The organism is Streptomyces sp. NPDC028289, assembly GCF_055565975.1.
Map to the genome: position 1 here is coordinate 1 of NZ_JBVHTI010000012.1, position 178,742 is coordinate 178,742.

At 70.9% G+C, this 178,742-nt stretch carries 153 protein-coding genes, 5 tRNA genes and 6 pseudogenes; 104 read left to right on the forward strand and 60 right to left on the reverse strand.

The genetic code is table 11. From position 1 onward, the window contains the following. Positions 1-423, reverse strand: a 423-nt coding sequence (locus tag ACZ4UV_RS46430; protein WP_467847479.1) for a helix-turn-helix domain-containing protein, incomplete at its 3' end; no start/stop codon positions are given. A gap of 112 nt (positions 424-535) precedes the next feature. Here ACZ4UV_RS46430 and ACZ4UV_RS46435 point away from each other — a divergent pair. Next, the gene (locus ACZ4UV_RS46435) at positions 536-943 is read left to right on the forward strand and encodes an ATP-binding protein (RefSeq protein ID WP_467847485.1); all 408 of its coding nucleotides are present in this window, start codon (positions 536-538) and stop codon (positions 941-943) included. Positions 944-1,125: 182 nt separating this feature from the next. Continuing rightward, positions 1,126-1,812, forward strand: a complete 687-nt coding sequence (locus tag ACZ4UV_RS46440; RefSeq protein WP_467847488.1) for a DUF899 family protein — start codon at positions 1,126-1,128, stop codon at positions 1,810-1,812. An 82-nt stretch (positions 1,813-1,894) separates the two neighbouring features. Here the strand turns inward: ACZ4UV_RS46440 and ACZ4UV_RS46445 are convergent, their stop codons facing one another. Together ACZ4UV_RS46445 and ACZ4UV_RS46450 are read right to left on the reverse strand one after the other, a co-directional pair. Then, positions 1,895-2,587 (reverse strand): VOC family protein, encoded by a 693-nt coding sequence (locus ACZ4UV_RS46445; RefSeq protein ID WP_467847492.1) that lies wholly within the window; start codon positions 2,585-2,587, stop codon positions 1,895-1,897. A 167-nt stretch (positions 2,588-2,754) separates the two neighbouring features. Further along, a complete protein-coding gene (locus tag ACZ4UV_RS46450) occupies positions 2,755-3,351 on the reverse strand; it encodes a YceI family protein (RefSeq protein WP_351497720.1) in 597 nt (198 codons plus the stop codon). Positions 3,352-3,804: 453 nt separating this feature from the next. On the opposite strand from ACZ4UV_RS46450, the gene ACZ4UV_RS46455 reads away from it, so the two are divergent. Beyond that, positions 3,805-5,400 (forward strand): acyl-CoA carboxylase subunit beta, encoded by a 1,596-nt coding sequence (locus tag ACZ4UV_RS46455; protein WP_390040734.1) that lies wholly within the window; start codon positions 3,805-3,807, stop codon positions 5,398-5,400. Between the two features lie 35 nt (positions 5,401-5,435). Further along, the gene (locus ACZ4UV_RS46460; RefSeq protein WP_467847498.1) at positions 5,436-5,633 is read left to right on the forward strand and encodes an acyl-CoA carboxylase subunit epsilon; all 198 of its coding nucleotides are present in this window, start codon (positions 5,436-5,438) and stop codon (positions 5,631-5,633) included. Between the two features lie 89 nt (positions 5,634-5,722). Here ACZ4UV_RS46460 and ACZ4UV_RS46465 read toward each other — a convergent pair whose 3' ends face one another. Both ACZ4UV_RS46465 and ACZ4UV_RS46470 read right to left on the reverse strand, forming a co-directional pair. Beyond that, positions 5,723-6,463, reverse strand: a complete 741-nt coding sequence (locus ACZ4UV_RS46465; protein WP_467847504.1) for a hypothetical protein — start codon at positions 6,461-6,463, stop codon at positions 5,723-5,725. Positions 6,464-6,480: 17 nt separating this feature from the next. Further along, positions 6,481-7,596, reverse strand: a complete 1,116-nt coding sequence (locus tag ACZ4UV_RS46470) for a C40 family peptidase (protein ID WP_467847507.1) — start codon at positions 7,594-7,596, stop codon at positions 6,481-6,483. Between the two features lie 215 nt (positions 7,597-7,811). Here ACZ4UV_RS46470 and ACZ4UV_RS46475 point away from each other — a divergent pair, with 215 nt between their 5' ends. Together ACZ4UV_RS46475 and ACZ4UV_RS46480 are read left to right on the forward strand one after the other, a co-directional pair. Further along, positions 7,812-9,128 (forward strand): beta-galactosidase, encoded by a 1,317-nt coding sequence (locus ACZ4UV_RS46475; protein WP_451022845.1) that lies wholly within the window; start codon positions 7,812-7,814, stop codon positions 9,126-9,128. A gap of 92 nt (positions 9,129-9,220) precedes the next feature. Next, positions 9,221-11,380, forward strand: coding sequence for a serine/threonine-protein kinase (locus ACZ4UV_RS46480; RefSeq protein WP_467847510.1), 2,160 nt, complete (start codon positions 9,221-9,223; stop codon positions 11,378-11,380). Between the two features lie 155 nt (positions 11,381-11,535). Here ACZ4UV_RS46480 and ACZ4UV_RS46485 read toward each other — a convergent pair whose 3' ends face one another. From ACZ4UV_RS46485 to ACZ4UV_RS46520, 8 genes are all read right to left on the reverse strand, one after another. Next, positions 11,536-12,117, reverse strand: coding sequence for a GTP-binding protein (locus tag ACZ4UV_RS46485; RefSeq protein WP_046729246.1), 582 nt, complete (start codon positions 12,115-12,117; stop codon positions 11,536-11,538). Continuing rightward, the gene (locus ACZ4UV_RS46490) at positions 12,098-12,667 is read right to left on the reverse strand and encodes a DUF742 domain-containing protein (RefSeq protein WP_390040744.1); all 570 of its coding nucleotides are present in this window, start codon (positions 12,665-12,667) and stop codon (positions 12,098-12,100) included. Before ACZ4UV_RS46490 ends, ACZ4UV_RS46485 begins: the two co-directional genes overlap by 20 nt. Before the next feature lie 96 nt (positions 12,668-12,763). Then, positions 12,764-13,177: a roadblock/LC7 domain-containing protein gene (locus tag ACZ4UV_RS46495; protein ID WP_004983065.1), complete on the reverse strand. Its 414-nt coding sequence runs from the start codon at positions 13,175-13,177 to the stop codon at positions 12,764-12,766. 10 nt (positions 13,178-13,187) lie between these two features. Beyond that, positions 13,188-16,466 carry a nitrate- and nitrite sensing domain-containing protein gene (locus ACZ4UV_RS46500; protein WP_467847516.1) on the reverse strand — a complete coding sequence of 1,093 codons (3,279 nt, stop codon included), beginning with the start codon at positions 16,464-16,466 and terminating at the stop codon, positions 13,188-13,190. Between the two features lie 392 nt (positions 16,467-16,858). Further along, positions 16,859-17,434, reverse strand: a complete 576-nt coding sequence (locus tag ACZ4UV_RS46505; protein ID WP_046729249.1) for a GTP-binding protein — start codon at positions 17,432-17,434, stop codon at positions 16,859-16,861. Then, positions 17,415-17,813, reverse strand: coding sequence for a DUF742 domain-containing protein (locus ACZ4UV_RS46510; RefSeq protein ID WP_019058642.1), 399 nt, complete (start codon positions 17,811-17,813; stop codon positions 17,415-17,417). The genes ACZ4UV_RS46505 and ACZ4UV_RS46510 overlap by 20 nt, the downstream gene beginning before the upstream one ends. A gap of 110 nt (positions 17,814-17,923) precedes the next feature. Next, entirely contained in the window at positions 17,924-18,337 is a 414-nt protein-coding gene (locus ACZ4UV_RS46515; RefSeq protein ID WP_030382516.1) for a roadblock/LC7 domain-containing protein, read from the reverse strand. A gap of 9 nt (positions 18,338-18,346) precedes the next feature. Continuing rightward, the gene (locus ACZ4UV_RS46520) at positions 18,347-22,231 is read right to left on the reverse strand and encodes a sensor histidine kinase (protein ID WP_467847523.1); all 3,885 of its coding nucleotides are present in this window, start codon (positions 22,229-22,231) and stop codon (positions 18,347-18,349) included. A gap of 568 nt (positions 22,232-22,799) precedes the next feature. On the opposite strand from ACZ4UV_RS46520, the gene ACZ4UV_RS46525 reads away from it, so the two are divergent. The 3 genes from ACZ4UV_RS46525 to gltX all read left to right on the forward strand — a co-directional run bounded on the left by ACZ4UV_RS46525 (position 22,800) and on the right by gltX (position 25,366). Beyond that, positions 22,800-22,988 carry a hypothetical protein gene (locus ACZ4UV_RS46525; RefSeq protein WP_093498891.1) on the forward strand — a complete coding sequence of 63 codons (189 nt, stop codon included), beginning with the start codon at positions 22,800-22,802 and terminating at the stop codon, positions 22,986-22,988. Positions 22,989-23,112: 124 nt separating this feature from the next. Continuing rightward, complete coding sequence (locus ACZ4UV_RS46530) at positions 23,113-23,898, forward strand: fumarylacetoacetate hydrolase family protein (RefSeq protein ID WP_390040750.1); 786 nt, start codon at positions 23,113-23,115, stop codon at positions 23,896-23,898. Further along, complete coding sequence (gene gltX, locus ACZ4UV_RS46535) at positions 23,882-25,366, forward strand: glutamate--tRNA ligase (RefSeq protein ID WP_467847530.1); 1,485 nt, start codon at positions 23,882-23,884, stop codon at positions 25,364-25,366. The genes ACZ4UV_RS46530 and gltX overlap by 17 nt, the downstream gene beginning before the upstream one ends. A 61-nt stretch (positions 25,367-25,427) precedes the next feature. Here the strand turns inward: gltX and ACZ4UV_RS46540 are convergent, their stop codons facing one another. Next, entirely contained in the window at positions 25,428-25,712 is a 285-nt protein-coding gene (locus tag ACZ4UV_RS46540; protein WP_467847534.1) for a type II toxin-antitoxin system RelE family toxin, read from the reverse strand. A 36-nt stretch (positions 25,713-25,748) separates the two neighbouring features. Between ACZ4UV_RS46540 and ACZ4UV_RS46545 the strand changes: the two genes are divergently transcribed. The 6 genes from ACZ4UV_RS46545 (at position 25,749) to ACZ4UV_RS46570 (ending at position 27,044) form a co-directional block, all read left to right on the forward strand. Further along, positions 25,749-26,492, forward strand: a complete 744-nt coding sequence (locus tag ACZ4UV_RS46545) for an HAD family hydrolase (RefSeq protein WP_451020377.1) — start codon at positions 25,749-25,751, stop codon at positions 26,490-26,492. 91 nt (positions 26,493-26,583) lie between these two features. Then, positions 26,584-26,655: transfer RNA gene (locus ACZ4UV_RS46550), tRNA-Gln, on the forward strand. A 21-nt stretch (positions 26,656-26,676) separates the two neighbouring features. Next, positions 26,677-26,749 (forward strand) — tRNA-Glu (locus tag ACZ4UV_RS46555). 28 nt (positions 26,750-26,777) lie between these two features. Beyond that, positions 26,778-26,850, forward strand: a tRNA-Glu gene (locus tag ACZ4UV_RS46560). A gap of 21 nt (positions 26,851-26,871) precedes the next feature. After that, positions 26,872-26,943 (forward strand) — tRNA-Gln (locus ACZ4UV_RS46565). Positions 26,944-26,971: 28 nt separating this feature from the next. Beyond that, a tRNA-Glu gene (locus ACZ4UV_RS46570) sits at positions 26,972-27,044 on the forward strand. Positions 27,045-27,099: 55 nt separating this feature from the next. Here the strand turns inward: ACZ4UV_RS46570 and ACZ4UV_RS46575 are convergent. After that, positions 27,100-27,744, reverse strand: coding sequence for a MerR family transcriptional regulator (locus ACZ4UV_RS46575; protein WP_390040758.1), 645 nt, complete (start codon positions 27,742-27,744; stop codon positions 27,100-27,102). Positions 27,745-27,837: 93 nt separating this feature from the next. On the opposite strand from ACZ4UV_RS46575, the gene ACZ4UV_RS46580 reads away from it, so the two are divergent. After that, positions 27,838-28,338, forward strand: a complete 501-nt coding sequence (locus ACZ4UV_RS46580) for a DUF4188 domain-containing protein (RefSeq protein WP_451020368.1) — start codon at positions 27,838-27,840, stop codon at positions 28,336-28,338. 275 nt (positions 28,339-28,613) lie between these two features. On the opposite strand, the gene ndgR is transcribed toward ACZ4UV_RS46580, so the two are convergent. Beyond that, entirely contained in the window at positions 28,614-29,330 is a 717-nt protein-coding gene (gene ndgR, locus ACZ4UV_RS46585) for an IclR family transcriptional regulator NdgR (RefSeq protein ID WP_123973900.1), read from the reverse strand. A gap of 205 nt (positions 29,331-29,535) precedes the next feature. Between ndgR and leuC the strand changes: the two genes are divergently transcribed. From leuC to ACZ4UV_RS46605, 4 genes are all read left to right on the forward strand, one after another. Continuing rightward, entirely contained in the window at positions 29,536-30,960 is a 1,425-nt protein-coding gene (leuC, locus tag ACZ4UV_RS46590) for a 3-isopropylmalate dehydratase large subunit (RefSeq protein ID WP_390040762.1), read from the forward strand. Positions 30,961-30,966: 6 nt separating this feature from the next. After that, positions 30,967-31,560: a 3-isopropylmalate dehydratase small subunit gene (gene leuD, locus ACZ4UV_RS46595; RefSeq protein ID WP_093498884.1), complete on the forward strand. Its 594-nt coding sequence runs from the start codon at positions 30,967-30,969 to the stop codon at positions 31,558-31,560. A 287-nt stretch (positions 31,561-31,847) separates the two neighbouring features. Beyond that, positions 31,848-32,078 carry an SCO5555 family protein gene (locus ACZ4UV_RS46600; RefSeq protein ID WP_181802287.1) on the forward strand — a complete coding sequence of 77 codons (231 nt, stop codon included), beginning with the start codon at positions 31,848-31,850 and terminating at the stop codon, positions 32,076-32,078. Between the two features lie 140 nt (positions 32,079-32,218). Continuing rightward, positions 32,219-32,857, forward strand: coding sequence for an HU family DNA-binding protein (locus tag ACZ4UV_RS46605; RefSeq protein ID WP_451020369.1), 639 nt, complete (start codon positions 32,219-32,221; stop codon positions 32,855-32,857). Between the two features lie 192 nt (positions 32,858-33,049). Here ACZ4UV_RS46605 and ACZ4UV_RS46610 read toward each other — a convergent pair whose 3' ends face one another. Together ACZ4UV_RS46610 and cofC are read right to left on the reverse strand one after the other, a co-directional pair. Beyond that, positions 33,050-33,253, reverse strand: coding sequence for a hypothetical protein (locus ACZ4UV_RS46610; RefSeq protein WP_451020370.1), 204 nt, complete (start codon positions 33,251-33,253; stop codon positions 33,050-33,052). A 9-nt stretch (positions 33,254-33,262) separates the two neighbouring features. Then, complete coding sequence (cofC, locus tag ACZ4UV_RS46615) at positions 33,263-33,901, reverse strand: 2-phospho-L-lactate guanylyltransferase (RefSeq protein ID WP_467847546.1); 639 nt, start codon at positions 33,899-33,901, stop codon at positions 33,263-33,265. Between the two features lie 155 nt (positions 33,902-34,056). Between cofC and ACZ4UV_RS46620 the strand changes: the two genes are divergently transcribed. Genes ACZ4UV_RS46620 through ACZ4UV_RS46630 form a run of 3 tightly spaced genes read left to right on the forward strand, consistent with a single transcriptional unit; the run spans position 34,057 to position 37,045 of the window. Beyond that, a complete protein-coding gene (locus tag ACZ4UV_RS46620; protein WP_451020372.1) occupies positions 34,057-34,821 on the forward strand; it encodes a lysophospholipid acyltransferase family protein in 765 nt (254 codons plus the stop codon). Continuing rightward, positions 34,818-35,828, forward strand: coding sequence for an NAD(P)H-dependent glycerol-3-phosphate dehydrogenase (locus ACZ4UV_RS46625; RefSeq protein ID WP_390040772.1), 1,011 nt, complete (start codon positions 34,818-34,820; stop codon positions 35,826-35,828). Before ACZ4UV_RS46620 ends, ACZ4UV_RS46625 begins: the two co-directional genes overlap by 4 nt. Before the next feature lie 59 nt (positions 35,829-35,887). Then, positions 35,888-37,045, forward strand: coding sequence for a D-alanine--D-alanine ligase family protein (locus ACZ4UV_RS46630; protein ID WP_451020373.1), 1,158 nt, complete (start codon positions 35,888-35,890; stop codon positions 37,043-37,045). A gap of 22 nt (positions 37,046-37,067) precedes the next feature. Here ACZ4UV_RS46630 and ACZ4UV_RS46635 read toward each other — a convergent pair whose 3' ends face one another. Further along, positions 37,068-37,556, reverse strand: a complete 489-nt coding sequence (locus tag ACZ4UV_RS46635) for a DUF3515 domain-containing protein (protein WP_451020374.1) — start codon at positions 37,554-37,556, stop codon at positions 37,068-37,070. Between the two features lie 20 nt (positions 37,557-37,576). Continuing rightward, positions 37,577-37,810: an Lrp/AsnC family transcriptional regulator gene (locus tag ACZ4UV_RS46640; RefSeq protein WP_093498875.1), complete on the reverse strand. Its 234-nt coding sequence runs from the start codon at positions 37,808-37,810 to the stop codon at positions 37,577-37,579. Positions 37,811-38,016: 206 nt separating this feature from the next. On the opposite strand from ACZ4UV_RS46640, the gene ACZ4UV_RS46645 reads away from it, so the two are divergent. Further along, positions 38,017-38,982 (forward strand): thiamine-phosphate kinase, encoded by a 966-nt coding sequence (locus ACZ4UV_RS46645; RefSeq protein WP_093498874.1) that lies wholly within the window; start codon positions 38,017-38,019, stop codon positions 38,980-38,982. Continuing rightward, positions 38,979-39,794, forward strand: a complete 816-nt coding sequence (thiD, locus tag ACZ4UV_RS46650) for a bifunctional hydroxymethylpyrimidine kinase/phosphomethylpyrimidine kinase (protein WP_451020375.1) — start codon at positions 38,979-38,981, stop codon at positions 39,792-39,794. Before ACZ4UV_RS46645 ends, thiD begins: the two co-directional genes overlap by 4 nt. Here thiD and ACZ4UV_RS46655 read toward each other — a convergent pair. The 4 genes and pseudogenes from ACZ4UV_RS46655 to rpmB form a co-directional block, all read right to left on the reverse strand. Further along, the gene (locus ACZ4UV_RS46655) at positions 39,757-40,968 is read right to left on the reverse strand and encodes an FAD-dependent monooxygenase (protein WP_351485001.1); all 1,212 of its coding nucleotides are present in this window, start codon (positions 40,966-40,968) and stop codon (positions 39,757-39,759) included. The genes thiD and ACZ4UV_RS46655 overlap by 38 nt on opposite strands. A 34-nt stretch (positions 40,969-41,002) precedes the next feature. Next, a complete protein-coding gene (locus ACZ4UV_RS46660; protein WP_467847561.1) occupies positions 41,003-41,557 on the reverse strand; it encodes a tetratricopeptide repeat protein in 555 nt (184 codons plus the stop codon). 154 nt (positions 41,558-41,711) lie between these two features. Next, positions 41,712-42,746 (reverse strand): annotated as a pseudogene (locus ACZ4UV_RS46665) (AfsR/SARP family transcriptional regulator); the annotation flags it as partial. 145 nt (positions 42,747-42,891) lie between these two features. After that, a complete protein-coding gene (gene rpmB, locus ACZ4UV_RS46670) occupies positions 42,892-43,077 on the reverse strand; it encodes a 50S ribosomal protein L28 (protein WP_003993230.1) in 186 nt (61 codons plus the stop codon). Positions 43,078-43,335: 258 nt separating this feature from the next. Between rpmB and ACZ4UV_RS46675 the strand changes: the two genes are divergently transcribed. Further along, entirely contained in the window at positions 43,336-45,012 is a 1,677-nt protein-coding gene (locus ACZ4UV_RS46675) for a DAK2 domain-containing protein (RefSeq protein ID WP_467847564.1), read from the forward strand. 16 nt (positions 45,013-45,028) lie between these two features. Here the strand turns inward: ACZ4UV_RS46675 and ACZ4UV_RS46680 are convergent, their stop codons facing one another. Together ACZ4UV_RS46680 and ACZ4UV_RS46685 are read right to left on the reverse strand one after the other, a co-directional pair. Beyond that, positions 45,029-47,965, reverse strand: a complete 2,937-nt coding sequence (locus tag ACZ4UV_RS46680; protein WP_467847774.1) for a tetratricopeptide repeat protein — start codon at positions 47,963-47,965, stop codon at positions 45,029-45,031. Beyond that, entirely contained in the window at positions 47,962-49,788 is a 1,827-nt protein-coding gene (locus tag ACZ4UV_RS46685; protein ID WP_390040784.1) for an HSP90 family protein, read from the reverse strand. Before ACZ4UV_RS46685 ends, ACZ4UV_RS46680 begins: the two co-directional genes overlap by 4 nt. Positions 49,789-49,957: 169 nt before the next feature. On the opposite strand from ACZ4UV_RS46685, the gene recG reads away from it, so the two are divergent. The 8 genes from recG to mutM all read left to right on the forward strand — a co-directional run bounded on the left by recG (position 49,958) and on the right by mutM (position 57,336). Then, positions 49,958-52,174, forward strand: coding sequence for an ATP-dependent DNA helicase RecG (gene recG / locus ACZ4UV_RS46690; protein WP_451019140.1), 2,217 nt, complete (start codon positions 49,958-49,960; stop codon positions 52,172-52,174). Between the two features lie 127 nt (positions 52,175-52,301). Then, positions 52,302-52,889 carry a 16S rRNA (guanine(966)-N(2))-methyltransferase RsmD gene (gene rsmD, locus ACZ4UV_RS46695; protein ID WP_467847569.1) on the forward strand — a complete coding sequence of 196 codons (588 nt, stop codon included), beginning with the start codon at positions 52,302-52,304 and terminating at the stop codon, positions 52,887-52,889. Between the two features lie 26 nt (positions 52,890-52,915). Beyond that, positions 52,916-53,395 carry a pantetheine-phosphate adenylyltransferase gene (coaD, locus tag ACZ4UV_RS46700; protein WP_351485223.1) on the forward strand — a complete coding sequence of 160 codons (480 nt, stop codon included), beginning with the start codon at positions 52,916-52,918 and terminating at the stop codon, positions 53,393-53,395. Positions 53,396-53,452: 57 nt separating this feature from the next. Next, positions 53,453-54,550, forward strand: a complete 1,098-nt coding sequence (locus tag ACZ4UV_RS46705) for an ATP synthase F0 subunit B (RefSeq protein ID WP_451019138.1) — start codon at positions 53,453-53,455, stop codon at positions 54,548-54,550. Positions 54,551-54,704: 154 nt separating this feature from the next. Next, a complete protein-coding gene (locus tag ACZ4UV_RS46710) occupies positions 54,705-55,355 on the forward strand; it encodes a YceD family protein (protein WP_093498866.1) in 651 nt (216 codons plus the stop codon). A 2-nt stretch (positions 55,356-55,357) separates the two neighbouring features. Then, positions 55,358-55,531, forward strand: coding sequence for a 50S ribosomal protein L32 (rpmF, locus tag ACZ4UV_RS46715; RefSeq protein ID WP_003951102.1), 174 nt, complete (start codon positions 55,358-55,360; stop codon positions 55,529-55,531). A gap of 8 nt (positions 55,532-55,539) precedes the next feature. After that, complete coding sequence (gene rnc / locus ACZ4UV_RS46720) at positions 55,540-56,394, forward strand: ribonuclease III (RefSeq protein WP_451019136.1); 855 nt, start codon at positions 55,540-55,542, stop codon at positions 56,392-56,394. 81 nt (positions 56,395-56,475) lie between these two features. Then, a complete protein-coding gene (gene mutM / locus ACZ4UV_RS46725; RefSeq protein WP_390040795.1) occupies positions 56,476-57,336 on the forward strand; it encodes a bifunctional DNA-formamidopyrimidine glycosylase/DNA-(apurinic or apyrimidinic site) lyase in 861 nt (286 codons plus the stop codon). Here the strand turns inward: mutM and ACZ4UV_RS46730 are convergent. Together ACZ4UV_RS46730 and ACZ4UV_RS46735 are read right to left on the reverse strand one after the other, a co-directional pair. Then, on the reverse strand, positions 57,309-57,710 hold the full coding sequence (locus ACZ4UV_RS46730; protein ID WP_390040796.1) for a winged helix-turn-helix transcriptional regulator: 402 nt from the start codon (positions 57,708-57,710) through the stop codon (positions 57,309-57,311). The two genes, mutM and ACZ4UV_RS46730, sit on opposite strands and share 28 nt — an antisense overlap. Before the next feature lie 70 nt (positions 57,711-57,780). Further along, complete coding sequence (locus ACZ4UV_RS46735) at positions 57,781-58,926, reverse strand: CAP domain-containing protein (protein WP_467847584.1); 1,146 nt, start codon at positions 58,924-58,926, stop codon at positions 57,781-57,783. Between the two features lie 189 nt (positions 58,927-59,115). Here ACZ4UV_RS46735 and ACZ4UV_RS46740 point away from each other — a divergent pair, with 189 nt between their 5' ends. The 4 genes from ACZ4UV_RS46740 to ACZ4UV_RS46755 all read left to right on the forward strand — a co-directional run bounded on the left by ACZ4UV_RS46740 (position 59,116) and on the right by ACZ4UV_RS46755 (position 65,698). Further along, entirely contained in the window at positions 59,116-59,397 is a 282-nt protein-coding gene (locus ACZ4UV_RS46740; protein WP_351485020.1) for an acylphosphatase, read from the forward strand. 382 nt (positions 59,398-59,779) lie between these two features. Beyond that, positions 59,780-59,983, forward strand: coding sequence for a hypothetical protein (locus ACZ4UV_RS46745; RefSeq protein ID WP_093498859.1), 204 nt, complete (start codon positions 59,780-59,782; stop codon positions 59,981-59,983). A 254-nt stretch (positions 59,984-60,237) separates the two neighbouring features. Further along, entirely contained in the window at positions 60,238-63,981 is a 3,744-nt protein-coding gene (locus ACZ4UV_RS46750; protein ID WP_451019133.1) for an AAA family ATPase, read from the forward strand. A 298-nt stretch (positions 63,982-64,279) separates the two neighbouring features. After that, positions 64,280-65,698 carry a sugar porter family MFS transporter gene (locus ACZ4UV_RS46755; protein WP_451020452.1) on the forward strand — a complete coding sequence of 473 codons (1,419 nt, stop codon included), beginning with the start codon at positions 64,280-64,282 and terminating at the stop codon, positions 65,696-65,698. Positions 65,699-65,996: 298 nt separating this feature from the next. Here the strand turns inward: ACZ4UV_RS46755 and ACZ4UV_RS46760 are convergent, their stop codons facing one another. Next, complete coding sequence (locus ACZ4UV_RS46760; protein ID WP_451020453.1) at positions 65,997-66,968, reverse strand: LLM class flavin-dependent oxidoreductase; 972 nt, start codon at positions 66,966-66,968, stop codon at positions 65,997-65,999. A gap of 61 nt (positions 66,969-67,029) precedes the next feature. Then, positions 67,030-68,502 carry a cytosine permease gene (locus ACZ4UV_RS46765; protein WP_467847593.1) on the reverse strand — a complete coding sequence of 491 codons (1,473 nt, stop codon included), beginning with the start codon at positions 68,500-68,502 and terminating at the stop codon, positions 67,030-67,032. A 128-nt stretch (positions 68,503-68,630) separates the two neighbouring features. On the opposite strand from ACZ4UV_RS46765, the gene ftsY reads away from it, so the two are divergent. Further along, a complete protein-coding gene (ftsY, locus tag ACZ4UV_RS46770; RefSeq protein WP_467847595.1) occupies positions 68,631-69,833 on the forward strand; it encodes a signal recognition particle-docking protein FtsY in 1,203 nt (400 codons plus the stop codon). A gap of 101 nt (positions 69,834-69,934) precedes the next feature. Here the strand turns inward: ftsY and ACZ4UV_RS46775 are convergent, their stop codons facing one another. Continuing rightward, on the reverse strand, positions 69,935-70,591 hold the full coding sequence (locus ACZ4UV_RS46775) for a bifunctional DNA primase/polymerase (RefSeq protein ID WP_451020455.1): 657 nt from the start codon (positions 70,589-70,591) through the stop codon (positions 69,935-69,937). Between the two features lie 457 nt (positions 70,592-71,048). On the opposite strand from ACZ4UV_RS46775, the gene nsdA reads away from it, so the two are divergent. The 6 genes from nsdA to ftsH all read left to right on the forward strand — a co-directional run bounded on the left by nsdA (position 71,049) and on the right by ftsH (position 80,668). Beyond that, positions 71,049-72,533, forward strand: coding sequence for a transcriptional repressor NsdA (nsdA, locus tag ACZ4UV_RS46780; protein WP_451020456.1), 1,485 nt, complete (start codon positions 71,049-71,051; stop codon positions 72,531-72,533). Positions 72,534-72,866: 333 nt separating this feature from the next. Beyond that, positions 72,867-74,207, forward strand: coding sequence for an ammonium transporter (locus ACZ4UV_RS46785; protein WP_451020457.1), 1,341 nt, complete (start codon positions 72,867-72,869; stop codon positions 74,205-74,207). Then, the gene (locus ACZ4UV_RS46790) at positions 74,204-74,542 is read left to right on the forward strand and encodes a P-II family nitrogen regulator (RefSeq protein WP_093498850.1); all 339 of its coding nucleotides are present in this window, start codon (positions 74,204-74,206) and stop codon (positions 74,540-74,542) included. The genes ACZ4UV_RS46785 and ACZ4UV_RS46790 overlap by 4 nt, the downstream gene beginning before the upstream one ends. A 35-nt stretch (positions 74,543-74,577) precedes the next feature. Then, the gene (locus tag ACZ4UV_RS46795) at positions 74,578-77,034 is read left to right on the forward strand and encodes a [protein-PII] uridylyltransferase (protein ID WP_390040817.1); all 2,457 of its coding nucleotides are present in this window, start codon (positions 74,578-74,580) and stop codon (positions 77,032-77,034) included. A gap of 93 nt (positions 77,035-77,127) precedes the next feature. After that, positions 77,128-78,675 (forward strand): signal recognition particle protein, encoded by a 1,548-nt coding sequence (gene ffh / locus ACZ4UV_RS46800; protein ID WP_390040819.1) that lies wholly within the window; start codon positions 77,128-77,130, stop codon positions 78,673-78,675. Positions 78,676-78,724: 49 nt separating this feature from the next. Then, positions 78,725-80,668 carry an ATP-dependent zinc metalloprotease FtsH gene (ftsH, locus tag ACZ4UV_RS46805; protein WP_451020458.1) on the forward strand — a complete coding sequence of 648 codons (1,944 nt, stop codon included), beginning with the start codon at positions 78,725-78,727 and terminating at the stop codon, positions 80,666-80,668. 148 nt (positions 80,669-80,816) lie between these two features. Here ftsH and ACZ4UV_RS46810 read toward each other — a convergent pair whose 3' ends face one another. Continuing rightward, positions 80,817-81,677, reverse strand: coding sequence for an SAM-dependent methyltransferase (locus tag ACZ4UV_RS46810; RefSeq protein WP_467847616.1), 861 nt, complete (start codon positions 81,675-81,677; stop codon positions 80,817-80,819). A 587-nt stretch (positions 81,678-82,264) separates the two neighbouring features. On the opposite strand from ACZ4UV_RS46810, the gene ACZ4UV_RS46815 reads away from it, so the two are divergent. The 17 genes and pseudogenes from ACZ4UV_RS46815 (at position 82,265) to ACZ4UV_RS46895 (ending at position 95,586) form a co-directional block, all read left to right on the forward strand. Next, positions 82,265-82,861, forward strand: a complete 597-nt coding sequence (locus ACZ4UV_RS46815; RefSeq protein WP_093498845.1) for a hypothetical protein — start codon at positions 82,265-82,267, stop codon at positions 82,859-82,861. Positions 82,862-83,234: 373 nt separating this feature from the next. After that, positions 83,235-83,654 carry a 30S ribosomal protein S16 gene (rpsP, locus tag ACZ4UV_RS46820; protein ID WP_093498844.1) on the forward strand — a complete coding sequence of 140 codons (420 nt, stop codon included), beginning with the start codon at positions 83,235-83,237 and terminating at the stop codon, positions 83,652-83,654. A 5-nt stretch (positions 83,655-83,659) separates the two neighbouring features. Then, complete coding sequence (locus ACZ4UV_RS46825) at positions 83,660-83,899, forward strand: RNA-binding protein (RefSeq protein ID WP_003973401.1); 240 nt, start codon at positions 83,660-83,662, stop codon at positions 83,897-83,899. Positions 83,900-84,029: 130 nt separating this feature from the next. Beyond that, positions 84,030-84,575, forward strand: a complete 546-nt coding sequence (rimM, locus tag ACZ4UV_RS46830; protein WP_351485040.1) for a ribosome maturation factor RimM — start codon at positions 84,030-84,032, stop codon at positions 84,573-84,575. Then, positions 84,572-85,405, forward strand: coding sequence for a tRNA (guanosine(37)-N1)-methyltransferase TrmD (gene trmD, locus ACZ4UV_RS46835; RefSeq protein ID WP_451020936.1), 834 nt, complete (start codon positions 84,572-84,574; stop codon positions 85,403-85,405). Before rimM ends, trmD begins: the two co-directional genes overlap by 4 nt. Positions 85,406-85,541: 136 nt before the next feature. Then, positions 85,542-85,892, forward strand: coding sequence for a 50S ribosomal protein L19 (gene rplS, locus ACZ4UV_RS46840; RefSeq protein WP_351485043.1), 351 nt, complete (start codon positions 85,542-85,544; stop codon positions 85,890-85,892). Positions 85,893-85,975: 83 nt separating this feature from the next. Continuing rightward, positions 85,976-86,683, forward strand: coding sequence for a signal peptidase I (gene lepB / locus ACZ4UV_RS46845; protein WP_451020935.1), 708 nt, complete (start codon positions 85,976-85,978; stop codon positions 86,681-86,683). Continuing rightward, positions 86,676-87,764, forward strand: a pseudogene (gene lepB, locus ACZ4UV_RS46850) (signal peptidase I); the annotation flags it as partial. The gene lepB (ACZ4UV_RS46845) and the pseudogene lepB (ACZ4UV_RS46850), both read left to right, overlap by 8 nt. After that, positions 87,658-88,683, forward strand: a complete 1,026-nt coding sequence (gene lepB / locus ACZ4UV_RS46855) for a signal peptidase I (protein WP_451020934.1) — start codon at positions 87,658-87,660, stop codon at positions 88,681-88,683. The pseudogene lepB (ACZ4UV_RS46850) and the gene lepB (ACZ4UV_RS46855), both read left to right, overlap by 107 nt. 135 nt (positions 88,684-88,818) lie before the next feature. Next, positions 88,819-89,604, forward strand: coding sequence for a signal peptidase I (gene lepB / locus ACZ4UV_RS46860; protein WP_467847642.1), 786 nt, complete (start codon positions 88,819-88,821; stop codon positions 89,602-89,604). Then, positions 89,594-90,109, forward strand: coding sequence for an NUDIX hydrolase (locus ACZ4UV_RS46865; RefSeq protein ID WP_451020932.1), 516 nt, complete (start codon positions 89,594-89,596; stop codon positions 90,107-90,109). The genes lepB (ACZ4UV_RS46860) and ACZ4UV_RS46865 overlap by 11 nt, the downstream gene beginning before the upstream one ends. A 56-nt stretch (positions 90,110-90,165) precedes the next feature. After that, positions 90,166-90,474, forward strand: a complete 309-nt coding sequence (locus ACZ4UV_RS46870; RefSeq protein ID WP_008745401.1) for a DUF2469 domain-containing protein — start codon at positions 90,166-90,168, stop codon at positions 90,472-90,474. 118 nt (positions 90,475-90,592) lie between these two features. Continuing rightward, positions 90,593-90,994: a YraN family protein gene (locus tag ACZ4UV_RS46875; protein WP_390040836.1), complete on the forward strand. Its 402-nt coding sequence runs from the start codon at positions 90,593-90,595 to the stop codon at positions 90,992-90,994. 1 nt (position 90,995) lies between these two features. Continuing rightward, the gene (locus ACZ4UV_RS46880) at positions 90,996-92,606 is read left to right on the forward strand and encodes a YifB family Mg chelatase-like AAA ATPase (protein ID WP_451020931.1); all 1,611 of its coding nucleotides are present in this window, start codon (positions 90,996-90,998) and stop codon (positions 92,604-92,606) included. Continuing rightward, positions 92,603-93,748, forward strand: coding sequence for a DNA-processing protein DprA (dprA, locus tag ACZ4UV_RS46885; RefSeq protein WP_467847648.1), 1,146 nt, complete (start codon positions 92,603-92,605; stop codon positions 93,746-93,748). Before ACZ4UV_RS46880 ends, dprA begins: the two co-directional genes overlap by 4 nt. Positions 93,749-94,070: 322 nt before the next feature. Then, positions 94,071-94,913, forward strand: coding sequence for an RNA polymerase sigma factor WhiG (gene whiG / locus ACZ4UV_RS46890; RefSeq protein WP_451020929.1), 843 nt, complete (start codon positions 94,071-94,073; stop codon positions 94,911-94,913). A 115-nt stretch (positions 94,914-95,028) separates the two neighbouring features. Then, positions 95,029-95,586 carry a TetR/AcrR family transcriptional regulator gene (locus tag ACZ4UV_RS46895; protein ID WP_467847776.1) on the forward strand — a complete coding sequence of 186 codons (558 nt, stop codon included), beginning with the start codon at positions 95,029-95,031 and terminating at the stop codon, positions 95,584-95,586. 254 nt (positions 95,587-95,840) lie between these two features. Here ACZ4UV_RS46895 and ACZ4UV_RS46900 read toward each other — a convergent pair whose 3' ends face one another. After that, positions 95,841-96,425 (reverse strand): peptidoglycan DD-metalloendopeptidase family protein, encoded by a 585-nt coding sequence (locus tag ACZ4UV_RS46900; protein WP_467847651.1) that lies wholly within the window; start codon positions 96,423-96,425, stop codon positions 95,841-95,843. Between the two features lie 270 nt (positions 96,426-96,695). On the opposite strand from ACZ4UV_RS46900, the gene rpsB reads away from it, so the two are divergent. From rpsB to ACZ4UV_RS46935, 7 genes are all read left to right on the forward strand, one after another. Further along, complete coding sequence (gene rpsB / locus ACZ4UV_RS46905; protein WP_451022187.1) at positions 96,696-97,613, forward strand: 30S ribosomal protein S2; 918 nt, start codon at positions 96,696-96,698, stop codon at positions 97,611-97,613. Positions 97,614-97,746: 133 nt separating this feature from the next. Further along, positions 97,747-98,583, forward strand: a complete 837-nt coding sequence (gene tsf, locus ACZ4UV_RS46910; protein WP_451022188.1) for a translation elongation factor Ts — start codon at positions 97,747-97,749, stop codon at positions 98,581-98,583. 207 nt (positions 98,584-98,790) lie between these two features. Further along, positions 98,791-99,549, forward strand: coding sequence for a UMP kinase (gene pyrH / locus ACZ4UV_RS46915; RefSeq protein WP_093498830.1), 759 nt, complete (start codon positions 98,791-98,793; stop codon positions 99,547-99,549). A gap of 146 nt (positions 99,550-99,695) precedes the next feature. Beyond that, positions 99,696-100,253 carry a ribosome recycling factor gene (gene frr, locus ACZ4UV_RS46920; RefSeq protein ID WP_089098486.1) on the forward strand — a complete coding sequence of 186 codons (558 nt, stop codon included), beginning with the start codon at positions 99,696-99,698 and terminating at the stop codon, positions 100,251-100,253. Further along, on the forward strand, positions 100,253-101,569 hold the full coding sequence (locus ACZ4UV_RS46925; RefSeq protein WP_451022189.1) for a phosphatidate cytidylyltransferase: 1,317 nt from the start codon (positions 100,253-100,255) through the stop codon (positions 101,567-101,569). The genes frr and ACZ4UV_RS46925 overlap by 1 nt, the downstream gene beginning before the upstream one ends. Positions 101,570-101,761: 192 nt before the next feature. After that, positions 101,762-103,000 carry a cytochrome P450 gene (locus tag ACZ4UV_RS46930; RefSeq protein WP_467847661.1) on the forward strand — a complete coding sequence of 413 codons (1,239 nt, stop codon included), beginning with the start codon at positions 101,762-101,764 and terminating at the stop codon, positions 102,998-103,000. Between the two features lie 27 nt (positions 103,001-103,027). Beyond that, a complete protein-coding gene (locus ACZ4UV_RS46935) occupies positions 103,028-103,816 on the forward strand; it encodes a VOC family protein (protein WP_467847666.1) in 789 nt (262 codons plus the stop codon). 156 nt (positions 103,817-103,972) lie between these two features. Here ACZ4UV_RS46935 and ACZ4UV_RS46940 read toward each other — a convergent pair whose 3' ends face one another. From ACZ4UV_RS46940 to ACZ4UV_RS46950, 3 genes and pseudogenes are all read right to left on the reverse strand, one after another. Further along, positions 103,973-104,527, reverse strand: coding sequence for a hypothetical protein (locus ACZ4UV_RS46940; RefSeq protein WP_467847671.1), 555 nt, complete (start codon positions 104,525-104,527; stop codon positions 103,973-103,975). A 201-nt stretch (positions 104,528-104,728) separates the two neighbouring features. Then, positions 104,729-104,824: pseudogene (locus ACZ4UV_RS46945) on the reverse strand (tyrosine-type recombinase/integrase); the annotation flags it as partial. A 235-nt stretch (positions 104,825-105,059) separates the two neighbouring features. Then, complete coding sequence (locus ACZ4UV_RS46950) at positions 105,060-105,686, reverse strand: hypothetical protein (protein ID WP_467847675.1); 627 nt, start codon at positions 105,684-105,686, stop codon at positions 105,060-105,062. Positions 105,687-106,166: 480 nt separating this feature from the next. Between ACZ4UV_RS46950 and rlmN the strand changes: the two genes are divergently transcribed. The 4 genes from rlmN (at position 106,167) to ACZ4UV_RS46970 (ending at position 111,213) form a co-directional block, all read left to right on the forward strand. After that, the gene (gene rlmN / locus ACZ4UV_RS46955; RefSeq protein WP_467847678.1) at positions 106,167-107,273 is read left to right on the forward strand and encodes a dual-specificity RNA methyltransferase RlmN; all 1,107 of its coding nucleotides are present in this window, start codon (positions 106,167-106,169) and stop codon (positions 107,271-107,273) included. Positions 107,274-107,477: 204 nt separating this feature from the next. Continuing rightward, a complete protein-coding gene (locus ACZ4UV_RS46960; RefSeq protein ID WP_451022474.1) occupies positions 107,478-108,548 on the forward strand; it encodes a thiamine ABC transporter substrate-binding protein in 1,071 nt (356 codons plus the stop codon). Between the two features lie 44 nt (positions 108,549-108,592). Further along, positions 108,593-110,191 carry an ABC transporter permease gene (locus ACZ4UV_RS46965; protein WP_451022475.1) on the forward strand — a complete coding sequence of 533 codons (1,599 nt, stop codon included), beginning with the start codon at positions 108,593-108,595 and terminating at the stop codon, positions 110,189-110,191. Next, positions 110,191-111,213: an ABC transporter ATP-binding protein gene (locus ACZ4UV_RS46970; RefSeq protein ID WP_467847681.1), complete on the forward strand. Its 1,023-nt coding sequence runs from the start codon at positions 110,191-110,193 to the stop codon at positions 111,211-111,213. Before ACZ4UV_RS46965 ends, ACZ4UV_RS46970 begins: the two co-directional genes overlap by 1 nt. 79 nt (positions 111,214-111,292) lie before the next feature. Here the strand turns inward: ACZ4UV_RS46970 and ACZ4UV_RS46975 are convergent, their stop codons facing one another. The 7 genes from ACZ4UV_RS46975 to ACZ4UV_RS47005 form a co-directional block, all read right to left on the reverse strand. Then, entirely contained in the window at positions 111,293-112,021 is a 729-nt protein-coding gene (locus ACZ4UV_RS46975) for an LAETG motif-containing sortase-dependent surface protein (protein ID WP_467847686.1), read from the reverse strand. A gap of 138 nt (positions 112,022-112,159) precedes the next feature. Then, positions 112,160-113,314, reverse strand: a complete 1,155-nt coding sequence (locus ACZ4UV_RS46980; protein WP_451022472.1) for an LOG family protein — start codon at positions 113,312-113,314, stop codon at positions 112,160-112,162. Between the two features lie 16 nt (positions 113,315-113,330). Further along, complete coding sequence (locus ACZ4UV_RS46985) at positions 113,331-113,738, reverse strand: VOC family protein (protein WP_294011994.1); 408 nt, start codon at positions 113,736-113,738, stop codon at positions 113,331-113,333. Between the two features lie 109 nt (positions 113,739-113,847). Beyond that, the gene (locus tag ACZ4UV_RS46990) at positions 113,848-115,356 is read right to left on the reverse strand and encodes a hypothetical protein (protein ID WP_467847691.1); all 1,509 of its coding nucleotides are present in this window, start codon (positions 115,354-115,356) and stop codon (positions 113,848-113,850) included. Next, entirely contained in the window at positions 115,338-116,078 is a 741-nt protein-coding gene (locus tag ACZ4UV_RS46995; protein WP_451016984.1) for an ABC transporter ATP-binding protein, read from the reverse strand. Before ACZ4UV_RS46995 ends, ACZ4UV_RS46990 begins: the two co-directional genes overlap by 19 nt. A gap of 188 nt (positions 116,079-116,266) precedes the next feature. Next, positions 116,267-117,649, reverse strand: coding sequence for an aspartate aminotransferase family protein (locus tag ACZ4UV_RS47000; RefSeq protein WP_467847694.1), 1,383 nt, complete (start codon positions 117,647-117,649; stop codon positions 116,267-116,269). Further along, a complete protein-coding gene (locus ACZ4UV_RS47005) occupies positions 117,634-118,152 on the reverse strand; it encodes an Lrp/AsnC family transcriptional regulator (protein WP_351485096.1) in 519 nt (172 codons plus the stop codon). Before ACZ4UV_RS47005 ends, ACZ4UV_RS47000 begins: the two co-directional genes overlap by 16 nt. Before the next feature lie 165 nt (positions 118,153-118,317). On the opposite strand from ACZ4UV_RS47005, the gene ACZ4UV_RS47010 reads away from it, so the two are divergent. From ACZ4UV_RS47010 to ACZ4UV_RS47035, 6 genes are all read left to right on the forward strand, one after another. Further along, positions 118,318-119,757: a gamma-aminobutyraldehyde dehydrogenase gene (locus tag ACZ4UV_RS47010; RefSeq protein ID WP_451016983.1), complete on the forward strand. Its 1,440-nt coding sequence runs from the start codon at positions 118,318-118,320 to the stop codon at positions 119,755-119,757. Positions 119,758-120,000: 243 nt separating this feature from the next. Continuing rightward, the gene (locus tag ACZ4UV_RS47015) at positions 120,001-121,194 is read left to right on the forward strand and encodes an ABC transporter substrate-binding protein (protein WP_467847697.1); all 1,194 of its coding nucleotides are present in this window, start codon (positions 120,001-120,003) and stop codon (positions 121,192-121,194) included. A 945-nt stretch (positions 121,195-122,139) separates the two neighbouring features. Next, complete coding sequence (locus tag ACZ4UV_RS47020; RefSeq protein WP_451016981.1) at positions 122,140-123,414, forward strand: bifunctional glycosyltransferase family 2/GtrA family protein; 1,275 nt, start codon at positions 122,140-122,142, stop codon at positions 123,412-123,414. A 34-nt stretch (positions 123,415-123,448) separates the two neighbouring features. Then, complete coding sequence (locus tag ACZ4UV_RS47025; protein ID WP_467847699.1) at positions 123,449-125,668, forward strand: glycosyltransferase family 39 protein; 2,220 nt, start codon at positions 123,449-123,451, stop codon at positions 125,666-125,668. 30 nt (positions 125,669-125,698) lie between these two features. Beyond that, positions 125,699-126,448 carry a response regulator transcription factor gene (locus tag ACZ4UV_RS47030; protein ID WP_467847702.1) on the forward strand — a complete coding sequence of 250 codons (750 nt, stop codon included), beginning with the start codon at positions 125,699-125,701 and terminating at the stop codon, positions 126,446-126,448. Further along, entirely contained in the window at positions 126,445-127,974 is a 1,530-nt protein-coding gene (locus tag ACZ4UV_RS47035; protein ID WP_451016978.1) for a sensor histidine kinase, read from the forward strand. Before ACZ4UV_RS47030 ends, ACZ4UV_RS47035 begins: the two co-directional genes overlap by 4 nt. 49 nt (positions 127,975-128,023) lie before the next feature. On the opposite strand, the pseudogene ACZ4UV_RS47040 reads toward ACZ4UV_RS47035, so the two are convergent. Both ACZ4UV_RS47040 and ACZ4UV_RS47045 read right to left on the reverse strand, forming a co-directional pair. Further along, positions 128,024-128,209: pseudogene (locus ACZ4UV_RS47040) on the reverse strand (SpoIIE family protein phosphatase); the annotation flags it as partial. Between the two features lie 431 nt (positions 128,210-128,640). Next, entirely contained in the window at positions 128,641-132,300 is a 3,660-nt protein-coding gene (locus ACZ4UV_RS47045; protein ID WP_467847707.1) for a LamG-like jellyroll fold domain-containing protein, read from the reverse strand. A gap of 438 nt (positions 132,301-132,738) precedes the next feature. On the opposite strand from ACZ4UV_RS47045, the gene ACZ4UV_RS47050 reads away from it, so the two are divergent. From ACZ4UV_RS47050 to ACZ4UV_RS47080, 7 genes and pseudogenes are all read left to right on the forward strand, one after another. Then, complete coding sequence (locus tag ACZ4UV_RS47050; RefSeq protein WP_467847711.1) at positions 132,739-133,761, forward strand: LacI family DNA-binding transcriptional regulator; 1,023 nt, start codon at positions 132,739-132,741, stop codon at positions 133,759-133,761. A 167-nt stretch (positions 133,762-133,928) separates the two neighbouring features. After that, complete coding sequence (locus tag ACZ4UV_RS47055) at positions 133,929-135,176, forward strand: sugar ABC transporter substrate-binding protein (protein WP_467847714.1); 1,248 nt, start codon at positions 133,929-133,931, stop codon at positions 135,174-135,176. A gap of 10 nt (positions 135,177-135,186) precedes the next feature. Then, positions 135,187-136,197: a carbohydrate ABC transporter permease gene (locus ACZ4UV_RS47060; protein ID WP_451016974.1), complete on the forward strand. Its 1,011-nt coding sequence runs from the start codon at positions 135,187-135,189 to the stop codon at positions 136,195-136,197. A gap of 23 nt (positions 136,198-136,220) precedes the next feature. After that, entirely contained in the window at positions 136,221-137,018 is a 798-nt protein-coding gene (locus ACZ4UV_RS47065) for a carbohydrate ABC transporter permease (RefSeq protein ID WP_451016973.1), read from the forward strand. 82 nt (positions 137,019-137,100) lie between these two features. Next, entirely contained in the window at positions 137,101-138,831 is a 1,731-nt protein-coding gene (locus ACZ4UV_RS47070; RefSeq protein ID WP_467847718.1) for an amylo-alpha-1,6-glucosidase, read from the forward strand. 71 nt (positions 138,832-138,902) lie between these two features. Continuing rightward, positions 138,903-140,756 (forward strand): RICIN domain-containing protein, encoded by a 1,854-nt coding sequence (locus tag ACZ4UV_RS47075; protein ID WP_467847721.1) that lies wholly within the window; start codon positions 138,903-138,905, stop codon positions 140,754-140,756. 250 nt (positions 140,757-141,006) lie between these two features. Next, positions 141,007-141,198 (forward strand): annotated as a pseudogene (locus ACZ4UV_RS47080) (NAD(P)H-binding protein); the annotation flags it as partial. A gap of 359 nt (positions 141,199-141,557) precedes the next feature. Here ACZ4UV_RS47080 and ACZ4UV_RS47085 read toward each other — a convergent pair. After that, positions 141,558-142,445: a sugar phosphate isomerase/epimerase family protein gene (locus ACZ4UV_RS47085; protein WP_390040984.1), complete on the reverse strand. Its 888-nt coding sequence runs from the start codon at positions 142,443-142,445 to the stop codon at positions 141,558-141,560. A gap of 553 nt (positions 142,446-142,998) precedes the next feature. On the opposite strand from ACZ4UV_RS47085, the gene ACZ4UV_RS47090 reads away from it, so the two are divergent. Next, positions 142,999-143,706: a helix-turn-helix transcriptional regulator gene (locus tag ACZ4UV_RS47090; RefSeq protein ID WP_451016970.1), complete on the forward strand. Its 708-nt coding sequence runs from the start codon at positions 142,999-143,001 to the stop codon at positions 143,704-143,706. 47 nt (positions 143,707-143,753) lie between these two features. Then, positions 143,754-144,278 carry a DUF3291 domain-containing protein gene (locus ACZ4UV_RS47095; RefSeq protein WP_390040987.1) on the forward strand — a complete coding sequence of 175 codons (525 nt, stop codon included), beginning with the start codon at positions 143,754-143,756 and terminating at the stop codon, positions 144,276-144,278. A 176-nt stretch (positions 144,279-144,454) separates the two neighbouring features. Here the strand turns inward: ACZ4UV_RS47095 and ACZ4UV_RS47100 are convergent, their stop codons facing one another. The 6 genes from ACZ4UV_RS47100 to ACZ4UV_RS47125 form a co-directional block, all read right to left on the reverse strand. After that, the gene (locus tag ACZ4UV_RS47100; protein WP_451016969.1) at positions 144,455-146,158 is read right to left on the reverse strand and encodes an NAD-dependent malic enzyme; all 1,704 of its coding nucleotides are present in this window, start codon (positions 146,156-146,158) and stop codon (positions 144,455-144,457) included. A 323-nt stretch (positions 146,159-146,481) separates the two neighbouring features. Beyond that, positions 146,482-147,210: a LuxR C-terminal-related transcriptional regulator gene (locus ACZ4UV_RS47105; protein ID WP_467847727.1), complete on the reverse strand. Its 729-nt coding sequence runs from the start codon at positions 147,208-147,210 to the stop codon at positions 146,482-146,484. Between the two features lie 79 nt (positions 147,211-147,289). Continuing rightward, entirely contained in the window at positions 147,290-147,949 is a 660-nt protein-coding gene (locus ACZ4UV_RS47110; RefSeq protein ID WP_451016967.1) for a response regulator, read from the reverse strand. Next, positions 147,946-149,289 carry a sensor histidine kinase gene (locus tag ACZ4UV_RS47115; protein WP_467847734.1) on the reverse strand — a complete coding sequence of 448 codons (1,344 nt, stop codon included), beginning with the start codon at positions 149,287-149,289 and terminating at the stop codon, positions 147,946-147,948. Before ACZ4UV_RS47115 ends, ACZ4UV_RS47110 begins: the two co-directional genes overlap by 4 nt. 49 nt (positions 149,290-149,338) lie before the next feature. Then, positions 149,339-150,163 (reverse strand): ABC transporter permease, encoded by an 825-nt coding sequence (locus ACZ4UV_RS47120; protein WP_451016965.1) that lies wholly within the window; start codon positions 150,161-150,163, stop codon positions 149,339-149,341. Then, positions 150,163-151,092: an ABC transporter ATP-binding protein gene (locus tag ACZ4UV_RS47125; protein ID WP_467847738.1), complete on the reverse strand. Its 930-nt coding sequence runs from the start codon at positions 151,090-151,092 to the stop codon at positions 150,163-150,165. Before ACZ4UV_RS47125 ends, ACZ4UV_RS47120 begins: the two co-directional genes overlap by 1 nt. Positions 151,093-151,495: 403 nt before the next feature. On the opposite strand from ACZ4UV_RS47125, the gene ACZ4UV_RS47130 reads away from it, so the two are divergent. Further along, positions 151,496-153,184 (forward strand): RNA polymerase sigma factor, encoded by a 1,689-nt coding sequence (locus ACZ4UV_RS47130; protein WP_451016964.1) that lies wholly within the window; start codon positions 151,496-151,498, stop codon positions 153,182-153,184. A gap of 176 nt (positions 153,185-153,360) precedes the next feature. Here ACZ4UV_RS47130 and ACZ4UV_RS47135 read toward each other — a convergent pair whose 3' ends face one another. Together ACZ4UV_RS47135 and ACZ4UV_RS47140 are read right to left on the reverse strand one after the other, a co-directional pair. After that, positions 153,361-154,053, reverse strand: coding sequence for a glycerophosphodiester phosphodiesterase (locus tag ACZ4UV_RS47135; RefSeq protein ID WP_451023172.1), 693 nt, complete (start codon positions 154,051-154,053; stop codon positions 153,361-153,363). Between the two features lie 55 nt (positions 154,054-154,108). Then, positions 154,109-155,323, reverse strand: coding sequence for an adenosine deaminase (locus tag ACZ4UV_RS47140; protein WP_467847742.1), 1,215 nt, complete (start codon positions 155,321-155,323; stop codon positions 154,109-154,111). Positions 155,324-155,360: 37 nt separating this feature from the next. Between ACZ4UV_RS47140 and ACZ4UV_RS47145 the strand changes: the two genes are divergently transcribed. Continuing rightward, positions 155,361-156,071: a DUF4190 domain-containing protein gene (locus tag ACZ4UV_RS47145; RefSeq protein ID WP_451023170.1), complete on the forward strand. Its 711-nt coding sequence runs from the start codon at positions 155,361-155,363 to the stop codon at positions 156,069-156,071. A gap of 165 nt (positions 156,072-156,236) precedes the next feature. On the opposite strand, the gene ACZ4UV_RS47150 is transcribed toward ACZ4UV_RS47145, so the two are convergent. Beyond that, the gene (locus ACZ4UV_RS47150) at positions 156,237-156,809 is read right to left on the reverse strand and encodes an NADAR family protein (RefSeq protein WP_451022171.1); all 573 of its coding nucleotides are present in this window, start codon (positions 156,807-156,809) and stop codon (positions 156,237-156,239) included. Positions 156,810-157,018: 209 nt separating this feature from the next. Here ACZ4UV_RS47150 and ACZ4UV_RS47155 point away from each other — a divergent pair, with 209 nt between their 5' ends. From ACZ4UV_RS47155 to ACZ4UV_RS47190, 8 genes are all read left to right on the forward strand, one after another. Beyond that, positions 157,019-158,554 carry a gamma-aminobutyraldehyde dehydrogenase gene (locus tag ACZ4UV_RS47155; RefSeq protein ID WP_451022170.1) on the forward strand — a complete coding sequence of 512 codons (1,536 nt, stop codon included), beginning with the start codon at positions 157,019-157,021 and terminating at the stop codon, positions 158,552-158,554. A 54-nt stretch (positions 158,555-158,608) separates the two neighbouring features. After that, the gene (locus ACZ4UV_RS47160) at positions 158,609-159,844 is read left to right on the forward strand and encodes a polyamine ABC transporter substrate-binding protein (RefSeq protein ID WP_351492366.1); all 1,236 of its coding nucleotides are present in this window, start codon (positions 158,609-158,611) and stop codon (positions 159,842-159,844) included. Positions 159,845-159,851: 7 nt separating this feature from the next. Continuing rightward, positions 159,852-160,997, forward strand: a complete 1,146-nt coding sequence (locus ACZ4UV_RS47165; protein WP_390041012.1) for an ABC transporter ATP-binding protein — start codon at positions 159,852-159,854, stop codon at positions 160,995-160,997. Continuing rightward, positions 160,997-161,929, forward strand: a complete 933-nt coding sequence (locus ACZ4UV_RS47170) for an ABC transporter permease (RefSeq protein ID WP_390041014.1) — start codon at positions 160,997-160,999, stop codon at positions 161,927-161,929. Before ACZ4UV_RS47165 ends, ACZ4UV_RS47170 begins: the two co-directional genes overlap by 1 nt. Beyond that, positions 161,930-162,730: an ABC transporter permease gene (locus ACZ4UV_RS47175; protein ID WP_390041016.1), complete on the forward strand. Its 801-nt coding sequence runs from the start codon at positions 161,930-161,932 to the stop codon at positions 162,728-162,730. It abuts the gene before it with no gap. Between the two features lie 34 nt (positions 162,731-162,764). Beyond that, positions 162,765-164,192 carry an NAD(P)/FAD-dependent oxidoreductase gene (locus ACZ4UV_RS47180; RefSeq protein WP_467847756.1) on the forward strand — a complete coding sequence of 476 codons (1,428 nt, stop codon included), beginning with the start codon at positions 162,765-162,767 and terminating at the stop codon, positions 164,190-164,192. Positions 164,193-164,335: 143 nt separating this feature from the next. After that, a complete protein-coding gene (locus ACZ4UV_RS47185) occupies positions 164,336-164,779 on the forward strand; it encodes a hypothetical protein (protein ID WP_451022168.1) in 444 nt (147 codons plus the stop codon). Positions 164,780-165,157: 378 nt separating this feature from the next. Continuing rightward, positions 165,158-166,933, forward strand: a complete 1,776-nt coding sequence (locus tag ACZ4UV_RS47190) for a chitinase (RefSeq protein ID WP_451017358.1) — start codon at positions 165,158-165,160, stop codon at positions 166,931-166,933. Here ACZ4UV_RS47190 and ACZ4UV_RS47195 read toward each other — a convergent pair. Next, positions 166,872-167,510, reverse strand: coding sequence for a phosphatase PAP2 family protein (locus tag ACZ4UV_RS47195; protein WP_451017357.1), 639 nt, complete (start codon positions 167,508-167,510; stop codon positions 166,872-166,874). The genes ACZ4UV_RS47190 and ACZ4UV_RS47195 overlap by 62 nt on opposite strands. Positions 167,511-167,951: 441 nt before the next feature. After that, on the reverse strand, positions 167,952-169,286 hold the full coding sequence (gene gabT / locus ACZ4UV_RS47200; RefSeq protein WP_351492383.1) for a 4-aminobutyrate--2-oxoglutarate transaminase: 1,335 nt from the start codon (positions 169,284-169,286) through the stop codon (positions 167,952-167,954). A 305-nt stretch (positions 169,287-169,591) separates the two neighbouring features. On the opposite strand from gabT, the gene ACZ4UV_RS47205 reads away from it, so the two are divergent. Then, positions 169,592-171,769: a type IV secretory system conjugative DNA transfer family protein gene (locus ACZ4UV_RS47205; protein WP_451022568.1), complete on the forward strand. Its 2,178-nt coding sequence runs from the start codon at positions 169,592-169,594 to the stop codon at positions 171,767-171,769. 140 nt (positions 171,770-171,909) lie between these two features. Beyond that, entirely contained in the window at positions 171,910-173,478 is a 1,569-nt protein-coding gene (locus tag ACZ4UV_RS47210; protein ID WP_451022569.1) for a PucR family transcriptional regulator, read from the forward strand. An 80-nt stretch (positions 173,479-173,558) separates the two neighbouring features. On the opposite strand, the gene ACZ4UV_RS47215 is transcribed toward ACZ4UV_RS47210, so the two are convergent. The 3 genes from ACZ4UV_RS47215 to ACZ4UV_RS47225 form a co-directional block, all read right to left on the reverse strand. Beyond that, complete coding sequence (locus ACZ4UV_RS47215; RefSeq protein WP_467847762.1) at positions 173,559-174,401, reverse strand: alpha/beta fold hydrolase; 843 nt, start codon at positions 174,399-174,401, stop codon at positions 173,559-173,561. A 189-nt stretch (positions 174,402-174,590) separates the two neighbouring features. Then, positions 174,591-175,421 (reverse strand): oxidoreductase, encoded by an 831-nt coding sequence (locus ACZ4UV_RS47220; protein WP_390041032.1) that lies wholly within the window; start codon positions 175,419-175,421, stop codon positions 174,591-174,593. A 15-nt stretch (positions 175,422-175,436) separates the two neighbouring features. After that, positions 175,437-176,315, reverse strand: a complete 879-nt coding sequence (locus ACZ4UV_RS47225; RefSeq protein ID WP_467847765.1) for an NmrA family NAD(P)-binding protein — start codon at positions 176,313-176,315, stop codon at positions 175,437-175,439. 184 nt (positions 176,316-176,499) lie between these two features. On the opposite strand from ACZ4UV_RS47225, the gene ACZ4UV_RS47230 reads away from it, so the two are divergent. The 4 genes and pseudogenes from ACZ4UV_RS47230 to ACZ4UV_RS47245 all read left to right on the forward strand — a co-directional run. Next, positions 176,500-177,156 carry a TetR/AcrR family transcriptional regulator gene (locus ACZ4UV_RS47230; protein WP_467847768.1) on the forward strand — a complete coding sequence of 219 codons (657 nt, stop codon included), beginning with the start codon at positions 176,500-176,502 and terminating at the stop codon, positions 177,154-177,156. A 165-nt stretch (positions 177,157-177,321) separates the two neighbouring features. Next, positions 177,322-177,519: a hypothetical protein gene (locus tag ACZ4UV_RS47235; RefSeq protein ID WP_451016173.1), complete on the forward strand. Its 198-nt coding sequence runs from the start codon at positions 177,322-177,324 to the stop codon at positions 177,517-177,519. Positions 177,520-177,546: 27 nt separating this feature from the next. After that, positions 177,547-178,263 (forward strand): helix-turn-helix domain-containing protein, encoded by a 717-nt coding sequence (locus ACZ4UV_RS47240; protein ID WP_467847772.1) that lies wholly within the window; start codon positions 177,547-177,549, stop codon positions 178,261-178,263. Between the two features lie 286 nt (positions 178,264-178,549). After that, positions 178,550-178,742, forward strand: a pseudogene (locus ACZ4UV_RS47245) (alpha/beta fold hydrolase); the annotation flags it as partial.

Below are 178,742 nucleotides of genomic sequence, written 5' to 3' on the forward strand. Positions count from 1 at the left end.
CACCCACTGCTCGGACGTCTCGCTCCCGAGGGCCGGATACCGGTAGCTGAAGACTGCACGGCAGTAGTCACGGGTCTGCAGAAGCCCCGGAACGATCAGACTCTCGTACGAGAGGATTCCCACCGCCTCCTGCTCGTGATCGACCAGCCCCTGCGCGAACTGCACGATCCGCTCCCGCACCGGCATCTTGGCCACCAGCACGGCCAGCACCCCACCCGTCCCCAACAGTTCGTCGAACTGCTCGGCCCGGTCCGGCTGAAGCGCCAGCCTCCCTTGCTCGATGGACCCCACCGTGTCCACGTGAATGCTCGCCATCTCGGCGAACTGCTCCTGCGTGACGCGCGCCTGTTTCCTGCAGTGGGCCAGCACCGCTCCGACCGCCTGCCACGAACCGACCTTCTTCGGCTTCCTCGCCACCTGCATGCGTGTCCCTTTCCCCCGTGGGCGCCCGAACCGCTCGTAGTGGACTCGTAGAAGTCAGAACTACGACCTCACTCACTGATCCATCATAGTCACTCACAGTGACACTCGCCTCATGAACCCGGAACCCCAAACCCCCCACACCCGCGAGGCGTTCTACCGCCGGGACCGCAGATCCGTCGGCGTGGCACGCGACTTCACGCGCGCGGCCCTGGCCGACTGGCAGGTCGGCCCGCGCGCGGACGACGTACTGCTCTGCGTGAGCGAACTGACCACCAACGCGGTGCTCCACGGCGTACCCCCGGGCCGTGGCTTCCGCCTCCGGCTGGCCCTGCACCCCGACGGAGTCCTCCGCACCGAGGTCCACGACAGCGGCCCGGGCGAGCTCCGCTACGGAGACATGTCCCCGGAGTCGGAACACGGCCGGGGCCTGCTGCTGGTCACACTGGTCGCGGACAAGTGGGGTGTGGAAGAGCGCGGCCCCGGCAAGATCGTGTGGTGTGAATTCGGAGCGCGGGGGTGATCTACAACTCCGCGAGTCGACGGGCTGCCACAGTCCTCGTCGGAACCGGGAGAGAGTGCCCACGACAACGCCGTGACCTCGTCCTCGCGGCCGGTGAATGCCGCTGGCGGCGCCGGCAGGGTGGACAACGCGGAGGGTGAGGGGGCGACACGCCCCAGGGAACCCCACTCCACGAGGACGCCATGGTGCGGCAGACCAGGCTGGACGGGGAGTCCGGGGAATATCTCGCTGCCAAGGAGAAGCTGCGGCTGGCCGAGATCGACCTGATGCGGCGCCGGGAGGAGGTCGCGGCGCTGCGGCGGGCGCTCCCGCCGGGGCCGGCCGTCGACGACTATGTCTTCCTCGAAGGGCCCTCCGACCTGGACGCCGGTGACACCCCGGTGCGCGAGGTCGCGTTGAGCGAGCTGTTCTCCGGGCCCGAACGGTCGCTGGTCGTCTACCACTTCATGTACGGCAAGCTCCAGACCAGTGCCTGCCCGATGTGCACGATGTGGATCGACGGCTTCAACGGCATCGCCCACCACGTCGCCCGGAACGCCGACCTCGTCATCGCCGCAGCCGCCGAATCGCCCACCCTCCGGCAGTACGGCCGCGACCGCGGCTGGCACCGGTTGCGGCTGCTCAGCTGCGGTGCCAGCACGTTCAAGTACGACCTGGGGAGCGAGGACGAGGACGGCGCGCAGGACTCCACGGTCTCCGTCTTCACCCGCGACGGCGACGGCACGGTCCGGCTCACCTGCTCCGCCCATCCGCGCATGGCCGACGACATCCGGGAGCGCGGCATCGACCTGCTGACGCCCGTCTGGCACCTGCTCGATCTGACCCCACAGGGGCGGGGGGACTGGTACCCGGCCATCGACTACCAGTAGGCCCCGGGTGCCCGGGCTCGGGCCGGGCAGCCCGCGAACCCGGCCCGCGCCTGCTTGGGCAAGCGCGGTGTAGTAGGACGTTTCAGCCGTCTCGGCCCTGCCATGTGGTGATGCAGGCTTCGTTCCCCTCCAGGTCGGCAAGCACCCAGAAGGCCGGGGCACGGGTCGCGGACACGAGTCGGCCGCCGGCCGCCAGTGCGGTCTCGAGCCGCCGGGACGCCTCGTCATGCGGAACACAGATGTCGAAGTGGATGCGGTTGCGCTGTGGGCGTGCCCGGTCCATCTGCTGGAACCAGATGGCCGGGCCCTGCCCGACCGGGTCGACGAGCGGATCCTCCGGTCCCTCGGCACCCGCCTCGCCCGCATAGCCCAGCACTGCCTTCCAGAACGGCCGGATCCCGGCGATGTTCAGTGCATCGATCGCGATCTCCACAAGCTGGACGGACCGGGGTGCCCCCGTTCCGATGTCGGGCTGCGTCAGCAGCCCGGACCTGTCCGCGGCGGCAGAGATCCGGCGCGCGAGTTCGACATCCCTGGTGGTGACCGTTGCGCGGTCCGACGTCTGCAAGGTGAGGACGACCCGATCGGGGCGGACATCGACCCGAAGGTGCCGGTCGGCGTCGTCACCACAGACCGCGACAGCGTCCGCCGCCAGGCCGACCGCCTGAGCCAGCGACGCGACCGGGACCGACGTTCGAAAAGTACCCAGCAAGAAGCGCCACCCGTAGTCCTGCACCGCCTCGGACGCTTCCTGCCGATTCAATTTCTGCTCCATGGCCGCATCCTTGCAATCCCGCTGCCGGTCCCGCCTGCGGCACTTCTGAGAAAGGCTCGGGGGTACGGCACCCCCGGACGCCCGGACATGGCCGAGCGCCGCCCTCGGGGGAGTGGAGGGCGGCGCTCAGCGGGCGTGGTCGGGGCCGGCGGTCCGGCGCCGCGGGCTCACGCGTTCTTGATCGCCGAGATGTCGAAGTTCAGCTTGATCTTGTCGGAGACGAGGACGCCGCCGGTCTCCAGCGCCGCGTTCCAGGTGACGCCCCAGTCGGAGCGCTTGATCTCGGCCTTGCCCTCGAAGCCGACACGCTCGTTGCCGAACGGGTCCTTGGCGGCGCCGTTGAACTCCAGGTCGATGGTGACCGGCCGGGTGACGCCGAGGATCGTGAGGTCGCCGGTGATGCGGTAGTCCTCGCCGCCGAGGGCCTCCGCCTCGGTGGAGCGGAAGGTCATCGTCGGGAACTCGTCGATCTTGAAGAAGTCGGCCGACTTCAGGTGACCGTCGCGGTCGGGGCTGCCGGTGGTGATGCTGTCCATCTTGATGTCGAGGGAGGCCGTGGACTTGGACGGGTCCGTGCCGTCCAGGTGCAGCGTGCCCTCGAACTCCTGGAAGCTGCCCTTGACGTTGGTGACCATCGCGTGGCGGGCCACGAAGCCGAGGGTGCTGTGCGCCGGGTCGATCGTGTAATCGCCGGTCAGCGCGGCCGTGTCGGCGCTCGTGCCGGCGGCGGTGGTCTCGTCGTTCTTGCGGCCGAAGATGCCCATGAGGTGCTCCTTGAGGGGACGGGTCGCGACTTCGAAGCGGTTGTCTGAGGAAGGCGCGGGCTTGATGTTTAACGTTCAACGAACTCAACGAAAGACACCGTAGACCCATTCCCTTCAACGTTCAACATCATCGACCCGTGTGTCGCGGTCATTACTCACCGTAACGTCGCGTGGCTCGTTGTCGCGACGGGACCCGCTGGGGGAGCGCTAGGCTCTGTGTGGGTGAACCGCCGTCCGGAGGTCAGTGTTACTCCGCGGGTGGTATGGACCGCCGGTGAATGTGAGGCGCATCTCAGCTCCGCGTTTGTGGCACCCCTACAACGGCGAAGCCCCCTGAGCAGTCGGAACGGCTGCATGCGGTTCTGGTTCTGTTCAGTGGTTCCAGGAAAACGCGTCGGAGACTGTACGGAGTCGACGTCTCGCATTCCTTGGTGTCCTTCGTAAGGTCACTACATGACCGTTTTGGAAGAGACGACGGGCGAGCCCACCGGTGAACCGACGGACGCGCGCGGGCGGGTCGCCGAGCTGCACGAGATCCGTGCGGCCGCGGTGGCGGGCCCCAGCGAGAAGGCGACCGAGGCGCAGCGCGCCAAGGGCAAGCTGACGGCCCGGGAGCGCATCGAGCTGCTCCTGGACCCGGGTTCCTTCCAGGAGGTCGAGCAGCTGCGCCGGCACCGTGCGGTCGGCTTCGGCCTGGAGGCCAAGAAGCCGTACACCGACGGTGTCATCACCGGCTGGGGCACGGTCGAGGGCCGTACGGTCTTCGTCTACGCCCATGACTTCCGGATCTTCGGCGGCGCGCTGGGCGAGGCCCACGCCACCAAGATCCACAAGATCATGGACATGGCCATCGCGGCCGGCGCCCCGCTGGTCTCGCTGAACGACGGCGCCGGCGCCCGTATCCAGGAGGGCGTCTCCGCCCTGGCCGGCTACGGCGGCATCTTCCAGCGCAACACCAAGGCCTCCGGCGTCATCCCGCAGATCAGCGTGATGCTCGGACCGTGCGCGGGCGGCGCGGCCTACTCGCCCGCCCTCACCGACTTCGTCTTCATGGTCCGCGAGACCTCGCAGATGTTCATCACCGGCCCGGACGTCGTCAAGGCGGTCACCGGCGAGGAGATCACCCAGAACGGGCTCGGCGGCGCCGACGTCCACGCGGAGACCTCCGGCGTCTGCCACTTCGCGTACGACGACGAGGAGACCTGCATCGCGGAGGTCCGCTACCTCCTCTCGCTCCTCCCGCAGAACAACCGTGAGAACCCGCCGCGCGTCGAGTCCACGGACCCCGTCGACCGCCGCAGCGACGCCCTCCTCGACCTCGTCCCGGCCGACGGCAACCGGCCGTACGACATGGCCAAGGTCATCGAGGAGATCGTCGACGACGGCGAGTACCTGGAGGTCCACGAGCGCTGGGCGCGGAACATCATCTGCGCGCTGGCCCGGATCGACGGCCAGGTGGTCGGCATCATCGCCAACCAACCGCAGGTCCTCGCGGGCGTCCTGGACATCGAGGCGAGTGAAAAAGCTGCGCGCTTTGTTCAGATGTGTGACGCTTTCAATGTTCCGATCGTCACCTTCCTGGACGTACCGGGCTTCCTCCCCGGTGTGGACCAGGAGCACGGCGGGATCATCCGCCACGGCGCGAAGCTCCTCTACGCCTACTGCAACGCGACCGTGCCCCGGATCTCCCTGATCCTGCGCAAGGCGTACGGAGGTGCCTACATCGTCATGGACTCCCAGTCGATCGGTGCCGACCTGACGTACGCCTGGCCGACGAACGAGATCGCGGTCATGGGCGCCGAGGGTGCGGCCAACGTGATCTTCCGCCGGCAGATCGCCTCCGCCGAGGACCCCGAGGCCATGCGGCAGAAGATGGTCAAGGAGTACAAGGCCGAGCTCATGCACCCCTACTACGCGGCCGAGCGCGGCCTGGTCGACGACGTCATCGACCCGGCCGAGACCCGCGAGGTGCTCGCCAAGTCGCTGGCGATGCTGCACACCAAGCACGCCGACCTGCCGTCCCGTAAGCACGGCAACCCCCCGCAGTAATCCTGCGGAAACCTCTCTCACGGAGACTGACGCCCATGAACGTGCCTGACATCCGCGTCGAGAAGGGCAACGCCGACCCGGAGGAAGTCGCCGCCATAACGGCGGTCCTCCTGGCCCGCGCGGCCGCCCGGCCGACCGCCGACACCGAGCAGACCCGCCGCGGCCGCGCCAAGGCGGGCTGGCGCCGCCTGGACCGCGAGAACGGCTTCCGCGCCCCGCACAGCTGGCACTGAAGCCCCAGCAGTCGGTACGACGACCGTCGGCCCCGCCGCCCGAAAGGGCGGCGGGGCCGACGGCGTGTGCGGCCGTCAGGTCCCTGGCGTCAGCAGGTGCCGCCGCCGTTGTCGCAGGCGGTCTGGGCGACCGCCTGCACCAGGGCCTGTTCCGCCTGCTCCAGCCACCACGGTGTCTCGTTCTGCAGGTCCACTGCCTGGCCGAACGCCTCGTCCATCCAGTTGGGCTCCAGCCCGTCGTCACTGGCGCTGCAGTCCGAGACCCGTTCGTTGTCGCTCTGGGCAGCGCTGCTGAGCGCCTGGGCGAAAGCGCTCGTCGAGTCGTAGAACGACTGCTCCATCCTGCTGAAGGCGTCGTCCACGCGCTGGTCGGTGGGGGCGGGCGCGGGGCTCACGCCCTGGTTCTGCAGCTCCGTCGCCCAGCGCTGGGCGTTGTTGCTGATCCAGTTCTTCATGAACTCCTTGAACGCCTCCTCGCTCGTGGTCGCCAGCCAGCACTGTTCCGCGGTGTAGCCGCCGATCTGCGCACCGCCGGAAGTCCCGGACCCTCCGGGGCAGTTGACCGACCCGGTGCCGCCGAGACCGACGGTGCCGGTGCCGGGGTTCACGACCGTGCCGGTGCCGGTGCCCGGCTGGCAGACGACGGCGTCGGCGACGGAGCTGATCTGCGTCTGGGCGGCGCGGTGGCCGGCGAGCTCGGGCAGGGCGCCGGAAGCCCTGAGGCCGAAGCCGGTGCCGACGATCGCGGTGGCGGTGAGAAGGGCGGCGGTGACGCGCAGGGAGGGGCGCCTGGACAGGAAGGACGGGCGCCGGGACAGGAAGTCGAACACGGTTTCTCCTTGGGGTGTCAGTACCAGTGGTGGGTCTGCCAGAAGGCCCAGGCGGCGCAGGCGCTGCCGTAGCGGGCGGTGACGTAGGAGCGCATCCAGCGCAGCTGGGTGGTGGGATCCGTGCGCCAGTCACCGCCGTAGCGGGCCATCTTCGAACCGGGCACGGCCTGCGCGAGGCCGTAGGCGCCGGACGTGGGATTGGCGGCGGTGGTACGCCAGCCGGACTCGCGGGTGATGATCTCGGCGGCGCAGCCGTACTGGCCGCCGAAGACGGCGGCCGCGGCGCGGCGGGCGGAGCCGCCCGTGGGTGCCGTGGCGGTGGCCGGTCTCGCGGTGGTGCGGGCGGCCGGCGTGCCGGCCGGGGCGTGGACGCGGACGTACGCATCGACGGCGGCCGCGGCCGGCAGGGGCGCGTACCGGACCCGGGTGCCGGTGTGCGCGGCCTCGATGACCCGGCCGTCGCCCGCGTACAGCTGGACGTGGCCGAAGGAGGAGGTGAAGACCAGGTCTCCGGGCCGGAGCCGGGCGCGGCTCGTGCGGGAGCCGGTGCGGGCCTGGGCGGCGGCCGTGCGCGGCAGCCGGACACCGGCCTCCGCCCAGGCGGCCTGGACCAGCCCCGAGCAGTCGTAACCGCCGGCCCCGGTGCCGCCCCAGCGGTACGGGACGCCGAGCCGGCCGCGGGCGAACGCCACTGCGAGGCTGCCTGCCGGGGCCGGGGCCGGGGCCGGGGCCGGGGCCGGGGCCGGGTTGGTGTGCGGCTTCGGGCGGTGGCTGCTGTCGGCTCCCGCCGCGGGGAGCGTCAGGCGGTCGCCGGCCCGGATCAGGGTGGAGGTGCCCAGATGGTTGGCCCGCTGCAGGGCGGCGACCGTGGTGCCGTACCGGTGGGCCACGCCCCAGAGGGTGTCTCCGGGGCGCAACAGGACGGTGCGGGCGGTGCGTCGGGTGGGGGAGTGCCGTTGCGCGGGAGGACGTGGTGCATGTCCGGCGGCGCCATGGGCGGCGGTCGGCGCGTGCGTGACGTGTGTGCTCCGCGTGGCGGTGCCGTACGCGGTGGTGGAGGCGCCGGTCAGGGAGAGGACGAGGGCCAGCAGGACGGCGAGGACGGGGACGCGGGTCACACGGGCGGTGGTCATGACGGGGCTCCCGGAGGGCGGGGGGAAGGGGGCGATGACTCCACTTGACGGCTCGCCGAATTGACGCACCAGCAGTTTTTGTTGACCGATTGGCGGCGAACGGGACCCGGCCCGGCTGCCCGTGTTCAAAGTCAACTGGTCAACAAACAAAGCTGGTTGAGCGGCGAGCTCATGCGTGGACTGGAGGCAGGAAACCGAGACGAAGAGAGGCCCTCATGCAGAGCTCGCATCTGCCGCCCGCCTTCCGCAGGGCCGTCACGTACGGCGCCGGAGCCCTGGCGGCGGTCCTGACCGGAGCGGCGCTCTACGCGCTGCCGGAACCCGCAGGCGCCCCGCAGGCGGCCCGGATCGCCGACACGGCCGCCTCAGCGATCCCGTCCGCCGACTCGCCGACACCGTCCGCCGGCCCCGCAAGCCCGTCCGCCGGTTCCGCCTCCGGCTCAGGCTCCGGCTCCGGCACGGTCTCGGCGGCCTGCGGCGCATCGTCGGCGCCGACGGCGGGGACACCCTCGGCCAGCCCTCTGACCAGCCCGGACATCGAACCGGCCACACCCTCCGACGCCGCCTCCACCACGCCCTCCGCCTCTGCCCCCGCCTCCGCAACCCCCTCAGTCCCCCCGTCCGTTACGCCCGCGGCCGCCCCCTCCTTCCGCGGCGTCTACGCCTTCAGCGGCGGCAACACCTCCGACCTCGCCACCGACCCGGACGTGGCCGGGCGGTCGCTGGTCTACTACTGGGCCCGACTGGAGCCGCAGCAGGGCCAGTACTGCTGGAACCTCATCGACCAGGACATGAAGCCCTGGGTGGCCGCGGGCAAGAAGGTCGTCCTGCGGGTCTCCGCGGCCGGCTGGGCGAAGTGGGACACCGCCGCGGACTCCGCGCACGGCACGCCTGCCTGGGTCTACGCCCAGGGCGTGAAGTCGGTGACCGAGCAGGACGGCGCGGTCATGCCGGAGTACTGGAACCAGACCTTCGAGAGCGACCTGGACACGTTTCTGGCCGCCTTCGCCGCCCGCTACGACGGCAACGCCGCCGTCTCCGCCGTGGACATCTCCATCGGCGTCGGCGGGGAGAGCAAGGCGGACAGCGAGAAGAACCCGGACCTGCTCCCGCTGTGGCAGTCCATCGGCTACACCGACGAACTGTGGTGGGGGTATGCCCAGCACACCATCGCCACCTACACGAACGTCTTCCACCGCACCCCGCTGGCCCTGATGCCGGACAGGACGTTCATCGGGGGCACCGACGGATACGACGAGAGCAGGATCGTCGACTACGCGGTGGCCAAGGGCATCTGGCTCCAGGACAACGGCGTCGTCCCGGGCCGCACCCTGTCCGCGCCGTGGGGCCGGACCCCCGTCATCGCCGAGATGCGCGGCGCCACCGGCGACACCGGCGACGACCTGGCCGACGACCTGCGGGCCGCCGTGGCCGAACACCCCGTCCTCATCCTCGTGTTCACCAGCGACATCACCGACGCCAACCGCGCCGTCCTGCATCAGGTCGCCGCGACCGCCGGTACCGGCGGCTGACCGCTCGTCATGGCCGGATCACGACGGCTACGACACCGGTCGAGCACTAATATGACCGGGCGGTGGTACCCGTGGGGCTGAGGGGCGGAGCGATGGGCAGACGGGAAGCTCCGGTTCCGGACGGTCCCCTGAAGGACTTCGCCGAGGGACTGCGGGAGCTGCGGGCGCAGGCGCCCGGCTCGCCCACCTACCGGGAACTGGCTGCCCGCGCCCGTTACTCGTCCTCCGCCCTGTCGGACGCCGCGTCCGGACGCAGGCTGCCCTCGTGGGAGGTCACCGCGGCGTTCGTGACCGCCTGCGGCGGTGACGTGCGGCGCTGGCAGGAGCGCTGGCGGGAACTGGATGTGCGGCTGCGCCGCCACGACCCGGCGCTCCTGACGGGCGCCGCAGCGACGGGCGCCGCAGCGACGGGCGCCGCAGCGACGGACACCGGGACGGCGGACACCGGGACGGCGGACACCGGCACGGCGGACACCGGCACGGCGGACCCCGAGGGAGCCCGACCGGAGGACTTGGCACCACTCCCCGCGTCTGATCCGCCCATGGCCCCCCTCTCCCCCTCCGACCCGGTGAAGGCCGGTCCGTACCGGCTGCTGGGGCGGCTGGGGGCCGGTTCGATGGGGGTGGTGTATCTGGCGGTGTCCCGGGCCGGGCGGCCGGTCGCCGTGAAGGTGGTGCGGGCGGACCTCGCCGAGGACCCGCACTTTCGGGAGCGGTTCGCCGCGGAGGTGGCGGCGGCGCGCCGGGTGTCGGGACCGTACACCGCTGCCGTGCTGGAGGCCGACACCGCGGCCGAACGGCCCTGGCTGGCCACCGAGTACCTGCCCGGCCCGACCGTGGCGGAGGCCGTGGAGTCCGCGGGCCCCCTGCCCGCCGCGGTCGTGCTGGGCCTGGCCGCAGGCATCGCCGAGGCCCTGGCCGCCATCCACGGCGCAGGCGTACTGCACCGCGACCTGACACCCGGCAACGTCGTCCTGGACGACGACGGCCCCAAGGTCGTCGACTTCGGGGTGGCCCGTGCCGCGGACGCCGCCCGGCTGACCCGGCCCGGGGTCCGCGTGGGCACGGTGCCGTTCATGGCGCCCGAGCAGGCCGACGGGCGGGAGGTCACCGCGGCCTCGGACGTCTTCGCCCTGGGCTGTGTGCTCGCCTACGCGGCCACCGGGGTCCCGCCGTTCGGCGACGGCACCAGCGGTGAGGTGCTGTACCGCATCGCGCACGCCGATCCCGACCCCGCCGCCCTCGACTGCGGGGACGACCGGCTGCGGCAGCTCGTCGGGCGCTGCCTGGACAAGGATCCCGGACGCCGCCCGACGCCCGAGGAGATCATCGCGCGGTGCGGGGCGGACCGTCCGGACGAGCTGGCCTGGCTGCCCACGGCCGCCGCCTCCCGGCTGGCCGCCCGGCGCAAGGAGGTCGACGGCACCCTCGCCAGGGCCGCCACCCGCCGTACCGTGGTCCGCGTCCGGCTCACCGCCGTACCGCTCGTCCTCGCCACGGGCATCGCCGTCGCCGTGGCCCTGACCGTCGGCCGCTCCGGGACCTCCAAGCTCACCCTCACCCCACCGGACACCGGCGCTCCCACGGCTTCGGTCTCGGCCCCGGTGACGGCCGCCGTGAGCCCGTCCGGCACCCCGTCACCCGGCTCCCGGCACTCGGCCACTCCCGGCCGCTCGGCCTCCGGGGCCGCCCCCTCGGGCCAGGGCGCCGCCGCTACCCGGACACCGGCGCCCTCCCCGAGCGCCCCCGGCGGCGCCGGCCAGACCCCGAAGGTCACCTGGACCGGCTACGCGGGCACCGACTGCGCCTCCGCCGACGCGGCGAGAACCAGCTTCAACGCCAAGGACGGAGCGTGGAAGGAGACCACGGGCGGTGCCTATCTCGACGGCTGCGGCGCCGCCCGGTACATCAATCTCTACGACGACCACGACGACGGCTGGAACGCCAACGCCGACTGGGTCTTCACCCCCGGTACCAAGGTCGACGCGTGCAGCTTCCGCATCCACGTGGCGACGGGGACCTGGGCCACCGCGGCCCACTACAAGGTCTACGACGTGGACAGCACCGTCGAGGGCCAGGCCGACTACAGGTACGCCTTCACCGTCGACCAGCACACCTACGACGCGGGCGGCTGGTACACCACCCGCAGCTTCCCCTTCCACACCGGCACCATCGACCTGACCCTGACCAACACGGGCCCCACGGGAGGCCGCGGAGTGGTCGCCGACATGGTGACGGCGAGCTGCTCCTGAAAACACCGAGGGCCCCTTCCGAGAAGGGGCCCCGAAGCGCCCCGTAAGGGGCGCTGGGGGTACCCCCGGCCGAAGGCTGGGGGAGGAACTGCGCGGTCAACCACGGTCCACCCGCGGTCGGCATACGACCCGCCGCGGCAGCCCAGTGGCCGAACCTACCGAAGCCGAGCCATCAGAGCGTGCTCCACGAGAGTGATCAGCGCCGACTTCGCATCGGCACGATGCCTCGCGTCCGTCGTGATGATCGGCGTGTCCGGCCCGATCTGCAGCGCCTCGCGGACCTCTTCCGGGTTGTACGGCTGGTTGCCGTCGAAGCCGTTGAGGGCGATGACGAACGGCAGGCCCGAGTTCTCGAAGTAGTCGACCGCGGGGAAGCAGTCGGCGAGGCGCCGGGTGTCGACCAGGACGATCGCGCCGATGGCGCCGCGTACCAGGTCGTCCCACATGAACCAGAAGCGGTCCTGACCGGGGGTGCCGAACAGGTACAGGATCAGGTCCTGGTCCAGGGTGATGCGGCCGAAGTCCATGGCGACCGTCGTGGTCGTCTTGTCCCCGGTGTGGGTGAGGTCGTCGATGCCGGCAGACGCGGACGTCATCACGGCCTCTGTGCGCAGCGGGTTGATCTCCGAGACGGCGCCGACGAACGTGGTCTTGCCCACGCCGAAGCCGCCCGCCACCACGATCTTCGCGGAGGTGGTGGAGCGGGAAGGACCGCCGCTAGAGCTTGCGAAGTCCACTGAGCACCCTTTCGAGCAGTGTCACGTCTGGCTGGCCACCGGCGTTCTCGTCGCCGCCGGGCTGATGGATGGCGACCAGGCCCGCCTCCGCCAAGTCGGCGACGAGGATCCTGGCCACGCCGAGAGGGATCGACAGCAGGGCCGAGACCTCGGCCACCGACTTGATCTCCCGGCAGAGGTTGCAGATCCGCTGATGCTCGGGCAGCTGGCCCTGCATCTGGTGCGGCTGCGCGGTGGTGTGCACCAGCGCCTCGATGGCGAGCTGGTACCGCGGGCGGGTCCGGCCGCCGGTCATGGCGTACGGACGCACCAGGGGGTTGCTGGACCCCGAGGCCGGCGCCGGCTCGGGGCGGCGCTGCGGCTGCACCGGCTGGATACGCGGCGCCGGCGGCTGGTCGTACGGCGAGGGACCGGGGCCCTGCGGGGCGTACGGCTGCCGGTGGCTCGGCGTGGAGGGGAAGTTGTACCGGTTCCCGGCACCGTCGCCCTGGCCCTGCGCAGGCCCGTACGACCAGTTGCCGTTATTAGAACCGCCTGGGGGTGTTGCCACTTTCTCTCCTCCTCCGACCGTGCCGGGCACCCAACCTTGTGGAGCCGCGTCCCGAAACCTTACGGCCCCGGGACGCGAAAACGCACCGTCTGACTATTAGTTGAGAAGGCTTCCCTGGAGTTCCGCACGCAGATCCGGGGTAAGGACCGTGCCCGCGCGGTCCACCAAAAGGGCCATCTCGTACCCAATCAGGCCGATGTCGGCCTCCGGGTGGGCCAGGACCGCGAGCGAGGAACCATCGGAAATGGACATGATGAACAGGAACCCCCGCTCCATCTCCACAACCGTCTGATTCACGCTGCCGCCCTCGAAGATGCGGGAGGCGCCTGCCGTCAGAGACGTCAGACCGGAGGCGACGGCCGCGAGCTGGTCGGCGCGGTCGCGGGGGAAGCCTTCGGACATCGCCAGAAGGAGTCCGTCGGCGGAGACCACCACCGTGTGGGACACCCCCGGGGTGTTGTCCACGAAGTTGGTGATCAACCAGTTCAGGTTCTGTGCCGCCTGGCTCATCGGGCTCACACTAACGCTCCTGGTTGTAGGTGCTGTCAGGACCGAAGCCCTGGCCGTTCGTTTCACTGCCTGCGCTGCGTCCGCGCTGGACGCCCCGACGCAGGTTGCTCAGCCTGCCCCGGACGTCCTCCGGGGCGCGGGAGACCTGTGGGCCTCCCTGGGGGGTGCTCGCGGCGGCTCCCTCGACCAGGTTGGCCTTGGGCACCCGCCTCGGCAGGCCGGAGGAGGTGACCCCGCCCGCCTTGGGCTTGCGCAGCGCCGAGGCCTGCTGCCAGCGCTCGTCGTTCTGCGAACGCCAGGAGTCGTCGCCGGCCGGCTCGGGAGCCGGGGCAGCCGGTGCCGGAGCCGTCGGTGCCGCGGCCGGAGCCTGCTGCATGGGCCCCACGCCGTTCGGGCCGCCCGTGCCGCCGCCGACGGAGCCCCGGCGGGGCAGCCCGGCGTCGGTCAGCTGGTGGCCGTTGGAGGGGGCCGTTCCCGGACGGTCGAAGCCTACGTGGTTCCGCTCGTCCACGTCACCGGCCTGCACCGATTCCGCTTCCGGAGCGTACTGGGCCGGGTAGCCGTTCGTGTAAGCGTCCTGCTGCGGCCAGTCGTCCTGGTAGGGCTGCTCGCCGAAGGCCGGGAAGGCCTCCGCGGCGGCGGCCTGCGCGGCCGCGGGCTCCTCCTGGGCCTGCTCCGGATATGCGGGTTCCGGGTAGCCGCCGTTGACGGAGAACGCGTCGGGGGAGAACGAGTCGTTCTGCGGCAGGCCGCCGTTCGGCGCGTAGTACTGCTCGTCGTACGTGCCCTGTGGCTGCTCCTGGTACGCCGGCTGCCCGTCGTAGCCCCTGGGCTGCTCCTGGAAGCCCGTACCGTTCGCGTCGTAGCCCTGTCGGCCGCTGTCGAACTCGTCGGTGTACGCCGGGATCTCGGCCGTCTCCTGGGGCGCCTGCGGGGCCTGTGCGGCCTGCGGAGGCTGCGCCTGGGCCTCCAGGGCCGCACGGCGCTCCTCGCGCATCAGCGAGCGGCCCACGGGGTCGAGGTCGCGGATGTCGTCGGGGACCTCGATGTAGCGGCTGTCGTCGAAGCCGAGCTCGGCCGCCGTACGCATCGGCTGGAGCTGCGGCTGGTTGAAGTTCTCGGCCTGGAACTGCTGCTCCGGGATGATCTGCGAGACCGTGAACTCGTCCCGCTCCAGAGGCTGTTCGCCGCCACCGCCGTGCGTGATCGCGTCCGGCAGCATGACCAGCGAGGTGGTGCCGGCCTGCTCGCCGGAGGGGCGCAGCTGGACCCGGATGCCGTGCCGGTCGGAGAGGCGGCCGACCACGAAGAGGCCCATGCGCTGGGATATCGCGGCGTCCACGGTCGGCGGGTTGGCCAGCTTGTGGTTGATGTCCGCGAAGTCCTCGGCGGTGAGGCCGATGCCCTTGTCGTGGATCTCGATCATGATGCGGCCGTCGGGGAGACGGGTCGCGGTGACGCGGACCTTGGTCTGCGGAGAGGAGAACGTGGTGGCGTTCTCCAGGAGCTCGGCGAGCAGGTGCACGAGGTCGGTGACCGCGCGGCCGTGGATCTCGGCCTCCGGGACGCCGGAGAGCTCGATGCGCTCGTACTGCTCCACCTCGGAGGAGGCGGCGCGCAGGACGTCGACCAGCGGGACCGGCTGGTCCCAGCGGCGGCCGGGCTCCTCGCCGGCGAGGACCAGGAGGTTCTCGCCGTTGCGGCGCATGCGGGTCGCGAGGTGGTCCAGCTTGAAGAGGTTCTCCAGCTGGTCCGGGTCGGCCTCGTTGTTCTCCAGGTCGGTGATCAGGGTCAGCTGGCCTTCGATCAGCGACTGGTTGCGGCGCGAGAGGTTGGTGAAGATCGCGTTGATGTTGCCCCGCAGCAGGGCCTGCTCGGCGGCGAGCCGCACGGCCTCGCGGTGGACCTGGTCGAACGCGCGGGCGACTTCGCCGATCTCGTCGGTCGAGGTGATCGGGATCGGTGCCACCCGGGTGTCGACCCGGCCCGGGTCGGTGCGGGAGAGCTGGTCGACCAGCATCGGCAGGCGCTGCTCGGCGATGCCGAAGGCGGCGTTGCGCAGCTGGCGCATCGAGCGGGACATCTGGCGGGCCACCATGCCGGCCAGGATGAACGCGGCGAGCAGCGCGACCATGACCGCGGCGGCGGTGATGAACGCGTCCGTCTTGGCGCTGTCCGCGATGTCGGAGGCCTCGCTCACCGCCTTGTCGGCCATGTCCGACTCGATCGTGCGGTAGGCGCTGTACTTGAGGGTGTTGACCGTCCACCAGTTCTCGGCGGTGACGCCCTGGGTGGCCAGCGCCTGGCGGGTGCTCGGGTCGGTGTCCTGCAGCGTGGCCAGCGCGCTGACCATCGCGTTGTCCTTGGACGGCGGGGCCACGTAGTTCGGGTCCTTGGCCTTCGCCTGCTGGACCAGCGCCGCGCCGTCCGTCTTGATCTTCTTCTCGAGGTCGGTCAGCTTCTGCGCGTCCGCCTCGGTGCCGCCGCCGATGTACTCCTCGACGGCGATGCCCTCGAGGTAGGCGTACGAGGAGAGGGCGACCCGCTGGCTGGCCAGGTTGCCGGCGTCCGGGCCCGGCTTGACCAGCAGGTGCATGCCGATCGACCGCTCCAGCGACAGGGCCGCCTTGGTGAGCGAGATGGCGTAGACGGTACGGCCGTAGGAGGTGATGTTTCCGGTGCCCAGACCGAGCTCGTTGGCGAACTCCATCAGCGGGTGGGCGACCGCGACGTACCCCTCTTCGGTCTTCACCCCGGGGAGCTTGCTGGTGTACGAGGCGGCACGCAGGTTGGTGAGCTGCGGCTCGGCCTCGCGGAACAGCTTCAGGCGGCGCTCCAGACCCGGCTTCTGCGGCATGTTCTGCGCGGCCGCGTCGAAGGCGTCGGCGGCCTTGTCGGTCGCGGCGCGGGCCTGGGTGACGGTCGCCTTGTCCTTGTCGAGGAGCAGCGGTGCCGCGCTGACGTCACGCTCGTTGTAGAGGGCGTCGGCATAGGTCAGGGCCGCACGGACCAGGCGCGCGGTGTTCTCCGCGTCGCGGGCGTCCTGCCAGGTGTCGATGGAGCTCTTCACCTGGAAGCCGCCCATCACCAGGCCGACGGCCACGGGTATGAGCAGGATCGCGTTCAGCCTGGTCGGCACTCGCCAGTTCCGCGGGGAGAAACGGCCGCCGCTCTTCGCGGGTGCGGCCGGTGGTTCCGCGGCTGGCACAGGGGTGGGCGCCGCAGCGCGCGGCGGCGGGGTGAAGTTGCCCCGTGCCGACGGCTCGGGACCGTTCTTGCTTCGCCTCACTCGACCAACAACCTCTCGGCGGCGGGCACCTGTCGTCGTGCCGCAGTCTCTCAGAGCCCGGTGTGTCTCAGACCACTACTCAGTACGTCTTTGACTAATGGGCAGTTCAGGCATTCCAGCACGGGGGCCGGTGCACTTCCAAACAGTCCATCGGGGCAGAGCGCACGGATGTAAGCCCCAGATAAAACGGTCATAAAGAGCGAGCCCCGCCAAAAGGCGGGGCCATTGTGAGCGCAGCGGCACCGCGCGACCGCGACGCGTGGCGATACCACTGCATTCCTCTGCCGAAACGTTATGAACACCGGAGCCGACCGTGTCAAAGGCCACAGTCGGCTCCGGTTTCCTTACGGCAACTGCCGTACATGACGTCGGACTTGGGTACGGCGCCGCGGCTACCGCAGACGCGCCATGAGGGCGTGCTCCACCAGCGTGATCAGCGCGCTCTTCGCATCGGCGCGGTGCCGGGCGTCGGTCGTGATGATCGGCGCGTCCGGTCCGATCTGCAGTGCCTCACGCACCTCTTCGGGTGTGTAGGGCTGGTGTCCGTCGAAGCCGTTGAGGGCTATGACGAACGGCAGACCGCTGTTCTCGAAGTAGTCCACGGCCGGAAAGCAGTCGGCCAGACGCCGGGTGTCCACGAGCACCACCGCGCCGATCGCACCGCGCACCAGGTCGTCCCACATGAACCAGAAGCGGTCCTGACCGGGTGTGCCGAACAGGTACAGGATCAGGTCCTGGTCGAGCGTGATACGGCCGAAGTCCATGGCCACCGTGGTGGTGGTCTTGTCCCCGGTGTGCGTCAGGTCGTCGATGCCCGCCGAGGCGGACGTCATCACGGCCTCCGTACGCAGCGGGTTGATCTCGGAGACCGCTCCCACGAACGTGGTCTTGCCGACGCCGAAGCCGCCCGCCACCACGATCTTCGCGGAGGTGGTGGCCCGACCTCCGTCAGAGCTTGCGAAGTCCACTGAGCACCCTTTCGAGCAGCGTCACGTCAGGTGCGCCGCCGTTGTTCTCGTCGCCGCCCGGCTGGTGGATGGCGACCAGGCCGGCCTCGGCGAGGTCGGCCACCAGGATCCGGGCCACGCCGAGCGGCATGGCGAGCAGCGCCGAGACCTCGGCCACCGACTTCACCTCGCGGCACAGGTGGCAGATGCGCTGGTGCTCCGGGAGCAGCCCCATGAGCGCTGCCGGGTCGGCCGTCGTGCTGATCAGCGCCTCGATGGCGAGCTGGTAGCGCGGCCGGGTCCGGCCGCCGGTCATCGCGTAAGGACGTACCAGCGGCTGGTCGCCCTCGTCCCCGTACGGCTCCGCGTACGGATCATGAGAGGCGGTGGGCGGGGTCATCGTTCCTCCGGGCGGGACAGCAAGTCGGTCGGGCTAGCCGTCGGACGTGGCCGGTGGGGGGATTGTGGCGGCCGGACGGTGATTTGGTGAGGCGGGTTGGATCCGGGCGGTCAGTGGAGCAGACTGCCTTGCAGTTCGGCACGCAGGTCGGGCGTGAGTACGGCGCCCGCGCGGTCGACCAGGAGCGCCATCTCGTAGCCGACGAGACCGATGTCGCACTCCGGGTGAGCCAGCACCGCGAGGGACGAGCCGTCGGAGATGGACATCAGGAAGAGAAAGCCGCGTTCCATCTCGACGACCGTCTGCGCCACGTTGCCGCCCTCGAAGATCCGGGAGGCCCCGGCCGTCAGCGAGGTGAGCCCGGACGCGACGGCCGCCAGCTGGTCGGCCCGGTCGCGTGGGAAGCCTTCGGACATCGCCAGAAGGAGGCCGTCGGCGGACACGACGACGGTGTGGGACACACCTGGGGTGTTGTCCACGAAGTTGGTGATCAACCAGTTGAGGTTCTGTGCCGCCTGGCTCATCGGACTCAACTAACGCTCCTGCTGGTGAGTGGGGCTCGGGAAGGTGCCGGTCTGAGGGCCGGTGCCGGCCTGTCGACCCTGTGCGATACCCCGACGGAGATTGGTCAGCCGGCCGCGAACGTCATCAGGCGAACGCGAGACCTGCGGACCCGCTTGGTGCTGTTGCTGCTGTGCCGTGCCCGGGACGAGGTTCGCCCGGGGGACCCGGCGCGGCAGACCGGAGGTGGTGACACCGCCCGCCGCCGGCTGCCGTACACGCTCCGCCTGCCGGACGAGGTCGTCGTTCGGGGAGGTGCGCCAGGCTGCCTGGGCGGGACGCTGGGGGGCCGCGGCGGCGGGCGCCGGCGGCTGTGCGGGCACCGGCGGGACCGGCGGGACCGGTGCCGAGCCGTTGCTCTGGGGACGCTGCTGTTCCTGCTGGCCGCCGTGGAACCAGTTGGTCTCCAGCGTGTCGTACAGCGGGGTACGACCGTCACCGGGACCGGTGGCCGGCGGCAGCGCCTCCGGCTCCTGGCGGACCGGCGGCGCGGGCGGGCGCTGCGGCGCACCGTAGTCGAGGCCGCGGCCGTTGGTCCCCGGACGCTCGAACTGGCCCGTGCCGTACTGGCCGTTGCCGTTCTGGCCGTTGCCCGGGTAGCCGTTCTGCCGGCCGGGCAGGGAGTGCTGCCCGGTGGAGCCGCCGTCGTAGGACGGCGTGGCGAACTGACCGGTGGAGCCGTTGTCGTAGGCCTGCGGGGCCGCGAACTGCCCGGTGTTCTGGGAGCCGTTCTGCGGCGCGGCCGGCGTGCCGAAGACGTCGGAGCGCACGAACTGGCCGGAGTCCTGCTGACCGTTGACGTTCGGGCGCGGGAACGAGCCGGTGTCGTGCTGGCCGTTGACGTTCGGGCGCGGGAACGAGCCGGTGTCCTGCGGGCCGGTGGTGCCCGGCCGCGGGAAGGACCCCGTGTTCTGAGAGCCGTTCGGCGCGTTGAAGTCCGGGCGCGGGAACTCGCCGGTCGACGGAGCCTGCGGGATCGCCGGCATCTGCGAGGTGGCGCCGAGGTCCTGCCGGTCGTCGATGCGGGGCATCGGTGCGGTGTGGGTGGAGTCCTGCTCGTCGTGGCCGCGCGGGGTGTCCAGCGAGGCACGGGAGAGCGGCGGCTGGGCGTTGTCGTCGCTCCAGCTGGGCCGGCCCGCGGGCGGGTTGGCCCCGGGCAGTTCGGCCCGCGGACCGCCGCGCGGCGGCAGCTGGGGCTGACGGCCCTGGTCGGAGGAGTTCGCGGAGCGCTGCGGCGGGACCGGGGCGCGGTTGCCGAAGGCGTCCTGACCGCCGAGGGAGTCCTGCGGGTTGCCGAACGCGTCCTGGCCGCCGAAGGCACCGGCACCCGTGTTCGGCCGGCCCTGCGAGCCGCGTCCGCCGCCCTGCGCACCGGGACGGCCGCCGTTCGGGCCCGAGCCGGGCAGCGCGGCCCGGGGACCCTGGCCGGCGCCGACCTGGCCGCGCGGACCCGCGCCGGCGCCGAGCAGTCCGCCACCGGAGGGAGCGCCGGAACCGAGGGCACCGCCGCGTCCGCCGGCCGCGGCGGCACCGCCGCCGAGCGCCGGGGCGGGAGCACCCGCGCCGAGCGAACCACCGGCACCGCCCTGGCCGTTGCCGCGACGGGCGGCGGCCGCACCGGCCGCGGCCTGCGCGGCGGCCGGGCCGCCGGACGGAGCCGGGGCACCGGGCTTGCCGGGAGCGGGCTTCTTGCCGCCCTGGGCGACGTCGACCGGGAGCATGACCAGCGCGGTCGTACCACCGGAGTCGGACGGGCGCAGCTGGATGCGGATGCCGTGCCGCTGCGACAGACGACCGACCACGAAGAGGCCCATGCGGCGGGAGACGGAGACGTCCACGGTGGGCGGCGAGGCGAGCCGCTCGTTGATCGCCGCGAGGTCCTCGGGGGAGAGGCCGATACCGGTGTCGTGGATCTCGATCAGGACGCGGCCGTCGGGCAGCGCGTGACCGGTGACCTTGACCTTGGTCTGCGGCGAGGAGAACGAGGTGGCGTTCTCGAGCAGCTCGGCGAGCAGGTGCACGAGGTCGTTGACCACGCGGCCGGCCACTTCGGTGGTCGGCACGGCGGCCAGCTCGATGCGCTCGTACTGCTCCACCTCGGACGCGGCGGCGCGGAGCACGTCGACCAGCGGGACCGGGCGGGTCCAGCGGCGGCCGGGCTCTTCACCGGCGAGAACCAGAAGGTTTTCACCGTTACGGCGCATACGCGTCGCGAGGTGGTCGAGCTTGAAGAGGGAGGACAGCTGGTCCGGGTCGGCCTCGCGGGACTCCAGTTCGGAGATGAGCGAGAGCTGACGCTGGATGAGGCCCTGGGAGCGGCGCGAGAGGTTGGTGAACATCGCGTTGACGTTGCCCCGCAGGAGGGCCTGCTCGGCGGCGAGGCGGACCGCCTCGCGGTGCACGTCGTCGAAGGCCGCGGCCACCTGGCCGATCTCGTCCCGGGAGTGCACACCGACCGACTCCACGGACGTGTCGACGTCCTGCGGGTCGGACTCGGAGAGCTGCTTGACCAGCTCGGGCAGGCGGTCCTGGGCGACCTTGGTGGCGGTCTCCTGGAGGCGGCGCAGCGAGCGGATCATGGAGCGGGCCACGATGAAGGCGCCGACCAGCGACACACCGAGGACGAGCAGGATCAGCGCACCGGAGATGATCGCCGACTGTTCGGAGGAGGCACGCAGCTCGCGGGCCTTCTGCTCCATGTCCTCGAGCAGCGTGTGCTCGATCTTCTTCATCTGGTCGATCTTGGTCGAGCTGTCGTCGACCCAGTCGAGGTACGAGCGCTTGCTGAGCTCGTTCAGACCGTTCTGGGCGCCGAGCGCACGCTTGGCGTAGGTGTCGGCGGCCTCGATCGTCGGGTTGTTGCCGTCGATCGGGCTGAGCAGGTCGGCCGCGTTGCCGGCGTAGATCTTCCGGAAGATCGTCAGCTCGGAGGTCTCGCTCTCCTGGGCGGACTCGCCGTACAGGCGGTCGTTCTCGGAGAGGTCGCCGGAGCTCGTGCCGTTGTCGGGCAGGGCCGCAGCGATGACGGCGCGCTGCACGGACGCGTACTCCTTGGCGGTGGAGAACGCCGCCAGGGCGCGGGTGCGCTGGATCATCTCCGGGTTGCTGGAGGCCTGCGCCATGTCCTGGGAGAGGTCGATCAGCTGGGTGATCAGCCGGTGGTAGGCCTCGACCGTCTGGGTCGAGTTCTCCTTCTGCTGATAGGCGTCCTTGCGGATCTTCGCCAGGTCGTCCAGCTGGCCGGCCAGACCGACGAGGCTGTCGCGGACGCCCTGCAGCTGACCGTTCTTGCTCGCGGTGTCGATTTCCTCGGAGGCGTTGAGGAAGTTCTCGCGGGCGCGGTCGGTCTGGTCCTCGTACCCCTTGACCGCGACGCTCGTCAGCGACCCGCCGTGCGCGAGCGGACCGGCGGTCTTGTCGCGCTCGGTCTGCAGCGCGGTGGCCAGCTCGGTCGCCTGCGTGGTCATGTCCGTCAGCAGCTGCATGTTGTCGAGCTGCTGGATGTCGTCGAGCGAGTCGTTGATGCGCACCGCGCCCAGCGTCGTCGCCGCCACCACGGGGAGCGCGAGCAGCGACACCAGGCGCGTGGAGATACGCCAGTTGCGCAGGGCTATGCGCGAGCCCGGGTTGGACGGACCCTGCGCGGGCTTGACCGTCGGAGTCGGAGCTGCGGTCGGCTGGGGGCCCGAAGACGCCGACACGGCGGGGCGCCCGGAGCGCTCACCGCCGTCACCGCCACCGCCGACCGGGGCCGGGCCCGGGTTCTGGGCGTGCTGGGGCGAGGAACCGCGGTCGGTCCCGCCGTGCGCCTCCGGCTCCGCCGAAGCGCTGCCATCCCTCTTGAAACGTCCCTGCACTAGCGTCGCAACCTCTGGACCAGGCGCCCCTCCGGGAACGGAAGGACACGGTGTCGGCGTTTAACGGAGAGCGCCCTGAATGCGCACCCTGTTGGTCGTGAGTGTGACCGGCGCTGGCTCCCCCTGTCTCGCCGCCACTCGGCGCTGCGTTGCGCCCCCTGCGCGCCGGCTCGATCCTGCGGCGGTCCGTGGAATTCCAGCACAGTGCCGGATCTCCAACAAGGGCCGTGGACCGAGCTGTGACCTCTGTGACAGCGTGTGAGTGACACGTTACGAGATGTGGAAGCCGATCGCGTACATAAAGGGCGTATCCCTGTCAGTCGCCGGTGCGCGGGCCGTGTCCCAGTCGCCATGATCAGGAGCGGAATGACAGGTTCAGTTCGTCAATGTCCGTTTCGTTGCGGTGAGTTGTCGGTCGCATATGACCGCTTTGCCCCCGAGGTCGTGAGCAAACTCACATGCAGATCCAGGCCTCTTCGCGACTTCGGCCGGGAATTCGATGTTTAGCCTGGCGCTTTACAAGAGGGAAGTCTCTGCCAACCCACACACGACGGGGCCCCGTACAACCGTGAAGACGACGATGATGTTCCGCAACATAGCCAACCCCCGGCGCACCACCCTCGCCCACCTGAAGGACGCCGAGGAACTGCAGACCCCCGAGCTGCCCGAGCACTCCCTCGATCTCCCCTCCCAGACCGCCAACCCCCGGCGCACGATCCTCATGGAGATCCCGGCCGGGACCTCGGTCGCGGAGTAGTACGCGACCGGGCGGCCGATCACTCACCCACCCGGTGACCGGGTTATTCCGCGGCGGCCACCCCTCACCGCGTTAGCCTGGAGCGTCAGACTCCAGCCGGCTCAGTGAGGGGCGCCAGGATCCCGTGCGCATCGCCAGGTTCTCCATCGACGGGAACGTCGCCTTCGGCGCCGTCGAGGGCGACAAGCAGGACGAACTCGTCCTCGACATCATCAAGGGCATTCCGTTCGCGGACTTCGAGCTCTCCGGTACCAAGGTCCCGCTGAGCAAGGTCCGCCTGCTCCCGCCGGTGCTCCCCAACAAGGTCGTCGCCTACGGCCGCAACTACGCGGAGCACGCGAAGGAGCTGGGCAACGAGGTCCCGGACGCCCCCTTCGCCTTCTTCAAGCCGTCCACCTCGGTGATCGGCCCCGGCGACGACATCCAGTACCCGTCCTTCTCCCAGGACCTCCACCACGAGGCCGAACTGGCCGTGGTCATCGGCCGGATGTGCCGCGAGGTCCCGCGCGAGCGCGTGGCGGACGTCATCCTCGGCTACACCTGCGCCAACGACGTCACTGCCCGCGACGTGCAGAAGCGCGAGAAGCAGTGGGCCCGCGCCAAGGGCTTCGACACCTCCTGCCCGCTCGGCCCCTGGGTGGAGACGGACCTGGACCTGGCCACCGCGTCCGACCTGACGATCCAGCTCACGGTCAACGGCGAACAGCGCCAGCTCGGCCGTACGAGCGAGATGATCCACTCCATCGCGGACCTGGTCGTCAACATCACCGAGGCCATGACACTGCTCCCCGGCGACGTCATCCTCACCGGCACCCCGGCAGGGGTCGGCCCCCTCAGCGTCGGCGACGAGGTCGCCGTCACCATCGAAGGCATCGGCACTCTCACCAACAAGGTTGTCAAGCGTGGCTAGCGCACCCGTCCGCGTACGTTTCTGCCCGTCGCCCACCGGTAACCCCCATGTGGGCCTGGTCCGCACCGCCCTGTTCAACTGGGCGTTCGCCCGGCACCACCAGGGCACGCTCGTCTTCCGCATCGAGGACACCGACGCGGCCCGCGACTCCGAGGAGTCGTACCAGCAGCTGCTCGACGCGATGCGCTGGCTGGGCTTCGACTGGGACGAGGGCCCCGAGGTCGGCGGCCCGCACGCGCCGTACCGCCAGTCGCAGCGCATGGACATCTACAAGGACGTCGCCGCCAAGCTGCTCGACGCCGGCCACGCCTACCACTGCTACTGCTCCCAGGAGGAGCTGGACAGCCGCCGCGAGGCCGCCCGTGCCGCCGGCAAGCCGTCCGGCTACGACGGCCACTGCCGCGACCTCACCGCGGAGCAGGTGGCGGAGTACAAGGCCCAGGGCCGTACGCCCATCGTCCGCTTCCGGATGCCCGACGAGACGATCACCTTCACGGACCTGGTCCGCGGCGAGCTGACCTTCACCCCGGAGAACGTCCCGGACTACGGCATCGTCCGCGCCAACGGGGCCCCGCTGTACACGCTGGTCAACCCGGTCGACGACGCCCTGATGGAGATCACCCACGTCCTGCGCGGCGAGGACCTGCTCTCCTCCACCCCGCGCCAGATCGCCCTCTACAAGGCGCTGACCGAGCTCGGCATCGCCAAGCAGACCCCGGCCTTCGGCCACCTCCCCTACGTCATGGGCGAGGGCAACAAGAAGCTGTCGAAGCGCGACCCTCAGTCCTCCCTCAACCTCTACCGGGAGCGCGGCTTCCTGCCCGAGGGCCTGCTCAACTACCTCTCCCTGCTGGGCTGGTCGCTCTCCGCGGACCAGGACATCTTCTCGGTCCAGGAGATGGTCGCGGCCTTCGACATCTCCGACGTGAACCCCAACCCGGCCCGCTTCGACCTGAAGAAGTGCGAGGCGATCAACGCCGACCACATCCGGCTGCTGGACGTGAAGGACTTCACGGAGCGCTGCGCCCCCTGGCTGAAGGCCCCCTTCGCGCCCTGGGCGCCGGAGGACTTCGACGAGGCGAAGTGGCAGGCGATCGCCCCGCACGCCCAGACCCGCCTCAAGGTCCTCTCGGAGATCACCGAGAACGTCGACTTCCTCTTCCTCCCCGAGCCGGTCGAGGACGAGGCGTCCTGGGCCAAGGCGATGAAGGAGGGCAGTGACGCCCTCCTCGCCACGGCCCGGGAGAAGCTGGAGTCCGCCGACTGGACCTCCCCCGAGTCCCTGAAGGAGGCCGTCCTGGCCGCAGGCGAGGCCCACGGCCTCAAGCTCGGCAAGGCCCAGGCCCCGGTCCGCGTCGCCGTCACCGGCCGCACGGTCGGCCTGCCGCTCTTCGAGTCCCTGGAGATCCTGGGCAAGGAGAAGACGCTCGCCAGGATCGACACGGCGCTGGCGAAGCTCAGCGCCTAACGCCGGGACATGTGTGAGGGGCGGCACCCGGAGATCGGGTGCCGCCCCTCACGCGCTCGTGTCAGACGGCGTCGGCCTCGTCGATCAGGTAGGCGAACTCGTCGAAGATCTCCAGGACGACGACGACCATGATCGCGCCCGCGACCATGTACTCCAGCAGCACGCCGGGAGCCACGTACGCCTTGCGCAGGTGCTCGTCGGGCCCGAGCTGCGCGGTCGCCGCCTTGCGGAAGGGGTCGCGTGACAGTATCCGCACGGCCTTGTCCAACTGGGCTCGACGCTCGCCGGGCAAACCGTCGTACGCCGCACGGGCCTCGACGGTGAACTGGACTCGGTACTCGGTCATGACCCAAGTGTGCCAGCCCGCGATACCGTCGGGCCTATGAGCGTCAAAGCCGTGGTCTGGGACGTCGACGACACCCTCTTCGACTACACGAGTGCCGACCGTGAGGGCATGCGGGCGCATCTGGCGGCGGAGGGGCTGCTCGCCGGATGGGAGAGCGCGGAGGCGGCGCTGGTGCGGTGGCGGGAGATCACCGACCAGCAGTGGGCGCGCTTCTCGGCGGGCGAGCTCTCCTTCGAGGACCAGCGCCGCGACCGGGTCCGGGTGTTCCTGGAGACGGAGCTGACCGACACCGAGGCCGACGACTGGTTCCGCCGGTATCTGACGCACTACGAGGCCGTCTGGGCCCTCTTCCCGGACGTCCTGCCCGCCCTGGACGCCCTCGCGGCCGGCTACCGACACGCCGTGCTCTCCAACTCCAGCCTGCACGTCCAGGACCGCAAGCTGCGCACGCTCGGGGTCCACGACCGCTTCGAGGCCGTCCTGTGCGCCGCCGAACTGGGCGTCTCCAAGCCCGCCGCCGGCGCCTTCCTGGCGGCCTGCGAGGCCCTGGAACTAGCCCCGCACCAGGTCGCGTACGTCGGCGACCACCCGGAGATCGACGGGCGGGGCGCCGCCGACGCGGGGCTGCTGTCGGTGTGGATCGACCGTCACGGAGCGTCCACCGGGCCGGTCACCAGGGCCGACGCACCCGCCGGTCCGCACCGGATCGCCTCGCTCGCCGAACTGCCCGCGATCCTCCGCGCCGATACCCGTTTTGGAGCCCCGTCCACCTTCAGGTAATGTTCTTCCTGCGCCGCCGGGGAGCGGGCCGAAAGGCCGGAACCGGAGGCGCGAAACTAGAACAAGATCCCCTCAGGGGCTTGCGTTCCAGTGGCCTATGGTGTAATTGGCAGCACGACTGATTCTGGTTCAGTTAGTCTTGGTTCGAGTCCAGGTAGGCCAGCTCGCAGAGCTCATCTGCAAAGCCCCCGTTGTGTAGCGGCCTAGCACGCTGCCCTCTCAAGGCAGTAGCGCCGGTTCGAATCCGGTCGGGGGTACGGAGATCTTCCACGGATGATCGCTAGGGCCCCCGTTGTGTAGCGGCCTAGCACGCCGCCCTCTCAAGGCGGTAGCGCCGGTTCGAATCCGGTCGGGGGTACGAACTGGTCTAAACCATCATTGGTCTATGGTGTAATTGGCAGCACGACTGATTCTGGTTCAGTTAGTCTTGGTTCGAGTCCAGGTAGACCAGCTCGGACCTGCGGAAACGCAGTGTCCACGCCCCCGTTGTGTAGCGGCCTAGCACGCCGCCCTCTCAAGGCGGTAGCGCCGGTTCGAATCCGGTCGGGGGTACGTGAAGAAGGCCCTCCGCTTCGGCGGGGGGCCTTCTGCTTGTGTGTACGGCGCCCTACTCGAAGCCGTAGCGCCGGGCCGACTCCTCCTCCTGGGCCAGCCGGTGCAGTGCCTGGAGCATCGGCTCCACCAGCACCGCGCTGGCCACCGCGGCCTCCGCCTTCTCCTCCTCCGACGGATGCGTCTCCAGGAAGTCCAGGTCGGCGACGGCCGCCTGGTACATCAACTTCGCGCGCGGTACGAGGAGTTCGGCGTCCCAGTCGTAGCCGAGCCTGCGGAACGCGGCCAGCGCGACCACCAGCTGCCGGTACGCCGGCGAGATCGTCGTCAGCTGCCTGGCGTTCGCCCAGCCCAGCGTGTCCAGGAGGGCGTCGGCCTCCCGGTGTGCGGCGCGCACGTACTCGTCGTTCTCGTCCGGCTCCGGCAGCTGCGGCAGCGCCCACAGCGCGGCGCCCACCCGGATCGTGCGGCCCAGCGAGTCGTCGTCGACATGCCCGAGCACCTCGCGGACCGTCGCCACGGGGATCCGCCCCACCTGGATCATGGCCCGCACCAGCCGCAGCCGCCGCAGGTGCTCCTCGTCGTACTCGGCGGTCGTGGCGTTGACCTGGCGGCCGGGCGGCAACAGCCCCTCGCGCAGGTAGTACTTGATCGTCGCGGCGGACACCCCGCTGCGCTCGCTCAACCGGGCAAGCCGCATGTCTTGCGCGCCTCCTTGGTAAGTGCCACTATCCAAGCACCGACAGGCGGATAGTGCCGCTATCCGACGGGGCCTCCGGGGGTGTCGTTCCTCATGTTCACCAAACCGATTCCGGGCCGTACGACCGCTGCCCGCGAGGGCGACGCGGTGGTCCTGCTCATCGGCATGCGCATCAACCACTTCTGGGCGGTCCACCAGTGGCTCCCGGTCATGCTGTCGATGTTCCGCATGCTGAAGGAGCTGGCGCGGGATCCCGGCCGGGGGCTGCTCGGCCGCATCCTGCTGACGGCCTCGCCGCGGACGTACTACGTCGTCCAGTACTGGGAGTCGAAGGAGAAGCTGTACGCGTACGCGAGCGAGGTGGGCCTGCTCCACCACAAGGTGTGGGGCGCCGTGAACCGCAAGGAGAAGGCGGGGAAGCTGCGCGGGCACGTGGGCCTCTGGCACGAGACCTACATCGCCCCCGAAGGCTCCTACGAGTCGATCTACTTCGACATGCCGCAGTTCGGCCTGGGGGCGGCGAGCGGGACGGTTCCCGTGGAGCGCCGGGGCCGCTACGCGAAGGACCGGTTCGCTCATCGCTCCGGGAGCTGACTCACCTAGGGGCGCGGGGAACTGCGCGACCAGCCACGACGGCGTCGCAGACGGCTGACGGCCGGTGGGGGCGGGCGCTGCACCGTGGGGGCTCCGGTCCCTGGGTGGGTGCGGGCAGCGCGTGGCCGGCCGCGCAGTTCCTCCCCCAGCCTTCGGCCGGGGGTACCTCGGTGCCCCTGAGCGGGGACAGTCCCCCTGCGGAAAAAGTCTCGCCCCCTGAGAATGGGCCTGCCGCGGCGTTGAGGCCGGCCTCTTTCTCCAGGGGGCGTCGGCTCTCAGCCGGAACGGCGCAGTGCCTCCGACAGGCGGGCGGCCGCGTCGATCACGGCCTGGGCGTGCATGCGGCCGGGGTGGCGGGTCAGGCGCTCGATGGGGCCGGAGACGGAGACGGCGGCCACCACGCGGTTGGAAGGGCCTCGCACCGGCGCCGACACCGACGCGACGCCCGGCTCCCGCTCGCCGATGGACTGGGCCCAGCCGCGGCGCCGGACGCCCGACAGGGCCGTCGCCGTGAAGCGGGCGCCCTGGAGGCCGCGGTGCAGCCGCTCCGGCTCCTCCCAGGCCATCAGGATCTGCGCCGAGGAACCGGCCTTCATCGTGAGCGTGGAGCCGACCGGCACCGTGTCCCGCAGGCCGGACAGCCGTTCCGCCGCGGCCACGCAGATCCGCATGTCGCCCTGACGGCGATAGAGCTGCGCACTCTCTCCGGTGATGTCACGGAGGTGCGTCAGCACCGGGCCCGCCGTCGCGAGCAGGCGGTCCTCGCCGGCCGCCGCGGCCAGTTCCGCGAGTCGGGGGCCGAGAATGAAACGGCCCTGCATGTCGCGTGCCACCATGCGGTGGTGTTCCAGAGCCACGGCCAGCCGGTGGGCCGTGGGTCGTGCCAGTCCGGTGGCCCCGACCAGACCCGCGAGGGTGGCCGGACCGGACTCCAGGGCGCTCAGGACAAGGGCCGCCTTGTCCAGAACGCCGACGCCGCTACTGTTGTCCATGCAACGATACTCACGTCTCACTCTGTGAAACGCAAGTTCAATTTTCCGTGGAACGCGCCACCCTGGAATCACACAGTGGCCCGCGGACCAACGGGCCCGGCGGCGGACGCCCGGAACCACGACTTCAGGGGCCCGGAACACGGGCAGCCGCTTCCTCAAGATCTCTAGTTGGGCCGGTGCACGTCTGCCGGCCGGAGGGAAAGCGATGGGTAGGACACTCGCGGAGAAGGTCTGGGACGACCACGTCGTCCGGCGCGCCGAGGGCGAGCCCGACCTCCTCTTCATCGATCTGCACCTGCTGCACGAGGTGACCAGCCCGCAGGCCTTCGACGGGCTGCGCCAGAACGGCCGCCAGGTGCGCCGCCTCGACCTCACCATCGCGACCGAGGACCACAACACCCCGACCCTCGACATCGACAAGCCCATCGCGGACCCCGTCTCCCGCGCCCAGCTGGAGACGCTGCGCAAGAACTGCGCCGAGTTCGGGGTGCGCCTGCACCCGCTGGGCGACGTCGAGCAGGGTGTCGTGCACGTCGTCGGCCCCCAGCTGGGCCTGACGCAGCCGGGCACGACCGTCGTCTGTGGCGACTCGCACACCTCCACGCACGGCGCCTTCGGCGCGCTGGCGTTCGGCATCGGCACCTCCCAGGTGGAGCACGTGCTGGCCACCCAGACGCTGCCGCTGGCCCGCCCGAAGACCATGGCGATCACGGTCGACGGCGAGCTGCCCGAGGGCGTCACCGCCAAGGACCTGATCCTGGCGATCATCGCCAAGATCGGTACCGGCGGCGGCCAGGGCTACATCCTGGAGTACCGCGGCTCCGCCATCGAGAAGCTCTCGATGGAGGCCCGCATGACCATCTGCAACATGTCGATCGAGGCCGGCGCCCGCGCGGGCATGATCGCCCCCGACGAGACCACCTTCGCGTACCTGAAGGGCCGTGCCCACGCCCCCGAGGGCGAGGACTGGGACGCGGCGGTCGCGTACTGGAAGACCCTGAAGACCGACGCGGACGCGGAATTCGACGCCGAGGTGCACATCGACGCCGCCGCGCTCTCGCCGTTCGTCACCTGGGGCACCAACCCGGGGCAGGGCGCGCCGCTTTCGGCGGACGTCCCCGACCCGGCTTCGTACGAAGACGCTTCGGAGCGCCTCGCCGCCGAAAAGGCCCTGGAGTACATGGGGTTGGAGGCCGGCCAGCCGCTGCGCTCGATCAACGTGGACACCGTCTTCGTAGGCTCCTGCACCAACGGCCGGATCGAGGACCTGCGCGCCGCCGCCGAGATCCTCAAGGACCGCAAAGTCGCCGACGGCGTACGGATGCTGGTCGTCCCCGGCTCCGCGCGGGTCGGGCTGCAGGCCGTCTCCGAGGGCCTGGACGTGGTCTTCAAGGACGCCGGCGCCGAATGGCGGCACGCGGGCTGCTCGATGTGCCTCGGCATGAACCCCGACCAGCTGGCCCCCGGTGAGCGCTCCGCGTCCACCTCCAACCGCAACTTCGAGGGGCGGCAGGGCAAGGGCGGCCGTACCCACCTGGTGTCGCCGCAGGTCGCGGCCGCAACCGCCGTCCTGGGCCACCTGGCCTCCCCGGCCGACCTGTCCGACGCTCGTACGCCCGCTGGAGTCTGATCAGCCATGGAAGCATTCACCACGCACACCGGCCGGGCCGTCCCGCTGCGCCGCTCCAACGTCGACACCGACCAGATCATCCCTGCTCACTGGCTCAAGAAGGTGACCCGGGACGGCTTCGAGGACGGACTGTTCGAGGCCTGGCGCAAGGACGAGAACTTCATCCTCAACCGCCCCGAGCGGCAGGGCGCCACGGTTCTGGTCGCCGGCCCCGACTTCGGCACCGGCTCCTCCCGTGAGCACGCCGTCTGGGCGCTGCAGAACTACGGCTTCAAGACCGTGATCTCCTCCCGCTTCGCCGACATCTTCCGGGGCAACTCGCTGAAGAACGGCCTGCTCACGGTGGTCCTGGACCAGAAGATCGTGGAGGCGCTGCAGGAGCTCACCGAGAACGACCCGCAGGCCGAGATCACCGTCGACCTGGAGAACCGCGAGGTACGCGCCGAGGGCATCACCGCCTCCTTCGAGCTGGACGAGAACTCCCGCTGGCGGCTGCTGAACGGCCTGGACGACATCTCCATCACCCTCCGGAACGAGGCCGACATCGCCGCCTACGAGGCCAAGCGGCCGTCGTACAAGCCGCGGACGCTCCAGGTCTGACCCGGAGCCCGCTTCGGCGGGCACCGCCACATCTGAATACGGCTGGTTTCAGCCACCGCAACACCCCGCCTGTACCCCCGATCGCCACGATTGGGGGTACAGCCATGTCTGCACCCGAACGGGCGCTCGCGTTGTCGCAGGTCTTGCCAACTTCCCACGTTAGGGCGGATGTTGTCGGGGTACGTGAGTGCTGTGTCCGCGGCTTCCGCAAGTGCCCGGAAGGCCATTTGAGGCGCCAGTTGCACCCTGCGCAGGCGACAACTCGCCCCAGATGGCACAATCTGTGCATGGAACACGACGGCCAACTCCAGCTCTATGCGGCGGTCGCGGGCCAACTCAAGGAAGCGCACACAAAAGTGCGCGCACTGCAAGTCCCGGAGGGCGTACGGATGGCGCTGACCCGGAAGCTGCTGGTCATTACGGCCGCGGCCAAACACGACGTCGCCGACGCGGCAAGGCGGCTCGAACGGTTCAACGCGGACCTCGACGCGGGTCGAATCCCCGAAGAGGACCGCTGACCGGACCGTACGAGTCGGCCGAGTCCGTTGCGGCACAAGGGTGATAAGCCCGTTTCGTGTTTGATTTGCGGTATATATCTGCCTAACGTGCGAAAAAGCTTGAACACATTCGTTCTGGCGATGTCTCCGAAGGGGAAGACGTGAACAAGGCGCAGCTCGTAGAAGCGATTGCCGACAAGATGGGCGGCCGCCAGCAGGCCGCCGAGGCTGTCGACCATGTCCTGGACGCCATCGTCCGCGCGGTCGTCGCGGGTGAGCGGGTCTCGGTCACCGGCTTCGGGTCCTTCGAGAAGGTGGACCGCCCAGCCCGCTACGCCCGCAACCCCCAGACGGGCGAGCGGGTTCGGGTCAAGAAGACCTCCGTGCCGCGCTTCCGCGCCGGTCAGGGCTTCAAGGACCTGGTGAGCGGCTCCAAGAAGCTCCCGCGCGGCGGTGAGGTCGCGGTCAAGAAGGCGCCCAAGGGCAGCCTGACCGGCGGCGCTTCGGCGACGGTCAAGAAGGCGGCGGCGAAGAAGACCACCGCCAAGAAGGCGACGGGGGTGGCGAAGAAGACCACGGCCGCCGCCAAGAAGACGACGACGGCGAAGAAGACCACGGGCGCCGCCGCGAAGAAGGCGACGACGGCCGCCGCGAAGAAGACGACCGCGAAGAAGACCACCGCCACGGCGAAGAAGGCGGCCGCCAAGAAGGCGCCGGCCAAGAAGGTCACCGCGAAGAAGGCGCCGGCCAAGAAGTCGACGGCGCGGAAGGCTACCGCCAAGAAGACCGCGGCTCGCTGAGCCGGGGCCCGCTTCGGGACAGGGTCGGGATACTCACGCGACGGGCCGGATTCCCTTGGGGAGTCCGGCCCGCGGTGTGTTCGAGACGCGGAGTTGCGTTGTGTTTCGGGTGCGCGCCGGTGGGGGCTGGTCGCGCAGTTCCTCCCCCAGCCTTCGGCCGGGGGTACCCCCAGCGCCCCTGAGTTACTCGCCTCAGAGTGTCTGCAAAGTCACCAGGGTGATCCGAAGGTCGTCTCCGCTTCCCTCGGTCTCGATCCGTACCCGCTGTCCCGGCCTGAGCAGCCGCAGGCCGCCCGCTTCAAAGGCCGCCCCGTCGAACGGCACCGGGGTTCCGTCGTCGAGGAGTACCTGGCCGCTGCGGGTCTCGGGGTCGTACGTGTATGCGGTCGCCTGCATGAGCGCAGTCTACTGGTCCGGGATCAGCAGGCGGGCCGCCACCGCGGCCGTGCGGGGGCCGACGCCCAGGGCCAGGGCCGCGCGCAGGTCGGCGCCGGTGTCCACGTCCTGGCGTACCGAATCCACGCCCACCAGGCGCAGTTCCGCGGCGCCCGAGGCGGCGTGCCGGGCGCGGGAATCCGGGCCGAATGCGGGCGCCAATTCCTGACCGGGGGCCGCGGCCAGCAGGGTGGTGCCGATTGCCGCGGCGTCCGGGAGGAAAGCGCGCGGGAATTCCGCGGCCGCGTCGAGGGCCCGGGCCAATTCCAGCGGGCGGACGGCCGGGAGATCGGCGTTCAGGGCGGCCACGGGGCTTTCCGGACGCGATGCCCGGACAGTCGCCGCCCCGTGCCGCAGCGCCGCGTTCAGGCCGCTGCCCGGCGTGTCCGGGACGATGCGCGCGCCCAGTGCCGACAGCTCGCGCCCGGCCAGCGTGTCGTCCGTGACGACCGCCACATCCTTCACCGACTGGCAGGCCAGGGCCGCCGCCACCGTGTCCTGGGCGAAGGCGAGAGCCAGTGACGGACGCACACCGTCCGACGCGGTGTCCGCGAGCCTGCTCTTGGCCCGGGCCAGAGGCTTGAGCGGGATGAGCAAGGTCCACTGCACAGTCGTACCGTCCCTCCCTTGTTGCCTCATTGTCACCCGGGCTCACGGGGTGCTCGCGACGCCGAGGCGTACGGTGTTCTCGACAGGCCGGCGGGCCGGGGCCACACTTCTTCCCGATCCCAGGCCGGGAAGAAGTCCTAGAGGAAGGTGTCCGCGTGCCCCGCCGGAGAATCGGCTTCTGGTACCGCTTCGCTGCGGTGCTCTGCAAACCTCCGCTGGTGGTTCTGATCAAGCGGGACTGGCGTGGAATGGAGAACATTCCGGCCGAGGGCGGTTTTATCACCGCGGTGAACCACAATTCCCACATCGATCCCTTCGCCTACGCCCACTATCAGTACAACACCGGCCGTGTTCCGCGATTCCTCGCGAAGAGCGGGCTTTTCAAGAAGGGATTCGTCGGCGCCGCCATGCGGGGCACCGGCCAGATCCCCGTCTACCGCGAGTCCACCGACGCGCTCAGCGCCTTCCGGGCCGCGATCGACGCCGTGGAGCGCGGCGAGTGCGTCGCCTTCTACCCTGAGGGAACGATCACCCGCGACCCCGACCAGTGGCCCATGACCGGCAAGACCGGTGCCGCCAGGGTCGCCCTGCAGACCAAGTGCCCGGTGATCCCGGTCGCCCAGTGGGGCGCCAACGAACTCCTCCCGCCGTACGCGAAGAAGCCGCATCTGCTGCCGCGCAAGACGCACCACGTCCTCGCGGGCCCGCCGGTCGACCTCACGCGCTTCTACGGCAAGGAGATGACCCAGGACGTCCTCAAGGAGGCGACCGAGGTCATCATGGCGGCCATCACCCGCCAGCTGGAGGAGATCCGCGGCGAGAAGGCCCCCGAGAGCCCCTACGATCCACGCCAGGTGCGGATCGAGCAGCGGCGCCGGACGCGTGCGCAGAGCGGTCTGGAAGAGGAGAGCGGCAAGTGAGCATGCCTGCCAAGGCGGCGGTCTTCAGCGCGGGTTCATGGGGTACGACCTTCGGGATGGTGCTCGCCGACGCGGGGTGCGAGGTCACCCTGTGGGCGCGGCGCGCGGAGGTGGCGGAGGCCATCAACTCCGGCCGTACCAACCCCGACTACCTGCCGGGTGTGGAACTCCCCGAGAACCTGCGGGCCACCACCGACCCCGCCGAGGCGGCCGCCGGCGCCGACTTCACGTTCCTGTCGGTGCCGTCCCAGACCCTGCGGGCCAACCTCGCCGAGTGGGCGCCGCTGCTCGCGCCCCGGACGGTCCTCGTGTCCCTCATGAAGGGGATCGAACTCGGCACCGCCATGCGGATGAGCGAGGTCATCGAGGACGTCGCCAAGGTCGGCGCGGACCGCGTCGCCGTCGTCACCGGCCCCAACCTCGCCCGCGAGATCGCGGCCCGGATGCCGGCCGCCGCCGTGGTCGCCTGCACCGACGAGACGGTGGCCCAGCGCCTCCAGGCGGCCTGCCACACCCCGTACTTCCGGCCCTACACCGAGACCGACGTGATCGGGTGCGAGCTGGGCGGTGCCGTGAAGAACGTCATCGGCCTCGCCGTCGGCATCGCCGACGGCATGGGGCTCGGCGACAACGCCAAGGGCTCGCTCATCACGCGCGGCCTCGCCGAGACCACCCGCCTCGGCATCGCGCTGGGCGCCGACCCGCTGACCTTCTCCGGACTCGCGGGCCTCGGGGACCTGGTGGCCACCGGCTCCTCGCCCCTCTCCCGCAACCACACCTTCGGCACCAACCTCGGCAAGGGCATGACCCTGGAGGAGACCATCGCGGTCACCAAGCAGACCGCCGAGGGCGTCAAGTCCTGCGAGTCCGTGGCCGATCTGGCCCGCCGGCACGGCGTGGAGATGCCGATCACCGAGACGGTCGTCGACATCGTGCACGAGGGCAAGCCGCCGGTGGTCGCCCTCAAGGAGCTGATGTCGCGCAGCGCGAAGCCCGAGCGACGCTGAGCGACCCCACCCCGAGGACGCTGTCTCGGGGCCCTACCACCGGGTACTCTCAACGCGATATGAGCACCGAGAACCTCCCCCAGAGCCCTGAGCAGCCCGCTCGCAAGCCGCGCGTGGCCGTCGTCTTCGGCGGCCGCAGCTCCGAGCACGGGATCTCCACGGTCACCGCCGGAGCCGTGCTGAACGCCATCGACCGGACGAAGTACGACGTCCTGCCGATCGGCATCACCCGGGAAGGCCGCTGGGTGCTCACGGCCGACGAGCCCGAACGCATGGCGATCACCGAACGCCGTACCCCCGAGGTCGGCGACGTCGCCGACTCCACCGAGGGCGGCGTGATCCTCCCCGTCGACCCGGCCAACCGCGAGGTCGTCTACAGCGAGCCCGGCTCCGTGCCCAAGGCGCTCGGCGAGGTCGACGTCGTCTTCCCGGTGCTGCACGGTCCCTACGGTGAGGACGGCACCCTCCAGGGCCTCCTGGAGCTGTCCGGCGTCCCGTACGTCGGCTCGGGCGTGCTCGCCTCGGCCGTCGGCCAGGACAAGGAGTACATGAAGCGGGTGTTCACCTCCTTCGGGCTCGCCGTCGGCCCGTACCTGGTGGTCCGCCCCCGTGAGTGGCAGCAGGACGAGTCCGCCGCCCGCAAGCGGATCGTCGACTTCGCCGGCGAGCACGGCTGGCCGCTGTTCGTGAAGCCCGCGCGCGCGGGTTCGTCGATCGGCATCACCAAGGTCGACGACCTCTCGGGCCTGGACGAGGCGATCGCCGAGGCCCAGTCCCACGACCCGAAGATCCTGATCGAGGCGGCCGTCCACGGCCGTGAGATCGAGGTCGGCGTCCTGGAGTTCGAGGACGGCCCGCGCGCCTCGGTCCCGGCGGAGATCCCGCCGCCCTCGGACCACGCGTACTACGACTTCGAGGCCAAGTACATCGACTCCACCCCCGGCATCGTCCCGGCCCCCCTCACCCCCGAGGAGACCGCCGAGGTCCAGAAGCTCGCGGTGGACGCCTTCGAGGCCGCCTCCTGCGAGGGCCTGGTCCGCGCCGACTTCTTCCTCACGGAGGCCGGCCACTTCGTCATCAACGAGATCAACACGATGCCGGGCTTCACCCCGATCTCGATGTACCCGCAGATGTGGCAGGCGACCGGTGTCAGCTACCCCGAGCTGATCGACCGCCTGGTGCAGGCAGCCCTGAACCGTTCGACGGGCCTGCGCTGACGCGCCCCCTACGGGGCGCCGCCTAGTCGGCGATCCCTTCCGGCACCGCCTTCTCGACGGCCGGCGCCAGACTCACCAACGGCGCCATGCCATCCCCGGTCCGCCCCGCAGGAATCGTCACCTCGACATACGCCTTCCGCAACGTCGTAGTGAACCGAAACGATTTGTCGGCCCGCTGCTCCAGCAGCCACCCCACCCCGTTCACCTCAACCCCGTCGGCCTCCGGATCGGCCATCTTCGCAGGCCGCTCGACACCGCACCGCAGTATGATCGCCGGGTCGCCACCCCACCCGGCTGTCAGCGGAGAGGCCGGTTCCGGATCGCGCCGGCCCAGCTTGTCGACCTTCGTCGGCAACACCCGGTCAAGGCGATCACAGAGCTTCGCAACCGCGGCGCCCGGAGTGGGAACCGCCACCGACGGGACGTCGTCTGCTGAGGAGCAGCCCGCGGCCGCGATCAACAACAGAGCGAGCGCGGGCAGACCGAATGGCCGGTGACGGAAGAAGTTCACCGGCCAAGGGTAGACGGGGGCTACAGATGGACGACCGGGCAGGTCAGGGTGCGCGTGATGCCGTCCACTTGCTGGACTCTCGCGACCACCAGCCGACCGAGTTCGTCGACGGTCTCCGCTTGCGCGCGCACGATGACGTCGTACGGTCCTGTCACGTCCTCGGCCTGGATGACTCCAGGGATCTTGCTGATGATCTCTGCGACGGTCGACGCTTTGCCGACCTCCGTCTGGATCAGGATGTACGCCTGTACCACGGAACCTCCAGGGCGGCCACGAGGATCATGTGGGGAAAAGGAACGCCACGGTATCGCGTCGCCGCTCACCGCGGGGAGACCTGCGCGGACAGGGGCTTGCGCGCCGGGGTGCAGGCGCGACAGAAGTTGACGGTCACCTCGACCGTATCCACGACGACGGTGACGCGCGAGCGGGCACGGCAAGGCAGAGAAGGGGCGAAAGGGCAATGAAGGGCACTGTTGGTGAGCTGGGGGAGTTCGGGCTCATCAGGGAGCTCACCTCCCGTCTCACCACCACTCCGGCGGTCCGGGTCGGCCCCGGCGACGACGCCGCGGTGGTCGCCGCGCCCGACCGCCGGGTGGTGGCGAGCACCGACATCCTGCTGGAGGGCCGGCACTTCCGCCGCGACTGGTCCACGGCCTACGACGTGGGCCGCAAGGCGGCCGCGCAGAACCTCGCGGACATCGCCGCCATGGGCGCCGTGCCGACCGCCCTGCTGCTCGGCCTGGTCGTGCCCGCCGAACTGCCGGTGACCTGGCCCAGCGAGTTGATGGACGGCATCCGCGACGAGTGCCAGGTCGCCGGTGCCTCGGTGGTCGGCGGCGACGTGGTCCGCGGCGACACGATCATGGTGTCGATCACCGCCCTCGGCGACCTGCGCAACCAGGAGCCGGTCACCCGGGCCGGCGCCCAGCCCGGCGACCTGATCGCCGTCACCGGTTGGCTGGGCTGGTCCGCGGCCGGTTACGCGGTGCTCTCCCGCGGCTTCCGCTCGCCCCGGGCGTTCGTGGAGGCGCACCGCCGTCCCGAGCCGCCGTACCACGCGGGCCCGGCCGCCGCCGCCCTCGGCGCGACCGCGATGTGCGACGTGAGCGACGGGCTGATCGCCGACCTGGGGCACATCGCCGAGGCCAGCAAGGTGCGGATCGACATCCGCTCCGGCGCGATCGACATCCCGACCCAGATGAACGACATCGGCCAGGCCGTCGGCGTCGACCCCATCCAGTGGGTGCTCACCGGCGGCGAGGACCACGCGATCGTGGCGACCTTCCCGCCGGACGTGAAGCTGCCCGCCCGCTGGAAGGTCATCGGCGAGGTCCTCAATCCGTCCGCGCTGCCCCAGGTGACCGTCGACGGCGCGCCCTGGACCAGCAAGGGCGGCTGGGACCACTTCGGGGACATCGAGTCATGAGCCCGGCGCGCGTGCTGACGGTCGCGGGCTCCGACTCCGGAGGCGGGGCCGGGATCCAGGCCGACCTCAAGACCATGCTCGCGCTGGGCGTGCACGGCATGAGCGTGCTCACCGCGGTCACCGCGCAGAACTCGACCGGCGTCCAGGGGGCTTGGGAGCTGCCGGTGGCGGCCGTCCGCGCCCAGTACCGGAGCGTGGTGGACGACATCGGAGTGGACGCGGTCAAGACCGGGATGCTCGCCTCGGCCGAACTCGTGGAGGCGGTCGCCGAGTTGCTCGCCGGGACCGGCGCGCCCGTGGTCGTGGACCCGGTCGGCGTCTCCAAGCACGGCGACCCGCTCCTCGCCGCCTCCGCCCTGGACTCGGTCCGCACGAAACTCCTCCCGCTGGCCACCGTGGCCACCCCGAACCTCGACGAGGTGGCGCAAATCACCGGCGTGCACGTCGAGTCGGAGGCCGATCTGCGCCGGGCCGCGGCGGCCGTGCTGTCGTACGGCCCGACCTGGGTGCTGATCAAGGGCGGGCACCTGCCCGGCGAGGCCGTCGACCTGCTCACCGACGGCACCGACGAACTCCTGCTGCGCGCCCCCCGGTACGACAACCGGCACACCCACGGCACCGGCTGCACCCTCGCGTCCGCGATCGCGTCGCAGCTCGCGAAGGGGCAGTCCGTGCCGCAGGCGGTGAGGGCCGCCAAGGAGTACGTCACCGGGGCGATCGCGGCCGGGTTCGCGCTCGGCGCCGGGATCGGGCCCGTGGACCACGGCTGGGCCCTCAGGCCCGTGACAGGGCCGGGTACTCCCGCAGCCTGATGTCGGTGGCCGCCTTCTCGGTCATCCTCTTGAAGAAGCGGGCCAGCGGACGGGAGGCGAGCACCCGGTACATCCGGTCCCGGCTGCGGATGCGCCGCTCGGTCGGCGGGGCGAAGAACGGGCCCGCGTTCCCGGAGATCTTCTGGCAGCCCTTGGCGAAGTCGCGGATCCGGGACTCGTACTCGGCGAAGGCCGTACGGAAGTCACCTCCCGCCAGGGCCAGTTCACCGGCGAGGACGTATGCGCCGACGATCGCGACGCCCGTCCCCATCCCGCCCATCGTCGCCCCGTACCCGGCGTCCCCGAGCAGCGCCACCCGCCCCTTGACGAGCCGGTCGACGTGGATCTGGGCGATCGCGTCGAAGTACACGTCGTCGGCCTCCTCCAGGGCCTTGAGGAGGGCCGGGCCCTCCCAGCCCATCCCGGCGAAGCGGTCCATGACGATCCGCTTCACCGCCGCGACGTCCCGGCGGTCGTACGACAGCTCCTCGGACCGGAAGACCAGCAACGCGCCGGCGCGGTCCGGGTCGCCGTCGTAGTTGCCGATGACGAACGCGCGGCCGGGCTCGCTGTAGACGCGGCCGGTGCGGTCCAGGCCCAGGTGGTTGGGGACGTCGAAGCCGGCCACGTAGTGGTCGAAGAAGCGCAGGTAGCGGGACTCGTCGCCGAAGACCAGCCGACGGGTGTTGGAGTGCAGCCCGTCGGCGCCCACGACCAGGTCGAAGCGGCGGGGCGCGCTCCTCTCGAAGGTGACGTCGACGCCCTGCGGGTCCTCCGCGACGGAGGTGATCGAGTCGCCGAAGACGTACTCGACGTCGTCCCTGGTGCGTTCGTACATGATCTGTGCGAGGTCGCCGCGGAAGATCTCCACGTCGCCGCTCATGAGCTCGGCGGGCAGGTCCACGCGCGGGCTGCCGTCGGCGTCGACGACCGTCTGGCGGCCCATGTGGGTCTGGCGGGCGTGGATCTCGTCCCAGATGCCCATCGAGGTCAGGACCGTGCGGTGGACATGGCCGCGGAAGTCGACCGCGAAGCCGCCGCCGCGCAGTCCGGCCGCCTTCTCGACCACGGTGACGCGGGCGCCGAGCCGGGCGAGGTTGAGGGCGAGGGCGGGTCCGGCGACGCTGGCGCCGGAGATCAGGACGCTGAGGTGGGTCAGGTTCTTGTTCGTCATGCGATGAGCTTCGGCGGGGGCGCTGACCGTCCCCCTACCGTTCGCTGACCGCCGCCGACCGTTGCCGTCGGCCCCGCTCGAAGGCCTGGTCGAACGCCTCGGCGGACAGCTTCGCCCGCGCCTCCCGCTCGACGCGCACGACGTCCGGGTCGCCCTCGGTCCGGCCGCCCCGCAGACCCGTCGCGGCGCCCAGCAGCTCCGCGGCCCGCTCGGCCGAGCCGGCCACGGACGCCAGCGCCTCGGCCGCGTCGGCGAGTTCCAGGTCGCCCGGCCCCTCCACGGCCAGTTCGGCGGCCTGCCGGAACCAGTCGCGGGCCTCCTCGGTGTGCCCCTCGGCGGCGGCCGTGCGGCCGAGCCCGATGAGGCTGCGGACGGTCTCGCCGACGCTGAACCAGTTGGCGGCGCACTCCTGGAGGGCGCTCTCGTAGTGCACGCGCGCGCGTGCCGTGTTCCCGGACAGCCGGGCCGCGTCGCCGAGGCCGCGCCGGGCGGCCGCCACCTTGTCGGGGAGCCCGGCGCCCCGCGCGAGCGTCAGCGCCTCGTCGAAGTGGGCCACGGCGGCCGCCGTGTCGCCCCGGTGCAGCAGCACGGTGGCCCGGGTGCGCAGCAGATCGGCGGTCTCCTCCGGCGCGGCCGCTGGTGGCGAGCACGCGCACCCCCGGGCAGGCCGCGAGGAGCAGCGCGGTGAGCCGTGCGGCCTCCTCGACCAGGTGCTCGCAGTTGTCCAGGACGATCAGCAGCTCGCGCTCCTCCAGGGCGGCCAGCAGCCGGTCCGTGGTGTCGGCGGCGGGGCTGCGCAGGCCCTCGCGGACGCCGAGGGCGGCCAGGACGGCGTACGGGATCCGGGAGCCGTCGGTGAGCGGCGCGAGTTCCACGAGGCAGGCGCCGGGGTGGTGCTGGGCCGCCTCGACGGCGAGCCGTGTCTTGCCGGCCCCGCCCGGCCCGGTCAGCGTGAGCAGCCGGGAGCCGGCGAGGCCGGCGGCGATCCGGGCGAGCTCGGGTTCGCGGCCGACGAAGCGGGTGAGCTGGACCGGGAGGCGGGGCCGCTCGGGTGCCGCGCCCCGCAGCAGCTCCAGATGGAGCGCGGACAGCTCCGGGGAGGGATCGGCGCCCAGCCGGTCGGCGAGGGTGCGGCGGGCCTCCTCGTACACCGTGAGGGCCTCGGCGGGGCGCCCGGCCGCGTGCAGGGCCCGCATCAGCTGCCCGTACAGCCGCTCGCCCAGCGGACGGGCGGCCAGCAGCGCCCGCAGCTCAGGCACCAGCTCCGAGCCGCCGCCGAGCGCCAGGTCCGCCTCGATCCGGTCCTGTACGGCGGTCAGCCGCAGCTCTTCGAGCCGCGCCGCCTCGGCCTCGGCGTCCGGGAGGTCGGTCAGCGCGGGGCCGCGCCACAGGGCGAGGGCCTCGCGGAGCCGGGCCGCGGCGGTCACGTGGTCGCCGGCGGCGAGGGCGGCGCGTCCGGCCCCGGACCAGGTTTCGAATCGGTGTGCGTCCACGGTGTCGGGAGCGACCGCGACGCGGTACCCGGTGGCGGTGGCCTCTATCTCGGCGTGCGGGGCCAGCCGCCTGCGCAGCCGGGAGATCTGCGACTGGAGCGCGTTGGCGGCCCCGGCGGGCGGCTCGGCGCCGTACAGGCCGTCGGTGAGGCGCTGGGTGGAGACCGGCCGGCCGGCGTCCAGGAGCAGCAGGGTGAGCAGGGCGCGGGGGCGGGGGCCGCCGGGGTCCACGGGGGTGCCGTCGTCGGTGCGTACGTCCAGGGGGCCCAGGATGCCGAAGCGCATGGGATCAGCTTGTCAGGGCACGGTTTGCCGGGGTCCGGAATTTCCGGCACGGCTGAACGCGGGCACGGCAAAAAGCCGGCCCACCCGGAGGTGGACCGGCTCTGTGCAGCGAACCAGCGGTGGCCGCGCGCTCAGCGACAGTGCGTCAGCGCGAGACCTTGCCGGCCTTGATGCACGAGGTGCAGGCGTTCACGCGCTTCGGCGTCCCGCCGACCACGGTACGCACACGCTGGATGTTCGGGTTCCAGCGGCGGGACGTACGGCGGTGCGAGTGCGAGATGTTGTTGCCGAAGCCCGGCCCCTTGCCGCAGACGTCGCAGTTGGCAGCCACGGGTCACTCCAAAGACTTCAGATGCACTTACGGTTGAATCCCGGCGTGCCGGGATTCAGATCCTGGGGATCTGAGATCTTGAGTGGCCTGCCGGGGAAATGGCCCGATCGGATCGGGCAACCGGAGCAGCATACAACGACTGCGTCCGTTAGACGAAACTAGCATGGCAGCTCAGGGGCCCGCCCCCGGCCCTCTTCCGGCGGACACCCTTCCGGGGTCTACGCTGCGTCCACGTTCGGCCGGCTCAAGGAGGCGCAGGTGGCGCAGGTGCCGCAGACATTCTTCGATGCTCTCGCGGTACGCACCTGGTGCGGACTGTCGCTGGGGGCACTCGGGCGGGCGCGCGAGGAGATCGACGCGATCAACGTCTACCCGGTGGCCGACGGCGACACCGGAACGAACCTGTACATGACGGTGGAGTCGGCAGCAGGAGCCGTCGAGGCCGTCTTCGCGGGCTACGAGCTGGGCGAGGAGGTGCCGACCCTGGCCGACGCCGTCCGCGCGATGGCGCACGGCGCCCTCATAGGCGCGCGCGGCAACTCCGGCACGATCCTGGCCCAGTTGCTGCGTGGCATGGCCCACGTCCTCACCGAGGGTGAGGCGACTCACATCGACGCGGACAGGCTGCGGCTCGCCCTGGGGCACGCCGCCGACGCCGCCCGCCGGGCCGTCGCCCACCCGGTGGAGGGCACGGTGCTGTCGGTCGCGGCGGCCGCGGCGGACGCCGCCGACGCGGCCGAGGACGACTGCGGGGCGGTCGCGCGGGCCGCCTACGAGGGCGCGTGCAAGGCGCTCGCGGCGACTCCGGGACAACTGGCCGTGCTGGAGCGGGCCGGGGTGGTGGACGCCGGCGGACGGGGTCTGGTCGCGGTGCTCGGGGCGCTGGTGGAGGCGTTCACGGGGGAGACGCCGACGGCTTTCGACCTGCACGCGCACGGGGCGGGCCCGGTCGTCCACGCGCGCGTGGACGCCGTCTCCGGCGCCCGGGCCGAGAACTGCGCGGAACGCACCGGCGGGCCCGCGTTCGAGGTCATCTACCTCCTGGAGGCCGAGGACGCCGCCGTGGACCGGCTGCGGGCCCGGCTCGACGTCCTCGGCGACTCCCTGGTGATGGTCGGCGGCGACGGCCTGTGGAACGTCCATGTGCACGTCGACGACGCCGGAGCCGCCGTCGAGGCGGGTGTGGAGGCCGGACGTCCTTACCGGATCCGGATCACGCACTTCGGCGCCGGGGACGTGCACACCGGCAGGGCGCGGCCGCCGCGCGAGCGGGTGCAGCGGGCCGTGGTGGCCGTCGTGCCCGGGGAGGGGCTGGCCGGGCTGTACACCGAGGGCGGCGCGACCACGGTGCTCGCGCGCCCGGGGGAGCCGCCGGCCAGCGGGGAACTGGTGGACGCCCTGCGGCGCGCCAACGCGCGCGAGGTGGTGCTCCTGCCCAACGACGCCGACCTGCGGCACACGGCGGCCGCGGCGGCCGAGCAGGCCCGCGCGGAGGGCATCCGGGTCGCCCTCATCCCGACCCGCTCGGCGGTCCAGGGCATCTCCGCGCTCGCGGTGCACCAGCCGGACCGCCGCTTCGACGAGGACGTCGTCCAGATGACCTCCGCGGCCGGCGCCACCCGCTACGCCGAGGTCGTGGTCGCGGAACGGCAGTCCTGGACCATGGCCGGCATCTGCCAGGCCGGGGACGTACTGGGGCTGATAGACGGGGACGTGGCGGTGATCGGCTCGGACGTGACGGCCACCGCCGAGACCGTCCTGGACCGCATGCTCCAGGCCGGCGGCGAGCTGGTCACCCTCGTCCTCGGCGACGAGGCGCCCGACGGCGTCGCCGACCGCCTGGAGGCACGCGTGCGCGAGGCGTACCTCGCCGTCGACACGGTGGTCTACCGGGGCGGCCGGCAGGGGGCTCCGCTTCTCATCGGCGTCGAGTGAGCCCCCCCACCCGCTTTCACTCCTCCGTGGGCTCCAGCAACTGCCGGGCCTCCGCCCGCCGGGCCCGGACCGTCTCGTCGGCCGGGTCGGCGCCCTCGTAGGCGTCCAGCACCGCACGTGCGCGTGCCGTCGCCGCGGCCGGCCGGCTGAGGTCGGCCTCCAGCCAGCCCGCGGCCAGTTCCGCGGCGGTACGGCTGTGCAGCCCGTCCTCGCCGAGCCCGGCGAACACCGAGATCGCGGCAGCCATCTCCGCGAGCGCCGCCTCGAACGCCTTCCGGATCGCCCGATCGTCGGCGTCCTCCGGCACGGAACGGGCCAGCAGGTCGCCGAACTGCCGGTGGGTGTGACCCAGTTCGCCGGCGAGCCGCTCCGCCGCGGCCGGGTCCTCGACGGCGTCCAGCGCCGCCTCGCACTCCCGCACCGCCTCCGCCATCAGCTTCCGCGCGCCCTCCGGCCCCGCCTCCGTGCGCAGCGCCAGCCAGGCGCGGGCCCGCAGCGAACGCACCAGGAAGTGCACGTTGCCCATCGCCCGCCACAACTCACCCGCGCGCGTGTAGGCCTGGTCCGCCTCCGCCGGCAGCCCCGCGTTGCCCAGCGACTCCGCGGCCAGGTGGGCGAGGGTGGCGTGGTCGTGCTGCTCGGGCCAGTGCCGGGCGATCTCGGCCGCCTGCAGCCGCCGTTCGGCCGCCGCGTGGTGCTCGCCCAGCTCGCTCAGGCAGTCCCCGAGCCACCACTGCGTCTGGACGACCGCACCGTCGCCGTGCGTCTCGGCGCTCAGGTCGGCCAGCGCCGACTCCAGCACCTCGGCGGCCTCCGCGAACCGCCCCTGCCGCAGCAGGAAGCCGCCCAGCTGGTGCCGGGCCCAGGCACCCAGCGTGCCGCTCTGCCCGGCCTCGTCGGCCCAGTGCGCCGCCTCCAGGGCATGCTCGGCGGCCTCCTCGGCCGCGCCCCGGCCGCCGACGACCTCGGCGAGCTGCAGATGCAGCTGGGCCCGCCCGACCGGCTCCACGTACGGCCCGCCGTGCTCCAGCGCCGCGCGCAGCGCCCGCTCCGCCTCGGCCAGGTCGCCCTGCTCATGGGCGAGCGCGGCCACCCGCACCTCGTACTCGACCGCGAACCACGGCAGCTCCGCGCCGACGAACTGCGCCGTCGCCTGCCGGAACAGCTCGCCCGCCCGCTCACCGTCCCCGGCGTGCTCGGCCAGCTCGGCGAGCATCGCCCGCCCCTCGGCCGCCCGGGACACCAGCCGTACGTCGGACCCGCCGCGCCCGCCGACCAGCGCCAGCAGCTCCCGTACGGCCTGCTCGGCGTCCCCGGCGCCCGTGGACCGCTCGTGCACCTGACGCATCAGGATCCGGGCCCGGCTCATCAGCACGGACGCCGTCTGCCGCACCCCGGTCGCGTCGTCGGCGTAGAGGGCGAGGATCCGGTCGTACGGCTCGTCGATCGCGGCCAGCGCCTCGTCCAGCTCCCCCGACAGCGCGCGTACGTAGGCGGCACGCGCGCGTGCGGCGATCGCCTCGCCCTCGTCGCCGGCCTCCGCGTACAGCTCCGCCGCCCGCTCGAACAGCTCGACCCCCTCGGGGCCGCGGCCCATCGCCGTGTGGTCGGCGATCTCCGCGCGGACGTACGTGTCCACCTCGGTCTCCTCGGCGGCCCGCGCGACCGCCGCCCAGGCCTCCAGGGCGTGCGGCCGGAGCGCGTCCGACAGCCGGCGTGCCTCGGCCAGGAGCGCGGGCAGCGACGGCTGTTCCGCCTGTTCCGCCTGTTCCGCCTGGTCCGCCTGGTCCGGCGCGGGCGGCCGGACGACCGGTGCGTGCGGCCCGGCGGGCGCCGTCCGCGCCGCCCGCACGCCCAGCGGCAGCCGGTCCACCAGCGGCCGCTGCGCCATCCGCTCGCGCAGCTGGTCGCCGACGTAGGAGGTGCCGTTGCGGGCGTCGAACCGCGCGGCCAGCTCCAGGGCCCCCGCGCGCGCGTGCCCGGCGAGTTCCCCGGCGGTCCACGACCGCCCGGCGGGCCCCGGCACCCGCTGCCCGCCGAGCCCCAGCCCGGTCAGCCGGTCCATCAGCAGCGCCACCACCGCCAGGAAGTCCATCCGGCTGCGCGGCTGCCCGGTGTCCGTGAAGTAGGCGGGACGTTCCGCCAGCAGCTCAAGGCCGCGCGCCTCGTTGCCGGTCAGCGCGCAGAACTCGACATGGTCCGCGTAGGCGCCCCGCATGCTCTCCATGGGGCGCACCAGACGGAAACCGCGCAGGTGGTGCGCGCGGGCCTCGTCGACGCGGCCAAGGCGCAGCAGCGGGGCGAGGGAGGACGCCAGGACCGTGTGCGGCTCGTGGGCGCAGCTGTACTCGCCGTCCAGCACCGGCCCCCACAGCTCCAGGGCCGCCTCGTCCCGGCCGTTCTTCAGCTGCCAGCCGCCCTGCCCGTGCAGCTCGCACGCGTGGCAGTCGGCCATCCGGTCCCGGTCCGCCGCCAGCCAGGCCGCGTACGCCCGCTCCGCGCGCGGCAGGTCACCGACGTGCCCGGCGACACTGAACTCCGCGCTGCGCACCGCCCGCTCGGAGTGCCCGGCCAGCCGGTAGCGGTGCTCCATCTCGCCCAGCCACTTCTCGATCGAGGCGAGTGGGATGTGTGGCTGGTCGAGCATGCCGGCCGTCATCCACTTGAAGACCCAGTGCAGCGAATGCGTCTCGTACTCGTCGAAGTCCTCGGGCCGCTCGTCCCACATCCGCAGCAGCCGCGCGAACGGGACGAACATCTTGTCCTTCTCGGAGCTGTAGTTGTAGACCTTCAGCTGGTGCCCGAGCGCCTCGACCACGGCGAGCGGGATGTTCAGCTTCTCGGCCTCCGCCAGCAGCTGCTCCGCACGCGCGTTGCGGGCGGGCCCCTCCGGTTCCTCGGAGTTCTCCGCCATCGCCCGGCGCAGCGAGTCGAAGTCAGCAATCTCCATCAGCGATCGTCTTCCCCATGAGTGGCCCACTCCAGGAGGCCGATGAACGAGCGGTTGAGCAGCGCCGAGTCGGCCGGCCGCAGCGGACGCTGGGCCATCAGCAGCGCCTGACCGTAGAGCGATTCGGTCGCGGTGCCGATCAGCTCCGGGTCCTTGAGGGCACTGATCCGCCGGATCAGCGGGTTGAGGTGGTTGAGCACCAGCCGGGCCCGGGGCGCGCTGCCGCGCAGCGAGCCCAGGATGCCCGCCCACAGGTCGTCGGCCTGCTCCTCGGCCTCCGCGCGGGCCTGTTCGTGGCGGGCGGCGCGGTCGTCGAGGTGGAGGGCGGGGACCGAGAGGGGGTGGAAGGCCCTCAGTACAATGTCACATTGCAGTGGGTCCAGCTTCGCCCGCGCCACCCCCAGGAACCCCGCCACCGCCAGCTCCTCCGCCGGATCCACCGCGTCCAGATGCGCGGTCACGGTGTCCGCGTCCAGCTCCGCGACGACCGTCCCCGGCCGCACCGACGGCAGCGCCTCGACCAGCTCGCTGTCGTACGTGTAACCGCCGTTGATCACCCCGACGCCCTGCGCGGAGGCGATCGGCGCGACCTGCCGGTACTCCTCGACCGTCCGCGTGAAGTGCACCACCGGGTGCCGCTGCGCGAACTCCTCCAGGGACAGCTGCCCGTCGGTGGTCTCGAAGGGGAGCCACGGCAGCATCGTCCGCAGCATCTCCGGGTCGTGCCGCGCCAGCGACTTCACCCCGAGATGGTGCACGGACAGGAACGCGGAGAGCCGTTCCGGATCACCGGCCGCCAGCCCGGTCAGCCAGGACCGAATCCTTTCGCCGAGCGCCTCCCGTACGGCCGCCAGCGTCTCGTCCTCGTAGAGCGACTCCCGCGAGGCGGTCGGCCGCAGACTGTCCGTGTCCAGGACGCAGCGCACGAAGAACGCCCAGTCCGGCAGCAGCTGTTCGGCCCGCTCGGTGAGCAGCATGCCCTTCAGGTGCACGCGGTGCGTGGCCCGCTGCGCCGGACTCACCGCCGACGGCAGCACGTACGCCACACCCCGGATCCCGGCCAGCGGCACGTCCAGCGCGATCGAGTCCAACGGCGTGAACCCGAACAGGTCGTGACAGTGCCGGGCCAGCGCCACCCGCCGGGTGCTGGGGGAGGGGTACGACCGGTCCCAGGGCGCCGGCAGGTCGGTGACCGCCTCGTCGCCCACCCGGACGTCGTACGGCAGCAGCGAACCGAAGTCCCGCGCCAGCGCGAGCACCCGCCGCTCGTCCAGCCATTCCGCCGCACCCGCCCGCGCCACCAGGTACACGGTGGTACCGGGCTCGGGCCGCGCCTCGGGCGCCAACGTCCGTACGGTGTACGACCCGTCGTCCCGGGCCGTCCACTCCACGGGCGGCGCGTCCGGCGTGCGGGCGCTGCGGCTGACCACCCGGATCCGCTCGGCGACCACGAAACAGGCCAGCAGCCCGATGCCGAACTGGCCCAGGAAGTCGGAGCGTGCCTCCTGCAGCCCGTCCCCCCGCTTGGAGCTCCGCCCGATCGTGGCGAGCAGGCTGTGCACGTCCGACTCGGTGAGCCCGACGCCGCTGTCCTCCACCCGAAGGGAACTGCCGTCCGCGTACAGCCGCACCCGCGCCGGGGCGTCGGGCTGCTCGGCCCGTCTCGCGGTGATCGCGTCCACGGCGTTCTGCAGCAGCTCGCGCAGGTAGACCTTGGGGCTGGAGTACAGGTGATGGGAGAGCAGGTCCACCAAACCACGCAGGTCGACCTGGAACGTATGAGGTGACTGTGATGCCTGGGATGACTGTGAGGTCTGGGAGTCCATCGTCGCTGCGCCGGAGGGGGGAAGACGTGGTCGGCGCGGGGTCGGGCGGTCCCTGGTGGGGCGGTGACCGCGGAAGGATGGCCGGAGCGCGCCATCCTATGACTCAAAACGGCCGCCTGACCAGGGGTTTCCCGAGACATATACGGCATTGTCAGTGGTGTGGTGTGCAATGGATCTCGTGCCCGCACTGGAAGAACCACTGAAACAACCGCTGAAGTCAGTGCTCGGCCCAGCCACCGCAAAGGTGATGGCCGAGCATCTCGGCCTGCACACCGTCGGCGACCTCCTGCACCACTACCCGCGCAGATACGAGGAGCGCGGCCAGCTCACCCACCTCGCCGACCTGCCCATGGACGAGCACGTCACGGTGGTCGCCATGGTCGCCGACGCCCGCCTACACACCTTCGCCTCCGCCAAGGCGCCCCGCGGCAAGGGCCAGCGCCTGGAGGTCACGATCACCGACGGCAGCGGCCGGCTCCAACTGGTCTTCTTCGGCAACGGCGTGCACAAACCCCACAAGGAACTCCTGCCGGGCACCCGCGCGATGTTCGCCGGCAAGGTCTCGGTCTTCAACCGCCGCCTCCAACTGGCACACCCGGCCTACGAGTTGCTACGAGGTGACGACCCGGACGAGTCCGTGGAGACCTGGGCGGGAGCCCTGATCCCGCTCTACCCGGCCACCGCCAAACTGGAGTCCTGGAAGATCGGCAAGGCGGTCCAGACGGTCCTCCCCAGCGCCCAGGAGGCCCTGGACCCCCTCCCCCCGCCCCTCCGCGACGGCCGCGGTCTGGTCTCCCTCCCCGACGCCCTCCTCAAGATCCACCGCCCGCACACCAAGGCGGACATCGCGGCGGCCCGCGACCGCCTCAAGTGGGACGAGGCCTTCGTCCTCCAGGTCGCCCTGGCCCGCCGCCGCCACACCGACGCCCTGCTCCCGGCGGTGGCCCGCAGACCGTCCCCCGACGGCCTCCTCACGGCCTTCGACGACCGCCTCCCCTTCACCCTCACGGATGGCCAGCAGAAGGTCTCGAAGGAGATCTTCGACGACCTGGCGACCGAGCATCCGATGCACCGCCTCCTCCAGGGCGAGGTCGGCAGCGGCAAGACGCTCGTCGCCCTCCGCGCGATGCTCGCCGTCGTCGACGCGGGCGGTCAGGCCGCCATGCTCGCCCCCACCGAGGTCCTGGCCCAGCAGCACCACCGCTCGATCACCGAGATGATGGGCGAACTGGCCGAGGGCGGCATGCTCGGCGGCGCGGACCATGCCACCAAGGTCGTCCTCCTCACCGGCTCGATGGGCACGGCGGCCCGCCGCCACGCCATGCTGGACCTGGCCACGGGCGAGGCAGGCATCGTGATCGGCACCCACGCCCTCATCGAGGACAAGGTCCAGTTCCACGACCTGGGCCTGGTCGTGGTGGACGAACAGCACCGCTTCGGCGTCGAGCAGCGGGACGCCCTCCGCGGCAAGGGCAAGCAGCCACCCCACCTCCTCGTCATGACCGCCACCCCCATCCCGCGCACGGTCGCGATGACGGTCTTCGGCGACCTGGAGACCTCGGTCCTGGACCAGCTCCCGGCCGGCCGCTCCCCGATCGCCACCCACGTCGTCCCCGCCGCCGACAAGCCCCACTTCCTGGCCCGCGCCTGGGAACGGGTGAGAGAGGAAGTCGGCAACGGCCACCAGGCCTACGTCGTCTGCCCCCGCATCGGCGACGAGGAGGAGGACCCGAAGAAGGCGAAGAAGTCGGCCGAGGACGAGGCGGAGAAGCGCCCGCCGCTGGCCGTCCTCGACGTGGCCGACCACTTGGCCAAGGGCCCGCTGAGCGGCCTCAGGGTCGAGGTCCTGCACGGCCGTATGCACCCCGACGACAAGGACGCGGTCATGCGTCGCTTCGCGGCAGGGGAGACCGACGTCCTCGTCGCCACCACGGTCATCGAGGTCGGCGTCAACGTCCCCAACGCCACCGCCATGGTGATCATGGACGCCGACCGCTTCGGCGTCTCCCAGCTCCACCAGCTGCGCGGCCGGGTCGGCCGAGGCTCCGCCCCCGGCCTCTGCCTCCTGGTCACGGAGATGCCGGAGGCGAGCGCGGCCCGCCAGCGCCTGACGGCGGTCGCCTCGACCCTGGACGGCTTCGAGCTCTCCCGCATCGACCTCGAACAGCGCAGAGAGGGCGACGTCCTGGGCCAGGCCCAGTCGGGCGCCCGCTCCAGCCTCCGCGTCCTCGCGGTGATCGAGGACGAGGAGATCATCGCGGAGGCGAGGGAGGAGGCGACGGCCCTGGTGGCCCGCGACCCCGAACTGACCGACCTCCCGGGCCTGCGAACGGCCCTGGACGCCCTCTTGGACGAGGAGAGGGAGCAGTACTTGGAAAAGGGCTGAGCTGCAGCGCACCGAAAGGGGCGCTGGGGGTACCCCCGGCCGAAGGCTGGGGGAGGAACTGCGCGAGCAACCACGACGCACCTGCTGCCAAACTGAATCCGTAACCACCCCGGACCGAGGATTCAAAATGACCCGCGTGATCGCCGGCGCAGCCGGCGGGCGCCGCCTGGCAGTCCCGCCAGGAAACGGCACCCGCCCCACCTCCGACCGCGCACGCGAAGGCCTCTTCTCCACCTGGCAGTCCCTCCTCGGCGGCCCCCTGGACGGCGAACGCGTCCTCGACCTCTACGCCGGTTCGGGAGCCGTGGGCCTGGAGGCGCTGTCCCGCGGTGCCGGCCACACCCTCCTAGTGGAGGCCGACCCCAGAGCCGCCCGCGTCGTACGTGAAAACGTAAAGAATCTGGGGCTCCCCGGTGCCGAGGTAAGAGCGGGCAAGGCCGAGCAGATCATCCGGTCCCCGGCGCCCGCACCGCCGTACGACATCGCCTTCCTCGACCCCCCGTACGCCGTCACGGACGACGATCTTCGGGAGATTCTCCTCACACTCCACTCCGGGGGCTGGCTCGCGCCCGAGGCGCTCGTCACCGTGGAGCGCAGCACCAGAGGTGGCGTTTTCAACTGGCCGACCGGCTTCGAAGGCCTCCGGTCCCGTCGCTACGGCGAGGGAACGTTTTGGTACGGTCGCGCCGCCTCTACGTGCGAAGACGCACGATGACCGGACCGGAGAGCGAGGGATCACAAGTGCGCCGCGCCGTCTGTCCCGGGTCGTTCGACCCCGTCACCAACGGACACCTCGACATCATTGCCCGCGCGTCCCGTCTGTACGACGAGGTCTACGTCGCGGTGATGATCAACAAGTCCAAGAAGGGCCTGTTCGAGATCGACGAGCGGATCGACCTGATCCGCACGGTCACCGCCGACTACGGCAACGTCCGGGTCGAGGCGTTCCACGGCCTCCTCGTCGACTTCTGCAAGCAGCGCGACATCCCGGCCATCGTCAAGGGCCTCCGGGCGGTCAGTGACTTCGACTACGAACTGCAGATGGCCCAGATGAACAACGGCCTCTCGGGCGTCGAGACGCTGTTCGTGCCGACCAACCCGACCTACAGTTTCCTCTCCTCCTCGCTGGTCAAGGAGGTGGCCCAGTGGGGCGGCGACATCGCCCACCTGGTTCCGCCGGCCGTTCTGGAGGCCCTCAACAAGCGTCTCGGCAAGGACTGATGGGGCTACAGTCGTCTCGTCCGTCTCCAACCCAGCTGTAGAGAGTGGCGAGCACAGGTGGACGTGCAGAAGAAGCTCGACGAGATCGTGAGCACGGTCTCCGGCGCCCGGTCCATGCCCATGTCGGCGTCGTGCGTGGTCAACCGTGCCGAACTGCTCGCGATGCTCGAAGAGCTGCGCCAGGCGCTGCCCGGCTCGCTCGCGCAGGCCGAGGAGCTGATCGGCGGCCGGGACCAGATGGTCGAGCAGGCCCGCATGGAGGCCGAGCGGATCATCGAGACCGCGCACGCCGAGCGCGGCTCGCTGATCTCCGACACCGAGGTGGCCAGGCGCTCGCAGGCCGAGGCCGACCGGATCCTCGCCGAGGCCCGGCAGGAGGCCGAGGAGGTCCGCGCCGACGCCGACGACTACGTCGACTCCAAGCTCGCCAACTTCGAGGTCGTCCTCACCAAGACCCTCGGCTCGGTCGGCCGCGGCCGCGAGAAGCTGCTCGGCACCGGTCCCGGCCTGGACGAGCAGGGGTACGAGGACGAGGACGCCCCCGAGCGCAGCCACGACCCCGAGACCCTGCGCCGGGACGCCGACGCCTACGTGGACGTCAAGCTCGGCGCCTTCGAGGCGGTCCTCGCCAAGACCCTGGAGGCGGTCGGCAAGGGCCGCGCCAAGCTGCACGGCCGGATCGCCTCGGACGCCCTCGGTGCCCTGGCCGACGACAACACGACGTTCCAGCACTCCAGCGACGCCGACTACCTGGCCGACCTCGCGGCCCTCGCCGACCAGGACGACCGGGCGGCCCAGGCCGCCCAGCCGTCCCCGGCCGAGCAGCCCGCCGCCCAGCCCCAGCAGCAGCCGCAGTACGACCAGCAGCCCATGGCGCAGGATCCGTACGGCTACCCCCAGCAGCAGCCCGTATACGCCCAGCAGGACGCGTACGGCTACCAGCAGGACCCCTACGGCTACCAGCAGGCCGATCCGTACGCCGCCGCCTACCAGGGCTACGACACCGGCCAGCAGCCCGTCTACGATCCCCAGCAGGCGGCCCAGCAGCAGCATCAGCAGCACCAGTCGTACGCCCTCGACGAGACCAGCCTCTTCGACACCAGCATGATCACGCCGGAGCAGCTGCGGGCCTACGAGCAGGGCCGGGGCCTGTAGAAAACCGGCCGAAGGCGGGCGGAAGACCGCCGGATTGGGCCGACAGCGAAAGGTCCAGTATCCTGGCTCTTCGGTCGCGTCTACGTCCGCGATCCACGCTGCCCGGAGGGATCTCCGGACGGCGTCCCTCTGAACTCGAAGATCGAAAGCAGGAATGGCTCCTCACGCGCGCCTCGACCACCGCAACCCGTTCGTGTTCGACACGCACGAGCTGGGGCGGCGTCCCGGTGCGCTGCAGCGCCTGACCCGCACGATCGACGCTCCCGAGGACTTCGGGATCAAGGGGGTCATCGGAGTGCCGCAGGGCGCCCCGGTGGAGCTCGAACTCCGGCTCGAGTCGGTCATGGAAGGTGTGCTCGTCACAGGCACCGCCCGTGCGCAGGCCGAGGGGGAGTGCGTAAGGTGTCTGGAGCCGGTCGGGCAGGAGCTCGAAGCGGACTTCCAGGAACTGTTCTCGTACCCTGACGCCGACGACCGGGGCCGCGTGATCGCGGAACCGGGCGACGACGCCGAGGACGACGAGGACAGGTTCTTCATCGAGGACGGCCTGTTCGACCTCGAACCCGTGCTGCGCGATGCGGTGGTGCTCGCACTGCCCATGCAGCCGGTGTGCCAGGACGACTGCCTGGGCCTGTGCTCCGAGTGCGGAGCCCGGCTCACGGACGACCCGGACCACCACCACGACGCCGTCGACATCCGTTGGGCGGCTTTGCAGGGACTCGCCGGTTCCATGAAGGACGGCGAGAAGGACGAGATGAGCGGCGCTGACGCGGAAGCGGGCGTCGACGAGAAGCAGGAGAAGTAGCCGTGGCTGTTCCGAAGCGGAAGATGTCGCGCAGCAACACGCGCCACCGCCGGTCGCAGTGGAAGGCTGCGGTCCCCACCCTGGTTGCGTGCGAGCGCTGCCACGAGCCCAAGCAGCAGCACATCGCGTGCCCGTCTTGCGGCACCTACAACAAGCGCCAGGTCCTCGAAGTCTGAGCGGCCAGGTGAGAGGCACTGTGTCCAGTCCCAAGAAGGGCGATGAGCCCAAGGCGGACCCAACCGCCAAGAAGAAGGCGGACAGCACGGCCTCGTCCCACACGCTTCTGGAAGGGCGGCTCGGCTACAAGCTCGAGTCCGCCCTTCTGGTGCGTGCGCTGACCCACCGTTCCTACGCGTACGAGAACGGCGGCCTGCCGACGAACGAGCGGCTGGAGTTCCTCGGTGACTCCGTCCTCGGTCTCGTCGTCACGGACACGCTGTACAACACCCACCCCGATCTGCCCGAGGGCCAGCTGGCCAAGCTCCGGGCCGCGGTGGTGAACTCGCGTGCGCTCGCGGAGGTGGGCCGCGGTCTCGACCTGGGCTCCTTCATCCGGCTCGGCCGCGGTGAAGAGGGCACGGGCGGCCGGGACAAGGCGTCCATCCTCGCCGACACCCTGGAAGCGGTGATCGGCGCGGTCTATCTCGACCAGGGCCTCGACTCGGCGTCCGAGCTGGTGCACCGGCTCTTCGACCCGCTGATCGAGAAGTCCTCGAACCTCGGAGCCGGCCTGGACTGGAAGACCAGTCTCCAGGAGCTCACCGCGACGGAGGGCCTCGGCGTGCCCGAGTACCTGGTCACGGAGACCGGCCCCGACCACGAGAAGACCTTCACTGCTGCCGCCCGCGTCGGAGGCGTCTCGTACGGCACCGGCACCGGCCGCAGCAAGAAGGAGGCGGAGCAGCAGGCCGCCGAGTCCGCCTGGCGCGCCATCCGCGCCGCGGCGGACGAACGCGCCAAGGCCAAGGCAGCCGAGCAGGCCGCCCGGGCCGAAGCCGAGGAGGACGACGGCCCGCCGTCGTCCGCCGCCTCCGCCTGACGAACAGCGCAGCCCGAGCGCCCGCCCCCTTTCCACGGAGGCGGGCGCTCGGACCGTCCACGGTCCTGCACGGGAGCCCCGATGCCTGAACTGCCCGAGGTGGAGGTCGTCCGGCGCGGCCTGGAGCGGTGGGTCGCCCACCGGGTCGTAGCCGAGGCCGAGGTCCTGCACCCGCGTGCCGTACGTCGGCACCTCGCCGGCGCCGACGACTTCACGCACCGGCTCAAGGGCCACCGCATCGGCACCCCGAGCCGGCGCGGCAAGTACCTGTGGCTGCCGCTGGAGGACACCAACCAGTCGGTCCTCGCGCACCTCGGCATGAGCGGCCAGCTGCTGGTCCAGCCGCACGAGGCGCCGCAGGAGAAACACCTGCGCATCCGCGTCCGGTTCGCCGACGGCCTGGGCACGGAGCTCCGCTTCGTCGACCAACGTACGTTCGGCGGACTGTCGTTGCACGACAACACCCTCGACGGACTGCCGGACGTCATTGCGCACATCGCCCGCGACCCCCTCGACCCGCTGTTCGACGACGAGGCCTTCCACCAGGCACTGCGCCGGAAGCGGTCCACCATCAAGAGGGCGCTGCTCGACCAGTCGTTGATCAGCGGAGTCGGCAACATCTACGCGGACGAGGCCCTTTGGCGCGCCCGCGTCCACTACGAGCGCCCGACCGCCGGCTTCACCCGCCCGCGCACCGCCGAACTCCTCGGTCATGTACGGGACGTGATGAACGCGGCCCTGGCCGTCGGCGGCACCAGCTTCGACAGCCTGTACGTCAACGTCAACGGCGAGTCCGGGTACTTCGACCGCTCGCTGGACGCCTACGGCCGGGAGGGGCTGCCCTGCCGGCGGTGCGGTACGCCGATACGCAGGCGGCCCTGGATGAACCGGTCCAGCTACTTCTGCCCGCAGTGTCAGCGGGCGCCGCGCGTCTCGTCGTAACGCTCGCGGGCGGCCAGCACCTCGTCCATCCGGCCCTCCACGAAGTGGACGACGGCGAGGAGGCGTTCGGCGACGGCGCGGCCGAGCGGGGTGAGTTCGTAGTCGACGCGCGGCGGGTTGGTCGGCTGGGCCTCGCGGTGCACCAGGCCGTCGCGCTCCAGGGCCTGGAGCGTCTGGGAGAGCATCTTCTCGCTGACGCCGTCCACGCGCCGGCGCAGCTCGTTGAACCGGAACGATCCCTCGTGCAGCGCGCTCAGGGTGAGCCCGCCCCACCGGCCCATGACGTGCTCAAGGGTGGTGCGCGAGGGACAGGCCCGGGCGAAGACGTCGTACGGAGGCTGCGGCTCCACGACGCCGTCCTGGGTGATGGTCATACGTCAAGCGTACGGGAGCACAGCGCTAACCAACAGGGCGCGCTATCTGCTGGTTAGTGCAGGTGCCTGGCTAGTAGCCGAAGTCCTGCGTCCACCACGGGCCGCCCTCGCCGAAGTGCACGCCGACCCCGAGGGTCTTGAAGTCGCAGTTCAGGATGTTGGCGCGGTGGCCCTCGCTGTTCATCCAGGCGTCCATGACGGCCTGGGCGGTGGCCTGACCGCGGGCTATGTTCTCGCCGCCGAGGTTGGATACGCCGGCCGCCGCGGCCCGGTCCCACGGCGTCTTGCCGTCCGGGTCGGTGTGGTCGAAGAAGTTCCGCGCCGCCATGTCGTCGCTGAACGCCTCGGCCAGCTTGGTCAGCGAGGAGCTCGCGGACACTGCGCTGCAGCCGACCTTGGCCCGCTCCTCGTTCACCAGTTTCAGCACCTCGGCCTCGACGACCGCCTCCTCGGAGGAGGTGATCGGCGCGGCGGTCTTCACCGGGGCCTTGGCGGCCGTCCTGCTCGGGGTGGCCGTCACCTTCTTGGACGGCGTGGTGGCGGGCGTCGGCTTCTCGGTCGCCGTCTTCGTCGGGGTGGCCGACGAGGAGGCGGAGGCGGAAGCCGAGGCGGAGGCGGACTTCGAGGCGGACGCCGACGGGGTCGGGGTGGTGGAGCGCTGGGTGTCACGGCTGGTCGAGGAGCCGGTGCCGCGGCTCTCGGCGCTGCCGGAGGTGCCGCCCTGCTCGGTGGCCGTGTTACTGGGTGCGCCGTCGGCCTGCACCCGCTCGCCGCCGGTCGTGCCCCTGCCGCCGCCGAGCTTGTAGTTCTCCAGGCCCGGCACCACACCGGCGGCCACCGCGACGGTGCCGATGGCGACGGCGGCGGAGACCCCGAGCAGACCCGTGGCCACGGGGCGCCCGCCCTTCTTCCGCCGCCGGTGTCCGCCGCCCGAGGGGGAGCCGCCGGCCGGGGTGAACTCCTCGGCCGGGAACTCGGCGGTGTTCATGAAGCGGGCGTAGTCGTCCTCGGTCGCGAACAGATAGGCCGAGCTGCGCGCGTTCGTGTCGGCGTACTCGTCCTGGCGCAGGTAGGCGGCCGTGCCCGTGCCGAAGCGGAGGCCCGCGTACGAGTCCTGCGGGTCGTGGCCGCCCGGGTACGAGCCGCCGTTGTCCGTGACCCCCGTGGCGCGGCCCGTGGCGGCGCGGCCGGCGGCGTGGCGTCGGTGGCGTCCCATGTCCTTGCCCTCTTCCCTCGTCCTCGCGGTCGGGGTCGACCAGGGGCCGGTGTGGCCAATGACTCCCTCTGGTCGACCAGACTCACCCGATCGAGTGAGTTTCATATGAGATTCATTGGGTGGGGACGGTACCGCATGCCGCTGAGTGAGGGAGTGCCCCGAGTGACATTGGCCGGTTAGGTTGCACCCATGAGCGAGGATGTGCGACTGGTCGCCTGGGTCCGTGGACGCGTGCAGGGTGTGGGCTTCCGCTGGTTCACGCGGGCCAAGGCGCTGGAGATCGGGGGCCTGAGTGGTTTTGCTCTCAATTTGGGCGACGGTCGCGTCCAGGTGGTCGCGGAGGGCTCCCGGGCGGGCTGCGAAGGGCTGCTCGACTGGCTCCAGGGCGATGACACGCCCGGGCGTGTAGAGGGTGTCACCGAGATCTGGGACACACCCCGGGGCGGTTACGAGGGCTTCGCCATCCGCTGAGCTCGTTTCGTGAAGCGGCGCATGCGGAAGCGGAGTGATCTGCCACCGGCATGTGCCCCGAGCGGAAACGGCCTGGTGGTTGCCAAGAACCACGGGTCGTGGCAGGCTCCGCACTTACAGATGATCGCCACGCCCCGAGGGCCCCGCGGGAGTCGCAGCGCCGCCCGTCCAGGGCCGCCCGACCACGGGTTCGCCCGCCAATACGGGGTGTGATCGTGTTGACCGTCAAACTTTTTGGTGAGACGCTGAAAGCCCCGCGCACCTTAGCTGTTTGGCATGGCGCAACAGTCGAGCAACACTCGGATGTGTCAAGCACCGCGGGTGCGATCCCTCACGACCCACACCGCTTCGGTCGGTCACTCAGTGTGGAGGACCATCCATCATGGCAAAGGCGCTTCTCGGTTACGTCGGCGGCTCCGACCCGCGACTCCTCGCCGAGATGCGACGGCTCCAGCAGCGTGTCCAGGACCTCGAATCCGAGCTCGTACGGATCCAGGCCGAGAACGACGCGCTGACGGCTGCCGCTTCTCCCGACAGGATCATGGAGAGCATCGACGCAAACCAGGCGGAGCCTGCGCTCACCTGATCGCTGCATCGCTCCACAACAGCACATGCGGCGGTTGGGCAGCCCTTTCAACCGCTTAAGTTGTCAAGATTTGCAAGGGACGCCCCGGCGTCCCTTCTTTCTTGCCCCCGACCTGCCCCGAGCCCGGCCCTTCCAGCCCCGCGCATCCTTTCACCTTCTTTAACGTCTGGTGTGCCCTGCATGTTCATGCGCGAAACCGCGAGGTTGCGAGGGGTCGTGGAGTGCGGTAGCGGCGCCGGGTAGAGTCCCACGGCGTGCACCTCAAGGCCCTGACCCTCCGCGGGTTCAAGTCGTTCGCCTCGGCGACCACGCTCCGGTTCGAGCCGGGGATCACGTGTGTCGTCGGTCCGAACGGCTCGGGCAAGTCCAATGTCGTGGACGCGCTCACCTGGGTCATGGGCGAACACAGCGCCAAGTCGCTGCGCGGCGGCAAGATGGAGGACGTCATCTTCGCCGGCACCACCGGGCGCCCCCCGCTGGGCCGTGCCGAGGTGTCCCTGACCATCGACAACTCCGACGGTGCGCTGCCCATCGAGTACGCCGAGGTCACCATCACGCGGATCATGTTCCGCAACGGCGGCAGCGAGTACCAGATCAACGGCGACACCTGCCGCCTCCTGGACATCCAGGAACTCCTCTCCGACTCCGGCATCGGCCGCGAGATGCACGTCATCGTCGGCCAGGGCCAGCTCGACTCCGTCCTGCACGCGGATCCCATGGGCCGCCGCGCCTTCATCGAAGAGGCGGCCGGCGTCCTCAAGCACCGCAAGCGCAAGGAGAAGGCGCTGCGCAAGCTGGACGCGATGCAGGCCAACCTCGCGCGCGTGCAGGACCTGACCGACGAACTCCGCCGCCAGCTCAAGCCCCTCGGCCGCCAGGCCGCGGTCGCCCGCCGGGCCGCCGTCATCCAGGCGGACCTCCGCGACGCCCGCCTGCGCCTGCTCGCCGACGACCTCGTACGACTCCGCAACGCACTCCAGACCGAGATCGCCGACGAGGCCGCCCTCAAGGAACGCAAGGAAGCGGCCGAGCAGGAGCTGAAGAAGGCCCTCCAGCGCGAGGCCCTCCTGGAGGACGAGGTACGGCGGCTCACCCCGCGCCTGCAGCGCGCCCAGCAGACCTGGTACGAGCTCTCCCAGCTCGCCGAGCGGGTCCGCGGCACCACCTCGCTGGCCGACGCCCGGGTGAAGAGCGCCACCTCCGCGCCCCCCGAGGAACGGCGCGGCCGCGACCCCGAGGACATGGAGCGCGAGGCCCACCGCATCCGTGAGCAGGAGGCCGAGCTGGAGGCCTCCCTGGAGGCGGCCCAGCACGCCCTGGACGACACCGTCGCCCACCGCGCCGAGCTGGAGCGCGAACTCGCCCTGGAAGAGCGGCGCCTGAAGGACGTGGCCCGCTCCATCGCCGACCGCCGCGAGAGCCTGGCCCGGCTGAACGGCCAGGTGGGCGCGGCCCGCTCCCGCGCCTCGTCCGCCCAGGCCGAGATCGACCGGCTGGCCGCCGCCCGCGACGAGGCCCAGGAACGGGCGGTCTCGGCGCAGGCGGAGTACGAGGCGCTCAAGGCGGAGGTCGACGGCCTCGACGCGGGCGACGAGGAACTCGCCGGACAGCACGACCAGGCCAAGCACCGGCTCGCCGAGGCGGAGGCGGCCCTGACCGCGGCCCGCGAGGCCGTCACGGCGGCGGAACGCAAGCGCGCCGCGACCCAGGCCCGCCGCGAGGCGCTGGCACTGGGCCTGCGCCGCAAGGACGGCACGGGCATACTGCTCGGCGCCCGGGACCGCCTCACCGGCATCCTGGGCCCGGCGGCAGAACTCCTCACGGTGACCCCGGGCCACGAGGTCGCCCTGGCAGCCGCATTCGGCACCGCGGCGGACGCGATCGCGGTGACCACCCCGGCTTCGGCGGCCGACGCGATCCGTCTCCTGCGCAAGCAGGACGGCGGCAGAGCGGCACTGCTGCTGGCGGGGGCCCCGGAGCCCCCCCACTCTCCACCGCCGCACTCTGAAACGGCCCACCTTGAAGCGCCCCGGTCTGTGGCGCCCCAAAGGGGCGCGGGGAACGGCGCGACCAGCCACGACGCACCCGCAGCCGAAGACGCCGAAGCCGGGGCGGCGCCCCATAGGGGCGCGGGGAACGGCGCGACCAGCCCCCACACACCCGCACCCGACCGACGACCCACCACGGCCCCCCCGTCAGGGAACTTCGCAGCAGACCTCGTCCGTGGCCCCGCCGACCTCATGCCCGCCGTACGACGCCTCCTCGCCGGCATCGTCGTCGTAGACACCCTCGAAGCCGCCGAGGACCTCGTCTACCGCCACCCCCACCTCACTGCCGTCACCGCCGAAGGCGACCTCCTCGGCGCCCACTTCGCCCACGGCGGTTCCGCCGGCGCCCCCAGCCTGCTGGAAGTCCAGGCCTCCGTGGACGAGGCCGCCGCCGAGCTGGAGGAGCTCGCCGTCCGCTGCGAGGAGCTGTCGGAAGCGCAGGAGTCGGCCCAAGCACTCCGCAAGGAGTCCGCGGCCCTCGTCGAGGAGCTGGGCGAGCGGCGCCGCGCCGCCGACCGCGAGAAGTCAGCCGTCGCCCAGCAGCTCGGCCGCCTCGCCGGACAGGCGCGCGGCGCGGCGGGCGAGGCGGAACGTTCGACGGCGGCCGCCGCCCGCGCCCAGGACTCCCTCGACAAGGCACTCGAAGAGGTCGAGATCCTCGCCGAGCGGCTCGCCGTGGCCGAGGAGATGCCCGTCGAGGAGGAGCCCGACACCTCGGCACGGGACCGCCTCGCCGCCGACGGCGCCAACGCCCGCCAGACCGAGATGGAGGCCCGGCTCCAGGTCCGTACCCACGAGGAGCGCGTCAAGGGGCTCGCCGGCCGCGCCGACTCCCTCGACCGCGCCGCCCGCGCGGAACGCGAGGCACGCGCGCGTGCGGAACAGCGCCGGGCCCGGCTGCGCCACGAGGCGGCGGTCGCCGAGGCCGTCGCCGCCGGTGCGCGGCAGCTGCTCGCGCACGTCGAGGTCTCGGTCGGCCGGGCGGAGCAGGAACGTGCCGCGGCCGAGGCCGCGAAGGCCCGCCGCGAGCAGGAGCTGACCGCCGCCCGCACCACCGGCCGCGACCTCAAGGCGGAGCTCGACAAACTCACGGATTCAGTTCACCGGGGCGAGGTACTCGGCGCCGAGAAGCGGCTGCGGATAGAGCAGCTGGAGACCAAGGCGCTGGAGGAGCTCGGTGTCGAACCGGCGGGGCTCGTCGAGGAGTACGGTCCGCACCAGCTCGTGCCGCCCTCGCCCCCCGCCGAGGGCGAGGTGCTGCCGGACGACCCCGAGCACCCGCGCAACCAGCCGAAGTCCTTCCACCGGGCCGAGCAGGAGCGCCGGCTCAAGGCGGCCGAGCGGGCCTACCAGCAGCTCGGCAAGGTCAACCCGCTGGCTCTGGAGGAGTTCGCGGCCCTCGAGGAACGGCACAAGTTCCTCAGCGAGCAGCTGGAGGACCTGAAGAAGACCCGCGCCGACCTGCTCCAGGTCGTGAAGGAGGTCGACGAGCGAGTCGAGCAGGTCTTCACGGAGGCGTACCGGGACACGGCGAGGGAGTTCGAGGGCGTCTTCAGCCGGCTCTTCCCGGGCGGCGAGGGACGGCTGATCCTCACCGACCCCGACAACATGCTCACCACGGGCGTGGACGTCGAGGCCCGCCCGCCGGGCAAGAAGGTCAAGCGGCTCTCCCTGCTGTCGGGCGGCGAACGCTCGCTGACCGCCGTCGCGATGCTGGTGTCGATCTTCAAGGCGCGCCCCAGCCCGTTCTACGTCATGGACGAGGTCGAGGCGGCCCTGGACGACACCAACCTGCAGCGGCTGATCCGCATCATGCAGGAGCTCCAGGAGTCGTCCCAGCTCATCGTGATCACGCACCAGAAGCGGACGATGGAGGTCGCCGACGCGCTGTACGGCGTCTCCATGCAGGGCGACGGTGTGTCGAAGGTCATCAGCCAGCGGCTGCGCTGACACTGGGGTCCTGGTCGACCGTTCGGGTGCGGCACCGTTGTGGCTGGTCGCGCAGTTCTCCGCGCCTCTTTGGGGCGCGTCATCTTCCCCTCTTCTTCAAGAAGTGAACGCATCTTCATTGCGTGGTATCTGCAACTTCACACGCCACCGCCTATTGACTTCGAAACTTGAAGGCATAGTCTCTGCAACGTTGCTTTTACCTTCAGGTGTGAGCGGTGCGGAGATGCGCGCCACTCAGACCTGAGAGGGCTCACCCCCCCACCCCCGGCGGCGTTGCCGGTGGCCCGAGGAGTTTCTTGTGACCAGCACTGCGCAGGCACCCCGTTCAGGAGCCGGGACGGCTCACCCCGATCACCTCGGGCATGTCATCTTCATCGCGGCGGCGGCCGCGATGGGTGGTTTCCTCTTCGGCTACGACAGTTCCGTCATCAACGGCGCCGTCGAAGCCATCCGGACCCGTTACGACATCGGGTCCGCGGCCCTCGCCCAGGTCATCGCCATCGCCCTGATCGGCTGCGCCATCGGCGCCGCGACCGCGGGCCGCATAGCCGACCGGATCGGCCGTATCCGCTGCATGCAGATCGCGGCCGTGCTGTTCACCATCAGCGCCGTGGGCTCGGCGCTGCCCTTCGCGCTCTGGGACCTCGCCTTCTGGCGGATCATCGGCGGCTTCGCCATCGGCATGGCCTCCGTCATCGGCCCCGCCTACATCGCCGAGGTCGCCCCGCCCGCCTACCGCGGCCGCCTCGGCTCCTTCCAGCAGGCCGCGATCGTCGTCGGCATCGCCATCTCGCAGCTGGTCAACTGGGGTCTGCTGAACGCCGCCGGCGGCGACCAGCGCGGCAAGCTGATGGGCCTGGAGGCCTGGCAGGTCATGCTCGGCGTCATGGTGATCCCGGCCGTCCTGTACGGCCTGCTCTCCTTCGCGATCCCCGAGTCCCCGCGCTTCCTGCTCTCCGTCGGCAAGCGTGAGCGCGCCCGCGCGATCCTCGAAGAGGTCGAGGGCAAGAGCGTCGACCTGGACGCCCGGGTCGCCGAGATCGAGCACGCGATGAAGAGCGAGCACAAGTCCACGTTCAAGGACCTGCTCGGCGGCTCCTTCTTCTTCAAGCCGATCGTCTGGGTCGGCATCGGCCTGTCGGTCTTCCAGCAGTTCGTCGGCATCAACGTCGCGTTCTACTACTCCTCGACCCTCTGGCAGTCGGTGGGCGTCGACCCGACGGACTCGTTCTTCTACTCCTTCACGACGTCGATCATCAACATCATCGGCACCGTGATCGCGATGATCTTCGTGGACCGCATCGGCCGCAAGCCGCTGGCACTCGTCGGCTCGGTCGGCATGGTCGTCGGTCTGGCGCTGGAGGCCTGGGCGTTCTCGTACCACCTCGTCGACGGGAAGCTGCCGTCCGCGCAGGGCTGGACCGCGCTGATCGCGGCCCACATCTTCGTCCTCTTCTTCGCCCTGTCCTGGGGTGTGGTCGTCTGGGTCTTCCTCGGTGAGATGTTCCCGAACAGGATCCGCGCCGCCGCCCTGGGCGTGGCCGCCTCCGCGCAGTGGATCGCCAACTGGGCCATCACCGCGAGCTTCCCGTCGCTGGCCGACTGGAACCTCTCCAGCACCTACGTGATCTACACGGTCTTCGCGGCCCTCTCCATCCCGTTCGTCCTCAAGTACGTCAAGGAGACGAAGGGCAAGTCGCTGGAGGAGATGGGCTGAGCCCGCCCCCGACTCGGGGAGAAGGGCCAAGTCCCCGCTGCCCCTCTCCTCGTATCCCCCGCCGTCCCGCCCGGTCACTGCCCGGGCGGGGCGGCGGTTCGCATGCGGCCGCACCGCTTCCGCCGTCCCTCGGTCCGCCCCCACCGCCGTAGAACCCGGCTTCTCGATCGGCTGCAGAGCTCCTGGTCCTGAAATCCGCCGCACCAGTTGTTTCCGCCGCGACGGCGATCAGCCACGACGGCGCGGTCCGGCGGTGCCGCAGCCTCCCGCAGCCACCCGCGGACACGCCTCGCCCCCGCTACGCCGGCAGCGCCGGAAGCACGGACTCCGCGAACAACCGCAGGCTCCGCCACCCCTCATCCACCGGCATCCCGCCCGCCAGCGGGTGCAGGACCAGGTTGTCCAGTCCCGCCGCCACGCACTCGTCCGGGGTGAGGATGCGGTAGACGCCCTCCTCGCGCAGTTCGGCGACCGTGGTCGCCGCGGACCGTACCGCGGAGTGGATGTCGCCGGACTGCCAGGACGCGTACGTCCGGGCCTCGTGCAGGAAGTGTCCGCCGTACTCCGCCCACGCCCGGTCCGGGTCCTCGGCGATGTGCAGCAGCGGCGTCTCGGCCGTGGGCATCATCGTCCAGCCCTCCGTGCCGTACTCGGTGAGCCGCTCCTTGTAGTAGGCCTCCAGCTCCGGCAGATGCGCGCTGGGGAAGAACGGCAGGCCGAGGCGGGCGGCCCGGCGGGCGGCGGCCTTGGAGGAGCCGCCGACCAGGAGCAGGGGGTGGGGGTCGGTGAGCGGGCGGGGGGTGACCCGTACCGTACGGCCCCGGTACTCGAACTCCTCCCCGGTCCACGCCCTCAGCAGTGTCTCCAGCAGCTCGTCCTGCAGTCGGCCCCGCCGCTTCCAGTCCACGTCGAACAGGGCGTACTCCTCGGGCCGGTAGCCGATCCCGGCCACCGTCACCAGCCGGCCCCCGCTGAGCAGGTCGAGGACCGCGATGTCCTCCGCCAGCCGCAGCGGGTCGTGCAGCGGGCCGATCACCGCCGACACGGTCACCGCGATGGTCCGGGTCGCCCCGAACACCGCGCCCGCGAAGGCGAACGGCGACGGCAGCCAGTTGTTGTCGACGCCGTGGTGCTCCTCGGTCTGCACGGTGGTGACCCCGTGCTCGTCGGCGTACGCGGCCATGTCGAGGGCCGCTCGGTACCGGGCGCCCAGCGCGGCCGGGGAGGCGCCGGGCTCGACGAGGTTGAAGCGGACGACCGAGACGGGCATGGGAGTTCCCCTTCACCTTGGCTGGCCGGGCGGGTGTGCGGGGACATTAGCTGACGGTGCGTCAGACGGCCAGGGGTGCGGGCTTCCCAGCCGTCGCCGGCACCACCGCAGGCTTCGGCAGCACCGCGTACAGCAGGCCCGAGACGGCGATCGTCGCGATCCAGCCGAGGCCGTAGCGGCCGACGGGGTTGTTCGTGGCGAGCGGGCCGGTGAACCAGTCGCACGTGGTGAAGACCAGGCCGGCCGCCAGGCCGAGCGCCCAGGCCGCGACGGCGGCGGGGGAGAAGCCCGCCCGGTACCAGTAGGCGCTGGTGCGCGTGGTGTCGAGGAGGGCCGTGGCGTCGTACGCGCGCCGCCGGAACATGTCGGTCCCGAAGACGCCCACCCACGCCGAGAACGCCACCGCCAGCAGCGACAGGAAGGCGATGAAGGAGGCCATGAACGAGGTCGCCGCCAGCATCAGCACCGCCCCGAGGGCCAGCGAGATGACCGCGTTGACGGAGACCGCCCAGTGCCGGGGGATCCGGAAGCCGAGCGTCTGCGCGGTGAAGCCCGCCGAGTACATCGACATCGCGTTGATCAGCAGCATCCCGACCAGCGCGACGAGGAGATAGGGGACCGCCAGCCAGAGGGGCAGGATGTCGCCGAGGAAGGAGACCGGGTCGGCCGCCCTGGCGAGCCCCGGGGTGGCGGACGCCGTCACCGCGCCCATCAGGACCAGGGGGAGTACGACGATCCCGGCACCGCCGACCGTGCTGCCGACGATCGCCGCCGAGGACGCCGTACCCGGCAGGTACCGTGTGAAGTCCGGCGCGGCCGGTGCCCAGCTCATCCCGCCCGCCGCGATCAGCCCGGCCCCGGTGACCATCGCGGCCGCGGAGCCGGCGGGCTGCCCGAACACCCTGGCCCAGTCCGCCGCCGCGACCAGGCGGCCGACGACCAGCAGCGAGAAGGCGCCGAACAGCCAGGTCGCCCACCGGTTGCAGGACCGCACCGCCCTGATGCCCATGCCCGAGATCGCGAACGTGGTGATCACGAAGAGCAGGAGGGTGGCGATGATCAGGGCGGTGTTGCTCCCGATCCCGAACAGGATGTCGAGGACGGTCAGCAACGCGTAGGCGCCGGTCACCGCGTTGATCGTCTCCCAGCCCCAGCGCGCCACCCAGATCAGCGCGCCGGGGAGCAGGTTGCCGCGCTGGCCGAAGACCGCCCGGGAGAGGGCCATGCCCGGTGCGCCGCCGCGCTTGCCCGCGATGCCGATCAGCCCGACCAGGCCGTACGACACGATCGGCGCCGCGATGCCGACCACCAGGGACTGCCAGAAGTTCAGCCCGAACGACACCGCGAGGCCGGCGCCCACGGTCACCAGCAGGACGGTGATGTTCGCGGCGATCCAGGTGGGGAGCAGCCCGCGGGGTGTGCCGGTGCGCTCGGAGTCCGGGACCGGTTCGATGCCCCGGGTTTCGAGGCCGTGGTGCTCCAGCGACTCTTCGAGATGTTCGAGCGCGCCATCGTGGTCGGCGGTGGTGCCCATAGGCAGTCATCGTACGTTAGCCCGACTAATACCCTCAAAGGGGACATCCGGATTCGGAGGATCATCCAGAAACTCCCGCGCGAGGGAGCAAAGTCGGCCGCGGGCGAGGGATGGATACTGGTCGGGTTATGGAAACCGTCATCCTTGCTGTAGTCATCGCCGTAGTCGTGCTCGGCGCGCTCGGCGGGCTCGTGATCGGCAGCCGGCGCAAGAAGCCGCTGCCCCCGCCGCCCCCCGCCGCGCCCGACATCACCGCACCCCCGGTCGAGCCGCATGTCGGCGACGAGGCCGAGACGCCGCGCGACGAACCGCGCCGGACGATAGAGGAGGTCGACCTTCCCGACGGTTCGGCTCCGGTCGCCGTCGAGGAGCCTCCCGCGGTCGAAGCGCCCGAGATCGAGATCCCCGAGCCCACCGCCGGCCGGCTGGTCCGGCTGCGCGCCCGGCTCTCCCGGTCGCAGACCGCCCTCGGCAAGGGGCTGCTCACGCTGCTCTCGCGCGAGCACCTCGACGACGAGACCTGGGAGGAGATCGAGGACACCCTGCTCACCGCCGACGTCGGCGTGCAGCCCACCACCGAGCTGGTCGACCGGCTGCGCGAGCGCGTCCGGGTGCTCGGCACCCGCACCCCCGACGAGCTGCGCGGCCTGCTCCGCGAGGAGCTGCTCACGCTGGTCGGCACCGACGTCGACCGAGAGGTGAAGACCGAGCCCGCGGACCGCAAGCCGGGCATCGTGATGGTCGTCGGCGTCAACGGCACCGGCAAGACCACCACCACCGGCAAGCTCGCGCGCGTCCTCGTCGCCGACGGCCGTACGGTCGTGCTCGGCGCCGCCGACACCTTCCGGGCCGCCGCCGCCGACCAGCTCCAGACCTGGGGCGAGCGGGTGGGCGCCCACACCGTGCGCGGCCCGGAGGCCGGTGACCCCGCCTCCGTCGCCTTCGACGCGGTGAAGGAGGGCAAGGAGATGGGCGTCGACGTGGTGCTCATCGACACCGCCGGGCGGCTGCACACCAAGACCGGCCTCATGGACGAGCTCGGCAAGGTCAAGCGCGTCGTCGAGAAGCACGCCCCGCTGGACGAGGTGCTGCTCGTCCTCGACGCCACCACCGGGCAGAACGGTCTCGTCCAGGCCCGGGTCTTCGCCGAGGTCGTCGACATCACCGGCATCGTCCTCACCAAGCTGGACGGCACCGCCAAGGGCGGCATCGTGATCGCGGTCCAGCGCGAACTGGGCGTCCCCGTCAAGCTCATCGGCCTGGGCGAGGGCGCGGACGACCTGGCACCGTTCGAGCCGGAAGCGTTCGTGGATGCCCTTATCGGTGACTGACGGTCGTCGATCCGCCGGCCGCCTCCGTGAGAAGCGCCCGATCCCCAGGACGCAGTCGGGGACGGGCGCTTCGGCGTATCGGCCGCACGGGACCCCTGCGGCTACGCCCGCGACCGGTGCGCCACGTAGGCCAGCGTCCCCAGCAGCAGCCTCGCCGCCGGGGGCCTCGTCGCCGAGTCCAGGGCCGGCGGGCGCAGCCAGCGCACCGGACCCAGGCCGCCCCGGTCGGACGGCGGAGCGGTGATGTACGTACCCGTGCCGAGGCCGCGCAGGTCCAGGGAGGTCGGGTCGTCCCAGCCCATGCGGTAGAGCAGCTCCGGGAGTTCGGCGGCGGCGCCGGGGGCGACGAGGAAGTGGGCGCGGCCGTCCGGGGTGGCGGTGACCGGGCCGAGCGGGAGGCCCATCCGCTCCAGGCGGACCAGGGCACGGCGCCCGGCGGGTCCGGCGACCTCGATCACGTCGAACGCGCGGCCGACCGGCAGCATCACCGCCGCGCCCGGGAACTCGCCCCAGGCCTTGGTGACCTCGTCGAGGGTGGCGCCCGCGGACACCTGGGGCGCGAAGTCCAGCGGATGCGCTCCCGGTGCGGGGCAGCCGGAGTGCCCGCAGGAGCACGCGCCGGCCGCGGCCCGGGCGCCGGGCACCACGTCCCAGCCCCACAGTCCGGTGAACTCGGCGACGGCGGTGCAGTCCGATGAACGACCGCGCCGGCGCGTACCGGAGCGGATCTCGCGAATGCCGCCGATCGTGAAGCCCATGCCCCCTCCAACGGGTCCGGCGCGCCGGTGGTTACGACACGGAACGAGACGGAAACGGAACGTGACGCTACGGCTCCGCCTTCCCTCCGGCCCGCGAGGTCACGGCAGCGCTCTGAAGCTCCCCGGGTGGTGCACCTGGGGATGTGCGCCCCTGAGTGCACCGCTCCGCCTACTCCCGGCCGTCCTATGTCAAGTGAATCGCGCCAAGGGCATCGTGAGTTCATTCGAAGGGGTGGCGAATGGTGGCGTTTCCGGGATCGCCGTGGCTGGAGCAGTGATCGTAGGATTACTTTGAGTGCACGAGGCCTGGGGGCACTTGCACTCGTGGGTATGCCGGAGGCAACTCGGCATCCCGTTCGAAGGGTGAGAACTACCGGACGGGCGGCCGTATTTACCGGCATTCTGATAGGGCTTGGCGCATCCGGCATCAAGTGGTCTCAGGGATGGGGGCGTTCCAGTGGGCGGCAACGGCGGAAGCGGGGCGACCGCGACCAGTACCGACAAGCGCCCCAACGAGCTGCTCAACTCGTGGTTCGTGCGCAGCGGCTGGTCGAAGGGCGAGCTGGCGCGGCAAGTGAACCGCAGAGCACGCCAGTTGGGCGCCAACCACATCTCCACGGACACGTCCAGGGTGCGTCGCTGGCTCGACGGGGAGAACCCGCGCGAGCCGATCCCCCGGATCCTCTCCGAGCTGTTCTCCGAGCGGTTCGGCTGTGTCGTCTCGGTCGAGGACCTCGGGCTGCGGGCCGCCCGCCAGTCACCCTCCGCGACCGGCGTCGACCTCCCCTGGACGGGCCCGCAGACGGTGGCCCTGCTCAGCGAGTTCTCGCGCAGCGACCTGATGCTGGCGCGGCGCGGCTTCCTCGGAACCTCGCTGGTGCTGTCGGCGGGCCCGTCCCTCATCGAGCCCATGCAGCGCTGGCTGGTCCCCTCGCCGGGCGGTCCGCAGCAGGGCCCCGAGCCGTCCGCCGACCCCCGCCGCCCCGGCCGCATCTCCAAGCCCGAGCTGGCCCTCCTGGAGTCCACCACGGAGATGTTCCGCCAGTGGGACGCCCAGTGCGGCGGCGGTCTGCGCCGCAAGGCGGTCGTCGGCCAGCTGCACGAGGTCACCGACCTGCTCCAGGAACCCCAGCCCGAGGCCACCGCCCGCAAGCTCTTCAAGGTCGCCGCCGAACTCGCCGAGCTCGCCGGCTGGATGTCGTACGACGTCGGCCTCCAGCCCACCGCCCAGAAGTACTTCGTGCTCGCCCTGCACGCGGCCAAGGAGGCCGGCGACAAGCCGCTCGGCTCGTACATCCTCTCCAGCATGAGCCGCCAGATGATCCACCTCGGCCGGCCCGACGACGCCCTGGAGCTGATCCACCTCGCCCAGTACGGGAGCCGGGACTGCGCGAGCCCGCGCACCCAGTCGATGCTGTATGCGATGGAGGCCCGCGCCTACGCCAACATGGGCCAGCCCGGCAAGTGCAAGCGGGCCGTCCGGATGGCCGAGGACACCTTCGCCGAGGCCGACGAGTGGGACGAGCCTGACCCCGACTGGATCCGCTTCTTCTCCGAGGCCGAGCTCTACGGCGAGAACAGCCACTCCTTCCGCGACCTCGCCTATGTCGCCGGGCGCAGCCCCACCTACGCCTCGCTGGCCGAGCCGCTGATGCAGAAGGCCGTGGAGCTGTTCGCGAAGGACTCCGAGCACCAGCGGTCGTACGCGCTCAACCTCATCGGGATGGCCACCGTGCACCTGCTGCGCGGCGAGCCCGAGCAGAGCACGGTTCTGGCCTCCGAGGCGATGGGCATCGCCAAGAAGGTGCGCTCCGAGCGGGTGAACACTCGTATTCGAAAGACGGTCGACTCGGCCGTCCGTGACCACGGCGACCTCGCGGCCGTCGTCGACCTCACCGAACAGCTCGCCGTCGACCTCCCGGAGACCGCCGAGGCGGTCTGAACCCCGGCACTTCCCAGACCCCGGCCGCGGCCGGCCCTCCCGAACTGTCCGACTCGGCTCCCCCACGCCAGGTCATCGGAAGGCCGACCGCGGCCGGCTTCTTTATCCTCCGAGAGAAGGTTGCGCCACGATAACGATCGCGCAGCCGGACATCTCGCAATTCATCTACCCGTAACACGCCAGGCGCCTTCGTCACTCCGGCGAAACAACGAGGGGCAACGACCGAAACCGCGCTGCGCCAATCTCATGGCGCATAACCGGCCCACCCCCCGCTTGACCGGACCGCTCACGCTCCGACCCGCACGGGGCCGTACAACCGACGAGGAGACGCCGATGGCATCAGCCGCCATCACGCTTGCCGCGGAGGCACCCAAGCTGTCCTCCGCGAACACGGGCTTCATGCTCATCTGCTCCGCCCTGGTGCTGCTCATGACGCCGGGCCTCGCCTTCTTCTACGGCGGCATGGTCCGCGTCAAGAGCACCCTGAACATGCTGATGATGAGTTTCGTCAGCATCGGGATCGTCACCATCCTGTGGGTGCTCTACGGCTTCTCCCTGGCCTTCGGCTCCAGCAACGGCTTCATCGGCTTCAACTCCGACTGGCTGGGCATGAGCAACGTCGGCCTGACGGAGCTCTGGGACGGCTACACGATCCCGATCTTCGTCTTCATGGTCTTCCAGATGATGTTCGCGGTCATCACCCCGGCCCTGATAAGCGGTGCCATCGCCGACCGCGTCAAGTTCTCGGCCTGGGCGCTCTTCGTCGCCCTGTGGCTGACGATCGTCTACGTCCCGGTCGCCCACTGGGTCTGGGGCGCCGACGGCTGGGCCTACAAGCTCGGCGTGATCGACTTCGCCGGTGGTACCGCGGTCCACATCAACGCCGGTGCCGGCGCCCTCGGCGTCATCCTGGTCATCGGCAAGCGCGTCGGCTTCAAGAAGGACCCGATGCGCCCGCACAGCCTCCCGCTGGTCATGCTCGGCGCCGGTCTGCTGTGGTTCGGCTGGTTCGGCTTCAACGCCGGCTCCTGGCTCGGCAACGACGACGGCGTCGGCGCGCTGATGTTCGTCAACACGCAGGTCGCCACCGCCGCCGCCATGCTCGCCTGGCTCGCCTACGAGAAGATCCGGCACGGCGCGTTCACCACCCTGGGCGCCGCCTCCGGCGCGGTCGCCGGTCTGGTCGCCATCACCCCGTCCGGTGGTGCGGTCTCCCCGCTCGGCGCGATCGCCGTCGGCGCCATCGCCGGTGTCGCCTGCGCCGCGGCCGTCGGCCTGAAGTTCAAGTTCGGCTACGACGACTCCCTGGACGTCGTCGGCGTCCACATGGTCGGCGGCATCATCGGCTCCCTGCTCATCGGCTTCTTCGCCACCGGCAAGGGCCAGTCCACCGCGACCGGCGTCTTCTACGGCGACCACTCCTTCACCCAGCTGTGGAAGCAGTTCGCCGGTGTCGGCGCGGTCCTCGGCTACTCCCTGGTCGCCTCCGCGGTCCTCGCCTTCCTCCTCGACAAGACCCTCGGCATGCGGGTCAGCGAGGACGAGGAGGTGTCCGGCATCGACCAGGCCGAGCACGCCGAGACTGCATACGACTTCAGCGGTACGGGCGGCGGTGTCATCGGCGCGGTCTCCGCCGCGGCCCTGGCCGGCACGAGCAAGAAGGTGGACGCATGAAGCTCATCACCGCCGTCGTGAAGCCCCACCGGCTCGACGAGATCAAGGAGGCCCTGCAGGCCTTCGGCGTCCACGGCCTCACGGTCACGGAGGCCAGCGGCTACGGTCGGCAGCGCGGCCACACCGAGGTCTACCGCGGTGCCGAGTACACGGTCGACCTGGTGCCCAAGATCCGCATCGAGGTGCTGGCCGAGGACGAGGACGCCGAGCAGCTGATCGACGTCATCGTCAAGGCCGCCCGCACCGGCAAGATCGGTGACGGCAAGGTCTGGTCGCTCCCGGTCGAGACCGCCGTACGGGTCCGCACCGGCGAGCGCGGACCGGACGCACTGTAGAACAGAACCATCTGAATACAGGCAGGAGTCGCTGGGTGACGGGTACGGAAGTTCGGAACGACGCAGAGAACGCGGGACCCAGCGGCTACGCGGCGGCCCGGCTGCGCCTCCTCACCGAGGGGGCGCGGTCCGGGCCGCCGCGCCGTACGGCCCTCGCCGAGCTGACCGACGAATGGCTGACCGGGCTGTTCGCAGCGGCCACCGAGGGCATCCGGGGCGGTGTCTCCCTGGTCGCCGTCGGCGGTTACGGCCGCAGCGAGCTCTCCCCACGCAGCGACCTGGACCTCCTGCTGCTGCACGACGGCGCCGACTCCGGTGCGGTGGCCGCCGTCGCCGACCGGCTCTGGTACCCCGTCTGGGACCTGGGCCTGGCCCTGGACCACTCTGTGCGCACCCCGGCCGAGGCCCGCAAGACCGCCGGTGAGGACCTCAAGGTCCAGCTCGGCCTCCTCGACGCCCGCCACATCGCCGGCGACCTGGGCCTGACCACCGGACTGCGCACCGCGATCCTCGCCGACTGGCGCAACCAGGCGCCCAAACGCCTCCCCGAACTCCAGGAACTCTGCGCCGAGCGCGGCGAACGCCAGGGCGAGCTGCAGTACCTCCTGGAACCCGACCTGAAGGAGGCCCGCGGCGGCCTCCGCGACGCCACCACGCTGCGCGCCGTCGCCGCCTCCTGGCTGGCCGATGCCCCGCGCGAGGGCCTAGCCGACGCCCGCCGACGGCTCCTCGACGTCCGTGACGCCCTGCACCTCGCCACCGGGCGCGCCACCGACCGCCTCGCCCTCCAGGAGCAGGACCAGGTCGCCGCCGAACTGGACCTCCTGGACGCCGACACCCTGCTGCGCCAGGTCTACGAGTCCGCGCGCGTCATCTCGTACGCCAGTGACGTCACCTGGCGCGAGGTGGGGCGCGTGCTGCGCTCGCGTGCCGTCCGCCCGCGCCTGCGCGCCATGCTGGGCGGCGGCAAGCCGGTCACCGAGCGCTCCCCGCTCGCCGAAGGCGTGGTGGAGCAGGACGGCGAGGTGGTGCTCGCCCGCGCCGCACGCCCCGAACGCGACCCCGTGCTCCCGCTGCGCGCCGCGGCCGCCGCCGCCCAGGCCGGCCTCCCGCTCTCCCTGCACGCCGTACGGCACCTGGCCGCCACCGCACGCCCCCTGCCCACGCCCTGGCCCGCCGAGGCCCGCGAGCAGCTGGTCACCCTGCTCGGCTCCGGCCGACCCACCGTCGAGGTCTGGGAGGCGCTGGAGGCCGAGCGCCTGATCACCCGCCTCCTGCCCGACTGGGAGCGGGTCCGCTGCCGGCCGCAGCGCAACGCCGTGCACATCTGGACCGTCGACCGGCACCTCATCGAGACCGCCGTCCGCGCCTCCGAGTTCACCCGCCGCGTCCACCGCCCCGACCTGCTCCTGGTCGCCGCCCTGCTGCACGACATCGGCAAGGGCTGGCCCGGCGACCACTCCGTGGCCGGCGAGATCATCGTCAAGGACGTGGCGGCCAGGATCGGCTTCGACCGCGCCGACGTGGCGGTCCTGTCGACGCTGGTACGACACCACCTGCTGCTGATCGAGACCGCCACCCGGCGCGACCTGGACGACCCGGCCACGGTCCGCCTGGTCGCCGACGCCGTCGGCACCCAGGGCACCCTGGAGCTGCTGCACGCCCTCACCGAGGCCGACGCGCTGGCCACCGGCCCGGCGGCCTGGTCCTCCTGGCGCGGCTCCCTCGTCGCCGACCTGGTGAAGCGGGTCTCGGCGGTCCTCGCCGGGGACACGGTCGACGAGCCAGAGCCGGGCGCGCCCACGGCCGAGCAGGAGCGGCTGGCCATCGAGGCCTACCGCACCGGCGCCCCGGTCCTGGCCCTGCGCGCCCAGACCGAGCCGCCGGCCGCCGACGAGGAGCCCACGGGCGACCCCGAACCGCTAGGCGTCGAGCTGCTCATCGCCGTACCGGACCAGCCGGGCGTGCTCCCGGCCGTCGCCGGCGTACTGGCCGTGCACCGCCTGACGGTCCGCACCGCCGAGCTGCGCTCTCTCCGGCTCCCGGACGACGTCGACGACGGCACGGTCCTGCTGCTTGACTGGCGGGTCGCGGCCGAGTACGGCTCCCTGCCGCAGGCCGCCCGCCTGCGGGCCGATCTCGTACGGGCGCTGGACGGCACCCTGGACATCGCGGGCCGCCTCGCGGAGCGGGACGCCGCCTACCCGAGGCGCCGGGGCTGGGTGGCCCCGCCGCCGCGCGTGTCGGTGGCCTCCGCGGCCTCCCGGCACGCCACGGTGTTCGAGGTACGGGCCCAGGACGCACCGGGTCTGCTGTTCCGGATCGGACGGGCGCTGGAGGACGCCGAGGTGCGGGTGCGCAGCGCGCACGTGAGCACGCTCGGCTCCAACGCCGTCGACGCCTTCTACGTGACCGGCACCGACCACGCGCCGCTGCCCGCGGAGGAGGCGGCCTCCGTGGCGCGCAAGCTGGAGGAGACACTGAGGGGCTGATCGCACGGTCGTGCACGGCGGGGACCACTTCCTTGCGCGGCCGGATACCCTGGAAGACGCTCACCGCCCCCGACTCCGAGGACCGACGCCGCCGTGTTCGACACTCTCTCCGATCGCCTTTCAGCGACCTTCAAGAATCTGCGCGGCAAAGGGCGTCTGAGCGAAGCGGACATCGACGCCACGGCCCGGGAGATCCGCATCGCGCTCCTCGAAGCCGACGTGGCCCTCCCGGTCGTCCGCACGTTCATCAAGAACGTCAAGGAGCGCTCGCTCGGCGCCGAGGTCTCCAAGGCGCTCAACCCGGCCCAGCAGGTCCTGAAGATCGTCAACGACGAGCTGGTCACGATCCTCGGCGGCGAGACGCGCCGGCTGCGGTTCGCCAAGCAGCCGCCCACCGTGATCATGCTGGCCGGTCTCCAGGGTGCCGGTAAGACCACCCTCGCGGGCAAGCTCGGCCGCTGGCTCAAGGAGCAGGGCCACTCCCCGCTGCTCGTCGCCGCCGACCTCCAGCGCCCCAACGCCGTCAACCAGCTGAGCGTGGTCGCCGAGCGCGCCGGTGTCGCCGTCTACGCGCCCGAGCCGGGCAACGGCGTCGGCGACCCGGTCAAGGTCGCCAAGGACTCCATCGACTTCGCGAAGTCCAAGGTCCACGACATCGTGATCGTGGACACCGCCGGCCGGCTCGGCATCGACCAGGAGCTGATGCAGCAGGCGGCCGACATCCGGGACGCCGTCACGCCCGACGAGATCCTCTTCGTCGTCGACGCCATGATCGGCCAGGACGCCGTCACCACCGCCGAGGCCTTCCGCGACGGCGTCGGCTTCGACGGCGTCGTGCTCTCGAAGCTCGACGGTGACGCCCGCGGTGGTGCCGCGCTCTCCATCCGCCAGGTCACCGGCAAGCCGATCATGTTCGCGTCGAACGGCGAGAAGCTCGACGACTTCGACGCCTTCCACCCGGACCGGATGGCCTCCCGCATTCTCGACATGGGTGACCTGCTCACCCTGATCGAGCAGGCGGAGAAGACGTTCAGCCAGGAAGAGGCCCAGAAGATGGCCTCCAAGCTGGCGTCCAAGAAGGGCCAGGACTTCACCCTGGACGACTTCCTGGCCCAGATGGAACAGGTCAGGAAGATGGGCTCCATCTCGAAGCTCCTCGGGATGCTGCCGGGCATGGGCCAGATCAAGGACCAGATCAACAACCTCGACGAGCGTGACGTCGACCGCACCGCCGCGATCATCAAGTCGATGACCCCTGCCGAGCGCCAGGAACCGACGATCATCAACGGCTCGCGCCGCGCCCGTATCGCCAAGGGTTCCGGTGTCGAGGTCAGCGCCGTGAAGAACCTGGTCGAGCGGTTCTTCGAGGCCCGCAAGATGATGTCCCGCATGGCCCAGGGCGGCGGCATGCCGGGCATGCCGGGGATCCCGGGCATGGGCGGCGGCCCCGGCCGGCAGAAGAAGCAGCCGAAGCAGGCCAAGGGCAAGCAGCGCTCCGGCAACCCGATGAAGCGCAAGCAGCAGGAGCTGGAGGAGGCCCAGCGCCGCGAGGCCGCCGCACAGGGCGGCGCCTTCGGGCTCCCGCAGCAGGGCGCCCAGGACTTCGAGCTGCCGGACGAGTTCAAGAAGTTCATGGGCTGAGTTCACCTATGCGGGTGCCAGGGGTTGGTCCGTGCCGTACGGTCCGCATATGACCAACCCCGCGCCGCCGCGCAAGTCACCCGACCAGCCCTGGCGTACCGAGGGCGCTCCCGAGGAGCCGCCCAAGCCGCCGAACGGCGGGCGGCGGATGCACGGCGGCTGGTGGCGGCTGATCGTCACCGCACTGGTCGTGTACCTGCTGGCCAACCTGGTGCTGTCGTACTTCGACCAGGCGAACGAGCCGACGATCTCGTACACCGAGTTCAGCAAGCAGGTGAACGACGGCAACGTCGAGAAGATCTACGCCAAGGGCGACTCGATCCAGGGCCAGCTCAAGAAGGAGCAGAAGAACCCCGAGGGCAGCGGGAACTACACCAAGTTCAACACCGAGCGCCCCTCCTTCGCCGGCGACGACCTCTGGACCAGCCTGACCAAGCACGACGTGACGGTCACCGCCGAACCGGTCGTCCAGCACCGCAGCTTTCTCGCCAATCTGCTGATCTCACTGGCGCCGATCATCATCCTCGTCGCGGTGTGGGTCTTCATCGCCCGCCGGATGAGCGCGGGCCTCGGCGGTGCGGGCGGCATGCTGGGTCGCAAGGCGCCGCCCAAGCCGGTCGAACTGGAGCCCGGACAGCAGCGGACCACCTTCGAGGACGTGGCCGGCATCGACGAGGTCGAGGGCGAGCTCAACGACGTCGTCGACTTCCTCAAGAACCCCGACGCCTACCGCAGGATGGGCGCCAAGATGCCGAGGGGCGTGCTCCTCGCCGGCCCGCCCGGCACCGGCAAGACGCTGCTCGCGCGGGCCGTCGCCGGCGAGGCGGGGGTGCCGTTCTTCTCGGCCTCCGCCTCCGAGTTCATCGAGATGATCGTCGGCGTCGGCGCCTCCCGCGTACGCGAACTGTTCGCCGAGGCCCGCAAGGTCGCCCCGTCCATCATCTTCATCGACGAGATCGACACCATCGGCCGGGCGCGCGGCGGCGGCGCCTCCATGGGCGGTCACGACGAGCGCGAGCAGACCCTCAACCAGATCCTCACCGAGATGGACGGCTTCTCCGGCTCGGAGGGCGTCATCGTCATCGCGGCCACCAACCGTGCCGACATCCTCGACCCGGCGCTCACTCGCCCCGGCCGCTTCGACCGGGTCGTCCAGGTGTCGCCCCCGGACCGCACCGGCCGCGAGGCCATCCTCCGGATCCACACCCGCCAGATCCCGCTCGCCGAGGGCGTCGACCTCGCCCAGGTGGCCCGTACGACCCCGGGCATGACCGGCGCCGAACTGGCCAACCTCGCCAACGAGGCCGCCCTGCTCGCCGTCAAGCGCAAACAGGACATGGTCACCCAGTCCGACCTCTCGGAGGCCCTGGAGAAGGTCCAGCTGGGCGCCGAGCGACCCCTGGTCATGCCCGAGGAGGAGCGCAGGCGCACCGCCTACCACGAGAGCGGGCACGCCCTGCTCGGCATGCTCCAGCCCGGCGCCGACCCGGTCCGCAAGATCACCATCGTCCCGCGCGGCCGCGCCCTCGGCGTCACGCTCTCCACACCGGACGCCGACAAGTACGCGTACACCGAGGAGTACCTGCGCGGCCGTATCATCGGCGCCCTCGGGGGCATGGCGGCCGAGCAGGTCGTCTACGGCGTGATCACCACCGGCTCGGAGAGCGACCTGGAGCAGGTCACCGGCATCGCGCGCGGGATGGTCTCCCGGTGGGGCATGAGCGAGGAGGTCGGCCGCCTCTCCGCCCTTCCCAGCGACGCCCAGCAGGCCTACGGCCTCGCCGCCGCACCCCAGACCCTCGACGTGATCGACACCGAGATGCGCCGCATCGTCGACGAGTGCTACGACGAGGCCCGCCGCAAACTCGTCGATCACCGGGGCCAGCTGGACGCCCTGGCCCAGGCCCTCCTGGAGAACGAGACCCTGGAGGAGGCGGACGCGTACCGCATCGCGGGGATCACGAGACTGACCAAGGACCTGGACGAGGCCTGACCGCTTTGAATCCGCCTCTGTATCTGAACGCCCCGAGCCTGGGCGCCCCGTAAGGGGCGCTGGGGGTACCCCCGGCCGAAGGCTGGGGGAGGAACTGCGCGACCAGCCCCCACGGCGCCGCACCCGAAGACGGCGGACCCGCGAAGCGTCAACGCACGCGCGCGATCAAGTACCGGAACACATTCGGCATCCACACCGTGCCGTCCGCCCGCTGGTGCGGATGAAGCGCCTCGGCCAGCTCCTTGCCGACCTGCTCCTCGTCGGTCGCCACAATCCCCGCATCGAACAGCCCGGTCGACAGCAGCCCCCGCACCGCGCTGTCGGCGTCGGCGTACCCGAACGGGCAGGAGACCCGCCCGGACCCGTCGATCCGCAGACCTGCCCGCTGGGCGACCTCCTCCAGATCGTCACGACAAGCCGGGCGCCAACTGCCCGTACTGCGCAAAGGATCGGCCAATTTCGCGGCCACCCGCAGCACCGACGAGGTCGCGCAGCGCTCCGGTGGACCCCAGCCGGTCAGCACCACGGCCGCCCCGTGCTCCGCCAGGGGGGTCGCCTCGGCCAGCAGGTCACCGAGCCGCTCGGCGTCGCCGGCCAGGCAGCCGATCGGATCGAAGGCGGTGATCAGGTTGTATGCCGGTGCCTGCGCGTCCGCCGCGTCCCGGGGAGTGCCCTCGACGATCCGGGCGGCACGGCCACGCGCGCCTGCACCGGGGGCCGGGTCGGGCAGCAGACGCTCACGGGCGAGGGCGAGCCGTTCGGGGGAGGAGTCGACTCCGGTGACCGCGGCTCCTCTGACCGCCGCCATCAGCAGGGCGAGACCGGAACCGCAGTGCAGGCCGAGCAGCCGGGTGGCCGGGCCCACTTCGAGTCGCTCGTGGACGGTCTCGTAGAGCGGCACCAGCATCCGCTCCTGGATCTCGGACCAGTCACGCGCGCGTGCGCCCAGGTTCACACGGGGTGGTGAGTCCACGTGAGACAGGTGGTGCCGCACGAGCGTAGGTGTCATAGGTAAGCGCCCCATTCCGCCGAGAGTTACGCACTGACCGATTCCGTGGCCCCCGTGCCGTGCGCCCGCACTTCCCACCTATGCCACATAACTCCGGGCTCGCGATGGCGTCCAGAGGTCGCGGGTCCCCGCTTGTACGTGCGCTGTGACTGTGGCGAGATTTCACATCCCGGCAACTTGGGGCTCTACCATCGGACCCACGACACGGCGGTTCTGGCCATGGTCCGCGGACACGGCGGCCGTGCGGTGTTCCGGTCGCCGGAGCCGGGCCGGTGCCGGATGACGACGGGCCGCGAGTAACGCCGGGGCCGCCGCGCACGCTGACCGGGATGGGGCCCCGGCCACGAGAGCGGCCGAAACGCCTCTTGCGCATCCGCAGACCTCCGTCGTCCAGGCGTCCGGACCAGGGATACGTGGCGGGTCGTACGTCAGACTACGCACCGGCTTGGTACGAGCTGTGAGGCTTCTCCGCAGATCAGCGCACCCGTGCTCGTCTCCACGCATCAGCGGCAACTGACGGGTACGTGCAAATTATTTGGGATGCCCCGGAATAGGAACACAGGGGCCCTCCCGCTCGTTCTCATTACGTGAGCACGACACAGACACCACCTGTTCTCGCCGCAGAGCTGGCAGAGGCGTGGGCCGACATTCAGCGGTACCACCCCGAGCTGCCTGACCTTGCCGCGCCAGAGTCCCTGATCGGGGAGTCGTCGTCCGCGTGCGGTCACGAGCTCTCCTTCGAACGGCTGCTCCATGAGGCAGTCCACGGCATCGCCGCCTCCCGGGGGGTCCGCGACACCTCCCGGGCCGGCCGCTACCACAACCGCCGATTCCTCGCGATCGCCGAGGAACTGGGCCTGGACCACCCCGACGAGCCGCATCCCAGCAGCGGCTTCTCGCTGGTCACGCTCAACCCCGAGGCGAAGCGACGCTACCGCCCGACCATCGAGAGACTGCAGCGCGCTCTCAAGGCGCACACGGTGGCCACGTCCGCGGACACCTCCCGTACCTTCCGCGGCCCGGCCGCCCGTCACGGCTCCTCCGGTGGCGGCGTCCGGGTCAAGGCGGTGTGCGACTGCGGCCGCAACGTCCGGGTGGTGCCGTCGGTCCTGGCCCAGGCCCCGATCGTCTGCGGCGGCTGCGGCAAACCGTTCCGCATTCCGGAGGTCGTTGGCGCGGCATGAGGGACGGCTGCTCGTGGCAGCCGTAGCCATTGCTCCGCCACCGGCCCACGGACCGCAGGCACCCCGTCTCCCCGCGGGCGGTTGCCGCTGGGCGGCACGGGTGGGCGCGGACGGCAACTTCACAGCGCCGGTCATCGCACCCGACGTGACCTCACCTCCACGCCGGGTGCGACTCGGGCATGCCCAGGAGTCGCCCACCAGACCGTCGGCCAAAGCGACCCGCAGGGTATGGCACAATGGCTAGCTGTACTCGACAGCCGCACAGGACCCCTCTCTCCTCCGGCTGACGCGTCCATCGGGCACTCGGGTACCGCAACCCCACGCGGCAGTCTCGCCGTGCCCAACCACGTCAAATCCAGGAGAACCCACTCCCGTGGCAGTCAAGATCAAGCTGAAGCGTCTGGGCAAGATCCGTTCGCCTCACTACCGCATCGTCGTCGCCGACTCCCGCACCCGCCGTGACGGCCGTGCGATCGAGGAGATCGGCAAGTACCACCCGACCTACAACCCGTCGGTCATCGAGGTGGACGCCGACCGCGTCGCGTACTGGCTCGGCGTCGGCGCCCAGCCGACCGAGCCCGTCCTCGCCATCCTGAAGAAGACCGGCGACTGGCAGAAGTTCAAGGGCGAGCCCGCCCCGGCGCCGCTGCTCGTGGCCGCTCCGAAGGCCACGCGTCCGTCGTTCGAGGCGCTCGGCGGTGACGACGAGGGCAAGGGTGAGGCGATCACCCAGAAGAAGAAGGCTGAGAAGAAGGACGAGGCCGCGGCTGAGTCCGAGTCGACCGAGGCCTGAGCAGCATGCTCGAAGAGGCGCTTGAGCACCTCGTGAAGGGCATCGTCGACAACCCTGACGACGTGCAGGTCGCCTCGCGCAACCTGCGCCGCGGGCGCGTGCTGGAGGTCCGGGTGCACCCCGACGACCTCGGCAAGGTGATCGGCCGCAACGGCCGCACCGCGCGTGCCCTGCGCACCGTCGTGGGCGCCATCGGCGGTCGCGGAGTCCGCGTCGACCTGGTCGACGTCGACCACGTCCGCTGACGCTTATCGCAACCGGCTCGGGCCGGGGAGGGCCACTGGCCGTCCCCGGCCCGCAGTCGTATGAGCAGGCATGAGCAGGCATGAGCAGGCATGAGCAGGTCGAGCAGGAGATGACAGGAGAACAGGCACAGTGCAGCTCGTAGTCGCACGGATCGGCCGCGCCCACGGCATCAAGGGCGAGGTCACCGTCGAGGTACGTACCGACGAACCGGAGCTCCGGCTCGGGCCGGGCGCCGTACTCGCCACCGATCCCGCCGGCGTGGGACCGCTCACCATCGAGACGGGCCGCGTCCACAGCGGCCGCCTGCTCCTGCGCTTCGAGGGCGTCAGGGACCGCACCGGCGCCGAGGCCCTGCGCAACACCCTCCTGATCGCCGAGATCGACCCGGAGGAACTGCCCGAGGGCGAGGACGAGTACTACGACCACCAGCTCGTCGACCTGGACGTGGTCACCGAGGACGGCACCGAGGTCGGTCGGATCACCGAGATCTCGCACCTGCCCTCCCAGGACCTGTTCATCGTGGAGCGGCCCGACGGCAGCGAGGTGATGATCCCGTTCGTGGAGGAGATCGTCACCGAGATCGACCTGGAGGAGCAGCGGGCCGTCATCGCGCCGCCGCCCGGCCTGATCGACGACCGGGCGGAGATCGACTCGTCCAGGGACGACGAAGCATGAGGCTCGACGTCGTCACGATCTTTCCCGAGTACCTCGAACCCCTGAACGTCTCGCTGGTCGGCAAGGCACGCGCGCGCGGGCAGCTCGGCGTCCAGGTGCACGACCTGCGCTCCTGGACGTACGACCGGCACAACACGGTCGACGACACGCCCTACGGCGGCGGACCCGGCATGGTCATGAAGACCGAGCCCTGGGGCGACGCCCTCGACACCGTCCTCGCCGACGGCTACGAGACCGGCTCGCACGACCCCGCGCTGATCGTCCCCACCCCGAGCGGCCGACCCTTCACCCAGGAACTCGCCGTCGACCTCTCCGAGCGCCCCTGGCTGATCTTCACACCGGCCCGCTACGAGGGCATCGACCGGCGGGTCATGGACGAGTACGTCACCCGGATGCCGGTCTACGAGGTGTCCATCGGCGACTACGTCCTCGCCGGCGGCGAGGCGGCCGTCCTCGTCATCACGGAGGCCGTGGCGCGGCTGCTGCCCGGCGTCCTCGGCAACGCCGAGTCGCACCGGGACGACTCCTTCGCGCCGGGCGCCATGGCGAACCTCCTGGAGGGCCCCGTCTACACCAAGCCGCCCGTCTGGCGCGGCCGGGACATCCCCGACGTGCTGCTCAGCGGCCACCACGGCAAGATCGCCCGCTGGCGCCGCGACGAGGCCCTGAAGCGGACCACCGCCCACCGGCCCGACCTGATCGAGCGCTGCGACCCCAAGGCGTTCGACAAGAAGGACCGGGAGATGCTCTCCATCCTGGGCTGGGCCCCGGACCCGGAGGGCGCACCCCACGGCCGATTTTGGCGCAGGCCACAGGGCGTGGAAGAATAACCAGCTGTTGTGCGTCCGTCCGGCGTGCGCCCCTGCCACAGGGGGACACGACGCCCGCCCCGATCCGCACGGCAGACCCCATGGAACACCTAGTTTCCGTTGATGACCTGTGGCATCAGCGAGGAAAGCAGACGAAATGTCTCACCTGCTCGACACCGTCGACTCCGCGTCGCTGCGCAGCGACGTCCCGGCCTTCCGCCCGGGTGACACCGTCAACGTCCACGTCCGCGTCATCGAGGGCAACCGCTCCCGTGTGCAGCAGTTCAAGGGCGTTGTGATCCGCCGCCAGGGCAGCGGTGTCCGCGAGACCTTCACGGTCCGCAAGGTCTCCTTCTCCGTCGGCGTCGAGCGCACCTTCCCGGTGCACACCCCGATCGTCGAGAAGATCGAGCTCGTCACCCGCGGTGACGTGCGTCGCGCCAAGCTGTACTACCTGCGCGAGCTGCGTGGTAAGGCCGCGAAGATCAAGGAGAAGCGCGAGAGCTGATCTCGCGTGCCGGCCCCCGGAAGCCGTAGGCGGACGAGCCGGTAAGAAGGAGTCTCATCGTCGCCGGATAGCATCTGGCCCCGATGGACACCGAAGCACAGCACACGGAGCGCGACCGCTCCTCCCGCCCCGAACCGGAGGCCGCGGAGGGCCGGTCGCGTTTCGCGTTGGTGGCGCGGGCCACCGAGCGGGTCACCGACTGGCTGCCGGGCGGCTGGATCACCCTCACCCTCTTCGCCTGCCTGGCGTTTTTGCTCGTCCTCAACACTTTCGTGGCGCAACCATTCCAGATTCCCAGCGGATCCATGGAACAGGGATTGAGGATCGGGGACCGCGTTCTCGTAAATAAGTTGGCGTACCGTTTCGGTGCCGGGCCGCGCCGGGGAGATGTCGTGGTGTTCGACGGCTCCGGGTACTTCGGGGACGCCGACTACATCAAACGCGTCGTCGGTGTGGGAGGAGACCACGTGGTCTGCTGCGACAAGAAGGGGAGGATCGAAGTGAACGGCCGGCCGGTCGACGAGACCTCGTTCCTCTATCCCGGGGACACCCCCTCCACCGTGCCCTTCAACGTCGACGTCCCCGACGGCACGCTCTTCGTCCTCGGCGACCACCGCAGCGACTCCAGCGACTCCCGCGACCACCTCGGCTCGCCCGGCGGCGGCATGATCCCCGTCAGCAGGGTCGTCGGCCGGGCCGACTGGATCGTCTGGCCGTACGCCCACTGGACCCGTCTCACCCGTCCCGTCGCCTACGCGCGCGTGCCGGCCGCCGGAGCGTCCCATGGGTAACCGGGGCCGACCGCGCGGCGTGCCGGTCGACGCCGCCGCCAACCTGCTGCCCACCGGGGCCCGGCGCACCTCCGGCCCGTCCGGCGGCGGCCGGTCCCGCGCGGAGCGGCGCAAGCTGCAGCGCAAGGTCAAGCGCAAGCGCCGGCGCGGTGCGGTGCGGGAGATACCGCTGCTGGTCGGCGTGGCCGTCCTGATAGCGCTCGTGCTGAAGACGTTCCTCGTCCAGGCCTTCGTGATCCCGTCGGGCTCCATGGAACAGACGATCCGGATCGGCGACCGCGTCCTGGTGGACAAGTTCACTCCCTGGTTCGGGTGGCAGCCGCACCGCGGCGACGTCGTCGTCTTCCACGACCCGGGCGGCTGGCTGAAGGACGAGCAGACCACCAAGGCGAACGACCCCGTCGGGGTCAAGCAGGTCAAGGAAGGGCTCACCTTCATCGGTCTGTTGCCCTCCGCCAACGAGAAGGACCTCATCAAGCGGGTCATCGGCGTCGGCGGCGACCACGTCAAGTGCTGTGACACACAGGGCAGGGTGACCGTCAACGGCGTACCGCTGACCGAGGGCGACTACCTGTATCCCGGGAACGTCCCCTCCACTCAGCAGTTCGACATCACCGTCCCGAAGGGGCGGCTGTGGGTGATGGGCGACCATCGCGGCAACTCCGCCGACTCGCGCGCGCACCAGGACACCGATTACGGCGGCACGGTGGCCGTGACCTCGGTGGTGGGCCGCGCCATGATGATCGGATGGCCCATCGGCCACTGGACCAAGCTCGACGAACCTAAAACCTTCGCAAGCGTTTCTGACTCCGGGTCGGGGTCGACCGCGGCTCCCCAGCTGTCGCATAGGGTTGCCTCCGACGATCCGAACGGATACATCCAACTCCCGACCCCTGCGGAACTCCCGCTCGTTATGGGAGTGGTGGGCTTGCGCCGGGGATGGCGCAGGCGGCGGCACGGAGTAAGGAGTTGGCGTGGGGGATGTGGCGGTAGGCGCACGGTCGGGACACGACGGCGAGGAGCACAGCGGGCGCCCCGTGGAGAATGTCCCCTCCCCAGAAGGCGCCTCGACCTCCGGGAACGGCACCGGGCCCGGCGGAGACAGCACCCCGGCAGACGGTCCGTACTCCGGCGGCGACGGCTCGGGCATGGACGGGGACCCGGGTGAATCGGCGGCGCCCGCACCCAAGAAACCACGCTCCTTCTGGAAGGAGCTGCCGATCCTGGTCGTCATCGCGCTGGTACTGGCGCTGCTGATCAAGACGTTCCTGGTGCAGGCGTTCTCGATCCCGTCGGACTCGATGCAGAACACCCTCCAGCAGGGTGACCGGGTCCTGGTCGACAAGCTCACCCCGTGGTTCGGCTCCAAGCCGGAGCGCGGCGAGGTCGTCGTCTTCCACGACCCGGACGACTGGCTGGCGGGCGAGCCCACCGCCCAGCCGAACGCGATCCAGACCTTCCTCAGCTGGATCGGCCTGATGCCGTCCGCCGAGGAGCGGGACCTGATCAAGCGGGTCATCGGCGTCGGCGGCGACACCGTCTCCTGCAAGGGCAGCGGCCCGCTCATGGTCAACGGCCATGCGCTGAACGAGCCTTATGTGTACCCGGGCAACACGCCGTGCAGCGTCGACGACCAGGGCGGCCAGTTCACGGTGCACGTGCCCAAGGGCTACATCTGGGTGATGGGCGACCACCGCCAGAACTCCCGCGACTCGCGCTACAACCAGTCCGACAAGCACCACGGCATGGTCCCGGTTAAGGACGTCGTCGGCCGTGCCATCGTCAAGGCCTGGCCGATCAACCGCTGGGGCACGCTGCCGATCCCGGACACCTTCGACCAGGGCGGCATCAACACGCAGTCGTCCGCCGCGGCCTCCCTCACGGTGGCGCCGCAGGGCGTGGCGGTCGCGGCCGTTCTGCCGGTCGCGGTGTGGCGCCGCCGTCGGGGTGAGCGGATCGAGCAGAAGTTCGACAAGCGCGTGGCGGCGGGCAAGCGCTGACCGCGTGGCGCGCGCCGGGACCGGATCCCGTGTGCGTCTGCTGACCGTCCCATGTGAAGCCCTTGGGGAGCTTGTGACCAGGGGCGCCGAAGAAGGGCTGCCCCTGCCCGGTACCGCCGGGTAGGGTGCGGCCTCATGGGCGACAGCACGATACGTACGGCTCCGCGCGGCGGCGCAGGCACCAGCACGGGCGCGGCACAGACCGGCGGCAGGCTCGGACAGCGGTTGTCCGGGATCGCCGTCGCGCTGGGCATCGTGATGTTCCTCGGCGGATTCGGCTGGGGCGCGGTGGCCTACCGGCCCTACACCGTGCCCACCAGTTCCATGACGCCGACGATCGACGCCGGGGACCGGGTCCTCGGCCAGCGCATCGACGGCGGCGAGGTGCGCCGGGGTGACGTCGTCGTCTTCAAGGACAAGAACTGGGTCACCAACGCGGACGTCGTCAAGCGCGTGGTCGCGGTCGGCGGGGACACCGTCGCCTGCTGCACCGACGGCAAGCTGACGGTCAACGGCAAGCAGATCGACGAGCCGTATCTGCCGGTCGGCACCGCGGCTGAGCTCCAAGGCTTCCCGACCGTGACCGTCCCCAAGGGCAGGCTCTTCCTCCTCGGCGACGAGCGCCAGGGCTCCCTGGACTCCACCGCCCACCTCACGGACGCGGCGCAGGGCACGGTCGCGCGTACCGCCGTCAGCGCCCGGGTGGACGCCGTGATCTGGCCGATGAAGGGCCTGCTCAAGCGCCCGACCGGCTTCGAGGCCCTGGGCTCCCTCTCCCAGCCGGGCCCGTTGCGCGTCATCGAGTTCATGATCGTGGCCGGTGCCGTGCTGGTCCTCGCGGGCGGCGCCTACGGCCCGGTCGCGAACCTGCTGGGCCGCTCCCGCAGCCGTACCCGTACGGAGTCCGCCGGTGCCCGCTGAGGCGCTGCCGGGGCCGCTGGAGGGCGGCCTGCGCAAGGTGGCCCGGGTGGTCCTGCTCGACCCCGAGGACCGCATCCTGCTCCTGCACGGCCACGAGCCCGACGACCCGGCCGACGACTGGTGGTTCACGCCCGGCGGCGGCCTGGAGGGCGACGAGACCCGTGAGCAGGCCGCATTGCGGGAACTCGCCGAGGAGACCGGCATCACGGACGTCGACCTCGGTCCGGTGCTGTGGCGCCGGACGTGCTCCTTCCCGTTCGCCGGCCGCCGGTGGGACCAGGACGAGTGGTACTACCTGGCCCGTACGACGCAGACGGTCACCGAGGCCACGGCCCTGACCGAGCTGGAGCGGCGCAGTGTGGCCGGAGCACGTTGGTGGACGTGCCAGGAACTGACCCGGGCACATGAGACGGTGTATCCGACCAGACTCGCCGAGTTGTTCCGTAGGCTGCTCGACGAAGGTCCCCCCGCCGGGCCCGTCACCCTTGACACGGAAATCGTCTAGGGGCGCGCAGGACTGGCGCACAATGGGGGGATCGCACGGCTGAAGGGGAACATGCCATGAGCGCCGAGGACCTCGAAAAGTACGAGACCGAGATGGAGCTGAAGCTCTACCGGGAGTACCGCGATGTCGTCGGTCTGTTCAAATATGTGATCGAGACCGAGCGGCGCTTCTACCTCACCAACGACTACGAGATGCAGGTGCACTCGGTCCAGGGTGAGGTGTTCTTCGAGGTGTCCATGGCGGACGCCTGGGTCTGGGACATGTACCGGCCGGCCCGTTTCGTGAAACAGGTCCGCGTCCTCACGTTCAAGGACGTGAACATCGAGGAGCTGAACAAGACCGACCTGGAGCTGCCGGGCGGCTGAGCCGGCCGCCGGGGTCACCCGTGTGGGTGACGGAGTTGTCCACAGTCTCTGAGTAACTCACCAAGATCAACTTCTTGGCGGGGGATGCGTGACCGTTGGCGCCGGAGGTGGTGCCGACATGAACACGCATCAGGCACGCACGCATCAGGCACGCCCGAATCGGGCACGTAGCGCACTCGGCAGGTACGGCGAGACGCTGGCCGCACGGCGGCTGGCCGAGGCCGGTCTGACGGTCCTGGAGCGCAACTGGCGCTGCGGCAGGACGGGCGAGATCGACATCGTGGCGCGGGACGGCGACGTCCTGGTCGTCTGCGAGGTCAAGACCCGGCGGGCGGGCGTCTTCGAGCATCCCATGGCCGCGGTCTCCCCGGAGAAGGCGCAGCGCCTGCGCGGCCTCGCCGAACACTGGATCCACGCACACGGAGGGGCACCGCCGGGCGGCGTCCGCATCGACGTGGTCGGCGTGCTCCTGCCGCAGCGCGGGGCGCCCGTGGTCGAGCACGCCCGGGGGGTGGCGTGAGATGGGGTTCGCACGGACCTGCTCGGTGGCGCTGGTGGGTGTCGAGGGCGTGGTGGTGGAGGTCCAGGCCGACCTGGAGCCCGGGGTGGCGGCCTTCACCCTGGTGGGGCTGCCGGACAAGAGCCTGACGGAGAGCCGGGACCGGGTCCGGGCCGCGGTGGTGAACTCGGGCGCCTCCTGGCCCTCGAAGAAGCTCACGGTCGGGCTGAGCCCGGCATCCGTGCCGAAGAGCGGCAGCGGCTTCGACCTCGCGGTGGCCGCGGCGGTGCTCGGGGCGGCCGAGCGGATCGATCCCCGGGTGCTCGCCGAGATCGTGATGATCGGGGAGCTGGGCCTGGACGGCCGGGTCCGGCCGGTCCGGGGCATCCTGCCCGCCGTGCTGGCCGCCGCCGACGCCGGGTACGAACAGGTGGTCGTGCCGGAGAACGCGGTGCCGGAGGCCTCACTGGTGCCGGGGGTGTCCGTGCTGGGCGTCCGCAGCCTGCGCCAGCTGATCGCGGTCCTCACCGACGAACCGGTGCCCGACGAGGAGCCCGTCCCCGGCGAGATCCGCCCGGACCCCTTCCTCGCCGGGCTCGCCCTGCCCGGCATGGGACTCGGCACCGGCATGGCCACCGGCGACCACGCCCCCGACCTCGCAGACGTCGCCGGCCAGCACGTGGCCCGGGCCGCCCTGGAGGTGGCCGCGGCCGGACGCCATCACGTCTTCTTCAAGGGCCCGCCCGGCGCCGGCAAGACCATGCTGGCCGAACGACTGCCGGGGCTGCTGCCCGAGCTGGGCCGGCAGCAGTCCCTCGAGGTCACCGCCGTCCACTCGGTCGCCGGGCTGCTGCCACCCGGCCACCCCCTGGTCGACAGGCCGCCCTACTGCGCCCCGCACCACTCGGCCACCATGGCCTCCCTGGTCGGCGGCGGAACCGGCCTGCCACGCCCCGGAGCGGTCTCCCTGGCCCACCACGGCGTCCTCTTTCTGGACGAGGCCGCCGAGTTCCACGCCAGCGTCCTGGACGCCCTGCGCCAGCCCCTGGAGTCGGGCCACGTCGTCATCGCCCGGGCCGCCGGGATACTGCGGATGCCCGCGAAGTTCCTCATGGTCCTGGCCGCCAACCCCTGCCCCTGCGGCCGCCACGGCACCCCCGGCGACGTCTGCGAGTGCCGGCCCTCCTCGATCAAGCGGTACCGGGCCCGGCTCTCCGGCCCCCTGATGGACCGCGTGGACCTCAGGGTCGCCGTGGAACCGGTCGCCCGGGAGGAACTGCTGCGGCTGCACACCGGCGCCGAGCCCTCCGCCGCCGTGGCCGACCGGGTGCGCGCGGCACGGGAGCGGGCCGCCCGCCGCTACGAAGGACTGCCCTGGCGCACCAACAGCGAGGTCCCCGGCCACGAACTCCGCACCCGCTGGCACGTCCAGCCGGGCGCACTGCTCAAGGCCGAGCTGGACCTCGACCGGGGTCTGCTTTCCGCTCGCGGCCTGGACCGGGTGCTCCGGGTCGCCTGGACCCTCGCCGACCTGGCGGGCCGCGACCGGCCCTCGGTCAACGACGTCAACCTGGCCCTGGAGCTGCGCACCGGCGTCCGGCGCGGCGCGGTCCTGGAAGGGATCGCCCCATGACCGACACCGAATTGCTCGCCCGGGTCTTCCTGGCCCGGGTCGTCGAGCCCGGTGACGAGGCCGCCGGGCGGTGGGTGCGGGAGCGGGGCGCGCACGAGGTGGCGGCCCGGCTGCGCAAGGGCGGGCAGCCCCTGCCCGGCGTCGGCGCCAAGCGGTGGGCGGGCTTGCTGGCCCGCGCGGCGCAGGCCGATCCCCGGGCCGACCTCTCCGTCGCGCGGGAGTCGGGCGCGCGGTTCGTGTCTCCCGGCGACACCGAGTGGCCCAGCCAGCTCGACGACCTCGGCGACGCCCGCCCCCTCGGCCTGTGGGTGCGCGGCCGGCCCAGTCTGCGGATGTGGGCGCTCCGGGCCGTCGCCGTGGTCGGGGCCCGGGCCTGCACCGAGTACGGCGCCCACATGGCGGCCGTCCTCGCCGCCGGGCTCGCCGAGCGCGGCTGGGTGGTGGTGTCGGGCGGCGCCTACGGGGTCGACGGCGCCGCCCACCGCGGTGCCCTCGGCGCAGGCGGGGCCACCGTCGCCGTGCTGGCCTGCGGGGTCGACCGCCCCTACCCGCGGGGCCACTCCGAGCTGATCAACAGGATCGCCGAGCAGGGACTGGTGGTGGGGGAGCTGCCGCCCGGCGAGCACCCGACGCAGAGCAGGTTCGTGCTCCGCAACCGGGTCATCGCGGCGCTCACCAGGGGCACGGTCGTCGTGGAGGCCGCCCATCGCAGCGGCTCGCTGGTCACCGCGCGGGCGGCGCAGCGGCTCGGCCGGTTCACCATGGGCGTGCCCGGCCCGGCCACCAGCGGCCTCTCGGCCGGGGTGCACGAGCTGCTCCGCGGCGAGGCCGTGCTGGTCACCGACGCCGCGGAGGTCGTCGAGCTGGTCGGCGGCATGGGCGAGCTGGCCCCGGCCAGACGCGGTCCGGTACTCCCGCGCGACCTGCTGGAACCCGCCGCCCGGCAGGTCCTGGACGCGCTGCCCGGCAACCGGCCCGCCTCACCCGAAGAGGTGGCACGCGGCGCGCAGACGTCCGAGGACGATGCCGTCGCGAGACTGTACGAACTCCGAGCACTTGGTTACGTCGAACGACATGGCGACGGCTGGAAGTTGACACGCCAGGCGATGATCTCGGTCCGTACCGGTCGGACCCGGTGCTGACCGAGCGTGTTCGGCCGTCCGGGGGAACCCCCGACGCCCTTGGGAATTCCCGGAGTTGACGCTTCCGGCCGATCACGCAGAGCGACGCGCCGAGCGTGGTGGGGCGCGCCGTACAGGGGGTTCGCGCAGGGGTGGAGCCTCGCTGTTCGCGCACCGCGACTCCCCAGTCACGCTACGCTCACGAAAGGCCTGGCGCAGACCGCGCCAACCGACACGAGACCGACACCTCACCCACCCATCGCCATTCACCCCCGCTCACCCCGCTCCTCGGCACAACACAGCACTTCCTGGCACTTCACGGCAGAACGGCACAAGGCGACGAATGCCCCAGCACACCTCCGGGTCCGACCGGGCGGCGCTCCCCCCAGCCGCCCGCGACGGTGGCAGCGTGCGGCCGCCCGCTCCCTCGACGCTCGACGAGCTGTGGCGGTCGTACAAGGCGACGGGGGACGACCGGCTGCGGGAACAGCTGATCCTGCACTACTCGCCGCTGGTCAAGTACGTGGCCGGGCGGGTGAGCGTGGGCCTGCCGCCCAACGTGGAGCAGGCCGACTTCGTCTCCTCCGGGGTGTTCGGGCTCATCGACGCGATCGAGAAGTTCGACGTCGACCGGGAGATCAAGTTCGAGACGTACGCGATCACCCGGATCCGGGGCGCGATGATCGACGAGCTCCGGGCGCTGGACTGGATCCCGCGCTCGGTCCGGCAGAAGGCACGGAACGTGGAGCGGGCCTACGCCACCCTGGAGGCGCGGTTGCGGCGCACGCCCTCGGAGGGCGAGGTGGCCGCCGAGCTGGGCATCGAGGTGGACGAGCTGCACGCCGTCTTCAGCCAGCTGTCGCTGGCCAACGTGGTGGCGCTGGAGGAACTGCTGCACGTAGGGGGCGAGAGCGGCGACGGCCTGAGCGTCATGGACACGCTGGAGGACACCGCGGCGGACAACCCCGTGGAGGTGGCCGAGGACCGGGAGCTGCGGCGGTTCCTGGCGCGGGCGATCAACACGCTGCCGGAGCGGGAGAAGACCGTCGTGACCCTCTACTACTACGAGGGGCTGACACTCGCCGAGATCGGGAACGTGCTCGGGGTCACCGAGAGCCGGGTGAGTCAGATCCACACCAAATCGGTGCTGCAACTACGTGCGAAGCTGGCGAGTTTCGGCCGCTGAGCAGGGTTTTCGGCCGTCGGCCGCGACCGGCGGGCCGTCTCTCGGTGGTGCTGTCTCCCCTCCGGCCCGGCGCGTCCGTAAAGTGGTTGACGTGCCAAGGATTCGAGCGGCCTCCGTGGCCGAGCACCGGTCGATGCAGCGAGCCGCCCTGCTGGACGCGGCGCGGTCCCTCCTGTCCGAGGGCGGGACGGAGGCGCTGACCTTCCCCGCGCTCGCCGAGCGCACGGGGCTGGCCCGGTCGTCCGTCTACGAGTACTTCCGTTCCCGGGCTGCCGTGGTCGAGGAGCTGTGCGCGGCCGACTTCCCCGTGTGGGCGGCGGAGGTCGCGGCAGCGATGGAGCGGGCGGCTTCCGCCGAGGGCAAGGTCGAGGCCTATGTGCGGCAGCAGCTCACCCTGGTCGGGGACCGGCGGCACCGGGCGGTGGTCGCGATCTCGGCGAGCGAGCTGGACGCGGGGGCGCGGGAGAAGATCCGGGCCGCGCACGGCGGACTCGTCGCGATGATCGTGGAGGCGCTCGGGGAGCTGGGGCATGACCAGCCTCGGCTCGCGGCGATGCTGGTGCAGGGGGTGGTGGACGCCGCGGTACGGCGGATCGAGCTGGGGGCGGCGGAGGATCCGGTGGTGATCACCGACGCGGCCGTTGCCATGGCGCTGCGGGGCGTGCGGGGCTGACGTGGCGCTGAGGCCGGGGGCGGGGACGCTTACCGGCGCTTGCAGGGTGCCTCCCTCAGCCTCCCCCAGGCCCTTAAGGCACTGGGGGAGGCAAGACTTGCCCGCGGCTGAAAGAAACGGCCGGGACGGCGCCCCGTAAGGGGCGCTGGGGGCACCCCCGGCCGAAGGCTGGGGGAGGAACTGCGCGACCAGCCCACATGCACCCGCAGTCGCGCGACCGGCCCCCGCCACCCCTCCGGCGGCGAACCCCCGGCTCACCCCTCCGGCAGCGGCACCCCCAGCACCGGCAACAACCTCGACGGCCCCCGATCCCGCAGCCACGGCGGCAACAGCAGCAACGGGTCCAGATACGCGTCCCCCCTGAGCAGCCCCCAGTGCACACACGCGCGAGCGCCACAGTGCGCGCCCCCCGGCTCCACCATGCCCACCACCTCCCCCGCCGCCACCTCCTGCCCCTTCTCCACCGTGGCCGTCACCGGCTCGTAGGTCGTGCGCAGGTCCGTGCCCGTCACCGCCACCGACACCACGCCCCGCCCCGCCACCCGCCCCGCATAGGAGACCCGGCCCGCCGCCACCGCCCGCACCGGCGCACCGGGCACCGTGCCCAGATCGACCCCCCGGTGCCCGGGGCCGTACACCGTCGCCGGTGGCTCCCAGCCGCGCAGGACCGGTGGCCTCACCCCCACCGGCCAGGCGCGGGCGACCGCCGGCACGGGCGGCCCGGCAGGGGGTGGCGGGCCGTCCGCCCCGACCCAGGCCCGGGCCGCGGCCGCTCCCAGGGCCAGTGGCAACGCCGTCGCCGCCCACATCCATCGCATCGCGCGTCGCATGACCAACATGGCCGAACGCTCCCGCACCAGCGCCGATCTTGGCCGGTACCTGTGGATTACTCCCGAGTTGTGGACAGCGGCGTCACCCGGCGCCTCGCCGGTCCCGTACACTTCCCTTGGCGATCCGGGTCACCGGGTCGACTTCGCACGCCCCGACATCTGGCCGTCACCAGCAGGTGTCAGCGCTTCTCGGTCCTCGCGGCACAGCGCACACGGGCGTCAGGCGCGGGAGCCGTCCGGCCCCCGCGGCACAACCGAGAAATTCAAGGAGATACGGCCATGGCCGTCGTCACGATGCGGGAGCTGCTGGAGAGCGGCGTCCACTTCGGTCACCAGACCCGTCGCTGGAACCCGAAGATGAAGCGCTTCATCTTCACCGAGCGCAACGGCATCTACATCATCGACCTGCTCCAGTCGCTGTCGTACATCGACCGCGCCTACGAGTTCGTCAAGGAGACCGTCGCCCACGGCGGCACGGTCATGTTCGTCGGCACGAAGAAGCAGGCGCAGGAGGCCATCGCCGAGCAGGCCACTCGCGTCGGCATGCCCTACGTCAACCAGCGCTGGCTGGGCGGCATGCTCACCAACTTCTCGACCGTCTACAAGCGTCTGCAGCGCCTCAAGGAGCTCGAGCAGATCGACTTCGAGGACGTCGCCGCGTCCGGTCTGACCAAGAAGGAGCTTCTCGTACTCTCGCGCGAGAAGGCCAAGCTGGAGAAGACCCTCGGCGGTATCCGCGAGATGCAGAAGGTGCCCAGCGCCGTCTGGATCGTGGACACCAAGAAGGAGCACATCGCGGTCGGTGAGGCCCGGAAGCTCAACATCCCGGTCGTCGCGATCCTCGACACCAACTGCGACCCCGACGAGGTCGACTACAAGATCCCGGGCAACGACGACGCGATCCGCTCCGTCACCCTGCTCACCCGCGTGATCGCCGACGCCGTCGCCGAGGGCCTCATCAGCCGCTCGCGCGTCGCCACCGGTGACAAGGGCGAGAAGGCCGCCGGCGAGCCGCTCGCCGAGTGGGAGCGCGACCTGCTCGAGGGCGAGAAGAAGGCGGACGACGCCGAGGTCCAGACCTCCGCCGAGACCGAGAAGGTCGCCGACGCCGAGCAGGCCGAGGCTCCGGCCGCCGCCGAGGCCGCTGTCGAGGCTCCGGCCGCCGAGGCTCCGGCCGCGGACGCCGAGCAGGCCTGACCCGTCAGCGTTGACGGCGGGGGCGGCGACATCCCGTACGCCCCCGCCGTTCACCCATAGATTCGCGCTCTACATCTACGTGTAGATCGTGGATCGGGCAGATCTCCCGACTTCGAGAAAGACTTAACGACTCATGGCGAACTACACCGCCGCTGACGTCAAGAAGCTCCGTGAGCTCACCGGCGCCGGCATGATGGACTGCAAGAAGGCCCTGGACGAGGCCGAGGGCGACGTCGACAAGGCTGTCGAGGCGCTCCGCATCAAGGGCCAGAAGGGCGTCGCCAAGCGTGAGGGCCGCTCCGCCGAGAACGGCGCCGTGGTCTCGATCATCGCCGACGACAACTCCTCCGGCGTCCTCGTCGAGCTGAAGTGCGAGACCGACTTCGTCGCCAAGGGTGACCGGTTCCAGGCCGTCGCCAACACCATCGCCGAGCACGTCGCCAAGACCGCCCCGGCGGACCTGGAGACCCTGCTCGCCTCCGAGATCGAGCCCGGCAAGACCGTCCAGGCGTACGTCGACGAGGCCAACGCCAACCTCGGCGAGAAGATCGTCCTGGACCGCTTCGCGCAGTACGCCGACGGCTACGTGACCGCCTACATGCACCGCACGATGCCCGACCTGCCCCCGCAGATCGGTGTCCTCATCGAGCTCGACAAGCCGAACGCCGAGATCGCCAAGGGCGTCGCCCAGCACATCGCCGCCTTCGCGCCGAAGTACCTCGCCAAGGAGGACGTGCCGGCCGACGTCGTCGAGTCCGAGCGTCGCATCGCCGAGGAGACCACCCGCGCCGAGGGCAAGCCCGAGGCCGCCCTGCCGAAGATCGTCGAGGGTCGCCTCAACGGCTTCTTCAAGGACGCCACGCTGCTCGGCCAGCCGTACGCGCTCGACAACAAGAAGTCGGTCCAGAAGGTCCTGGACGAGGCCGGTGTCACCCTGAAGCGCTTCACGCGCATCAAGGTCGGCATCTGAGTCCGTACCGCGATCGACGCGCGACCCGCGGGGAAATCCCGATAGGGTCGGTCGACAGCAGTCGTCCGTACACCCGCCACACCCAGGGACGTGACGGACGACGGCAGATCTGACGAGGAGGCCATTGCCGCGCATGGGCAGCGAAAAGCGACCCCACCGGCAATGGCCTTCTTTGTATGTGCACCACGTGAAAGAGGCGGGATCTCCATGACCACCAAGGCCCAGAAGAGCGACGACGGCAAAGTACGCGGCCGGTTTCTGCTGAAGCTGTCCGGAGAGGCCTTCTCCGGTGGCGGCGGCCTGGGCGTGGACCCCGACGTGGTGCACAAGATCGCCCGTGAGATCGCGGCCGTCGTCCGCGACGGCGCAGAGGTCGCCGTCGTCATCGGCGGCGGCAACTTCTTCCGCGGCGCCGAGCTCCAGCAGCGGGGCATGGACCGGGCCCGCTCGGACTACATGGGCATGCTCGGCACGGTCATGAACTGCCTCGCCCTCCAGGACTTCCTGGAGAAGGAGGGCATCGACAGCCGGGTGCAGACCGCGATCACCATGGGACAGGTCGCCGAGCCGTACATCCCGCTGCGCGCCGTGCGCCACCTGGAGAAGGGCCGCGTGGTCATCTTCGGCGCCGGTATGGGCATGCCGTACTTCTCCACCGACACCACCGCCGCCCAGCGCGCCCTGGAGATCGACGCCGAGGCGCTGCTCATGGGCAAGAACGGCGTGGACGGGGTCTACGACTCCGACCCCAAGACCAACCCCGACGCCGTCAAGTTCGACTCCCTCGGCTACGGCGAGGTCATCACCCGCGAGCTCAAGGTCGCCGACGCCACCGCGATCACGCTCTGCCGCGACAACAAGCTGCCGATCCTGGTGTTCGAGCTGCTGGCGGAGGGCAATATCGCGCGCGCCGTCAAGGGTGAGAAGATCGGCACGCTGGTGGGTGACCAGGGCAGCCGGGACTGACCGGCACCGCCTGACGGACCCTGACCGGGGGATGGACAATGTCCTGCCGGTCGGGAACCGTCAGGGAAAGAAGACGCGACGCAGCCGGCCGCCGCCCCGCAACGGAACCGCAGCCGGGCCTTACTCAAGACACGCAGGAGCAAGTGGTGATCGAAGAGACCCTCCTCGAAGCCGAGGAGAAGATGGAGAAGGCCGTCGTGGTCGCCAAGGAGGACTTCGCCGCGATCCGCACCGGCCGTGCGCACCCGGCGATGTTCAACAAGATCGTGGCCGACTACTACGGCGCGCCGACGCCGATCAACCAGCTGGCCTCGTTCTCCGTGCCGGAACCGCGCATGGCGGTCGTGACCCCGTTCGACAAGACGGCCCTGCGCAACATCGAGCAGGCGATCCGCGACTCGGACCTGGGCGTCAACCCGAGCAACGACGGCAACATCATCCGGGTGGTGTTCCCGGAGCTCACCGAGGAGCGCCGCCGCGACTACATCAAGGTCGCCAAGGGCAAGGCGGAGGACTCCAAGGTCTCCATCCGCTCCGTCCGCCGCAAGGCCAAGGACGCCATCGACAAGCTGATCAAGGACGGCGAGGTCGGCGAGGACGAGGGCCGCCGCGCCGAGAAGGAGCTCGACGACACCACCGCGAAGTACGTCGCACAGGTGGACGAGCTCCTCAAGCACAAGGAAGCGGAGCTTCTCGAAGTCTGATGAACGACTCATCCTGGGGAGCCCCGCCGCACGCCGGGCCGCAGCCCGGGCAGGCCGGACCGCCGGCCGGGTACTGGGAACCGGCCGATCAGGGCACCGGCCAGGGGTACGACCACGGCTCCGGCCAGGGATACGACCCCGGCTCCGGCCAGGGGTACGGCACCGGCGCAGCCCCTGCACAGGGTCCCGGCCAGGGGTACGACCTCGGTCGCGCCCAGGGCTACGACCAGGGGCATGTCCGGGGAGCCGCCCCGGCGGGTCCCGCGTACGATGCGCAGAACGCGCAGCAGACTCGCCCCATGCCCATCGTGCCCGACGACGTACCCGCGTACGGCTCGGACCAGGACGGTGACAGGGGGGCCGCTCGGCTGGGCGGCCCCTTGTTCCGAGACGAGACGTTCCGCAACGACACACCGTCGGCGCAGCCCCTGCCTCACGCGACGCCGCAGAATCCGGAGCCCATGCCCGACGCCCCACAGCCGGCCCCCGCGCCGCAGAAGAAGAGCGCGGGGCGCGACCTGGGCGCGGCCATAGGGGTCGGCGTCGGACTGGGCGTCGTGATCGTGGCGTCCCTGTTCGTCGTCAAGGCCGTCTTCGTCGGTGTCGTGGCGGTCGCCGTCGTGGTGGGCCTGTGGGAACTGACCAGCCGGCTCCAGGAGCGCAAGGGCATCAAGGCACCCCTGGTCCCGCTGGCGCTGGGCGGCGCGGCGATGGTGGTCGCCGGGTACGCGCGGGGGGCCGAGGGCGCCTGGGTCGCCCTGGCGCTCACCGGGCTCGCGGTCCTCGTCTGGCGGATGACGGAACCGCCGGAGGGCTACCTCAAGGACGTCACGGCGGGTCTCTTCGCGGCGTTCTACGTCCCGTTCCTGGCGACGTTCGTCGCGATGATGCTGACCGCCGAGGACGGCCCCTTCCGGGTGCTGACCTTCCTGCTCCTCACGGTGGTCAGCGACACCGGCGCCTACGCGGTCGGCTGGCGCTTCGGCACCCACAAGCTCGCCCCGCGCATCAGCCCCGGCAAGACCCGTGAGGGCCTGGTCGGCGCGGTGCTGTTCGCGATGGTCGCGGGCGCGCTGTGCATGGAGTTCCTGATCGACGACGGCACCTGGTGGCAGGGCCTGCTGCTGGGCCTCGCGGTCGCGGCCAGCGCCACGCTCGGCGACCTCGGCGAGTCCATGATCAAGCGGGACCTGGGCATCAAGGACATGGGCACCCTCCTCCCGGGCCACGGCGGCATCATGGACCGGCTGGACTCCCTGCTGCCGACGGCTCCGGTGGTGTGGTTGCTGATGGTGTTGTTCGTGGGAAGCGGCTGACCGGGCCGGACGCCGACCGGTCTGCAGAGTGACCGGCGTACAGCTGTCGTAGCCGAGCCCCCGTCCTTCGCGCGGCGGGGGCTCGGTGGCATGCCGGCCCCGGATGACGCAGCAGAAATCGCAGGGTCATTCCGGCCGGAGGCAGACTTCCTGTGAGGACGCTGTCTCCTCCGACGTGCAGGGAGTGTGCCCGTGCCCCTCGACCCGGCTCCCGCCGCATCCCCCTCCCCACCTCCTCCGCCGGTGCGGTTCTGGCCGGTCGACGATCTGCCCGCGCTCGACCCGGACCCCTTCCTGGACGAGGTGATGCGCGAGGAGCCGGTCACCCGGATCCGACTCGCGTACGGCGAGGGGGAGGCCTGGCTGGTCACCCGGTACGAGGACGTCCGCCTCGTCACCTCCGACCCGCGCTTCTCCCGGGAACTGGTCGTGGGCCGCGACATCACCAGCATGCGCCCGGCGCCCGTGGCCTCCCAGACCGCCGGCCTGCAGTACATCGACCCGCCGGGACACAACCGGCTGCGCCGGGTCGTCGCCCGTGCCTTCACCGGGCGGGCCATGCAGCGGCTGCGGCCGATGGCGGAGCGCAGGGCCGGCGAACTCCTCGACACGATGGAGGCCGCGGGCCCGCCGGCCGACCTCATGGAGCACCTGCACGGCCCCTTCCCGATCGCCGTGATCCGTGACTTCCTCGGCGTCGACGAGAAGGACTGGCACCGTTGGGCGGCGACCGGCGAGGCGCTGCTCTCCGCCGGACCCGACGCCGAGGACCGCGCCCGCAAGGCCGCCCGGACCACCCGGGCCCGGATCGCCGAGCTGCTGCAGAGCCGCCGCGAGGAGCCCCGCGAAGACCTCGCCGGAGTGCTGGCCCAGGCCACCGCGGACGGCGAGATCACCGACGACGAGGCGATCTCCCTGGCCACCGCCGTCCAGGTCAGCGGCGGGCACGCGGTCCGCAACAACAGCGGTTCGATGATGTACGCGCTGCTCACCCACCCCAGGCACCTGGACCGGCTGCGCCGCGAGCCGGACCTGCTCCCCAAGGCGGTGGACGAGCTGTTCCGCTACGTCCCGCACCGCAACGGCGTCGGCATCCCGCGGGTCGCCGTCGAGGACGTCGAGATCGGCGGCCGGCTGATCCGGGCCGGTGACGTGGTCTACAACGCCTATGTCGCCGCCAACCGCGACCCCGCCGTCTTCACCGACCCCGACGTCCTCGACTTCGACCGCGCGGGCGGTCCCCACCTGGCCTTCGGCCACGGGCCCCACCACTGCATGGCCGCGATCATGGCCCGCATGGAGGCCGAGATCATGATCGGCTCGGTCCTCTCCCGCTTCCCCGGCATCCGGCTGGCCGTGCCTCCCGGGGAGGTCGGGTTCCAGCGCCAGGGCCTGATCCGCGGACCGCGTACGCTGCCCGTGACCTGGTGACCGGCAAGGACCGAGGAGAACCCCACCATGCTGACGACCACCTACGTCCCCGGCGCCCCGAACTGGCTCGACCTGGGGACCACGGACATCGAGGCGAGCGCCGCCTTCTACTCGGCCGTCTTCGGCTGGGCTCACCGGTCGGCGGGACCGGAGGCCGGCGGCTACGGCTTCTTCCAGCAGGACGGCGCGACGGTCGCCGGGATCGGCCCGCTCACGACGGAGGGCGCGATCCCGTCCTGGCGGGTGTACTTCCACACCCCGGACGCCGACGCCACCGCCAAGGCCGTGGAGCAGGCGGGCGGCAGCGTCCGGATCGCCCCGGCGGACGTCTTCGCCTTCGGGCGGGCGGCCGCCTTCATCGACCCCACCGGCGCGGACTTCGCGGTCTGGCAGCCGGGCGAGACCCAGGGCCTGGACCTCGTCGCGGTCCCCGGCAGCCTGGCCAGGACGGAGCTCTACACCACCGACGCGGCCGCGGCGAAGGCGTTCTACGCGTCGGTCTTCTCCTGGCAGACGCGGGACGTGCCGATGGGCCCGGGACTGACCTACACGATCCTCACCCCGGCCGGCGCCGGCCCGGCGGCGGCCCACGGCGGACTGATGCAGTTGCCCCAGGCCAACCTGGACGCCGGCTCGACCCCGGAATGGCACCCCTACTTCGAGGTGACCGACTGCGACGCCACCTTCGCCAGGGCCACCGAGTCCGGAGCCACCACCCTCATCCCGGTCACCGAGGCCCCGGGCATCGGCCGCTTCGCCATGTTCCGCGACCCCTCCGGCGCCCTCTTCGCCATCATCACGACGGCCAGGGGCTGAGCCCTTCCAATTCCCCGCCGAACCTTCGGTCGCAGGCCACCTCGGTTGATCTGCGACACTGGTACAGCCATGCCTAAGCCCGGAGGACTCGCATTTGTCCGGCAGCCATAGGCGTCTCACCAGGGTGTTTGGTGTTGAGAGAGGGCCCGTCATAGGTCACTGGGCCGTGCCTGGGCCGTCCGCCGTCGTATCAAGAGCGGTGCGAGCCAGTGTCAGCAACCTGTCCCGACCGGCGTCTGTGCTGTTTTTCATTTCCAGAAGATCCGCACCCGCGAACCTTTCAAGCTCGGGGAGCCTGATTGGCTGGTCCCCGTTCTGTACCTCCCACAGACGGATTGCACCTCCCCAGTCGGCGAAGAGGTCACGGACTGCCTCAGCCTGAGCTGCAACATCGGCCGGACCCTCCAGCTGCACCGTGTGACAAGCCTTCACTAGCGCGCCCATCAGTTCCTCAGGCACGGGCCTGGCGTACATGACGCTGTGGTGAACTATCGCCAGAGACCGTGGCTCTAGTTCCTGATACAGCTCGTAGGCCGCATTGACGAGATTGCCGTACGCCTCCCGTCTGACTTGGCGGCGCCAGTGAGCGTGCTGTGAACGATCCTGACTGCGACCAGTCACCATCGCCGCAACGATCGCCCCGCTGGCGCCGACCGCCGCCCCCAGCAGACCGGCAGCAGAGCCGATGATTGCGATAACCCCCGCGTCCATGGCGGTGATTGTGCCTGCGAAGCACTACCTAAGGGCTGTCCCGTAATCCCCGGCGGGCGCACGACGACAGCTACGGCACCTCGCAGCGTTGTCGGGCTCGCCCGAATACGCCCAGTATGAGGACGACCCTCCGCCTTGCGATGCACCGCATCTGACGCCGCGCGCTGATCCACCAGGGATTACGGGACAGCCCTTAGGGGGGAATTCGCGGAAGATGTGATCGACCGTCTTTCGGGTCCGCTCCTGACTCGACGGCATGAGGTGCGCGTACACCCTCAGCGTGAGCGTTGGATCGGTGATCTCTCTCGGTCACCTGGGCCCGTCTCACCGTACAGACATGGTCAGGTGGGAAGTTCACCTCGCCTTACTTGAGCCAGGACAAGCATGAAGAGGTCGACGCGAAGAGACCCGGACAAAGTGTCCGGGTCTCTTCGTGGTCCATGGAGGGATTGTCGGGCAATAAATGTCGGCGGCGCCGCCATGCGTCCTAACGCAAGGCATCCATCAATGTCTGAAAATTAAGCAAGGCATTTCAATACTGCTTCAGATGATTGAGATTAAGTCCGGTTGAACATTTATCGCCTTCGATCCTCCTTGCGCGACGAACTACCTCAGGATTCTTGCCTAGGGTCTTGAAGTCCTCGCGGGCCATATCTACACGACGTTTCACTTCGCTGCATTGCGCTGTAGTGGGTGTCCCTAGATCGTCAACGAGCATCATTGCATTCAGGGCCCAGTACATCTGTGTAAAGTGACGTGCCTCTATTCTGATGTATCGGTTTCTCTTTCCTTCCGTGTCGGTGATATCGAGCGCTGCTTGATATTCTTTGGTCATGGTGGGGAAGTCCAGATTCTGTGCAGCCACATCGGCGAGTACTCGATGCGCCTGTAGGGCCTCCAAAGGGTCTGCCATGCGCAGGCCGCCTGCTCCGTCAGATTGCCTTTGTTCGGCCAGTTGCAACGCTTTCTTGGCCATGCGCTCTGCGAGCTCAAGGTCTGTGGTTGAAAGTGTCAGGAATAGCCCAATCATTCGATAGGTTGAAGCGCTAAGATTGAGCCTCTTCTGGCCATACTGAGTTATCAAGCTGTCTGCTTGCCTGCCTAGCGTAACAATCTCATTGAGGCGGGCGGATCCGCCGGTGCGGTCGAGTTCGCTCATTTGCACTACGTATTGAGTTATCTCGTTCCGAGCTGAATCCTGCCGCTGTGCATTGGCCAGGTCTCTGGACGCATCTACACCGTAGACCGCTGAAACCGTCGCAGTGATGGCGGAGACAGCCGCGATGACAACACTTGCGACTGCGGCCCGGGCGGACAGCCGTTCAGTACCAGGGGTGGGCGTGCGAGTCCGGCGAAACCGTCGAGCAAAACGAGGCATGTCCCTCCTCCGGCGTCCGACTCCTGCGCTGCTGTGGTTTTCGCTTCCAACGGTGGGACGCAGGAGCGGACGGGGCCATCCATAGACGGCCATGAGAGGGTCGGTGGCAGTAGGCCTTGGACCTGCGCGAATGTCGCTGAGGCCTGTGGTCGGCCGGGCCGTGTGTGGGCCGTCCGAGGAGGGCCACGACGACCAACAACGACCGCCCCCGGGGCCGACGACCGCAGGTCACCCGATTCGATCTGCGACACTGGTACAGCTATGCCTAAGCCCGGAGAACTCACTTTCGTCGCGCCGCGCGGAGCCAAGAAGCCGCCGCGGCATCTCGCCGATCTCTCGCCCGCCGAGCGCAAGGACGCGGTGGCCGAGGTCGGGGAGAAGCCGTTCCGTGCCAAGCAGCTCTCGCAGCACTACTTCGCGCGGTACGCGCACGACCCCGAGCAGTGGACCGACATCCCGGCCGGGTCGCGGGACAAGCTGCGGGAGGCGCTGTTCCCCGAGCTGATGACCGTCGTACGGCATCTGTCGACCGACGAGGGGACGACGCGCAAGACGCTGTGGCGGCTGTTCGACGGCACGCTCGTCGAGTCGGTGCTGATGCGCTACCCGGACCGGGTGACCATGTGCATCAGCTCGCAGGCGGGGTGCGGGATGAACTGCCCGTTCTGCGCGACCGGGCAGGCGGGTCTGGACCGGAATCTGTCGACCGCCGAGATCGTCCACCAGATCGTGGACGGGATGCGGGCGCTGCGGGACGGGGACGTGCCTGGCGGTCCCGCGCGGCTCTCCAACATCGTCTTCATGGGGATGGGCGAGCCGCTCGCCAACTACAAGCGGGTGGTCGGAGCGATCCGGGCGCTCACCGACCCCGCCCCGGACGGGCTCGGCCTCTCGCAGCGCGGGATCACCGTCTCGACCGTCGGACTGGTCCCGGCCATCCACCGGTTCGCCGACGAGGGATTCAAGTGCCGGCTGGCGATCTCGCTGCACGCCCCCGACGACGAACTGCGCGACACGCTCGTCCCCGTGAACACGCGGTGGAAGGTGCGCGAGGTCCTCGACGCCGGGTTCGAGTACGTCGAGAAGAGCGGGCGTCGGCTCAGCATCGAGTACGCCCTCATCCGCGACATCAACGACCAGGCGTGGCGGGGGGACCGGCTGGGCCGCCTGCTCAAGGGCAAGCCCGTGCACGTCAACCTCATCCCCCTGAACCCGACTCCGGGTTCGAAGTGGACCGCGTCGCGGCCGGAGGACGAGAAGGCGTTCGTCGAGGCGATCGAGGCGCACGGTGTGCCGGTGACGATCCGGGACACCCGCGGGCAGGAGATCGACGGAGCCTGCGGTCAGCTCGCGGCCACCGAGCGGTAATCTGAGGGCCGTAGGTACATCTTCATATTCCGACAGGGGAGCGCCACAGCGCTGAGAGTGCGGCAACCGGGCCGCAGACCCTCTGAACCTCGCCCAGGTCATTCTGGGTAGGAAGTTCGGTCATCACTCAAGCTGTTGCGCCCTGCCCGCACACCGCGGGCAGGGCCGCGTCTCTTCCTGGTCAACCCCAGGAGGAAAACACCAGTGCACACAAGGACCTTCTTGGCCGCGGCCGTCGGGCTCGGTCTCGTCACGCTGTCCGCGTGCTCGTCGTCGTCGGGTTCCGACGCCGATTCCAAGACCGTCACTCTGGTCAGCCACGACTCGTGGGCCGTCTCCAAGAACGTGCTCCAGGACTTCGAGAAGCAGTCCGGCTACAAGGTCAGGGTCCTCAAGGACGGTGACGCCGGGCAGGCCGTCAACAAGGCGATCCTGACCAAGGACAACCCGCAGGGCGACGTCTTCTTCGGCGTCGACAACACCCTGCTCTCCAGGGCCCTCGACAACGGTCTCTTCCAGCCGTACCGGGCGAAGGGGCTCGGCACGGTCGGCACGGCTTACCAGCTCGACGCGGACAGGCACCGGGTGACGCCCATCGACTACGGGGACATCTGCGTCAACTACGACAAGGCGTACTTCAGCAAGCACAAGCTGACCCCGCCGACCTCGTACGCCGACCTCGTCAAGCCGCAGTACAAGAACCTCCTCGTCACCGAGAACGCGTCCACCTCCTCGCCGGGGCTGGGATTCCTGCTGGGGAGCGCGGCTCAGTACGGCGACGACGGCTGGCAGGACTACTGGAAGAAGCTCAAGGCCAACGGCGTCAAGGTCGTCGACGGCTGGGAGCAGGCCTACAACGAGGAGTTCTCCGGCTCGGCCGGCGGCAAGAAGGCCGGCGGCGACCGGCCGCTCGTCGTGTCGTACGCCTCCTCGCCGCCCGCCGAGGTCATCTACGCCGACCCGAAGCCGAGCACCGCGCCCACCGGGGTCGCGACCGGCACCTGCTTCCGGCAGATCGAGTTCGCGGGGCTGCTGAGCAACGCGGGGAACACCAAGGGCGGCAAGGCCCTCATCGACTTCCTGGTCTCCAAGGAGTTCCAGGAGGACATGCCGCTGAACATGTTCGTGTACCCGGTGGTGAAGGGGGCGAGCGTGCCTGCCGAGTTCACGAAGTACGGGCCCGCAGCCCAGGACCCCGAGACCATGGCGCCCGACAAGATCGCCGCCAACCGTGACCAGTGGGTCAAGACGTGGACGTCACTCGTACTGAAGTAGCCGCGCACAAGGGCCGTTCGGGGAGCGCGGCGCGGCTCGGACTGATGTTCGTGCCGGTCGCGTTCTTCGCCGTCTTCTTCGCCTGGCCGGTCGCGGCGATCGTCACGCGCGGGCTGAGGGTGGACGGGGTGTGGCGGTTCGGGCGGATCGCCGACGTCGTCGGCCAGTCCGACATCCGGCACGTGCTCTGGTTCACCACCTGGCAGGCGCTCGCCTCCACCGCGCTCACCCTGCTGGCCGCGCTGCCCGCCGCCTACGTCTTCGCCCGCCTCGACTTCCCGGGCAAGCAGGTGCTGCGGGCCGTGGTGACGGTGCCCTTCGTGCTGCCGACGGTCGTGGTGGGCACCGCGTTCCTCGCGCTCGTCGGGCGGGGCGGCCTGCTGGACGAGTTGTGGGGCGTACGGCTGGACACCACCGTCTGGGCCATCCTGCTGGCGCACGTCTTCTTCAACTACGCGGTCGTCGTACGGACCGTGGGCGGGCTGTGGGCCCAGCTGGACCCGCGGCAGGAGGAGGCCGCCCGGATGCTCGGCGTCTCACCCCTGGGCGCCTGGCGGAGGGTCACCCTGCCCGCGCTCGCGCCCGCCGTGGCCGCCGCCGCGCTGATGGTCTTCCTGTTCACCTTCACGTCCTTCGGCGTGGTGCAGATCCTTGGCGGGCCGACGTTCTCCACCCTCGAGGTGGAGATCTACCGGCAGACCTCCGAGATCTTCGACCTCTCCACGGCCGCCGTCCTCACCCTCGTGCAGTTCGCCGCGGTCGGCGCGATCCTCGCCGTGCACGCGTGGACGGTACGGCGGCGGGAGAGCGCGCTCAGGCTGGTGGACCCGGCGGTGACGGCCCGCCGGCCGCGCGGGGCCGGGCAGTGGGCGCTGCTCGGCGGGGTCCTCGCCACCATCGCCGTCCTCCTCGTGCTGCCGCTGGCCGTGCTGGTACGGCGGTCGCTGGACGGCGGGTTCGGGTACTACCGGGCGCTGGGCGACGCCGACGGCGGGACCTTCCTGGTCGCGCCGATCGAGTCGGTCGTCAACTCGCTGCAGTACGCAGTCGTCGCCACCGCCGTCGCCGTGGTGATCGGCGCTCTCGCCGCCGCCGCGCTGGCCCGGCGGGACGCGGGGCGCCTCGTACGGGGGTTCGACGCGCTGCTGATGCTGCCCCTCGGGGTGTCCGCCGTGACCGTCGGCTTCGGGTTCCTGATCGCGCTCGACAAGCCGCCGCTGGACCTGCGCCAGTCCTGGATCCTCGTCCCGCTCGCGCAGGCGCTGGTCGGCGTCCCCTTCGTCGTACGGACCATGCTGCCCGTGCTGCGGGCCGTGGACGAGCGGCTGCGGGAGGCGGCGGCCGTGCTGGGGGCCTCGCCCTGGCGGGTGTGGCGGGAGGTCGATCTGCCGTTGGTGCGGCGGGCGCTGCTGATCGCGGCGGGCTTCGCGTTCGCGGTGTCGCTGGGGGAGTTCGGGGCGACGGTGTTCATCGCGCGGCCGGACAACCCGACCCTGCCGGTCGCCGTGGCCCGGCTGCTGTCCCGTCCCGGTGATCTCAACTACGGCCAGGCGATGGCCCTTTCCGCGATTCTGATGGTGGTGTGCGCGGTGGCGCTGCTGGTCCTCGAGCGGCTGCGGACCGACCGGACGGGGGAGTTCTGATGCCGCTTCTCGAACTGGAGCAGGCGACGGTGCGGTTCGGCGGGCGGGCCGTGCTCGACACCGTCGGCCTGGAGGTGGCCGAGCACGAGGTGGTGTGCGTGCTCGGGCCGAGCGGGAGCGGCAAGTCGACGCTGCTGCGGGCGGTTGCCGGGCTGCAACGGCTCGACTCCGGGCGGGTGTCGCTCGACGGACATGACCAGGCGCGGGTGGCGGCGCACCAGCGGGGGGTCGGGCTCATGTTCCAGGATCATCAGCTGTTCCCGCAGCGGGACGTGGGCGGGAACGTGGCCTTCGGGCTTCGGATGCGTGGCGCCGGGAAGGCGCAACAGGCCGAGAGGGTGGCTGAGTTGCTGGAGCTGGTGGGGCTCCCGGGTGCGGCCAGGCGGGCCGTCGCCGGGCTCTCCGGCGGTGAGCAGCAGCGGGTGGCGCTCGCGCGGGCGCTGGCGCCCCGGCCCCGGCTGCTGATGCTCGACGAACCGCTGGGGCAGCTCGACCGCTCGCTGCGGGAGCGGCTCGTGGTCGAACTCCGCGAGCTGTTCGGGAGGTTGGGCACCACCGTGCTGGCGGTGACGCACGACCAGGGCGAGGCGTTCGCGCTGGCCGACCGTGTGGTGGTGATGCGGGACGGTCGGATCGCCCAGTCCGGCACGCCACTTGAGGTCTGGCAGCGGCCCGCGGACGAGTTCGTGGCCCGCTTCCTCGGCTTCGGCAACGTGGTCCCGGCGACCGTGGAGGAGGCGGTCGCGGTCACGCCGTGGGGGAAGCTGCCGGTGCCCGAGGGTTCGGCGCAGGGCCCGCGGACGCTGCTGGTGCGGCCGGCGGGGGTACGGCTCGTCGCCCCCGACGCGGGGCTGCCCTGCACGGTGGCCGCCCGCACCTTCCAGGGCACCCATGTCACCGTCCACCTCCAGCCCGCGGACGGGCCCCGGCTGGAAGCGGCCTGCGCACTGCGGGAGGCGCCGGAGGCCGGGGACGCGGTGGGTGTCGAGTTCGACGCGGCGGAGACCGTCGTACTGGACTGACCGCGTGCGCGGGTACGGCCGAGGCCCGCCCCCCGGGGATACGGGGACGGGCCTCGACGATGTACGGGTGAGAGGCGCGTCAGTTGCCGCTGTGCGCCCCACGACGGCGCATGCCGAACCAGACGGCTCCACCGCCGACCACCACGAGCGCGGCGGCGATACCGGCGATCAGGCCGGTGTTGGAGTTGGCACCGGTCTCGGCGAGGTTCGACTCACCGACGGCCGGGGAGGGAGCGTTGTCCGACGTGCCGGCCGGGGCGGTGGTGCTGTCCGTGGCCGACGGGGTCGGGGAGTCCGACTCGGCCGGGGTGGTCTCGGACGCCGACGGCGACGGGGTGGTCGAGCCCGAGGGGGAGGGGCTGGAGCTCTCCGTGGACTTGCACGCCGTCGACGGGGTCGTCAGGTTGGGCGTGATGTCCGTGTCGATCTGGATCTTGCCACTGTCGACCTTGACGTGGACGCGGTACGTCGCGTCGGGCGCCCAGTCCTCGGAGAAGGTGATCTTCTTGCCTGCCTTGGAGCCCTTGACGGTCTGGGCGTCACCGACCTGCTTCGCGTCGGCACCGTTGCTCTCGAGGAAGACGGTGATGGTGGCCGGAGTACCTGAGGCGTCCTGGTCGGTGACCGTGATGACACCGTTGGAGCCGTCGCAGGTGGCTTCGGCGGAGAACTCGGAGATGTTGCACGCGAAGGCGCTGCTGGAGACGCCCAGGGCCAGCGCGGCCGACGCGGAGGCAACACCCAGGATGCGCACGGAACGACGTGCACTGCGGCGGGATATGGACACGTTTGTCCTTACTGAGTGCATAACTGCGGGGGGTAAAGAGGGAATTGACGCGACGACGGGGTGAGGCATCAGAATCCCCAAGAGGCTCACAGGTCTATAAGCGCTCCGTAAGTAGTGTCAATGCATATGCGGTCCACAGGCGTTGACTTTACCTGCTCATTAATCGCTGAGACGTTTCAGCGCCTGTGAAGCTTGCTCGATCCGGTCAACCAGGGCGATACGGGACGCCATCGCGCGCTCCCCCGCGAGCGAGGTCAGCAGCTGCCAGGCCGGCAGTTTCTCGCTCCAGTGCGCCTCGTTCACGAGCACCATCGGGGTCGGCCCGCCGCGTGACTCGTAGTAGTTGGGCGTCGCGTTGTCGAAGATCTCCTGTACGGTCCCGGCGGCGCCCGGCAGGAACACCACTCCGGCGTTGGAGCGGGCCAGCAGGCCGTCCTCGCGGGTGGCGTTGGCGAAGTACTTGGCGATGTGCGCGGCGAAGGCGTTCGGCGGCTCGTGGCCGTAGAACCAGGTCGGGATGCCGACCGACGGGCCGCCCTCCGGCCAGCGCTCGCGGACCTCGAAGGCGGCGCGTGCCCAGTCGGTGACCGACGGCCGGAACGACGGTGCCTTGGCGAGGAGCTCCAGTGCCTCGTCCAGCATCCCGTCGTCGAAGGGCGCCGCGTACGCGCCCAGGTTCGCCGCCTCCATCGCGCCCGGCCCGCCGCCGGTCGCCACCGTGAACCCGGCCCGCGCCAGTTCCCGGCCGAGCCGGGCGGCACCGGCGTACTCCGCCGTGCCGCGGGCCATCGCGTGCCCGCCCATCACGCCCACCACCCGGGCGCCGACGAGGAGTTCGTCCAGCGCGTCGGAGACCGCGTCGTCGTGGATCGAGCGCAGCATCGAGCCGAATATGTCGCCGTCCGCCCTGGTCTGCTGGAACCAGGCGTACGAGCGGGCGTCCGGGGTCGCCTCGTACCCCGCGTCGAGCGAGTCGAAGAGCTCGCCGGGCGTGTAGACGAAGGCGCGGTAGGGATCGAAGGGGAGGTCCGGGACCGGCGGGAACACCAGCGCGCCGGACGCGCCGGCCCGGGCGGCGGCCTCGGGGGACATCGGGCAGCCGAGGAAGACGGCGCCGGTGGTGTCGGTGGTCAGCAGGGCGTCCGTACGGTCCGTCAGATCGACGGCCTGGATCCGGTACTGGGCGAGCGTGCCGTGCGCGGCGACGACCTCGTCGAACTCGGCGAGGGACTCGATCTCACGGTCGCGGGCGGCCCGGTGCGGCTGGGCGGGACGGGGCTGCGCGGAGGACGGCTGGGCGGGTGTCGGATGCACCCGCCCACTCTAGGTGTCAGCCCTGCACCGCCGCCGGGTCCATCCACACGACCTCCCAGCTGTGGCCGTCGAGGTCCTCGAAGGACCGGCCGTACATGAAGCCCTGGTCCTGGACGTCGTCGTTCGCCGTGCCGCCGGCCGCGACCGCCTTCCCCACCAGCTCGTCGACCTTCTCGCGGCTCTCCGCGCTCAGGCAGATCAGCACCTCGCTGGTCTTCGTCGAGTCGGCGATCTCCTTCTTCGTGAAGTCGGCGTAGCGCTGCTTGCTCAGCAGCATGGCGATGATCGTGTCGCTGATCACGACACAGGAGCAGTCGTCGGTGCTGAACTGCGGGTTGATCGAGTAGCCGAGCTCCGTGAAGAACTTCCGCGATGCGGCGACGTCGTTGGTGGCCAGGTTCACGAAGATCATCTGCTGGTACATGGGGTCTCTCCCTCGGGTGTCGTGCCGTTCGTGGGGGTAGACCGGGGGACGCGGCGAAAGTCATCGCCGGGTCCGGATCTTTTCGTACGGCCTTTCCTCGTACGGCCTTTCAGCGTGCGAGCGGGAGTGCGGCGAGCTCCGCGATCAGCAGGGTGAGCGGGCCGAAGAGGACCAGCAGGGCGCCGGTGCGCAGGGCCGCCGCGCTGCGCAGTACGGTCGCCGGGGCGCCGAGGCGGAGCAGGGCCGCGGTGATGTCGGCGCGGTACTGGCGGGCCTCGACGGCGGCGGTGGCGAGGGTGGCGACCGTGCAGCCGGCCACCACGAGGCCGCCGAGGGCGGTGAGGGGGCCGAAGGCGGGGGCGTTGCCGGCGTCGCCGTAGAGGGCGGTGGCCGCGACGGCCGCCGACGCCACCGCGCAGACGACACCGAGGGGGCGGCCGATGCGGGTGGCTTCCGCCATCAGGACGCGGCCGGCGAGGAGGCGGCGGGCGCCGGGGCGGACGGCCTGGAGGAGGCGGCCGCAGAGGTGGGTGAGGCCGGGGGCGGCGAGGATCAGGCCGAGGGCGGTGAGAGCCCAGCCTGCGAGGACGCCGACGGGGCCGCCGGCCAGGCCGCCGGGGAGGGGGGTGTGCGGGGCGGTGTCGGTGACGCCGGCGTAGGACTCCACGGCGAGGCCGGCGGCGAGGACGGCGATGCCCCAGGGGAGGCCGGGGGGTGAGGTGGCGGGGAGGTCGGGGAGCGGGGCCGGGGTTTCCTCGCTGTGGTCGGCTGGGCCGGGGGTGGGCGGGGTGTCGCTTACCGGCGCTTGCAGGGTGCCGTCCGCGCCCACCCGTGCCGCCCCAGCGGCACGACTGCCCGCGGGTTGAAGCGGTGGCTGGGGGGCGTCCGTGGCGTGGAGCATTGGTTGGGGGGCGTCCGCGGCGTGCAGCCGTGGCTGGGGGGCGGACGCGGGTTGAGTGGATGTGAGTGGTGGGCGGGTGGTGGGCGTCGGGCCGCGGAAGAAGCGGGCGCCGAAGCGGCCGTAGGCGCCGAAGGTTTCGGGTTTCGCTGTTCGGTCGTAGGCGCCGAAGCGGCCGTGGATGCGGGAGCGGGTGCCGGGGTGGGGCAGGTCGCGGGGGCGGAGGGTGAGGGCGACCGTTGCGGAGGCGAGGACCGGGAGGACGGTCAGGAGGGTCAGGGCCGCCGGGACGGGCAGGGACCTGTCCGCGGCCAGGAAGTCCTTCGCCGCGCCGTCGAAGGGCATGCCCGTGAGGTCGCCGCGCAGGTGGAGGAAGACCAGGAGGGCCAGCAGGGAGCCCAGGGCGCAGGCGAGGGCCGTGTTGAGGGCGGCGAGGGCCATCAGGCGGGCCGGGCCCAGGCCGAAGGCGGAGAGACCGGAGCGCGGCTTGGCGCCGGGGTCGGTGCGGGCCACCGCGACCGCGAGGTACACCGTGCTGGCGAGCGGGATCGCGCACCAGGACAGGCGCAGGAGAGCTGCCGTCGAGTGGGTCGGGTGGGTCAGCGCGTAGCCGAGGGCGGACAGCAGCAGGAAACCCGTGCCGGCGGCCGCCGCGGCCACCAGGAGGCGGCGCAGGTGGACGGCCGGGTGGGCGGCGCGGGTCAGGCGGAGAGCGAGCACTCGGCCCGGCCTTCCGTCTCGGGGACCGGTGGCAGGTGGACGGTGTTCACCCGGCGGCCGTCCAGGAGGTCGACCTTGCGGTCGGCGAGGGCCGCCGTCTCCGCGTCGTGCGTGGCGAGGACGACCGTGATGCCGTGCGAGCGGGCCGCCGTGGTGAGGGTACGCAGGACGTGGGCGCGGTCGGCGCGGTGCAGCGGGGCCGTCGGCTCGTCGGCGAAGAGGACCGTGGGCGCGGGGGCGAGGGCGCGGGCGATGGAGACGCGCTGGCGTTCGGCCTGCTGGAGTTCGCCCGGGTGCCTGCGGGCCTTGTCGCCGACGTCGAGGCGCTCCAGCCACTCCAGCGCGGCCACCTTGGCCCGGCGGCGGCCGGTGCCGCGCAGCATCAGGGGCAGGGCGGTGTTCTCCCAGACGTTCAGCTCGGGGACGAGGGCCGGGGCCGGGTCGATCCAGCCGAAGCGGTCGCGGCGCAGCCGCTCGCGGGCGGACGGGCCCATCCGGTGCACGGCCTTGCTGTTGAACCAGACCTCGCCGCCCTGCGCCGGGACCAGACCGGCCAGGCACCTCAGCAGCGTCGTCTTGCCGCTGCCGCGCGGGCCGCTGACGGCGAGGATCTCGCCCTCCCGCACGCCCAGCGAGATGCCGGTGATGCCCGGTGAGCCGTCCGGGTGGCTGAAGTGCAGGGCGCGTGCCCACAGCACGTCGTTGTCCGGCGGGGCCTCCATGGGCGTACACCTCGGTTCTGATCCGTTTTGCCGTGCCTTCCCACGTCCGGGGGAACGAAGGCTGGGCCGATCGGTCACGTGCACGCTAGGCAGATCCACGGGCGGAGCCCGGACAGCACGCGGCCCCGGGCCGCCGTTCTCACTCGAACGGGCGGCGCCGGGGCCGGGTCGGACCGCTGACGCGAAGATCAGAGCTTCGTCCACGCCTCCGTGAGGGTGGCGCGCAGGATCTGCTCGATCTCGTCGAAGGTCTCCTGGTTGGAGATCAGCGGCGGCGCGAGCTGGACGACCGGGTCGCCGCGGTCGTCGGCACGGCAGTACAGGCCGTTCTCGAACAGGGCCTTCGAGAGGAAGCCGTACAGGACGCGCTCGGTCTCCTCGTCGTTGAAGGACTCCTTGGTCGCCTTGTCCTTGACCAGCTCGATGCCGTAGAAGAAGCCGTTGCCGCGGACGTCGCCGACGATCGGCAGGTCGTGCAGCTTCTGCAGGGTGGAGAGGAAGGCGCCCTCGTGGTCCAGGACGTGCTGGTTGAGGTTCTCGCGCTCGAACAGGTCGAGGTTGGCGAGGCCGACCGCCGCGGAGACCGGGTGGCCGCCGAAGGTGTAGCCGTGCAGGAAGGTGTTGTCGCCCTTGTAGAACGGCTCGGCGACGCGGTCGGAGACGATGCACGCGCCGATCGGGGAGTAGCCCGAGGTCATGCCCTTGGCGCAGGTGATCATGTCCGGGACGTAGCCGAACTTGTCACAGGCGAACATCGTGCCCAGGCGGCCGAAGGCGCAGATGACCTCGTCGGAGACCAGGAGCACGTCGTACTGGTCGCAGATCTCGCGCACGCGCTGGAAGTAGCCGGGCGGGGGCGGGAAGCAGCCGCCCGCGTTCTGGACCGGCTCCAGGAAGACCGCGGCGACGGTGTCGGGGCCCTCGAAGAGGATCTGCTGCTCGATCTGGTCGGCGGCCCAGCGGCCGAAGGCCTCCGGGTCGTCGCCGTGGATCGGGGCGCGGTAGATGTTGGTGTTCGGGACCTTGTGGGCACCGGGGACGAGGGGCTCGAAGGGAGCCTTCAGCGCCGGCAGACCGGTGATCGACAGGGCGCCCTGCGGGGTGCCGTGGTAGGCGACCGCGCGGGAGATGACCTTGTACTTGGTCGGCTTGCCCTGCAGCTTGAAGTACTGCTTGGCGAGCTTCCAGGCGGTCTCGACGGCCTCGCCGCCGCCGGTGGTGAAGAAGACCTTGTTCAGGTCGCCGGGGGCGTGGTCGGCCAGCCGCTCCGCGAGCTCGACGGCCTTCGGGTGGGCGTACGACCACACCGGGAAGAACGCCAGCTCCTGGGCCTGCTTGAACGCGGTCTCGGCGAGTTCGGTGCGGCCGTGACCGGCCTGGACCACGAACAGACCGGCGAGACCGTCGAGGTAGCGCTTGCCCTTGTCGTCGTAGATGTAGGTGCCCTCGCCCCGGACGATGGTCGGGACGGGCGAGTTCTCGTACGAGGACATGCGGGTGAAGTGCATCCACAGGTGGTCGTACGCGATGCGGCTGAGGTCCTTCTGGGTCACGGTTATCGGGTTCCCCACATGTAGGTCTGCTTCTTCAGCTTCAGGTAGACGAAGCTTTCGGTGGAGCGCACGCCGGGCAGGGCCCGGATGCGTTTGTTGATGACGTCCAGCAGGTGGTCGTCGTCCTCGCAGACGATCTCCGCGAGGATGTCGAACGAGCCCGCGGTCATCACCACGTACTCGACTTCCGACATGGCGCTCAGCGCATCCGCGATCGACTCGACATCGCCCTCGACGTTGATGCCGACCATCGCCTGCCGGCGGAAGCCCACGGTGAGCGGGTCCGTGACGGCGACGATCTGCATGACGCCCTGGTCCAGCAGCTTCTGGACGCGCTGGCGCACGGCCGCCTCCGACAGGCCGACGGCCTTGCCGATCGCGGCGTACGGACGGCGGCCGTCCTCCTGGAGCTGCTGGATGATGGCGAGGGAGACGGCGTCCAACTGGGGAGTGCCGTTCCTGGACTCGCGGGACGAGTCCCTCTGGTCTGCGCTTCGACTGGCCACGACCTCACTGTGCACGACGTCTCGACGGTTCCGCAAGGCCGTATCGATGAAATTCGTTGTTTGAGGCGCCGTGGATTGCGGATTTCGCAGACGCGGCGGCCGTGGGGGTGTTGAAAACGTGGGATCTCGGATTACTGTGGGTGTCTCAGTGATTGGACACCCGAACTTGGAGGGCCGGCAGTGAGCACCGAGCTGCGTCGTCTGCGCAATTACATCGACGGTGAGTTCCGGGACGCCGCCGACGGGCGGACCACCGAGGTGGTCAACCCCGCGACCGGCGAGGCGTACGCCACCGCCCCGCTGTCCGGGGAGGCCGACGTCGACGCGGCGATGGCGGCCGCGGCCGCGGCCTTCCCGGGCTGGCGCGACACCACGCCCGCCGAGCGTCAGAAGGCCCTGCTGAAGATCGCGGACGCGTTCGAGGAGCGAGCCGAGGAACTCATCGCGGCGGAGGTGGAGAACACCGGCAAGCCGACCGGGCTCACCCGCTCCGAGGAGATCCCGCCGATGGTCGACCAGATCCGGTTCTTCGCCGGTGCGGCCCGGATGCTGGAGGGCCGCTCGGCCGGCGAGTACATGGAGGGGATGACCTCCATCGTCCGCCGCGAGCCGGTCGGCGTCTGCGCGCAGGTCGCGCCGTGGAACTACCCGATGATGATGGCCGTGTGGAAGTTCGCCCCGGCGATCGCCGCGGGCAACACGGTGGTCCTCAAGCCGTCGGACACCACCCCGGCGTCGACCGTCCTGATGGCCGAGATCATCGGCGGGATCCTGCCGAAGGGCGTCTTCAACGTCGTCACGGGCGACCGTGACACCGGCCGCCTGATGGTCGAGCACTCCGTCCCGGCCATGGCCTCCATCACCGGCTCCGTGCGCGCCGGCATGCAGGTCGCCGAGTCCGCGTCCAAGGACCTCAAGCGGGTCCACCTGGAGCTGGGCGGCAAGGCGCCGGTCGTCGTCTTCGAGGACACCGACATCGCCAAGGCCGTCGAGGACATCTCCGTCGCGGGCTTCTTCAACGCGGGACAGGACTGTACGGCGGCGACCCGGGTCCTCGTCCAGGAGTCCATCCACGACGAGTTCGTGGCCGCGCTCGCGAAGGCCGCGGCCGAGACGAAGACCGGGCAGCCGGACGACGAGGACGTGCTGTTCGGGCCGCTGAACAACCCGAACCAGCTCAAGCAGGTCTCCGGCTTCATCGAGCGGCTCCCCGCCCACGCCAAGGTCGAGACCGGCGGGCAGCGGGTCGGTGACAAGGGGTACTTCTACGCGCCGACCGTCGTCTCCGGCGTCAAGCAGGACGACGAGATCATCCAGAAGGAGGTCTTCGGGCCGGTCATCACCGTCCAGTCCTTCTCGGACGAGGAGCAGGCCGTCGAGTGGGCCAACGGCGTCGAGTACGCCCTCGCGTCCTCGGTGTGGACCAAGGACCACGGGCGGGCGATGCGGATGTCCAAGAAGCTGGACTTCGGCTGCGTGTGGATCAACACGCACATCCCGCTGGTCGCGGAGATGCCGCACGGCGGCTTCAAGAAGTCCGGGTACGGCAAGGACCTGTCCGGGTACGGGTTCGAGGACTACACGCGGATCAAGCATGTGATGACGTCGCTGGACGCGTAGGTCGCAGGTCGGGTGCGGGTGCGTGGGGGCTGGTCGCGCAGTTCCTCCCCCAGCCTTCGGCCGGGGGTACCCCCAGCGCCCCTTGCACGGGCGTTGCGCTGCCCGGGGTCGGGAAGTCCCCCGGGCAGCGCTCTGCTGTAAGGCCGTGTTGACCTGGGTCATCGACAAGGTGTCGGGTCCGTGTCAGGTGGCTCGACGCAGCGTCGATTGCCCGGTGAGGGGCGGGCGCGACATTCTTCAGGTGTGCCCCAGACTTCTTCCCGGACGTCCGCGCTCTCCCGTCGCTCCCTGCTGCGCGCGCTCGGCGGCACCGCCGCGCTCGGCGCGCTGGCGGGCTGCGGGGTGCCCGCCGCCTACGTCAAGGCCGGCGACCGCGCCGTGACCGACCTGTCCGCCAGGGACCACAGGCTGGTCTTCGCGAACTGGCCGCTGTACATCGACGTGGACGACGACAACCCGAACAAGAGGCCCACCCTCGACGCCTTCGGGAAGAGCACCGGGATCTCCGTCGACTACATCGAGGAGATCAACGACAACGACGAGTTCTTCGGCAAGATCAGCCCCGCGCTGATGAACCACCAGTCCACCGGCCGCGACCTGATCGTCATCAGCGACTGGATGTGCGCGCGGTTCGTCCGCCTGGGCTGGGTCCAGAAGATGGACCGAGCCCACCAGCCCAACGTGGCGAAGTACCTGGACCCGCTGCTCCGCTCGCCCGCCTTCGACCCGGGCCGCCTCTCCACCGTGCCGTGGCAGTCGGGCATCACCGGCATCGCGTACAACCGCAGGAAGCTGGGCCGCGAGGTCCGGCACGTCAAGGATCTGTGGGCGAGCGACCTCAAGGGGCGGGTGACCCTGCTCTCCGGTCTCGACGAGGCCTTCGCGCTGCTCATGCAGGGCAACGGCGTGGACATCACCAAGTGGACGGCCGACGACTTCTACGCCGTCTGCGACGAGGTGCAGCAGCAGGTCGACCGGGGCCAGATCCGCCGCTTCACCGGCAACGACTACACCAAGGACCTGGTCAGCGGGGACGTCCTGGCCTGCCAGGCCTACTCCGGCGACGTCATCCAGCTCCAGGCCGACAACCCCGACATCCGCTTCGTCGTCCCCGAGGAGGGCGCGGAGCTCTGGTCCGACTCCCTGATGATCCCGGACCGCGCCGCCCACAAGTCCAACGCCGAACGCCTCGTCGACTACTACTACGAGCCGGAGGTCGCCGCCGAACTGGCGGCCTGGGTCAACTACGTCTGCCCCGTCCCGGCCGCCCGGCAGGTCCTCGCCGACTCCAAGGACAAGGACACCGCGGCCCTCGCCGACAACCCCCTGATCTTCCCCAACACGGCGATGCGCAAGCGCCTCGCGATCGCCCGGGACATCACGTCGACGGAACGGGTCGAGTTCGCCAAGCGGTGGAACGGGATCGTGGGGTTGTAGGGGCGGGCCGTGGTGTTTGTGTGACGAGGATTTTCAGTCGGCACAAAAGAGGGATGGTTGGCACCGAGATCACTTGGCGTTCTCGCAGGTGACGGTGCATCACCTCAACGCACGTGGCTCGGGCCGCGTTCGATTGGTCCCGGGGGTATGGAACTCCGGGGTTCATGCCGCTGTCGGTGGTGATCGGCGGCTGGTCCCAGGCAAGACTCATCTGTGCACCGGCCTCCGCTCGTGCCGTGGCCACGAGGGTCGCGTAGGGGCCCGCGACGGCTGATGCCTCTGTCTGGAGCCACGCCTGGTGGAAGGCCGTGCGTGCCGGCAAGCCGCTGATCTCGTCGGTGAGCTGTTGTCTTACGGCGGACGAGGATTTGGGGCGGCGCCGTATGCGGTACGGCATCTCCAGGTACTCCTCGCCCGCAGCTCACGTCCAGCCGCCGTCCGTCGCTTGTGCCGTCGCGATGACCGCCACGCACCATCCTCCGGCATGACGTGAGGCGCAGGCCTGTCGATAGTCCACCGAGCAGCTCATAGACAGGTGGGTCCATCGAGATCGCCGCGATCGCGCAGACCAGAAAGACGAGAGCACGCTCCCGCCCTCAGGGACGCAGCCGACGGACCTCCACACCGGCGCCGAAGGCATTCATGCCGTAAGCGTATGGACCGGCCCGAACGAGCACGTCATGCCACGGCCGTCGCCGGAGTGGTCGCACAGCGTTCTCTCGGCCGATTCCCGGCCCGCTGACCTCGTCCTCTCATCTTCTGTCGCAAGGATCGGCGACGTACCCCGCCGCCAGTCGGCGGAGGGACTGACAGCGGACTCCCCGTCAGTTCCCAGCTTCCTCCCCGCGTTTCCCCTGTCGCACAGGTCAGAGTCGACCAGTGCGCCGCCAGGACGTGGGCGTGCGCGGGAGCCGCCCCCACCGACCCCCATCCCTCGAGGAACCCATGACGCAGACAACCAGTGGCTTGCGTACGGCCCGGAGTTTCCAGCCGCCGACACTGGCCGACGCCGCGGACCCGGCCGCGACCCGCACGCCGACCGTCGAGATCGTCATCCCGGTCTACAACGAGGAACGCGCGCTGCCCGGCTGCATCCGCACCCTGCACGCGCGGTTGCGTGACGAGCTGCCGTACCCCTGGCGGATCACCGTGGCCGACAACGCCAGTGTCGACGGGACCCTCGACGTGGCCCGGGAACTCTCCGACGAACTGCCTGGCGTCGGTTTTGTCCACCTCGAACGCAAAGGACGAGGCCTCGCGCTGCGCACCGTCTGGGGCACGAGCGACGCCGAGATCGTCGTCTATATGGACGTCGACCTGTCCACCGGCCTGGACGGGCTGCTGCCGCTCATCGCCCCGCTCGCCAGCGGCCACTCCGACCTTGCCATCGGCAGCCGCCTCGCCCCCGGCGCCCGAACCGTGCGCGGCCCGCGCCGGGAGTTGATCTCCCGCTGCTACAACGCCTTGATCCGGGTCACCCACGGCGCCCGCTTCAGCGACGCGCAGTGCGGGTTCAAGGCCGCCCGCACCGAGGCGCTGCGTCCGCTGCTGTCGAAGACCGAGGACGACGCCTGGTTCTTCGACACCGAACTGCTGCTGCTCGCCGAGCACAACGGACTGCGTATCCACGAGGTCCCCGTCGACTGGGTGGAGGACGTCGACACCCGGGTGGACGTCGTCGGCACCGCGACCGACGATCTCAAGGGCCTGTGGCGGATGGCCCGGCTCAAGGCGTCCGGTGCCGCGCGCGTCCCCGTTCCGGCCCGCCCGCAACCGGCCGCCGAGCACCCCGACGCGGTCCTGGCCCCGGACGCGGCCCGCTCCCAACTCGCCTGGCAGATCGGCTGCTTCGTCCTCATCGGCATCGCCTCGACCCTTGGGCAGGCCCTGCTCTACTGGCTGCTGCGGGACTGGTGGCAGCCCGCCGCGGCCAACTTCGTCTCCCTGCTCGTGCTCACACTCCTCAACACCGAGGCCAACCGCCGGCTCACCTTCCGCTACTCCGCGGACGGCGTCGGCGCCGGACGCGTCCACCTGGGCGCCGGCGCACTGTTCGTCGTGGGCTACCTCATCACCTCGGCCGCCGTCCTGGTCTTCCGCGACGCCGTGCCCGGTGCGTCGGCGGCCGCCGAGACGCTCGTGTTGGCCGTTTCCTCCGTCCTGGTGACCGGCATTCGCTTCCTGGTACTGCGGCTGGCCGTGTTCCGCCGCGCGTCCTGATCCCCCTCCCCGAGACCCGAGAGCGAATCTCCCCGTGACACACACCACCGAGGCGCCTTCGGGCACCGCTACGCGCCTTCCCGGCATCGGCCGAGCCCTGCCACGCTGGGCGGCCCCCGTCGCGCTGGGCGCGATCCTGCTGCTGTCCGCGCTGCTGTACGGCTGGGCGCTCGGCTCTCTCGGCTGGGGCAACAGCTACTACTCGGCCGCCGTGAAGTCCATGGGCCAGAGCTGGACGAACTTCCTGTTCGGCTCCTTCGACCCGGCCGGAGTGATCACGGTCGACAAGCCCCCGGCCGCGCTCTGGCCGCAGGTGATCAGCAGCAAGATCTTCGGCCTGCACGGCTGGGCACTGCTCCTGCCCCAGATGCTGGAGGGCGTCGCCGCGGTCTTCGTCCTGCACCGTGCGGTACGGCGCTGGGCGGGTGAGGGCGCGGCCCTCCTCGCCGCCCTCGTGATGACCCTGACCCCGATCACCGTGGCGATCAACCGGGACAACAACCCCGACACACTGCTGGTGCTCTTCCTGGTCAGCGCCGCGTACGCGCTCACGCGCGCTCTGCAGTCCGAGTCGGGCCGGCACGGTACGTGGTGGCTGTGCGTGAGCGGATTCCTGATCGGCTGCGGCTTCCTCACCAAGATGATGGCGGCCTGGATGGTACTGCCGGCGCTCGCCGCGGCCTGGCTGGTCGGCGCGACCGGCAGCTGGCTGTCACGGGTCGGTCGACTGCTGATCGCCGGTGCCGTGTGTGCCGTCTCCTCGCTGTGGTGGGTGGCGATGGTCGCCTGGTGGCCGGGCGACCGGCCGTACATCGGCGGCAGCACCGACGGCGGTGCCTGGAACCTGGTGACCGGCTACAACGGCCTCGGCAGGATCTTCGGTGCCAGCGCGGGCAGCGGTGGAATGGGAAACATCGGCGGCGCCTTCGGCGGTGAGGCCGGGCTGCTGCGGCTGTTCAACGACCAAGTGGCCGGCCAGATCAGCTGGCTGCTGCCGGTGAGCGCCCTGGCGCTGATCATCGCCGTGGTCGGGGCGGTACTGCGCCGGCGTGGCAGCAGCTCGGCGGGCGAGGCGTTGCCGGGCTCGGGATGGGTGCTGTGGGGGACCTGGCTGCTGGTGTGCGGTCTGGTGTTCTCCACCCAGGAAGGTACGTTCCATCCGTACTACACCACCCAACTCGCTCCTGCCGTCGCCGCGTTGACGGCAGGCCTCGTCACCGCACTGGTGCGGGCACACCGGGCGGGTGCCCGCTGGGCGCTGCCGGCGGGTGCCGGGACCGTGCTGCTGACCGTGATCTGGGCGGTAGTCGTCATGCGGCGGGTTCCGTCCTGGCACGGGTGGCTGGCCTGGATGGTGCTGGTGCTGGGGCTTTTCGCGGTGGGGCTCCTCGCAGCGGCGATACTGAAGCCGCGGCTCGCGGTGGCCGCCCTCGGCGGCGCGGTGCTGGCGATCCTGCTCGCACCGGGCGCGTGGGCCGTGAGCGTGCCGAGCGGATCCGGATCGGCGATGGGCGGCGCGAATCCGACGGCCGGACCGGTGACGATGTCCTTCGGTTCCGGGCGCGTGCCGGGCGGTGGCGGAGGCGGGAGCCTGCCTGAAGGGTTTGAGATGCCGGGCGGTGGCGGGGGCGGGAGCCTGCCCGAAGGCATTGAGATGCCGGAAGGCTTCGGTGACAGCGGCGGCCCGGGAGCAGGCTCAGGCGGGAGCGGTGCTCCGGGGTCGGGCCCCGGTGGCACGATGCCCTCGTTCCCGGGAACCGGCGGTGGATCAGGCGGCTTCAGCGGCCGCCCGGCAGGGCTCGGTGGAGCGGACCGGGGCACCAGCCTCACCTCCGACCAGCGCAAGATCCTCACCTATGCCACTGAGCACTCCAAGGGCGCTCGTATCACCCTCGCCGTCGATGGCGGAGCCACGGGAGCGGCTGCCTACATCCTGAACAGCGACGCCACGGTGATCGGCATGGGCGGCTTCCTCGGCACCGACAACGCCCCCTCCGTGCAGCAGCTGGACAAATGGACCAAGAACGGAGACCTGCGCTACGTACTCGCATCATCCGGCGGCATGGGCGCCCGGATGGGTGGCGAGAACAGCGCGGCTGCCAAGCGGTCGACCTGGATCAGCGACAACTGCACCAAGGTATCTGCCAAGGAGTACGGCGGCAGCACCAACGGGAGCGGCTCCGCCGCAGGCGGCATGATGGGCGGTATGAGCACAACCTTGTACGACTGCGTCGCCAAGACCCGTACCAACTAGCGGCCTCGGCAGAACGGACCACACAGCACCATGCCCGACCCGGCTGCCGCGCCCGCTCCGCACCGCCTCCTCGTGGTCGAGGACGACCCCAGCATCCGCATGCTGCTGGAGTCGGCGCTGCGGTTGTCCGGCTACGAGGTCTTCGGTGCCGCGAGCGGCCAGGAAGCACTGCGGGAGGTGGAGGAGTGCCGGCCGGGCCTGGTGCTCCTCGACATCATGCTCCCCGACCTGGACGGCCTCGAGGTCACCCGTAGGCTGCGGGCGGCCGGGGTCCGCACGCCGGTGCTGTTCCTCACGGCCCGCGGTGAGCTGGCCGACCGCATCGCGGGACTGAGCGCGGGCGGCGACGACTACGTGACCAAGCCGTTCAGCATCGAGGAGGTGCTCCTGCGTATCAGTGCCATCCTGCGCCGGACCTACCCGGAGCACCTGTCCGGCCCGGACGGCACCGACAGCGGGATCCTGCGCTTCGCCGACCTGGAGCTGGACGAGAACGCCCACGAAGTGCACCGGGCCGGCGAGTACATCCAACTGTCGCCGACCGAGTTCAACCTGCTCACCTATCTCCTGGAGAATCCCAACCGGGTGCTGAGCAAGACCAAGATCCTCAACCGGGTGTGGGGTTACGACTTCGCGGGCGACAGCCGCATCGTGGAGACGTACATCAAATACCTGCGCCGCAAGATCGACCGCATCGATCCACCCCTGCTGCACACCGTGCGCGGCGTCGGCTACTGCCTCAGGCTTCCCCAGGGTCACAGCGCGGGAGCCGACAAATGATCCGGCGTCGGTGGACCCTGCGCCCCCGCTCGCTGCGCGGCCGGCTGGTGTGGGGCGTGACCCTGCTGGCCGCGGCAGTGGTCCTGACCACGCAGGCCATCGGGGTCGCGGGGATGCACTCCTGGCTCCTGAACCGCGTCGACCAGCAGCTCACCGAATTCGCCCTCCCGGACCGGGCCTTCACACAACACCCCGACCCCGCTGTCCGACCCGTGCCGGACTCCGGGACCCTTCCATCGGACTTCCGGGTCACCTTCTACAACGCCTCGGGTGAGGAGCAGGGCACCCTCGGCGGCGGAAGCACGCCGGGCCCGAAGCTCGCCCGGTCCACGAGCGAGCTGCATCTGACGCGGGGACGGGAGACCACCGTCCCCGCCGAGTCGGGGGACGGCCAATGGCGGGTCCTGTGGCGCGCAGCCCCGACGCGCGGCACCACCTACGTGGTGGCCCTGCCACTCGACACGGTGGAAGGAGCCCTGTCGAAGCAACTGGCCCTCAACGCCATCGTCCTGGGCGCGGCCTTGGTCGGTCTGATCGCCATCGGCCGCACGGTCGTCCGCCTCGGCCTCCTGCCGCTGACCCGCATGGAGCACACCGCCCAGCGCATCACCGCCGGGGAACTCGGTCTACGGCTGCCCGACACCGACCCACGCACCGAGACCGGCCGCCTGGGCACCGTACTCAACGACATGCTCGACCGCCTCCAACAGGCTCTGCAGCAAGGGGAGTTCTCGGAGGCGCGACTGCGTCGGTTCGTCGCCGACGCCGGACACGAACTGCGTACCCCCCTCACCACCGTCCAGGGCTTCGCCCAGCTCGCCCTGCGCCACCCGGACCGCCCCGCCGAGCAACGCCGGGAGGGTGACGAACAGATCGCCCGCAATGCCGAGCGCATGAACCTCCTTGTCGACGACCTTCTGCTGCTCGCCAAACTCGACAAGCAGCCCGCCTACCGCAGCAACCCCGTCGACCTGCTGTCACTCGCGGCCGACGCGGTGAGCGCCGCGGCCGTGCGCGCGAACGGCGAGCACCGTGTGACGCTCAGCCCGCTCGACACGAGTACCGAGGACGCCGAACTGGAGGTCGTCGAGACGGTGGGCGATCCTGATCGCTTGCTCCAAGTCGTCAACAACCTCCTGTCCAACGCCCTCGTCCACACGCCTCCGGGCACCCCGGTCGACGTGCGCGTCGGTACTGCCTGGGCCGGAGCGATCACCGGCGGAACCGACCGGCCCGGCCGGACCAGCGCCTGCCCTCCCCTGACCGAGTCCGTGCCGATCGGCGTGATCGAGGTCGCCGACCAGGGTCCCGGACTTTCCTCACAGGAGGCCGAGCGGGTCTTCGAGCGCTTCTACCGGGTCGACCCCTCCCGCTCCCGTGACCGGGGCGGCAGCGGCCTCGGCCTCGCCATCGCGTCGGCGATCGCCCAGGGCCACGGCGGGCGCGTGGAACTGGACACCGGCGCGGGCGAGGGCTGCACCTTTCGGCTGGTTCTCCCACTGGCCCACGGCGTCCGGCACGCCTGAGAAAGCCGGCCGTGATCAGCGCGCAACACGCCGTGGGGAGCGGCGGACGGCCAGGACGGGCGAATGCGCGGGCGTCGTCGTACAGGGCCCGTGGCAGAGCCGTCGCGGCGACATCCGTGTGGGCGGCCAGGCGTTCATCGAGGGGGTAGAACGTACCGTCGGCCGCCCGGGTCTCGGTGAGCCCGTCGGTGCTGAGGACCAGGGTCGCACCGGCCGGGAACGGTAACCAGCTGATCAGCCACTAATTGTCAGCAAAGTAGGGGCAGTTGGAGTCACCTCGGTGGAGCCGCTGGCGAACGCACCAGCCACAGCGTCCCGTTTCAGGCGGCCGGGCACCAGGAGTCGCCCGGTACATGCCATGCTCTGATGTCGCGCCTCGAGATGCTGAAGCTACTTGGCATCAGCGCAGGTCACGAACGTTGCCTAGTGCCAACTACCGATCCTGGGCACGGGATTTTGTGACGAGGATTTCCGGTCGGCACCTCAGGTCCTGGGCGGCCTTGGCGTAAGCAGCGAGGAGGACGGGAGTCCGGATCGACCGGGGCTTGATCGTCCACCTGATGCACCGGCCGCGAAGCGGGCGCGGCCTGTCGGACAGGGCCTCGGGAGGAACGCCCTGCTGTCCGGCCGTTGTGCGCGTCGCTTCGCCGCCGGTGGCCAGTCACCTCATCGCACTTCTCGGGCGTACGGCGCGACGATGATCCGGTCGATCAGCGGCGCGTAGCGGGAGCGGAGCAGTACTCCGGGGAAGGTGTCCGAGGCGTAGGTCGTGCCGTCGAAGTCGGGCAGTTCCTCGGAGCGGAAGGTGATCCTGTTCTCGCCCTTCTTCAGGTGGACGGGGACGGTCAGCTCCCAGAAGTTGTCCTGGTGGAAGGTGTGCGGGAAGCCGACGCGCTGTGTCCTGCCGCCGTTGACGCTGATGTCGGCGTGGCGGGCGAGCGGGTCCGGGTTGTAGTGGGTGGCCTCGGACTGCTCGGGGTTGGAGTAGCGGATGCGCAGCGCGTACAGGCCGGCCTTGTCCGCCGCGACCGTGAACGTCGCTGTGTTGCCGTTGCCCGGGTCACCGCCGATCCCGGTGATCGCCGTACCGTTGGTCGCCAGGGGCAGTGGGGTCAGCGTGGCCGAGCCCGCGAGTTTGGCGTCCTGCGCCTCGTACGTACGCGCCGTGAGCGTGCCGTCGGTGGGCGTGACGGTCAGCCGGTCGACGAGGGTGGTGGCCGAACCGCCGGTCGCCGTCACCTTGTTGATGCCGCCCGAGAGGGAGACGGCGACCTCGTGCCTGCCCTTGGTCACGTGTAGTACGTCGTGCCCGTTGACGGACAGCCGGGCGTCCGCGCTGCCGAGGGTGTCGACCCCGAGGGTGGCCTCGCGGTCGGCGGGCGAGTAGACCCAGAAGGTGGCCGCCTGGTTCTTTCCGAGCCTGACCGCGCCGGAGCCGGTGGCGGGTGTCGCGGTGTGCTTCGGCAGGTCGTAGACGGGCCGCGCTCCTCCGCTCGTCCAGGCCAGTTCTCCCTCGTAGACCTCGGTGGCCGCCGACGGGGACGGCAGGGACAGGGTGAGGCGGTCGACGATGGCGTCGCCCTTGGTGGCGCGCTTGCCGTCGAGGCTCTTCGCCGCGAGGGTCAGGGTGTGTTCGCCCCTGGTGAGGTGGACCTTGGTGCCGGTGTGGTCCCACACCACCCACTTGTAGCCGAGCGGCATGTACAGCTCCTGCTCGCTGTCCGCTTGCCCGTCGACCCGCAGGAAGACGTTGGTGGGGCCCTGGTCCTTCACCTTGTCGAAGGTGTTGAGGGAATTGGCGAAGACGCTCAGGTCGTAGGTGCCTTCCTCGGGCACGTCCACGGTGAAGTCGAGCGTGACGTCCGAGCCGGTGCGCAGGCCGCCGACGTCGTATCCGCCGGAGGTGTAGAACTTCGACACGTCGCTGGTCGACCCCTCCGGGCCGTTTTTGGAGTAGCCGGACCCGGTGTGGGCGGCGTCCTCCGCCTCGTACGACCCCTGCCAGCGCACCGGTGCGGTCTGCGTGCCCTTCGCCTTTCCGGCGGGGCTGAGGACGATCTCGTACGCCGAGGATTCCTTGAGCTCCGGCAGCGCGCCGTCGCCGAAGTCGACGACGACCTCGCCGTCGTCACCCACCTTCAGGTTCGTCTCCGCCAGCAGCTTCGGGCCGGAGTTGTCGCCGACCTGGCCACTCCAGTCGATCTCGCGCACCCAGGCGTGCACGCGGTCCCCGAAGACCTTCTCGGGGACGCCCGCGAAGGTGATGTGGCCCTTGCCGGTGGACCCGCCGAAGATCAGCCGGGACTGCCTCTTCTTCGTGTCGAGCGTGGCCACACCCTGCATGGTGTAGTTCTGGCCCGGGAACGGCGGGGTCACCGTCACGGTGTGCCCGCTCATGGAGGCGTACGAGTTCAGCAGCCACCACTGGCCGTTGCCACGGTTGGACTGCACGGCTGAGTCGGAGAGGTTGCCGTCGATGTTCCAGTACGCGATGTCGGCGTCCACCTTGGACTCCTCGATCGCGGACACCCACTGGATCATCTGGCCGGGGACGGAGGTGTGGTAGTTGAAGGCGTACTCGTTGATGTTGATGGGGAGTCGGGTGCCCTCGCGGTCGGTGCCCTTGAAGAGCTCCTTCTCCCAGGCCCGGTACTTGGCGACGCTCTGGCGGACCGCCTCAGGGTGGCTCAGCTCATGCCAGGTGATGACGTCGGGGAGGGTGCCGGCGGCCAGGGTGTGCGTGAGGAAGCCCTTGACCTGGTCGAAGAGGACGCTGGTGTTGGGGCCGGCGATGCGGGCGGTGGGCATCTTGCTCTTGATGAGCTGGTAGGTGGAGTCCCAGGCGGCGAAGTAGTCCTTCGGGTCGTCGAGCCAGCTGACCTTGTCGTAGCTCCAGTCGCCGGTGCCGAACATGTTGCCCTCGGGCTCGTTGAAGGGCACGAAGACGACGTTGTCCTGGTACTGCTCAGGCAGCTGCAGCACCTGGTCGACCTGCTTGGCGATCTTCTCCTCGTAGAGCCTGAGTTTTTCCGCGGGGGTGTCGCCCGGCCATTCGTAGGGGAAGCCGCGGTTGATGTCGGTCATGTAGATGTACACGTCGCCGTCGGTGGCGTCGGCCAGTGGCCTGACCACGTCCAGTGCGTCGGCACCGGGGTGCTGTGGGCCGTCCTGGGCCTTGGTGGAGACCGTGCGCAGGCCCATGCCCTCGATGAGGTTGTTGGTGGGGACGTCGGGTCCGTACACGCCGTAGAGCGTGCCGGACGCGCCGCCGTGGAAGGCGCCGGTGTCCGAGCCGAGGTCGACGGTGAGCTCGCCCTCGCGGACCACGGCAACGGTCGCCTGCACCGCGTGGCCTGCCGTCGTTCCGGTCACGGTGAACGTCCCCGGCCGGGCGTACTTCTCCGGTGGTATCGCGTCCCAGCTGATCGGCGTGTCGCGGTCGTAGCCGTCGGAGAAGGAGGCGCGGACCGCGGCGGGCAGGGAAGGGGCGGTTCCGGTCGTCGTACGGACCTCGAAGGCCGTCTGTGAGAGCTGCTGGAGGGTGGGAAGGCTCCCGACCGTGCCGGCCACCTGTTCAGCGGTGAGCGCCGAGTGCCAGACCGTGAAGTCGTCGATCGCGCCCTTGAGCAGTGGGTCCGGGTAGAAGGACTTGCCGATGTAGCCGGCAGTCGTGGCCGAACTGTCCAGCAGGTTCTGGGCGTTGACCGTCGTTGTGGCGGAGGAGACGGCCACGCCGTCGAGGTAGGTGGTGACCCGGTGGGCGGCGGTGTCGAGGGTGACGGTGACGGTTCGCCAGTCGTCGGCGGGCAGGGGCGTGTAACCGGAGGCCTGGGCTTCCGCGCCCGCTCCGCCGGTGGTCACGGCGGTGCGCAGCACGCTGCCGTTGTACGGCGTCGTGAAGAGGTACCTGGTGGTGTCGGTGCCCAGATCGAAGATCCGCTGCCAGGCCGACTGGCCGCCGCTCCACTTCACACGGGCCGAGACCGTCAAGTCGTCGGCACCGCGCAGGACTTCGGGGGGCAGTCGGACATACGCGCCGTCGGATGTGGGCGCCCCGCCGGGCAGGGACAGCGCCTTGCCGCCGCCGGCTCCCGCGACGGACTCGGCGGTGGAGGCGTTGACCAGGGTCGCTGTCAGACCGTTGCCGGAACGGTCCACGATCTTGCCGGAGGCGAGGTCGTCCTGGTCGAAGGTGTAGTGCGCGGCGGGCAGGGGTGTGTCGACCGCACGTGCGGGAACGGCAGGTGCGACCAGCAGGCCCGCACCGAGGGCCAGCGCCACGGAGGCCGGGGCCCGGCGCCGGGCGGAACTGTCAGCGGATGGCATGGATCGCGTCCTCAATCCTTGAGCGGCGGGGTCCGACGGGCCCGCCTCGGCCGGCTGATCGCCTGCGGGCTGTTACCGGTGATGAAGGGCCGGGCTTGAAGCGCTCCGTCGAATCGGTTCGATCACGTACGGACGGGGGTGGCAGGGCATGTGACCGCCGGAAGGGTCGCTTCGTCGAACCGGTTCGCTGGAAGTTAGCACCGGGGAAATCTCGCAGCAATACCCCTGACGGGAGCGGGCGGGACAAGGCGTCCAGATCTCCAGGCTGTTGCGAGAAGTGGCGTTTCGCGTATTGACAGTCGCCCGGCTTGTTCCTAACTTCACTTCACGCGAACCGGTTCGACAGCCGGTGGACGTTCTTTCCTCACCCTCCAGGATCCATGCGATCGGGCGCTCTGCTCCGCAGGAGTATCGAGCCGGTTCGAGCAAGGAGTTGCCGTGAACATCGGTGAGATCGCCCGGCGGGCCGGTGTCTCGAGGAGCACCGTGTCGTACGCGCTGAGCGGCAAGCGCCCGGTCTCGGACGACACGCGTCGGAAGATCCAGCAGGTCATCGACGAGTTGGGCTACCGCCCGAACGCCAGCGCGCGTGCCCTTGCCAACGGCCGGACCAGCACGATCGGCCTGGTGTTCCCGCCGGCCGGCAACCACTACACCGGGATGCAGCTGGACTTCATCGGGAGTGTGGTGGAGGCCGCCGCCGCCTACGACTACGACGTACTGCTGTCTCCGAGCGGCGTGGACAGCGACCGTTCGTTCCAGCGACTGCTGGGGGAGCAGCGCGTCGACGGTGCGATCCTGATGGAGATCCGGCTGGCGGACGACCGGGTCGACCACCTGGCCGACCTGGGGTTCCCTTCCGTCGCCATCGGCCGCACCGCCCACCCGGAGGGCGGCTGGTGGGTCGGGCTGGACCACACCGCGCTCGCGGCGGCCTGCGTGCACCACCTCGCGGACCTGGGCCACACGAGGGTCGCGTTCGTCAACCGGCCCGAGCAGCTGCTGCGCGCCGGATACGAGTCCGCGCACCGCGGCCTGGACGGCTTCACCAAGGCCGCGGCCGAGCGCGGGCTGGCGATACGGACGTACTGCTGCGAGGACGACGCCGCCTCCGGCGAGGCCTGCCTGGATCGGATCCTGCACGATGAACCGGCCACGACGGCCCTGGTCACGCTGAACGAGGCCGCGCTGGGCGGTCTCTACCGGGGGCTGGCCCGGGCGGGCCGTCATGTGCCGCGTGATTTCTCCGTCACCGGGGTCGTCGCCAGCCGGTGGGCGGAGACGGTGACCCCGCAGCTCACCGCCGCCGACGTACCGGCGGAGGAGATGGGCCGGCGCGCCGTCGACCTGCTGGTGGAGCGGCTCGACCACCCCGAGGCGCCGCCCCGGCACCACCTCCTCACTCCCCCCATCTCGCTGCGGGCCAGCACCGGGCCCGCCGGGACCAGTACCGCGCCCTGAACATCACCTGGTCCTGACCGCACCCGCGTAGTCCTCCCGGCTTCACTTCAACGGACGCCCGAACCGCTCGACAGCGCTGTTCGCCGTGCCCGTCTCTCCTCACGCCTCAGGCCTTCACCACCCCGTGCCCTCGGCACCGGCATGCCCAGAACAAAGGAAACCTCGCGATGAACAGCTCCTCCAGACAGCGCAGGCTGACCGCCGCGGCCATCACCGCCCTCGCCGTGGCCGTCGCCGCCACCGCCTGTTCCTCCGGCTCGGGCAACACCGGCACGACGAGCGCCGGCAGCGGCACGTACACGATCTGGGACCCGTACCCGCAGTTCGACAAGACCTCCGACTGGGCGAAGCTGCTGGACCAGTGCGGTACCAAGGCCGGGGTGAAGATCAAGCGGACCGGCTTCGACACCAGCGATCTGGGCAACAAGACGCTGCTCGCGGCCCAGCAGGGCAACTCCCCGGACGTCCTCATCGTCGACAACCCGGTGGTGTCGACCCTGGCCGAGGCGGGTGTCCTCACCACGACGGACGACACCGAGCTGGACACCTCGAAGGTCGACCCCAACCTGCTCGCGGCCGGCCAGTCGGGCGGCAAGACCTACGGCACCCCGATCGGGGCCAACACCCTCGCCCTCTACTACAACAAGGACGTGCTCGAGAAGGCCGGGGTGGACATCGCCTCGGTCAAGGACTGGACGTCGCTCACGGCGGCGCTGGCGAAGGTCAGGAAGGCAGGCAAGAAGGGCATCACCTTCTCGGCGATCGGAACGGAGGAGGGCAGCTTCCAGTTCCTGCCCTGGTTCTGGGGCGCGGGCGCGAAGCTGACCGAACTCGACTCCGCCCAGGGAGTGTCCGCGCTGGCCCTGTGGAAGGACTGGCTGAAGAACGGCTACGCCCCCAACTCGGTCCTCAACAACACCCAGACCACCAGCTGGCAGGAGTTCGCGAGCGGGGACTACGCGTTCAGCGAGAACGGCACCTGGCAGCTCGCCAACGCCAAGAAGGCCGGCTTCGACTACGGAGTGCTGCCCATACCCGGCGTGAACGGCGGGAACGCCGCAGCCCCGACCGGCGGCGAGTTCGTGACCGTCCCGGTCCAGAAGGACACCGGCCGCTACGCCACCTCCCAGAAGCTGGCGACCTGTCTGACCAGCACCACCAACCTGTACACCACCGACAGCACCCTGTCCTACGTGGCCCCCACCGGTGAGGTCCAGGACAAGCAGGTGGCCGCGAACGCCGAGCTCAAGCCGTGGGTCGAGGCGGTCAAGGCGGCCAAGGGCCGTACCAGTGACGATCTGGGCACCAAGTACCCCAAGATCTCCGAGCAGATGTGGAAGGCCGTTCAGTCCGCGCTCAGCGGCTCCCAATCGCCCAAGGACGCCCTCACCGCGGCGCAGGCCGCGGCCAAGTGACGTGAGCCCGATGAAGCAGACCACACATCCGCCGGACCACCGGTCCGCGGGCGTCCCGGGCGGGGCGGCGGACGTCGCCCCGCCCCCGGCGCGCAGCCCGGGACGCCGCCTGCCCACCTCCACCCTGGGGGTCCCCCCGGGCGGAGCCTGGGGGAGGGCCGCCTGGGGGTTCCTCGCCCCGGTGATCCTCTACCTCGGCCTCTTCTACGCCTATCCCCTCTACCGCAACCTCGACCTGAGCCTGCGCGACTACACCGTCCGCTCCTTCGTCCAGGGCGACGCCCCCTTCACCGGGCTGGCCAACTATCGCAAGGTCTTCGACGATCCGACCTTCGCCCCCGCCCTGCTCCACACCGCGGTCTTCACCGCCGTATGCCTCGTCTTCCAGTACGCCATCGGACTCGCCCTCGCGGTCTTCTTCAACCAGAACTTCCGGCTCTCGGCCACGCTCCGCGCCCTGTTCCTCGTGCCCTGGCTGCTGCCGCTGATCGTCTCGGCCTCCACCTGGTCCTGGATGCTCAACAGCGAGTCGGGCGTCGTCAACGCCACCCTGCACGCCGTCGGCATCGGGCCGGTCAACTGGCTGACCTCACCGTCCTGGTCGCTGACCTCGGTCATCATCGCGAACGTCTGGATCGGTGTCCCGTTCAACCTGGTCGTGCTGTACAGCGGCCTGCAGTCCATCCCAGCCGGCCTGTACGAGGCGGCCGCGATCGACGGAGCGGGCGCCTGGCGGCGCTTCTGGAGCATCACCTTCCCGCTGTTGCGCCCGGTGTCGGCGATCACCCTGCTGCTCGGCCTGGTCTACACGCTCAAGGTCTTCGACATCATCTGGATCATGACGAAGGGCGGCCCGGCCGACTCCTCCACGACCTTCGCCACCTGGTCCTACCAGCTCGGCTTCGGCAACCTCCTGCCGGCCTTCGGCCCCGGCGCGGCCGTCGGCAACCTGCTCGTGGTCGCCGCCCTTGTCTTCGGCCTGGTCTACGTCCGGGTGCAGAGAAAGCAGGCGCTGTCATGAGCCGAAGCCGCAGGCATACACGGATGAAGACCACGATCGGCGTCCTGCTGACCGCGATCATGCTCTTCCCGGTCTACTGGATGGTCAACGTCTCCCTCACCCGCGACCAGGACATGCGCAAGAGCCCGCCGGACCTGCTGCCGCTGCACGGCACCCTGGCCGGCTACCGCACCGTGCTCGACGAGCAGTTGCCCTACCTCGGCACCAGCCTCGTCATCGGACTGGGCACCGTCGCTCTGACCGTGGCCCTGTCCGCCCCCGCCGGCTACGCCCTGGCCACACTGCGCCCGCGCGGCGGCGGCATCCTCAACTTCGTCCTGCTGGCCGCCCAGATGATCCCCGGCATCATCATGGCGATGGGCTTCTACGCCATCTACCTCCAGCTCGGCCTGCTCCAGTCGGTCCCCGGCCTGATCGTCGCCGACTCCACCCTGGCCGTCCCCTTCGGCGTCCTCATCTTCACCGCGTTCATGTCCGGCATCCCCGGCGAACTCCTCCAGGCCGCCACGACCGACGGGGCCGGGCCGCTGCGTACGTTCTGGTCCATCGTTCTGCCGATCAGCCGCAACGCCGTCGTCACGGTGTCCCTGTTCGCGTTCCTGTGGTCCTGGTCCGACTTCGTCTTCGCCAGCACCCTTGTCAACGGCGGCGCCCACGAGCCGATCACCCTCGGCATCTACCACTACATCGGCAACAACAACCAGCAGTGGAACGCCATCATGGCCACCGCCGTCGTCGCCTCCCTGCCGGCCGCCGTCATCCTCGTCCTCGCCCAGCGCTACGTCGCCGCAGGCGTGACCGCCGGCGCCGTCAAGGACTGAGCCGCCCGCCCCTGCCACGCCGGCCGACCCTCTCGTGCGTCGTCCGGTCGCTGCCCCCTGCCCAAGAAACGAGTCACGCCACATGACCGCCGCCCGACCCGGCCCGGCATTCTCCGTCCACGACATCCCGTTCAGCACGTACGGATCATGGTTCGACATATCTCCCGTGATCGCGGAGAAGACGTATGCCGAGGACCTGCACCTCGTCTCGCACCAGAACGGCATGCACGGCGTCTTGCGCCTGGTCCCTTCGGACCCGACGACGGGCGACCGCGCCGAGACCCGTGTCGCGGCTGCACCGGGCCTGCTGAGCTGGATCGGCGAGAGCGGGCGCGTCGACCTCGCCTACGAGTCGCCGGACACCGTGCGGTTGCGGGGAAGCGGCCTGGGTATCGGCGTGTTCGCCGCCGCTCGCACCCTGACGCCATTCAGCGGCACGTACCTCTTCCACGACCCGGCGGCGGGCGCCCACGTGTTCACCTCGTACGAGACCGGGCGCCGCTACCGCGTGACCCTGTTGTCCGGAACCATCGCCGAGACCACCGGAACCCAGGCCCTGGGCAGCGCCGACCGCGGCGTCGCGGTCACGGCGGACGGGCCCTGGGAGATCGCGATCGAGGAACTCGACACTGCCCGCCCGCGGTACGCGACCTCGGCCACCTTCGACGACATCGTGGAGACCGCACGGGGCGCGTTCGCGAGCTTCGTCGACGCGGTGGCACCCTGGCGCTCGGCCGCCACCCCGGCAGCCGAACTCGCCGCCTACGTCATCTGGTCGGCGACCGTACGGCCGACAGGGCTCGTCACCCGGCCCGCCGTACTGATGTCCAAGCACTGGATGGACAAGGTCTGGAGCTGGGACCACTGCTTCAACGCCCTTGCTCTGACGTCGGGCCGGCCGGAACTGGGTTGGGACCAGTTCCACCTGCCCTTCGACCACCAGGACGCCACCGGCGCTCTGCCCGACTCCGTCACCCACTCCGAGGTCCTGCACAACTTCGTCAAGCCACCCATTCACGGCTGGGCCTTGGGCCACCTGCGCCGTCGCCTGCCGACGCCACCAAGCCAGGCCGAACTGCTCGAGACCTACGAGCGGTTGGAGGGCTGGACGAACTTCTGGCTCACAGCCAGGCGTGCCCCCGCTGACGAACTCCCCTACTACCAGCACGGCAACGACAGCGGATGGGACAACGCCACCACCTTCGACCCCGAGCGAGTGGTCGTCAGCGCCGACCTGGCCGCGTTCCTCGTCCTGCAGCTGCACGAACTCGCCGATCTGGCAGAAGAAGTGGGCAGGACGGAAGAGGCGGGGCGGTGGACTCGTACGGCCGAGGGCATCCAGGCCGCGCTGTTCGAGCAGCTTTGGACCGGCGACCGTTTCGTCACCCGCGGGGTCGGCACCGGGGCGACCTGGAGCAGCACCAGCCTCCTCGACCTGATGCCCATCGTGCTGGGCGAGCACCTCCCCGCCGAGGTCGGCATTGCGCTCGCCGACCGCATCAAGGCTCATCTCACGCCGCACGGCCTGGCCACCGAACTGACCACCTCGCCGCACTACCTCGCCGACGGCTACTGGCGCGGCCCCATCTGGGCACCCGCCACCATCCTCGTCGAGGACGGCCTGCGCCGCGCCGGCCACCACCGCCTGGCCGACGACATCAGCGCCCGCTTCCGCGCCTTGTGCGAGATTCACGGCTTCGCCGAGAACTTCGACGCACTCACCGGAACGGGTCTGCGTGACCGCGCCTACACCTGGACCGCCAGCAGTTACCTCCTGCTCGCGGAAGCGCACGCGCACCGAGACGGCCGCTGACCGGCCGTCGTCCGCACAGCCCCGGGGCCCCCGAGGTCCCGGTGCTTCCTCCCCTCCCCAGGAGCCGCACAATGAAGTCACCCGCAACGCTCCCCGGAACCGGGCCCCGCACCAGACGCCGGGCAGTGTCGACCTTCGCCGTCCTCACGGCTGCCCTGGCCTCGACCCTGGTGCCCGCCGCTCCCTCCCAGGCCGCCGACACCGGCGTCACCGTCGACTTCGCCACCGCCGGAGTCGCGCCCACCTACCACGCCTCCGGAATGATCTACGGGTTGACGCCGGACGGCTCACTCCCGCAGGACCACTTCTTCAAGGACATCAAGTGGCACTTCATGCGGGCCGGCGGCGCCCAGCTCAACAGCGGTGGCTACGCCACCAGTCTCGCCGACTACCAGACCCGCTGGAACTCGACCCTGGCCCAGTACAAGCGGACCGCTGCCCTCGGCGGCACGTTCGTGCTGCTGCCGCACGACCTGTGGGGCGCGGACGGTACTACCACTCAGGGCTGGCCTGGCGACAACGGCGACTGGACCCAGTTCGACAACTTCGTCACCCAGCTCATAGGCGACGTCAAAGCCAACAACATGACGGTCCAGTGGGACCTGTGGAACGAGCCCGACGGCGCCGGGTTCTGGAAGCCCTCGCAAGCCCAGTACCTGCAGATGTGGTCGCGCTTCTACGCCCGGGTCCGGGCCGCTTTCCCGAACCAGCTCATCGTCGGCCCCAGCATCGCCGGCCAGCCGAACTCGTCCAACACCTGGTGGACGACCTACCTGAACTACATCAAGGCCAACAACGTCGCCCCGGACATCTACAGCTGGCACGACGAGCCGGGCGACCCCGCCACCGACGTCGGCCGTGCCAACTCCACCCTCGCCGCCGCCGGACTCACCAACACCCGCCCCTACCAGATCAACGAGTACGCCACCCTGTCCATGCAGTCCCCCGGGGGCGGCGCCTGGTTCATCGGCCGCCTGGAACGGGCCGGTGCCGACGGCCTTCGTGGGAACTGGGCCTCCGGCACCGGCCTTCACGACGACGAGGCCAACCTGCTCACGAAGAACAGCGCCGGCCAGTACCTGCCGCTGGGTGAGTGGTTCATGTACCGCTACTACGGCTCCCAGAGCGGCAGCATCGTCAACCTGGTCCCCGGGACCGGCACTGACGGCCTGGCCACCAAGGACAACGCCGCCGCGAACGCCAAGATCCTCCTCGGCAGCAGCGGCAACACCGGTACCGTCACCGTCAAGCTGACCGGCCTGAACACCACGTCGGTGGTGGAGAACGGTCAGGTGCGCGCGGTGGTGCAGCGCGTCCCGTACAACAACGGCGCCGCGGTCGCCGGCCCCGAGACGATCGCCGACACCACGCTGAGCGTCGGCAACAATGCCGCCTCGGTCAACATCCCCTGGAGCAACGCCAAGGACGGCTACACCGTCACCCTCCTCCCCCCCTCCAACACCACCATCCCCACGGTCGCGGTCAGCGAGAACAGCGGCCAGTGCCTGGACGACACCAACCTGAGCACCGCCAACAGCACCCCGTACCAGCAGTACTACTGCGAGGGCGGCTACCAGCAGATGCTCGACCTCAGGCCGGTCAGCGGCAAGACCAACACCTACACCGTGGTCGACGAGCTGAGCGGCAAGTGCCTCGATGTCTCCGGCGCCTCCACCGCCGACGGCGCCTCCGTCATCCAGTACACCTGCAACGGCGGGACCAACCAGCAGTTCACCCTCGACCCCGTCACCGCGCTCGGCAACGGCAAGGACTACCAGATCGTCGCCGTCCACAGCGGCAAGTGCGTCGACGTCAGTAACGTCTCCACCACGGCCGGCGCGCTGATCCACCAGTGGACCTGCGATCCGGCGAGCGCGCTGAGCACCAAGAAGAACCAGATCTGGCGCCTGCTCGGCAAAGCCTGACAGCCGGCAGCCCCGTCACGGCCACACGCGCCTCGCCTGTTGCCGTTCGGCGAACTCGGCAACGCGTTCGCCCTGCGGGGACCTCGCCGAGAAGATGCTGCTGACCGCCTCGTACGGCCTGAACCGGCAGGTGGATCGAGTCGACGCCTGGATACGGCCGCTCACTGCGCGGCGTGGTGGGTGCGGCGGAAGGCGCCCGGTGTCGTGCCGGTGTGGCGGGTGAAGAACTTGCCGAAGTTGGGCAAGGACGATGAGCAGGATCGTGGTGTTCGGAGCCGCCGGAAAGGCCGGCTCCCGTGTCGTCGCCGAGGCCGCCGCCCGTGGTCACGAGGTCACCGCGGTGGCCCGGGACCTCTCCCGGATCGCTTCGGTGCCCGGCGGGGTGCGGCTGGTGTCCGGCGACGTCACCGATGCCGGGACGGTCGCCGACCTGGGCAAGGACGCCGACGCGCTGGTGCTGACCGTCGGCGGACCCGATGCGCGCCTGTACACCGATGCCGTGGCGTCCGTCGCCTCCGCCGGGCGGTCCCTCGCCCCCGGCCGGGCCCCGCATCCTGCACATGGGCGGCGGAACCCGGCCGCGCTCGCCGCCTCGGCCCGCTCCCGGAGGCCGAGCGGACTGCGCTGGTCGGCGCCGGCCGGGTCGGCGGCGCCGGCCGTGGTCCAGCAGGTGGCCAGCAGATCCTCGGTGTGCATGTGCCTCGTCCGCCCCTCGCCTCGTCCGTCCCGGCCCAGGCCCCCTGGTGCCTTCCGGGATCCAGCGGATCCACCGCCCGCCCGCGCCGCGGTGCGCCTGCGGGGCTACGCGGCGCCGCGCAGTACCGAGCGCAGGTGTTCGGCGCTGGCCCACACGTCCTCGACCGGGCCCTTCTCCTTGGGTTCCGCGGTGAGGATGGTGTCCTGTTCGAGGACGTACCAGCCGTCGTAGCCGCGGCTGGTGAGGTGGGTGACGATGGCCTGGACGTCGACGTCTCCGGCGCCCAGCGGGCGGTACATGCCGGCGCGGACGGCGTCGGTGTAGGTCAGGCGGCCGGACTGGACCTTGGCGGCGAGGGAGGCGTCCACGTCCTTCATGTGGGTGTGCGCGATCCGCTCGGGGGCCTGCCGGGTCAGCTCCGCCGGGTCGGTGCCGCCGATGAGCAGGTGGCCGGTGTCCAGACAGAGGGAGATCGACGAGTCCTCCAGGACCCGGCGGACCTCGTCGCCGTTCTCGATCATCGTGCCGACGTGCGGGTGCAGAACGGCCCGTACCCCGCGCTCGGCGGCCAGCGCGGTCAGCCGGTCGAGGTTGGACAGGAGCAGCTTCCAGCCGTCGGCGTCGAGTTCGGGGCGGGAGTCGTAGCCGTCCTGGCCGGTGATGGCGGACAGGACGAGGACCTCCGCGTCCGAGGCGGCGTAGTTCGCCAGGAGCTGTTCCGCCTCGGGCAGCGGGTCGTGGCCCGGGACGTGCAGCAGCAGCGGGGTGAAGCCGCCGACGGCGTGCAGGTCGTGGTCGGCCAGGACGCGGGCCATCGCCTCCGGGGCGGCGGGCAGGAACCCGTCGGGGCCGAACTCGGTGGCGGCCAGGCCGACCTCGCGCATCTCCTTCAGCACCCGCTCGGGCGTCAACTGGTAGCCCCAGCCGGGCACTTCGCACACGCCCCAGGAGATGGGCGCGCCGGCGATCCGGTTCTGCTGTGGGGTGGTCATGCCGTGGCCTTTCGGTGGTTCCAGTGGGGGGCGGCGACGCCTGGGGCGGCGTCGACGAGGACCGGAGTCGTCGCCGGGTGCGTCATACCCGTCCGGGGGCGGGTGCGGAGGGCGTCCGGGTGGTGGAAGAGCGGGCGGCCGGTCCGTCGTCCGAGGGGCGGCGCGGCTCCCGGCTGGACCCGGCGGCCCCGGCCGCACCGCGGCTCCGCCTCCGGCCGTCGACCGGCAACTCCACGGGCGCCATCGCCCTCCCCGTTCAGGAAACTGTCGGAACGCGGCCGTGGCCGACGCGCCGACCGGTCGCGCAACGTCAACGGCCAGCCCGTTCACGTGGTCGCAACGCTAGGGTCGGGATGGGATTTGGTGAAGCCCCCGAATCCCTCAATTGGCCATCATCGGGACCGTCATTTGCCCGTCATCGCGCGGCCCGCCGCCATGGGGTGTCCCGGCCGTGCGTGTCCCGGCCACGCGTCGTCCGCGGTCTGATGGCGACGGAGCTCGTCCACACCCGGCCCGCTCTATCTCCAACCTGTGTTGTTCCTAGAATGGCCGGGTGAACGACATCGACGCGATCGCGGCGTTGCAGGATCCGGTGCGACGTCGGCTGTACGAGTACGTGGCCGCGCAGGGCCGCGAGGTCGGCCGTAACGAGGCCGCCGAGGCGACCGGGGTGGCACGCACGCTCGCCGCGCACCATCTGGACAGGCTGGCCGAGGCCGGGCTGCTCGACACCGGCAGCCGGCGGCTGACCGGGCGCTCGGGACCGGGCGCGGGCCGGCCGGCCAAGGTGTACACGCGGGCCCGGGAGGAGCGGGCGGTGTCGCTGCCCGCCCGCGACTACCGCACCGCCGCCGAGCTGCTCGCCGAAGCCGCCGAGCAGGCGGGGCTGGATGCCGGGCTCTGTGCGGCCGCACGCCGTCGCGGCGAGGCCCTGCGGGGCTCGGCGCCACCCTGTGGCGGCCTCGAAGAGGCCATGGAGACGCTCGCGGCCCGCGGTTACGAACCGCACCTGGAGGCCGCCGGGGCCGCGGAGGGCGTCGGGGGCGCGGGGGAAGCCGCGGGCGCCGGGGCCGCGGCCGTCGTCCGGATGCGCAACTGCCCTTTCCATGCCGTCGCCGAACGCTTCCCGCCGCTCGTCTGCGGGATGAACCTCGCCCTGCTGGAGGGGCTGCTCGGTACCGGCGGTGCGGTCCGGGCCCGCATGGCCGCCCGGCCGGGCGAGTGCTGCGTGGTGGTGGAGGCTGCTGACGAAGAACTCTAAAAACAACGTAGATTGACATAGAAGGGGGTGCGTGCTGGTATGAGGCCATGACCGCATCCGCGTACGCAGCCCACCTCGCCCAGCTGAACGTCGCCACGCTCCGCTTCCCCCTCGACGACCCGCGCATGGCGCCGTTCGTCGAGATGCTCGACACGGTCAACGCCGCCGCCGACGAAGCGCCCGGCTTCGTGTGGCGGCTCGTGGAGGAAGGGGCGGACGACGCCACCGCCCTGCGCCCGGCGGGCGAGGACGTCATCGTCAACCTGACGGTGTGGGAGACCCAGGAGACGCTGTGGGGCTTCACCTACCGCAGCGAGCACCTGGACGTCCTGCGGCGCCGGCGCGAGTGGTTCGAGCGGCACGTCGAGGCGCACATGGTGCTCTGGTGGGTCCCCGCCGGTCACCTTCCGAGCACCGGCGAGGCCCTGGAACGGCTGGCCGACCTCCGCGCACACGGACCCTCGGCGCGCGCCTTCACCTTCGCCTCCGCCTACTCCGCGGACGAGGCCGCGGCCGCCCTCGCACCGCGCCCGGGAGCGGACGTCCGTACCGCTCCCGCCGGGCGCGGGTGAGGGGCGTGTGCCGGGACGTCCGTGCCCGTGCCGGGTGAGACCCGCGCGGCCGGTCTCACCCGGCAGCGCCGGGCACACCACCGTCAGCAGGCAGAACGCGGCGATGACCGCGGAGACGAGCGGCATGGCCCCGGTCCCGGGATCCGGTAGCCGGGGGGAGGCGCCGCGGGGCCGGGTCAGACGGCCTTGACGGGCGGGTAGACCGGCTGCCACATGGCGGCCCGGACGCGTTTCTCGACGGAGTCGTCGACGGTCGTGCCGGCCACCCCGTCGGCGGCCGCGGCGCGGGCCACCGCCACGGCGACCGCCACCGAGGTCTCGCGCAGCTGGTCGGTGAGGGGCAGGATCGGCGCGCCGGGGCCGTCGGCCTCGGTCTGCCCGGCCACGGCGTGCGCGGCGGCGACCAGCATGCCGTCGGTGACCCGGGTGGCCCGGGCGACGATCGCGCCCAGGCCGAGGCCCGGAAATACCAGCGCGTTGTTGGCCTGCCCGATCAGGTACCGGACCCCGTCCCGCTCGACCGGGCGGAACGGGCTGCCGGTGGCGATCAGGGCGTGGCCGTCGGTCCAGGCCAGCAGGTCGGCGGGGACCGCCTCGGCCAGGTCCGTCGGGTTGGACATCGGCAGGATGATCGGCCGTTCGGCGTGGGCGGCCATCGTACGGACGATCTCCTCGGTGAAGGAGCCGCCCTGCCCGGAGGTGCCGATCAGGACCGTCGGCCGGACCCGTGCGACGACCTCGGCGAGCGCGATGCCGCCCACCTTCTCGTCCCGCTGCCAGCCGGCGACCTCGGCGGCCGGGCGGGCGTAGCGGACCTGGAAGTCGCGCAGGTCCTGCTGGTCCTCGGTGAGCAGGCCGTGACGGTCGACGCCGTAGATGCGGGAGGTGGCCTCCGCCGCGGTCAGGCCGTCGGCGGCCATGGCGTCCCGCAGCTGGTCGGCGATGCCGATGCCGGCGGTGCCCGCGCCGAAGATCACGACCCGGTGGTCGCGCAGCGGGGTGCCGCTGGCCTTCACCCCGGAGAGCACGGCGGCGAGGTTGACGGCACCGGTGCCCTGCACGTCGTCGTTGAAGGTGAACTCGGTCGGGCGGTAACGCTCCAGGATGCGGCGGGCGTTGGCGGGGCCGAAGTCCTCCCAGTGCAGCAGGGCGTGCGGGAAGAGCCGGCGGGCGGTGGTGACGTAGGCGTCGATGAAGGCGTCGTACGTCTCCCGGTCCACGCGCGGGTGCCGGTTGCCGAGGTAGAGCGGGTTGTCGAGGAGCTCCTGGCGGTTGGTGCCGACGTCCAGCATGACCGCGAGGGTGCGGTTCGGGTCGATGCCGGCGGCGGCGGTGTAGACGGCGAGCTTGCCCACCGAGATGTCGATGCCGCCCACCCCCCAGTCGCCGATGCCGAGGATCGCCTCGCCGTCCGTGGCGACGATCAGGTCCACGTCGTCCGGGCCCGGACCGGCGGCCGTGAGCGCGCCCTCGATCTCCTCCGGGGCGTGCACCGACAGGTACACGCCGGCCGGACGCCGGTACTCGTTGCTGTAGCGCTGGATCGCCTTGCCGACCGTCGGGGTGTAGACGATGGGCAGCATCTCGTCGAGGTGGTCGCAGAGCAGGCGGTAGAAGAGCACCTGGTTGCGGTCGTGCAGCGCGGTGAGGTTGACGTTCCTGGCCAGGTCCGTCGGCTGTGCCGCGTACTGCTGGTACGCCCGCTCGGCCTGCTGCTCCAGGGTCAGCACCGCCGGCGGCACCAGGCCCACCAGGCCCAGCATCCGCCGCTCCTCGGGAGTGAAGGCGGTGCCCCGGTTGAGGCGGGGCTGGGAGAGCACGGCACGGCCTCGGGCGGTGGTCTCGATGCGCCCCTCGCCGGAATTCCACTGGGTCGTCATGATCGGCTCCTTGGCGTTTCCGTATCGCTTCCAGGATCGCGTGCGGGACGCTCCGGGTCGCTTCCGGGGAACTCGTGCCGACCGTGCCCCGGCCCCGGCCCCGGCCCCGGCCGCCGGTCAGCCACGGCGGGTCGCTGGAGGTGCCGCGATACGCCGTCTGCCGTCTGCCGTCTGCCGTCTGCCGTCTGCCGTCTGCGGGGCCGCCGTGGCTGGTCGTGCCCACGCGGCGGAGCCGCATATGAGTACGGCCCCGCGCCCCTTCCGGGCGCTGCCGAACCGCGGCGGAATCCGTCGGACCCGCTTGAGCCGCCGCCTTCCGCGGCTCAGGCCGCCGGCCGGATCAGCCCCGACTCGTAGGCGAAGGCCACCGCCTGCACCCGGGCGCGGGCGCCGATCTTCGCGAGGACGTTGCTGACGTGGGTCTTCACGGTGGTCGGGGCGATGGACAGCCACTGCGCGATCTCGGCGTTGGTCCACCCGGAGGCCACCGCGATCAGGACGTCGCGTTCGCGCCCGGTGAGGGTGCCGAGCCCCGAGGTGCGGGGGAGCGGGCGGACGGTGTGCTGCTGGCGGACGGCGTCGATGAGCGCCCGGGTCAGACCGGGCGTGATGACGGCGGCGCCGGCGGCCACCACCCGGATCGCCGCGGTCAGTTCGGCCGGGTCGGCGTCGTTGAGCAGGAAGCCGCCGGCGCCCGCTCGCAGGGCCGCCCAGGCGTCCGCCTCCTGCTCGGCCGCGGTCAGCATCAGGACCCGGGAGCCGCGGGGGGCGGCCGCGGGCTCGCCGCTGAAGCCGGGGGAGGGGGTGCGGGTCCGGGCAGCGGGGCGGGCGATGCGCCGGATGGTGTCGATGGCGTCCGCCCGGGACAGCTGGCTGTCCATGAGGACGACGTCGGGGCGGAGCGCGGCGCTCGCACGGATCGCCTCGTCCCTGTCCGCCGCCTCCCCGACGACCGTCAGCCCGGGCTCGGCGGTGAGGAGCATGCGCAGGGCGAGGCGCTGGAGGGATTGGTCGTTGACGACGAGTACGGAGACCGTGCCTGTCTTCTCCATGCGAGGTCCGTTCCGTGAACGAAACTGTTTCGTTCACATGCTACGCCTGGGACCGCCGCACCGGGAGAGGGGGGTCCGACTACTTGGCCCGGACCAGTCCGGCGTCGTACGCCGCGATCACGGCCTGGATCCGGTCGCGCGCCCCGATCTTGGCGAGGACCCGGCCGACGTGCTTCTTCACGGTCGACTCCGTGAGGACGAGGCGCTCGGCGATCTCCGTGTTGTTCCAGCCGTGGCCGATGGCGACCAGCACCTCGCGCTCCCGGTCGGTCAGCGAGCGCAGCCGGGGGTCCTCGACCGGGGAAGCGGGCGCCAGGACCCGGTGGGCGTAGGCGTCCAGGAGGCGCCGGGTCAGCGAGGGCGCCACCACGGCGTCGCCGCTCGCCACCGCGTGGATGCCCGCGACCAGCTCCTCCGGGCGGGCGTCCTTGAGCAGGAAGCCGCCGGCCCCGGCGCGCAGCGCGTCGTACGCGTATTCGTCGAGGTCGAAGGTGGTCACGATGAGGACGCGGGTGCGGCCGCCGGTGGCGACGATCCGCCGGGTCGCCTCCAGGCCGTCCATGCCGGGCATCCGGATGTCCATGAGGACGACGTCGGGCCTCAGCTCGGCGGCGAGCCGGACGGCCGCCGCGCCGTGCTCGGCCTCGCCGACCGGCTCCAGACCGGGGGTGCCCTCCAGCAGCATCCGCACGCCCATCCGCTGGAGGGGCTGGTCGTCGGCGATGAGTACGGTCGTCACAGGTTCTCTCCCGAAGCCGGTGCCGCGGAGGGTACGTCGAGGGCGACGTCGACCAGCCAGCCGGGGCCGCCCTCGCGCGGCCCTGCGACGACCGTGCCGCCGTACATCGCGGCCCGCTGCCGGATACCGACCAGGCCGTGCCCGGTGGCGCCGCCGGTGCCCTCGGACGGCTCCGGCGCCGCGCCGGTGTCCGCGACCCGGACCCGCACCTCACCCGCCGCCACGGTGACCGTCACCTCGGCGGACGTGCCGGGCCCGGCGTGCTTGAGGGTGTTGGTCAGCGCCTCCTGGACGATCCGGTAGACGGTGAGCTGGACACCGTCGCCCAGCGCGTCCGGGTCGCCCGTCGTCCGGTACGTCACCGGCAGCCCCGCCGCCCGGACCCGGGCCAGCAGCGGGTCCAGGTCCCGGATGCCGGGCTGCGGCGCGAGCGGACGCTCGTCGTCGGCGCCCTCGCGCAGCACGCCGAGGACCCGGCGCAGTTCGCTCATCGCCTGCCGGCCGGTGTCGCCGAGGATCCGCAGGGCCTCCGCGGACCGCTCGCCGCGGCTGCCGGCGAGGACCGCCGCGCCGTCGGCGACGCTGACCATCACGGAGAGGTTGTGGCCGACGATGTCGTGCATCTCCCGGGCGACCCGGGAGCGTTCGGCGGCGGCGGTGAGCCGTACCCGCTGCTCCTGTTCGATCTCCAGTTGCCGGGCCCGGTCCTCCAGGGCCGCCAGGTACAGCCCCCGGATACGGACGGTCAGGCCGACGGCGACCGCCGCGGTCAGCGTGCCCAGCAGGAAGAAGGCGCCGAGCAGCGGATGGTCGACCGGCGCCAGGCCGTAGGCGCCCAGACCGAGCGCGCCGACCGTCAGCCCGACCGCCCAGCCCAGCACCCGCAGGGAGCCGTGGCGGGCCAGCGTGTAGAGGGCGACGAGCGTGGCGGTGCCCGCCCGCAGCCAGACCCCCGCCGACCACTCGGCCAGGTTCACGGCGAGGATGGTGAAGTACACGGCGGCGGGAGCCCGGCGGCGCCACCACAGCGGTACCACCAGCGCGGCGACGAGGGCGTACAGGACGCCGGGCGGCAGCGCGTCCCGGGCGACCTCGTCCCCCAAGGGGGGCCCGTGGTCGACCATCAGCAGGTCGGGCAGGCTGACCAGCACCATGAACAGCACCGTCGCGGTGTCGAGCAGCCACGGATGCCGCCGGTCCAGCTGCCGCCTGCGGCTGCGGTCGCGCAGCATCCGGCCCAGCAGCGGATGCGCCCAGGCCGCGTCGAACCCGGGGGACGGCGTGCTCGCCGTCCCCCGGGCGGTGTCCCCGGCGGCTGCCGCGCGGTGCGGCGGACTCATGCCGACCATTGTCCTCGGTTCCAGATGTGCCTCGTCTGCCGGGCCGGGGTCAGACGTCGGTCCTGACCAGCCGGTACGCCGCCCCGGCCAGGGCCAGCGCCACCCAGCCGGCGAAGACGGCGATGCCCGCGCCGGGCGAGAGGGCGTCGGAGGACTGGTGCAGCGCGTAGACCGCCTGGCCCGCGTTGCTCGGGAAGTAGGGGCTGAGGGTGTCGTACCAGGAGTCGGGCAGCAGCGAGGCCAGCCCGGGCAGGATGAGCAGGATGCCGACCAGGGAGGCGATGGCCCCTGCGGAGTTGCGCAGCAGCACGCCCAGGGCCACACCGAAGACGGCGACCAGACCGAGGTAGAGGCCCGCCCCGGCCAGGCTGCGCAGCACCCCGTCGTCGCCGAGCGACAGGGAGATCTTCTCGCCGTCCAGGCCGGGTGCGCCGAGCCCGAACGCGGCCAGCGCGCCGACCGTGGTGAGGACCAGGGCGATCGGGCCGATCACGACGGCCTTCGCCCACAGCACCGGCAGGCGGCGCGGGACGGCGGTGAGCGTGGAGCGGACCATCCCGGTGCTGTACTCGCCCGCTGACAGCAGCACCCCGAGCACGCCCACGGCCAGCGACGCGAACGTCACGCCGGTCAGGGCCAGGCTGACCGCGTCGCTGTCGCCGCTGCTTTGGCCGGGCGGGCCGCCCGCCGCGGCGCCCGCGGTGTAGGTGTAGCCGGCGATCGTCCCGAACAGGACCAGCAGGAACACGGCGACCGAGAGGGTGATCCAACTGGAGCGCAACGACCAGAACTTGGCCCACTCCGAACGCAGCACCCGGGCGCCGGTGACCTTGTACGCGGCCGGGCGGGCGGGGGCGATGGGGGTGACGGTCATCAGGCGGCCTTTCGTGCGGTGCCGGCCGGAGCGCTCTGGTACTCGACCACGTCCCGGGTGAGGTCCATGAACGCCGTCTCCAGGGAGACGGCCTGCGGGGTGAGTTCGTACAGCGGTACGCCGTGCAGCGCGGCGATCGTGCCGATCTCCCGGGCGTCCCGGCCCGCGACCAGCAGCTCCTCGGCGGACGAGGAGGTGATCGTGACGTCGGGACCGGCCAGCAGCGAGCGCAGCTTCGCGGGCTCGCCGGTGACGACCTTCACGCCACCGCCGCCCGCCTCCCGGGTGAAGTCGTCGACCGTGGTGTCCGCGAGCAGCCGGCCCCGGCCGATGATCACCAGGTGGTCGGCGATCAGCGCGGTCTCGCTCATCAGGTGCGAGGAGAGCATCACGGCCCGCCCCTCGTCGGCCAGTTGCCGCAGCAGGTTGCGGACCCAGAGGACGCCCTCGGGGTCGAGGCCGTTGACCGGTTCGTCGAGCATCACGATCGCCGGGTCGCCGAGCAGCGCGGAGGCGATGCCGAGCCGCTGGCCCATGCCGAGCGAGAACGCGCCGACCCGCTTGCCGGCCACGCTCGTCAGCCCGGCCAGCTCGATCACCTCGTCGACCCGGCTGCGCGGGATGCCGTGCGTGTACGCGAGCGCCATCAGGTGGTTGACCGCGCTGCGGCCCGGGTGGACGGACTTGGCCTCCAGGAGAGTGCCGATCTCCTGCAGGGGCGCCGAGTGCCGGTCGTAGGAACGGCCGTTGACGGTGACCGACCCGTGCGTGGGGGCGTCCAGGCCGACGATCATCCGCATGGTGGTGGACTTGCCCGCGCCGTTCGGGCCGAGGAAGCCGGTCACCTCGCCCGGCTTCACGGTGAAGCTCAGACGGTCGACGACGGTCTTGTCGCCGTAGCGCTTGGTCAGTTCACGCGCTTCGATCATGGAGCTGGGCCTTCCTGTCTCGCACTCGGCCGCGGCCGGTCCCGGCGCGGTGTCCGCTGTCGAAGGTAGGAGCGGGCGGGCCGCAGGCCCTGGGACCCCGGGGGAATCTTCGGCCGGTGAGTGGTACCGGGGTACCAGAGCGATGTACTCACCGCGGCGGACGGCACCCGGCCGCCCGCCCCCCGGCCTGGCCTGTTTGACCGCGGCCGGCGCTGTCGGCTGGGCGACCGGGTCGGTGTCCTCGCCCCTCGCGTCGGTCGCGTCGACGGAGCAGACGAGGGTCCGGCCCAGGTCCCGGGCCCCGGCAAGGCGAAAAAGTGTTATCCCGGAACTCCACACTCCGTCTCCACACTGTGATCCCCGACATTGCCAAGGCCACCGCCCCGGCTGAGAGGGTGCGGTTATGAGGACGACGGACGTGCCGGTGTCACGGCAGTGGCGGGCCACGGTCGCGGCCGCGCAGGCCGGCGACCGGCGCGCCCTGGACGAACTGGTCGCGGGCTGGCTGCCGTTGGTCTACAACGTGGTCGGCCGTGCCCTCAACGGCCACGCCGACGTCGACGACGTCGTCCAGGAGACCATGCTGCGCGCCGTCGACAACCTCGGCACCCTGCGCGACCCGGACAGCTTCCGGTCCTGGCTGGTGGCCATCGCCATGCGGCAGATCCGGGACCGGGCGCGCCGCAGGCAGGACCGGAAACTGGACGAGGCGGTCCCGGACGGCACCGCCGACTTCGCCGAACTGACCGTGCTGCGACTCCAGTTGGAGGGCCAGCGGCGGGAGGTCGCGGAGGCCGTGCGCTGGCTGGACGCCGAGGACCGGCAGCTGGTGTCGCTGTGGTGGCTGGAGGTCTCCGGCGAACTCACCCGACGCGAACTGGCGGCGGCCGTCGGCATCAGCCGGCAGCACGCCGCCGTCCGCGTCCAGCGGATGAAGGAGCGGCTGGAGACCTCGCGGGGGATCGTGCGCGCGCTGGACGGGGCCTGCCCCGGGCTGCGCGAGCTGACCGGCCGCTGGGACGGGCGGCCCGACTCCGTCTGGCGCAAGCGGCTGGCCCGGCACATCCGCGGCTGCGGCTACTGCGGCGACACCCGCGACTCCGTCGTACCGGCGGAGCGGCTGCTGGTCGGGATCGCCCTGGTCCCGGTGCCGGTCGGCTTCACGCTGTCGCTGGCGCTCGGCGGCAAGACGGCGGTGGCGGCCACCGCCGCGACGTCCGCCGGGTGGTCGGCGAAGGTGCTCGGTGCGCTGACCAAGCCGGCCGTGGCGGTGACCGCCGGGGCGACGATCGTGGCGGGCGGCGCGTACGTCGTCGTACAGACACCGCACGACCCGGCACCGCGGACCGCAGTGTCGCCGACGGCGGCCGTCTCACGTGCGGTACCGCAGGCGCCGGTGACCACTCCCTCGCCGTCCCCTTCCACCCCGCCGTCTGCGTCCCCGTCGGCTTCGGCGGGCGCGGCGGTCTACGGCTCGGTCGTCGACGCGGTCGACACGGCGCCGGACCCGGACGCGAAGCCCGGTGCGCTGCCGCACCGGCCGGAGGGCGGGATCACCAGCAGCGGCGGGGCGCACGCGGTGCTGAACCACCGCGGGGACGGCGTGACGCTCAGCGGACAGGGCTATGTGCTGGTCCGCTGGCAGATCTCACCGCAGTACCGGGCCGGGAGCCTGGTCATGCCGTCCTGGACCGGGCTGAAGGGGAAGATCTTCCATGTGGCCTCGGCCGGCGGGCGGCGCATGGACGACCGGGTGAGTACGACGGACACGTCCGCGACGGGGATGGGCAGCTCCTCGACCGGGTACGCCGTGCTGCCCGCCGGCGCGCAGCAGATGTGGCAGAACGAGTACTACTACGTCGACGGCAGCGTCACGTTCACGGTGAACGAACGCGGAGCCGACTACGGGGTGAGCGTCTTCCCGTCGTCCTGGGACGCGGTGGAGAAGGACGTGCTGTACGGGCCTCCGGAGGGCGCGATCCGGTACGGGCTGGTGCGGGACGACGGGACGGACGCGGCGCCGGTTCCGCAGTACGTGACGAGGTCGGTGCCCAGTGATCCGGCGACGGTGGGGCAGAGATCGCGGGTCTGAGCGGGCCCGGCGACCGTCAGGGGCGCCGGGGGTACCCCCGGCCGGAGGCTGGGGGAGGAACTGCGCGACCGGCCACGACGGTGCGGCAGACGGCGGACGGCAGACGGCATGTCCCGGCACTTCGCCGAGCGTCTGGTGCGGGCCGGTCGGGGCTGGGCGCGTAGTTCCCCGCGCCCCTAAAGGGGCGCACTTTCGCGCAGGGTGTTGAGAAGCCCGACCCTGTTTGTCGTGATGGAGTCGACGCCCATCTTCAGCAGGCGGCGCATCGAGCGGCGGGTGTCCGGGGTCCAGCAGGAGACCAGGTAACCGGTGTGGTGGATGTGCTCGACCAGTTCGGGATCGAGCAGGCTGAAGCGGTAGTTCAGGTAGCGCGGGCGGATCACGTCCAGGAGCGCGGGGCGGGTCGGGGCCAGGCTCTTGCGGGTCAGGGCGATCTCGGCGGACGGGTCGGCCGCCCGGACCGCCAGCATCGTGACGGCGTCCCCCGTGTAGTAGACGCGGTCCGTCGCGTCGCACTCCCGGGCCACGGCCACGATCCGCGCCACCGCCCGCTCGCCCGGCTCCCCGGGCAGGTCGAGCATCACCCGGCTGCCCTCCGTCGCCGCCAGCGCCTCGGCGAGGGTCGGGACACCGCCCGCGGTGAGGCCCCACACCTCGTCCGCCGACAGGGAGCGCAGCGGGCGGTCGTGTTCCCACAGCCGCTTGAGCGTGTTGTCGTGCAGGAGGACGGGAACGCCGTCACGGGTGAGCCGTACGTCGGTCTCCACCGCGTCCGCGCCCCGATGGAGCGCGGAACGCAGGGAGTCGAGCGTGTTCTCGCGGAAGCGGTAGGGGTCGCCGCGGTGGGCCACGGCGGTCACGGTCTGCATGGGTCCATGTTCGCAGGGCCCGGCAGGGGTTCCGCAGAGGTTCCGCAGGGCCTCGTCAGGGGGCGAGCCACGCCTTGGTGTACGCGTCGATCTCGGCCGAGATCCTCGCCTTGCCCGTCAGGTCCAGGAAGGACGCCTCCACCGCGTTCTTCGCGAGGTCCGCGAGGCCGCGCTCGTCGAGGCCGAGGAGACGGGCGGCGACCGCGTACTCGTTGTCGAGGTCGGTGCCGAACATCGGCGGGTCGTCGGAGTTGACCGTGACCAGGACACCCGCGGCCACGAACTCCCTGATCGGGTGCTCTTCGAGGGTGCGGACCGCGCGGGTGGCGATGTTGGAGGTCGGGCACACCTCCAGCGCGATGCGGTGCTCGGCGAGGTGGGCGAGGAGCTTCGGGTCCTGCGCGGAGCTGGTGCCGTGGCCGATGCGCTCGGCGTGCAGGTGGGTCAGCGCGTCCCAGACCGTGCCGGGGCCGGTGGTCTCGCCCGCGTGCGGGACGGAGCGCAGGCCGGCTGCAATGGCCCGGTCGAAGTACGGCTTGAACTGCGGCCGCGGCACGCCGATCTCGGGGCCGCCGAGACCGAACGAGACCAGGCCCTCCGGGCGGAGGCGGTCGTCGGTCGCCAGCCGTGCCGTCTCCTCGGCGGCCTCCAGACCCGCCTCGCCCGGGATGTCGAAGCACCAGCGCAGCACCGTGCCGAACTCGGCCTCCGCTGCCTTCCGCGCGTCCTCGATCGCGTCCATGAAGGCCCGCTCGTCGATCCCGCGCCGGGTGGACGAGAACGGGGTGATCGTCAGCTCGGCGTAGCGCACCTGCTGGCGGGCCAGGTCGCGGGCCACCTCGTAGGTGAGCAGCCGCACGTCCTCGGGCGTGCGGATCAGGTCGACGACCGAGAGGTAGACGTCGATGAAGTGGGCGAAGTCCGTGAAGGTGAAGTAGTCGGCCAGGGCCTCGGGGTCGGTCGGGACCTTGGAGTCGGGGTGCCGGGCGGCCAGTTCCGACACGATGCGGGGGGAGGCGGAGCCGACGTGGTGGACGTGCAGTTCGGCCTTGGGCAGTCCGGCGATGAAGGCGTGCACGTCGTGCGCGTCGCCCGTGTCGCGCAGGGCGGCGGGGTCGGTGTGGCGGTCGGTCAAGGGTTCCTCCCCGGAACGGCGCGGGCCGCCTGCGGCGGGGTACGGCCGTGGGGCCCTGCGCGGTGATCGGCTGATCGGTGACTCGGGGTCATCGTAGGCCGGGCCGCGGATCGGCGGAGGGCCGGGCCGTAGCATGACGGCGGCATGCGCGCAGGAGAGGGGACATCGCACGATGGCTGACGAGATGCCGGAGGCTCCGAAGGTACGGCTGGACAAGGGGGAGTCCGCCGGGGAGGGGGCCGGGCCGGAGGCGTCGGAGGTACCGCCGCCGGTCCATGAGCAGCGGACGGCGGCGGCGATACCCGGGCCGCCCGCCGCCCCGCCGCCCCAGGGGTGGGCCAGCCCTCAAGCGGTGCCCGCCGACGCGCGGCCGGTCCCGCAGTCGAACCCCTTCGCGGCGCCGGATCCCGCCGGTCCACCGCCCAACCCCTACGCCCCGCCCGCGGCGCAGCAGCCGCGGAGTGCGGCGGTGCCGCCACCGCCGATCGCCCCGAACGGGCCGGGGCCGGTGCCGTACGGGTATCCCGGCGGTGCTCCGGCGCCGGGATACGGCTATCCCGGCCGGCCGCTGCCGTCGTACCCGGCCGGGCCCGGGTACGGAGGGTGGCCGGGGATGCAGCCGGCGCCCGACAACGGGCTGGGGACGGCCGCCATGGTGACCGGCATCATCAGCGCGATCGGGTTCTGCCTGGCGCCGGTCGCGCTGGTGCTGGGGGTGCTGGGCATTGTGTTGGGTTCGATCGGGCGGGCTCGGGTGAGACGAGGTCAGGCGACGAACGGTGGGCAGGCGCTGGCCGGGATCATCTGCGGGTCGGCGGGGCTGGTGCTCGCGGCGGCGTTCATCACGCTGATCGTGGTGGCGGGGAGCCAGGGCAACCAATAGAGGTCGTCGTCCGGGTGCGGCTGCGTGGGGGCTGGTCGCGCCCACGCGGCGGAGCCGCATATCAGATACAGTCCCGCGCCTCTTTGGGCGGGACCGGTCCTGTCGGGCGGAGTCCCGCGCCTCTTTGGGCGGGACCGGTCCTGTCGGGCGGAAGTCCCGCGCCCCTCAGACGGAAGCAGTCCCCTCTGTCTCCAAGCGCTCCCTTGCCTCCATCAACGCGAAGCCCAAGAGGTTCAGCCCCCGCCACTTCTCCGGGGCCTCTGCCCTCGTGTCTGTCGCGGCCAGACCGATGCCCCACACCCGGTCCAGCGGGCTGGCCTCCACCAGGACGCGGTCGCCGGTCGCCAGCAGGAAGTCACGGAGCCCGGCGTCGGCGGTGAACTTGTGGACGCTGCCCTCGGCCACGATGCCGAAGCGCTCCCGCTGCCATGTCGCCTCGTCGAAGCCCCGGACCAGTCGGCCCGCCTTCTTCGCCGCGGCGGGGTGTGTCGCCGCGAGGACCGCGCGCTCCGCCTCCGCGTCCCCGAAGAGCCGGGCCTTTCCCGCCATCATCCAGTGCTCGGCGGTCGCGTACTCCACACCGTCGACCACGAAGGGTGACGGCCACCACTGGCTCAGGCAGCTCGCCGAGACCTGCCCGTCGGGCCTCGGCCGGTGTCCCCAGAAGTGCAGGTACGTGATCCTGGCCCCCGCCTGGACCGCCCCGATCAGGGCCTCCACAGAATCGATCTTCGCCATGCACGCCAGTCTGGCAGCCACCACTGACACTCCGTCCCGCCTTTTCTCTGCTGACTCGACACCTGGTCGACAGATTCCGTCGCGTAACCAAAAGGCAACAACGGAATCACTTGTTGGCAGTCCCTTGCTCTGTCAGGATCGGCAGTCAAATCGAGCCGGAGCTACGCCACCCGCCTCTCGGGGCGGGGTGACGGCGGAGGAGAAGCGACATGGACAACCCGGGCACCGCCACCCCGGAGACCTTCCCCGCGCAGGAGCGGCTCGCGGGCGGCGCGCAGTACATCGCGGGCCGGTTCGCCAAGGGGACGTCACGTCGTACGCACGCCGTCGTCGACCCGGCCACCGGCGCGGAGGTGTACACGTACGAGCTGGCCGGAACCGAGGACGTCGACCGGGCCGTGGCCGCCGCCCGCGCCGCCTTTCCCGGCTGGGCCGCGACCACGCCCGGCGACCGGTCGGACGCGCTGCACCGGTTCGCCGCCGTGCTCGCCGACCGCGCCGAGGAATTCGCCCGTGCCGAGTCCCTCCAGTGCGGCAAGCCGCTGAAGCTGACGCGCGAGTTCGACGTGCCGGGGACCGTCGACAACACCGCGTTCTTCGCCGGTGCCGCCCGGCACCTGCAGGGGCAGGCCGCCGCCGAGTACTCCGGTGACCACACGTCGTACATCCGCCGCGAGCCCATCGGCGTCGTCGGGTCGATCGCGCCCTGGAACTATCCGCTCCAGATGGCCGCCTGGAAGATCCTCCCGGCGATCGCCGCAGGCAACACCATCGTGCTGAAGCCGGCCGAGCTGACCCCGCTGACCTCCCTCCTCTTCGCCGAGGCCGCCACGCTCGCCGGGATCCCGGACGGTGTGATCAACATCGTCACCGGGACGGGGCAGGTGGCCGGCGAGCACCTCGTCGGCCACCCCGACGTGGCCATGACCTCCTTCACCGGGTCCACCGGTGTCGGCAAGCGGGTCGCCGAGGTCGCCACCGCGACCGTGAAGCGGCTGCACCTGGAGCTCGGCGGCAAGGCGCCGTTCGTGGTCTTCGACGACGCGGACCTGGAGGCGGCCGTCAACGGTGCCGTCGCGGGCGCCCTCATCAACACCGGGCAGGACTGCACCGCCGCCACCCGCGCGTACGTGCAGCGGCCGCTCTACGAGGCCTTCGTGGAGCGGACGGCCGCCCTGATGGAGACCGTGCGGCTGGGGGACCCGTTCGCGCCCGGTACCGATCTCGGGCCGCTGATCTCGCACGCGCAGCGGGACCGGGTCGCCGGGTTCGTGGAGCGGGCGCGCGGCTATGCGCGCGTGGTGACCGGCGGCGAACCGCCGCAGGACGAGCTGAAGAGCGGCGCGTACTACCGGCCCACCCTGATCGCCGACGCGCCGCAGGACAGCGAGATCGTCCAGTCCGAGATCTTCGGGCCGGTGCTGGTCGTCCTGCCGTTCGACAGTGATGATGAGGGGATCCGGCTGGCCAACGACACCCCGTACGGTCTGGCAGCCTCCGCGTGGACCAGCGGCGTCTACCGGGCGAACCGCGCGACCCGCGAGATCAAGGCGGGGTGCGTGTGGGTCAACGACCACATTCCGATCATCAGTGAGATGCCGCACGGCGGTTATAAGGCGTCCGGCTTCGGCAAGGACATGTCGGCGTACTCGTTCGAGGAGTACACCCAGGTCAAGCACGTTATGTTCGACAATACGGCGGTGCCGCGGAAGGACTGGCACCGCACGATCTTCGGGGACCGATAGTCACAGCTCCGGCCGCTCGGTGAACGGCCGTCTTCCCGAAAGGGCATCTAGCGCATGAGGCAGTACGAGCCCGACCGCCCTACCCCGGTCGAAGTGGCCGCCATGCGGCGCAGTCTCCGCACCGGCCGGGCCGCCCTGGCCCGCCGGTCGTTCCTGGGCGGCGCGCTCGCGGTGGGCGGCGTCGGGGCGCTGAGCGCCTGCGGCATCCCCGCGGCCGGCAAGTCCCAGGGCGGCGTCTCCGCCGACGACCACTCGGCCACGGAGAAGGTCGTCAACTTCTCCAACTGGCCCGAGTACATCGACGTCGACGACAGCGGGAAGAAGCATCCGACGCTGGACGCGTTCCGCAAGCGGACCGGCATCACGGTCAAGTACACCGAGGACATCAACGACAACGACGAGTTCTTCGGCAAGATCCAGCCGCAGCTCGCCGCCGGCCAGGACACCGGCCGCGACCTGATCGTCCTCACCGACTGGCTGGCCGCCCGGATGATCCGGCTCGGCTACGTCCAGAAGCTGGACGCGTCCAACCTGCCGCACGCCTTCGCCAACCTGTCGGACCAGTTCCGCAGCCCCGACTGGGACCCGGGCCGGGCCTACTCGTACCCCTGGCAGGGCATTTCGACGGTCGTCGCCTTCAACAAGAAGGCGCTGAACGGCGTCGAGGTGAAGTCGGTCTCCGACCTGCTCGACAACCCCGCGCTCAAGGGCCGGGTCGGGCTGCTGACCGAGATGCGGGACACCGTCGGCATGACCATGCTCGACATGGGCATCGACCCGGCGAAGTTCACCGACGACGACTACGACACGGTGATCGCCCGCCTCCAGAAGGCCGTCGACAAGGGGCAGATCCGCCGGTTCACCGGCAACGACTACACCTCGGACCTCAGCAAGGGCGACCTGGCCGCCTGCGTCGCCTGGGGCGGCGACATCGTGCAGCTCCAGGCCGACAACCCGGACGTCGCCTACGTCATCCCGGACAGCGGCTACATGACGTCGACCGACAACATGCTGATCCCGAACAAGGCGCGCCACAAGACGAACGCCGAGCGGCTCATCGACTACTACTACGAGCCCGAGCAGGCCGCGGAACTCGCCGCCTACATCAACTACGTCAGTCCGGTCGCGGACGTGCAGCCGTACCTTGCCAAGATCGACAAGTCGGCAGCGACCAACCCGCTGATCGTTCCCGACAAGGCCATGCAGGCCAAGTCCCGTGCCTTCCGCTCCCTGAGCTCGAAGGAAGAGACGGCCTACCAGCAGAAGTTCGCGAAGCTCACAGGGGCGTGACGACACCATGACGACAGACAGCAGCGGCGACGTCCGCCTCACCGGCATCGGCAAGACCTACGACAACGGCTTCACCGCCGTACATCCGATGGACCTGACCGTGCCGCAGGGCTCCTTCTTCGCCCTCCTCGGTGCCTCCGGCTGCGGCAAGACCACCACCCTGCGCATGATCGCGGGACTGGAGGAGCCGACCACCGGCACCGTGCACCTCGGCGACCAGGACGTCACCCATCTGCCGCCGTACAAGAGGCCGGTGAACACGGTCTTCCAGTCGTACGCCCTCTTCCCGCACCTCGACATCTTCGAGAACGTCGCCTTCGGCCTGCGCCGGCGCGGCATCAAGAGCGTGAAGAAGCAGGTCGAGGACATGCTGGAGCTGGTCCAGCTCGGCGAGCAGGCGCGCAAGAAGCCGCACCAGCTCTCCGGCGGCCAGCAGCAGCGCGTCGCGGTGGCCCGCGCGCTCATCAACCACCCCAAGGTGCTCCTCCTCGACGAGCCGCTCGGCGCCCTCGACCTCAAGCTGCGCCGCCAGATGCAGCTGGAGCTCAAGCGGATCCAGACCGAGGTCGGCATCACCTTCGTGCACGTCACGCACGACCAGGAGGAGGCCATGACCATGGCCGACACGGTCGCCGTGATGAACGCGGGCCGCGTCGAGCAGCTCGGCTCGCCGGCCGACCTCTACGAGAACCCGAACACGACCTTCGTCGCGAACTTCCTCGGCACCTCGAACCTCATCGAGGCCGAGGTCGACACGAAGAGCGGGGACGACATCGTCCTCAAGGCCGGCGGCGGGAAGCTGGTGCTGCCCGAGGCGCGATGTTCGGCGCCGACCACGACCGGCGGCAAGGTGCTGGTCGGGATCCGGCCCGAGAAGATCTCCCTCACGCACGCCGACGACGCGGGCTCCATCCCCGAGGGCCGCAACCGGATCACCGGCAAGGTCGTCGACGCCAGTTTCATCGGCGTCTCCACGCAGTACGTCATCGACAGCCCGGTCTGCGACGAGTTCGCGGTGTACGTGCAGAACATCGAGCGCGACGGACGGCTCGTCCCCGGCGCCGACGTGGTCCTGCACTGGAGCCCGGCCCACACCTTCGGCCTCGACGCCGCCCAGGACATCGACGCCGGCACCGAGGAGGAGGCCGCCTGATGGCCACGCTCTCCGAGGCGCCCCCGCCCCTGGCGCCCGCCGAACCCGAGACGAAGAAGCCCCCGCGCAAGCGCGGCAGGTGGACCCCCTACTGGCTGCTGCTGCCCGGCATCCTCTGGCTGGTCGTCTTCTTCGCCCTGCCGATGATCTACCAGGGTTCCACGTCGATCCAGACGGGCTCCCTGGAAGAGGGCTACAAGGTCACCTGGCACTTCGCGACCTACTGGGACGCGCTGAGCGAGTACTGGCCGCAGTTCCTGCGGTCCGTCTTCTACGCGGCGGCGGCCACGGTTCTCTGCCTGCTGCTCGGCTACCCGCTGGCCTACCTGATCGCCTTCCGCGCCGGGCGCTGGCGGAACCTGATCATGATCCTGGTGATCGCGCCCTTCTTCACCAGCTTCCTGATCCGCACCCTGGCCTGGAAGACGATCCTCGCCGACAACGGCCCGGTCGTGCACGTCCTGAACTCGCTGCACGTCCTGAGCGTCACCGACTTCCTCGGCTGGACGGCCGGCGACCGCGTACTGGCCACCCCGCTCGCCGTGGTCTGCGGCCTGACGTACAACTTCCTGCCGTTCATGATCCTGCCGCTCTACACCTCGTTGGAGCGGATCGACGGCCGGCTGCACGAGGCCGCCGGCGACCTGTACGCCAAGCCGTGGACGACGTTCCGGAAGGTCACCTTCCCGCTGTCGATGCCGGGCGTGGTCTCCGGCACCCTGCTGACCTTCATCCCGGCGGCCGGTGACTACGTCAACGCCGAACTCCTCGGCTCGACCGACACCCGCATGATCGGAAACGTGATCCAGACGCAGTTCCTGCGGATTCTCGACTATCCGACGGCGGCCGCGCTCTCCTTCATCCTCATGGCCGCGATCCTCGCCATGGTCACCCTCTACATCCGCCGGTCCGGGACGGAGGATCTGGTCTAAATGCCCTTCGTCAACTGGCTCAAGAAGAATCTCGTCGTCATCGCGGGACTCCTGACGCTCGGATATCTCCTGCTTCCGAACGTCATCGTCACGGTGTTCTCCTTCAACAAACCGAAGGGGCGCTTCAACTACGAATGGCAGCAGTTCTCGCTGGACGCCTGGAAGCAGCCGTGCGGGGTCGCCGACATGTGCGGCTCGCTCTCCATCAGCCTCCGGATCGCCGCCCTGGCGACGATCGGGGCCACCGTGCTCGGCACGATGATCGCCTTCGCGCTGGTCCGCTACCGGTTCCGCGCCCGCGGCGCCGTCAACTCGCTGATCTTCCTGCCGATGGCGATGCCCGAGGTCGTGATGGCGGCCTCGCTGCTCACCCTGTTCCTCAACATGGGCGCCCAGCTGGGCTTCTACACCATCCTGATCGCCCACATCATGTTCTGCCTCAGCTTCGTCGTCACCGCGGTCAAGGCGCGTGTGATGTCGATGGACCCGCGCCTGGAGGAGGCGGCCCGGGACCTCTACGCCGGACCGGCGCAGACGTTCCTCAGGGTCACCCTCCCCATCGCGGCCCCCGGAATCGCGGCGGGCGCGCTGCTCTCCTTCGCGCTCTCCTTCGACGATTTCATCATCACCAATTTCAACGCGGGCTCCACCGTCACCTTCCCCATGTTCGTCTGGGGTTCGGCACAGCGCGGCACGCCCGTCCAGATCAACGTCATCGGTACGGCCATGTTCCTGGTCGCCGTACTGTTCGTCCTGGCATCGATGCTCATCAACAGCCGCCGCAACAGGCAAAAGGCATAACCCCTTAAATTGACTCTGTAGGGAGTTGAAAATCATGGCCCCAAGCGCCATGAGCCGTCAGGCAGATTGGACCAAGTCTCTCTCCGAAGCACAGCCGGTCCCGTACTGGCTCGAAGACCCCGGCAAGCCCCACCCCGAGCCCGCGCTCACCGGCGCCGACACCTGCGACCTGCTGGTCGTCGGCGGCGGCTACAGCGGACTGTGGACCGCGCTCAACGCCAAGGAGCGCGACCCCGGGCGCGAGGTGGTCCTGCTGGAAGGCCACGAGGTGGGCTGGGCCGCCTCGGGCCGCAACGGCGGCTTCTGCGCCGCCTCCCTCACCCACGGGCTGCCCAACGGGCTCGCCCGCTGGCCCGAGGAGATCCACCGGCTGCAGGAGCTGGGCATGCGCAACCTCGACGAGATCGAGGCCGCCGTCGCCCGGCACGGCATCGACTGCGAGTTCGAACGCACCGGCGAGATCGACGTCGCCACCGAGACCTACCAGGCCTGGGAACTCCGCGACTGGCACCGGCGACTGGAGCAGCAGGGCCTCGCGGACGGCATCGAGTTCCTCGACGCGGACGCGGTCCGCGAGCAGGTCGCCTCGCCCACCTTCGAGGCGGGCCTGTACGACCGCCGGGGCGTGGCCATGCTGCACCCGGCCAAGCTCGCCTGGGGCCTCAAGCAGGCCTGCCTCGCGCTCGGCGTCCGGGTGTACGAGCACACACCCGCCCTCGACCTGAAGGCGTACGGTGCCGGCATGGCCGTACGCACCCCGTACGGCGCCGTCCGCGCCCGGCAGGTCGTGCTCGCCACCAACATCTTCCCGAACCTGCTCAGGCGGGTCCGCGCCTACACCGTCCCGGTCTACGACTACGCCCTGATGACCGAGCCGCTCACCGCGGAGCAGCTCGGTGCGATCGGCTGGAAGAACCGGCAGGGCCTCGGGGACTCCGCCAACCAGTTCCACTACTTCCGGCTGTCCGCCGACAACCGCATCCTGTGGGGCGGCTACGACGCCGTCCACCACTACGGCGGCCGGGTGCGCCGCGAGTACGACGACCGTCCGGAGACCTACGCCAAGCTCGCCGAGCACTTCTTCACCTGCTTCCCGCAGCTGGAGGGCGTCCGCTTCACGCACGCCTGGGGCGGCGCGATCGACACCTGCTCCCGCTTCTCGGCGTTCTTCGGCACCGCGCACCAGGGCAAGGTGGCGTACGCGGCGGGGTACACCGGCCTCGGCGTCGGCGCCACCCGGTTCGGCGCCGACGTGATGCTGGACCTGCTGTCCGGGGAGGAGACCGAGCGCACCCGGCTGGAGATGGTCCGCAAGAAACCGCTGCCGTTCCCGCCCGAACCGTTCGCCTGGACGGGCATCGCCCTCACCAAGTGGTCGCTGGCCCGCGCCGACGCCCACGGCGGCCGCCGCAACCTGTGGCTCAGGGCGATGGACCGGCTGGGGCTGGGCTTCGACAGCTGAGCCGGTTCCGGGTTGACGCCGTCTCGAATGTGATCCAGGTCACTTCAATCGGTCGGTGAAACCCGCGTAATGCCCTCCGAAGACCGCCCTCTCTCCCCGTGACGCGACGCCCGCGTCGACGAGCGAGATGGGGAGGTCTTCTGATGACTGGGGCGAAGACGGCGGTCGAATGGCTGGCATCCGTCGCACCGGATCCCGAGGCCTGCCGCTGGGAATGGGAGCGCAACCCGCTGGGGATCGCGCTGCTGCCCGCCGGCAGGGCCTGGGACGTACTGATCCTGCCGGGCGAACTCGGCTATCCGACCCTCGACGTGCTCACCCGCGTCCTCGACCAACCGGGGCCCGTCCTGGCCGACTTCGGGGACGAGCGGGTGGGCTTCTTCGTGCCGCCCGGAACGGCCGCCAGGTGGCTCGGCACGGGGGTCCGCACGGCGGGGGCCGGGACCTGGATCGTCGTGCCGTATCCCGGGCGGTCGGCCCAGGGGGTGCGGTGGCTGGTGGCGCCGGACGGGTCGGGGACGCTGACGGATCCGGGGCTGCTGGAACTGGCGATGCATGAGGCTGCCGCCGGCTTGGCCGATGACTAAGGGCTGTCCCGTAATCCCTGGTGGATCAGCGCGCGGCGTCAGATGCGGTGCATCGCAAGGCGGAGGGTCGTCCTCATACTGGGCGTATTCGGGCGAGCCCGACAACGCTGCGAGGTGCCGTAGCTGTCGTCGTGCGCCCGCCGGGGATTACGGGACAGCCCTTAGGCGCCGTTCGCGTGAGGTTGTCGGTCGGGTGCAGGCGTGTGGGGATTGTTCGCGCAGTTCCCCGCGCCCCTTTGGGGGGTGGCAGGTCTGTGGGCAGATCGTTGCCGCAGCCCTTGACAGGTAAATTGGTCTGGACCAAGTTGAGTGCGCACCCCACCTCCAAATCCCCCATCCCCGGAGGCACTTGTGGTTCGCGCGAGACCTGTCCTCACCATGCTCACGGCCGCGTTGCTGGCCGTACCCGGTATCACCGCTCTCTCGTCGGCCGCCCGTGCGGCCGACGCGGACCTCGCCGTCAACGGCGGGTTCGAATCGGGCCTCTCCGGCTGGACCTGCACGGCGGGCAGCGGCACGACGGTCAACTCTCCCGTGCACAGCGGGAGTTCCGCGCTGCAGGCGACCCCGGCCGGCAGTGACAACGCCCAGTGCGCGCAGACCGTGACCGTCAGGCCGAGTGCGCAGTACACCCTGTCCGGCTACGTCCGCGGCTCCTACGTCTACCTCGGCGCGAGCGGCACCGGCACCACCGACGTCTCCACCTGGACCCAGTCCGCCCCCGACTGGCAGAAGCTCACGACCACCTTCACCACGGGCGCCTCGACGACGAAGGTCACCGTCTACACCCACGGCTGGTACGGCACCGGCGCCTACTACGCCGACGACCTGTCGCTGGTCGGACCGGGCGCCTCCGCGGGCCAGCCGCCGGCCGCCCCCACCGGCCTCACCGCGGGCACGGTCACCTCCTCCAGCGTTGCCCTGTCCTGGACCGCGGTCACCGGGGCCACGAGCTACGCGGTCTACCGGGACGGCGTGAAAGTCCAGACGGCGACCGGGACGTCGGCGACCGTGACCGGGCTGAACCCGTCGACGGCGTACAGCTTCCAGGTCACCGCCGTGAACGACGCCGGCGAGTCCGCGAAGTCCGCCGCGGTGACCGCCACCACGGGCACCGGCTCCTCCGGAGGCTCCACCGGCCTGCCCACCCACGCCCTGGTCGGCTACCTCCACTCCTCCTTCGCCAACGGCTCCGGGTACACCCGGCTCGCCGACGTCCCCGACAGCTGGGACGTCATCGACCTGGCCTTCGGCGAGCCGACCTCGGCCACCTCCGGGGACATCCGCTTCAACCGCTGCCCGGTCACCGAGTGCCCGAACGTCGAGAGCGACGCCGACTTCAAGGCGGCGATCAAGGCCAAGCAGGCGGCAGGCAAGAAGGTGCTGATATCGATCGGCGGCGCCAACGGCCAGGTCCAGCTCACCACGACCGCCGCCCGGGACACCTTCGTCTCCTCCGTCTCGAACATCATCGACACCTACGGCCTCGACGGCCTGGACATCGACTTCGAGGGCCACTCGCTCTCCCTGGACGCGAGCGACACGGACTTCAGGAACCCGACGACCCCGGTGATCGTCAACCTCATCTCCGCTCTGAAGACGCTGAAGGCCAAGTACGGCTCGAAGTTCGTGCTGTCCATGGCGCCCGAGACGTTCTTCGTGCAGATGGGCTACCAGTTCTACGGCACCGGCAAGTTCGGTGGCCAGGACCCGCGGTGCGGGGCGTACCTCCCGGTCGTCTACGCCCTGCGCGACGACCTGACCCTGCTGCACGTCCAGGACTACAACTCGGGCCCGATCATGGGCCTCGACAACCAGTACCACTCCATGGGCGGCGCCGACTTCCACGTCGCCATGACCGACATGCTGCTCACCGGCTTCCCGGTGGCCGGGGACGCCAACAACGTCTTTCCACCGCTGCGCCCCGACCAGATCGCGATCGGCATGCCGGCGTCGACGAACGCGGGCAACGGCTACGTGGCACCGTCCGAGGTCACCAAGACCCTGGACTGCCTGACGAAGAAGACCAACTGCGGCTCGTACACCACCCATGGCACCTGGCCCGCGCTGCGCGGCCTGATGACCTGGTCGGTCAACTGGGACCGGTTCTCGAACTGGGAGTTCCAGAAGACCTTCGACGCGTACTTCGGCTGAGCAGCAGTCCCAGCGACGTCAGCAGGACGGTGGCCAGGCACCAGCCGGCCACCACGTCCAGCGGCCAGTGGTAGCCGCGGCGGACCAGGCCGTAGGAGACGCCGAGGACGAGCGTCGCGCAGACGGCGACGATGGCCCGGCGGGCGGCGGCGGACGCGAGCCAGGGGAGGAGGAGCAGGGTCGCGGAGCCGTACGCGATCGCCGCCGTCGCCGTGTGGCCGGAGGGGAAGTAGCCGACCGCCGGGGGCACCACCGGGGTCCCCGGCCGGGCGGTCCAGTCCTTGAGCGGCACGACGATCGCCGGGACGAGGGCCATCAGGACGGCGGCGGCCGTCGGCGGCAGCCACCACCGGTCTGTACCAGTGGCACGGCCACGCCACGCGACGTACGCGATGACGAGCACCAGGACCGGGACCGCGACCTGTACGTTCCCGAGGTCCGAGAGGAGTTCGGAGAACCGGTCCGGGTGGACGAGCGCGCTGCTCAGACGGCTGTCCAGACGGAGCAGCGGGCCATGGGCCACGACCTGCCAGGTGATCAGCGCGAAGAGGAGGGCCGGCAGGCCCAGAAGCCCCACGAGTCCCGCGGGGCGAAAGTGAAGGAAGGAGGTCGGCCACCCCGGAACAGGGGGGGTGGTTCCGGGGCGGCCGTCCGGATCGGAACGCCGCGCGCCCCGGGGGGTTTGGGGCGGGCGACCGTCCGATCGGTGAGGAGATCCGGAGCCGGAGGCCCCGGTTGTGTGCGCGAGGGCACGACCAGGTCGAAGCTGGGGAGGCCCCGGCCTGAAATCGCCCACAGTCCCCTGTGGGCGGGGTGTATCTCTCATCTGGGTAGAACCTACGGCAGGGTCCGGCGCGGCGACAGGCGGAATCGCGTCCCGCCATCCACCCCGCACACCTTCTTCACACGGCCTGACCGGGGGCGCCCCAGCCCCCCGCATCACGCCAGGTGGGAGGGTTGGGGCGGTGGTGGCACACGGGTTCGAGGCCCTGTGCGCCTGCTGGCAGAAGCCTGTGGCTCAGATCCGCGCGAAGGCCTGCTCGATGATGTCGAGGCCCTCGTTGAGGAGGTCCTCGCCGATGACCAGCGGGGGCAGGAAGCGGAGCACGTTGCCGTAGGTGCCACAGGTCAGGACCAGCAGCCCCTCCTGGTGGCAGGCCTTGGCGAGGGCCGCGGTGGCCTCCGGGTTCGGCTCCTTGGTGGCGCGGTCCTTGACCAGCTCGATGGCGATCATCGCGCCGCGGCCGCGCACGTCGCCGATGACGTCGAACTTCTCGGCCATGGCGGTGAGGCGGGGCTTCATGATCGCCTCGATGTTCTTCGCCTTGGCGTTGAGGTCGAGCTCCTTCATGGTCTCGATGGCCCCGAGCGCACCGGCGCAGGCGACCGGGTTGCCGCCGTAGGTGCCGCCGAGCCCGCCGGCGTGCGCGGCGTCCATGATCTCGGCGCGGCCCGTCACGGCGGCCAGCGGCAGGCCGCCGGCGATGCCCTTGGCCGTGGTGATCAGGTCCGGGACGATGCCCTCGTCCTCGCACGCGAACCACTGACCCGTACGGCAGAACCCGGACTGGATCTCGTCCGCGACGAACACGATCCCGTTGTCCTTGGCGAACTGGCTGATCGCCGGCAGGAAGCCCTTGGCCGGCTCGATGAAGCCGCCCTCGCCGAGCACCGGCTCGATGATGATCGCGGCGACGTTGTCGGCTCCGACCTGCTTGCTGATCTGGTCGATGGCCTGCTTGGCGGCCTCGGGACCGGCGTTCTCCGGCCCGGTCGGCCAGCGGTAGGCGTAGGCCACCGGGACCCGGTAGACCTCGGGCGCGAACGGACCGAAGCCGTTCTTGTACGGCATGTTCTTCGAGGTCAGCGCCATGGTGAGGTTGGTCCGGCCGTGGTAGCCGTGGTCGAACACGACGACGGCCTGGCGCTTGGTGTACGCACGCGCGATCTTCACGGCGTTCTCGACGGCCTCGGCGCCGGAGTTGAACAGCGCCGACTTCTTGGCGTGGTCACCCGGGGTGAGCTCCGCGAGGGCCTCGGCGACCTCCACGTAGCCCTCGTACGGGGTGACCATGAAACAGGTGTGGGTGAAGTCGGCCAGCTGGGCACTCGCGCGGCGTACGACGGCCTCGGCGGAGGCACCGACGGAGGTCACGGCGATGCCGGAACCGAAGTCGATGAGGCGGTTGCCGTCGACGTCCTCGATGATCCCGCCACCCGCGCGCGCGGTGAAGACGGGCAGCACCGAACCCACACCCTGCGCCACCGCGGCGAGACGGCGGGACTGCAGCTCCTGCGACTTCGGGCCGGGTATGGCGGTGACGACGCGACGCTCCTGCGGAAGTGCGGTCATGGGGGCTCCCTGATGAGTGGTGCGAACCGATGCGTGCCGGGCGCGTCCCGTCCGGTTGCTCCGGTGGTGCGTTTTCGGACGCTTTCCTTCTTTCTTCGCAGGCTAGGGCCGGGTGTGGGAGGTGGGCATGCTCCATGTGGGCGTTGTCGGAGAGTGACGTTGTCCGTGTTGGACATAGTGCGGTCGGCGGGATCGTGACGGAGCGGTCGGCTCCTCGGCCGCGTAAGCGGTGAACTCCCCTTGCGAGGGCGTTAGATTGGCCGCTGACGGTGGACGGAAGAACGGCTGGTCAGGGAGCGAGAGCGATGGACAGCGACGGGACGCGGGACACGCGGCGTACGCATGCGAATCCTGTACCGCGTCCGGCGGGGCCGCACGACGCGGACGCGGTGCCGGCCGAGGCACCGGCGGTACCGCCACGGCCCACGGCACCGCCGTCGGCGGTGCCGCCGCTGCCGGACGGCTCGGCCTTCCTCACCTGGCTGCGCGCACCCAGGCCGGAGGCGGCGCCGGGCGTGTGGCGGTTCGGCTACCGGCCCCGGGCCGAGCAGGAACCCGAGGAACTGCCCACCCGGCAACTGCTCAGCGGCGCCCTGATCGCCTTTCTGGTGGGGTGGCTGGTCTGGTCCCTGCTGACGCACGGGTACCTGGGGGCGTGGTGGGGCCTGCCGCTCCAGCTGCTTCTCCCCGCCTCGTGGCAGGGCGCGAACGCGACGATCTCGCCGACCGCGACCCGCTTCATCTACGAGGGATACACGTACCTGGTCGCCCTCACCATCATGCTCGTGGTGGGCAAGCTCGGCCGGTGGGGTGAGGTGTGGCGGCGGTTCGTGGCGCCCCGGTTCAGGGCCGCGGCGTCCGCGGGATCCCGCCAGGAGCCTCCGGCGCCGTCGGAGGACCCCGCCCAGTGGCCCCACCTCCGTGCCGCCGGGGCCGACGCCGCCGCCGACCGGCTCGCCGGTGAGGCCCGGAGCGGGCTGATGCGCGACGTGGACCACGCCCGGATCGCCCGCGCCTGGCAGGGCGTACGCAGCGGCCGCCACAGCATGGCCACCTTCACCGCCGCGGTGGTCAAGGACGGCGCCGCCGCCTGCCTGCACCCCTCCGGCGAACGCGACCTGCCCGCCCGGCACGCCCGCCACGACCTGGTCACCGGCCAGGTCCGGCTCGGCACCACGGCCGACGACCCTCGCAACCCCTACCGGTACCGGGGCACCGGCCTCGCCCTCGGCCCCGAACTGCTCGGCACCTCGCTGCTCGCCGTCGGCCCGGCCGGCTCCGGCAAGACCGGCAGCCTGGTCCGCCCGCTCGCCGAGTCGCTCTGCCTGCACGCGCTCGCCGGCCGCGCCTCCGTGGTCGTGGTCGGCGCGGCCGGCGCCGGCCTCGGCCCCGCCGACGCCTACGACGTCGTCGTCCGCATCGCCCACCCCGAGTCCGTCTACGACCTCGACCTGTACGGCGGCACCACCGACCCCGACGAGGCCGCCGCCATACTCGCCGAGGCCCTCGCCGGCGATCTCGCCGACCCGCACCCCGGCAGCGACAGCCGCCGCTCCACCACCGTCCTCGCCCAGCTGCTCGGCCCCTTCAGGGCGGTGCACGGCCGCTTCCCCTCCGTCCCCGAACTCCGCCAGCTCCTCGACGGCGCCCCCGGCCCGCTCGCCGCGCTCCGCAAGGCGCTGACGACGACCGGCCACGAGTCGCTGTTGCGCGAGCTCGACGCGCGGGAACGCCAGATGGGACACCCGGGGGACGTCGGCGCGGTCCTCGCCGACCGCATCGCCCTCCTCGACCGCCCGGCCTTCGCCGGCTTCTTCGACACCTCCGGCCAGTCACGCCCCTTCTCCCTCAAGGCCCTCGACCACCCGGTCCGGGTCCGCATCGACCTGCCCGAGCGCGGTCACGCGGACGCCTCCCGCATCCTGGCCCGCCTGGTGCTCGCCCAGTTCACCGCCAGCGTCGCGGTACGGGACGACCGCTCGCTCTTCTCCTGCCTCCTCCTGGACGACGCGACGGGCGTGGTGACCCCGGAGGCGGTCCGCGCCGTCCAGCGCCTGCGCTCCGCCAACGCGGGCGTCGTACTGACCCTGCGCACCCTGGACGACGTACCCCGCCCGCTCCGCGGCCCGCTCCTCGGGGCCGCCGGCTGCCGCATGGCCTTCGCCGGCCTCACCCCCTGGGACGGGCAGGACTTCGCCGAGGTCTGGGGCAAGGAGTGGACCGAGGCCCGGGACGTCACCGACCGCCAGATCATCGCGGAGACCCCGGCGGGCAAGGCGCTGCACGTCGTACGCCGGGTGATCACCGGCAAGGCGGCCACGGCACGGGCGGTCACCGTCCGGCAGGTGGAGCGGGAGCGCTGGTCGGCGTCGGAGCTGGCCCACGGTCTGCCTCCGGGGCACGCGGTCCTGTCCCTCACGACGGTCAAGGGAGAGCACGCGCCCCCGCTGCTGGTGGACCTGAGGGCCGGCGGCCGGCTCTGAACACCGGGGCGCACGGGACCGTACAGTGAGGCAGAATCGCTAGAGTCCGTTCATACGGGACGGCCAAAGACCACTGCCCTCACTCGCGGCGCTCACGAAGCTCGCGGCGCTCCCGACCGAAGAGAAGACCTGACGGCCTGATGCCACCGACGCTCGCCTCGCTCGTCCACCACTCCGCGCTCAAACTCACCGTGCGCGCGGGCGAGGACCGCCTCGACGTGCCCGTGCGCTGGGCCCATGTCAGCGAACTCGCCGACCCGGTGCCGTACATGGAGGGCGGGGAACTGCTCCTGATCACCGCGCTGAAGCTGGACGCGGAGGATCCGGAGGCGATGCGGAAGTACGTGAAGCGCCTGGTCGGAGCCGGGGTGGTGGGTCTCGGCTTCGCCGTCGGGGTCAACTACGACGAGATTCCCAAGGCCCTGGTCGACGCGGCGGAACACGAGGGACTGCCCCTGCTGGAGGTACCCCGCCGCACCCCCTTCCTCGCCATCAGCAAGGCGGTCTCGGCGGCGATAGCGGCCGACCAGTACCGGGCGGTGACGGCGGGCTTCGCCGCCCAGCGCGAACTGACCAGGCAGGCGCTGAACGCCGGCCCGGAGGGCCTGCTCGCCGCGCTCGCCGCGCAGGTGGACGGCTGGGCGGCGCTGTACGACGCGTCGGGCGCGGTCGTCGCGACGGCACCGGAGTGGGCGGGACGCCGGGCGGCGCGCCTGACGGCGGAGGTGGAGCGGCTGCGGGAACGCCCGGCACCGGCGTCCGCGGTGGTCGGCGGCCCCGACAACGAGGACCGGGTCGAACTGCACTCCCTCGGCACCGGCCGCCGCCCGAGGGCGGCCCTGGCGGTCGGCACGGCCTCGGCGCTGGGCACGGCGGAGCGCTACGCCGTGCACTCCGCGATCGCCCTCCTCACCCTCACGACGGAACGCTCCCGCTCGCTGCACGCGGCCGAGCAGCGGGTCGGGGCGGCGGTGCTGCGCATGCTGCTCGCCGGCCAGCCGGACCACGCCCGCGGGGTCGCCGGGGACCTGTACGGCGGTCTGCTCGACGCCCCGTTCCGGATGATCGTCGCCGACGCGGGCGGTGAGCTGCTGGCCGGTCTCGCCGAGGCGGTGGAGTCGGCCGCGGCCCGTTCCGGGGAGGCGGTGCTGGTGGTGCCCGAGGGCGAGCGGCTGGTGGTGCTGGCCGCGGACGGGGGCGCGGCGGTGGCGGCGTGCGTGGAGTACGCGGCGGCGCGGGAGGCCGCGCGGGCGGTGCCGGCGGAGCAGGGCGGCGGCGAGGACGACGAACTGGTCATCGGCCTGTCCGCCCCGTCCGGCCCGATCGCCGCGGCGGCCGCCTACAAGCAGGCCGAACAGGCGCTGTCCGTGGCCCGGCGCAGGGGCCGGGTCCTGGTCGAGCACGACCAGCTGGCGTCGGGCTCGGTCCTGCCCCTCCTCGCCGACGACGCGGTGAAGGCCTTCGCCGACGGTCTGCTCAGGGCGCTGTACGAGCACGACGCGACCGGCCGGGGAGACCTGGTGGCCTCCCTCCGGGCCTGGCTCTCCCGGCACGGCCAGTGGGACGCCGCGGCGGCCGACCTCGGCGTCCACCGCCACACGCTCCGCTACCGGATGCGCAGGGTGGAGGAGATCCTGGGCCGCTCCCTGGACGACCCGGACGTCCGGATGGAACTGTGGCTGGCCCTGAAGGCGACGTCCGTGGAGTAGCCGCGCGCCTTCCCACCCACCCGACCCGCTCCGCCGAGCCCCCACCACCTCGGCACACGCCGAGCCCCGGACCGGCCGGGTCACTCGATGAAGCGCAGGACCTCGCCGCCGAAGTCCTCGGGGTGCTGGAAGAGAAACGCGTGACCGGCGTCTCCGTAGATCACGGTCTTGGAGTCGGGGACGGCCCGGGCCATGGCGTACGTCTGGTAGGCGTGCTCCATCACGTCGTGGGCGCCGTTGGCGAACAGGGCCGGTACCGCGAGGTCGCCGAGCCGGCTCCAGGCCGAGTCGATGCCGCTGTTCCACTGGACGACGGCGTTCATCTGGGCCTCGCGCACAGGCGCGGGCGCGTCCTGCCCGGAGTGGGCCAGGCGCCGGTCGATCCGGCGCAGGGAGGCCAGTCCCGCGGCCCGGCCGGTCTCGGTCTCGGGGTAGAAGAGGAAGAGGAAGTCCTCGTCGTCGTTCTTCTCACGCAGGGCGTGCTCGGGGACCCGCGGGTTCGGGCCCGGGTTGTCGGGCACACCGCCGGGACCGCTGCCCGCGACGACGAGCTTGCGTACCCGCTCGGGGTGTTCCAGGGCCAGGTCGAGTGCGACGAACCCGCCCATGGACCAGCCGAGCAGGTCCGGCTTCTGCAATCCGAGGGCGTCGAGGAAGGCCACGGCCACATCGGCCATGCCGCGAACGGTGTCCGCCGGCTTTCCGCCCGAGTAGCCGACACCGGCGCTGTCGAAGACGATCACGCGACGGTGTGCCGCGAGCACCTCGAGCAGGGCGGGGTCCCAGTGGTCGAGTGTGCCGCGAAAGCGGTTCAGGAGCAGCAGCGGCGCTGCGGTGACGGGTCCGATCTCGCGGTAGGCGAGTGCTCCGTGGGGGGTGTCGACGTGCCGCGTCTCGGCCGAGTCGAACAGGAAGCCTGGCATCGATTCTCCTTCAGGTACTGGGGTGTTGCCCGTGCCGGGCCGGATGCCGGCTGGAATTCCGCCGCGTCCTGAAGCTCGTCGGCGGGGAGCGTCGTACGCCCCGGGCACAGGCCGTCGGGCGCTGCGTCGCTCTTCCCGGCTTCGGCTTCGGACTGCGGCGGTGATGAAGGCGGATTCCGCGGTGGTGTTCTAGTCGTGGTCGGTGGCGAGGGCGATGGGGCGGGCGGCGTCCATGTCCTTGCGGAAGGTGTCCAGCTTGGCGTCGAAGGCTTGCAGGGTGTCGGCTCCGAGCGGGAGGCGCAGGGGCGGTTCGGGGTCGTCGGCCATCTCGACGATGGCGCGCGCGGCCTTGACCGGGTCGCCGGGCTGGGTGTGGTGGAGGCTCGCGGCGGCAGTGCGCATGGCGCCGACGGTGGGCGCGTAGTCGTCGATGGTGTCGGGTCCGGTGTGCAGGTTGGCGGGGTCGAGGAAGTCGGTGCGGAAGAAGCCGGGTTCCACGAGGGTGACGTGGATGCCCAGGGGTGCCAGTTCGGTGTGGAGGGTCTCGGTGAAGCCCTCGACGGCGAACTTGGTGGAGGCGTAGATGCCCCAGCCGGGCGCGGTGGCGAAGCCGACGATGGAGCTGATGTTGATGACGTGGCCGGAGCGCTGATGCCGCAGGACGGGCAGTACGGCGCGCTGGACGGCGAGCGGGCCGAACACGTTGGTCTCGTAGAGTGCGCGGACCGCGGCGTCGTCGGATTCTTCGACGGCGGCGAGCAGGCCGGTGCCGGCGTTGTTGACCAGGACGTCGATCCGGCCGAACCGCTCGATGGCCGCGTCGACGGCCGCCTGGATGCTCTGCGGGTCGGTCACGTCCAGCGCCACGGTGAGCAGCTTGTCGCCCGCGTCGGGGAACTTCTCGCGGACGGTGTCGGGCTTCCTGGCGGTGGCGACCACCTGGTGGCCGGCCGCGAGGGCGGCACGGGTGATCTCCAGGCCGAAGCCCCGGGACGATCCAGTGACGAACCAGATGCTCATTTTGTTCTCCAGCGTTCAGATGGTGGTGGGCAGGTCGAAGGCCGCGCGGTTCTGCGCGATGAAGGTCTCGACGTCGAGGGGGTCGCTGCCGCCGATCGTCTTGACCAGGTCGTTGGTGCCGGCGAAGACGCCGTTGCGGTAGTCGACGGCCACGGCGAGCAGGTGCTGGATCAGGTGGTCCGGCGCGCCGCGCCCGCGCAGGATGGCGGCGAACTCGTCGAGTTCGATGGGTACGTAGGTGACCTTCCGGTCCAGCGCCCGCGACATCTTCTCGGCGATCTCGTAGTGGTTGAGCTCCTCCGCCCCGTACAGCGGGTAGATCTGCCCGGCGTGCGGGGCGGGGTCTTCCAGGACGGCCGCGATCACCTTGGCCTGGTCGCTCTCGGCGATGGGGGCGTGGCGTCCGTCGGCGAACGGCAGGCGCAGTTCGCCGGTTCCGTCGGCCCAGGTGTCGATCAGCCACTGGGCGAAGAAGGTCGGGCGGATGTGGGTGACCGGGACCGGGGAGCGGTCCAGGACGCGTTCGGCGACCCAGTGCTGGCGGGCCGCGTTGCTGGCGGTGTGGCGGCGGGCGGAGATCTGCGACATGTTCACGATCGCCCGGACCCCGTTCTCCTCCGCCGCCTGCGCCACGTTGACGGTGGCGTCCATCAGGCCGGGACGGATCGGATAGGTGAAGTACAGGGCGTCGATCCCCTTCGTCGCCTCGGCCAGGGAGTCCAGGTCGAGGACGTCGCCTTCCACGACGTCCGCTCCCAGGGCGGCGAGCCGCTCGGCACGCCCGTCGAGGCCCCGGACGAGGGCGCGGACATGGTGGCCGCGCTGGAGCAGGAGTTCGGTGGTCTGGCCGCCGGTCTTGCCGGTGGCCCCGATCACGAGGAGGGTGCGTTCCATGAGGGTGATCTCCGTTTCTTGAGCGGGAACCGGAGGGAATTCCAGCGTCAACCCGGCGCGCGGGTGCCGCACGCCTTCCGTCCGCCTCCCAAGAAGTGGGCTTGGTAGCCCCTTTTTCGTCTGCACCCAGAGAACACCTCGCAGAATGGGTTGTCAAGCCCCTTTTTGCGGTACGCTGGTGGCCATGACCACCACCAGCCAAGTGCCGGACCGGAAGCTGACCGCCAAGGGCGCGGCCACACGGGAGCGCATCGTCCGGGCGGCGGCCGAGCTGATCAACGAGCACGGCGCGCAGAACATCAACAACGAGCAGATCCGGGAAGCCGCCGGGGTCAGCGGCTCACAGCTGACGCGCCACTTCCCCACCAAGGAGGCCCTGGTGCGCGCGGTGCTCGCCTGGCAGGCCGACGTCATCGTCGCCCGCCACCAGGCACCGGAGCTGGGCGAGCTGGACAGCTTCGCCGCCCTGTACCGGTGGGCCGACTCCTACATCGCCTCGCAGGACATGCTGCGCGGCGGCTGCACGTTCGGCTCCCTGGCGGCCGAGGTCGTCAAGGCCGAACCCGCCCACCGGGACGCGGTGGCCGACGGCTTCGAGCGGTGGCAGGCGCTGTTCCGGCGTGGCCTCGGCACGATGCGCGAGCGCGGCGAGCTGCGGCCGGAGGCCGACCCGGCCGCGCTCGCCCACCTGCTCACCGCCGCGTTCCAGGGCGGAGCGCTCCTGGGCCAGGCGGCCGGCGATTCCACACCCCTGCGCGACGCACTGTACGGAGCGCTGGCCTACATCGAGTCGTTCGCCGTGCGGCGCGGACCGGACGACGGCCCAGCCGCCGGCCGGTGACTCCTGGCACGTCCGGGCGGCAGACCTGCCACCGAGAACAGGGTGTCGGCCGACGGAGTCCGGGTGCCACAGTCGGTCACAACGTACGACGAAGAGAAGCGAGTTCGGCGCCGTGCCTGGTCAGTACGGGTATGTTTCCGGCGTGGGGGTCGAAAGGTCGGCGCTATGCCTTTCATTCTGAACACCGATGAGGTCGAGGACCGTGATCGTGCTGACTTCGTGCACGAGGCGCTCGGCGCGACGATGGTGCCGATCGAACTGCACTGGCCCGGGCGGCGCCGGTCCGTGGCGGCGCACGGCGTCGTCACGGACCTGGACGGTCTGACCGTCTGCTCCGGACGGACCACCGCAGTGCGGGTGTAACGCACGGCCGCCCTGGCCCACGACTCGATGGAACCGAGTGTTTTCATCAACGTGCAGCATTTCGGGTCGAGCATGGTCGTCCAGCACGACCGGGAAGCGGTGATCCGACCCGGTGAACTGGTCATGTACGACTCCACGTCCCCCTACACCCTGCTGAACGACACCGGCATGACCGGAAGTTTCTTCCGAGTGCCGCATTCGGCGCTGGCGATGCCGCACGACATGATCCGCGCGGCGTGCGCGGTCAAGCTGAGTCCGGGGCACCCGGTGGCCTCCCTGACCCACGACTATCTGCGCCGGCTGGCCGCCGACCCCGCCCTGACCACTGCGGTGAACGCCGACCTCGTGGGTCACCCGAGCATCGAACTCATCCGCGCCGTGATCGCGACCCATCTGCGCGCCGAAGAGTTGGCCGCCGAGCCCATGGCCGCCACCCTTCAGATGCGCATCCTCGAATACGCGCGCCGGCACCTCCACGACCCCGGCCTGTCCGCTGAGCAGATCGCGGCCGCGCACCACATCTCGGTGCGCTATCTGTACAAGGTGCTTGCCGGAAGCGGCATCGGTCTCGCCGACTGGATCCGCACCCGCCGCCTCGAAGCGTGCAGGCAGGCCCTCGCCGACGACGACGCCGTCGCCGTCGGTGCGGTCGCACGGCGCCACGGTTTCGCCGACCTGTCCAGCTTCAGCCGCGCTTTCCGCGCCGAATACGGCATGTCCCCCAGCGAATGGCGGAAGCGCTGAACGGGCGGCAGGGAAATTCGACATGCGGCGGTTGCAGGTCGGCGCATGCGGATCGAATGCCAGGCGCCGGCCCGCGCAGCGCGCTGTGCGCGAAGTGAGCCCCCTTGTGCGTTCCGTGCACGGCACCGGGCGCCGGCCCCCCCGCGCCGTACGGGGCTGACAAGGTGTTCGAAAGCGCTTGTCGAGGTGAACGTCAACGTGCCGAACCGCGGGAGCGCACTCGAAGGCAGATCAGACCGACGGCGTCTGTCATGCCATCGCTGCGAACGGACAGGGAGAAGCGAGCATGCCCTCCATCACCACCTCCGACGGCCTCGACATCCACTACAAGGACTGGGGCTCCGGCCGGCCCATCGTCTTCTGCCACGGTTGGCCGCTCTCGTAGGACGACTGGGACCCTCAGCTGCTGTTCTTCCTCAACCAGGGATTCCGCGTGGTCGCCGCCGACCGCCGCGGCCACGGCCGCTCCACCCAGACCG

Excerpts from the sequence above, each read along its gene's own strand:
- ACZ4UV_RS47115 (WP_467847734.1), bottom strand. The coding sequence starts at position 149,289 with ATGAGTCCGCCGCACCGCGCGGCAGCCGCCGGGGACACCGCCCGGGGG.
- ACZ4UV_RS47100 (WP_451016969.1), bottom strand. The coding sequence starts at position 146,158 with ATGACGACCCAGTGGAATTCCGGCGAGGGGCGCATCGAGACCACCGCC.
- ACZ4UV_RS46735 (WP_467847584.1), bottom strand. The coding sequence starts at position 58,926 with ATGGGACGCCACCGACGCCACGCCGCCGGCCGCGCCGCCACGGGCCGC.
- rpsB (WP_451022187.1), top strand. The coding sequence starts at position 96,696 with ATGGCCGTCGTCACGATGCGGGAGCTGCTGGAGAGCGGCGTCCACTTC.
- ACZ4UV_RS46470 (WP_467847507.1), bottom strand. The coding sequence starts at position 7,596 with ATGACCACCGCCCGTGTGACCCGCGTCCCCGTCCTCGCCGTCCTGCTG.
- ACZ4UV_RS46995 (WP_451016984.1), bottom strand. The coding sequence starts at position 116,078 with ATGGAGGCCCCGCCGGACAACGACGTGCTGTGGGCACGCGCCCTGCAC.
- ACZ4UV_RS47070 (WP_467847718.1), top strand. The coding sequence starts at position 137,101 with ATGACCGCCGCCCGACCCGGCCCGGCATTCTCCGTCCACGACATCCCG.
- ndgR (WP_123973900.1), bottom strand. The coding sequence starts at position 29,330 with ATGGACAACAGTAGCGGCGTCGGCGTTCTGGACAAGGCGGCCCTTGTC.
- ACZ4UV_RS46630 (WP_451020373.1), top strand. The coding sequence starts at position 35,888 with ATGAGCACCGAGAACCTCCCCCAGAGCCCTGAGCAGCCCGCTCGCAAG.
- trmD (WP_451020936.1), top strand. The coding sequence starts at position 84,572 with ATGAGGCTCGACGTCGTCACGATCTTTCCCGAGTACCTCGAACCCCTG.
- ACZ4UV_RS47165 (WP_390041012.1), top strand. The coding sequence starts at position 159,852 with ATGACGACAGACAGCAGCGGCGACGTCCGCCTCACCGGCATCGGCAAG.
- ACZ4UV_RS46825 (WP_003973401.1), top strand. The coding sequence starts at position 83,660 with ATGCTCGAAGAGGCGCTTGAGCACCTCGTGAAGGGCATCGTCGACAAC.
- rsmD (WP_467847569.1), top strand. The coding sequence starts at position 52,302 with ATGACCCGCGTGATCGCCGGCGCAGCCGGCGGGCGCCGCCTGGCAGTC.
- ACZ4UV_RS47105 (WP_467847727.1), bottom strand. The coding sequence starts at position 147,210 with ATGGAGAAGACAGGCACGGTCTCCGTACTCGTCGTCAACGACCAATCC.
- ACZ4UV_RS46495 (WP_004983065.1), bottom strand. The coding sequence starts at position 13,177 with ATGAGCCAGGCGGCACAGAACCTGAACTGGTTGATCACCAACTTCGTG.
- ACZ4UV_RS46510 (WP_019058642.1), bottom strand. The coding sequence starts at position 17,813 with ATGACCCCGCCCACCGCCTCTCATGATCCGTACGCGGAGCCGTACGGG.
- ACZ4UV_RS47020 (WP_451016981.1), top strand. The coding sequence starts at position 122,140 with ATGACGCAGACAACCAGTGGCTTGCGTACGGCCCGGAGTTTCCAGCCG.
- ACZ4UV_RS47045 (WP_467847707.1), bottom strand. The coding sequence starts at position 132,300 with ATGCCATCCGCTGACAGTTCCGCCCGGCGCCGGGCCCCGGCCTCCGTG.
- ACZ4UV_RS47135 (WP_451023172.1), bottom strand. The coding sequence starts at position 154,053 with ATGCAGACCGTGACCGCCGTGGCCCACCGCGGCGACCCCTACCGCTTC.
- lepB (WP_467847642.1), top strand. The coding sequence starts at position 88,819 with ATGGGCGACAGCACGATACGTACGGCTCCGCGCGGCGGCGCAGGCACC.
- ACZ4UV_RS46600 (WP_181802287.1), top strand. The coding sequence starts at position 31,848 with ATGGAACACGACGGCCAACTCCAGCTCTATGCGGCGGTCGCGGGCCAA.
- ACZ4UV_RS46765 (WP_467847593.1), bottom strand. The coding sequence starts at position 68,502 with ATGGGCACCACCGCCGACCACGATGGCGCGCTCGAACATCTCGAAGAG.
- ACZ4UV_RS46610 (WP_451020370.1), bottom strand. The coding sequence starts at position 33,253 with ATGCAGGCGACCGCATACACGTACGACCCCGAGACCCGCAGCGGCCAG.
- ACZ4UV_RS47030 (WP_467847702.1), top strand. The coding sequence starts at position 125,699 with ATGCCCGACCCGGCTGCCGCGCCCGCTCCGCACCGCCTCCTCGTGGTC.
- ACZ4UV_RS46580 (WP_451020368.1), top strand. The coding sequence starts at position 27,838 with ATGTTCACCAAACCGATTCCGGGCCGTACGACCGCTGCCCGCGAGGGC.
- ACZ4UV_RS46460 (WP_467847498.1), top strand. The coding sequence starts at position 5,436 with ATGAACGTGCCTGACATCCGCGTCGAGAAGGGCAACGCCGACCCGGAG.
- ACZ4UV_RS47055 (WP_467847714.1), top strand. The coding sequence starts at position 133,929 with ATGAACAGCTCCTCCAGACAGCGCAGGCTGACCGCCGCGGCCATCACC.
- ACZ4UV_RS46475 (WP_451022845.1), top strand. The coding sequence starts at position 7,812 with ATGCAGAGCTCGCATCTGCCGCCCGCCTTCCGCAGGGCCGTCACGTAC.
- ACZ4UV_RS46450 (WP_351497720.1), bottom strand. The coding sequence starts at position 3,351 with ATGGGCATCTTCGGCCGCAAGAACGACGAGACCACCGCCGCCGGCACG.
- ACZ4UV_RS47150 (WP_451022171.1), bottom strand. The coding sequence starts at position 156,809 with ATGGCGAAGATCGATTCTGTGGAGGCCCTGATCGGGGCGGTCCAGGCG.
- gabT (WP_351492383.1), bottom strand. The coding sequence starts at position 169,286 with ATGACCGCACTTCCGCAGGAGCGTCGCGTCGTCACCGCCATACCCGGC.
- ACZ4UV_RS47220 (WP_390041032.1), bottom strand. The coding sequence starts at position 175,421 with ATGAGCATCTGGTTCGTCACTGGATCGTCCCGGGGCTTCGGCCTGGAG.
- ACZ4UV_RS46710 (WP_093498866.1), top strand. The coding sequence starts at position 54,705 with ATGGCTCCTCACGCGCGCCTCGACCACCGCAACCCGTTCGTGTTCGAC.
- rplS (WP_351485043.1), top strand. The coding sequence starts at position 85,542 with ATGTCTCACCTGCTCGACACCGTCGACTCCGCGTCGCTGCGCAGCGAC.
- ACZ4UV_RS46975 (WP_467847686.1), bottom strand. The coding sequence starts at position 112,021 with ATGCACTCAGTAAGGACAAACGTGTCCATATCCCGCCGCAGTGCACGT.
- ftsH (WP_451020458.1), top strand. The coding sequence starts at position 78,725 with ATGACCAACCCCGCGCCGCCGCGCAAGTCACCCGACCAGCCCTGGCGT.
- ACZ4UV_RS47225 (WP_467847765.1), bottom strand. The coding sequence starts at position 176,315 with ATGGAACGCACCCTCCTCGTGATCGGGGCCACCGGCAAGACCGGCGGC.
- ACZ4UV_RS47160 (WP_351492366.1), top strand. The coding sequence starts at position 158,609 with ATGAGGCAGTACGAGCCCGACCGCCCTACCCCGGTCGAAGTGGCCGCC.
- lepB (WP_451020935.1), top strand. The coding sequence starts at position 85,976 with ATGGACACCGAAGCACAGCACACGGAGCGCGACCGCTCCTCCCGCCCC.
- ACZ4UV_RS46810 (WP_467847616.1), bottom strand. The coding sequence starts at position 81,677 with ATGACACCTACGCTCGTGCGGCACCACCTGTCTCACGTGGACTCACCA.
- dprA (WP_467847648.1), top strand. The coding sequence starts at position 92,603 with ATGACCGACACCGAATTGCTCGCCCGGGTCTTCCTGGCCCGGGTCGTC.
- ACZ4UV_RS47095 (WP_390040987.1), top strand. The coding sequence starts at position 143,754 with ATGACCGCATCCGCGTACGCAGCCCACCTCGCCCAGCTGAACGTCGCC.
- ACZ4UV_RS47035 (WP_451016978.1), top strand. The coding sequence starts at position 126,445 with ATGATCCGGCGTCGGTGGACCCTGCGCCCCCGCTCGCTGCGCGGCCGG.
- ACZ4UV_RS47205 (WP_451022568.1), top strand. The coding sequence starts at position 169,592 with ATGGACAGCGACGGGACGCGGGACACGCGGCGTACGCATGCGAATCCT.
- ACZ4UV_RS47125 (WP_467847738.1), bottom strand. The coding sequence starts at position 151,092 with ATGATCGAAGCGCGTGAACTGACCAAGCGCTACGGCGACAAGACCGTC.
- ACZ4UV_RS46655 (WP_351485001.1), bottom strand. The coding sequence starts at position 40,968 with ATGACGAACAAGAACCTGACCCACCTCAGCGTCCTGATCTCCGGCGCC.
- ACZ4UV_RS47155 (WP_451022170.1), top strand. The coding sequence starts at position 157,019 with ATGGACAACCCGGGCACCGCCACCCCGGAGACCTTCCCCGCGCAGGAG.
- recG (WP_451019140.1), top strand. The coding sequence starts at position 49,958 with ATGGATCTCGTGCCCGCACTGGAAGAACCACTGAAACAACCGCTGAAG.
- ACZ4UV_RS46880 (WP_451020931.1), top strand. The coding sequence starts at position 90,996 with ATGGGGTTCGCACGGACCTGCTCGGTGGCGCTGGTGGGTGTCGAGGGC.
- thiD (WP_451020375.1), top strand. The coding sequence starts at position 38,979 with ATGAGCCCGGCGCGCGTGCTGACGGTCGCGGGCTCCGACTCCGGAGGC.
- ACZ4UV_RS47075 (WP_467847721.1), top strand. The coding sequence starts at position 138,903 with ATGAAGTCACCCGCAACGCTCCCCGGAACCGGGCCCCGCACCAGACGC.
- whiG (WP_451020929.1), top strand. The coding sequence starts at position 94,071 with ATGCCCCAGCACACCTCCGGGTCCGACCGGGCGGCGCTCCCCCCAGCC.
- ACZ4UV_RS46440 (WP_467847488.1), top strand. The coding sequence starts at position 1,126 with ATGGTGCGGCAGACCAGGCTGGACGGGGAGTCCGGGGAATATCTCGCT.
- ACZ4UV_RS46515 (WP_030382516.1), bottom strand. The coding sequence starts at position 18,337 with ATGAGCCAGGCGGCACAGAACCTCAACTGGTTGATCACCAACTTCGTG.
- ACZ4UV_RS46985 (WP_294011994.1), bottom strand. The coding sequence starts at position 113,738 with ATGTACCAGCAGATGATCTTCGTGAACCTGGCCACCAACGACGTCGCC.
- ACZ4UV_RS46940 (WP_467847671.1), bottom strand. The coding sequence starts at position 104,527 with ATGGACGCGGGGGTTATCGCAATCATCGGCTCTGCTGCCGGTCTGCTG.
- ACZ4UV_RS46745 (WP_093498859.1), top strand. The coding sequence starts at position 59,780 with ATGGCAAAGGCGCTTCTCGGTTACGTCGGCGGCTCCGACCCGCGACTC.
- leuD (WP_093498884.1), top strand. The coding sequence starts at position 30,967 with ATGGAAGCATTCACCACGCACACCGGCCGGGCCGTCCCGCTGCGCCGC.
- ACZ4UV_RS46540 (WP_467847534.1), bottom strand. The coding sequence starts at position 25,712 with ATGACCGAGTACCGAGTCCAGTTCACCGTCGAGGCCCGTGCGGCGTAC.
- ACZ4UV_RS46575 (WP_390040758.1), bottom strand. The coding sequence starts at position 27,744 with ATGCGGCTTGCCCGGTTGAGCGAGCGCAGCGGGGTGTCCGCCGCGACG.
- ACZ4UV_RS46925 (WP_451022189.1), top strand. The coding sequence starts at position 100,253 with ATGAACGACTCATCCTGGGGAGCCCCGCCGCACGCCGGGCCGCAGCCC.
- ACZ4UV_RS46740 (WP_351485020.1), top strand. The coding sequence starts at position 59,116 with ATGAGCGAGGATGTGCGACTGGTCGCCTGGGTCCGTGGACGCGTGCAG.
- ACZ4UV_RS46480 (WP_467847510.1), top strand. The coding sequence starts at position 9,221 with ATGGGCAGACGGGAAGCTCCGGTTCCGGACGGTCCCCTGAAGGACTTC.
- ACZ4UV_RS46685 (WP_390040784.1), bottom strand. The coding sequence starts at position 49,788 with ATGGACTCCCAGACCTCACAGTCATCCCAGGCATCACAGTCACCTCAT.
- ACZ4UV_RS46775 (WP_451020455.1), bottom strand. The coding sequence starts at position 70,591 with ATGGGCTTCACGATCGGCGGCATTCGCGAGATCCGCTCCGGTACGCGC.
- ACZ4UV_RS46970 (WP_467847681.1), top strand. The coding sequence starts at position 110,191 with ATGCCGCTTCTCGAACTGGAGCAGGCGACGGTGCGGTTCGGCGGGCGG.
- ACZ4UV_RS47215 (WP_467847762.1), bottom strand. The coding sequence starts at position 174,401 with ATGCCAGGCTTCCTGTTCGACTCGGCCGAGACGCGGCACGTCGACACC.
- ACZ4UV_RS46870 (WP_008745401.1), top strand. The coding sequence starts at position 90,166 with ATGAGCGCCGAGGACCTCGAAAAGTACGAGACCGAGATGGAGCTGAAG.
- ACZ4UV_RS46730 (WP_390040796.1), bottom strand. The coding sequence starts at position 57,710 with ATGACCATCACCCAGGACGGCGTCGTGGAGCCGCAGCCTCCGTACGAC.
- ACZ4UV_RS47190 (WP_451017358.1), top strand. The coding sequence starts at position 165,158 with ATGCTCACGGCCGCGTTGCTGGCCGTACCCGGTATCACCGCTCTCTCG.
- ACZ4UV_RS46435 (WP_467847485.1), top strand. The coding sequence starts at position 536 with ATGAACCCGGAACCCCAAACCCCCCACACCCGCGAGGCGTTCTACCGC.
- leuC (WP_390040762.1), top strand. The coding sequence starts at position 29,536 with ATGGGTAGGACACTCGCGGAGAAGGTCTGGGACGACCACGTCGTCCGG.
- ACZ4UV_RS46545 (WP_451020377.1), top strand. The coding sequence starts at position 25,749 with ATGAGCGTCAAAGCCGTGGTCTGGGACGTCGACGACACCCTCTTCGAC.
- ACZ4UV_RS46445 (WP_467847492.1), bottom strand. The coding sequence starts at position 2,587 with ATGGAGCAGAAATTGAATCGGCAGGAAGCGTCCGAGGCGGTGCAGGAC.
- ACZ4UV_RS47230 (WP_467847768.1), top strand. The coding sequence starts at position 176,500 with ATGACCACCACCAGCCAAGTGCCGGACCGGAAGCTGACCGCCAAGGGC.
- ACZ4UV_RS46760 (WP_451020453.1), bottom strand. The coding sequence starts at position 66,968 with ATGCCCGTCTCGGTCGTCCGCTTCAACCTCGTCGAGCCCGGCGCCTCC.
- ACZ4UV_RS47175 (WP_390041016.1), top strand. The coding sequence starts at position 161,930 with ATGCCCTTCGTCAACTGGCTCAAGAAGAATCTCGTCGTCATCGCGGGA.
- ACZ4UV_RS47140 (WP_467847742.1), bottom strand. The coding sequence starts at position 155,323 with ATGCTACGGCCCGGCCCTCCGCCGATCCGCGGCCCGGCCTACGATGAC.
- tsf (WP_451022188.1), top strand. The coding sequence starts at position 97,747 with ATGGCGAACTACACCGCCGCTGACGTCAAGAAGCTCCGTGAGCTCACC.
- ACZ4UV_RS46900 (WP_467847651.1), bottom strand. The coding sequence starts at position 96,425 with ATGTTGGTCATGCGACGCGCGATGCGATGGATGTGGGCGGCGACGGCG.
- ACZ4UV_RS47130 (WP_451016964.1), top strand. The coding sequence starts at position 151,496 with ATGAGGACGACGGACGTGCCGGTGTCACGGCAGTGGCGGGCCACGGTC.
- ACZ4UV_RS46935 (WP_467847666.1), top strand. The coding sequence starts at position 103,028 with ATGCTGACGACCACCTACGTCCCCGGCGCCCCGAACTGGCTCGACCTG.
- rlmN (WP_467847678.1), top strand. The coding sequence starts at position 106,167 with ATGCCTAAGCCCGGAGAACTCACTTTCGTCGCGCCGCGCGGAGCCAAG.
- ACZ4UV_RS47235 (WP_451016173.1), top strand. The coding sequence starts at position 177,322 with ATGCCTTTCATTCTGAACACCGATGAGGTCGAGGACCGTGATCGTGCT.
- ACZ4UV_RS47085 (WP_390040984.1), bottom strand. The coding sequence starts at position 142,445 with ATGACCACCCCACAGCAGAACCGGATCGCCGGCGCGCCCATCTCCTGG.
- ACZ4UV_RS47210 (WP_451022569.1), top strand. The coding sequence starts at position 171,910 with ATGCCACCGACGCTCGCCTCGCTCGTCCACCACTCCGCGCTCAAACTC.
- ACZ4UV_RS47065 (WP_451016973.1), top strand. The coding sequence starts at position 136,221 with ATGAAGACCACGATCGGCGTCCTGCTGACCGCGATCATGCTCTTCCCG.
- mutM (WP_390040795.1), top strand. The coding sequence starts at position 56,476 with ATGCCTGAACTGCCCGAGGTGGAGGTCGTCCGGCGCGGCCTGGAGCGG.
- ACZ4UV_RS46950 (WP_467847675.1), bottom strand. The coding sequence starts at position 105,686 with ATGAGCGAACTCGACCGCACCGGCGGATCCGCCCGCCTCAATGAGATT.
- ACZ4UV_RS47170 (WP_390041014.1), top strand. The coding sequence starts at position 160,997 with ATGGCCACGCTCTCCGAGGCGCCCCCGCCCCTGGCGCCCGCCGAACCC.
- ACZ4UV_RS46785 (WP_451020457.1), top strand. The coding sequence starts at position 72,867 with ATGGCATCAGCCGCCATCACGCTTGCCGCGGAGGCACCCAAGCTGTCC.
- ACZ4UV_RS47120 (WP_451016965.1), bottom strand. The coding sequence starts at position 150,163 with ATGACCGTCACCCCCATCGCCCCCGCCCGCCCGGCCGCGTACAAGGTC.
- ACZ4UV_RS46875 (WP_390040836.1), top strand. The coding sequence starts at position 90,593 with ATGAACACGCATCAGGCACGCACGCATCAGGCACGCCCGAATCGGGCA.
- ACZ4UV_RS47145 (WP_451023170.1), top strand. The coding sequence starts at position 155,361 with ATGGCTGACGAGATGCCGGAGGCTCCGAAGGTACGGCTGGACAAGGGG.
- ACZ4UV_RS46965 (WP_451022475.1), top strand. The coding sequence starts at position 108,593 with ATGTTCGTGCCGGTCGCGTTCTTCGCCGTCTTCTTCGCCTGGCCGGTC.
- ACZ4UV_RS46790 (WP_093498850.1), top strand. The coding sequence starts at position 74,204 with ATGAAGCTCATCACCGCCGTCGTGAAGCCCCACCGGCTCGACGAGATC.
- pyrH (WP_093498830.1), top strand. The coding sequence starts at position 98,791 with ATGACCACCAAGGCCCAGAAGAGCGACGACGGCAAAGTACGCGGCCGG.
- ACZ4UV_RS46645 (WP_093498874.1), top strand. The coding sequence starts at position 38,017 with ATGAAGGGCACTGTTGGTGAGCTGGGGGAGTTCGGGCTCATCAGGGAG.
- ACZ4UV_RS47240 (WP_467847772.1), top strand. The coding sequence starts at position 177,547 with ATGGAACCGAGTGTTTTCATCAACGTGCAGCATTTCGGGTCGAGCATG.
- ftsY (WP_467847595.1), top strand. The coding sequence starts at position 68,631 with ATGGAAACCGTCATCCTTGCTGTAGTCATCGCCGTAGTCGTGCTCGGC.
- ACZ4UV_RS47060 (WP_451016974.1), top strand. The coding sequence starts at position 135,187 with ATGAAGCAGACCACACATCCGCCGGACCACCGGTCCGCGGGCGTCCCG.
- ACZ4UV_RS47180 (WP_467847756.1), top strand. The coding sequence starts at position 162,765 with ATGGCCCCAAGCGCCATGAGCCGTCAGGCAGATTGGACCAAGTCTCTC.
- ACZ4UV_RS47185 (WP_451022168.1), top strand. The coding sequence starts at position 164,336 with ATGACTGGGGCGAAGACGGCGGTCGAATGGCTGGCATCCGTCGCACCG.
- ACZ4UV_RS46455 (WP_390040734.1), top strand. The coding sequence starts at position 3,805 with ATGACCGTTTTGGAAGAGACGACGGGCGAGCCCACCGGTGAACCGACG.